Here is a 229,911-nt window from a genome sequence, read left to right on the forward strand (position 1 = left end):
CGCCGCCGCCGTTGCCGCCACGCGGCGGATTGCGGTGATTTCCGGCGGGCCGGGCACCGGTAAAACCACCACCGTGGCAAAGCTGCTGGCGGCGCTGGTGCAGTTGGCTGAGGGGGAACGGCTGCGCATTCAGCTTGCTGCGCCGACCGGGAAAGCGGCGGCGCGGTTGACCGAATCGCTCGGCAGCGCCAGCCGCCGGCTGGGACTGACGGCGCAGCAGCTGAGCCTGTTCCCCTCTGAGGCCGCAACGCTGCACCGCCTGCTGGGCGCGCAGCCGAACAGCCAGCGCATGCGCTATCATCGCGGCAACCCGCTGCATCTGGACGTGCTGGTGGTGGATGAGGCCTCAATGGTGGACTTGCCGATGATGGCGCGCCTGATAGCCGCTCTGCCTGAACATGCCAGAGTGATCTTCCTCGGCGACCGCGATCAGCTGGCCTCGGTGGAGGCGGGCGCGGTGCTGGGAGATATTTGCCGCTTTGCCGAGCAGGGCTACAGCGAGGCGCGAGCGGCGCAGCTTAGCCAACTGACCGGCTGTACGCTGCTGGGGCAACCGGTGCAGGCGGCTGCGGCGGTGCGCGATAGCCTGTGCCTGCTGCGTAAAAGCTACCGCTTTGACGCCAATTCGGGCATTGGGCAGCTGGCGTTTGCGGTTAACGCCGGCGATGTCAGGGGCGCTCGTGCGGCGCTCGGCGGCCGTTTTAGCGACGTAGCCGGTTATCCACTGGCGGAAACGGCGGACTATCAGGCGCTGCTGGATGCCTGTGTGGCGGGCTATCGCGATTACCTGACGCAGGTGGCCGCCGGCGTCGATGCGCAACAGGTGCTGGATGCGTTTGGGCGTTTTCAGGTGTTGTGCGCTCTGCGGGAAGGTCCGTTCGGCGTCAGCGGGTTGAATGAACGGATTGAAAGCGCTCTGCAGCGCGTCGGGCTGATACGGCGTACGCCCGGCGCCGCGGGACGCTGGTATCGGGGGCGTCCGGTGATGATTGGCCGCAACGACAGCGCACTGGGGCTGTTTAACGGCGATATCGGCATTGCCTTGCCGGATGAGGCAGGGGAATTGCGTGTTCACTTCCAACTGCCGGACGGTAGCATCAAGTCGGTGCAGCCAAGCCGCTTACCGGCGCATGAAACCGCCTATGCGATGACGGTGCATAAGTCGCAGGGGTCGGAATTCGATCATACGGTGCTGGTGTTGCCCAACCATTATCTGCCGGTGCTGACGCGGGAGCTGGTGTACACCGCGATTACCCGCGCGCGTCAGAGGCTGTCGCTGTATGCTGTTGATAAGGTATTGATGAGCGCCGTGCGTACGCCGACGCAGCGCCGTAGCGGGCTGGCGGAACGTCTGATGATGGCAGACGATGAACAGGGGCGTTAATACGCCCCTGCATAACTTACAGATCGGCCAGCAGGATTTTTGAGCGGCGCTGATAGTTGTACAGCGCCTGTTTCTGCATCGGCAGTACGTCAACCTCCGCCGGCGTGAAGCCCCGCTCCTGGAACCAGTGAATACTGCGGGTGGTAAGCACGAACAGTTTTTGCAGTCCCATCTGCCGCGCCTGGCTTTCCACCCGCTGCAGCAGCATTTCGCCGCGTGATGAACTGCGGTAGTCCGGATGCACCGCCACGCAGGCCATCTCGCCAATCTTCTCTTCCGGGAAGGGGTAGAGGGCCGCACAGGCGATAGTCAGGTTATCCCGCTCAATAATGGTGAACTTATCGATCTCCATCTCCAACTGCTCGCGTGAGCGACGCACCAGAATGCCCTGTTGTTCCAGCGGGCGAATCAGTTCGAGAATGCCGCCGATGTCGTTGATGGTTGCTCGCCGCACCTGTTCGGCGCTTTCCATCACGATCTGCGTACCGATACCGTCACGGGAGAACAGCTCTTGCACCAGCGCGCCGTCTTCCTGGTAGCTGATCAGGTGACAGCGCCGCACGCCGCTGCGGCAGGCTTTTACCGCACCGCGCAGGAAGCGGACGGTGCCGGAGTGGTAGTCGCCGTTCTCCTCCAGCGCATCCAGACGTTTCTGCGCATCGTTAGGGAACAGTTCGGAGATAATCTCGCCCTCGGTGTCGGTTACCCCCTGTGAAGAACAAAAGCCGATCATCTTTTCCGCTTTCAGCTTGCTGGCCAACTGGGTCGCTACTTCTTCTGAGGTCAGGTTGAAGCTTTCACCGGTGACGGAAACCGCCACCGGGCCGATCAGTACGATGGCGCCGCTGTCGAGCTGACGGTGAATAGCCTCTTCATCAATACGACGGATACGCCCGCTGTGGTGGTAATCCACCCCGTCATCGATACCCAGCGGCTGGGCGATAATAAAGTTACCGCTGACTACGTTGATATGCGCGCCCTGCAGCGGGGTATTGTTCAGGCTCATCGACAGCCGGGCGGTGATATCCAACTGCAGCAGGCCGGCAGCCTGCTTGACCAGCTCCAGCGTCGGCGCATCGGTCACACGGGTATGTTTGTGATAAAGCGGTTCGAGATGATGCTGCGCCAGGTTGGCATCAATCTGCGGTCGTGCGCCGTAGACCACCACCAGGCGGATGCCCAGGCTGTGCAGCAACCCGATATCGTTAACGATATTAGTGAAGTTTTCATGCTCAATCGCCTCGCCACCGAGCATCACGACGAATGTCTTGCCGCGGTGGGCGTTGATATAGGGAACTGAGTGACGGAATCCTTGAACCAGCTCTGTACTACGTTCCTTCACGGCAAACCTCATGTGAATATTTATACGGTATTTTTGTATTTTTATTCTTTTCTGCCGCTAATGGCAAGGAGGAATTTGCGTTGTTTTCCCTGCTAACACTGTTAAATCGTTAATAAATTGAAAACCCATCAAAAGATTTTCTGATGACAGCGCCGAATGGATTCGTTAAAGTTTTCGGCATTGTCTCTATTTTGCTGTTTTTTTAGTCTACTGCTATTGGTTGGAGCCGCATGTCAAACGATAATCACAATCTGGGTCGCCGTCGTCTGTTGCAGGGGGTTACCGCAACCTGGTTGCTGAGCGTGAGCCGTGTCGGTTTTGCCGCGTCGTCGCATGTTATCGCGGTGCGTGTCTGGCCTTCATCCACCTACACGCGCGTGACGCTTGAGTCCAACGTGGCGCTGAAGTACAAGCAGTTTGCGCTGACCAATCCCGATCGGATCGTGGTGGATATTGAGGGCGTGCAGCTTAACAGCGTGCTGAAAGGCATCGCCTCCCAGGTGCAAAACAGCGACCCTAACCTGAAGCAGGCGCGCGTCGGCCAGTTCGATAAAGACACCGTGCGTCTGGTGCTGGAGCTGAAGCAGGACGTCCGCCCGCATATGTTCACCCTGGCGCCGATTGCTGAATACCGCAACCGTCTGGTGCTGGATATGTATCCCAGCAAGCCGGCGCCCGGTGATGATGACTATGATCCGCTGTTGGCGTTGCTGGAAGATTACAATAAGGGCGATCTGGAACGGACGCTGCCGGCACCGGCCAAAGCGCCGCAAACCGGTAAGGCGGGGCGTGACCGGCCGATTGTCATTATGCTCGACCCGGGGCACGGCGGTGAGGATCCCGGTGCGATCGGCAAGTACAAAACGCGCGAGAAAGACATCGTGCTGCAGATTGCCCGTCGGCTGAGAACGATGATCAAACGCGAACCGAATATGAAAGTCTTTATGACGCGTAACGAAGATGTTTTCATTCCGCTGAAGGTGCGGGTGGCAAAAGCGCGCAAGCAGCGCGCCGATCTGTTTGTCTCCATCCACGCGGATGCCTTTACCAACCGTGCGGCGCGTGGCTCATCGGTGTTTGCGCTGTCGACTAAAGGGGCAACCAGCGCCGCGGCGCGCTATCTGGCGCAGACGCAGAACGAATCGGATCAGATTGGCGGCGTCAGCAAAAGCGGTGACCGCTATCTGGATCACACCATGTTCGATCTGGTGCAGACGGCGACCATCAACGACAGCCTGAAATTTGGCAAGGAAGTGCTGCATCGGATGGGCAGTATCAACCGGTTGCACAAGAATCGTGTCGATCAGGCCGGTTTTGCGGTGTTGAAGGCGCCGGACATTCCTTCCATTCTGGTGGAGACGGCGTTTATCAGCAACGTGGAAGAAGAGCGTAAACTGCGTACCAGCCGTTTTCAGCAGCAGATCGCGGAATCCATACTGGCGGGTATCAAGGCTTATTTCTCCAACGGCGGAGCGAGGCGTTAAAGAGAAAGATGGCGCTGGGCTGCGGCCCGGCGTGATGATGTTGGCGGATTTCAGATACAAAAAAACACCCATAAGGGTGTCTATTGTCATCATCAATAATGGTTGCGGGGGCCGGATTTGAACCGACGACCTTCGGGTTATGAGCCCGACGAGCTACCAGGCTGCTCCACCCCGCGTCCGTCTTGATGCTTGTGCGTTCTTTATCGTTTGGTTGCGGGGGCCGGATTTGAACCGACGACCTTCGGGTTATGAGCCCGACGAGCTACCAGGCTGCTCCACCCCGCGTCCGTTTAACGCATTTTTCTCGAACCCAACCCGTTATAAGATGCCGCTGGTACAGCATCGGTTGGTTGCGGGGGCCGGATTTGAACCGACGACCTTCGGGTTATGAGCCCGACGAGCTACCAGGCTGCTCCACCCCGCGTCCGTTTAACGCATTTTTCTCGAACCCAACCCGTTATAAGATGCCGCTGGTACAGCATCGGTTGGTTGCGGGGGCCGGATTTGAACCGACGACCTTCGGGTTATGAGCCCGACGAGCTACCAGGCTGCTCCACCCCGCGTCCGATGGATGCGCACTATACTCTCCATGGTTTATGTTGCAACCCCTTTTTGCAGATAATTGGTCTAAAGCCGTTTTTTGGCTTATTTCGCCCGCACATTGCTTTCTTTTTCATCATCCTGCGCGGTGTGAGATTTTTTATTGGCAGCGATTCCTTTATCTGAAGGGGTTTGTTATCTTTCGCCGGTATCCCCTTTATTTTTCAAGCTGCAGATGTGCGACGGGGCCTGGCCTGCCGTCTGCACCTCGAAATGTCTTGGGTAAAAACCATACCTGTTTTTTAAGAGAGCGCGCGATGAAAGGACGTTGGGGCAAATACCTGCTGGGCGGGTTAGTGATAGCAATCTTGGCGGGCTGTTCGTCAAAGCCGACCGACCGCGGTCAGCAATATAAAGATGGGCAGTTGGAGCAGCCGCTGGCGCTGGTTAATCAGCCAAACACCCGCGGCGTACCGATGAACGGTAATGATTACGCCAACCAACTGCTGGAGATCCAATACGCATCTCCTTCTTTGTTTAACCGTAACAGCAGTACCTACCAGGCGGTAAAGAGCTGGATGGCCTCCGGTGCGGACACCCGCCAGCTTAGCCAGTTCGGCCTCAGCGCCTATCAGATGGAAGGGGCGGACAACTACGGCAACGTACAGTTTACCGGCTACTATACGCCGGTGGTGCAGGCGCGCTACACGCCGCAGGGCGAATTCCGCTACCCGCTGTACCGCATGCCGCCGAAACGCGGGCGTCTGCCGAGCCGTGCGGGCATTTATAACGGCGCGCTGGATGACCGCTACATCATCGCCTACAGCAACTCGCTGATGGACAACTTTATGATGGAAGTGCAGGGCAGCGGCTATGTCGATTTTGGTAACGGCCAGCCACTGGTGTTCTTTGGCTACGGCGGCAAAAACGGCCATGCTTACCGCAGTATCGGCCGGGTATTGATCGACCGGGGTGAGGTGGCCAAGGCGGATATGTCGATGCAGGCGATCCGCAAGTGGGCTGACAGCCACAGCGAAGCGGAAGTACGCGAGCTGCTGGAGCAGAACCCGTCCTTTGTCTTCTTCCGCCCGGAATCTTTCGCGCCGGTGAAAGGCGCCAGCGCGGTGCCGCTGATCGCCAAGGCGTCGGTGGCGTCCGACCGCTCGCTGATTCCTGCCGGCACCACGCTGCTGGCGGAAGTGCCGCTGCTGGACAACAAGGGTAAATTCACGGGAAAATATGAGATGCGCCTGATGGTGGCGCTGGACGTTGGCGGCGCGATTAAAGGCCAGCACTTTGATATCTATCAGGGTATCGGGCCGGACGCCGGTCATGCGGCCGGTTTTTACAACCACTATGGTCGGGTATGGGTGCTGAAAGGCGGCAACAGCGGCGCGCCGCTGTTCAGCGCCTATCGGCCCAAGGTCAGTCAGAGCGGGGGCTTGCTGGCGACGCGTTAATCGTTAACGCCCGTCGTCGCTCACCCGCAAGGGCCGGATTTTCCGGCCCTTATCATTTGCATAATTAAGGTAATTAAAGCGTTATGAGCACTCCCTATTCAGAAGCCTATCTGCAACGTTTTGGCGGTACGGCGCGTTTGTATGGCCAGCAGGCGTTGGCGCTGTTCGCCCAGGCGCACGTGTGCGTGATCGGCATTGGCGGCGTGGGCTCGTGGGCGGCGGAGGCGCTGGCGCGTACCGGCATCGGCGCTATTACCCTGATTGATATGGATGATGTCTGCGTCACTAATACCAACCGCCAGATCCACGCGCTGCGCGGCCACGTCGGTCAGTCGAAGACGGAAGTGATGGCCGAACGCATTCTGGCGATTAATCCGGAGTGCCGGGTGACCTGCATCGACGACTTTATTACGCCGGATAACGTGGCGGAACTGTTGGACAACGGTTTTAGCTATGTGATTGACGCCATCGACAGCGTGCGGCCGAAGGCGGCGCTGCTGGCCTATTGCCGCCGCTTTAAAATCCCGGTCGTCACCACCGGCGGCGCCGGCGGACAGATCGATCCTACGCGTATTGAAGTGGCGGATCTGGCGAAGACCATTCAGGATCCGCTGGCGGCCAAACTGCGCGAGCGGCTCAAACACGACTTCAACGTGGTGAAAAACAGCAAGGGTAAACTGGGGATCGACTGTGTCTTTTCCAGCGAAGCGCTGGTATACCCGCAGCCGGACGGCTCAGTGTGTGCATCGCGCAGTACGGCGGAAGGGCCAAAGCGCATGGACTGCAGCGCCGGTTTCGGCGCGGCGACCATGGTCACCGCAACCTTCGGCTTTGTTGCGGTTTCACATGCGCTGAAGAAGATGATGGCTAAAGCGGCTCGTCAGGCATAGCGCGCGGCGATATCCTTTACCGCTGCGGCCAGCGCTTCCAGACCGCTGGCGCGGGTGGCGCTGAGCTGGGCGCGCAATCCCAGGCTGTCGAACAGCGCCAGAGGATCGGCGGCCAGCAGTTGCTGCGGCGTCTTTCCTTCCACGGTGGTTAATAACACCGCCAGCAGGCCGCGCACGATGCGGCCTTCGCTGTCGCCGTAAAAATGCAGCCGATTGTCATCCAACAGCTGATGGCCTAACCAGACGCGGTTTTCACAGCCGCTCAGCTCTATATCCGCGTTGCGCAGCGCTTCCGGCAGCGTGGGCAGCTGTTTTGCCAGCATCACCAGTTGGCGATAGCGGTCTTCCCACTGTTTCAGCGCGCCGAATTTTTCTGTCAGGGCCGCAGCGGTAATGTCGTGGCCGAAGGGGTGAGGGGCTAGCATAGCGTCTCCGAAATTACAGTGTATCAATCTGCCAGCAGATCGACGGCATTCACCATGGCGTCGACCAGCCTGTCGACGTCTTCCGGCGTATTATAAGGGGCGAAAGAGGCGCGCAGGGTGCCGCTGACGCCCAGCGCCGCCATCAGCGGCTGCGCGCAGTGCTGCCCGGCGCGCAGCGCGATGCCTTGCTCCGCCAGCAGCGTGACGATATCGCTGTGATGAATACCGGTAATATCGAACGCCAGCAGGCTGGAGCCGGAGCAACGGAAGCTGCGAAAGCCTGCCAGTTGCGCCAGTCGATGCTCGGCGTCGTCGGTTAATTGCCGTGCGTAGGCTTCCGCCGCCGGCAGATTTTGTTCCTCCAGCCAGCTCAGCGCTGCGCCCAGCCCCAGTACTCCGGCGATATTCGGCGTGCCGGCCTCAAAGCAGTAGGGCGGTTTTTGCGCGGTAAAGCCGTCAAACGAGGCCTGAGTCAGCATTTTGCCGCCGCCTTGCCACGGCACCATCTGCGCCAGCAGTTCACTTTTGCCGTACAGCACGCCGATACCGGTCGGGCCATACAGCTTATGGCCGGAAAAGGCGTAAAAGTCGATGTTTAACCGCCGTACGTCCGCCGGACAGTGCACGATGCCCTGGGCTCCGTCGATCATGACTTTGGCACCGACGCCGTGCGCCAGCGCGATCGCCTGCGCCAGATCCGGACAGCCGCCGGTAACGTTGGACATCTGTCCCAGCGCCAGCAGCCGGGTTTTATCGCTGAGCAGCGTCGGCAGCAGCGCCAGGTCGGGCAGCCGGTCGGCCCCCAGCGGCAGTTTTGTTACGCGGGCACCGGTCTGCTCTGCGACCATCAGCCAGGGGATCAGGTTGGCATGATGCTCCGCCTCGCTGACGATAATTTCATCGCCGGGCTGCAGGCGGGGGCGCGCATAGCTTTGCGCCACCAGATTAATCGCCTCGGTGGTGCCGCGCGTCCAGACAATTTCTTCGGCGCCGGCGGCGTTAATCAATGCCGCCGCCTGATGGCGCGTCTGTTCAAAACGTACGGTCAGATCCTGAGCGGCCTTATGCTGGCTGCGGTGCACGGTGGCCGCCTCGCTGCTGTAAAACTGCTGCGTGGCGGCGATCACCGCCTGCGGCTTCAGCGCGGTGGCGGCGCTGTCCAGATAAACGCCGGGCTGCGCCAGCGCGGGAAACTGGCGGCGGAAAAGTGAGGAATTAAACGACGACATAGTGGATTATCATTGGTCGGAACACCTGTCGATCCTGTCCTATTTTGCCGTGACTGACAAGTCCATTGCAGCGGTTGTCTGGCATTCCGGTGTGAGTTTGTTATGCTGTTTCTACGGGTGCGCAACCTTGCCTTTATGTATCTAAAGGTCTTTTACAGCATTTTTATCTACAAGGAGTCCAAGATGAAGAAAACGGCCGCAGTTATCTCTGCTCTGATGCTGACGTTCACGTTGGCAGCTTGTTCCAGTAACTATGTGATGCACACCAATGATGGACGAACCATTGTTGCCGACGGTAAACCGCAGGTTGATGAAGATACCGGGATGATCAGCTATAAAGATGCGAACGGCGTCGAACAGCAAATTAACCGTGCCGACGTGAAAGAGCTGGCGGAAAGCGACCAGTAAGCGTCAGGTAAAAAAAAGCACCGCAATGTTTGCGGTGCTGCATAAATCACTATGGACAGACAGGGTAAATGTACAGGAAGTGAAAAAAACAGTAGCTTAGCTACCATGTCCGGAATCGCCGGACAATTTGCAAACACAACATCACAACCACAAGCCAAAAGTTCATCGGCGTCCTCGACACCCAATCCCTTTTCGTTCCGGCCCGGGAAGTGCCGCCACTATAGGTATTTGCTGGCGTCTGCTCAACGGACAATTTATAATGCATCGGATAAAAAAAACTAATGAAATGGACGCGGAAAAAGCGAGCCAGCGCGCGTCTGTCAACGCAACCCGCTTTTAGGGTTGATGGTGTTGTAATTTTGTTACACAAAAGTAGCTAATTAATGTCTAAACGTTTACCGCCCCTTAATGCGTTGCGGGTGTTTGATGCGGCAGCCCGCCATCTCAGTTTCACTAAAGCGGCCGAAGAGCTTTTTGTCACTCAGGCTGCGGTGAGCCACCAGATCAAGTCTCTGGAGGATTTCCTCGGCCTTAAACTGTTCCGCCGGCGCAACCGTTCCCTGCTGCTGACCGAAGAAGGGCAGAGTTATTATCTGGATATCAAAGAGATATTCTCCTCCATTAATGAAGCAACGCGTAAGCTGCAGGCGCGCAGCGCCAAGGGCGCATTGACGGTCAGTTTGCCGCCGAGTTTCGCTATTCAGTGGCTGGTGCCGCGCCTGTCTGGCTTTAACTCAGCTTATCCGGGAATTGATGTTCGTATACAAGCCGTTGACCGGGAAGAGGATAAACTGGCCGACGACGTTGACGTCGCCATTTTTTATGGCCGCGGCAATTGGCCGGGGCTGCGTGCGGAGCGATTGTATGCCGAATATCTGCTGCCGGTATGTTCTCCCAGCCTGCTGACCGGCGAGCGCGCCTTAAAATCGCCGGACGATCTGGCTAATCACACGCTGCTGCACGATACTTCACGCCGCGACTGGTTGGCCTATACCCGGCAACTGGGTTTACAGCATATTAATGTGCAGCAAGGGCCGATTTTCAGCCACAGCGCGATGGTGGTACAGGCGGCGGTGCATGGTCAGGGCATTGCGCTGGTGAACAACGTGATTGCGCAGACGGAAATTGAAGCGGGCAGGTTGGTATGTCCGTTTAATGATGTTTTGGTCAGCAAAAACGCTTTTTATCTGGTATGTCATGACAGCCAGGCAGAACTGGGTAAAATAGCCGCCTTTCGCCAATGGATACTGGCGCGTGCTGCCAGCGAGCAGGAAAAATATCGTTTCCGCTATGAACAATAAACCGGCGGCCTCAGGCGGTCGGTTATCGACTAAAGGTAAATAACGATGAGCAGTCGTTCGATGCTGATTTTTGCCGCGATCAGCGGTTTTGTATTTGTTGCTTTGGGGGCATTTGGCGCGCACGTGCTGAGCGGTACGCTGGGCGCCAATGAAATGGCGTGGATCCGCACCGGGCTGGATTATCAAGGGGTGCATACCCTGGCGGTGCTGGCACTGGCGGTAGCGATGCAACGCCGCGTCAGCCTGTGGTTTTACTGGAGCGGAGCGCTGCTGGCGCTCGGCACCGTGTTGTTTAGCGGCAGCCTGTATTGTTTGGCGCTGTCGCACCTGAAGGTCTGGGTCTATATCACGCCGGTAGGCGGCGTGTGTTTCCTGATCGGTTGGGCATTGATGTTGATTGGCGCTTTGCGTCTGAGGAAAAAGGCCGAGCGCCATGAATAAAGTTGCATTGTACTGCCGCCCCGGCTTTGAAAAAGAGTGCGCGGCGGAAATTACGGATAAAGCCTCTCAGTTGGAGATTTTCGGCTTTGCCCGGGTAAAAGAAAACAGCGGCTATGTGCTGTTTGAGTGCTATCAGCCGGACGATGCCGACCGGCTGGCGAAAGAAATTCCCTTCCGCGAGCTGATTTTTGCCCGCCAGCTGATTGTCGTCGGTGAGCTGCTGCGCGATCTGCCGCCGGAAGACCGCGTTTCGCCGATTGTCGGTATGCTGATCGGCGTGGTCGATCGCGGCGGCGAGCTGCGGGTAGAAGTGGCGGACACCAACGAAAGCAAAGAGCTGATGAAGTTCTGCCGCAAGCTGACGGTGCCGCTGCGCGCCGCGATGCGTGAGCAGAAGGTGCTGATGGCGCGTGAAAACCCGACGCGGCCGGTGGTGCACGTATTCTTTATCGCGCCGGGATGCTGCTATGTCGGCTATTCATACAGCAACAATAACTCGCCGTTTTATATGGGCATCCCGCGGCTGAAATTCCCGGCCGATGCGCCAAGCCGTTCAACGTTGAAGCTGGAAGAAGCGTTCCACGTGTTTATTCCCGCCGATGAGTGGGACGAACGTCTGGGCAGCGGCATGCACGCCGTGGATCTTGGGGCCTGCCCCGGCGGCTGGACCTATCAGTTGGTGAAGCGCAGCATGATGGTGCATGCGGTGGATAACGGCCCGATGGCGCCAAGCCTGATGGATACCGGTCAGGTTACCCATCATCGCGCCGACGGTTTTAAATTTGAGCCGAACAGCAGCAAAATCTACTGGCTGGTGTGCGATATGGTGGAGAAGCCGGCTAAGGTCACCAGCCTGATGATTCAGTGGCTGGTCAAAGGCTGGTGCCGTGAGGCGATCTTCAACCTGAAGCTGCCGATGAAGAAGCGTTACGAAGAGGTCTCGCAGAATCTGCAGAGCATCCGGGAGGCGTTGGGTGCGGCAGGCATCAGCGCGGATGTGCATGCCAAGCAGCTGTATCATGACCGTGAAGAGGTGACGGTGCACGTACGCCGCATGTGGTCCGCCGTGCCGGGCCGCCGCGACGAACGGGACTGATATGACAGGGCGCTGCGTGCAGCGCCCTTAATTTATCGGCAGCCGCAGCTGTTGCAGGTTGCCGTCCAGCGTCAGATCGGTACGCAGCGTGGCGATCTGTTTGCTGACGTAGGCCATCTCGCGGTGCTGTTCCAGTTTTTTGCGCCACTTCTCCGGCACCGTATCCAACTGTTGATACAGCGTATCCAGATCCGCCGCCTGCTGCAGAAGCTGCACGGCGGTCTTCGGCCCGACGCCGGCAACCCCAGGGATTTTACTGCTGCTGATACCGGCCAGCCCCCAGTAATCCGGCAGCTGCTGCGGCGCCACGCCGAACTCTTTCTGCACGAAAGGCAGATCCAGCCAGCGTTTTTGAAAGTAATCGCGGATCTGCACCTGGGGCGCCAGCAGCTGGCAGTAGCCCTTATCGGTCGACACGATGGTGACCGGGTGGCCACCGCCGGATACCTTGGCGGCCAGCGTTGCAGCCAGGTCGTCCGCTTCGTTGCCGGGGGAGTGCCAGCAGGCGACGCCGAGACCGGCAAACGCCTCGCGCAGCTGCTGCATTTCCTGCTGCAGAGTGTCCGGCATGGGCGAACGGCCGGCTTTGTAGTCCGGCAGCAACTGGTGACGCCAGCTGTCGCCCCGGTCGTCCTCGTCAAAGACCGCGACCGCATGGGTTGGCTTGCTGTGCTGTATCAGCTGCGCCAGCGCATGACGGCAGGCATCGACGCACGGAGAACCTTGTACGGCGTGGATGCGGCGAATCAGGTTCAGGGCGTCGACGATCAGTAGATGTATGGCCATAGTGGTTTAGCTAGCAAAAAGGCAGGGCGGCTGGGTGCCGCCCCACGGTTGGTCAGGTAATGATTTCATAGCAGGGCACGTAGGCGCTGCCCGGCAGCTTCATGCGGTGCTGGGCGACGAAGCCCTGCAGCAGCTGATCCATCTGCTTCATCATTTGCGGGTCGCCATGCAGTTTGTACGGGCCGAACTGCTCAATGGCGTGGATGCCGTTCTCTTTCACGTTGCCGGCGACGATGCCGGAGAACGCGCGGCGCAGAGCGGCGGCCAGTTCTTCCGGCGGCTGCTGCGGCGACAGGTTGAGGTTGGCCATATTCTCATGGGTCGGCTCAAACGGCAGCTGCAGGTCAGGAGCGATGCGCATCGACCAGTTGAAGCTGTAGGCGTCACCGGTATTGCGGCGGTTTTCTTTCACCAGCGGCATCGCCTTCTTCATCTGGCGCGCCACTTCGGCCGGGTCGTCGATGATAATGGTGTAATGGCGGCGCGCCGCGTCGCCGAGGGTATTCATGATGAACTCATCCAGCACCCGGAAGTAGTCGGCGCTCTCTTTCGGCCCGGTGAGGATCAGCGGCAGCACCTGCTCGCTGTTTTCCGGATTCATCAGGATGCCCAGCAGGTACAGCAGCTCTTCCGCCGTGCCCACGCCGCCCGGGAAAATAATGATGCCGTGGGCGATGCGCACGAAGGCTTCCAGACGCTTTTCGATATCCGGCATGATCACCAGTTCGTTGACCAATGGGTTAGGCGGCTCGGCGGCGATGATGGATGGCTCGGTCATGCCGATAAACCGGCTGTTGCGATAGCGCTGCTGAGCATGGCCGACCGCTGCGCCTTTCATTGGCGCCTCCATGGCGCCCGGACCGCAGCCGGTACAGATGTTCAGTTCGCGCAGGCCCAGCTCGCTGCCGACTTTACGCGCGTACAGGTATTCGTTCTGATTGATCGAGTGGCCGCCCCAGCACACCACCATATTGGGATCTTCATCCAGATGCAGCGTGCGCGCATTTCGCAGAATCGAGAACACCAGGTTGGTGATATGGACGGAGTTTTCCAGATTCAGGTGCTGGAAGCGCCCGGCGCTGGCGATTTGCCCGTGCACGAACAGAATATCGCGCAGCACCGCGAACAGGTTGGCCTGCAGGGAACGGATAATGCGCCCGTCGACAAAGGCGTCTTCCGGCGGGTTGACCAGCTCGAGTTTTACGCCGCGCTCACGGCGCAGTACATTGATATCAAACGTTTCATAGCGTGACAGCAGCTGTTTACTGTTGTCGGTCTGGCTGCCGGAGTTCAGCACCGCCAGTGAACAGTTGCGGAATAAACGATACAGGTCGCTGCTGGCGGTACGCTTCAGCATGTCTACTTCCAGCTGCGACAGCAAATCCATTGAGCCAAGCGGGCTGATATGTGTAATCAAGGTAACTCCTTTGCACCCATGGCGGGGCGGTGGCAATCCATCGGCAGGACCGCCTGTCATTATGACGATCCCGCTTGTGCACGCTGCGGTTAATAACGCCTATCTGCTCTGCGGCACCCGCTATGCGTGAGGGCGCCGAGAATTAACCTTACCGCCGTCCCCTGATTTTTACCAATGCAAACCTGCTATTAGCTCAGTTGTTGAGCAACGCCTCGCATTTATTGGCGCGCCAGGCGGCCGTGCGTCGGCGCAAAAGCGGCGTTGCTGCGCCACGGGTTGATATCCAGGCCGCCGCGGCGGGTATAGCGCGCATAGACCGAGAGGCGTTCAGGCTGACAAAAACGCATGATATCGTTGAAGATGCGCTCCACGCACTGTTCGTGAAACTCATTATGATGGCGGAAAGAGACTAAATAGCGCAGCAACGCTTCACGGTTAATCTGCGCGCCGCGATAGGCGATCTGCACCGATCCCCAGTCAGGCTGGTTGGTGATCAGGCAGTTGGACTTCAGCAGATGGCTGACCAGCGTTTCCTCTACCTCAGGGCTGCCCGCCGCCGCATCCTGCAGATAGTCGGCGCTGAACTGATAGTCATCGATGCTGATGTCCTGCTGGTCGAGACATTCACCCTGCAGTTGCGCAATAGGGCGCCCTTCAATTTCATCCAGGCGGAACAGTTTCACTTCCACCTCTCCCTGCGCGCAGGCCGCCAGATCGCGCAACAGCGTGCAGCGCACCGCTTCCCAGTTCTCAAAACGGGTCTGGTTGAAGCTGTTCAGGTAGAGTTTGAAGCTTTTCGATTCGATCAAGTTCAGACTGAAGGCATCGAGGCTGATTTCTCCCACCGCCACCTGCGGCAGACCTTTAGCGTTGAGCCAGGAGAGCTCGTACAGCGTCCAGATATCCGCGCCGTGGAACGGCAGGCTATCGGGGTAAAGGCCCAGCGGCTCGCGGTTCATGCTGCGCGGCACCGGCTGCAGCAGCGTGGCGTCGTACTGGTCGTGGTAAGCGGTGGGTTTACCGAGCGTCAGCCCTGATAATGCCTGATGATTTTGATAGGAGGACATCTGCTGTCACCTTACTCCGGTTAGTGCTGAAAAATGGCATTGCAGACGCGGCAACGTGCTTAACGCCGGCGTCGCTGCAAGCAAGTATGCAAGGTTATGGGTACAATGGCCGTCAGTTTACCGTATGCGAGAGAAAATATGGACCATGATGTGACTCACGCCTTGCGTGAATTTACCCAGCGCTATGTGGCGCTCTGGCAGCAGCAGCGTGGCCATGCGCCGGCCAGCCGCGAATTGTACGGCGTGCCTTCACCGTGCGTGGTGGAAAATCGCGATGAAGAGGTGTTGTGGCTGCCGCAGCCGTTTACGCCTGCGGCAACGCTGGAAAAGGTGGAAAACGCGCTGGAGCTGCGTCTGCAGCCTGATATTCACGCCTTTTATACGCAGCAATACGCCGGCGATATGGGCGCGCAGTTCGGCGAGCATCGGCTCAGCCTGCTGCAGGTGTGGAGCGCGGATGATTTTATCCGCCTGCAGGAAAACCTGATCGGTCATCTGGTGACGCAGAAACGTCTGAAGCTGGCGCCGACGCTGTTCCTGGCGACCACAGAGTCGGAAATGGAGATGGTGTCGTTGTGCAATATCAGCGGCAATGTGGTGCTGGAGCAGTTTGGCAGCGACCGGCGTTCGCTGCTGGCGGCTACGCTGGGCAGTTTCCTCGATACGCTGCGCCCGTTAGCTGGTGATTGAGCTAAAACCCAAAATATTTGTGAGAGATCTCGCACAAGCCTTGTGCGAGATCGCTTTTAATTTATGGACGCCTAACGGCAAAAATTGATTTATTACCAGATGTATCAGTTGGTTAACGAATCGGTAAAAACTATCGTGTAACGCCTTTTTGTACTTTTGTCTCACAATCCCTTGTGGCGAGAAAGGAATTAAGCGATCTTATATCTGCCGGATGGAAGGCGGCTGGAGCTGGAAGCATCGGGATGATGCAGACTTCTGGATGAAGAAGCGGATGCACCCAGTGAAGGGTGGCGGGATGGCGTCAGGGCGATGCTCAGGATATTTCAGGAAAGAAATCAGGGACACCTCCAGGACGGAGATTGAGAGCCGGTACGGGATGGCTGGTGGGTCAGGGAGACCGAGGACCGCGTCAGGATGATGCTAGTTAAAGGATAAGGCATGGACGTTGGGTCAGGATGGCCGCAGGAAAAGTTTTCAGGGATTGAGCAGGGAGCATTCCGTGTAGCGGGAAAGCTATAAAACGAACCGGGGGCACTGTTCATACAGTGCCCCCAACTTTTTGCCCGCCTTGCGCGTTTAGCCGATTGCTCCCAGCGTATCCCCCTGGCCCTGTTTTTTCGGCAGCAGGAACAGCGTGGCGTAGATGTCCAGCAGATAAATAGCGGCCAACAGGCTGATGGCCGCGGTGAAGGATACCTGCGTCACCAGTGCGCCAATGACCAGCGGCCCCAGCCCGCCAACGCCGCGTCCCAGATTAAACAGAATATTTTGCGCCGTGGCCCGCGCCTGCGTCGGGTAGGTGTCTGAAATCAGTGCGCCGTAGCCGCCAATCATGCCATTGACGAACAGTCCCATCACCGCGCCGGCCAGCAGCATCCAGGTCGGGTCGCTGAGCTGTGCGTAGCACACTACCATCACCACCGCTCCCAGCTGATAAGCGATGAAAATCTTCCAGCGTGCAAAGCGGTCGGCCAACATGCCGAACAGCCAAATGCCCAAGGTCATGCCGATCACCGTTACCGCCGTCCAGATGCCGGATTTGGTCAGAGAAAAGCCAAAGTTGGTCGCCAGATAGGTCGGCATCCAGATCATCAGCCCGTAGTAACCAAAATTTTGCACTGAACAGAGAATAAAGATGCCGATGCTGGCGCGGCCGGTCGCGCGATCCTTAAATAGCAGACCGAGACGTTGGCGGAAGGACAAAGCCGGCGCCGCGCTTTTTTGCCGCTCGAACTCTTCCGGTTCTCCCAGCGTGCGGCGGATCAGGAAGGAGGCCAGGGCCGGCACCAGGCCGACCAGGAACATGCCGCGCCAGCCGATATGCGTCAGCAGCAGCGGCGTCAGAAACGCCGCGGCCAGCACGCCAAGCTGCCAGCCCATGCCCACGTAGGCGGAGGCGCGGTTGCGCTTTTCCGCCGGCCAGGCTTCGGCGATCAGCGCCATGCCGATGCCGAACTCGCCGCCCAGCCCGATACCCGCCAGCGTGCGATAAGCCAGTAAATCCCAATAGCCGACCGCCAGTGCGCACAGGCCGGTAAACAGTGAAAACATCAAAATAGTGACGGTAAGGATGCGGATACGGCCGAAGCGGTCGCTGAGGTGGCCGAAAATTATGCCGCCCAATACCGCGCCGATCAGCGTCCAGGTGACCAGCGAGCCGGATTCGGCAGAGGTGAGGTGCAGTTCGGCGGCGATAACCGGCAGCATAAAGCCCAAAATAAGCAGATCGAAGCCATCCATGGCGTAGCCGGTCACCGAGGCCAGCATGGCTTTGCCGGGCGTTGCGTGTTGTTTTACTGCTGAAGTTGCGGTCATGTGTATTATCTTATTTATTGGTTTACTTAATGGATATTGTGCCGCGTGCGTAGTACGGCCACCAGAGCAAAATCTGTCTTGTCGACGGAATTTGGGCTATAACCGGTTAAATGCTATGCTCTGCCGCCTTTCAGCCCGTGCGCTGAGTTTTATCGCTTCGAACGATCGGAAATGCAGATGAATATACATAATCAGGTTCGCCTTTACTTGCAGGCTATCGAACAATCCATGCGCGATCTGACGCTGTGGCAGGCTACGCCGCCGGCGCCTGAGGCGTTTAACAGCACTGAACCGTTTTGTATCGACAGCATGCAGGCGGAAGAGTGGCTGCAGTGGGTGATGCTGCCGCGCATGTACGCCCTGCTGGACGGCAATGCGCCGCTGCCGACGCGCTTTGCCATCACGCCCTATTTTGAAGAGGCGCTGAAAGACAAAGAGCCGGGCTGTTTGCCGCTGTTGATCGTGCTGCAGCGCCTGGACGATTTACTGAACCAAGAGCCGCAGTAATGCTGGAAATTCTTTATCAGGATGAGCACCTGGTGGCGGTGAACAAGCCTGCGGGCTGGCTGGTGCACCGCAGCTGGCTGGACCGCCATGAAAGCGTGTTTGTGATGCAGACGGTGCGCGATCAGATCGGCCAGCACGTTTTTACCGTTCACCGGCTTGACCGGCCGACGTCCGGCGTGCTGCTGATGGCGTTGTCCAGCGAGGTCGCCCATCTGTTGTCGCAGCAGTTTGAACAGCATCAGGTACAGAAAACCTACCATGCGGTGGTGCGCGGCTTTGTCAATGAAGCTGCGACGCTCGATTACCCGCTGACGCAGGATCGGGATAAGATTGCCGATAAGTTTTCCGACGCGGATAAAGCGCCGCAGCCGGCGCTTACCCATTATCGCCCGCTGGCGCAGGTGGAAATGCCGGTAGCGATCGGGCGCTATGACAGCGCGCGCTACAGCCTGATGGAGCTGCAGCCGGAAACCGGCCGCAAGCATCAGCTGCGGCGCCATATGACACATCTGCGTCACCCTATTATCGGCGACAGCAAACATGGCGATTTGCGGCAAAACCGCGGCATGGCGCAGCACTTTTCTTGCCCGCGCCTGATGCTGCATGCCAGCCACCTGCGGCTGAATCACCCGGTAAGCGGGCAGCCGCTGCAGATTTCCGCCCGTTGGGATCGGGCCTGGCAGGGGGTGATGTCACAGTTTGGCTGGCTGGATGTTCTCCCTGAGCTTGTCAGGGTTGAGTTTCCGGCGGCTTACGGTCAAGCTAGCTGAGAATTTTTTCAGAGCATTAAGGGAGTTGTAAGCATGGCTCAGGTCGGTATTTTCGTCGGCACGGTATACGGTAATGCGTTGTTGGTGGCGGAAGAAGCGGAAACCATCCTTATCGAGCAGGGGCACGAGGTCAAACTGTTCGAAGAGGGGACGCTGGAAGAGTGGCAGGCCTATCATCAGCATTATGCGCTGGTGGTGACCTCGACCACCGGGCAGGGGGATTTGCCGGACAGCATCGCGCCGCTGTTCGTGGCGATTCGCGATCGGGTCGGTTATCAGCCGGAGCTGCGCTACGGAGTGATTGCGCTGGGCGACAGCAGCTATGACAATTTCTGCGGCGCCGGCCGGGCGTTTGATGCATTGCTGCAGGAGCAGGGGGCGACGCGCGTAGGGGAGCTGCTGGAAATTGATGCCATGGAACAGCCTGAACCCGAAGTGGTTTCCTGCCCGTGGGTAGAAAAATGGGCGGTATTGCTGAAGTAAACCCTGAAGGGCGCGGTGACCGCGCCCTGATGATTATTTGCCGCGGGTCAGCTTTTCCAGATCGGCTTCAATCTCGGCAATCTTGTGCGACACCACGCCTTCCAGATGGCGCAGGTCTTCGAGGATCTTGCGTTTCAAATCGACTTCCGCCTGATCGCGCTGACACAGCTGATCCAGCTCATCGATCACATAGCGCAGGTTGGGGTTTATCTCGTGGATCTCTTTATAACCCTGACCGGCGTTGTCGGCCACCACGGTTTTACGCTGGCGCGGATATTTGAATTTCACGCTTTTGGCGAAGAATTCGCCTTTATCCTTGCGGAAATAGATCTTGAGGATGTCGTTATTGGCCTCTTGCCGCAGGCTATAACGATCGATATCTTCCGGTTGATTAATGCCCAAGCTTTTCAAATTATCGTACATACGTCGCCCCTAGTAATAAGTGTTATTCCACGTTAGTGAGGATGCCCGCGCTGCTTAAGATAAAAAAATAGCGGGTGAATCACCCGCTATTCAGCTTAGTCGATGGTGCGCAATAACTCATTAATGCCGACTTTTCCGCGCGTCTTGGCGTCCACTTTTTTGACGATCACCGCACAGTACAGGCTGTAGGAACCATCTTTGGACGGCAGGTTGCCGGATACCACGACGGAACCCGCTGGGACGCGGCCGTAGTGGATTTCGCCGGTTTCACGGTCGTAAATACGGGTGCTCTGGCCGAGGTAAACGCCCATGGAGATCACCGAGCCTTCTTCCACGATCACCCCTTCAACCACTTCGGAACGTGCGCCGATAAAGCAGTTGTCTTCGATTATGGTCGGGTTGGCCTGCAGCGGCTCCAGTACGCCGCCGATACCGACGCCGCCGGACAGGTGAACATTTTTACCGATCTGCGCGCAGGAACCGACGGTGGCCCAGGTATCGACCATGGTGCCTTCGTCAACGTAGGCGCCGATATTGACGTAGGATGGCATCAGCACGGTGTTGCGTGCGATAAACGCGCCCTGGCGCACGGTGGCCGGCGGTACGACGCGGAAACCTTCTTTCAGGAAGCGCGCTTCGTCGTAGTCGGCGAATTTCATCGGTACTTTGTCGTAATAGCGGGTTTCAGCCCCGTCCATCACCTTGTTGTCGTTGATGCGGAAAGAGAGCAGCACGGCTTTTTTCAGCCACTGATGGGTTACCCACTGGCCGTCAATCTTTTCGGCGACGCGCAGGGCGCCGCTGTCCAGCAGGGCGATGGCCTGGTTTACCGCTTCGCGCGTTACGGTGTCTACGCTCGTCGGGGTAATGTCCGCACGACGTTCAAAGGCGCTCTCGATAACGTTCTGTAATTGCTGCATTCTGTTCTCGTCCTGATAATGTTTAGCTAAAGGTTACTGGTTTACCCAAAAGATTTCGAGTGGCGGCGAGGCGGCAACCGCACGAGTTCCCCGGCGCTTACGTCGGTAAGTGACTGGGGTGAGTAAGGGCAGCCAACAACGCTGCCGCTTGAAAGATGAAGGGTATATCACATTTTATCGTTTGGATTGAGGGCCTCTGTCAACCGTTGTTCCAACTTTCTGCGCGTTTGGGCGTTTAAAGCGCGCCGATCGCCGTCGGCCAGAATAAATAAATCCTCAACCCGCTCGCCGATAGTGGAAATGCGCGCGCCGTGCAGGGAAAGTCCCATATCGGCAAACACTTCACCGACGCGCGCCAGCAGGCCGGGCTGATCCAGCGCGGTCAGCTCAAGGTAACTGCGCCGGTCGGTGTGGGTCGGTAGAAAGCTGGCCTCCGTCGGCACGCTGAAGTGGCGCAGTTTGGACGATGGCCGGCGCACCCGCGGCGGCTGATAGTCGCGTTGGGTGATTGCCTGCAGCAGTGCCTGACGAATGGCGTTGTGGCGATCCTGCGCCAGCGGGCTGCCGTCCGGTTCCAGAACGATAAAGGTATCCATCGCCATTCCGTCGCGGTTGGTGAAAATTTGCGCGTCGTGTACGCTCAGGTTGCGGCGGTCCATCTCTCCGGCGACGGCGGCGAACAGGTAGGGACGATCCGGGCTCCAGATAAAGATTTCGGTGCCGCCGCGCGTCGCCTGCCGGCTGACCAGCACCAGCGGTTTGGTGGAGTCGTGGGCCAACAGGTGGCGTGCGTGCCAGGCCAGCTGATTGGGTGAATGACGCAGGAAATAGTCGGCGCGGCAGCGGCTCCAGATGCGGTGCAGCGCCTCTTCGTCGATATTGTCCATGCGCAGCAGCGCCAGCGCCTGCAGGCGGTGGTGGCGTACGCGTTCGCGCAGGTCCGGGCTGTTTTGCATGCCGCGGCGCAGCTGCTTTTCCGTGGCGAAATAGAGTTCGCGCAACAGGCTCTGTTTCCAGCTGTTCCACAGCGTTTCGTTGGTGGCGCAGATATCCGCCACCGTCAGGCAGACCAGGTAGCGCAGCCGTGTTTCGCTCTGAACTTCAGCGCTGAACTGCTGGATCACCGTCGGATCCTGAATGTCGCGCCGCTGGGCGGTGACCGACATCAACAGGTGACAGCGCACCAGCCAGGCGACCAGCTGAGTTTCCCGCGAGTTGAGGCCGTGCAGCGCGGCGAACTCCACCACGTCTTCCGCCCCCAGAATAGAGTGATCGCCGCCGCGTCCTTTGGCGATATCGTGAAACAGCGCGGCGATCAGCAGCAGCTCCGGGTGGGGCAGACGCGGATACAGCTCGACGCACAGCGGGTGGCGCGGCCGGGTTTCCTCATCGGCGAAGCTTTCCAGCTTTTGCAGCACGCGAATCGTGTGTTCATCTACGGTGTAGGCGTGGAACAGGTCGAACTGCATCTGGCCGACGATTTTTCCCCACTGCGGCATATAGGCCCACAGCACGCTGTGGCGGTGCATCGGCAGCAGAGCGCGCGCCACCGCGCCCGGATGGCGCAAAATTGCCATAAACAGCTCGCGGGCTTCGGGAATGGTGCACAGCGGCTGTTTCAGATGACGGCGCGCATGGCGCAGCTGGCGCACGGTGGTGGAGTAGATGCCGCGGATATCGCGGTTACGCACCATCAGATAGAACATGCGCATGATGGCTTCCGGCTGGCGTTCAAACAGCGTCTCGTCGCGCAGATCGATCAGATCGCCGCGCAGCTGGAAATCATCGTTCAGCGGGCGCGGTTTTTCCGTGGCGTCCAGCGCCAGAATCGCTTCATCAAACAGCTGCAGCAGCATGTTGTTCAGTTCGCTGACGCGGCGCGTCACGCGGTAGAAGTCTTTCATCATGCGCTCGACCGGCTCATTGCCTTCGCCTTGGTAGCGCAGCCGCTGCGCTACGCTGAGCTGGCGATCGAACAGCAGCCGGTTATCATAACGCGACAGCTCCAGATGCAGCGCGAAGCGGATACGCCACAGCAGGCTCTGACATTCGTTCAGCTCGTTGCGTTCCGCCTGTGTCAGAAAGCCGAAACCGACCATTTCATCCAGCGAGGTGGCACCGAAGTGGCGCCGTGCCACCCATAACAGGGTATGGATATCGCGCAGGCCGCCGGGGCTGCTTTTGATGTCCGGCTCCAGGTTGTAGCTGGTGCCGTGGTAGCGCTGGTGGCGCTCCTGCTGCTCCTCAATCTTGGCGTGGAAAAAATCGGGGGAGGGCCAGAAGCCGTCGCTGAAAATGTGTTTTTGCATCTGCAGGAACAGCGCCACGTCGCCGCAGATCATCCGCGACTCGATCAGGTTGGTGGCTACGGTCAGATCGGCCAGCCCTTCCAGCAGGCACTCTTCCAGCGTACGCACGCTGTGGCCGACCTCCAGCTTCAGGTCCCACAGCAGCGTGATGAACTCGCCGACGCGCGCCGCCTGCGGCTCGCTCAACCGCTGCTGGCTGAGCACCAGCACGTCGATGTCCGACAGCGGATGCAGCTCGTCGCGGCCGTAGCCGCCCACCGCGACCAGCGCGGTTTCGGCAACCTGTTCAAAGCCGTAAAAACGCCACAGACGGCGCAGCAGGCGGTCGACGAACTCACTGCGCGCCGCCACCAGGCTTTCGGCGCTGGCGCCGGCGTCAAAGGATGTCGCCAGCCAGTGCTGAAACTGTTCCAGTCGCTGTTTCAGCGTGCCGCAGTCCAGCTCATCATCGCCATAGGTATGGGGCGAGGCGGGCGGCGTCAGTTGCGCGACGACCGGCGGTGCGGATGCACGAAAATCTTCAGACATGGGATGGCCTATAAAAATAAAAAAGGCCGGCAAAAGCCGGCCTGTGTTATGCGTTTAGCGTACGGCGTTGCCGCCGCGCTTACACGTCATGCGTAATGATGTTGGGGATGGTGTCATCCTTGCGCAACGTCATTATCTCGCAGCCGTTTTCAGTCACCACAATAGTATGCTCATACTGTGCCGACAAGCTGCGATCTTTGGTTTTTACCGTCCAGCCGTCTTTCATGGTGCGGATGCGGTAGTCGCCGGCGTTGACCATCGGCTCGATGGTGAAGGCCATGCCCGCCTGCAGCACCACGCCGCCGTCGTCGGCGTCGTAATGCAGCACCTGCGGCTCTTCGTGAAACACTTCGCCGATGCCGTGTCCGCAGTATTCACGCACCACGGAGAACTTCTCGGCCTCTACAAACTGCTGAATGGCTTTGCCCAGCGTGCGTAGGCGGATGCCCGGTTTGACCATCTTCAGAGCCAGGTACAGGCTTTCCTGAGTAATGCGGCACAGGCGCTCGCCCAGAATTGTCGGCTTGCCTACCAGGAACATCTTGGAAGTATCGCCGTGCCAGCCGTCTTTGATGACGGTGACGTCGATATTGACGATATCGCCGTCTTTCAGCACCTTGTCATCGCTCGGGATGCCGTGGCACACCACTTCGTTCACCGAGATGCAGACGGATTTCGGGAAGCCGTGGTAGCCCAGGCAGGCGGAGATCGCCTGCTGCTTTTCCGTGATGTATTCGTGACAGATACGGTCCAGTTCACCGGTGGTGACGCCGGGTTTGACGTAAGGCTCGATGATTTCCAGCACTTCGGCGGCCAGGCGGCCGGCTACGCGCATTTTTTGGATGTCATCAGCGTTTTTAATTGAGATTGCCATGAAATTCGTCCGAAGGTGTCGAGCTTGCCGACAATTAAGAATATAGAAGCAGTCTGCTATGGTATCAGCCCGCCGGAGGGCTGCCAAATTTGATTTGCGCGCGCGGACGGCGTTCTGGGGTTATACTGCAACAAAAGTTGGAGTCGGCGGCGGGTTTATGGTATAAAGCGCGCCGGCGATCCGCGACTTCCGTCCAAAAGATGGCGGCCGGTGAGGCTGAAACTACTTAACTGCACTCAATTGTGTAAATAACACACACGTATCGGCACATGCGCCGGGGTGCCTCAGGTGAGAATCTCGCTCTGGGGTCGGCGTTATGGGATACGTGGAGGCATAACCCCAATTTAATCTATAGAGGTTTAATCATGGCAACTGTTTCCATGCGCGACATGCTCCAGGCCGGTGTACACTTCGGTCACCAGACCCGTTACTGGAACCCGAAAATGAAGCCATTCATCTTCGGCGCTCGTAACAAGGTTCACATCATCAACCTGGAAAAAACCGTACCAATGTTCAACGACGCTCTGGCTGAGCTGAGCAAGATCTCCGCCCGTAAAGGCAAGATCCTGTTTGTTGGTACCAAGCGCGCAGCAAGCGAAGCGGTAAAAGAATCTGCCAACAACTGCGACCAGTTCTTCGTGAACCATCGTTGGTTGGGCGGTATGCTGACTAACTGGAAAACCGTTCGTCAGTCCATCAAACGTTTGAAAGATCTGGAAACCCAGTCTCAAGACGGCACCTTCGACAAGCTGACCAAAAAAGAAGCGCTGATGCGTACCCGTGAACTGCAGAAGTTGGAAAACTCTCTGGGCGGTATCAAGGATATGGGCGGTCTGCCAGACGCTCTGTTCGTTATCGATGCCGATCACGAACACATCGCGATCAAAGAAGCCAACAACCTGGGTATCCCGGTATTCTCTATCGTTGATACCAACTCCGATCCAGACGGCGTTGACTTCATCATCCCTGGTAACGACGACGCAATCCGTGCAGTAAACCTGTACCTGACCGCCGTTGCTGCCGCAGTACGCGAAGGTCGCTCTCAAGATCTGGCCGTTCAGGCGGAAGAAGGCTTGGTAGAAGCTGAATAATAAGGCAAGCTCGAACTCGAGCCCTTATTAACCAGGTATTGACATATGTTGGTTAGGGGGGCCTTAAAGGCCCCCTTTGCTTATCTGAATGAGAACCCTGTCCGATAGGTTCCGCGTTGTTGCCCGGCGCGACGGCGCGAAAGATATCGGGTAAATCTCCGAGTGAGATAACCGAGGAATTAAAAAATGGCTGATATTACCGCTGCCCTGGTAAAAGAACTGCGCGAGCGTACTGGCGCTGGCATGATGGATTGCAAAAAGGCGCTGGTTGAATCCAACGGCGACATCGAGCTGGCAATCGAAAACATGCGTAAGTCCGGTGCGATCAAAGCGGCGAAGAAAGCAGGCAACGTAGCTGCTGACGGCGTGATCAAAACCAAAATCGAAGGCAACTACGGCGTGATTCTGGAAGTTAACTGCCAGACTGACTTCGTGGCTAAAGACGCTGGTTTCCAGGCATTCGCTGACAAAGTGCTGGACGCGGCCGTTGCCGGTAAAGTAACTGACATCGAAGTCCTGAAAGCACAGTTCGAAGAAGAGCGCGTTGCTCTGGTGGCGAAAATTGGTGAAAACATCAATATCCGTCGCGTTGCCGTACTGGAAGGCGACGTGCTGGGCAGCTACCTGCACGGCGCACGTATCGGCGTTCTGGTTTCCGCTAAAGGTGCTGACGAAGAACTGGTTAAGCAGATCGCAATGCACGTTGCGGCCAGCAAGCCTGAGTTCGTGAAGCCTGAAGACGTTTCTGCCGAAGTGGTGGAAAAAGAGTATCAGGTTCAGCTGGACATCGCTATGCAGTCCGGCAAGCCGAAGGAAATCGCAGAGAAAATGGTTGAAGGCCGCATGAAGAAATTCACCGGCGAAGTTTCTCTGACCGGTCAGCCTTTCGTTATCGAGCCAAGCAAATCCGTTGGTCAGGTGCTGAAAGAGCACAACGCTGACGTTGTTAACTTCATCCGCTTCGAAGTGGGCGAAGGCATCGAGAAAGTTGAAGCTGACTTTGCTGCTGAAGTAGCAGCAATGAGCAAGCAGTCTTAATGACTGTTAATGGAGCCGCCGTCTGGCGGTTCCATTTTATATCCGCCGTATTTCAGGCCGCGGGTAGGGTGCCTTTTTCCTGCAACCTGAATTATTTAGGATATATCTTTATCCGGATCCAGCCAGATTTACTCCGATGGCGGGCCCTGCCGGGTTATACTCTGCGCAGGCGCATTTCATCGGTCGAAACCCCCAATACTATTACTGCTGCTTAGGACAGAATAACCATGGCAACCAATGCAAAACCCGTATATCAGCGTATCCTGCTCAAACTGAGCGGCGAAGCCCTGCAAGGCGCAGAAGGTTTTGGTATCGACGCGAGCGTTTTGGATCGCATGGCTCAGGAAGTGAAAGAGCTGGTCGAGCTGGGCATTCAGGTCGGTGTAGTTATTGGCGGTGGCAACCTGTTCCGCGGCGCGGGCCTGGCGCAAGCCGGGATGAACCGTGTAGTGGGCGACCACATGGGAATGCTGGCTACCGTGATGAACGGCCTGGCTATGCGTGATGCACTGCACCGTGCCTATGTGAACGCCCGCCTGATGTCGGCTATCCCGCTCAATGGCGTATGTGATAACTACAGCTGGGCAGAGGCGATCAGCCTGCTGCGCAACAACCGCGTAGTGATTTTCTCCGCCGGTACCGGCAATCCGTTCTTCACCACCGACTCCGCCGCTTGCCTGCGGGGGATAGAGATTGAAGCGGACGTGGTATTGAAAGCCACCAAAGTGGATGGTGTATACTCCGCCGATCCGGTGAAAAACCCGGACGCTACGCTGTATGAACAGTTAACCTATCAGGACGTGCTGGAACGTGAACTGAAAGTCATGGATCTGGCCGCGTTTACGCTGGCGCGCGACCATAGCCTGCCGATCCGCGTGTTCAATATGAACAAACCGGGCGCGCTGCGCCGCGTCGTGATGGGTGAGAACGAAGGTACATTGATCAGCAAGTAATTGCTGCTCGATACTGATTAAGCGGGGCGGGCGGCGACGTGCGCGTCTGCCCCCGGCAAGTAAAATTCACGGGCTATAATAAGCCTGCCAAGTAACCCGTTTCCAAAGGTTCGCAACGTGATTAATGACATCAGAAAAGATGCTGACGCACGCATGGAAAAAAGCGTCGAAGCATTCAAAAACCAAATCAGCAAAATCCGCACCGGCCGCGCGTCACCAAGCATTCTTGACGGCATCATGGTGGAATATTACGGCGCTGCAACGCCGCTGCGCCAACTGGCCAGCATCACGGTGGAGGATTCCCGCACGCTGAAAATCAACGTGTTCGATCGCTCCCTGAGCCAGGCGGTGGAAAAAGCCATCATGACGTCTGACCTGGGCCTGAACCCGTCCTCCGCCGGTTCCGACATTCGCGTGCCGCTGCCTGCGTTGACCGAAGAGCGCCGTAAAGATCTGATCAAGATCGTGCGTGGAGACGCAGAGCAGGGCCGTGTCGCCGTGCGTAACGTGCGTCGCGATGCCAACGACAAGGTCAAGGCGCTGCTGAAAGACAAGGAAATCAGCGAAGATGAAGAACGTCGTGCGCAAGACGACATTCAGAAAATGACCGATGGTTATATCAAGCTGGTGGACGCCGCTCTGGCGGAGAAAGAAAAAGAGCTGATGGAATTCTAATCGGCTTTGCGCTGAACAAAGCGTCGCTTAGGCGGCGCTTTATTTTTTGCAGCGCAGATCTCGTTTTATCGTACTGAAAGGTCGTGGACATCCGGTGCGCAAGGTTTCACACTGGAGCACCATCGATCTTATCAGACAGTTACTCAGAGCGAACTCATGAAGCAACTGACTATTCTTGGCTCCACCGGTTCCGTCGGCACCAGCACGCTGGCTGTTGTACGGGAAAATCCTGAACGTTTCGCCGTGAAGGCGCTGGTTGCCGGCCGTAATGCGACGGTGATGGCGCAGCAGTGTCTGGAATTCCGTCCGGCCTATGCGGCGATGGCGGATGAAGCCGCTGCGGCCCAACTGCGTACGCTACTGGCAGAGCAGGGCGTGGCGACTGAGGTGCTGGCGGGCGAACAGGCCGCCTGCGAGCTGGCGGCGCTGGATGACGTCGATCAGGTGACTGCGGCCATCGTTGGCGCCGCGGGGTTGCTGCCGACGCTGGCGGCGATCCGCGCCGGCAAGCAAGTGCTGCTGGCGAACAAAGAGTCGCTGGTGACCTGCGGCCGTCTGTTTATGGACGCGGTGCGGCAGAGTCAGGCGCAGCTTTTACCGCTCGATAGTGAGCATAACGCGATTTTTCAGAGTTTACCTGAGAGTATTCAGCGCCAGTTGGGATACTCTTCACTGGAAGACCATGGTGTTTCACGCATTGTGTTGACCGGTTCCGGCGGCCCGTTCCGTACCACGCCGCTGGAGCAGTTCGCCGCGATGACGCCGGATCAGGCGTGTGCCCATCCCAACTGGTCGATGGGGCGCAAGATTTCGGTGGACTCCGCCACCATGATGAATAAAGGTCTGGAATATATTGAGGCCCGCTGGCTGTTTAACGCCTCGGCCGAACAAATGGAAGTGATTCTGCACCCGCAGTCGGTCATCCACTCGATGGTGCGCTACGCCGATGGCAGCGTACTGGCGCAGCTGGGCACGCCGGATATGCGTACGCCAATCGCTCATGCGATGGCTTATCCGCAGCGCGTGAATTCCGGCGTTGCCGCGCTGGACTTCTGCCGTATTGGCGCGTTGACCTTCTCCGAGCCTGAGCGTGAGCGTTATCCCTGCCTGCACCTGGCCATTGCGGCCTTTGATGCGGGGCAGGCGGCGACTACCGCGCTCAATGCCGCCAATGAAGTGGCGGTGGCCGCCTTCTTGCAGGGGCAGATTCGCTTTACCGATATCGCGGCGGTGAACCAAAAAGTTGTCGAACGGCTGTCGTTGCAGGAACCGACCTGCGTTGACGCGGTCTTAGATATCGATCGCCAGGCGCGAGTGCTTGCAGCTGAGGTGGTGAAGGCGCAGTGCGCCTGAGTCCGCGATATTGTCTGATTTTGTTCGTAAATTGTGCGCGCCGCTCTGGGCCTGTTTGTTCAGGCTTCGCTGAGGTGATATAGTCTGCGCCACCTGTCAGCGGTTATACCGTTGAATAATGGCCTGATTGGTATCTCGAATACCTATTTCGTCCCAGACGATGTCTGGGCTATCAGGACGTGCAGACGAAAAAGCCGTGTCGGGCACACGGCTTTTTTTGCGCGCAAGGGCCTGAAGTTCCGGAAAGGCTGTTGTGTTTCTATCGAGGAAATAAGTACGAGTTATGTCGTCCGCAAATCAACAAGAAGCTAATCCGTCCATTTCAGGGCCGCGTCACGTTGCCATCATCATGGACGGTAACGGACGTTGGGCTAAACGTCAGGGCAAGTTACGCGTCTTCGGTCATAAAGCAGGGGTGAAATCGGTGCGCCGAGCCGTCAGCTTTGCTGCCAGCCATCATTTGGATGCGCTCACGCTTTATGCCTTCAGCAGTGAGAACTGGAATCGTCCGGCGCAGGAAGTCTCCGCTCTGATGGAGCTTTTTGTGCGCGCCCTGGACAGTGAAGTGAAAAGCCTGCACAAACATAACGTCAGGTTGCGCGTGATCGGTGATGTCAGCCGGTTCAGCGCACGTTTGCAGGAGCGTATTCGTCGTTCCGAGCAGCTGACAGAAAATAACGATGGCCTGACGCTCAACATCGCTGCCAACTATGGCGGTCGTTGGGATATCATGCAGGGAGTAAAGACTTTGGCCGAGAAAGTGCAGGAAGGTTTGCTGCGCCCGGACCAAATCAGCGAAGAGTTACTGAGCGAACAGGTTTGCATGAGCGATCTGGCGCCGGTGGATCTGGTGATCCGCACCGGCGGTGAACACCGCATCAGCAACTTCTTACTGTGGCAGATCGCTTATGCCGAACTTTACTTTACTGATGTACTCTGGCCTGATTTTGATGAACTTGTCTTTGAAGGTGCGCTGAATGCATTTGCACAACGTGAGCGTCGCTTCGGGGGAACAACACCTATCGGCGCTAATGCGTCCTAGGGGGAACTTTTGCTGAAGTATCGCCTCATAACTGCTCTGATTTTAATACCGATCGTTATTGCAGCGCTGTTTTTGCTGCCTCCGGTGGGGTTCGCCCTGGTAACGCTGGTAGTGTGCATGTTAGCTGCGTGGGAGTGGGGTCAGCTGGCCGGGTTTGCTTCCCGTTCTCAACGTATCTGGTTGGCGATACTCTGCGGCTTTTTACTGGCGCTGATGATGCTGAGCGTACCGGCCTATCATCAGTCTGCCCACCTGCTGCAGGTGGGCGGGCCGCTGTGGATGTCGCTCGGATGGTGGCTCGCGGCGCTGCTGCTGGTGCTGTTTTATCCTGGCTCTGCGGGGCTGTGGCGCAACTCGCGCCCGCTGCGGCTGGTGTTCGGCATCCTGACCATCGTGCCGTTCTTCTGGGGCATGCTGGCGCTGCGTCAGTTCGGCTATGAGCAAAACCATTTTACCGGCGCCTGGTGGCTGCTGTATGTGATGCTGCTGGTATGGGGGGCGGATTCCGGTGCCTACGTCTTCGGCAAGCTGTTCGGCAAGCACAAGCTGGCGCCGAAGGTCTCGCCGGGTAAAACCTGGGAAGGCCTGATCGGCGGTCTGGTGACCTCGGCGCTGATTTCCTGGCTGTTTGGTCGCTATGCGCCGCTGAACGTGGTGCCGGCGACCCTGCTGGTCTGTTCGGTGACCGCTGCGCTGGCCTCGGTGCTGGGCGACCTTACCGAGAGCATGTTCAAACGGGAAGCTGGCATCAAGGACAGCGGCCATCTGATTCCGGGACATGGCGGGATACTGGATCGTATCGACAGCCTGACCGCTGCCGTGCCGGTATTTGCCTGTTTGATGCTGTTAGTGTTTTAATCCGTCCGTGACGGGGAGTGTAGGGATGATGTTCAGCGTGCTCTGGAACCTGGTAGCGTTTATTATTGCACTCGGTATATTGATTACCGTGCATGAGTTCGGGCACTTTTGGGTGGCCCGTCGCTGCGGCGTCCGCGTTGAACGCTTCTCGATCGGCTTTGGACGCGCCCTGTGGCGACGGACTGACCGTCACGGCACTGAATTCGTTATCGCGCTGATTCCGCTGGGCGGTTATGTCAAAATGCTGGATGAGCGCGTGGAGACGGTGGCGCCTGAGCGGCGTCACCAGGCCTTTAACAATAAAACCGTCTGGCAGCGCGCCGCCATCGTCAGCGCCGGGCCTATCGCAAACTTCCTGTTTGCCGTGGTTGCCTATTGGCTGGTGTTTATCATCGGCGTCCCTAGTTTTCGTCCGGTTATTGGCGAAATATCACCACAATCTATCGCTGCTCAGGCGCAAATTTCACCAGGAATGGAACTAAAGTCCGTTGGCGGTATCGAAACGCCTGATTGGGAAGCAGTTCGTCTGGCGCTGGTGACCAAGATTGGCGATGATAAAACCGAGGTAGGGATTGCGCCTTTTGGTTCATCGCAGGTGGTGAATAAAACTCTGGATTTGCGCCAGTGGAATTTTGAGCCAGACAAGCAGGATCCGGTGGTTTCGTTGGGGATGATTCCCCGCGGGCCGCAGGTTGAATCGGTATTGGCGCAGGTGCAATCCGGTTCGGCAGCACAAAAAGCGGGTTTGCAAGCCGGGGACAGGATCGTTAAAGTCGATGGTCAGCCTTTGGGGCGTTGGCAAACGTTGGTGAAACGAATTCACGACGGTCCGGGGCAGCCGCTGGTTTTAGAGATTGAAAGAAACGGCGCGCCGTTGTCGTTAACGCTGGTCCCGGATAGCAAGACGGCGGCAGGAAAAGACATCGGCTTTGCCGGTATTATTCCGAAAGTGTTGCCGCTGCCGGATGAGTACAAGACGATTCGTCAGTTTGGACCGTTCTCGGCGCTGTATCAGGCCGGGGACAAGACCTGGCAAATCATGCGCCTAACGGTCAGCATGCTGGGTAAATTAATCACCGGTGATGTGAAGTTGAACAACCTGAGCGGCCCGATTTCCATAGCACAGGGCGCCGGGGCTTCAGCCGGGGTCGGGTTTGTGTACTACTTGATGTTCCTGGCGTTGATTAGCGTCAACCTTGGGATCATCAACCTGTTCCCATTACCGGTGTTAGATGGTGGGCACCTCCTCTTCCTGGCGATAGAAAAGCTGAAGGGCGGCCCGGTATCCGAGCGAGTACAGGACTACAGCTACCGCATAGGCTCGATTTTGCTGGTACTGTTAATGGGTCTTGCACTTTTCAATGATTTTTCTCGCCTGTAAGGGCGGGGATAGGTTAGGAAGAACGCATAACAACGATGGCGATGAAAAAGTTGCTCATAGCGTCGCTGCTGTTTGGCAGCGCCACCGTATACGGTGCAGACGGGTTCGTGGTGAAAGATATTCATTTCGAAGGCCTGCAGCGGGTCGCCGTCGGTGCGGCGTTACTCAACATGCCGGTTCGCGTAGGCGATACCGTCACTGACGATGACATCAGTAATACCATTCGTGCCTTGTTTGCCACCGGCAACTTCGAGGACGTGCGCGTACTGCGCGATGGTAATACGTTGATCGTACAGGTTAAGGAACGTCCTACCATTGCCAGCATCACTTTCTCCGGCAACAAGTCGGTGAAGGATGACATGCTCAAGCAAAACCTGGAAGCCTCCGGCGTCCGGGTTGGCGAAGCGCTCGACCGCACCACGATTTCCAGTATTGAAAAAGGCCTGGAAGACTTCTACTACAGCGTCGGCAAGTACAGCGCCTCGGTGAAAGCCGTGGTGACGCCGTTGCCGCGCAACCGTGTTGACCTGAAGCTGGTGTTCACGGAAGGGGTTTCCGCAAAAATTCAACAGATCAACATCGTCGGCAACCATGCCTTCACCAACGATGAACTGATTTCACGCTTCCAACTGCGTGATGAGGTGCCATGGTGGAACGTGGTTGGCGATCGTAAATACCAGAAGCAGAAACTGGCGGGCGATCTTGAAACCCTGCGCAGCTTCTATCTGGATCGCGGTTACGCGCGCTTCAACATTGATTCGACGCAGGTCAGTCTGACGCCGGACAAGAAAGGCATCTACATCACCATCAACATCACTGAAGGCGATCAGTACAAGCTTTCTGACGTGGTGGTGAACGGCAACCTGGCCGGCCATTCGGCCGAAGTCGCCCAGTTGACCAAGATTGAGCCGGGCGAACTGTACAACGGCAGCAAAGTGACCAAAATGGAAGACAACATCAAGAAGATGTTGGGCCGTTATGGTTATGCCTACCCACGCGTACAGACTCAGCCGGAAATCAACGACGCGGATAAAACCGTCAAGCTGCACGTCAACATCGACGCGGGCAACCGCTTCTATGTGCGCCGCATCAAGTTCGAAGGCAACGACACCAGCAAAGATTCCGTACTGCGCCGTGAAATGCGTCAGATGGAAGGCTCATGGCTGGGCAATGACCAGGTTGAACAGGGCAAAGAGCGTCTGAACCGTCTGGGCTACTTCGAAACCGTGGACGTTGAGACGCAACGTGTGCCGGGCACTGCCGATCAGGTTGACGTCACCTACAAGGTGAAAGAGCGCAACACCGGTACGTTCAACTTCGGCGTAGGTTACGGTACGGAAAGCGGCGTCAGCTTCCAGGTTGGCGTTCAGCAGGACAACTGGCTGGGCACCGGTTACTCGGTGGGCGTCAGCGGCACCAAGAACGACTATCAGACCTATGCGGAACTGTCCGCCACCAACCCCTACTTCACCGTTGACGGTGTGAGCCTGGGCGGTCGTATCTTCTATAACGACTTTAAGGCCGACGACGCAGACCTGTCTGACTATACCAACAGCAGCTACGGCGTTGACGGTACGCTGGGCTTCCCAATCAACGAGAACAACTCGCTGCGCGCCGGCCTGGGCTATGTGCATAACAGCCTGTCCGACATGCAGCCGCAGATCGCCATGTGGCGTTATCTGAACTCGATGGGGCAGGATCCAAACACCATGGATCGCGCCAGCTACAAGGCGGATGACTTCACGCTGAACCTGGGCTGGACGTACAACAACCTTGACCGTGGTTATTTCCCGACCTCCGGTAACCGCACCACCCTGAATGGTAAAATCACCATTCCTGGCTCTGACAACGAATACTACAAAGTGACGTTGGACAGCGTACAGTACGTGCCGATCAACGACGATCGCACCTGGGTGCTGTTGGGCCGCGGTCGTCTGGGTTATGCCGACGGTCTGGGCGGTAAGGAAATGCCGTTCTATGAGAACTTCTATGCCGGCGGTTCCAGCTCCGTACGCGGCTTCCAGTCCAATACCATTGGTCCGAAAGCGGTGTACTACAATTCCAACTCCTACAGCTGCAGCAACGGCACCAAGCTGTGTGGCTCTGACGATGCAGTCGGCGGTAACGCCATGGCGGTCGCCAGCATGGAGTTGATTACGCCTACGCCGTTTATCAGCGAAAAATACGCTAACTCGGTACGTACCTCGCTGTTCGTCGATGCGGGTACCGTGTGGGATACCAACTGGGAGAAGAGCCAGACCGCTGGTTTCGATATTCCGGATTACAGCAAACCAGGCAACATTCGCGTATCTGCCGGTATTGCGCTGCAGTGGATGTCGCCGCTGGGGCCGTTGGTGTTCTCTTACGCCAACCCGCTTAAAGATTACGAAGGCGATAAATCCGAGCAGTTCCAGTTTAATATTGGTAAGACCTGGTAACGGTTTTACCTCTGTGTAAAACGTTGCTTAGAATCGCAATAGCCAGACTGTCAAAACGGCAGAGGGAGAAAAGTCTCATTGTTTCGTGAGATAAGTCTGGCAGATTGTGTATTTCACGTGTCGAATGACACAAACGGTGATGGTAAGGAGTTTATAGTGAAAAAGTGGTTGTGTGCCGCAGGCCTCGGTTTAGCAATGGCTGCTTCAGCGAGTGTTCAGGCTGCTGACAGTATTGCTGTCGTTAACGTTTCCAGCATTTTCCAACAGTTGCCAGCACGTGAGACCGTGGCGAAACAACTGGAAAACGAATTCAAAGGCCGTGCAAGTGAACTCCAGAACATGGAACGCAGCCTGCAGACTAAAATGCAGAAACTGCAGCGTGACGGCTCTACGATGAAGGCGAGCGAGCGCAGCAAGCTGGAAAAAGACGTGATGGCGCAGCGCGAGCAGTTCTCCAAGAAAGCCCAGTCTTTCGAGCAGGACAATCGCCGTCGTCAGATGGAAGAGCGTAACAAGATCCTGAGCCGTATTCAGGATGCAGTGAAAACTGTTGCCAGCAAAGAAGGTTATGACGTGGTGATCGATGCCAACGCCGTAGCTTACGCAGGTTCTTCCAAAGACATCACTGCTGACGTGCTGAAACAGGTTAAATAACACATGCCTTCAATTCGACTGGCTGATTTAGCGCAGCAGTTGGATGCACAATTGCACGGTGATGGCGATCTCGTCATCACCGGCATTGCTTCTATGCATTCCGCACAAACTGGCCAAATTACGTTTTTGTCAAACAGCCGCTATCAACAGCAGCTGTCTTCCTGTCAGGCCAGCGCCGTAGTGCTGACCGAAGCAGATTTGCCACACTGCCGCAGCGCGGCGCTGGTGGTAAAGAATCCCTACCTGACCTACGCGCGCATGGCGCAACTGATGGACACCACGCCGGCACCGGCTCAGGATATCGCGCCGAGCGCGGTCATTTCCCCTGAGGCGCAGCTTGGACAGAACGTGGCCGTCGGTGCGAATGCGGTGATCGAGTCAGGCGCTGTGCTCGGCGATAACGTGGTTATCGGCCCGGGCTGTTTTATCGGCAAGAATGCTCGTCTGGGCGCCGGTACGCGCTTATGGGCGAACGTCACCGTGTATCATGAAGTTGAAATCGGTCAACGCTGCCTGATTCAGTCGGGGACGGTGATCGGCGCAGACGGTTTCGGCTACGCCAACGAACGCGGCAACTGGGTGAAGATTCCCCAACTGGGCACGGTCATCATCGGCGATCGCGTCGAGATTGGCGCCTGTACCACCATTGACCGCGGTGCGCTGGATAACACTCTGATCGGAAATGGTGTTATCATCGACAACCAATGCCAAATTGCGCATAACGTGGTGATTGGCGAAAATACCGCCGTTGCCGGTGGCGTCATCATGGCTGGCAGTCTGAAAATAGGCCGCTATTGCCAGATCGGCGGCGCCAGTGTGATCAATGGTCACATGGAGATTGCCGATCAGGTGGTGGTCACGGGAATGGGAATGGTTATGCGACCAATCACCGAACCTGGGGTATACTCTTCGGGTATTCCGTTACAACCCAACAAAGCCTGGCGTAAAACCGCCGCGTTGGTGATGAATATCGATGAGATCAGCAAGCGTTTGAAAGCTGTCGAACGAAAAGTCGGTAAAAACGACGATTCCCAATAAGCTTGCCCGTTGCATCACGGTGTATTCAGTCCCAAAATGAAATACTGCAGGCAATATCGTGCACGTATAGGGAAACGAAGTGCAAAATAAAGATGCAGCATGCAGGATGATGGGTATAATCACCGCCGCCCGCCTAACTGGGTAGAAAAACGAAACGCGTTAGCCGCTCGCGGCTAAAAGCGCAAAGTGTTGTGAATTTGCGGCCTGCCTGATGATCTCCTTTTTGGGGTCAACGCAGGCCGTGTTGTTGATGCCATCAGTTTTTAGAGACAGGAAGAGTATTTTGACTACTGACACTCATACTCTAGATATTGCAGAAATTTTGGAACTGCTCCCTCATCGTTACCCATTCTTGCTGGTTGACCGTGTACTTGAGTTTGAAGAGCATAAATATCTGCGTGCGGTAAAAAACGTTTCCGTTAACGAGCCGTTTTTCCAGGGCCACTTCCCTGGCAAACCGATTTTCCCAGGCGTATTGATCCTGGAAGCCATGGCGCAGGCCACCGGTATTCTGGCGTTTAAAAGCGTCGGCAAGCTGGAGCCGGGCGAGCTGTACTATTTTGCCGGTATCGACGAAGCGCGCTTCAAGCGCCCGGTCGTGCCTGGTGACCAGATGATTATGGAAGTCACTTTCGAGAAAACTCGTCGTGGCCTGACGCGCTTTAAAGGCGTGGCGACCGTCGACGGTAAAATTGTCTGCGAAGCAACCATGATGTGTGCCCGCAGCCGGGAGGCATAATCCGTGATAGACCAAACCGCCTTTATCCACCCAAGCGCAATTGTTGAAGACGGTGCCGTTGTCGGCGCCGGAGCGCACATTGGCCCATTCTGTTACGTCGGCTCCCAGGTGGAAATCGGCGAAGGCACGGTGCTTAAATCTCACGTAGTGGTCAATGGCATTACCAAAATTGGCCGCGAAAACCAGATTTATCAGTTCGCCTCCATCGGTGAAGTGAACCAGGATCTGAAATATGCGGGTGAGCCGACGCGCGTTGAAATCGGCGATCGCAACCGCATTCGCGAGAGCGTGACCATTCACCGCGGTACGGCGCAGGGCACCAACGTGACCAAAGTCGGCAACGATAACCTGCTGATGGTTAATGTGCACGTTGCTCACGACTGCGTAGTGGGTAATTCCTGCATACTTGCCAACAATGCAACGTTGGCGGGCCATGTGGAGATCGACGATCATGCGATCATCGGCGGTATGACGGCTATTCACCAGTTCTGCATTATCGGCGCGCACGTCATGGTTGGCGGCTGCTCCGGCGTCGCGCAGGATGTGCCGCCTTTTGTTATCGCGCAGGGCAACCATGCAACGCCGTTCGGCGTGAATGCCGTTGGCCTGAAACGTCGTGGCTTTGATAAGGATGAAATGCAGGCGATCCGTAACGCTTACAAGATCCTGTATCGCAGCGAAAAAACGCTGGACGAAGCCAAGACGGAAATTGAAGCGTTGGCGCAACAGCAGCCGGTGGCTCAGCAGTTCCTCGATTTCTTTGCGCGCTCCACCCGCGGCATTATTCGCTGATTTATGTCAACGCGTCCATTGACTATCGGACTGGTCGCCGGTGAGACCTCCGGCGATATTCTTGGCGCCGGATTGATTCGTGCGCTGAAGGCCAAGCATCCGGATGCGCGCTTTGTCGGCGTCGCCGGCCCGCTGATGCAGGCCGAGGGATGCGAAGCCTGGTATGAAATGGAGGAGTTGGCGGTGATGGGCGTGGTGGAAGTGCTGGAGCGCTTGCCCCGTCTGCTGAAGATTCGTAAGGATCTGACCCGCCGCTTCAGCGAACTGGCGCCTGACGTGTTTGTCGGTATTGACGCGCCAGACTTCAATATCACGCTGGAAGGCCGCCTGAAACAGCGCGGCATTCGCACTATTCACTATGTCAGCCCGTCCGTCTGGGCCTGGCGTCAAAAGCGCGTTTTCAAAATCGGCAAAGCGACCGACCTGGTGTTGGCGTTCCTCCCTTTTGAAAAAGCGTTTTACGATCGTTTCAGCGTTCCCTGCCGTTTTATTGGCCATACCATGGCCGATGCGATGCCGCTGCAGCCGGATAAGCTGGCCGCGCGCGCCGCATTGGGCATTGCGCCTGACGCACGCTGCCTGGCGTTGCTGCCCGGCAGCCGTGGCGCGGAAGTAGAGATGCTGAGCGCCGATTTCCTGCAGACCGCGCAGTTGTTACGCACCCGCTATCCGGACCTCGAAGTGGTGGTGCCGCTGGTCAATGCCAAGCGGCGCGAACAGTTTGAGCGTATCAAGGCGCAGGTGGCACCGGACTTGCCCGCCCATCTGCTGGACGGCAAAGGGCGCGAGGCGATGATCGCCAGCGATGCGGCGCTGCTGGCTTCCGGCACTGCCGCGCTGGAGTGCATGCTGGCCAAGTGTCCGATGGTGGTGGGCTATCGTATGAAGCCATTCACCTTCTGGCTGGCGCAGCGGCTGGTGAAAACACCGTACGTTTCGCTGCCGAACCTGCTGGCCGGGCGTGAAATCGTTACCGAGCTACTGCAGCATGACTGCGTGCCGGACAAACTGGCCGCGGCGCTGTTGCCGCTGCTGGAAGAGAGTCCGCAGGCGGAACAGTTGAAACAGACTTTCCTTGAACTGCATCAGAGCATCCGCTGCGATGCCGATGAACAGGCCGCTCAGGCTGTGTTGGAGCTGGCAAAAAAATGACTGAAGCCTTTATCTACCCCGATGCCCGGCTGATCGCCGGCGTGGACGAAGTCGGGCGCGGCCCGCTGGTCGGCGCGGTGGTTACTGCGGCGGTGATCCTTGATCCGGCGCAACCGATCGTCGGCCTGGCCGATTCGAAAAAGCTCAGCGAAAAGCGCCGACTGGCGCTGTATGATGAGATCCTCGCCAAGGCGCTCTCCTGGAGCCTGGGGCGTGCCGAGCCGGAAGAGATCGACCGCCTGAATATTCTGCATGCCACGATGCTGGCGATGCAGCGGGCGGTGGCCGGGTTGCATATTGCACCGGATATGGTTTTAATCGACGGTAACCGCTGCCCGGCATTGCCGATGCGTGCGCAGGCGGTGGTGAAGGGCGACAGCCGCGTGGCGGAAATCAGCGCGGCGTCGATTCTGGCGAAGGTGACGCGCGACCGGGAAATGACCGATCTGGATCGTGCTTTTCCGGAATATGGCTTTGCACAGCATAAAGGCTATCCGACTGCTTTCCATCTGGAGCGGCTGGCCGCGCTGGGCGCCACCGAACATCATCGTCGCAGCTTTGCCCCGGTAAGACGGGCGCTGGAGCTGTAATCTGCAGGCCGAATCTGGCCTGACAATACGCTGGAGTTAACCCGGGTTCAGCCTGCTGAGCCCCTCATTTTGGTATCTGGATATGGCCGAACCTCGTTTTATTCACCTGCGCGTTCACAGCGACTACTCCATGATAGATGGACTCGCCAAGACCGGTCCGTTGGTGAAGAGGGCCGCGGCGCTTGGCATGCCGGCGCTGGCCATCACCGACTTTACCAACCTGTGCGGCCTGGTGAAGTTTTACGGCACGGCGCACGGCGCCGGGGTGAAGCCGATCATCGGTGCGGATTTCCACGTGCAGAGCGAAGTGCTGGGCGATGAACTGGCCGAGCTGACCGTGCTGGCGGCGAACAACGCCGGTTATCAAAACCTGACGCTGTTGATTTCCCGTGCTTACCAGCGGGGCTACGGCGCGGCAGGCCCGATTATCGATCGTGACTGGCTGATCGAACACCGTGAAGGGCTGATTCTGCTGTCTGGCGCGCGGATGGGTGATGTGGGCAAGTTTATGCTGCGCGGCAACCAGGCGCAGGTCGAGCAGTGCCTGGCGTTTTACCAGCAGTATTTCCCCGACAGTTACTACCTGGAGCTGATCCGCACCGGACGTCCGGATGAGGAAAACTACCTGCACGCGGCGGTTGCGCTGGCAGCCGAACGCGGCCTGCCGGTGGTGGCCACCAACGACGTGCGTTTCCTGGTGGAAGACGATTTTGACGCGCATGAAATTCGCGTCGCTATTCATGACGGCTTTACCCTCGACGATCCCAAACGTCCGCGTAACTACAGCGTGCAGCAGTATATGCGCAGCGAAGATGAGATGTGCGAACTGTTTGCCGATATTCCCGAAGCGCTGATCAACAGTGTTGAAATCGCCAAGCGCTGCAACGTTACTATCCGTCTGGGCGAGTATTTCCTGCCGCAGTTCCCGACCGGTGAGATGACCACCGAAGACTTCCTGGTCACCAAGTCGAAAGAGGGGCTGGAAGAGCGCCTCGAGTTTCTGTACCCGGATCCGGAGGTTCGCGCCCAGCGGCGCCCTGAGTATGACGAGCGTCTGGATATCGAGCTGAAAGTGATCAACCAGATGGGCTTCCCCGGTTACTTCCTGATCGTGATGGAGTTTATCCAGTGGTCGAAGGATAACGATGTACCGGTAGGGCCGGGACGTGGTTCCGGTGCCGGCTCACTGGTGGCCTACGCGCTGAAAATCACCGATCTGGATCCGCTGGAGTTCGACCTGCTGTTCGAACGTTTCCTTAACCCGGAACGTGTCTCGATGCCCGACTTTGACGTCGACTTCTGCATGGAAAAACGCGACCTGGTGATCGAGCACGTGGCGGACATGTACGGCCGCGAGGCGGTATCGCAGATTATCACCTTCGGCACCATGGCGGCGAAAGCGGTAATCCGCGACGTGGGCCGCGTGCTTGGGCATCCGTACGGCTTCGTTGACCGTATCTCCAAGCTGGTGCCGCCCGACCCGGGCATGACGCTGGAGAAAGCGTTTGCCGCCGAGCCGCAGCTGCCGGAAATCTACGAGGCGGACGAAGAGGTCAAAGCGCTGATCGATATGGCGCGCAAGCTGGAAGGCGTCACCCGTAACGCCGGTAAACACGCCGGGGGCGTGGTGATCGCGCCGACCAAGATTACCGACTTCGCGCCGCTGTACTGCGACGCCGAAGGGCATCACCCGGTGACCCAGTTCGACAAGAACGATGTGGAATACGCCGGGTTGGTGAAGTTCGACTTCCTGGGGCTACGTACCCTGACCATCATCGACTGGGCGCTGGAGATGATCAACGCCCGGCGAGCCAAGAGCGGCGAAGCGCCGATTGATATCACGGCGATCCCGCTCGGCGACAAGAAAAGTTTTGACATGCTGCAGCGCTCGGAAACCACGGCGGTGTTCCAGCTTGAATCGCGCGGCATGAAAGACCTGATCAAACGCCTGAAGCCCGACTGTTTCGAAGATATGATCGCACTGGTGGCGCTGTTCCGTCCGGGGCCGCTGCAGTCCGGCATGGTGGATAACTTTATCGACCGTAAACATGGCCGTGAAGAGATCTCCTACCCGGATATCCAGTGGCAGCATGAGTCGCTCAAGCCGGTGCTGGAACCGACTTACGGCATTATCCTGTATCAGGAACAGGTGATGCAGATTGCCCAGGTGCTGGCCGGCTATACGCTGGGCGGTGCGGATATGCTGCGTCGTGCAATGGGTAAGAAAAAGCCGGAAGAGATGGCGAAACAGCGCTCGGTATTTGAAGAGGGCGCGAAGAGCATCGGCGTCGACGGCGAACTGTCGATGAAAATCTTTGACCTGGTGGAGAAATTCGCCGGTTATGGCTTTAACAAATCCCACTCCGCCGCCTATGCGCTGGTATCCTACCAGACGCTGTGGCTGAAGGCGCACTACCCGGCCGAGTTTATGGCGGCGGTAATGACTGCCGATATGGACAATACCGACAAGGTGGTCGGCCTGGTGGACGAATGCTGGCGTATGGGGCTGAAGATCCTGCCGCCGGACATCAACAGCGGCCTGTATCACTTCCACGTCAATGACGACGGTGAGATTGTTTACGGCATTGGCGCGATTAAAGGTGTGGGTGAAGGGCCGATTGAGGCTATTCTTGAAGCACGTAACAGTGGCGAGCAGGGCTATTTTAAAGATCTGTTTGACCTGTGCGCGCGCTCGGATATCAAAAAGCTTAACCGGCGTATTCTGGAAAAGCTGATTATGTCCGGCGCATTCGACCGGCTGGGGCCGCACCGCGCCGCGCTGATGAACTCGCTGCCTGATGCATTGAAAGCGGCGGATCAGCATGCCAAGGCCGAGGCTATCGGCCAGGTGGATATGTTTGGCGTACTGGCGGAAGCGCCGGAACAGGTGGAGCAATCTTACGCCAACGTGGCGCCGTGGCAGGAGCAGGTGGTGCTGGACGGTGAGCGGGAAACGCTGGGGCTGTATCTGACCGGCCACCCGATTACCCAGTATCTGAAGGAGATCGAACGTTACGCCGGCGGCATGCGTTTGAAAGATATGCACCCGACGGACCGGGGCAAGATGACCACCGCCGTCGGGCTGGTGGTCGCCGCGCGCGTAATGGTTACCAAACGCGGCAATCGCATCGGTATTTGTACCCTGGATGACCGTTCCGGCCGTCTTGAGGTGATGCTATTTACCGACGCGTTAGAAAAATACCAGCATTTGTTGGAAAAAGACCGTATCCTGATTGCCAGTGGACAGGTCAGCTTTGATGACTTTAGCGGCGGGCTTAAAATGACCGCCCGTGAACTCATGGACATCAGTGAAGCCCGGGAAAAATACGCTCGCGGGCTTGCTATCTCGCTGACGGACAGGCAAATTGATGACCAGCTTTTGAACCGTCTCCGCCAGTCGTTGGAACCGCATCGATCGGGGACGATTCCAGTGCATCTGTACTATCAACGGATCGACGCTCGCGCCAAGCTGCGTTTTGGCGCAACCTGGCGAGTGACGCCCACGGACCGCTTGTTGATAGACTTACGGACTTTGGTAGGTAATGAGCAGGTGGAACTGGAATTTGACTAATATAGGAATGCTATGAGTCTGAATTTTCTTGATTTTGAACAGCCGATTGCAGAGCTGGAAGCGAAAATTGACTCGCTGACTGCCGTCAGCCGTCAAGACGAAAAATTAGATATTAATCTGGACGAAGAGGTTCAGCGCCTGCGTGAGAAGAGCGTTGAGCTGACGCGCAAGATTTTTTCCGATCTTGGGGCCTGGCAAGTTGCTCAACTGGCACGCCACCCGCGCCGTCCTTATACCCTGGATTATATCGAACATATCTTTACCGATTTCGAAGAGCTGGCAGGCGACCGCGCCTATGCTGATGATAAAGCCATCGTCGGCGGCATCGCGCGTCTGGAAGGCCGTCCGGTGATGATTATCGGCCACCAGAAAGGCCGTGAGACGAAGGAAAAAATTCGTCGCAACTTCGGAATGCCGGCGCCGGAAGGCTACCGTAAGGCGCTGCGCCTGATGGAAACGGCCTCGCGCTTTAACATGCCGATCATCACCTTTATCGATACTCCTGGCGCCTATCCGGGCGTGGGCGCGGAAGAACGCGGCCAGTCGGAAGCCATTGCCCGCAACCTGCGTGAGATGTCGCGTCTCAACGTGCCGGTGATCTGTACGGTCATCGGCGAAGGCGGCTCCGGCGGCGCGCTGGCTATCGGCGTGGGCGACAAAGTGAATATGCTGCAGTACAGCACCTATTCGGTGATCTCGCCGGAAGGCTGCGCTTCTATTCTGTGGAAGAGTGCGGACAAAGCGCCGATTGCCGCTGAGGCGATGGGCATCACCGCGCCGCGTCTGAAAGAGCTGCAGCTGATCGACTCGGTTATCCCGGAGCCGCTGGGCGGCGCTCATCGCGATGTTCCGGCGATTGCCGAATCGCTGAAGGCGCAGCTGCTGGCGGACCTGACCGATCTGGATGGCCTGAATAAAGAAGAGCTGCTTAACCGCCGCTATCAGCGCCTGATGAACTACGGCTACTGCTGATCCGATTGCCGACAAAAAACCGCCCGTGGGCGGTTTTTTTATGCCTGTGATTTACCGCACCGGCTTCAGGCACGGCGTTTTCAGCCGTTTCCCCGTTGACGTTGGTTATGGCGGCCGATATGTTGCCAACGATCTGGATATAAGGAGAAAACCATGCTGGCACTACGTCAGGTGCACCATATTGCGATTATCGCGTCCGATTATGCCGCCAGTAAACGTTTTTACTGTGATATTCTCGGCTTCACGCTGCAGGAGGAGTACTATCGCGAAGCGCGTGACTCCTGGAAGGGCGATCTGTCATTGAACGGCCAGTATGTGATTGAGCTGTTTTCTTTTCCGTCGCCGCCGGCGCGGGTCAGCCGTCCTGAAGCCTGCGGCCTGCGTCATCTGGCGTTCAGCGTTGCGGATATTGAACAGGCGGTGGCGCAACTGCAGGCGGCCGGGGTGACGTGTGAACCGGTGCGGGTTGACCCTTATACCGAGTCGCGGTTCACATTCTTCAGCGATCCGGATGGCTTGCCGCTAGAATTATATGAACAATGAATGCTTAATCGGCGCGTAATGGCTCAGGTTGCAGGCTGAATATGCTATTATCGCGCGCCTGCCTTGGGTTCTCTTTGAGTTATTTCCGCCATGCAACAGCCTGTTTTTCGCGTCGGAGAGTGGCTGGTTACGCCGGCTGACAACCAAATCAGCCGTGACGGGCGTCAGAAGACGCTGGAGCCACGTTTAATCGATATGCTGTTCTATTTCGCCCGGCACCCGGATGTGGTGCTGAGTCGGGATGAACTGATCGAGAATGTCTGGAAACGTAATATCGTCACCAATCATGTGGTGACGCAAAGCATTTCTGAACTGCGTAAATACCTGAAAGACGGTGATGAGCAGAGTCCGGAATATATCATCACGGTGCCCAAACGCGGCTATAAGCTGGCGGCGCCGGTGATATGGTGCCGCGAAGCGGAAGAGACGCCGGCAGCGCTGCCTCAGGTGGCAGTGATCATGCATGAGCCGGAAGATGGCGATGACGAAGAGGACGCGCCGGTCTATGTGCCGCCGCGTCCGACGACACCTACTGCGCCTAAGAACGGCGGCAAGCGATTTTATCAGCGTTCGCCTTTCTGGGTATGGCTGTGCTTCCTGACGGCGCTCAGCGCCTGCGTGGCGTTTGTCGGCGTAGCCACGCTATCGTCGCGCGTGCCGGTCGCTACTATGCCGATGCTGCTCAACCCGCGCGATATCGATATCCGCATTCAGGGCGGCAACAGCTGCAGCAACTGGATGCCGCAGCTCTCCTATGTGGTGGGCATCAGCGAACTGATTGCCGATTCGCTCAACACCTATTCCACCTTTCTGGTACATGACCAGACCAACTATAATTACGCGGGGCCGAGCAGCTCCGGCAAGTCGCTGACCATCGAGTTCGTCAACCAGCGGCACTATCGTGCCCAGCAATGCTTCCTGTCCGTACGGCTGGTGGACAACGCTGACAGTTCCATCATGCTGGATAAGCGCTATTTTCTCACCAAGGATAACCAGCGCACGATCCTGCTGGATCTGTTGAGCAATATGTCCGCCGTGCTGAAGCAGCCGTGGCCGCCGCAGCTGGAGACGCGCCTGGATAAGCTGTTGCCGAAGCAGGGGCCGGCCCTGCAACAGTTTTATCAGGCGCACCAGCTGTTGATTCAGGGCGATATGGCGTCGCTGACGCGCGCCAGCGCGCTGCTGAGCGAACTGATGAAGAACTCGCCTGATTTCCTGTATATCGCCGCGGAAAAAACGCTGGTCGACTTATTGCGTAACTCTTACCAGCCGTTCGACGGCGAGCAGTTGGCTCAGCTGCAACGCGATATTCAGCGTTTAGCATCGGTGCCGGAATTACAGGACAGTCCGATTTTGCAGCAGATCTATACCGTAGAGGCGTTAGGGCAGGGGCGGATTGACGAGGCGCACCGGGCAATTAATAAAGCGATTGCTATGCAAATGTCATGGCTGAATTATGTCCTGCTGGGAAAAGTGTATGAAATGCAGGGGCAGAATCATTTGGCGGCTGATTCTTATATTACCGCGTTTAACTTACGGCCCGGTGAGAATACGCTGCACTGGATTCACAACGGCATATTTCAGACGCCGGTCAGTACCGTGGTGCCCTATCTGAATAACTACGCCAAGCAATAAATATTTATTACTGACCGCACCGCCAATGAGATGGGCGGTGCGGTTATTTTTTTGTTGGATGATATTTCTGTATTGTTAATTTTAGGTTGGTTTAATTTGCTGTTATTTGCGTTTATTTAACACACTCATGCTTTTAATGTTATGTTTTTATTGGGTGTTTATCTTTCCTTGATTCCTTGATGTGTTAATGAAAAAACTCAGCTTATCATTTGTATGATCATGAGCGTAATATCACTTTATCTTTAGGACTTTATTCTCTTGCCTGTTTAACATCCTGAGCATCAAGTCAGGTGGGCCTGTTCGTTATTCCCATTCTGACTTATAAAAAATAGCACTCAGGAGAAACTAACCATGGCTTCATCCAAGAAAATTGGGCTTATTGCCTGCACCGGCGTGGTTGCCGGTAATATGATGGGGAGCGGGATCGCTTTATTACCCGCGAACCTGGCCAGCCTCGGCGGTATTGCCATATGGGGATGGGTGATCTCTATTATTGGCGCCATGTCTTTAGCCTATGTATATGCCCGCCTCGCCACCAAAAACCCACAGGAAGGCGGCCCGATTGCCTACGCGGGGGAAATTTCTCCGGCGTTTGGCTTCCAAACCGGCGTGCTGTATTACCATGCCAACTGGATCGGTAACTTAGCCATCGGCATTACCGCCGTTTCTTATCTTTCTACTTTCTTCCCCGCCCTGAATAATCCCATTCCGGCAGGTATTGCCTGTATCGCCATTGTCTGGGTCTTTACCTTTGTGAATATGCTCGGCGGCACCTGGGTCAGCCGTCTGACCACCATGGGGCTGGTGCTGGTGCTGTTCCCGGTGATTGTGACCGCCATTGCCGGTTGGCACTGGTTTGACGTTGCCACCTATCACGCCAACTGGAACACCTCCGGCACCACTGACAGCCACGCGGTGATTAAAAGTATCCTGCTGTGCCTGTGGGCGTTTATCGGGGTGGAATCCGCCGCCGTCAGCACCGGCATGGTGAAAAACCCGAAACGTACCGTACCGCTGGCCACCATGCTGGGCACTGGCCTGGCCGGCATCGTCTACATCGCCGCAACGCAGGTGCTGAGTGGTATGTTCCCCGCCAGCCAAATGGCCGCCAGCGGCGCGCCGTTCGCCATCAGCGCCTCTGCCATTATGGGCAGTTGGGCCGCGCCGATGGTTTCTGCTTTCACCGCGTTTGCCTGTCTGACTTCATTGGGCTCGTGGATGATGCTGGTGGGCCAGGCCGGGGTGCGCGCCGCGCATGACGGTAACTTCCCGAAAGTGTACGGCGAGCTGGATAAAAACGGCATTCCTAAAAAAGGTCTGCTGCTGGCCAGCTGCAAAATGACCGCGCTGATGGTGCTGATCACCGTGATGAGCTCCAGCGGCGGCAAGGCGTCCGACCTGTTTGCCGAACTGACCGGTATCGCGGTGCTGTTGACTATGCTGCCTTACTTCTACTCCTGCGTAGATTTGATCCGCTTTGAAGGCGTTAACGTACGCAACCTGCTGAGCCTGATTGCTTCCGTCTGCGGCTGTGGCTTCTGTTTTATCGCCCTGATGGGTGCCAACTCCTTCGAACTGTCCGGCACCTTTATCGTCAGCCTGATCATCCTGATGTTCTACGCCCGGAAAATGAATACCCGTCAGGTCGCCAAGCAGGCGGCTATCGAAGATAACGCCGCAGCGAAAGCACATTAAGCCGCGACCGTTAACCCACTGATATTTATCCAGCCCTTTTCCCGCCGACCTGTCTGCCGTGACGGGAAGGGGCTGGCTTTGCCAGGAGATATAGTATGAACGTTATTGCCATCATGAATCACATGGGCGTCTACTTCAAAGAAGAGCCGATCCGTGAGCTGCACCAGGCGCTGGAAACGCTGGGCTTCCGCCTGGTTTACCCGAACGATCGCGCCGACCTGCTGAAGCTGATTGAAAACAACGCCCGCCTGTGCGGTGTCATCTTCGACTGGGACAAATACAACCTGGAGCTGTGTGAAGAAATCAGCCAGCTCAATGAATACATGCCGCTGTATGCCTTCGCTAACACCTATTCGACGCTGGATGTCAGCCTGAACGATCTGCGTATGCAGGTACGTTTCTTTGAGTATGCGTTAGGCGCTGCGCAGGATATCGCCGCCAAGATAAAACAGAACACCGATGAGTATATCGACCGCATTATGCCGCCGCTGACCAAGGCGCTGTTCAAATACGTACGTGAAGGGAAATATACCTTCTGTACGCCAGGCCATATGGGCGGCACCGCCTTCCAGAAAAGCCCGGTCGGTAGCCTGTTCTATGATTTCTTCGGGCCGAACACCATGAAGTCCGATATTTCGATTTCCGTCTCTGAGCTGGGTTCGCTGCTGGATCACTCCGGTCCGCATAAAGAGGCGGAAGAGTATATTTCCCGCGTCTTCAACGCCGAGCGCAGCTATATGGTGACCAACGGCACCTCAACGGCGAACAAAATCGTCGGTATGTACTCTGCGCCGGCGGGCAGCACGGTACTGATTGACCGTAACTGCCACAAATCGCTGACGCATCTGATGATGATGAGCGACATCACGCCAATTTATTTCCGTCCGACCCGTAATGCCTACGGTATTCTCGGCGGCATCCCGCAGAGTGAGTTCAGTCGCGCCACCATCGCCAAACGGGTGAAAGAAACGCCGAACGCCAGCTGGCCGGTGCATGCGGTGATCACCAACTCTACCTATGACGGCCTGCTGTACAACACCGACTTTATCAAGGACACGCTGGACGTGAAGTCGATTCACTTTGATTCCGCCTGGGTGCCTTACACCAACTTCCACCCGATTTATAAAGGCAAATGCGGGATGAGCGGCGACCGTGTGGAGGGCAAGGTGATTTATGAAACCCAGTCTACCCATAAACTGCTGGCGGCGTTTTCGCAGGCGTCGATGATTCATGTAAAAGGTGATATCAACGAAGAGACCTTCAACGAAGCCTACATGATGCATACCACCACCTCACCGCACTACGGTATCGTGGCCTCCACCGAAACCGCGGCGGCGATGATGAAAGGCAATGCCGGTAAGCGTCTGATCGACGGCTCCGTTGAACGTGCGATCAAGTTCCGTAAAGAAATCAAACGGCTGAAAGTCGAGTCCGACGGGTGGTTCTTTGACGTCTGGCAGCCTGAGCATATCGATGAGGCCGAATGCTGGCCGCTGCGCTCCGACAGCGCCTGGCACGGTTTCAAAAACATCGATAACGAGCATATGTACCTCGACCCGATCAAGGTCACCATCCTGACGCCGGGGATGAGTAAAGAGGGGGAGATGCAGCCGTTCGGTATTCCGGCCAGCATCGTGGCGAAATACCTGGATGAACACGGCATTATCGTTGAAAAAACCGGGCCGTATAACCTGTTGTTCCTGTTCAGCATCGGTATCGATAAAACCAAGGCGCTGAGCCTGCTGCGCGCCCTGACCGAATTCAAACGTGCGTTCGATCTGAACCTGCGGGTGAAAAACATGCTGCCGTCGCTGTATCAGGAAGCGCCCGAGTTTTATGAGGATATGCGCATTCAGGATCTGGCGCAGAATATTCACCGCCTGGTTGAGCAGCACAATCTGCCGGACCTGATGTACCGCGCCTTTGAAGTATTGCCAAGCATGGTGATGAACCCTTATCAGGCCTTCCAGAAAGAGCTGCACGGCGAGGTGGAAGAGGTGTATCTGGAGGAGATGATCGGTAAGGTGAACGCCAACATGATCCTGCCATACCCACCGGGCGTGCCGCTGGTAATGCCGGGTGAGATGCTGACCGAAGAGAGCCGCCCGGTTCTGGAGTTCCTGCAGATGCTGTGCGAAATCGGCGCGCATTACCCGGGCTTTGAAACCGATATCCATGGCGCTTACCGTCAGGCAGACGGACGGTACACCGTTAAGGTGCTGAAAAACGAAAAATAAGCGTAATCAGTCATCGGGAGGCGTTCGCGCCTCCCACTTTTTTGTCGGCTACCGACTGATGGGAGACTCCTATGCAAACACCCACACAGCCGCGCGCAATCTACTATGTCGTAGCGATACAAATTTGGGAATACTTCAGCTTTTACGGCATGCGTGCGTTACTTATTCTCTATCTGACCCACCAACTCGGCTATTCTGACGGCCATGCCATCGAGCTATATAGCGCCTACGCTTCTCTGGTTTACGTTACCCCCATTCTCGGCGGCTGGCTGGCCGACCGCCTATTAGGCAACCGCGCGGCGGTGATTGCCGGCGCGGTGTTAATGACGCTCGGCCATGTGGTGCTGGGCTTCAGCGGCGCATCCAGCCAGGCGCTTTATCTGGCGCTGGCGATCATTATCTGTGGCTACGGCCTGTTTAAATCGAACATCAGTTGCCTACTGGGGGAGCTGTATCAGCCGCATGACGCACGGCGTGAAGGCGGTTTTTCTCTGTTGTACGCCGCCGGCAACGTCGGCTCGATACTGGCGCCTATCGCCTGCGGGCTGGCGGCGGAACGCTATGGCTGGCATATCGGCTTTGCGCTGGCGGGGATCGGTATGTTCGCCGGCTTGACCCTTTTCCTGTGCGGCGGGCGTCATTTTCGCGGCGTGCGCGGCGTCAACCTGGTGCAGCTGCGTGCCGTCCGCTGGGGCGTGCCGAACTGGGGCTGGCTGGCTGCGGCGTTACTGCTTGCGCCGCTGTTTTTCACCTTTCTGTTGATCCATGGTTTGTCCGGCTACCTGTTGATGCTGGTCTGTTCGGTGGCTGTGGTGTGGCTGGCGCGCATTCTTTGGCGGGCGGATGCCGCCCAGCGCCGGGCGCTGTGGCAAATTATCACACTGATGCTGTTGGGGACGCTGTTCTGGGCCTTTGCGCAGCAGGGGGGCAGTTCTATCAGCCTGTTTATCGATCGCTTTGTCGACCGACGCTGGTTCAGTTGGACGGTGCCGACCGCGCTATTCCAGTCGATCAACGCGCTGGCGGTGATGTTGGGCGGCGTGGCGCTGGCCTGGCTGGCGGGCAACGGTGAAACGAGGCGTCGTGCGTTGCGTACTTGGTGCAAGTTCGCTTTTGGCCTGCTGCTGATCGGCAGCGGATTTATGCTGATGGCGATCAATGCGCGGCTGGGGCAGTTAGGCAAACAGACCTCGATGGGGATGATGATCGCCGGGCTGGCGCTGATGGGGGCGGCCGAACTGTTTATCGATCCGGTGGCGATGGCGCAGATTACTCGTCTGAACATTCCCGGCGTTACCGGTGTGCTGACCGGTATTTATATGCTGGCGACCGGTGCGGTGGCCAACTATCTGGCGGGCGTGATTGCCAGCCATACCGTGGAGCAGCAGACCAGCGGCGCCGCCGTGCAGGCCTATGCGCAATTTTTCGCTCAGGTGGGCTGGTGGGCTGGCGGCAGCGCCAGCGTGATGATTGTGCTGCTGGGCGGCTGGTGGCTGCTGGCGCGCCGTCAAACGCGGGCGGTTAATGCTTGATTGATAATAGCCGCCGGGGTTACCTTGCAGCCATGTCGAGACGATAGAACCTATTCATGGACACCAATCAATTGATCGCCCGGGTGGCGGAACAGCTGGGGGAGCGTCGGCAACTGCTGCTGGCTTTCAGCGGCGGGCTGGATTCCAGCGCTCTGCTGCACCTGCTGATACAGCTACGTCGCCAGCGTCCTGAGTTGCAGCTGCGCGCGCTGCATGTGCATCACGGCCTGAGTTCGTTTGCCGACCGTTGGGTGGCGCACTGCCGGCAGCAGTGCGATTCCTGGCGGGTGCCGCTGACGGTGCGCCGCGTGCAGCTTGACTCCCGCGCCGGCGGTATTGAGGCGGCGGCGCGCGCTGCGCGCTATCTGACGTTGCAGGCGGCGCTGCAGCCGGGTGAATGCCTGCTGACAGCCCAGCATCTGGACGATCAGTGCGAGACTTTTCTGCTGGCGCTCAAGCGCGGCAGCGGCCCGGCCGGGCTGTCGGCGATGGCCGCCTGCGGCGCGCTGGGGGAGCATGTTTTGCTGCGCCCTTTGCTTGGCGTCAGTCGTCAGCAACTGGAGCACTATGCAAAACAGCATCAGTTGGACTGGATTGATGACGACAGCAATCAGGATGCGCGTTTCGATCGCAACTTTTTACGTTTGCAGATCCTGCCGCTGCTGCTGCAGCGCTGGCCGCACTTTGCCGAGGCGACGGCGCGTAGCGCCAGCCTGTGCGCCGAACAGGAACAGCTGCTGGATGAGCTGCTGGCGGAGCAGCTGCAGACGTTGCTGGACGATGAGCGATCGCTGGCGATCGACGGCCTGAGCGCCTGCTCCGCCGCGCGCCGCTTTGCCCTGTTGCGCCGCTGGATCGCGGGCTTTGCGGTCAGCATGCCGGCAAGAGAACAGCTGCAGCGGGTGTGGGATGAAGTGGCGCTGGCCCGTCGTGACGCCGAGCCGCAGCTGCGTCTGGGGAACTATCAGATTCGCCGCTTCCGCCAGCGGTTATACCTGTTGCCGCCGCTGGCGGATTTACGCGATCAATGCCTGGCCTGGCCGGATGAGGCGCCGCTGGCCCTGCCGGACGGTCTTGGCGTGCTCAGCCGTGAAGGCGGAGCGGAACGCGTGCGCGCGCCGCTGCCGCAGCAGCGCGTCAGCGTGCGCTTTGGCGTCAGCGGCACCCTGCGCATCGTCGGACGGGCGCATTCGCGCGCGGCGAAAAAACTGTGGCAGGAGCTGGGTATTCCGCCCTGGCAGCGTGAACGGATCCCCTTACTCTATTATGATGATCAACTGATTGCCGCGCCCGGCGTTTTTATTACCGAGGCGGGGCGGCCGCAGCCGGAACAGGCGTTCTGGTCGCTGCGGTGGCAGAAAACCTAAGTCCCACAGAGGAACGGCAATGAAATTTGTGAGCGTTGTTATTGCAGCAGCCGGGCTGCTGAGCCTGCCGGCGCTGGCCGCAGGCGATGCGGCGGCGGGCAAGAATAAGTCCGCCAGCTGTCTGGCCTGCCATGGCGCGGCGGGTAAGGTGTCGGTGCCGATGTACCCGAATCTGGCGGGGCAAAACGCCCTGTATCTTGAGCATGCGCTCAAGGCTTATCAGAGCGGCGATCGCTCCGGCGGTCAGGCCGAGGTGATGAAGGCTTACGTCTCCGGCCTGTCGGACGCGGATATTGCGGATTTGGCGGCGTATTACGCCAGTCTGAAGCCTTAGCCTATGACAAGGGCAGCCGGCGGCTGCCCTGTAAGAGGAAGAGCGTGACAGTTCAGTCGGAAAGACTGACGACCACGGTACCGATTTCCGGATGGCTGAAACTGCTGATGTGGTCCAGGCGCAGATCGCGCTGCTGGCCGTTCAGTTCGATGGTTAAATATTCAACACGCTTTTTTTGCAGCATATCGACGGCTTTGGCTTCAAGCACTTCACCGTCGCGTAACTCCAACTTCAGAATAAGTTTATGCTGACAGGCGAGTTCCAGGTTGTCGTAATCATCGCAATTGATGGGTTGGTACTCATCATTCATCAACATAGTCGCTCACCAATAAGTTAGCGGCGGCAAAGGCCGCCTGTTCCCGAACGGAGGACGGCAGTGCGCCGTTGGCGGCCACATCGTCCAATGCCTTTAAGACACAGGTTAGTGCATCAGGCACGTAGCCGAGATCTCCGCTGCCGATCCCGGCGTAAAAACGTCGTACTAACTCACAGTATTGTTGCACAATTTCCTCCCTTAAGAACCGCAGAGCCATCAATAATGCTAATGCGATGACGCGCAGGTTTGCGGAGTTTGTCGATCCTGAACGACTATAGCACGGTGTTATTAAGTTATCAGCACCCCCGGTCAGCGCTGAATATCCCGAGCTTTCCCTGCGTAAGCGGATGAAATCAAGTACACTGTGCGCTGGAAATAATGAGGTTACGCATGGCACTGAAAGCGACAATTTATAAAGCCACGGTCAATATTGCGGATATGGATAGACACTTCTATCACGACGCCGCGCTTACCCTTGCTCAACACCCCTCGGAAACCGAGCAGCGCATGATGCTGCGCCTGCTGGCGTGGATTTGCCATGCCGATGAGCGCCTGACGTTTACCAAAGGGCTAAGCGCCGATGACGAGCCGGAACTCTGGCAGCGCAATGACCACAACGGCCTGGAGCTGTGGATTGAACTGGGGCTGCCGGATGAAAAGCGGCTGAAAAAGGCCTGCAACCAGTCGCCGCACGTGGTGCTGTATGCCTACGGCGAGCGCGCTGCACAGGTCTGGTGGCAGTCGATGCAGAGTAAGACGGCTGCTTACCGCAACCTCAGCATTCGCTTTTTAAATGACGAGCAACTGGCTCGGCTGGCGGCGCTGGCCAACCGCAATATGACGCTGCAGGCGACATTGCAGGACGGAACTATTTGGTTGTCCGATGCTCAGAGTAGTCTGGAAATCCAGTTTGCCGAATGGCAGCGGGCCGGAGAGTAACCGTTGCTGGAATTGTCACGAAACGTGGCCATTGCGGACCATGAAATTGTGCTGACGGCCATCCGCGCGCAGGGGGCGGGCGGCCAGCACGTGAACAAAGCCTCAACGGCGATCCATTTGCGCTTTGACATCCGGGCCTCCAGCCTGCCAGAGTATTATAAGGAAAGATTACTGGCCTTTACGCATCATCTGATTACCAGCGAAGGGGTGGTGGTGATCAAGGCGCAGGAGTATCGCAGCCAGGAATTGAATCGTGAAGCGGCGCTGGCGCGGCTGGTGGCGCTGATCCGTCAGGCGATGGTGGTGGAAAAAACGCGCCGGCCGACTCGGCCAAGCAAAGGCGCACAGCGGCGTCGCGTGGAAAGCAAAGTACGTAAAGGCACAACCAAAGCGTTACGAGGGAAGGTTCGTCCCTGACACCTATCATCGAGATAAGAAGCACAGTAGGAGAAAAACTGTGAAAAAAATAACTATTGCCCTGTTATTAGCCGCAGGGACGCTGTCATTGTTCGGTTGTAACAACCATTATCAGCCCAAGGAGCAGGCGCTGCAGCCTATGAAGCAGAGCTACCAGGGCGTACTGCCGTGTGCAGACTGCGAGGGGCTGGATACTTCGCTGTTCCTGGATGAAGACGGCACTTTCGTGCTGCAGGAAACCTACCGCGGCAGCCGTGACGGCGATAAAACCTTCGCCAACTACGGCAAATGGGCGCGCACGGCGGACAAGCTGGTGCTGACCGACAGCAACGGCGATAAGCGCTATTTCCACCCGGTGGGGAAAAATCTGGAGATGCTGGATCAAAGCGGCGCGCCGATTGACTCCAAGCTGAACTATCAGCTGCAGCCGGTGGAGAAAGCGCTGCCGAAAACGCCAATGGCGCTGCGCGGCAGCTACACCTATATGGCGGATGCGGCAGTATTTAAAGACTGTGCGACCGGTAAAACCTTCCCGGTGGATAACAACTTGGCGCTGGAGCGCGGTTACGCCAAAAGCGGCGTTGAAGGCGGCGAGCCGGTATTTCTGATGCTCAGCGGCCACTTCAGCGTACAGCCGTCGATGGAAGAGGGGATGATGGAGAAAGCGCTGGTGCCGGACGGCAATATCAGGTTTGATAAGGCCAAAGGCTGCGACAGCAAATAACAGCGATAAAAAAACCCGCCTCGGCGGGTTTTTTGTTGGCTGAGAAACGTTAGCCTTTGATCTGATTAACCAGATAATCGACGATGTCGCCGGTTTTGAGCATTTGCTTTTCGCCGTCGCGACGGTTTTTGTACTCGATCTCATCGTTATCCAGATTACGATCGCCGATGACGACAGAGTGCGGGACGCCAATCAGTTCCATATCGGCGAACATCACGCCCGGACGCTCTTTACGGTCGTCGAGGATCACGTCGATGCCGTGGCCGCGCAGTTCGGCGTACAGTTTTTCCGCCAGCTCCTGCACGCGGAAAGACTTGTGCATGTTCATTGGCAGAATCGCCACCTGGAACGGCGCGATAGCGTCAGGCCAGATGATGCCGCGCTCGTCATGGTTCTGTTCGATAGCCGCCGCCACCACGCGCGTGACGCCGATACCGTAGCAGCCCATGGTCAGCACCTGGTTACGGCCGTCTTCACCCTGTACGGTCGCCTTCATGGCTTCCGAGTATTTGGTGCCCAACTGGAAGATGTGACCGACTTCGATGCCGCGCTTGATCAGCAGCGTACCCTGGCCATCCGGGCTGGCGTCGCCTTCAACCACGTTACGGATGTCAGCCACCTGCGGCAGCGGCAGATCGCGCTCCCAGTTGATGCCGAAGTAGTGCTTATCGTCAACGTTGGCGCCAGCGCCAAAATCGCTCATTGCTGCGACGCTGCGGTCGATTACCACCGGCACCGGCATGTTGAGCGGGCCAAGCGAACCTGGACCTGCACCCACGGTGGCGCGAATCTCATCTTCGGTAGCGAAGGTCAGCGGTGTTGCCACCTGCGGCAGTTTCTCCGCTTTGATCTCGTTCAGCGCGTGGTCGCCGCGTACCAGCAGGGCGATCAGCGAATGGCCGCTCTCTTCGCTGGCGCGCACCAGCAGCGTTTTCACGGTTTTTTCCACCGGCAGCTGGAACTGTTCAACCAGCTCGGCGATGGTTTTGGCGTTTGGCGTATCGACGATGCGCAGCTCTTCCGTAGCGTCCGCGCGCGGCTGCGCCGGCGCGACGGCTTCGGCCAGCTCGATGTTGGCGGCAAAGTCGGACACGGTGGAGAAGACGATATCATCCTCACCGCTGTCGGCCAGCACCTGGAACTCGTGGGACGCGCTGCCGCCGATGGAGCCGGTGTCCGCCAGTACCGGACGGAAGTCCAGTCCCATGCGGGAGAAGATCTTGTTATAGGCTTCATACATGGCGTCATAGGTCGCCTGCAGCGATTCCTGCGTGGTATGGAACGAATAGGCGTCTTTCATCAGGAATTCGCGGGAACGCATCACGCCGAAACGTGGGCGCACTTCATCGCGGAATTTGGTCTGAATCTGGAAGAAGTTCAGCGGCAGCTGTTTATAGGAGCTGATTTCATTGCGAATCAGATCGGTAATCACTTCCTCATGCGTAGGGCCGAGTACGAACGGACGTTCGCCGCGATCGACGAAACGCAATAATTCCGGGCCGTATTGCTCCCAACGGCCGCTTTCCTGCCACAGATCGGCGGGCTGAACCACCGGCATGGAAACTTCGATCGCATTGGCGTTGTTCATTTCTTCGCGAACGATGTTTTCAACTTTTTTCAGAACCCGCAGGCCGGTCGGCAGCCAGGTGTAAAGACCGGAGGCCAGCTTGCGAATCATCCCGGCGCGCAGCATCAGCTGGTGGCTGATCACTTCGGCATCGGCAGGGGTCTCCTTCAGAGTGGAGAGCATATATTGGCTAGTACGCATGGTGTTTTTGTTCCGTTAGAACTGCAAATTGCAACGGGCTGCCGACAAGGCGGCCAAAATTGTCAAAAGTGATTTAGTTTAACAGCGTGAGGCGGTTGCCAAAAGAGAGCGGGACGAATTTTAACGCGGCTCCAACGACAGCACCTCGGTCATGCCGGCGACGACCCGCCAACGCACGTTGAAGTCCAGCAGCCAGACGGCATAATCTCGCCCTGTATCTTCCCCCTTACGGTAGGCTGGACGCGGATCCTGCGCCAGCACCTGGGTAATGAAACGGCGCAGCTGAGGGTAGCGCGTTTGTTGCTGCAGCAGTTGCTGCTCCGCCAGCGGTGAAAAGCTGACGGGCATATCCGCCGCCGGCGCCGCCTGGGCAAAGCCGGCCACGGCCTGCGGCTGGCTTTCGGCAAACGGCAGGTAGGGTTTGATGTCCACCACCGGCGTACCATCCACCAGATCCAGGCTGCCGAGTTCCAGTACGACCTCACCACCCTGAATGCGCACTTTTTTCAGCTCGACCAGCGACATGCCGATCGGGTTGGGGCGGAAGGTCGAACGGGTGGCGAATACGCCCATGCGGGCATTGCCGCCGAGACGCGGCGGCCGCACGGTGGGGCGCCAGCCGCCATCCATGGTTTGGTGAAAAATAAACATCACCCAAAGGTGGCTGAATGCCTCGAGGCCGCGTACGGCTTCGGCCTGATTGTAAGGCGGCAGCAACAGTAACTCTCCGCCGCCGTCTTCTACCAGCCCCGGTTGCCTGGGAACGGCGAATTTTTCTTTATACGGCGAGCGGATAGTTCCGATCTGATTGACAACAAATTCACTCATTTGGACGAAACGTTAAGCGCAGAACCTTGGCAGACGGCCTGTTGGTAACAGCCGGCGACGCCTTTGACAATCTGGCAGTCGTGCAGCAGTACGGCGTTAGCCTTCATATAGGAGGCACGGATCTGCATACGTTTACGTGCGGTGGTCATGTTCGGCGGGGAGTCCTGAATGGTGGTCTGGCAGGATTCGCCGGAGACTTCACCCAGATCGCGGAACGGCTTGCCGACCAGCTCTTCTGCGCTTTTATACAGTTTTACCGGCGCAGGGCGGGGCGCTGGCGCAGGCTTGCTTGACGTTGTGGTCGTGGGTTTGCTGGTACTGTTTGTCGGGGTTGATTCGGTATGCAGCATGGAGCAGCCGCTAAGCGCAAGCGCTAACAAACAGAGAGGTAAAGCACGCATAGAGATTCCTCTGCCTTTTCATAAAAGTGGCGCTATTGAAGCAATCTATGGTGGAAATAACAAGACGGGCCGAGGCCCGTCTTGCAATTATAGGAACAAAATAGCCTTAAGATTACGAGCTATCTGATGTTATCCCGCCAGGAAAAGCGTGGTATTACCAGCCTTTTACCGCGCCGCCGTTGAAGATTTTGTTCGCGGCTTCGTTTACTTCGTCTGACTGATAAGCCTGAACGAATTTTTTCACGTTTTCCGCATCTTTGTTGTTTTCACGCGCAACCAGCAGGTTGACGTAAGGCGAATCTTTACCTTCGACAAACAGGCCGTCTTTGGCCGGAGTCAGGCCAATCTGGCTGGCGTAGGTGGTGTTGATTACCGCCAGCGCGATTTGCTGATCGTCCAGCGAGCGCGGCAGCTGCGGCGCCTCCAATTCAACCAGCTTCAGGTTTTTCGGGTTTTCGGTCACGTCCAGAATGGTCGGCAGCAGGCCCACGCCGTCTTTCAGTTTGATCAATCCTTCAGACTGCAGCAACAGCAGAGAACGGCCCAGGTTGGTCGGATCGTTCGGCAGCGCGATTTGCGAGCCAGGCTGCAGTTCGCTCAGCGATTTGATTTTCTTCGAGTAACCGGCAATCGGATACACAAAGGTACTGCCGACCGGCACCAGTTTGTAACCGCGATCCTTGATCTGCTGATCCAGGTACGGTTTGTGCTGGAAGGCGTTAACGTCGATATCGCCTTTGCTCAGCGCTTCGTTAGGCAGGACGTAGTCGTTGAAGGTCACCAGCTCCACGTCAAGGCCGTATTTGTCTTTCGCCACTTTTTGCGCGACTTCCGCAACCTGCTGTTCTGCGCCGACGATCACGCCGACCTTGATATGGTTTGGATCTTTTTCATCCTGGCCGCAGCCAGCCAGAGCCAGAGAGCCGATCAGTGCGCCGATTGCCGCGATGGATTTAAGTTTTAACGACATATCCCTTCCTCTTATTAGACTCGCATACAAAGATGCTGTGCGCGTTGCTGTGAAACTTATTTATGGGTGACGGCTTTGACAATCCGATCGCCGCAGAACTGGATCAGATACACCAGGATCACCAGTAATACTAATACGGTATTCATCACCGTGGCGTTATATCCGATATAACCATACTGATAACCAATCTGCCCCAGGCCGCCGGCGCCGACGGCACCGCCCATGGCGGAATAACCCACCAGGGTGATCAGCGTGATGGTGGCGGCGTTGACCAGGCCCGGCAGCGCTTCCGGCAGCAGAACTTTTTTGATGATCTGCAGCGGCGTGGCGCCCATGGCGCGCGCGGCTTCCACCAGGCCGGACGGGATCTCCAGCAGGGCGTTTTCTACCATACGGGCGATAAACGGCGCTGCGCCGACGGTCAGCGGCACGATCGCCGCCTGCAGGCCGATGGAGGTGCCGACGATCATGCGCGTGAAGGGAATCATCCAGACCAGCAAAATAATAAATGGAATGGAACGGAAAATATTCACCAGTGCGGACAGCACTTTATACAGCGCCGGGTTGGCGATAATCTGTCCCGGACGGGTGACATACAGCAGCACGCCGACGGGCAGGCCGATGATAAACCCGAAGAAGCCGGAGACAAAGGTCATCATGACGGTTTCCCACACGCCACGCGCCATTAACCACATCATTGCCTCAGACATAACCCAGAACCTCTACTTTTACCTGATTTTCTTGCAGGAATTTAATTGTCGCCAGTGCGTCTTCATCGCTGCCGTGCAGCTCTGCCAGCATCACACCGAATTTCACTCCGCCCGCATAATCCATCTGCGCGCTGATAATATTGTTGTTGACGTTGAAGCGGCGAGCGGCCTCAGACAGCAGCGGCGCATCCACCGACTGGCCGGTGAATTCCAGGCGCAGCAGGGGTTGACGGTCGCCGCTGCGTTCCGGGCTCAGGCGCTCGGCGTAATCGTCAGGAATATCCAGATGCAGCGTGGACTGAATAAACTGCTGCGCCAGCGGCGTTTTCGGGTGTGAGAACACTTCACTGACGCTGTCTTTTTCAATCAGCTGACCCTGGCTGATAACGGCGACCTGGTCGCAGATGCGTTTCACCACGTCCATTTCGTGGGTAATGAGCAGGATGGTCAGTCCCAGGCGACGGTTAATGTCTTTCAGCAGTTCCAGAATCGAGCGGGTGGTGGCCGGATCCAGGGCGCTGGTGGCTTCGTCGCACAGCAGCACTTTAGGTTGGCTGGCCAGCGCGCGCGCGATCGCCACACGCTGCTTTTGCCCGCCGGACAGGTTGGCCGGGTAGGCGTCGTGCTTATCGGCCAGACCGACCAGCTCCAGCAGTTCGCCGACGCGCTTTTTGATTTCGGCGCGCGGGGTGTTGTCCAACTCCAGCGGCAGCGCGACGTTGCCGAAGACGGTGCGGGACGACAGTAAGTTGAAGTGTTGGAAAATCATGCCGATTTGGCGGCGCGCGCGCGTCAGTTCGCGTTCTGACAGGGCGGTCAGATCCTGGCCGTCCACCAGAACCTGGCCTGATGTCGGGCGCTCAAGCATATTGGCGCAGCGGATAAGCGTACTCTTACCGGCCCCGGATGAACCGATAACGCCATAAATTTGCCCGGCAGGGACGTGGAGAGTCACGTCTGAGAGCGCGTTAATGGTACGCGAGCCCTGCTGGAACACTTTGGTAATGTTAGAGAGTTTAATCATATTCTTCTTATTTTAGCGTGGTTGCCCGTGGCTAGATAAAAGTAAACCTTGGCGTGGAACCAAGGCATGGTCAGATGTTAAGGCGTCTAGACGTCTAAGTCAACGGGGGGAGCTTTCGCTACCGTTCTCAGTATGGGGTAAAACATGCGATACTGTCCGCGTTTTCAGGCCCTCAGGAGCAAACCGGTGACACAAAGCGTTCCAGCTATTTTTTTAGATCGTGACGGCACGATCAATGTCGACCATGGCTATGTCCATGAAATCGATGACTTCCAATTTATTGATGGTGTGATCGATGCATGCCGTGAATTAAAAAACATGGGCTTTGCGTTGGTGCTGGTAACCAATCAGTCGGGCATTGCGCGCGGGATGTTCAGCGAAGAGCAGTTTATGTATCTCACCGAATGGATGGACTGGTCGCTGGCCGACCGCGGCGTCGACTTCGACGGCATCTATTTCTGTCCGCACCACCCGGAGGCGGCCGTTGAAGAGCTGCGTCAGGCGTGCGATTGCCGTAAACCGCAGCCGGGTATGTTGCTACAGGCGCAGCAGGAATTGAATATCGATATGGCCGCTTCTTATATGGTGGGCGATAAGCTGGAGGATATGCAGGCCGCCGCCGCCGCGGGTGTCGGTACGAAAGTTCTGGTACGTACCGGTAAAGCGGTAACGGCAGAAGGGGAGCAACAGGCTGATTGGGTGTTAAATAGCCTGGCTGAGCTGCCGCAGGCGATAAAACAGCGGGTTTAATCGACGTTGTGGCGCAATAGTGAGCGGTTGAGAAAAAAGTGAATATTAATCCTTGTCATTCTGAATCGCCTCCCTATAATGCGCCTCCATCGACACGGAACATGTGAACAACATCACAGAGTATCCGGGGTCGACAGAGAAAAAATTCTGAAAAAATGAATTGACTCTGAAAGAGGAAGGCGTAATATACGCCACCTCGAGTTAGCAAGCGAAAGCGCGTAACTCACTGCTCTTTAACAATTTATCAGACAATCTGTGTGGGCACTCACAAGACGATATCCAGCATCCTCGGATGCAAAAAAATATCAAGTCTTGAAGAGTGACTAACTGAAGTAAAATTCATGCAGTAAATCTTTGAGCAATAGCTATTAACTTAGCGAATCAAGCTTTTAATTGAAGAGTTTGATCATGGCTCAGATTGAACGCTGGCGGCAGGCCTAACACATGCAAGTCGAGCGGCAGCGGAAAGTAGCTTGCTACTTTGCCGGCGAGCGGCGGACGGGTGAGTAATGTCTGGGAAACTGCCCGATGGAGGGGGATAACCACTGGAAACGGTGGCTAATACCGCATAACGTCTTCGGACCAAAGTGGGGGACCTTCGGGCCTCACACCATCGGATGTGCCCAGATGGGATTAGCTAGTAGGTGGGGTAATGGCTCACCTAGGCGACGATCCCTAGCTGGTCTGAGAGGATGACCAGCCACACTGGAACTGAGACACGGTCCAGACTCCTACGGGAGGCAGCAGTGGGGAATATTGCACAATGGGCGCAAGCCTGATGCAGCCATGCCGCGTGTGTGAAGAAGGCCTTCGGGTTGTAAAGCACTTTCAGCGAGGAGGAAGGGTAGTGTCTTAATACGGCACTACATTGACGTTACTCGCAGAAGAAGCACCGGCTAACTCCGTGCCAGCAGCCGCGGTAATACGGAGGGTGCAAGCGTTAATCGGAATTACTGGGCGTAAAGCGCACGCAGGCGGTTTGTTAAGTCAGATGTGAAATCCCCGAGCTTAACTTGGGAACTGCATTTGAAACTGGCAGACTAGAGTCTCGTAGAGGGGGGTAGAATTCCAGGTGTAGCGGTGAAATGCGTAGAGATCTGGAGGAATACCGGTGGCGAAGGCGGCCCCCTGGACGAAGACTGACGCTCAGGTGCGAAAGCGTGGGGAGCAAACAGGATTAGATACCCTGGTAGTCCACGCCGTAAACGATGTCGATTTGGAGGCTGTGCCCTTGAGGCGTGGCTTCCGGAGCTAACGCGTTAAATCGACCGCCTGGGGAGTACGGCCGCAAGGTTAAAACTCAAATGAATTGACGGGGGCCCGCACAAGCGGTGGAGCATGTGGTTTAATTCGATGCAACGCGAAGAACCTTACCTACTCTTGACATCCAGAGAACTTAGCAGAGATGCTTTGGTGCCTTCGGGAACTCTGAGACAGGTGCTGCATGGCTGTCGTCAGCTCGTGTTGTGAAATGTTGGGTTAAGTCCCGCAACGAGCGCAACCCTTATCCTTTGTTGCCAGCGGTTCGGCCGGGAACTCAAAGGAGACTGCCAGTGATAAACTGGAGGAAGGTGGGGATGACGTCAAGTCATCATGGCCCTTACGAGTAGGGCTACACACGTGCTACAATGGCGTATACAAAGAGAAGCGAACCTGCGAAGGCAAGCGGACCTCATAAAGTACGTCGTAGTCCGGATTGGAGTCTGCAACTCGACTCCATGAAGTCGGAATCGCTAGTAATCGTAGATCAGAATGCTACGGTGAATACGTTCCCGGGCCTTGTACACACCGCCCGTCACACCATGGGAGTGGGTTGCAAAAGAAGTAGGTAGCTTAACCTTCGGGAGGGCGCTTACCACTTTGTGATTCATGACTGGGGTGAAGTCGTAACAAGGTAACCGTAGGGGAACCTGCGGTTGGATCACCTCCTTACCTAAAGATATCCTGACTGTGCAGTGTCCACACAGATTGTCTGATGAAAAAGTAACGAGCAGAAATACCTTTATAGGCTTGTAGCTCAGGTGGTTAGAGCGCACCCCTGATAAGGGTGAGGTCGGTGGTTCAAGTCCACTCAGGCCTACCAAATTCTTCCTTATGCTGCGTTATGCTCTCGGTCGTTTACCAAAGTAAACTTCCCGGTCGCATGCCTTGCCTAAGAAAGAATTAACTCTTTGCGAGTTGGTAATAACAAAGGTATTGCACGCGATTATATGGGGCTATAGCTCAGCTGGGAGAGCGCCTGCCTTGCACGCAGGAGGTCAGCGGTTCGATCCCGCTTAGCTCCACCATATAAGTCCGAAAAACACTACTTCAGAGTATATTGGCAACAGTATGCTGCGAAGTATTTTGCTCTTTAACAATCTGGAACAAGCTGAAAATTGAAACATGGCAGCTGAAACTTGTCCCCCGTAGAAGTTCGGGATGAGGAGTAACCTGTCATAGAGTCTCTCAAATGTAGCAATGCGACGATGTCGAAAGACACCTTCGGGTTGTGAGGTTAAGTGACTAAGCGTACACGGTGGATGCCTAGGCAGTCAGAGGCGATGAAGGGCGTGCTAATCTGCGAAAAGCGTCGGTAAGGTGATATGAACCGTTATAACCGACGATACCCGAATGGGGAAACCCAGTGTGTTTCGACACACTATCGTTAAGTGAATACATAGCTTAACGAGGCGAACCGGGGGAACTGAAACATCTAAGTACCCCGAGGAAAAGAAATCAACCGAGATTCCCCCAGTAGCGGCGAGCGAACGGGGAAGAGCCCAGAACCTGAATCGGCTTGTGTGTCAGTGGAAGCGTCTGGAAAGTCGCACAGTAAAGGGTGATAGTCCCGTACACGAAGATGCACAGGTCGTGAGTTCGATGAGTAGGGCGGGACACGTGTTATCCTGTCTGAATATGGGGGGACCATCCTCCAAGGCTAAATACTCCTGACTGACCGATAGTGAACCAGTACCGTGAGGGAAAGGCGAAAAGAACCCCGGCGAGGGGAGTGAAATAGAACCTGAAACCGTGTACGTACAAGCAGTGGGAGCACCTTCGTGGTGTGACTGCGTACCTTTTGTATAATGGGTCAGCGACTTATATTTTGTAGCAAGGTTAACCGAATAGGGGAGCCGTAGGGAAACCGAGTCTTAACTGGGCGTCTAGTTGCAAGGTATAGACCCGAAACCCGGTGATCTAGCCATGGGCAGGTTGAAGGTTGGGTAACACTAACTGGAGGACCGAACCGACTAATGTTGAAAAATTAGCGGATGACTTGTGGCTGGGGGTGAAAGGCCAATCAAACCGGGAGATAGCTGGTTCTCCCCGAAAGCTATTTAGGTAGCGCCTCGTGAACTCATCTTCGGGGGTAGAGCACTGTTTCGGCTAGGGGGCCATCCCGGCTTACCAAACCGATGCAAACTCCGAATACCGAAGAATGTTATCACGGGAGACACACGGCGGGTGCTAACGTCCGTCGTGAAGAGGGAAACAACCCAGACCGCCAGCTAAGGTCCCAAAGTCATGGTTAAGTGGGAAACGATGTGGGAAGGCACAGACAGCCAGGATGTTGGCTTAGAAGCAGCCATCATTTAAAGAAAGCGTAATAGCTCACTGGTCGAGTCGGCCTGCGCGGAAGATGTAACGGGGCTAAACCATGCACCGAAGCTGCGGCAGCGACGCTTATGCGTTGTTGGGTAGGGGAGCGTTCTGTAAGCCGTTGAAGGTGTGCTGCGAGGCATGCTGGAGGTATCAGAAGTGCGAATGCTGACATAAGTAACGATAATGCGGGTGAAAAACCCGCACGCCGGAAGACCAAGGGTTCCTGTCCAACGTTAATCGGGGCAGGGTGAGTCGACCCCTAAGGCGAGGCTGAAAAGCGTAGTCGATGGGAAACAGGTTAATATTCCTGTACTTGGTGTTACTGCGAAGGGGGGACGGAGAAGGCTAGGCTAGCCGAGCGACGGTTGTCTCGGTTTAAGCGTGTAGGGGGAGTGACCTGGTAAATCCGGTTGCTTGCTAACCCTGAGGCGTGATGACGATGCACTACGGTGCAGAAGTAGTTGATGCCAAGCTTCCAGGAAAAGCCTCTAAGCTCCAGGTAACACGAAATCGTACCCCAAACCGACACAGGTGGTCAGGTAGAGAATACCAAGGCGCTTGAGAGAACTCGGGTGAAGGAACTAGGCAAAATGGTGCCGTAACTTCGGGAGAAGGCACGCTGGCGCGTAGGTGAAGTCCCTTGCGGATGGAGCTGAAGCCAGTCGCAGATACCAGCTGGCTGCAACTGTTTAATAAAAACACAGCACTGTGCAAACACGAAAGTGGACGTATACGGTGTGACGCCTGCCCGGTGCCGGAAGGTTAATTGATGGGGTTATGGGTAACCAGAAGCTCTTGATCGAAGCCCCGGTAAACGGCGGCCGTAACTATAACGGTCCTAAGGTAGCGAAATTCCTTGTCGGGTAAGTTCCGACCTGCACGAATGGCGTAATGATGGCCAGGCTGTCTCCACCCGAGACTCAGTGAAATTGAACTCGCTGTGAAGATGCAGTGTACCCGCGGCAAGACGGAAAGACCCCGTGAACCTTTACTATAGCTTGACACTGAACATTGAGCCTTGATGTGTAGGATAGGTGGGAGGCTTTGAAGTGTGGACGCCAGTCTGCATGGAGCCAACCTTGAAATACCACCCTTTAATGTTTGATGTTCTAACTCGGCCCCCTAATCGGGGGTGAGGACAGTGTCTGGTGGGTAGTTTGACTGGGGCGGTCTCCTCCCAAAGAGTAACGGAGGAGCACGAAGGTTAGCTAATCACGGTCGGACATCGTGAGGTTAGTGCAAAGGCATAAGCTAGCTTGACTGCGAGAGTGACGGCTCGAGCAGGTGCGAAAGCAGGTCTTAGTGATCCGGTGGTTCTGAATGGAAGGGCCATCGCTCAACGGATAAAAGGTACTCCGGGGATAACAGGCTGATACCGCCCAAGAGTTCATATCGACGGCGGTGTTTGGCACCTCGATGTCGGCTCATCACATCCTGGGGCTGAAGTAGGTCCCAAGGGTATGGCTGTTCGCCATTTAAAGTGGTACGCGAGCTGGGTTTAGAACGTCGTGAGACAGTTCGGTCCCTATCTGCCGTGGGCGTTGGAAGATTGAGAGGGGTTGCTCCTAGTACGAGAGGACCGGAGTGAACGCACCACTGGTGTTCGGGTTGTCATGCCAATGGCATTGCCCGGTAGCTAAGTGCGGAAAAGATAAGCGCTGAAAGCATCTAAGCGCGAAACTTGCCTCAAGATGAGTCTTCCCTGGGCCTTTAAGGCCCCTGAAGGAACGTTTAAGACTAAGACGTTGATAGGCTGGGTGTGTAAGTGCAGCGATGCATTGAGCTAACCAGTACTAATGAACCGTGAGGCTTAACCTTACAACACCGAAGGTGTTTTAGAGACGGATGACAAAATCGTCGGGAACGATTTTGAACAACGCGGAGCGTTGGCCCCGAAGGGGTGAGTATCAGGATGATACGAATAATTTTCAGCGAAGTTCCGAGATTGGATTGACTGGCGGCGTTGACGCGTTGCGGGTTGATTGAAACAGAATTTGCCTGGCGGCAATAGCGCGGTGGTCCCACCTGACCCCATGCCGAACTCAGAAGTGAAACGCCGTAGCGCCGATGGTAGTGTGGGGTCTCCCCATGCGAGAGTAGGACACTGCCAGGCATCAAACAAAGTAGAAAGTCTCATGCGAAAGCATGAGGCTTTTTGCGTTTTTGGCCGTTAGGATCGTTTTATACGGGCGCACTGTAACAGTGCGTGACTTTCATCCTACTGTTTAACCCGCATCACAAAAATCACGACAATATTCTTCGCCTGCTACTCATTAAGTTGTTAATTTGTTGTAAATAACAAAGCAACAATAAACCTGCAGGGTGCCAAAACACTGGCTTGGAGAATAGATAATGACTGAAACAACCTCACCGCTCGGGGATGCCGCTACGTTAGAGGCACAAGATAAAAAAAAGCGAATTTTTGCCATTGTCGGCGCTTCATCGGGCAACCTGGTGGAGTGGTTTGATTTCTACGTTTATTCCTTCTGCTCGATCTATTTTGCCGCCGCTTTTTTTCCGGCAGGCAACAGTACCACCCAACTGCTGCAAACCGCCGGCATTTTCGCCGCCGGCTTCTTTATGCGGCCGATCGGCGGTTGGCTGTTTGGCTATATCGCCGATAAGCATGGCCGTAAAAACTCCATGCTGATCTCGGTCTGTATGATGTGCGCGGGATCGCTGGTGATCGCCTGTCTGCCCACCTACGCGTCGATCGGCAACTGGGCGCCGGTGCTGCTGCTGGTTGCGCGCCTGTTCCAGGGACTGTCGGTCGGTGGTGAATACGGCACCAGCGCGACCTATATGAGCGAAGTGGCGGTGAAAGGCAAGCGCGGCTTTTACGCTTCTTTCCAGTATGTCACGCTGATCGGTGGCCAGCTGTTGGCATTGCTGGTTCTGGTGGTGCTGCAGCAGATCCTGTCTCATGCTGAGTTGGTGGCCTGGGGCTGGCGCATTCCGTTTGCGTTGGGGGCGGTACTGGCGGTTGTCGCGCTCTATCTGCGCCGCTCGTTGAATGAAACGTCTGACGCCTCAACCCGTAATCATCAGGATGCCGGCTCGCTGCGAGGACTGTGGAAAAACCGCAGGGCGTTTATGATGGTGCTGGGCTTTACCGCGGCAGGATCGCTGACGTTCTATACCTTCACCACCTATATGCAGAAATATCTGGTCAATACCGCCGGTATGGACGCCAGGCTGGCCAGCGGCATCATGACGGCGGCGCTGTTTGTCTTTATGCTGCTGCAGCCGGTTGCGGGCTCGCTGTCGGATAAGATCGGCCGCCGCAACTCCATGTTGATCTTCTCTACGCTGGCGACGCTGCTGACGGTGCCGATTCTGTTTACCCTGAAAAGCGTCTCCAGTCCTTATGCCGCTTTTGGCTTGATTGTTCTGGCGTTGATTGTCATCAGTTTTTATACCTCAATCAGCGGCCTGCTGAAGGCGGAAATGTTTCCGCCTGAGGTGCGGGCGTTGGGTGTGGGGCTGTCTTATGCCGTTGCCAATGCGATGTTCGGCGGTTCGGCGGAATACGTCGCCCTGTCGCTGAAGTCATTTGGCATCGAAAACGCCTTCTTCTGGTATGTGTCCGGTATGAGCCTGCTGGCGCTGCTGGTTTCGCTGAAGCTGCATCGCAAAGGGAAGGAGATTCAGCTGTAAGTCAGTGGGCGGTGTGGTACAGGCTATAGCCCGCCGCCGCCCCGGCAACATCCCAGGCAAAATCCTTCCAGCTCCAGCCGGTGCCGCCTTCGCGGCTGTCATACAGCTCTTTGGCGGCGCCGACGCTGATGGCGAACATCAGGCCGAAAGTGCGGCTGTGAGGCTCGCTCCAATTCTGATGGTCGCCGTAGGCGCTACCGGCGGCGGCCAGCGCCGCAGAGCCGATAAAATGCTGGGCTTTGTCTTTACCGGTCCATCTGTCGTTGGCCAGATGGCTGCAGCCTCCGGTGAATAACAGTGGGATCAGCAGGCAGAGATGCAATACACGCATAATGAAAACGCCTGTTGTCATGGCGTACAAAAACCCCGGCGCGTGCCGGGGTCTGGAGAATCAATTATAGCGGAATCAGAGTATACGGCTAATCAACCGGTCGATGCGGATGCGTCGTAATCGGCGGATGAGCTTGCGTACTTTTACCGGGTATTGCTGGATGCTTTCCAGTTCTTGATAGTGCCCGACCACGGTGGTGTGGGTGCGGATGCATTCCAGCTCCTGGGCGCGCTGTTCACGCATTTCCTGATTAGGATCGTGGATCAGAATGGCGTTCTCCAAATCCAGTCGCCAGGCGCGCGGGTTGAGATTATTGCCGGTGAGCAACTGCCATTCATCATCGACCCACATGCCTTTCAGGTGATAACTGTTGTCGCCGTCCTTCCACAGACGGACGATCAACTGGCCGGTATCGACATAGCGTTGCAGGCGGGTAACGAAGCGGCGCAGGTTGATTTCATACAGGTACGGCAGCGCGCCGATGATTTTGAACGGTTGATCCTGCGGAATATAGAAATCGTTAGCCGTTTTGTCACCGACGATAATTTCCACCTGTTTGCCCTGGCGCAGCAGATAAATGATATTGCGCACCAGCAGCGCCGGCAGGTTGAAGTAGGGGGTGCACAGCGTCAGCTTTTGGTCGGTACTGGCCATCAGGTGATGAATGGTCTTGTTCAGCACGCTTTGTTTGCCCAGCCCGACCAGCGGCGTCACCGCCAGTTCGTCGTTAGCTGCGCTACCGCTGTACTGGTAGCCGGCGTGGCGCAGGGCAAGACGAAACTGCCGCGTTTCGTTTTTGATTTCCGGGCTTTTGGGGCGATCGCAGCGGTCCAGGCGCTGCACGGCGCCGGCGGTCAGCAGATGCTGCCTGATATAGTCGACCATCGCGCTGGCCAACGAGCCGTTGCCAAGCAGCTGGTAACGATCGTAACGGTATTTATCGTGCTGATGCAGATAGACATCGTTGATGCTGGCGCCGCTGTAGATCACGGTATCGTCAACGATAAAGCCTTTAAGGTGCAGTACGCCCAGCGCTTCACGGGTATTCACCGGCACGCCGTACACCGGTACGCTAAGATCCGGGTGCTGCTGCGCCATGGCGCAGTACCAGTCGGCGTTGGTATTGGCGGCGGCGGCGCCGATACGACCGCGCTGTGCGCGATGCCAGTCCACCAATACGCATATTTCCAGTTCAGGGCGCAGCTGCTTTGCCTGGTACAGCGCGTTGAGGATATCGCGGCCGGCGTCATCGTGCTCAAGATACAGGGCGACCAGATAGATGCGTTGCGTAGCGTTGGCAATCGCATCAAGTAAGGCGGTGCGGTAATCCGACGGCGTGTACAGCGTACGAACATCAGCTACCGACTGGGGAATTTTGGGCAGTTGTGCAAGGTGTTGTTGATGTTTGCTACGTTTAAATTTTGACAACATCACAGTGCGCTTCTTCTCTCATGATTAGATGGCCGGAACGCCACATGCAGACAACATAAAATCGAACAAGTGGTCGATAATACCATTAGTTGCCCCGATTGTGCGTATGTTTTGGCATTAAATGGTGGATTTGTAACGTGTTGCGACATAGCTCACCCCGCTTTTCCGGGCTTAAGCGGCAGCGTCAGATTGACGACGCCGTCCTCCAATTGCACATCCACCACAAAGCCCAGCTTCTCCGCCAGCGCCACCATACCGCGGTTATTCGGCATGGTGATACCGCTCAGGCGCAGCAGACCGCGGCTGCGGGCATAGCCGATCATCTTTTCCAGCAGTTGACGACCCAGTCCTAATCCTTTCAGATCGGAACGCACCAGGACGGCGAATTCGGCGTCGGTATTGTCCGGGTCGGACAGTGCGCGCGTCACGCCGATAATCTGCTGATCCTCGGCGACGGCGACAAACGCCATTTCACGATCGTAGTCGATTTGCGTCATATTCGCTAAGTCATCATGACTAAACTCATTGATCTCGCTGAAATATCGGTAATAAAGGTCTTCTTTGGTCACGCGGTCGATAAAGTGCTTCAGCGCCGGCTCATCTTCCGGCAGGATCGGCCGGAACAGGCAGTGAGCACCGTTCTTCAGCGTGATGGTCTCTTCCAGCTCCTGCGGGTAGGGGCGAATGGCCAGCCGCGCCTGCGGATCGCCGCTGAACGGCGCCAGCTGCATCGACACATCCAGCAGCGTGAATTCGCTGCCGGTCGCCAGCACCGGATGAATATCCAGCCGGGCGATCTCCGGGCAGTCGAGGATCAGGTTGGAGACCTGCACCAGCAGCCGGCTAAGGCCGGGAATATCCAGAGGGCGCAGGGCGCTGCGGCCGCGAATCTTGCCGCCTTTCACCGCCTGCAGCACCAGATAGCGCGCTAGCGCCATATTGAGCGGCGGCAGGGCGACGGCGGCCTGATGTTCCTGCCGCCACTCCACGCCGCCTTCGCCCAGCATAATCAGCGGGCCGAAGATCGGATCCTGCTCAACGGCGATCCGCAGCTCCTGCGCGCCGGCGCGGTTCGCCATGCTCTGCACCAGCAGGCCGTGGATGCGCGCCTGCGGATAGGTGCGCTTGACGCGATCGAGAATCGCATCGGCGGCGCGCTGCACCTCGGTGGCGGTGCGTAGATAGAGCATCACCCCCTGAACCTCGGATTTGTGCGGAATATCCGGCGAGCGTAGCTTCAGCGCCACCGGATAACCGATCTGCTCGGCGATATGCACCGCTTCGGCGCTGTCGCCGGCAATCCAGGTCGGCAGCGTGCTGAGGCCGTAGGCCTGCAGGATCGGCTGCACCTCATGGGTATCCAGCTGACTGGCGCCTTCGGCCAGCGCCTGATGAATCAGCTGGTGAGCGGCGGCGGTATTGGCGGTCAGTCCGACCGGCAGGGCCGGCGTCTCCTTCAGCTGTTTCTGATTGCGGCGGTACTCCACCATATGCATAAAAGCGGTCACGGCGCCTTCCGGCGTACGGTAGGTGGGTATCCCGGCGTCGGTGAACAGCCGGCGGGCTTCCTGCGAGGAGTATTCGCCGCACCAGTTGGTCAGCAGCGTAATGCGCTTGCCGCGCGGGTGCTGGCGAATTGCCGCGACCAGTTTCTCCGCGGTTACGGTGCCGGGCGCGGCGGCGCTGGGGGCATGAATCAGCAGCAGCGCGTCGTAATCGTTGCTGTCCAGCAGCACCTGCAGCGCTGCCAGATAACGTTCCGGCGTGGCGTCATCATGCAGGTCGAGCGGGTTATTCAGCGGGATAAAACCCGGCAGCGCCGCGCTGAGCTGCCGCTGCGTCTCTTCGCTCAGCATGGCCGGTTTGCCGTTGCGCGCCAGCAACTGATCGAGCGCCATCGCCGCCGGCGCGGCGCCGTTGCTGATAATCATCAGACGCTCGCCGCGCAGAGGGTGCATATGGCTGAGGGTCTCCACCGCCGAGAACAGCTCGTGGGTATCCTGCACGCGCAGCAGGCCGGCGCGCTGGATGGCGGCATCATAGGCGGCGTCCAGCGTCTGCTGGCCGTTCAGCAGACGCTGGGCCTGCTGGCTGCGGCCGCTTTTTACCACCAGAATCGGCTTATTGCGGGAGGCGCTGCGCGAGGCTGACAGGAAACGGCGCGCATCGTGAATATTTTCCAGATACAGCAGGATGGCGCTGGTTTTCGCATCGCGCGCCAGGAAGTCCAGTAGATCATCGACGTCGATATCCTGGCTGTCGCCTAATGCGACAAAATAGGAAAAGCCGACCTCGCGCTGCTGCGCCCAGTCGAGAATGGTATTGGCGACGGCGGCGGATTGTGAAATAAACGCCAGCCGGCCCGGCAGTATCGGCACCGGTGAGAAACTGGCGTTGATGCCTTGCCACGGCGCCAGCAGGCCGAGGCTGTTCGGCCCCAGCAGGCGTATGGCGTAACGCTGGGCGCAGGCTTTCAGCTCGGCGAACTGCTCCGGCTGGGCGGAGAGAATAATCACGGCTTTGCAGCCGCGTTCGCCCAATGCGCCAAGCAGCGGCAGATTGCGTGAGTCGTGAGTGCAGATGATTGCCAGGTCGGGGGCGATCGGCAGGCTGGCGACGTCGGCATAGGCCATCACGCCGCATACCGCCTTATAGCGCGGCGTGACCGGCAGAATCGGGCCGTTGAAACCGCCTGCGAGCAGGTTGTGCATCATCAGATGGCCCGAACGTCCCGGCCGTTGCGACGCCCCCAGCACGGCGATAGATTTGGGACGTAATAGCGCTTCCAGGCCTCGCTGACTCATAACCTCACTCCTTTAACCGCAACGTTGTCGCCTGATTTTAGGCGCTTTATGGCGATGTTGCTGTGATCGACGCCGCTGGACGCGTAGGTTTACCGGCCAGATAGCGCTGGCGGAAATAGCTGAAGTGCTGGCTCAGGCCGAGCGCGGCAGCGTCGTCACCCGCCTGTTGCAGCAGCGCGGCGGCGACTTCGGCGGTGCAGTGCTGTTCGGCGCGGCTGGCTTCACGCAGCTGATAGTCGGACGCTGCGGCGACGTCCAGTGAAAATACCGGGAACTGATTCAGGTAGGGGCTTTTGCGGAACATTTTGCGCGCTTCCGACCAGGTGCCGTCGAGCATGATAAACAGCGGCGGCTTGCCACTCGCCGGCAGTTGGCTGTAGACCGGCCGCCCGGCATCGGCGTAGGAGGCAGGGAACACCACGTACGGCTGACGGTGCGGATCGTTAATCGCCGCCAGCAGCGCCGGATCGACTTCGGTGCGCGACCAGAGAAATGCCTGGGTGTCCGGCAGAATATCGGCGATCAGCCGGCCGGTGTTGCTGGGCTTGAGCGGTTCGGCGCCGAACATGATCAGGCAGAAACGGCTGTCGGCGGACTGAGGAGTAATGGTATCGCACAGGCAGTTTTTCTGCGGCAGCAGGCAGCCCTGGCAGCGCGCCACGCGGCAGCCGCGTGCCAGAAAAGGACGGGTGGCGCGATCCAGACGAAGCTGGCGCAGGTGAAGTACGGCGTTGTCGGTCATAGCGATCCTGGGCAGGCCGGCGCTTATTCCGGCGTAAAAACCGCTATTGTAACGCAGAAAACATCAGGGTGGGATGGGGGCCGCCGTCCGTGACGAACGGCGCGGCGGCGGGTTTTGCGTTACACTGATTCATCAAGCCAGTTGTCAAACGGCGCTTTGGGCATCGCGCCGCTGAGCATATCCACCATTTTCCCGTCGCGGAACAGCATGATGGTCGGGATGCTGCGAATCCGGAAGCGCGCGCTGAGTTCAGGTTCAGCTTCGGTGTTGACCTTGACGAAGCGCACCTTGCCGGCCCGTTCTTCGGCAACGTCTTCGAAAATCGGTGCAAAGTTGAGGCAGGGGCCGCACCACGGCGCCCAAAAGTCGACCACTACCGGCAGGTCATCCTGCAGTAATTTATCCAGGGTCTCTGCGGTGGCGTTAATCACCTCGCCATCGAATAACTCATGGCCGCAGCGGCCGCATTTGGCGCCGTCAGTCAGACGGTCTTGCGGGACGCGGTTGGTGGCGTTACAAGCGGAGCAAACTGTATTCATGGGAACCTCGGGTACGGTAGCTGACATAGCGCGCAAGCGTTGCGGCTATGTTTCGTTAATGCTGTTTATTATCGGCAAAAGCGCGTTATCGAACAAAGAGGTTTGTTCAATGAATGTAATAGCCGGGATCTTATTCGTCCAAGTTGGTGGCTTAGCAGACCGACATCAGGTAATCTTCGCGCCTGCGCGTTGGTGGAGAAGACAATGAACGACTCATTTAGTGGCAAAAACGGCAAAGTTAAAGTGATGTACGTCCGCAATGACGAAGACGGCGGCGACGATCGTAACAACAAACGCCCGGCCGGCAAAGGCCGTCCGGCGGACAAGTCGCGCTCCGGTCGCGGCGCTCAGGATAATAAGGCGCGCGGCGGCGACCGCGGCGGGCGTCGTCCGGCACGTACGGAAGGACGCGGCGGCAATGATTCGCCGTGGAAAACCGTATCGCGCGGCCCGGATGCGGAGCCGGCGTTCGACCACGGCGGCATCAGCGGCAAAAGTTTTATCGACCCGGAACAGCTGCGTCGCCAGCGCGCGGAAGAAACGCGGGTGTATGGCGAGAATGCCTGTCAGGCGCTGTTCGCCAGCCGTCCTGACGCTATTGTGCGCGCCTGGTTCGTGCAGTCGGTGACGCCGCGTTTTCGCGAGGCGCTGCGCTGGATGGCGGCTAACCGTAAGGCTTACCACGTGGTGGATGATGAAGAGCTGGCAAAAGCGTCCGGCACCGAGCACCACGGCGGCGTCTGCTTCCTGATCAAAAAGCGCCAGGGGCTGGATGCGACCACTTACCTGAAGACGGCGCCGGCCAGTGACTGCGTGCTGGCGCTGGAAGCGGTGGGCAACCCGCACAACCTGGGGGCGATCATGCGCTCCTGCGCCCACTTCGGCGTGAACGGCGTGCTGCTGCAGGATCCGGCGCTGCTGGAGTCCGGCGCGGCGGTACGTACCGCAGAAGGCGGCGCGGAGCATATCAAGGCGATCAATGCCGACGACTTCCTGTCGGTGCTGGATAGCTTCCGCCAGGCGGGCTACACCATCGTGACCACCTCCAGCCATAAAGGCGTGGCGTTGGCGCAGGCCAAACTGCCGGCCAAAATGGTGCTGGTGCTGGGTCAGGAGCGCGATGGCCTGAGCGACGGCGCCTGGCAGCAGGGGGACATGAACGTCTCCATCGGCGGCACCGGCAAGGTGGAGAGCCTGAACGTCTCGGTCGCGACCGGTATTCTGCTGGCGGACTGGTGGCGTCAGAATCAGGCATAATGGCCAGATTGCGATAAAAGAAACGGGCGCCTGAGGCGCCCGTTTTTTATGGATGGATCAGTGGGCGCCGTCGCCGCCCCCGCCGCTGGAACTGAACGGTGGTTTGGCGAACCACACCAGCGCCAGCAGAATCAGGAACACCCCGGCCGACAGCCAGAAGATTTCGTTGGCCGAGATAATCAGCCCCTGGGCGGTAATCTGCTGGGCGATATACCCCGAAGCCTGCTGTTGGCTCATTCCCAACTGCTCAAGCTGGTGGTACATCTCCTGCGACTGCGGGTTGTAAGGGTTCACAAACTCCGTCAGCTGCGAATGGTGCAGCGATTCGCGCTGCGTCCACAGCGTGGTGGTGATCGAGGTGCCGATTGAACCGGCCAGAGTACGCACGAAGTTCGACAGGCTCGACGCCGCCGCCATACGCTCCGGCGGCAGGCCGGACAGGGTAATCGTCGTCAGCGGCATAAAGAAGCAGGCGATGGCGAAGCCCTGGACGAACTGCGGCCAGGCGGAGGCGCCGAAGTCCATACCCGGTTCAAAGGTATAGGCGCGCCAGTAGAAGCACACGGCATACATAATAAAGCTGAAGGTCACCAGCCGGCGCATATCCAGCCGGTGGCCGAATTTGCCGATGATCGGCGACAGCAGCACCGGGATCAGGCCGACCGGCGCTGAAGCCAGCCCGGCCCAGGTAGCGGTGTAGCCGTATACCTCCTGCAACAGCTGCGGCAACAGGACGATAGCGCCGAAGTAGAGCATATAGGCCAGGCTGATGCACAGCACGCCGATGGTAAAGTTGCGCGACTTGAACAGCGACAGATCCACCACCGGGTGATCGTCCGTCAGCTCCCAGACCACCAGGAACAGCAGCGCCACCACCGCCACCACCGTCAGGGTGATGATTTCGGTGGAGTTGAACCAGTCCAGCTCTTTCCCCTGATCCAGCATCACCTGCAGCGAACCGATGCCCACCACCAGCAAAATCAATCCGATAGTGTCTATCGGCTTGATCTCGGTTTTGGTTTCACGGCCGCGCAGCGTCGCCAGGGCGGCGAAAATCACAAACGCCCCGATAGGGATGTTGATGAAGAAGATCCAGCCCCAGTGATAGTTGTCGCTGATATAGCCGCCGAGAATCGGGCCGAAAATCGGCGCGACGATCACCGTCATCGACCAGAGCGCCAGCGCCATGGCCCGCTTCGCCGGCGGATAGTTATTCAGCAACAGGCTCTGAGACAGCGGGATCAACGGGCCGGCCACCAGCCCCTGGACCACGCGGAAAAAGATCAGCATGCCCAGACTGTTGGAGATGCCGCACAGCCAGGAAGCGATGGCGAACAGCGCAGTGGACCACAGGAACAGCCGCACTTCGCCGAAGCGCTTCGCCAGCCAGCCGGTAATCGGGATGGAGATGGCGTTCGCCACCCCGAACGAGGTGATAACCCAGGTGCCCTGCGAGTTGGATGACCCGAGGTTACCGGCGATGGTCGGTATCGCAACGTTGGCAATGGTGGAGTCCAGCACCTGCATAAAGGTCGCCATGGCGAGCGCGACCGTCATCCAGGCAAGCTGGGCCCCCTCAAGCGGTTTTTGTGCTGCCAAGGTAGCCTCCCGCTTGCTTAACCGGCGTTAGCATGAATAACATCGGCGATCATCTGGTTCACAGGCGCCAGTTGCAGCGTCAGCGCATCGCTCTGATAGCGCGGCTTGTCGTTGACCACATTGGCCAGCATGCGGCCGTTGAGGTCGCTGGTATCGACGTTCACCAGCGTAGACAGGCCGATGCGCAGCGGATGATCGGCAATCTGCTTGGCGTCCAGTTCAATACGTACCGGCAGGCGCTGTACCACTTTAATCCAGTTGCCGGTGGCGTTCTGCGCCGGCAGCAGGGAGAAGGCGCTGCCGGTGCCCATATCGATACCGACCACTTTGCCGTGATACACCACGTCGTCGCCGTAGACATCGCTGACTACGGTGGCCGGCTGGCCGATGCGCATATTGGCGATCTGCGTTTCTTTAAAGTTGGCGTCAACCCACACGTGGTCGGCCGGCACCACCGCCATCAGCGGCGAACCGGCGGCGATCTGCGCGCCGACCTGTACGCTGCGGCGTGAGACATAGCCGGTGATCGGGCTGATCACTTTGGTGCGCTGCAGCGCCAGCCAGGCGTCGCGCATCTGCGCGGCGGACTGTTGCACGGCCGGCTGCTGTTCCAGCGGCGTATTCAGCACCATCGCCTGATTGGCGTTGTACTGTTGCACGGCCACTTCCAGCGCGGCTTTGGCGCTGGCGACGGCGTCGCGCGCGTGTTGCAGCTCTTCACGGCCGATGGCGTCGACGCTGCCCAGCACCACGCGGCGCTTGAGGTCGTTTTCCGCCTTACTCAGGTCAGATTTGCGCAGGGCGATATTGGCCTGATATTGCTTACTGTTGATAATCAGCTGGTGGGTCTGACGTACGCTGTTGGCCAGCCCTGTTTTCGCCCGCTCGAACGCCTGCTCGGCGTCGGTCGGGTCGAGCGTCAGCAGCACGTCGCCCTGTTTGACGTAATCGGTATTATCGAAATTGATGCGCGTTACGCTGCCGCCGACCTGGGACATGATCTGCACCTGGTTGCCCGCGACGTAGGCATCGTCGGTTTCCTGATGATGACGCAGCACCAGGAACCAATACACTAAATAAGCCACCCCAATAACAATAAAAATCACCGTCAGCAGAAGCAGCCAAAATTTACGCTGTTTCTTTTTACCTGTCGGTTGCTGCGGGGTTTGTGTCTCCGCATTTGTGCTCATGGTTTTCTCCACGTTTTTCCTTGCCGGTTCAGGCGACGACGCACGCCGGCCGCCGTGATACCGCTTTAATTATTTTGGATAGCGTTATTATGCTTTTTTATCCGCGACCGTCGGGGCTTGATAGCCGCCGCCCAGTGCACGAATCAATCCTATCTTCGCCTGCATCATATTGCTGCTGGCGCTGAGTTCAGTCAGCTGCTGCTGGATCAGCTGCGTCTGACTGGATAACAGATCGTCACGCCCGATAATCCCTGCCCGGTAACGCGCGTTGGCGACCTGATAAACTTGCTGCATGGACTGCGAGGCCGAGGAGGCCTGCTGCAACTGCTGGGCGGTGCTTTGCTGAACCGTAATGGCGTCAGCGGTTTCCTGCAGCGCATTGAGGATAGTCTGGTTATAGGATTCTACCGTCTGATCGTAAAGGGCGGACTCTTCGCCCAGCTTGCTGCGCAGCGCGCCGGCGTGGAAGATCGGCAGCGAAATCGCCGGGGCGATATTCCAGGCCTGGCTGGCGGCTTCGAACAGGTTCGGGCTGGTGCCGTTGACGTTGGTGGTGGTCAAACCGGCGAAGGCGGAAATCGACAGGCTCGGATAGAACTCTTTGCGGGCCGCGGCGACGCGCTGGTTATAGGATTCCACCAGCTGACGCTGGGCCGCAATGTCCGGGCGTTTACCCAGCAGGTCGGCGGTCAGCTCGCCTTTCGGCGCCAGCAGCGAGTCGGCCGGCAGTTTCACCGGACGCAAATGCTGCATCGCATTCGGGCCCTGGCCGCTTAGGGCTGCCAGCTGGTGTTTTAACTGCTCGATTTGCGACTGCAGCTGCAGAATCTGCTGCTTGGCCGCATCGGACTGTGCTTTGGTTTGTTGCGGTACGTCAACGCCGGTCATCCCGGCCTGATATTGCTGCTGGCGCAGCTGCGTCAGGCGGTCGTTGTTCGTCACTTCCTGCTGCAGCAGTTTTTCCTGCGCATAATAGTTCTGCAGCAGGTAGTAGGCCGAAGCCACGGAGCTGGTCAGCGTCAGCGCCGCCTGTTCCTGCTCGGCGCGCGCGGCGTCAACCTGCGCCTTGGCGGCGTTTACCTGGTTGCGGTATTTGCCCCACCAGTCAAATTCGTAGGCCAGGTTCAGGCCAAGTGAATTGGAACTGGAGTAAATCGGCTTGTTGGGATAACCCAGGCCGGAGTTGACGTTCTGCGGGGTACGCTGGCGGGTGGTGCCGGCGTTGAGATCCAGGTTCGGGCCGTTGGCGGCGCTGGCTTCGCCCATTACGCTGCGCGCTTCACGCACGCGTGCGGCGGCCTGCTTCAGCGACGGCGAGTTTTGCAGCGCCTGGGTCATCAGGCTATCGAGCTGCGGATCGTTGAGAGCGCGCCACCACTGTGGGCTGATGGCCAGCGAACTGACCTTCGGCTGTGCCAGCTGCAGGTTTTGCGGATCCATCAGGGTAGACTGCGGGGCTATATTATCGGTAGAGGCGCACCCCGCCAGTAGTAAAACGGCGAACAGTGGGGTGAGTCTCCAGTTAAATGGGGATCGCATAAATTTGGTTACCTGAACAGAAATGAAGAATTAGGATAACTGTTCTGAGACTTCCATTTGATCCAGACGTGCCAGCAGTTTACGCGTCAGCTGCTCCAGCTGGCGTTGCTCGTCATCATTGAGTGTGGACCAAAGGAAATGCAGACATTTGTGCTGCGGCGGCAGCAGTTGCGCCAGAAATTCGGTGCCTTTTGGCGTCAAATGCAGATGCAGACAGCGGCGGTCGTTGTCGCTTTCCTTACGTTCAATCCATCCGCGTTTTTCCAGCTCATCGGCGATGCGTGTCGCATTGGTGCGTGAAGAGCCGAGTGCGGAGCTGAGCTCCGAAGGCTGAATGCTGTGGTTTTCCTGCGCATCCAGCGTAATCAGCGCCATAAACAATGTTTCGTTTATCCCTTGGGCTTTCAGCATTTTGTTGCGATTTTCCAGCAGCTTGCTCTGCATATGCATGCACAGCCGCGTCAGCAGAATTTCCTGATAGGGAAAATCCTTCTGACGTTTAGCGCGGAAATTCAACATGTGTTCTATGGGAGTAAACGAGTTTTCCATCATTTAGGGGCCTCATTAATTACGTTTGGTATAGTAACGATAGTGATTAATAATGTAAATCTTCAGCATGGTGAATAATTTAACAATTTGTGTCATTTATTTGCCGTGATTGCGTCATTAATCGCCACATTGCGCATGGTTATGTGAGGGGGCGCACGTCATGGCCACTCTCTCAACCTAAAATAATAAGTATTTTTAAAGTAACGCCAAACGCCAGCGCGCCTATCAGCGTAGCGTAAATAATGCTTTTTGTGCGGTAGAAGCACAGCGCCAGTGCGGCAAAACCGGTTAGCGTCGGCAGCAGCCTGGCGTGGTCGCGCATCACCTCCGGCGTGCTGGAAACCACCAGCAGCGCGCAGATGGAAGCGATGCCGATACTGTCGAGCAGCAGGGCGATTTTGCCGCGCGGCATGCCCGACCGTTGACGTGACGGGGCGAACCGCAAGGGCAGGTAACGGAACAGGTAATTCGCGCCGCCCACCACCAGACCGATAAGCAACACATCAGCATTCATCGACGTTCTCCGCAGGCGTTGGGGATAACAGCGCCGCCAGGCAGCCTGCGCCGATGCCAGCCAGAATGGCCACCGGAATAGAAAAACACAGCAGCCCCAGCAGCGCGCCGGCCAGCGAGGCGGCGATGATCAGGCTTTGCGGGCGGGTGAAAGCGGCCAGCAGGAAGCTGAGGAACAGGGCGGGCAGCATAAAGGAGAGTGAGGCTTCGATAACCGGGAACTGCTCCAGCGGGCCGTTGCCGAACAGGGCGCCTAACGCCGTGCCGGCTACCCAGGAGAGCCATGAACTGAGGGCAATGCCGAGCATCCAGTTCTCGCTCCAGCTGCGGCGGTCACGGATCAGTTTGGCGCTGGCGGCGGCGAAGACTTCGTCGGTCAGGCCGAACGCCCACAGGGCGGTTTTCCCTTTCGACAGGCGGGCATTAATGCGGTGGCGCAGCGCCGGTCCGTAGAGAATATGGCGGATATCCATCGCCATCACCGTCAGCGCGGACACCCACAGCGACATGCCGGCGCTGAGCAGCGCGGTGATCACAAACTGGCTGGCGCCGGCATAGATGATGCAGGAGAAAAACAGGCTTTCCAGCGGCGAGAACCCCAGTTTGACGGCGCTGAGGCCAAAGGCGAACGCCACCGGCAGGTAGCCGATAACGATCGGCAGGCTGTCAAGAATGCCATGGGCGAAGGTAGAACGTACGGCAGAAGGCGTCAGGTTCTCGGAAGCTTGGCTTTGCATGTTGTCGGCGGCACAGAATAGGAGACCAATAGTTTATCTCCAGAACATTACCAGAGAGTGAGTAATGTTTATACCCTGTGCCGCTAATAAATTTCACTGGTTATTGTTTTCTTGCTAATCAGATTTTGACCGCCACTGCGGGTCGTGCCGCTGGCCGCGCCACCAGATTAACAGGCTGATGATGCACAGCGTAATGCCGGCGGCGGCGACACCGTACCAGCCCGCATGTTGGTAGGCAGAGGCCGACAGCAGCGAGCCCAGCGCGCCGCCGATAAAGTAGCTGGTCATATAACCGGCGGTCAGACGGTTGCGCGCGTCGGGCATCACGCGGTAAATCACGCTCTGGTTGGTGACGTGTACCGCCTGCACCGCCAGGTCCAGAATGATGATGCCGATTAATAGTGCCCAGAGTGATTGTTTAGCTAAAGCGATGGGTATCCAGGATAACAGCAGCAGGATCAGCCCGGCGCTGGTGGTGAATCCGGCCCGGCCTTTATCCGTCTGCTGGCCGGCGTGGGAAGCAGCAAGCGCGCCGGCGGCGCCGACCAGGCCGAACAGACCGATGACCCCTTCGGAATAGCCGAACGGCGGGGCGGCCAGCAGAAACGCCATCGAGGTCCACAGCACGCTGAAATTGGCGAAGGAGAGCGCGCCGAGCAGGGCGCGGGTGCGCAGCAGCGGCGTGGTGCCGAACAGTACGAAGATCGATTTCAGCAGCTGCGGGTAATTCAGCCCGCTGTGCTGCTTATAACGCGGCAGCGCGCGCCACAGGATCAGCGCCATGACGACCATCAGCGCGCTGGCCACCCAGTAAATGGTGCGCCAGCCGCCGACGGAGGCCAGCGCCCCGGCGACGGTGCGCGCCAGCAGAATGCCGAGCAGCAGGCCGCTCATAATAATGCCGACGGTTTTGCCGCGTTTTTCCGGATGCGCCAGCGTCGCCGCCAGCGGCACCAGAATTTGCGCCACCACGGAAAACAGCCCGGTGAGCGCGGTGCCGAGGATCATCACCGCCAGCGTGCCGGAGGTGGCGGTGATCAACATGCCGCCGGCGGCCAGCAGTGTCATAAACACGATCAGGCCGCGCCGTTCGAACATATCGCCGAGCGGCACCAGAAACAGCAGCCCGACGGCATAGCCCAACTGGGCGGCGGTGACGATAAAGCCGGCCTGATTAACCGACAGGTTAAACTGCTGGGCAATGGTGTCCAGCAGCGGCTGGGCGTAATAGTTGCTGGCGACGGCCAGGCCGGTCGCCATGGCGATCAGCGCGGTCAGCGCCGGACTGAGTCCCGGGTGTTCTGTTGTGGTTTTCATCGGATTTCAGATAACTGGAAAAAGTGCGCAGAGTATCGGGCAGGAAAGGCGACAAATCCAATGTATAATTTTCATTTTATTTATCTCATTTCACGATAGATGCCATGAACCTGAAACAGATCCGCTATGCGCTGGCGGTGGCGGAGGAGCAGAGTTTTACCCGCGCCGCTCAGCGTTGCCATACCGTCCAGTCAGCCCTTAGCCACCAGATTGCCAAACTGGAGGAGGAACTGGGCTGCGTGCTGTTTGAACGCACCTCGCGCCGGGTGTCGCTGACCTCGGCCGGACGCGCGTTTATCCTGCCGGCACAGCGGCTGCTGTCGGCTCGTCAGACGCTGGTGGATGAAGTGGTGTCGGCCAGCGGCACGCTGTCCGGCACGCTGACCATTGGCACCATCTCAACGCTGAATGCGATAGATCTGACGGAAAAGCTGGCCGCCTTTCATCGCCATCATCCGGCGGTCAATATTCGCCTGTACGTGGGGATCAGCGAGCTGCTGCTGGAAAACGTTCGTCAGCAGCAGACCGACGTGGCGTTTGTCGGCATCTGGCCGGGGGACAAGGATATGCTGCCGGCCTCTCACCGTCTGCTGACCGATGAGCCGCTGGTGGCGCTGGTGTCGCCTCGCCATGCGCTGGCCGGCTGTCGTCAGGTGACGCTGCCGGCGCTGGCGGAAGTTCCGCTGGTGGATTTTTATAGCGGCACCGGCGCCCGGCGGCAGACCGACCGCGCCTTTCAGGCCGCCGGCGTCAGGCGGCACGTCAGCTTTGAAATCGACCATATTGAATGGCTGGAGAATCTGGTGCGCAGCGGCCTGGCGACCGGCATCGTGCCGGTTTCCACCGCCCTGCGTCTGAGCGGACTGGTGGCGGTGCCGATCAAGGATGGCCCGCGCAGACAGGTGTATTGCGCCTGGCATCAGCCGCTGTCCAGGGCGGCGGAGCGCTTTTTACAGTTTAGCGGCCTGGGGCCGGCGGGAGAGTGAGAATCGGCCCTCCCGCAGAGAGAGGGCCGTAGAGGGAGGGATTACTTCTTCGCCGCGGCTTCTTCGGCGGTTTTCACCCAGCCGTCAAAGGTTGCCTGATGGGCCTTGATCCAACCGTTAACGTGGTTTTCGATATCGGATTCAGACGCCTGGCCTTCATGCATACGCAGGTTCTGGGCGTTGATATCGGCGATAGGCAGTTTCATGGTGGCGAACAGCTTGGCGGCTGCCGGGTTCTTCTCTGCCCACTGTTTGTTGGCGGCAATACGCATGGTATTGACCGGGAAGCCATAGTTGGCGCCGTTAGGCAGCTTGGTGTCGACGTTCTTCTGCTCGCCCGGCAGGGATGAGAACGGCACCTGCAGCCAGACCACATCGCGCCCCGGTACCAGTACGTCGCTCACCCAGTATGGCGTCCAGGTGTAGTACAGGATCGGTTTGCCTTCCTTGAAGCGGGTGATGGTGTCGGCGATCATTGCCGCGTAGTTGCCCTGATTGTGCGTGACGGTCTTTTCCAGCCCGTAGGCGCCCAGATGGTGGTTAATCACCGCTTCACAGCCCCAGCCCGGCGTACAGCCGGTCATATCGGCCTTGCCGTCGCCATTGGTGTCGAACAGCTTGGCGATTTTCGGATCTTTCAACTGTTCCACGTTGGTGATGTGATATTTGTCTGCGGTTTTCTTGTCGATCAGGTAGCCCTGTGCGGCGCCGTTGACGTATACCCCTTCGCGGTAGAACTTGGCATCACCGCCGGCGGCCTTGTACTGGTCGGCGTGCAGCGGATCCCAGTTGACGGCGAGGAAGGTGGCGTCGCCGGAGGCGATTGAGGTATAGGCGACGTTGTAGTCGACTTCACGCGGTGGTTTAACGTCGTAGCCCAGTTTTTCCAGCGCCTTGCTGACCAGCAGGGTCTGGAAGGTCTCTTCCGAAATGGTGCTCTGCACCGGTTGTACCGAGATACCTTTTCCTGGCAAATCAGCAGCGGAAGCAACCTGTGAGCCAATCAGTGTGGTAAGGGCGACAGCCCAGATTCCTGTAGTGCGCATAGTCTTTCCTCTGTGTTTGATGTTGTGGCGTTGTGACCCGCCGGAACGCTGCCGGCGGGAAAACCTCTCAGGCTTTTTTCATAAATGGCCGGGCGAGCAGGCCGATGGGACCGTGGACGTACCAGCGATGGGCGCCTTTGCTGCGGCTGTCACGCCCCAGCGACTGGGTGAGACGGTCAAGGATAATGGCCAGAATCACGATGCCGACGCCCCCGACGGCGGCCAGGCCCATGTCGAGCCGGCCGATGCCGCGCAGCACCATCTGTCCCAGACCGCCGACGGCGATCATCGAGGCGATCACCACCATCGACAGCGCCAGCATCAGCGTCTGGTTAACCCCGGCCATAATGGTCGGCATTGCCAGCGGCAGCTGCACCTTGAACAGCAGCTGGCGCGGGCTGGAACCGAAGGATTCAGCCGCTTCGATCAGATCTTCCGGCACCTGTTTGATCCCGAGGATCGTCAGGCGCACGATCGGCGGCAGGGCGAAGATAATGGTCACCACCACGCCCGGCACGTTGCCGATACCGAACAGCATGACGATCGGCACCAGATAGACAAACGCCGGGGTGGTCTGCATGGCGTCGAGCAGCGGCCGGATGATTTTGGCGGCGTGTTTGCTGCGCGCCAGCCAGATGCCGAGCGGCAGGCCGATGACGATACAGAAGAACAGCGCCGTCAGCACCAACGCCAGCGTCACCATCGCCTGTGACCAGGCGCCGATTGCGCCGATGGCGATCAGCGACACCAGCGTGGCGGCGCCCATGCCGAGGCCGGACAGCTGCCAGGCGATCAGCGAGAACACGATAATGGCGATTGGCGCCGGCATCCCCAACAGCAGCTGTTGAAAGCCGCTGAGGATAAAATCAACCGGCACGCGAATGCCCTGAAACAGCGGGCGGAAATGCAGCACCAGCCAGTCGATGCCCTGCGTGACCCAGGAGTCAAACGGCACCCAGGCTTTGTGGAACGGATCGAGCAGGTTGAAGTGCTCCGGCTGGGCCGGCGCGCTGTTCAGCCAGTCTGCGCCGCCCTGGGCAGCCTGCTGTCCGGCATCATGCGCGGCAGGCGGCGGGCTGCTGGACCAGGCGTCCGCGCCACTCCCGGCCGGCGCCTGTGCGGGCGCATCGCCGGCGGAACCGCCGGTTGACCAGGGATCGCTGCCGCCGCCTGCGGGGGCGTCCTGTGCCGGAGCGCCCTGTGTCGGGGCATCCTGCGCCGGCGTGTTTTGCGCCGGGGCGTCAGGTTGTTCAGAGGCGCTTGCCCACGGATCTTGGTTTTTGTCATCACTCATTCGCTGGGCCCTCTTTATCTAAAGCCTGCAGCAGCATGGCTTTGGAGATGATTCCGATATAGGTGTGCTCGTCGTCGATAACCGGTACGGCGCAGGGCGCCTGCGCTACCAGCGAAATCAGTTCGCTGAGCGGCATATCGGCAGCAACCGGCGCCGGGGCTTCCAGCAGTGCGTCATCAAGGCTCAGGTTGGCCTCCAGCGCTTTTTCCAGCGAGTCGATCGACACCACGCCGACAAATTTCTGCCCGCGGTCGAGCACATAGCCATAGCCTCGGTCTTCGTCACGCAGCAGACGCAGCGCCGAACGCGGGCCGAAACCGGGCGCTTTGCGGATCAGGGTGACCGGGCGGCGCTGGGCGATATCCTTCGCGCTGAAAACGTGGCTGATATCGACGCCGCGGAAGAAAGTGCGGACATAGTCGTTGGCCGGGTTGTTGAGGATTTCATCCGGCGTGCCGACCTGAATCACTTCACCGCCCTGCATAATGGCGATGCGATCGCCAATGCGCATAGCTTCATCCAGATCGTGAGAGATAAATACGATGGTGCGCTGATGTTTGGCCTGCAGTTTCACCAGCTCATCCTGCATCTCGGTGCGGATTAACGGATCGAGCGCCGAGAAGGCTTCATCCATCAGTAATATATCCGGGTTATTCGCCATGGCGCGGGCCAGGCCGACGCGCTGGCGCATACCGCCGGATAATTCATCCGGGTAAGAGTGGGCATAATTTTCCAGCCCGACCTGACGCAGCGCCTCCAGCGCTTTTTGCTGCCGTTCCTGCAGCGGAATGCCGGCCAGTTCCATGCCGAACGCCGTATTATTTACTACATTCAGGTGCGGCATCAGCGCAAATGACTGGAATACCATGCTGATTTTATTTCTGCGTACCGTACGCAGCGCAGATTCCGATATTTTCGCAATATCTTCGCCGTCGATGCGTACTTCGCCGCGGGTGGGGGTGATCAGACGATTGAGAAGGCGTACCAGGGTTGACTTCCCGGAGCCGGAAAGCCCCATGATGACGAAGATTTCGCCTTCTTCAATGGCCAGATTGGCATTTTTCACGCCAAGTGAAAGTCCGGTTTTTTCAAACAACTGGTCTTTGCTGAACCCTTTGTCTATCAGCTTAAATGCGCGATCCGGATGTTCACCGAATATTTTATATAGATTCTTAACTTCTATTTTAATTGACATGCAATGTGCTGTTTCCTCTGGTTTATTTCAAACGATAAAAAACTTCCTAATACGAAAATAATAGTGCTTCATACCCTAACACAGTGAGCATTTGAGACAAGTCTCAATGTTATCAGTACGTCGGGCGGCGGTTTACATCAGGCGTTATCTTGGCTATGGTAAAATTGCCGGTGATTTAAAATCATTGGCAAAGATCGCAAAATATTCCACTGAACAATACGGATTTATTGATAAATATCCGTTGCCTGCGGCTGAAATGTCGGATGATATTTTTCAGGATAAACCTTGCCTGCGGGAGGAATATTTTATCGTCCTGGATGACGGCGCAATGGGTAAATTTCAGCGTGGCGGAAATAATAAAAAACCCGGCGGATAGCCGGGTGAAATTCATCAGTATTCAACAACAGACGTCGACATCGAGGGGATATCGCCGGGGCAGTGTAACCGGCGACTGTGACAGTCTGATGTCACGTTACGCCTTACGGTACAAACGTCTGGGATGGCCGATATTGCCGTACACCATTTCGACCCGGACGAACTGCGTACTGACGCAGTATTCCAGGTAGCGGCGCGCGGTGGTTTTGCTGATGCCGGCCTGCTCGACAATATCCTCCACCGCATGGGCGTAATCCGGCCGGCGGATAAACAGCGCCTGCACCAGCTCCAGGGTATTGGGCTCGATGCCCTTGGCGCTCGGCTCAGTGGAAAACTGCTTGGACTGCAGGTTATACAGGGCGTCGACGTTGCTCTGATCGATCACTTTAAACGTACGCTGGGTCTGCACAAACTGCATAAAACGTTCCAGCGAGTTGCGCAGCCGTTTGTACGACAGCGGTTTGATGATGTAATCAAAGGCGCCGTTACGAATGGCCTGGCTGCAGGTGTGCATATCGCTGGCGGCGGTGATGAAGATTACCGAACAGCCGGGATTTTTGACCGCAGGCTCTTCCATCAGCTCGATGCCTTGCCCGTCCGGCAGGAAATTGTCCAGCAGGATTAACCGCGGCCGTTGTGCGCTGACTTTGGCTCGCGCTTCGCTCAGGGTCGCGGCATAGGCGACGACGCGCAGATTAAAATTCTTCTCGATAAACTCTGCATGCAGTGTTGCCAACTGCGGTTCATCTTCGACGATCAAAACGTCCAGTGCTTCAGGTTGCATGCTTCGGGTGCCCGTTTTTTATCAATTCTTGGGGATAAACAGGGAAAAAATGGCGCCGTGCGGCTCATTGTCCGACACTTCTATACTGCCGTGCGCCTGGGCGACATGGCTGGCGACCAAGTGCAGGCCGATGCCGTGATCGCCGTGCCGTTTGGTGGAAACGCCCTGTTCAAACAGCGTCTCGCGTATCTCCGCCGCGATGCCGCCGCCGTGGTCGGCGACCTCAATCACCAACTCATTGCCATTATCATTAATATAGAGTTCTACCGCGTCGTGCGGCGCAGCGCAATGCAGGGTTGCTTCCACCGCGTTATCCAGCAGGTTGCCGATAATCGACATCAGTTCGGTTTCATTCAGCGCGGCCGGTATCTGGCGCAGCTGACAGGCGGGGTCAAAACGCAGTTCCACGCCTTTTTCCCGCGCGCTGGCGTATTTGCCCAGCAGCAGGCCGCACAGCGCCGCCGAACTGAAACGCTGCGAAATAAAGTCGAGGATCTCCTGCGCGCCTTCCGACTGCGCCTCCACGTAGCGTATGGCTTCGTCATAGCGCTGCATATGCAGCAGCCCGGCGAGGGTGGCAGTCCAGTTGAGTTGTTCGTGGCGCATAATGCGCAGGCTGTCGGCGTAGCGTTTCACCTGGCTGAGCTGGCTGCTCAGCGTATTGATGTCGTTTTTATCGCGGAAGCTGATCACCCAGCCCTGCAGGCGATCTTCCTGCATGATGCGCACCCGGTTGGCGATCACCCGGACGTGGTTGAAGCGGCAGACCTCGTCGTGACAATCCTGGGCGAGCTGCGCCGGGCTGAAAAAGTCCGGCTGCGCCTGGATCACCTCGGCGATATCTCGCCCCATCAGACTGCTGGCCGGCTGGCGCAGATCCAGCAGTTCGCGCGCGGCGTGGTTGATGGTGATGATCTTCTGCTGGGGATCGATGGCGATCACCCCTTCATAAATGGCTTCCAGCAGCGCCTTTTGTTGACGCACCAGCAGGGCGATATCCTGCGGCTCCAGCCAGAACATTTGGCGTTTGAGGTTTTTTGACAGCAGCCAGGAGAAAATAAACAGTGCGATCAGCAGCAGAATAATCGAGCCGATAATCTGCGTCAGGGTACGCGCATTTAAATTATCGATATGCGATTTAAGATAGCCGACCGAAACAATGCCGATCACCTGATTATTTTCGTCGACGATCGGTGCTTTACTGCGTAACGATATTCCGATGCCGCCTTTGCGAATGGAAATAATGCTCTTACCTTCCAGCACCTCTTTATTATCGCCGCCGACCATCGCCGTGCCGTAGCGGCCGGGATATTCGGAATGATAAAGGTGGCGAGCATGACGATCGCCGATCACAATATAACTGGCGTCGCTGCTGGCGCGGATTTTTTTCAGCAGGGCGGCAATGGCATGTGCGTCCTGTTGTTGCACCGCCTGCGCCAAAGAGGGAATCAGGGCAATTTCCCGGGCCTGCACCTGCGCCCGCGCGCCCAAATCGCGGTGCAGTTGGGCGTCCAGCTGATAATAGGTATAGGCGCCGATCAGCGTCAGCAACAGGCAGGAGAACGCGACCAGACACAGAAACAGTTTGATTTGAAATGAGAGTTTTCTACGCATGTCGGCCGTGGGTCAGGAAGCGAATTCGGTGGCTTACCCTATCACGAGATGCGTCGTCAGGTGTATTGCGTTCGATCATGTTGTGATCGCCGGCATGGCTTTATACTCGCCGTGGCGAATTCGTCTACACTGTTTATAATTCGATAAAGTTTAAATTAAATTATCTTTAAAACCATTAACGCCACGCCATATTTTACATAACCCGATTAAAAACCATAGAAACCATAACCACCATTAAAAACCCTTTTTATCTTTGAACAGAATCACAGCGAATAATCTGTTGCATTATCTATGATGGCTGAACAAACCAATAAGAGGCCAGATTATGAGCACAACTGATGATTCTTATCTCGTTGCCGGCGATAAAACCGCAGATGTTCCGCTGCGGGAAAAGTGGTGGCGGGTTTTGGATAATTACAAAATAGGCATTATTCCGCTGCCGTTCTTTTTACTGGCCGGCGGACTGATTCTGCTCGACTGTCTGGAAGGCTCGTTGCCCAGCGATATCGTGGTGATGGTGGCGACGCTGGCCTTTTTTGGTTTTGCCTGCGGTGAGTTCGGCAAACGTCTGCCGCTGGTGGGGAAAATGGGGGCGGCGGCGATCTGCGCGACCTTTATCCCCTCTGCGCTGGTGCACTACGGCCTGTTGCCGGACGTGGTGGTGGCGTCGACCACCACATTCTACAAGTCGACCAATATTCTTTATCTCTACATCTGCTGCATTATCGTCGGCAGCATTATGAGCATGAACCGCCAGGTGCTGATCCAGGGCTTCCTGCGTATCTTCGTGCCGATGCTGTGCGGCGAGATCGTCGGCATGCTGGTGGGGATGGGCGTCGGGCTGGCGCTGGGGCTGGAGCCGTTCCAGATCTTCTTCTTCCTGATCCTGCCGATCATGGCCGGCGGCGTCGGCGAAGGGGCGATTCCGCTGTCAATGGGCTATGCGACGATCCTGCATATGGAGCAGGGCGTGGCGCTGGGGCGCATTCTGCCGATCGTCATGCTCGGCAGTCTGACGGCGATCGTGATGGCCGGTCTGTTGAACCAACTGGGCAAACGCTACCCGCATCTCACCGGCGAAGGCAGCCTGATGGCGAGTAAAGCGGGCGGCAGCGAGATGTCGGCGGTCGAAAAAGTCAGCGGCAAGGTGGACGTCAGCACGCTGGCCTGCGGCGCGCTGCTGGCGATTCTGTTGTATATGGTGGGGATGCTGCTGCACCGTATGATTGGCCTGCCGGCGCCGGTCGGCATGCTGTTTGCCGCCGTGGCAGTCAAACTGGCGCATGGCGTGTCGCCGCGTATCCAGGAAGGCTCACAGGTGGTGTATAAATTCTTCCGCACTGCGGTGACGTACCCGATTCTGTTCGCCGTCGGCGTGGCGATTACCCCGTGGCAGGAGCTGGTGGACGCCTTCACCGTGCAGAACCTGATCGTGATTGTCTGCACCGTCGGTGCCCTGGTGGGCACCGGTTTCCTCGTCGGTAAAAAAATCGGTATGCATCCGATCGATGTCGCCATTGTTTCCTGTTGCCAGAGCGGGCAGGGGGGCACCGGCGATGTGGCGATCCTGACGGCGGGCAACCGCATGTCGCTGATGCCGTTCGCCCAGATCGCCACCCGCATCGGCGGCGCGATCAACGTATCCCTTTCTCTACTGGTGTTGTCGCATTTCTTTGCCTGATAGTGTTCCTTAGCAGGTCTTTGCCTTGCCCCGTCCCCACGGGGCTTTTTTTTGGCCGCTTAAAACGCCCAGTCTTCATCTTCGGTGATCATCGCCTTGCCAATCACGTAAGACGACCCCGAACCGGAGAAGAAATCGTGGTTCTCGTCGGCATTGGGTGAGAGCGCCGACAGAATCGCCGGGTTGACCTCCGCCATGGATGCCGGGAACAGCGCCTCGTAACCGAGGTTCATCAACGCTTTGTTGGCGTTGTAGTGCAGGAAGGTTTTCACCTCTTCCGTCCAGCCCACCTCGTCGTACAGTTCCTCAGTGTAGTGCACCTCGTTTTCATACAGATCCTGCAGCAGGTCGAAGGCAAAGCGCTTCACCTGCTGGCGGCGGGCGGCGTCAACCTGCTCCAGCCCTTTTTGGAATTTATAGCCGATGTAGTAGCCATGCACCGCTTCGTCGCGGATGATCAGGCGGATCAGATCGGCGGTATTCGTCAGTTTGGCGCGGCTGGACCAGTACATCGGCAGATAAAAGCCGGAATAGAACAGGAAAGATTCCAGAAACACGCTGGCGACCTTTTTCAACAGCGGATCGTCGCTGCGGTAATGCGCCAGAATGATATCGGCCTTTTTCTGCAGCGCGCGGTTCTCTTCACTCCAGCGGTAGGCCTCGTCGACGTCGCGGGTCTGGCACAGCGTGGAGAAGATCGAGCTGTAGGAACGCGCGTGCACCGCTTCCATAAAGCTGATATTGGAATAGACCGCCTCTTCATGCGGGGTGATAGCATCACCGATCAGCATCGGCGCGCCGACGGTGTTCTGAATGGTGTCCAGCAGCGTCAGGCCGGTGAAAACGCGAATGGTCAGCTGCTGCTCTTTCGCCGTCAGCGTACCCCAGGAGGGGATATCGTTCGACAGCGGCACCTTCTCCGGCAGCCAGAAATTGGTGGTCAGCCGGTTCCATACTTCCAGGTCTTTATCGTCTTCGATTTTATTCCAGTTGATCGCCTGGACTCTCTGCAGTTTCATAACGCTCCTTACAGCGCGCAGGACACGCAGCCCTGAACTTCGGTGCCTTCCAGCGCCATCTGACGCAGGCGGATGTAGTAGATGGTTTTAATGCCCTTGCGCCAGGCGTAGATCTGCGCCCGGTTGATATCGCGGGTAGTGGCGCTGTCGCGGAAGAACAGCGTCAGCGACAGCCCCTGATCGACATGCTGGGTAGCGGCCGCGTAGGTATCAATGATCTTTTCCGGACCAATCTCGTAGGCGTCCTGGTAATACGCCAAATTGTCATTGGTCATATAAGGCGCCGGATAATAGACGCGGCCGATCTTGCCCTCCTTGCGGATCTCGATACGCGAGACGATCGGATGGATGCTTGAGGTGGAGTTGTTGATGTAAGAAATCGAACCGGTTGGCGGCACCGCCTGCAGGTTCTGGTTGTACAAACCGTGCAGCATCACCGACTGGCGCAGCGCCTGCCAGTCCGCCTGTGTCGGGATAGAGACACCGGCGTCGGCAAACAGCGCGTTTACCCGCTCGGTCTGCGGCAGCCACGGAGTATCGATATATTTGGCGAAGTATTCGCCGCTGGCATAGGCCGACTCTTCAAAGCCGCCGAAGCTGCATTTACGCTCGATAGCCAGCTGATTCGAGGCGCGCAGGGCGTGATAGGCGACGCAGTAAAAATAGATATTGGTGAAGTCGATCCCTTCCGGCGAGCCGTAGAAGATACGTTCACGCGCCAGATAGCCGTGCAGGTTCATTTGGCCGAGACCAATGGCGCGCGAGGCGCGGTTACCTTCGGCGACGGAGGGCACGGAACTGATATCGCTCATCTCTGCCACCGCGGTCAGCGCGCGAATGGCGGTTTCCACCGTTTTGCCGAAGTCCGGCGCGTCCATGGTTTTGGCGATGTTCAGCGATCCCAGGTTGCAGGAGATGTCCTTGCCGATCTGCTGATAGCTGAGATCGGCGTTGTAGTGGCTGGCGCGGTTGACCTGCAGGATTTCCGAGCACAGGTTGCTCATATTGATGCGGCCGGCGATCGGATTGGTGCGGTTCACCGTATCTTCAAACATGATATAGGGATAACCAGACTCAAACTGGATTTCCGCCAGTAGCTGGAAGAACTCACGTGCGTTGATACGCGACTTGCGGATGCGCCTGTCGTCCACCATTTCGCGGTACTTTTCGCTGACGCTGAGCTCCGACAGCGGCACGCCGTACACCCGTTCGACGTCATACGGCGAGAACAGGTACATCTCTTCGTTGTTTTTCGCCAGTTCGAAGGTGATGTCCGGGATCACTACGCCGAGGGACAGCGTCTTGATACGGATTTTCTCATCGGCGTTTTCGCGCTTGGTATCGAGGAAGCGCAGAATATCCGGATGGTGGGCGTGCAGATACACCGCGCCGGCCCCCTGTCGGGCGCCCAGCTGATTGGCGTAGGAGAAGGCATCCTCCAGCATCTTCATGATCGGGATCACCCCGGACGACTGGTTTTCGATCCGCTTGATCGGCGCGCCGGCCTCGCGGATATTGCTCAGCAGAAAGGCCACGCCGCCGCCGCGTTTCGACAGCTGCAGCGCCGAGTTCACCGCCCGGCCGATCGACTCCATATTGTCTTCGATCCGCAGCAGGAAGCAGGAAACCAGCTCGCCGCGCTGTTTTTTGCCGCTGTTCAGGAAGGTGGGCGTCGCCGGCTGGAAGCGTCCGGATACCATCTCCTCCACCAGATGCTGCGCCAGCGTGGTATCGCCGGCCGCCAGCGTCAGGGCCACCATACATACCCGGTCCTCATAGCGTTCCAGGTAGCGTTTGCCGTCGAAGGTTTTCAGCGTATAGCCGGTGTAATATTTAAAAGCGCCGAGGAAGGTCGCAAAGCGAAACTTTTTCGCATACGCCTGCTTAAACAGCTGTTTGATAAACGGGAAATCGTACTGCGTCAGCACCTGCGGCTCGTAGTAGCCCTCATCCACCAGATAGCGCAGCTTTTCCGCCAGATTATGGAAAAACACCGTGTTCTGGTTCACGTGCTGCAGAAAATAGTGGCGCGCGGCCTGTTTATCCTGCTCAAACTGGATGCGCCCTTCGGCGTCGTAAAGGTTGAGCATGGCGTTAAGCGCATGGTAGTCCAGCGCGTCGGCGCCGGGTCTGATCAATTCTGTCGTTGCCAAAATGCGGTTACTCCCTGTCGTACGTTTGCAACGTCTTGTGCGGTGCCGAGCAGTTCAAAGCGGTAAAGAAAAGGCACCTGGCATTTGTTGGCGATAATCTCGCCGGCGATGCCATACGCTGCACCGAAGTTGGTGTTGCCGGCGGCGATGACGCCGCGCAGATAAGCGCGATTATGCGGATCGTTGAGAAAGCGGATCACCTGGATCGGCACCGCGCCGGTGGCGCCGCCGCCGCCATAGCTGGGCACGATCAAAATATAGGGGCGATCCACCTGCAGTTTTTCACGGCTGCCGGCGATCGGGATGCGTATCGCCGGCAACGCAAGTTTCTCAACGAACCTGTGTGTGTTCTCCGAACTGCTGGAGAAATAGACCAATGGATTCATCAGAACGACTCACGACGCCGTGGCGTGAATCAGCGCGCCGATCTTGTCGGGGCGAAAGCCCGCCCAGTGATCGTCGCCGGCAACGATCACCGGAACCTGCTGGTAACCTAATGATTTGACATGGTTGAGCGCTTGCTGATCCTGAGTGAGATCGATCACCTGATAAGTAATTCCCTGTTTATCGAATGCGCGATAGGTGGCGTTGCACTGGACACAGTCCGGCTTACTGTAAATAATAATGCTCATGATTCGCATTTACCTTTTGGTCTGAAGGAAAAGCGGTAAAGTCAGAAATCAGAACCTGATGCGGTACTTCTGACGACGTTATCAACTCACACAGTGTCCCTGCGGCTGATGCTTAATATACTAGATATTGATCTTAAATTTATCAACCGCACCATATATGGTGTTTTGTCCTATTTTTGTGCGAGGCCGCGCCGGGGCTGGATCGGCGGAGAAAAATTTTTTTATGCCGTTAAGCAGGGGAGTCAATCAGGAGAAGTTGTGGCCGGTCTGGCGACGATATGAGGATAAAAGTAAGCGGCCCGCAGTTTCCCGCGGGCCAGACGCACATCTGTTTTATCTTTATGACTGCAAGGGGTGTTAACGCCGGTCCGGCAGCGCGTCGGGTGCGATACCCACGTTCTGCCAAGGTCTGTCATGCACATATTCATCAGCACATCTTTACAGTGTAGACCATTTTTCAGCCGCGCGTTGGCAAGTGAAGGAGTCAGCGTCTGTGGGGTTGTACATTTGGTTACTCAAGGAAACCAATCACTCACGGAAAGGCGACAGTGCTTCTTCTAGTATCTGCTGCAACGGCCCGCAGGGGCTTACCGAAGAACATACTGAGGAATGTAATGATGAAAAAATTATTAGCTCTGGCCGTTGCGGCAACGATGGGTCTGTCTTCCGTGGCTTTCGCGGCTGAAACTGCTGCTGCGCCAGCAACCGCTGCGCCAGCGGCGACCACCAGCTCACCGGCTGCCGCGGCGACAAAAGCTCCGGCAAAAACCAGCCATAAGAAAACGCATCACAAAAAAGCCCATAAAAAAGCCGCAGAGCAGAAAGCTCAGGCCGCCAAAGCGAAAAAACACGCTAAAAAAGCCCCGGCGCAAAAAGCGCAGGCGGCGAAAAAGCATCACAAAAAAGCAGGTAAGAAAGCCGCTTGATTAAGCGATCGCCATGCCATGCGTCAAGCGCCTGGCTTATGGCGTCTGATGCCAACACCCGGTTCCCCCGGGTGTTTTTTAGGGCCGCCTGTCATGATAAATCGCTACCTGTTGGCGCTGATCTACAGCGTGATTGCCTTGTGCGGCCTGTTGGTCGCCTGGTGGCTGTTTCTGAACCGTTTTTTGTAACCCTCGTGCCGCCCGTCGACGCCTGATTTACCTTTCAAACATCACGCCATTTTCCCTCTCGCTGCGCCTCAAACAGCGTGTTTGGTTCTGCAGAATGCAACGCTATCCCGCCATAAACCGTGCCTCAAGAATAGTCTGAAACCCCCGTGCTGACGGCGGAAAATTATTGTTTCGGCCAATGATTCCGGTAAGGTCGCACGGCAGTTTGGCATGAGAGGAGAAAGCGATGTATTTACGGCCGGATGAAGTGGCTAAGGTATTGGAGAGTACCGGCTTTAAGTGTGACTCGATGAGCGACCAGGCGTATGGTTACCGCAAGGGCGAGCACTATGTGTACGTGAACCGGGAAGCCCGGATGGGCAGAACCGCGCTGGTGATTCATCCTGAGTTAAAAGAGCGCAGCCGCTATTTCGCCACGCCGGCTTCGCCGATACGCGTCAGCGAACAATACCTTGAATTCCCGTTGGACGTCAGCGGCGACAGTCCGGGCCGGCGTTACGGTATTCCCCACGGTTTCAGCTCGCGTGAAGCGCTGAGCCGCTACCTTTACAGCATGTTTCTGTAATTCCGGCGTAGCGCATTGCACTACACCGGTTATCAGCCGTTGGCCACCGCGTCCAGATTAAAGCGCGCATTATAGGCGCGGCGGAACTGCGCCAGTTCAAACGCGTCCAGATCCAATTCGGCAAAGTAAAACAGTGCGGACTCCGTGTATTCGGCATTCAGCTCCGGCGACAGGCCGGCGCGGATCAGCATATCGCGCCATTGGGCGAGCTGGGTGTCGTCTGCCTCCTTGATAAAGGCGACATAGATAAACAGCAGGTAGGCGGCCCGGTGCATCTCTTCTGTATAGCCGTTATTCAGCATGCGAATAAACGCCTGGCTGTTGCGGCCACCCATTTCCTGCATCATTGACTCAATCAGCATGGGCTTGACCCGTAGCCACTGGGCCAGCGAGTCAACGGCCTTGCGGGTATCGGACGTCAGGATCCGGTAGCCGGCGATGAATACGACGATCAGGGCAGCGATGATAATCCACGTCATGGCGGTATTTTCTATTCAATGATGGCCTGAGGCGCCGGGCTGGCGCCCGTCGTCTTAGTGCTGTTCGCCGCTGAAGTTCCCTGCGGTCTGCTGCTGGTTTTGCAGATGGTGGTTGAACGTGGCGGCGTCTTTTGCCAGCGCGTCCAGATGCGCGCCCAGCATTTTGATCTGTTTTACCAGTGCATGCTGCTGCGGAACGGAAGTGGCGGTGCTCAGTTTACGCGCCAGTTGCTCATTTTGCGCATGCAGCGCGGCCTCACGCCGTTTGGCTTCCTCCAACAGCGCCATTTCACGCTGTTTGGATTCTTCCAGCTGTTGTTGCAGAGCGTCATAGCTTTGTTGCCATTCGCGGTGCTGCTTTTCGAAGCTGGCCTGCAACTCATTCATTGCATTTTGAAACTGGATTTCCAGCTCGCGCATAGTCATGGTCTTCTTCCCTTTGCGGCACTCAGTAGTCTGCCTGCAGTATAACGAAAAGCGCGCGTAAGCTCACCCGTTGCGAACAAAAGCAGACAAACTCCCGGTGCGCATCCGGAACTTGCAACCTGGCCGCAGGGTCTTACAATCAACAAAATTCCCCGCAGTACAAGGAGCCACAGGTCGTTTCCGGTATCAACCCCCAAGTGAGTGGCAGCGAGATGAGCAACGAAGATAAAGGCTTTTTTGAGCAGGCGATGGCGGACGTCATCCCGTTATCCGGGCAGCAGCAAACGCTGTATCTGCAACCGCAGTCCCAGGTCGATAAGCGCGCCCGGCGCGACGCGCTGGCACAGTCAGAGGAAAACCCACTCAGCAGCGATTTTTTGACGATTATTCCCGGTGATACGCCGCTCGAATACAAACGGGAAGGGATTCAGCAGGGCGTGCTGGATAAGCTGCGCAGCGGACGTTACGCGCCACAGGCCAGCCTGCACCTGCTGAGGCGGCCGGTGGAGGCCTGCCGGCAGGAACTGTACCGGTTTATCATGCTGGCGGAAAAAGAGAACCTGCGCTCGCTGCTGATCGTACATGGCCGCGGGCGTGATGATGAGAGCCATGCCAATATTGTGCGCAGCTATGTCGCCAAGTGGCTGGCACAGCTGGAGCAGGTACAAGCATTTTGCCGCGCGCTGCCGCGTGACGGCGGCGAGGGTGCCTGCTATGTGACGCTGCGTAAATCTGCGGCGGCCAAAGCGGATAATTTCGAGCGTCACGCCAAGCGCAGCCGTTAACGTCGCGCGCTCAGGCGGACAGCAGATTGGCGATTTCCAGCAGGTTATTATCCGGATCGCGCAGATACAGCGAGAGGAGGGGGCCAATCGCGCCGGTGCGCTCCACCGGCCCCTCCTCAATGATGACGCCGAGGTCGTCCAGTTCTTCGAGCACCTGGGCGAGCGGGGTCGAGGTAATAAAACACAGGTCGGCCGAGCCGGGCGTGGGGCGGTGCGCTTTTGGTTCAAACTCATGCCCCTGCCGGTGCAGATTGATCTTTTGCTGGCCAAAGCGCAGCGCTTTGCGGTCGCCACGGAAGGTGATGATGTCAAATCCCAGCACCTGCTGATAAAACTGGCAGCTGCGTTCAATGTCCGCCACCGTTAACACCAGGTGGTCCAGCCGTTCTATTTTCATGGCTATCCGCTGTCGTGCAGGGCGGCCGATGGCGCAGAATGCGCTAATCGGCCGCGTGGGTTATTTATCGAACAGTTTATGGTCCAGCGAGTAACGTCCGGCGCCGGTGACCGCCAGCAGCAACAACCCGCCGATAATACTGACGTTTTTAAAGAAGTTAATCTCGTTGCCCATCATTTCCGCCCCGGTCATGTGCCAGAACGGATGGCCGATAAAGGCGGTGCCCAGCACGTACAGGGCGAAAAGCAGCGCGATGGGGCGGGTAAAGATCCCGACAATCAGCGCGATGCCAAACAAAAACTCCACCACCACGGCGATGATCGCCGCCAGATAGGGCATCGGGGCGCCGTAACCTTCCATGGAGGTGACGGTTGCGCCAAAGTTGGTCAGTTTCATCCAGCCGAAAATGATAAACAGGATCATCAGCAATATTCTGGCCAGCAGAATAACGCCGTCTTTTGAACTATCACCCATTGCTAACTCCTTAGCCACTGATAAACGTTATGTTGTGTTGCTGCTTAAAGCGTAGACCATGTTTACCGTTATTCGAGGTATGGTGCGGCCTGAACGTCGGCATAGGCGGAATTATGGCGCGCAGGCGCCGCGGGGGAGGCGGCCTCCCCGAAAATGGCAATATTGAATGAAGGGCAGGAGAAAAACACGGGGGAATTAGCGCGCCTTGTGCGCAGACAGGATGAAAATCATCGGACGCTCTTTTTCTTCATCCAGCGCCGGGTTGTCGCGGATTTGCTGTGCTGAAGGCCCCCATTCATTCAAATAATTGATGATGAAGCCCTGCTGCACCAGCATATTCAGGTAACTGCCCAGCATGCGATGCTGTTTGATCACCCCTTCCGCCAGCCAGTTGGAAATACGTTCCCCTTCATGCTGATAACCGTTGATCGGCCAGGATTTTTGTCCGTCCTCGGCGATCAGCCAGCCCTGCCGCTGCGGCGCGGTGTAAATGGGGTGCTCTGCGGTGAAAATAAACCGGCCGCCGGGGCGCAGCGCCTGAAAGACGCGGCTGAACAGCGCCGGCAGGTCAACGATGTAATGCAGCGTCAGCGAGCTGTAAACCAGATCGGCAGACGCCGCCGGCAGCAGCGTCGTTTCCAGATCCTGCTGCTGATAGCGGATACCGGCGTCATTGGTCATGGATTGCGCTTTCTCGAGCATCTTTTGCGACAGATCGATCCCCAGCACTTCGGCGGCCCCTTGCTCACGGGCGTAGCGGCAGAACCAGCCGTAGCCGCAGCCCAGATCGATGACGTTTTTCCCCTGCAGAGCCGGCAGTATTTCACGGATGCTGGCCCACTCCGGTGCGCCGTCCAGGCCGTGTTGCGAGCGGCTGAGCTGCGCGTAACCGTCAAAGAAGCGTGGGTTGTCGTAGATATTTTGTGACATGGAAACTCCGGTGTCAGATGTGGTGGTGGTAAATCACTCATTCGCCATAGTAGGCGGACGCATGATTGATTTCCAGCGGGGACGGTCACGGGGTGATTGCGCTATCCGGCTGAAATTTATATAACACCCGTTGCGACACTATGACGTTTCACCTACAGACAGGATGGTTTATGCCGTTGTTTTACCGTCATTTTTATAGGGTTTTACTTGTATTACTGGTGGCCATGTGCGCGACGGCACCCGCCGGCGCCCGGCCGGATTTGGATCGCCGGATTGGCGTTACGGTGGCGGAGCGCGGGACGGCTGACTATGCCTTCAGCGACTTTCGCCTGGCCTCGGCGGATGGTGAACGCCACTACCGCATTCGCATCGCCAAGCCGAAACAGGCCGCCCCGGCGGCGGGGTATCCGGTGATTTATTTCCTGGATGGCAACGCCGTGTTGATGCAGCTTAATGCCGGGCTGCTGCAGCGTCTGGCGCAGGCGCCGCATCCGCCGCTGTTGGTGATGCTGTCTTATGATAACGATCTGCGTATTGATGCAGCCGGGCGCGCCTATGATTATACGCCGGCGTTGCCTGCCGGGCAGCGTGGCCACCCGGTGCAGATGGGCCGCTGGCGCAGCGGCGGCGCCGATGCGTTTGCGACGCTGCTAGAGCAGCGCATCAAACCGCAGGTGGCGGCGCGCGTCACCGTGGATCCGCAGCGTCAGACGCTGTGGGGACACTCATACGGCGCACTGTTTGTGCTGCATACGCTGTTCCAGCGTCCGCAGTTGTTCCAGCACTATATTGCGGTGGAGCCTTCGCTGTGGTGGGGGAAAGGGCAAATTCTTAAGGAAGCGAAGGCGTTTGTCCGTCAGCCGCCGGCGTTGAACGCCCGTCTGCAGCTATGGGTGGGACAACAGGCCCCGGAGTCGCAGCCGCATCCGGGCGTGGGCGCGTCGCAGCCGGCCGATGCCGTGCGTCAGCTGTCGCAGCGTCTGGACGCACTGCCGGGGTTGCGGGCCAGCTATCGTCAATGGCCGGCATTGAGCCACGGGGCGATGCTGAATGCCGCTATTGCGCCGGCGTTGGAAGGGGTAGCCTCTGGGCAGTAACCTGAGATATGGCCAATAAAAAGCCCGCAGGCTGCGCTGCGGGCTTTTTTATTCGCGGTCGGAAGACCGGGTGAGGCGGTTAGGCTACGCCCAGGTCGGCCGAAGCGGTGCCGGCGACGCCGTTAACGCTGACATCGGTGTAATGCAGGCTGTTAACCAGAGACTGGTGGTTCTGGTTAGTCAGGTAGATCACGCTGTCTGAATTATCGAGCGTGCCGTTGTCGTTGTTATCGATGATGACATAGCTGGCGTCTTTACTGCCATCGAACGCTACCGAGGCGATACCGACTTTGGAGGTCAGCGAGTTGCTGTTGCCCAGACCCAGGATGCCGCCCAGCAGGCCGACCACGCCGTTAGTCAGGCCGCCAACCAGCGAGCCCAGCAGGCCGTCCATAATATCGGCGGAGCGCAGGCCGTAATCTGCTACCGAGCTGCCGGCAGCGCCGGAGAGGTGAACGCCGGACGTGGTGTCAACGATGCTGTCTTTAGCGCTGTTGAAGTCGGTGATGGTGATACCGGCTTTGGTGGTGCTGCCTTTCAGCTCGTAAGTGTTGTTGCCTGCCCCGCCGGTTACGGTGGTGTTGGCGGCGACGCTGAAGGTATCGTCAGCGCCGGTGCCGGTCACTTTCATCTGATAGCCGTTCAGGCCCAGCGTGTTCAGCAGCGGCGTCAGCAGCGTGGTGGTCACGCTGCTCAGCGGCAGGATGTTCAGCAATTGCACCAGGATACCATCGCCGGTACCGCCGTGTGCGGAATCCAGGTTAATGCCGCCGGTGTTGCTGGAAGCGTCGATGGTGCGTACGTTGCCGTAACCGCTGCCCAGCGTCAGATCCAGGTTATGGTCGCCGGTCACTTTCAGGGTTTGTACCTGGGAGTTGGTGCCCACCAGATCCAGGATGTTACTGAAGTCGCCCTTACCGCCGGAGGCGATATTGACGTTGGTCAGCGAGGTGCCGCCCAGCGCGCTGCTGCTGCTCGACAGGCTCAGGGAGCCGGCGTCGATGTCTTTGGTGCTGGTGGCGTTGAAGTTGATGTCGAACTTGTTGGTGGCGTTCTGACGCAGACCGATGCTCAGGTTACTGTCGGCACCGGCGTTACCGGTGACGCTCAGCGCTGCGGCCGTGCCGCCGCCGGCGTTGATGACTTTCACGTTATCCGCTTTGCCGGACAGTTCAAAACCTTGCGAACCCAGGTTGGTGGCTTTCGCGCCCTGAGTGACGCTGCCGCCGCTGGTGCCTTCCACGGTGGCGGTGCCGTTCAGCAGGCCAAAGTCAAAGGTGTGAGAACCGGTCGCGACCGCTTTACCGTTCAGCGTACCGCCGGATTTGCCCACGTAGCCCGCCAGATCGATTTTCTCAAAATTGCTGAACTTGTCGGCGTTGCTGGTGATGGTGCTGCTGCGGATGCCCAGCACGTTGCTGGTGGTGGCAACGGATTTGGTGAGGAAGTTGGCGGAAAGGGTGTCCGTACCGTCGCCGCCGTTGGCGCTGATCTTGCTGGATACGCTGTTGGCGCCGGTAGTCGCGTTGCCGGCCCAGACCAGCGAGTCATTGCCTTTGCCCAGGTTAAAGGTACCGGAACCATTGGCGATGTTGGCGCTGGCAGAGACGCTGACGGTATCGTTGCCGGAACCGGCGTTCAGAACGACATTGGCGTTGCTCAGCGCGATGTTCACACCGCTGTTGGCGCCGTTATCGGACAGATTGACCGTTGCCGCAGCGCTGCCGTTGATGGTCAGTTCGCTCAGATTGTCGGCGAATTTCAGGTTAACGCTGCCGGCTTTATCCGCGTTGAGCAGCACCTGTTTCAGGATTGCCGTTTCTGCGTTGGTCAACTGGTGGCTGCTGCCGGTGTTTACCGTGCCGCTGGCATTGCCGCCGCCTTCGCTTACGTTCAGGCTGGCTGCGGTTTTATACAGCAGGTTTTCGCCGATGCGCGCTTCGAAGGCATGCTGCTGGGTGATGGTGGTATCGTTGGTTGAGGTGGCGTCGCGCAGATCGCTGATGATGGATTCAATGATGGTCTGCTTATTCGGCAGCGACGTGTAAGCCGCCAGCTGCTCTGCGGTTGCCGCCACGCCGTGCACGATGGTGTACACATGTTGAGCTAACTCGGTGCCGTCGAGCTGGCCGACGGTACGCTGGAACTCAGGGTAGTCCAGCAGCGTTTTGGTCAGATAGTTGATGCTGCTGCCTTTTGCCAGCGCTTTACTCCAGGCTTCCAGCGACAGTGAGAACACGCCGCGGTCGGCAATGCCCAGCGCCAGGGAAACGGCGTCTTCCTGGTGCTCCAGGGACGGCATGGTGGAGGCATCGCGATACAGCAGTTTATCAATGCTGTTTTCGAAGGTCGCCTGCTTGGTCAGGGTGGCGTTGTCGAAACCGTCATAGGTCAGCAGGTTATCGACCAGCGTGGCCAGCGCCTGAGCGGTGGAGCCGGTTCCCAGCAGTTGGGTGATCTGAGCGGATGATGGCGTTTCGCCATAAGCACGAGCATACACCTGCGAGATGATCTGTTCGCTACTTTGGCCTGCGTACAGCTGTTGTCCTTTCGCTGAGTTCAGGAAGTCCGAGGCTAACGCGGCGACCGTTTTCGCTCCGCTTTCCAACTGGTTGGCGTAGTAGTTAAACGCGTCGTTGGTCGTAGTGGCGGACCCCAGAATCGAATAGTAAATAGACGCAGCTTGTTGCTGTGATGGTAATACGGAAGCCATAAGGGCATCACCTCATATCAGTTCAAATGGATACGAATTGTTGTGACATTTGCAACTTTTCGACGTATCTCTCCCCCTGAGATATTGCATGTCCCCAGAACACAAAAGAATCAGCAGGGTGAGTAATAAGCGACAATTGACGCACTGAGGGCATCATTGGCACCCTGTAAAAGAAAGTTCAATGAATGCAAGCTGTCAATGTCGGTTTCAGAATAAGAGAAGTTTTTGCTTGAAAATGGCGCTGACAATAGAAGAGGGAAATTTTGTTTTGGTGAAAAAATAACGGACATAATTAAGAATAATGCCAGAGCAATAAAACAACTGGTAAGATGAGTTGTTTGTGTGACGCTTCTATTGCGGAAATACTTCATCGCTGAGTAAATGCACTCTTATTTATTTGTGATTGTTATTTATTGTATTGTTTTTATTTGGTTTTTTTGTTTTTCCATTAAAAGGGGGCTATAGCATGAATAATATTTATGCAAATATATTTAAATCCGTGATGCTGATATCTTGAACACCCGCTCTCGGCGTGTGGTTATTGGGGGCTATGACTTGGAAAGGATATTGTTGCCTTGTGATTTTCAAGGCAGTGATCCGCGGAATTATATGTCTGCTTTATCCGTATGGCTATTTAATCAATCCTTTTTGTTTCTGGTATATTATAAAAAATCAAGATGGGATTATTCTTAATGCGTTGTTTTGTTGTGCGCGTCCATCTTGGTAAAAATAAGACTGCAAATACGTCTTGTTATCATCCTTGTCGCAACGTGGTCTGGACTGTTTCCAGAAAGAAAAAACCCGCAAAGTATCTTTGCGGGTTGGTGTGATTAGCCTCAGACAATCGGGCTTAACTTGCGGTGTGCCTTAGGCAATAGCCAAATCGGCCGCTGGTGCGTTAGCGACGCCGTTAACGCTCACTTCGGTGTAATGCAGGCTGTCGAGCAGCGACTGATGATCCTGGTTGGTCAGGTAGATCACGCTGTCAGAGCTGTCGAGCGTGCCGTTATCGTTGTTATCGATAATGACATAGCTGGCGTCTTTACCGCCGTCGAATGCGACCGAGGCAATACCGACTTTCGAGGTCAGCGAGTTGCTGCTGCCCAGGCCCAGGATACCGCCCAGTAGACCGACCACGCCGTTGGTCAGGCCGCCAACCAGCGAACCCAGCAGACCATCCATGATATCGGCAGAGCGGGTGCCGTAGTCCGCCACCGAGCTGCCGGCTGCGTCGGAGAGAGTGACGCCGGATGCGCTGTCAATGATGCTGTCTTTGGCGCTGTTGAAGTCGGTGATGGTTACGCCTGCCTGGCTGGTGCTGCCTTTCAGCTCATAGGTATTGCTGCCGGCGCCGCCGGTTACCGTCGTGTTGGCGGCAATGTTGAAGGTGTCATCGGCAGCGGTGCCGGTCACTTTCAACTGGTAGCCGTTCAGACCCAGCGTGTTCAGCAGCGGCGTCAGCAGACCGGTGGTGATGGCGCTCAGCGGCAGAATATTCAGCAACTGCACCAGAATGCCGTCGCCGGTGCCGCCGTGCGCAGAGTCTAAATCAATCCCCGCGGTATTGCTGGAGGCATCGATAGTGCGTACGTTGCTGTAACCACTGCCCAGCGTCAGGTCCAGCTGATGATCGCCGGAAACGTTAAGGGTCTGTACCTGAGAGTTGGTGCCGATCAGCTGCAGAATATTGCTGAAGTCGCCTTGACCGCCCGAAGCAATATTCACCGTACCGAGTGCGGTACCGCCAAGGGTACTGCTGCTGCTGATCAGGCTCAGAGAACCGGCATCGATATTTTGTGCGCCGACGGCATCAAAACTGATATCAAATTTGTTGGTGGCGTTTTGGCGGAAAGCGATTTCCAGGTTGCTGTCGGCACCGGCATTGCCGGTAACGCTCAGGGCTGCGGCCGTACCGCCGGCGGCGTTGATCACTTTGACATTATCCGCTTTGCCGGACAGGGCGAAGCCCTGCGATCCCAGATTGGTGCCCTGAGTGGCCTGAGTGATGCTGCCGCCGTTGGTGCCTTCTACGGTAGCGGTGCCGTTCAGAACGCCAAAGTCGAAGGTGTGGTTACCGGTAGTCACCGCCTGACCGTTCAGCGTGCCGATGGATTTCCCGATGTAACCTGCCAGATCGATCTTCTCAAAATTGCTGAAGTTACTGGTGTTGCTGGTGACGGTGCTGCTGCGGATACCTAGCACATTGCTGGTGGTTGCCACAGACTTGGTGATGAAGTTGGCGGACAGCGTATCCGTGCCGTCGCCGCCGTTGGCGGTGAGGCTGCTGGATACGCTGTTGGCGCCGGTGGTGGCATTGCCGGCCCAGGTCAATGCGTCATTACCTTTGCCTAGGTTGAAGGTACCGGTGCCGCTAGCCACGTTGGCGCTGGAAGAGAGGTTGATGTCTTCATTCCCTGAACCGGCATTTAACGTGATATTGGTATTGTTGACGGCAATGGCGGTGTCGCCGCGTGCGCCGTTGTCAGACAGGTTGACGGTGGCTGCCGCGCTGCCGTTGATGGTCAGGGCGCTGAGGTTATCGGCGAACGTCAGGTCAACCGTTCCTGCCGCGTCGGCTTCCAGCTGTACGGTTTTCAGCACGGCGGTTTCGGCATTGCTCAGTTGGTGGCTGGCCTGCGTATTTACCGTACCGGTCGCGTTGCCGCCGCCATCGGTAACGCTCAGTTTGGCTGCGGTTTTATACAGCAGGTTTTCCCCGATCTGCGCTTCGAAGGCGTGCTGTTGGGTCAGGCTGGCGTCGTCTGTGGCGGTGGAGGTGCGCAGATCGTCGATAATGGCTTCAATAATGCTTTGTTTGTCCGTCAGGGCGCCGTAGGTCGCCAGTTGTTCCGCCGTGGGGGCGACGCCATGCAGCGTGGTGAATACCTGGGTGATCAGTTCACTGCCTTCCAACTGCCCGACGGTGCGTTGGAATTCAGGGTAATCCAATAGTGTTTTGGTCAGGTAGTTAATGCTGGTGCCGTTATCCAGCGCTTTGCTCCAGGCTTCCAGAGACAGGGAGTAAACGCCGCGGTCGGCAACGCTTAAGGCCAGGGATACGGCTTGTTCCCGGAGTTCCAGCGAGGCCAGGTTGTCGGCATCGCGATACAGCAGGTTGTTTATGCTGTCTTCGAAGGTGACCTGCTTAGCCAGCGTGGCATCATCAAAACCCTGATAATTCAGCAGGTCATCAACGAGACCTGCCAGTGCCTGCTCAACCGACCCCCCCTGCAGTAACTGAGTGACCTGCTCTGTTGTTGGCGTTTCGCCATGCACCCGCGCATATACCTGAGAGATGATTTGCTCATTGCTTTGGCCGGCATACAGTTTTTGCCCTGCGGCTGAGTTGATGAACTCGGCGGCCAGGCTTTCTACGGTTTTAGCGCCGCTTTCCAGCTGGATGGCATAGCTATTGAAGGCATCATGCGCCAGCGTGTTTGACCCCAGAATCGAGTAGTAAATGGAAGCAGCTTGTTGCTGTGATGGTAAAGAAGCCATAAGGATGTTACCTCATAAGTTCAAAAGGATACGAAATATTTTGTGACACTTTTAAGCTCGGCACGCAGCTTCCCCAGAGAGGTTAGAAACTTCTCAGAAAATAAATGTCAGATAGGGAGCAACGGGCGATATCGGCACTGCATAAATGCGCCGATTTCACCTGTATAAAAGAAAGTTCAAAGAATAAAAGTTGTCAACGTTTACATTAAGAAATATTTTGTTAACGCCGTGATTGGGTGGTTTTTTCTGGTTTTTACTATTTTAAAATCAGGGTTTATCAGGTTTTTATTGTGTTTTTTATTTGTTGATCAGACTAATGATTTTATGTTTTTGTGCTTTAGTTGTAAGTGTTTTTGTTTTTATCTTATTGATTTTTAATGTTTGATTTATTGTTCTTGATGCGTGGCGGTTGGTTTGTCCTCTTGGTTATTATTCAACTTGTAATTATTTCTTGTTTTTCGCATTAAAATACTATCGTCTCATTTTATTTACGTTGTGCGTACTGTTTTCATTTACAAATTAATATTTTTAATAAAATACGGTGTTTCCCCGGGATTTTTATCTTTACCCTGGTGTTTATATGTCGTGATTAAATAATTTTTCAGGATTACTTTAAATGAAAAATAATCCATTGCCTTATTGGTAATTACGGAAAATCAATATCAGATTAGTCTTATTTTTAAGTGTGCGATTGTCGACTAAAGAAGCGGTGTTTGTTGGCTTACAACAAGTTACGTAGATATAGAATGGATAGTAGGGCCGTATGGGGCATGTGGTGTGTAACATTTACAGGTGGCGTGAGTTAGGGGGAGGTCTTGATAGGTATGAGGCGTGAATGTCGCTGCGTAAGAGGTGTGAATTTACACGGCTATATAGGCATCTCTCTGTAACCGACATGCCAGTTCGCTGACGTTAACGTTCAGACAAAGTACCACATCTTCAGCAAAGCCCTTTTCTGCCAGTTCCAGCGCCGAGGCGCATTCACCCAGTGTTGATAGACCATACGGGCTGTTTTGATGATATGCGGACGTGGCAGCCCTGGCTTCCGGGGACCATGTTTTTTCCGCCAGATAAGAAATAATGCCGCCGGCGGCGACCAAATCTTCAACCGCAGGGCGCAGCGTGCCATTTGGCCACCGTTCACCGCAGGGTATAACCAGGATGCGCCTAAAATGGCGGCAGGCTCTGGCGGTTGCCGCCATGTTTCTGAAGCAACCGCTGAAGACGGCTGCACCGCTATCCTTGGCGCGAAAAGAGATTGCCGAGCCATTGGGCGAGGGGAGAACGAGCCTGGCGCCTTGTTCGATGTCTTTGAGCGAACAAGGTGATAAGGAATAGCCGTTGCTTTTGAGGCGGCGCTCAGTACTTGCAACGATTGCCCCTTTCTCACTGCCATAGGCGATGGCCGACTCGTCTTTCCAGGGATAGGGATAAACCCTGGCGCCGTTATCCACCGCAAGGCTTATACAGGTTGAAAATGACATCACGTCAACGATGATGATGCAATCTGCCGTCTGGCCAAGTTGTTCGACAGCCTCTATCCCCCACTCAAGGCGGACGGAGAACCGTTCTTGCGCATACCAAACCATAGCGGTGTCCTTCTGACTGAATTTATATAGCGTAGCGAAATATCCAAATATAAGAAGTGAACTACTATTGATCCTTTGTCAGATGTTTATGCTGGAACTGTCGCTTATTTTTAGATGAAAATATCGGCAGATTCGGCGTAGGGATTGCCATTAATGTTGGAGTTTAAAGGATGAGCAAGGTAAGTACGCCGGAAATGCGTATCGTCTGGCTGGCGGCGCTAATTCAACTGGTCAATGCGCTGGACTTTATGATGGTGATGCCGCTGGGGCCGGATCTTTCGCGAGAGCTGGGGATTTCACCCACCTATATCGGCTATCTGGGCGGGGGTTATACGCTGGCGGCGGCACTTTCCTCGCTGTTATGTGCGAAGTTTATTGACCGGTTCGATCGTAAGTCTGTCGCGCTGGTGGCGTTATTAGGGCTGTCGGCGGCGACCTGGGCATGCACGCTGGCCTGGAATATGGAAAGTTTGTTTATCACTCGCCTGTTGGCCGGAGTTTGCGCTGGCCCGGCTACGTCGATAGCTTTGGCCATTGTAGTCGATGCGGTGCCACAACAGCAGCGTGGCCGGGCGATGGCTATCGTGATGGGCGCTTTTTCACTGGCGGCAATTGCCGGCGTTCCGTTGGGGCTGGAACTGGCGATGCGCTACGGGTGGAGCGCGCCTTTTTATATCGTCAGCGCTTTGGGCATGTGTGTCTTGGCGGCGGTGTACGCAAAATTGCCGACGATGACGGCGCATCTGCAGCAGCAACAGCCGTCGTTTTCCTTTGTCAAAATGCTGAGGCGTCCGGTGGTGTTGAACGCCTTTGCGGCGATCGGACTGGCGATTTTCAGCACGTTCCTGATCGTGCCTAACGTGGCGACCTATTTCCAATTCAACCTTAGCGTACCGCGCAGCGACATGAGCTATTACTACGTGATGGGCGGTATTTTTAGCCTGTTGGCGATGCAGTTTGGCGGTCGCCTGATTGATAAGCTGGGGGCCATGCGCATGACGCTGATAATGGGGCTGTTGATCCTGCTGGTGGTGTGGGATGGCTTCTTACATACGCCATCGATGCCGCCGATCGTGATTTTCACGCTGTTTATGGCGGTGACCGCGACGCGCACTATTGCCGTGGCGGCGGTAAACAGCCAGGTGCCCGAGCCCTGGGAAAGAGCGGGCTTTATGTCCTTACAAAGCGTTTGCCAGCATATATTCAGCGGCCTGGCGGCGGTCGTATCTTCAATGATATTAACCAACGTGGATGGGCGGTTGGGCAATGTCGACCAGCTGGCCTGGCTGACGATGGTCCTGACGGTGATTCAGCCGCTTTTCCTGTTTATGCTGTTGAAGCGACTGCGTGCGGCGCCGGAGTTGGAGGAAAAGCCGGCTGGTGAATAAAAAGAGAAGGGCGCCGTGGTTTATCCGGAATAATGTTGGAGGCATTAATTATTGTGGGTGCTACGGCGTTGAAGAGTTAATGCATGGAAAATAAAACTGTTGTGGCTCGATATGTTAGGTGTACTACTATTGAAATAGGGGGATGTTATTGGTGATATATTTACCTAGTTTATCATTCCAGACGTTTTTTCGATAGAATTGGCTTTGTGAAGCGTTTTGATATTATTGGTTTAATCGTTAATATAATTAATCTTGGTGTGTAACTTTATCATGACTAACACTGAATATTGCTATCCTACTCTTTCTCAGCTTATCGACTTTGTACGTGATTTTACAGGGAGTCGCCGTGCTTCTATCACTGCGCAGACTTATCTTGAAGAAGATCTAGGCATTACCGGCGATGATGGTGCGGAGCTTTTGGAGGAGGTCGCACAGAGGTTTGGAATAGTCCTGCATACGGACGAAGACGGTTACCGGACTACATTCTCGCTGGGGGAGAACGAATATCTTTTCCATTCCGAAGGGTTTGATCCACTTTGTATCGGCCGGTTAATAGGTTGGCTGCGTAATAAGCCTCGTCCTATCATCCGCGATCTGACTGTAGGGGCGTTACATGATGCACTGGTTGCTGCTCATAGAAAAAGTAGCGGATCTACTACATCGAGTACAGAGTATTAACATTTACCACTTTGGCTAGTTTTATCTTTATAATAGCTTTGAGTTACTCATTGCCATGCCCGAGTTTCAAATTAAAAATAGAATAGCTATCTATCTTTTTCCAGAGTATGACTTTTATGGTTGGATGCTTCCATCGTTGGCATACGTGATTGGCCTTCATTATGTTAGGTGTCTGGGGATTACACCCACTTTTCTCGGCATCCGAACGGATGATCTTGCGATTGAGGACACAAAAAAGCCCGCGAGCTGAGCTTGCGGGCTTTTTCGTCATTATCACCGGGTCTATCTGGTATCACCGGTGACCTATTTGGTGGAGCTGGGGGGATTTGAACCCCCGTCCGAAATTACTACACCGTCGGCACTACATGCTTAGTCCAATCTTTACATTCGCCGGCCAGCTGCGGATGGACACGCTACTGACAAACTAGCCTGATTGGATTTAACGCTTCAGCCCCAGGCAGGACATCCACGCGATCTCTTTTGGGTTTGACCTCTCTTGATCCCCGTCCTAAGAGCGGAGGCTAGGGAGAGAGGGCTCTGAGCAGGTTATTAAGCTGCTAAAGCGTAGTTTTCGTCGTTTGCGACTATTTTTTTGCGGCTTTTTACGAGGCCAACCGCCCCTCGGCATGCTCCTTGGGCTTCGCAAATCCCGTCGAATCCAGAATCAGCCCCAAGTAACTGTCAGGCAGTATATCAGAAGTTTACGCTGCTATGCCAGCGGCTTAACGATTTGCGTTCTTCATGATACGGGCTTTCGCCGTCTGCCATTCGCGATCTTTGATGTTATCGCGCTTGTCGTGCTCTTTTTTACCCTTGGCAACGCCGATCTTCAACTTGCTCCAGGCGTTTTTCCAGTACATGGAAAGGGCGACGACGGTGTAACCGTCACGGTTGACGCGGCCAAGCAGCGAGTCCAGCTCGCGTTTTTTCAGCAGCAGTTTACGGGAGCGTGTTGGGTCGCATACCACATGTGATGAAGCCACGTTCAGTGGCGTGATGGTGGCGCCGAACAGATAGGCTTCACCGTCACGGAACATCACGTAGCTGTCACTGATATTGGCTTTGCCAGCACGCAGCGATTTTACTTCCCACCCTTGCAGAGACAGGCCAGCCTCGAGCTCTTCTTCGATGAAGTACTCGTAGCGGGCGCGTTTGTTCTGCGCAATGGTGGCTGAGCCGGGTTTGTATGCTTTTTTCTTTTTCATAAGGTGCTCATTATACTGGATGCCACAGCGAAAGAAATCCTTTAGCGTTCAACGTCTGCGCAATTTTTTTGCGTTAGCGGGCGTCTGCCCGCGTAGCAGATTTTTTGTCTGACGCCAGATAAATGTTATTATCTGTTCGATTTATGTTGCTCAGGAAATGATATGCCCCAGATTAGTCGATCTGCGCTGGTGCCGTTTAGCGCTGCGCAGATGTACCAGTTGGTTAACGATGTTCACGCCTATCCCGAGTTTTTGCCGGGCTGCACCGGTAGTCGGGTGCTGAATGCGACGGACAGTGAGATGACCGCCGCCGTGGACGTAGCCAAAGCCGGTATCAGCAAAACTTTTACAACGCGTAATACACTGCAGGATAACCATCGTATCAACATGCAACTGGTTGATGGCCCGTTCCGCAAGCTGATGGGCGGCTGGCAGTTTACGCCGCTCAGCCCGGAGGCCTGCAAGGTTGAACTGCATCTGGACTTTGAGTTCACCAACAAACTGATCGAACTGGCGTTCGGTAAGGTGTTTAAAGAGCTGGCCAGCAATATGGTGCAGGCTTTTACCCAGCGCGCCAAAGAGGTTTACAGTGTCTGAGATACGCGTAGAGGTGGTTTATGCGCTGCCGGAACGTCAGTATCTGCGCCAGGTTAAGCTGGCGGCAGGCAGTACGGTCGAACAGGCGGTTATAGCCTCCGGACTGCTGGAACTCCGTAAGGATATCGATTTAGCGACCAACAAGGTCGGCATCTATAGCCGTCCGGCCAAGCCGGGCGATGTGCTGAATGATGGCGACCGGGTGGAGATTTACCGGCCGCTGATTGCCGACCCGAAAGAACTGCGTCGGCAACGCGCGGAGAAAGCAAAAAAATAAGGCGCTATCAGCGCCTTATTTTTTGAACCTCACCTGCCGAGTTGCAGCCTGTGACTGTCATACAAGATTAACCGACTCTTGTATGGGCCGGCGGGCGGCCCGTAATTACTTGCCGGTCAGCGCCGGTTTATTCTGGATATCCGTCAATACACCGGCGCTATCGAAGGTCAGCGTCAGCGTTTGCTGGGTGATCTTCTCGTGGCCAGGCTGTTGGCGGAACACGTAGTACCAGGTTTGCGTGCCAAACGGGTCTTGCAGCATTGGCGTACCCAGAGTGTAGGCGACCTGCTGCTGGGTCATACCTTTGTGGATTTTGCCCACGTCGGCGGCTGTCAGGTAGTTCCCCTGATTGATATCAGGGCGATAAACGATTTTTTCGAAAGTCGAGCAGCCTGCAGTCAGCATCACAAGAACCACAGCGGCAGCAGTCAGCATTTTACAGCGCATAGTAATCATATTCCTTTAGGGCATAGGATGCCGATGATAATAGACCTTGCGGCAGTTGGAAACCTTTATACCCTTCAACTTTCAAGCGGCTGCGGCGATAGCCGTGCATTTTGACTCTGCAGGGCGGGGCATCGCCGCCCCTCAGGCCTGTCGGGCGGTCGGTATGCAGCAAGTTGAAATCGTTCAGGTTTACAGCGCTACATTCAGACCGCGAGAATATGAAAAAGTTGAGTTTTTTACGCCGCCAGCAGCTCTTTTGCGTTAGCCAGCGTATTCCGTGTGACTTCGCTGCCGCCCAGCAGGCGCGCCAGTTCTTGCAGGCGTGCGCGTTTACCCAGCGGCGACATCTGCGTCTCTGTCGCTGTGCCGTCGGTCTGTTTGCTGACGAAGAAGTGCTGATGCCCGCAGCCAGCCACCTGCGGCAGGTGGGTAACGCACATCACCTGGGTGGACTCGCCGAGTTGGCGCAGCAGGCGACCGACGATGGCGGCGGTTGGGCCGCTGATGCCGACGTCTACCTCATCGAAAATCAGCGCCGGCGTTTCCATCTTACGCGCGGTAATCACCTGAATCGCCAGCGCAATACGCGACAGCTCGCCGCCGGAAGCGACCTTCGCCAGCGGCTGCAGCGGCTGGCCGGGGTTGGTGGAAACGCAGAACTCAACGCGGCTTGCCCCCTCAGCGCCCAGATGTTCAGGTTCGAAATGTACGTCGATGCTGAACTGGCCGTGCGGCATTGACAGCGAATGCATGCTGTCGGTGATCAGTTGGGTGAGTTCGGCGGCATAGTGCCGGCGCTGTTGGTGTAGGCGCTCCGCCAGCGCCATCGCCTGCTGATGGTGTTGGGTAACCGCTTCGTTCAGCTGTTGGTGGTCGCTTTCATACTGGGCCAGCAGTTCCTGCTCTTCCAGCAACTGCTGATGCAGGGTCGGCAGCTCTTCCGGCGTGACATGATGTTTGCGCGCCAGCGCTATCTGGCGTGAAATGCGCTGCTCCAGTTCATACAGGCGGTTGGGGTCGAGATCCATGCGTTCGGCATAGTGGCGCAGTTCGTCGCCGGCCTCGCTGATTTGAATCGACGCCTCTTCCAGCATATCCAGCAGGCCGGCAAGTTTGTCATCCATGCCGATAAGCTCCAGCAGCAGGTGTTTGACGCTGTGCAGCTGGCTCAGCATGTTGTGTTCGTCGCTATCGGCCAACAGCTGCAGCGCCTGCTGGCTGAGCGTCAGCAACTGGCCGCTGTTGGCCAGGCGTTTGTATTCCGTATCAATCTGCTCAAACTCGCCGCTTTGCGGCGCGAACTCGTTCAGCTCTTTCAACTGGTACTGCAGCAGTTGCTTACGCGCTTCGCGTTCGATGGATTGCTGCTGATGGTGCGCCAGCTCACGGCAGCTTTGGTGCCAGCGCTGATAGGCCAGGCGCATCTCCGTCATCAGTTCCGCTTCGCCGGCGTAGGCGTCCAGCAGTGATTTTTGGTGTTCCGGTTTCAGCAGCAGCTGATGTGCGTGCTGGCCGTGAATTTGGATCAGGCGCTGGCCCAGCTCGCGCAGCTGCGACAGGGGCACGGAGGTGCCGTTGATAAAGCCGCGTGAGCGGCCGTCGGCGCCAATCACCCGGCGCAACAGGCATTCGTTGCCGTCGTCCAGATGATTTTGCTCCAGCCACTCGCGGGCGGAAGGGGTGTCGGCCAGGGAAAAGCGTGCGCACAGGTCGGCGCGGGAGGCGCCCAGCCGGACCGCGTTGCCGTCGGCACGGCTGCCGAGGCACAGCCCCAGGGCATCAATCGCAATCGACTTACCGGCGCCGGTTTCACCGGTAATCGCCGTCATACCCGGTTGAAAGTCGATCTCCAACTCACGAACGATAGCAAAATTGCTGATGGTTAATTGCGACAGCATGGGAACCTTCCTGTGTATAAACACATAACTGTAATTTCATACAGTATAAACTGGTTTTATATACAGTAAAGTAGCTGAGCAAGATTTTAGAACAATTTTTTAGACCAGCCGAGTTTGGTGCTTAACGTATTGAAATAGCTGTAATCCTTTGGATGAATAAGATTCAGGTGGAAATCACTACGACGAATGAGCACCTCTTCCCCCTCCTGGATAGGCAGGGCGATCTGGCTGTCGCAACTGATCTCCAGATCGCTGCTGACGTGGGAAAACTTCAGCCGAATGGTGCTGTCGCCGTTAATGACCAGCGGGCGGGCGGAGAGGGTATGCGGGAACATCGGCACCAGCGCGATGGCTTCCAGCGACGGCGTCAGTATCGGGCCGCCGGCGGACAGTGAATAGGCGGTAGAACCGGTCGGCGTGGCGATAATCAGGCCGTCGGAGCGCTGGGAAAAAGCAAAGCGGCCATCGATATAGACTTCGAACTCGATCATGTGCGCCACTTTGCCGGGGTGCAGCACCACTTCATTGATGGCGGTGCTGATGCGGTATGGCTGCTGCTCACGCTGGACGATAGCCTCCAGCAGAAAGCGCTGCTCGTTGATGTATTCGCCTTCCAGCACGTCGGCCAACTGCTGCAGGGCATTGTCCGGGTCCAGATCGGTGAGGAAGCCGAGATTGCCGCGGTTGACGCCGATGACTTTAATCTCGTAACGCGCCAGCACCCGCGCCGCGCCGAGCATGTTGCCGTCGCCGCCGACCACCACCGCCAGGTCGGCCTGCTGGCCGATTTCCGCCAGGCTGCCGGTCACCGCTTCTTTCAGCCCCAGATCCTTGGCGATTTGTCGTTCAACCATCACGTTGTAGCCGCGGGCGACCAGCCAGTGGAACAGCATCTCGTGCGTTGCCAGCGCCGACGGGTGACGCGGGTGGCCAACAATGCCAATGCAGTTAAATTTTTTATTCATTGTTGCGTTTTCCCTCACCGGAGCCAGATTATGTCTTACATTGTGACCGGTTGACTTGAAACCCCGGTTTTGATCCCCATAATAAGCCAAGTTGCGGGATTAATGCTAAAACGCGGAGATATTCATGAGTAGTAAAGAACACAAGACGCCAAACGAGCAAGTATCGGAAGAAATGGAACACGCTCAGCACGAGGACGTGCAGCAGGAAGCAGCAGAAGGTGTCGATCTGCGTGACGCACGTATTGCCGAGCTGGAAGCCCAACTGGCGGACGCTCAGCAGCGCGAACGCGAAAGCCAGCTGCGCGCCAAGGCTGAAGTAGAAAATATTCGTCGTCGTACCGAGCAGGATATTGAAAAGGCGCATAAATTCGCCCTGGAGAAATTCTCTTCCGATCTGCTGCCGGTAATCGACAACCTGGAGCGCGGGCTGGAGCTGGCGGACCGTAATAATCCAGAGCTGGCGGCGATGGTCGAAGGTATCGAACTGACGCTGAAATCCTTGCAGGACGTGGTGCGCAAATACGGTATCGAAATCGTAGGCGACGTGAATGTGCCGTTCAATCCGGATGTGCACCAGGCGATGAGCCTGATGGAGTCTGCCGATCATGAACCGAACCAGGTGATGATGGTGATGCAGAAAGGCTATACGCTGAACGGTCGTCTGTTGCGCCCGGCGATGGTGGCAGTTTCCAAATAATCGTTGCCTGTATGATGCAATAGATAAAGAAAGGCACCCTCGGGTGCCTTTTTGCCGTCTGGCTTATTGCTGCGGTAAATGCGGCATCCAGTCGATCGGCGTCAGCCCCTGCTGTTCCAGCAGCTGGTTGGCTTGCGAGAAGTGCCGGCAGCCAAAGAAGCCGCGGTGGGCGGAAAGCGGCGACGGATGCGGCGCTTTCAGCACGTGATGGCGCTGACGGTCAATAAAATTGCCTTTCTTCTGCGCGTGTGAGCCCCACAGCAGGAACACCACGCCTTCGCGGTTTTCATTCAGCGCGGCGATGACCTTATCAGTAAAGGTTTCCCAGCCCAGGTTGGCATGCGAGTGTGCGTTTCCTCTCTCCACCGTCAGCACGGTGTTGAGCAGCAGTACGCCCTGTTCCGCCCAGCTTTGCAGGCAGCCGTGATCGGGGCGCTCGAAGCCCGGAATATCCGTTGCCAGTTCTTTATACATATTTACCAGCGACGGCGGCGCCGGCACGCCGGGAAGCACGGAAAATGAAAGACCGTGCGCCTGATTCGGGCCGTGGTAGGGATCCTGACCGAGGATCACCACCTTGACGTCGGCCAGTTCGGTAAAGCGAAAAGCGTTAAACACGTCTTTCTGCGGCGGGTAAATGGTCTTGCCGGCCTGACGCTCATTGGCAACAAAGGCGAGCGTGTCGACAAAATAGGGTTGCTCTTTCTCCTTGCCAATAACGTCATGCCAGGTGAGGGGAGTGGACATTAACGCTCTCCTTTGTTTTCGTTAATCATTCATCGGGCATAGCTTACCGTTTAGCTTTACGGAGCGAAACCCGCATTTAACATTCCCTGTCGCTCAGCGGCGGTGCAGAGGGTCTTTGCAGGTTTTGTTGAAAATTTACAAAAATAATTGCCGGTGCTGATTGGGTAAATATTGATATAAAACAGAAATTTGCCATTTTGTAGCACGTGGGCTTTGGTTGGAAATTGACCTTAATCAAAGAATTGCCGGGGTCGGGCTGGTATACAGAACAGTAAATGGTTTTACCAAATGACCTAAACCTTGTTCAGGTTATCAATGAAATAAGTTTTTTCGCCCTTGTACGGAGGCAACAACATGATTACCGGTATTCAAATTACCAAAGCAAACAATCAGGCGCTGGTGAACTCTTTCTGGCTGCTGGATAACGAAAAATCAGAAGCACGTTGCGTGTGCGCCAAAGCCGATTATGCCGAAGACCAAGTCGTGCCGGTCAGCGAGCTGGGCACCATCGAGTACCGTGAAGTGCCGATGGAAATGCAGCCGACCGTGCGTGTTGAAGGCGGTCAGCATCTGAACGTTAACGTACTGCGTCGTGAAACGCTGGAAGACGCCGTGAAGCATCCGGAAAAATACCCGCAGCTGACCATCCGCGTTTCCGGCTATGCGGTGCGCTTTAACTCACTGACGCCGGAACAGCAGCGTGACGTGATTACACGTACATTTACCGAAAGCCTGTAATTGTCAGGCGGTTGACTTATCGGGGGAGCCTTGGCTCCCCTTTTTTATGCCCGGAGATCAGAACTTCGAGCGGGATCACATTTTGCCATTACAGGACTGCTCCGACCTGCCGATAGCTAACCTGGCGCTGGTTGTCAGCGCGATGACTGAACTAGCGACAAGGAGTCGGCATGAGCATGTCTTTAAGTTTTACTTCGGTGGCGTTGCCTGCCGTATCTTTGCCTGTGGTTCCCGAGCGGCGTGCGGAGCCGCCCATGCCGGCGGAGCCTGCCGCTGGCGAACGGTTGCCCACGGCGGCGCATCCATCAACGTCGTCACAGAACCGGCAAACGCAGCAACTGCTGCATTCGCTGGTCAATGATGTCGCCGCTGCCGCCTCGTCGGCCAAAACCGGTCTGACGCGCGGGCAAGTGCCGCAACAGGGGGACTACACCCTGGCGCTGCTGGCGAAGGACGTTTACAGCCTGGACGGAAAGGGCGTAGAAAACTTCAGCCGCCTGAGCGATGCGGCATTGCTGAGCGCCGGTATTGAGCCTGCAAGCCTGCATGATACGGCATCGGGTTTTCAGGCGGGCATTTACCATGACGGGCAGCAATATGTGCTGGCCTTTGCCGGCACCAACGACTGGCGGGACTGGTTAAGCAATGTGCGTCAGGCGACGGGATACGATGACGTACAGTACAATCAGGCAGTGTCAGTAGCGAAAAGCGCCAAGGCGGCGTTTGGCGAGCAACTGGTAATTAGCGGGCACTCACTGGGGGGCGGTCTGGCGGCTACCGCCGCATTGGCCACCGGTACGCAGGCGGTCACCTTCAACGCTGCCGGAGTGTCCGATCACACCCTGAATCGCTTTGGTATCGATCCGGCCGCCGCCAGGCAGGATGCGGAAGCCGGCGGTATTCGCCGCTACAGCGAGCAATATGACATGCTGACGTCGACACAGGAGTCGACGTCGCTGATCCCGAACGCCATCGGCCATCAAATCATTTTGGAAAATAATGATACGCTAAATGGTATTGACGACTGGCGGCCGAGCAAGCATCTGGAGCGCAGTCTTGCCGCACATGGTATTGATAAGGTGATTAGCTCAATGATGGAACAGAAACCGTGGGAGACAAAGGCCGATGCCTGACAGATTACGCTGGCCGATATTGCTGATGTTATTGATACCGTTAGCAGTATTGGCGTTGTCGGGAAGGGGCGAGGAGCCGCAGATGAATCAGCAAACGACGCCGTTTAACGGCCAGAGCTGCCAGCCGCTGGCGCTGGCGGTTGCCACTGGTGATACGGCCCGTATCGCGGCACTGGCGACGCCGGAGGCGCTTGGTGAGCGCGGCGATCAGGGTATAACGCTGTTGCAGTGGGCGATTTTACGCCAGCAGCCGGGCAGCGTACAGGCGCTGCTGGATGCCGGCGCCGACGTGGCGGAAACCGGCATGGACGGCAACAGCGCGCTGCATATCGCGGCGATGGTGGAGGATGCCGGCTATCTGACACAGCTGCTGGCGCGGCAGCCGGTGGTTGATGTGCGTAACGCCGCCAGCGGCGCGACGCCGCTGGCGGCTGCGGTGCTGGCCGGCCGTCCGACGCAGGTGCGCCAACTGCTGGATGCGGCTGCCGACAGCCGTCTGGCCGATCGCGTTGGTGATACGCCGCTGCATATTGCCGCCAGAATCAACGCGCCGCAGGTGGCGCTGATGCTGTTGCAAAACGGCGCGGATGCTGCGGCGGTTAACCGGCAGGGGATGACATTTCAGGCTTATTTCGCCCAGACGCCGCGGCATCTGCAGAATGAAGCCATGCGTCAGGCGCGTCAGCAGCTGGATGATTGGCTGCAGGCGCACCGGCTGGCGGCGCGTTATCGCGTATTGTGAGGAGATAAAAAAACCGCCGGAAGGCGGTTTTTCTGTGGCGTTCGTTATTCGCCGTCGGTTGCCGGTGCGCCTTTCGGCTGGCGGCGTTTGCCGATGTTTTTCGCCTCACGATGGCGAACTTTCACCTTGGCTTTATCCTTGCTTTTGGCTTTGTTCTTGTCGGCCGCGCGCTTGGCCAGCACTTTTTTGGATGGCTTGCCGTTGCTCTTTTCACTCGGCACGCGGGTTTTCGGCCGCAGTTCGTCAATCACGCGCGCTTTCAACGGTTCGTTGAGGTAGCGGCCGACTTTGCCCAGCAGCAGGTGATCGTGAGCCTCGACCAGCGAAATCGCGGTGCCTTTGCGGCCGGCGCGGCCGGTGCGGCCGATGCGGTGCAGATAGGTATCGGCGGTGCGCGGCATATCAAAGTTGAACACGTGGGTGATATCCAGAATGTCCAGACCGCGGGCGGCGACGTCGGTGGCGATCAGCACGTTGACGCGGCCGTCCATCATGCGCTTCACCGCTTCGTTGCGTTTGGCCTGCACCATCTCGCCTTCCAGATAGCAGGTGTTGATGCCAGCCTCCCGCAGCCAGGTGGCCAGCTCATGTACACGCTCGCGCTTGCGTACGAAGACCACTGATTTCTGTACATCCGGCTGCTGCAGCAGATTGATCAGCAGGGCGGTTTTATGCTGCACGTCGTCAGCACGGTAGTACCACTGCAGAATTTTTTTACGCTCGCGGCGGGAAGGGTCAGCTTCCACTTCCACCGGTTCGTTCAGGATGCGTTCTGCGAATTCGCGGATGGCTTCGCCTTCCAGCGTGGCGGAAAACAGCAGGGTCTGGTTGCGCCAGCGCGTCTCGGCGGAAATAGTTTCGATATCCTGGGCAAAGCCCATGTCCAGCATGCGGTCGGCTTCATCCAGGATCAGCGTTTCCACCGCGCGGCAGTCGAAGTTCTCTTCTTTAATATATTGCAGCAGGCGGCCGGTAGTGGCGACCACCAGATCCTGGTTTTCGCTGAATACTTCCGCGTGGTTCATATAGGCCACGCCGCCGGTAATAGTGGCAATATCCAGTGAGGTATGGGCCGCCAGCTCACGCGCCTGATCGGCGACCTGCATCGCCAGTTCGCGCGTCGGGGTCAGGATTAATACGCGCGGCGGGCCGGACTTCTTGCGGGGGAAATCCAGCAGGTGCTGCAGCACAGGCAGCAAGAATGCGGCGGTCTTACCGGTGCCGGTCGGCGCCGAACCCAAGACGTCGCGCCCGTCCATTGCCGGTGGGATGGCTTCGGCCTGAATAGCGGTCGGGCGGTCGTAGCCTTTATCACGCAGGGCGTTGATCAGGCGTTCATCGAGATCGAGTTCGGAAAAATTGGTTGCTGTCATGGTCTACCTCTACTTGGGGCGCCGATTATAGACGGGTTGGCCGCCGGGTTCATCCTTTTTCAGGCCGGGACTCTTTTACCACTCCGCAGATTGCCTTATGCTACGCCGGTTTTCCAGCCAGGTGCTCATTGTGGACAGTCAGTCAAAAGCCAATTTCAAACCGCGTCGCGGCGGTTTTACCTTCAAACAGTTTTTTGTCGCTCACGATCGCTGTGCCATGAAAGTCGGCACCGACGGCGTGCTGCTCGGCGCCTGGGCGCCGGTGACGGCGGTCCGGCGGGCGCTGGATATCGGCTGCGGCAGCGGGCTGATTGCGCTGATGCTGGCGCAGCGTACGGCGGATGAGGTGCGGATCGACGCGGTAGAACTGGACGCCGCCGCCGCCGCGCAGGCGCATGACAATGCAGAAGCGTCGCCGTGGGCGTCGCGCATCCGTATATATGAGCAGGATATTCAACAGTTTGCCGGGCAGCGGGCCGCCAGTTACGATCTGATTGTCAGCAACCCGCCGTATTTTGCGCCGGCGGTGGCCTGCCGCGATCGGGCGCGCGATGCGGCGCGCTATACCGAAACGCTGACTCATGACGTACTGCTGGCCTGCGCCGAACGGCTGCTACAGCCCGACGGCACGCTGTGCGTGGTGCTGCCGTATGACATTGGCGAGGCCTTTGCCGCCGATGCGCTGCAGCGCGGCTGGCATCTGGCGCAGCGGGTAAACGTCAGCGACCGGGCGGATACCCCACGGCATCGTATATTGCTGGCGCTGACGCGCACGGTGCAGACGTGTGCGTACAGCGATCTGGCCATCAAGCAGGCGGAGGGTGACTACAGTGCACCGTTCCGTCGCCTGATCACCGATTTTTATCTGTTTTATTGAGCAGGGCGACGGCGCGCCCTGAGCGCCTTACGGCTGCAGAATGGTAGGAAGCGCTTGCGGCAGCGGCTCCGGATAGTCCAGCGTGTAGTGCAGGCCGCGGCTCTCTTTGCGCGCCATAGCGCTGCGCACCATCAGTTCCGCCACCTGCACCAGATTACGCAGCTCCAGCAGGTTATTGGAGATACGGAAATTGGCGTAGTACTCGTCGATTTCCTGCTGCAGCGTGTTGATACGGCGCAGCGCGCGCTCCAGGCGTTTGGTGGTGCGGACGATACCGACGTAGTCCCACATAAACAGCCGCAGTTCGTGCCAGTTATGCTGGATCACCACGCGTTCATCCGAATCATCCACCCGGCTTTCGTCCCACTGCGGCAGCGCCTTGGCCAGCTTGATGGCCGGCAGGCGGCGCATAATATCTTCGGCGGCCGACCAGCCGTACACCAGGCACTCCAGCAGCGAGTTCGAGGCCATGCGGTTGGCGCCGTGCAGACCGGTATAGCTCACCTCGCCGATAGCGTACAGCCCGTCCAGGTCGGTACGACCGTGCTGGTCGACCATCACGCCGCCGCAGGTGTAATGCGCCGCCGGTACGATCGGGATCGGCTGTTTGGTCAGGTCAAAGCCCAGCGTCAGCAGCTTGTCATGGATCATCGGGAAGTGCTGGATGATAAACTCGGCCGGTTTATGGCTGATATCCAGATACATGCAGTCGGCGCCGAGGCGTTTCATTTCATGGTCGATAGCGCGGGCGACAATATCGCGCGGCGCCAGTTCGCCCCGCGGGTCGAAGTCCGGCATAAAGCGGCTGCCGTCCGGGCGCAGCAGATGCGCGCCTTCGCCGCGCAGCGCTTCGGTCAGCAAAAAGTTGCGTGCCTGCGGATGGAACAGGCAGGTGGGGTGAAACTGGTTAAACTCCAGGTTGGCGACGCGGCAGCCGGCGCGCCAGGCCATGGCGATACCGTCGCCGGAGGAGATGTCCGGGTTGGTGGTGTACTGGTACACTTTGGCGGCGCCGCCGGTCGCCAGCACCACGGTTTTGGCGCGGTGCGTCTCCACCCGCTCCAGCTCGCGGTTCCAGACGTAGGCGCCCACCACGCGGCGGGTGCCGGGCAGGCCGACTTTGCTGGAGGTGATAAGGTCGACGGCGTTGCGGCGCTCCATGACGCAAATATTCGGATGTGCGCTTGCTTTCCCCACCAGTGTGGTCTCTACTTCCTTACCGGTGGCGTCTGCGGCGTGCAGAATACGGCGGTGGCTGTGGCCGCCTTCACGCGTCAGGTGATAGCGTTCCTCGCCCTGGGCGTTGGTTTCGGTATCAAACAGCACGCCCTGATCGATGAGCCACTGGACGCAATGGCGCGCATTGCCGGCGATAAACTCGACCGCCTCTTTATCACAAAGCCCCGCGCCGGCAATCAGCGTATCGTCAACGTGCGACGCAATGCTGTCCGTTTCATCAAATACCGCGGCGATGCCGCCCTGGGCATAAAAGGTGGCGCCTTCATTGAGCGGGCCTTTGCTCAGCACGGTCACCTTGCCGTGTTGTGCCAGCCGCAGGGCCAGTGACAGGCCTGCGGCACCGCTGCCGACGATCAGTACATCGCTAACATATTCAGAAGATGGTTGCATAACGTATGATGTGTGCAGAAGAAGAGTGAAAATCATGTTAGCCTAATTGTCCGGGCAAATGCCACGGATAGGGCGACATCAACAGAAAAAACAATGGCCATGTGGAACTTTGATTTCCATATGAACTCCAAGCGAGTGCTTGCTCAGGAAAAATGTATGGCTGGCAGTACAATTTCACGCGTGGAGACAGATTTGGGGAGAATTTACCTCGGATGAGCGAGCAGTTAACGGATCAGGTGCTGGTTGAACGGGTCCAAAAGGGCGATCAGAAGTCGTTTAACTTACTGGTGGTACGCTACCAGCATAAAGTGGCGAGTCTGGTTTCCCGCTATGTGCCGCAGGGCGATGTGCCCGATGTGGTGCAGGAGTCGTTTATTAAAGCCTATCGCGCGCTGGAATCTTTCCGCGGCGACAGCGCTTTTTACACCTGGTTGTATCGAATCGCTGTGAATACAGCAAAGAATTATCTGGTTGCTCAGGGGCGGCGTCCGCCGGCAAGTGATGTGGACGCCAACGACGCTGAAAACTATGAAAGCGCCGGCGCATTGAAAGAAATTTCGAACCCTGAGAACTTAATGTTGTCAGAAGAGTTGAGACAGATAGTTTTCCGTACCATTGAGTCGCTCCCTGAGGATCTGCGTATGGCGATCACCTTGCGGGAGTTGGATGGCCTAAGCTACGAAGAGATAGCCGCCATCATGGATTGCCCGGTCGGGACCGTACGCTCGCGTATTTTCCGCGCTCGGGAAGCTATCGATAATAAAGTTCAGCCGCTGATTCAGCGTTAGCGATGGCGGATACAGGAAGGGTATTTAGGCATGCAGAAAGAAAAACTTTCCGCTCTGATGGATGGTGAGTCGCTCGATAACGAACTGCTGAGCTCTTTGTCGCAGGATCGGGCGCTTCAGCAAAGCTGGCAGAGCTATCACCTGATACGTGACACGCTTCGGGGTGATGTAGGACAAGTAATTCATCTCGATATCGCCGAACGTGTTGCCGCAGCACTAGAGAAAGAGCCTGCTCGTCTGGTTCCTTCGGCGGTGCCTGAATCTCAGCCGCAGCCGGAAACCTGGCAGAAAATGCCGTTCTGGCACAAAGTGCGCCCATGGGCTAGCCAGCTGACTCAGGTCGGGGTTGCCGCCTGCGTTTCTCTGGCGGTGATTGTCGGCGTCCAGCACTATAATCAGCCTGATGCCACGCAGCCGGGTTCTTCGGAAGCGCCGGTGTTCAACACGCTGCCGATTATGGGCCAGCCGTCTCCGGTCAGCCTGGGCGTGCCGGCAGACAGTTTCTCAACCGGCAGCGGTCAACAGCAGCAGGTGCAGGAACAGCGTAAACGTATCAATGCGATGCTGCAGGATTACGAACTGCAGCGCCGCTTGCATTCAAACCAATTGCAACTTGATCAGGGCACGCCGCAGCAGGCCGCCGTTCAGGTTCCGGGCACCCAGTCTTTAGGAATGCAACAGCAGTAATGAAGCAACTTTGGTTCTCCGTTTGTCTATTGACGGGCAGCCTGCTCTACTCAAATATCGCCCCGGCGCAGACCGCGTCCGGGGCGTTGTTGCAACAAATGAGCAGCGCCAGCCGTTCACTCAATTACGAGCTTGCCTATATCAGCATCACCAAGCAGGGGATAGAGTCGTTGCGCTATCGCCATGCTCTGGTGGAGCAGCAGGCGCTCGGTCAGTTACTGCATATGGACGGCCCGCGACGTGAAGTGCTGCAGCGCGGCGACGGCATCAGCTATTTCGAACCGGGTCTGGAGCCGTTTACCCTGTCGGGCGATCATATCGTTGATGCGCTGCCTTCCATTGTGTACGCCGACTTTACCCGTCTGGCGAAATACTATGATTTTATCTCCGTCGGCCGGACGCGTATTTCCGATCGCCCTTGCGAGGTAATCCGCGTGGTGGCGCGCGACGGTTCGCGCTACAGCTATATCGTCTGGATGGATGAAGAGACCAAACTGCCGCTGCGGGTGGATCTGCTTGACCGCAACGGCGAAACGCTGGAGCAGTATCGGGTAATCTCATTTGAGGTGGGAGAAGAGGTGCAAAACGCGCTGAGCGGATTGCTGAAAGCCTCATTGCCGCCGCTGATTTCCCTGCCGGCGATGGACAATGTTAAACTGGGCTGGAACACGGCCTGGTTACCGGCCGGGGTCAGCGAAGTGGCGCGCAATCGTCGCAAGTTGCCGAACGTTTCCGTGCCGGTAGAGACACGGTTATACAGCGACGGCCTGTTCAGTTTCTCGGTCAACGTCAGCCCGGCGGGCAGCGGCGTTGGCACGCAGTTCTATCGCCAAGGGCGACGGACGATTCAGACCGAACTACGCAGCGGCAAAGAGATTACCATCGTCGGCGAACTGCCGCCGTCAACCGCCAAGCGTATTGCTGACGGTATTTCCTTCAGGGGAGCGCCGAAATGATGAAAGAGTGGGCCACGGTCGTGTCGTGGCAACAGGGCGTGGCGCTGTTGCGTTGCGAGCCTAAAGCGGGCTGCGGCAGCTGCAAGGCCCGTTCGGGCTGCGGTGCGCGCGCGCTGAATGAGCTGGTGCCGGAAACCGAGCATCAGCTGCAGGTGCAGATTGAGCAACCGCTGGAACCGGGGCAACGGGTCGAAGTGGGCATCGCCGAAGGCAGCCTGCTGCGCTCGGCGATGCTGGTCTATCTGACACCGCTGCTGGGTATGATGCTTGGCGGCGGCGCGCTGCAGCTGTGGCTGGCGACGGACGGCGCTGCGGCTTTGGGCGCGCTGTTTGGCGGCGTGGGCGCCTTTTTGCTGGCGCGTAAACTGGCTCACCGTCTGGGGGAGCAGGACGCCTACCAACCGGTGGTGTTGCAAATCGGCCTGCCTCCTACCGCGCTGCGCCTGCAGCCGGACTCCCCTCTGTCTGATTAAATGAATGGCCGCGTCATCGCCGGGTTGCGGTAGGCGGGGATGCGGTTGTTAATCATATGCTCCAGCAACGCAATAAACAGATCGGCGCTCAGTAGTGAAAAGTAGCACAGCGCGACCAGCGTCTGGCCCTGTGCGTCGAGCAGGCGGATCACGCCGTGTTGCGGCTGGCTGTCCAGCGTGTGAACCTGCTCAATATCGATACTGCCTTGCGGCGTAACCAGCGTTTTGGCGCTTAGCCGCAGCGTCTGGCCCGGCAGGCGACGCGGTTTGCCGCCGAGCAGCCAGGCGAGCCAGCGGCTTTTGCCGGTAAGGTAGTGAAAAGGCAGATTTTCTCCCTGATATAACGCATTGAGGGCTACCGGGCCGCGCAACAGGATCTGCTGGTTGATGATGGTGTCGCGCAGCGTCCAGGCATGCGACACGTTGCTGTATACCGTACACCAGGGCTGATCGGCGGCAGTACGGAACGCCATGGCCTCACACAGCCCGCCGCACAGCTTGCCAAGCAGTGGCACGCCGCGGGTGCGATAGACATCGCCGATCTTCTCAAACGGAATGAAGCGCTCCTGGTGGTTATGGCTGTTGAACACTCTGACACCGTGTTCATACAGGCGATAGGTCTGCGTGGGACGCAGGAAATGACGCAGCGCCAGCAGGATACACGCCAGTAATATGGTTACCGCACCGGTTTGCAGCAAGGTCAGTATGCCGCGTTCTTCCATATTGCTCATCAGCGGCAGCATTAGCAGCGCGCCGCCGATGGTTAACAGCAGCGCCGCCGCTGCCAGAATGCCCCAGTTGACCTTCGAAAAATCGTGCCGGCTCAGCATCTGCCCTTTATCGATCATATGCACCTTCCAATCAACCTACAGAGATATGCTGGTGAACTCCGGCGGGCTTGCCGATGTAGTGCCCTGATTTCATCATTTTATACGGAGCTCACCCTCTTTCTATCGAGGTGCGGGCGTCAGGTATATGGGTTTTTTCCTAAAGCGTGGAAGTGGATAATTAACTGATATTAAGGTTGTTTTTTTGAGAATTTAAGAGTGGGTTGATTGCACGGCGGTGCATTGTGTATTAAGGGTGGGAGCGGTATGCGTTTTTACCGACCTTTTCCCGTCCGGGCAAAATGTTTTTCCGATTAACATTTGTTTTCATCCACGGCTAGCACCGGCCCCATTAAACAGCGCATAATAGAATGTTTTCGCTGCAGCGATCGCTAGGTTTTCGCTGTTACGGCATGTAGAATGCAGCGATTCAGGCGAAAGACGGCCTAACCCAACTCACTGTCGCTTTAGGTCCATGCGGGTTTCCATAGGCGAGTAATTCAGAAATACCAAGGCAGAAAAACTTTTATAATGAAGCATATACGAAATTTCTCCATTATTGCCCATATTGACCACGGTAAATCGACGCTGTCGGACCGTATTATCCAGATTTGCGGCGGCCTGACCGACCGTGAAATGGCCGCACAGGTGCTGGACTCCATGGATCTGGAGCGCGAACGCGGCATCACCATCAAGGCGCAGAGCGTCACGCTGGATTATAAGGCGCCCGATGGTGAAACCTATCAGCTGAACTTTATCGATACCCCGGGCCACGTCGACTTCTCTTATGAAGTTTCTCGCTCGCTGGCGGCCTGTGAAGGTGCGCTGCTGGTGGTTGACGCCGGGCAGGGCGTAGAAGCGCAGACGCTGGCTAACTGCTATACCGCCATTGAAATGGATCTGGAAGTGGTGCCGGTACTGAACAAAATCGACCTGCCGGCTGCCGATCCGGATCGTGCGGCGCAGGAGATTGAAGATATCGTCGGCATCGACGCTGCCGATGCGGTGCGTTGCTCCGCGAAGACCGGCGTCGGCGTGCCGGACGTGCTGGAGCGTCTGGTGCGCGACATTCCACCGCCGGAGGGCGATCCTGATGCGCCGCTGCAGGCGCTGATCATCGACTCCTGGTTTGATAACTATCTTGGCGTGGTATCGCTGGTGCGGATTAAAAACGGCACCATGCGTAAAGGCGACAAGATCAAGGTCATGAGCACCGGTCAGATTTATAACGCCGATCGCCTGGGGATTTTCACCCCGAAACGCGTCGACCGCGACGTGCTGAACTGCGGCGAGGTAGGCTGGCTGGTCTGTGCGATTAAAGACATTCTGGGCGCCCCGGTGGGCGATACCCTGACCACCGCGCGCCAGCCGGCGGAAAAACCGCTGCCGGGCTTCAAAAAAGTGAAGCCGCAGGTGTATGCCGGCCTGTTCCCAATCAGCTCTGACGATTATGAAGCCTTCCGCGATGCGCTGGGCAAACTGAGCCTGAACGATGCCTCGCTGTTCTATGAGCCGGAAAGTTCCACCGCGCTGGGCTTTGGTTTCCGCTGCGGCTTCCTCGGCCTGTTGCATATGGAGATCATTCAGGAGCGTCTGGAGCGTGAATACGGTCTGGATCTGATCACCACCGCGCCGACGGTTGTCTACGAAGTGGAGACCACCGGCGGTGAAACGGTATATGTCGACAGCCCGTCCAAACTGCCGCCGCTCAACAATATTGGCGAGCTGCGCGAGCCGATCGCCGAATGTCATATGCTGATGCCGCAGGAGTACCTGGGCAACGTGATTACGCTGTGCGTGGAAAAACGCGGCGTGCAGACCAATATGGTGTATCACGGCAATCAGGTGGCGCTGACCTATGAGATTCCGATGGCGGAAGTGGTGCTCGACTTCTTCGACCGCCTGAAGTCCACCTCGCGCGGTTATGCGTCGCTGGACTACAACTTCAAACGCTTCCAGACCTCCGACATGGTGCGCGTCGACGTGCTGATCAACAGCGAGCGCGTGGATGCGCTGGCGCTGATCACCCACCGCGACAACGCGCAATACCGCGGCCGCGAGCTGGTGGAAAAGATGAAAGATCTGATCCCGCGTCAGCAGTTCGATATTGCCATTCAGGCGGCCATCGGCACGCATATCATTGCGCGCTCAACGGTGAAGCAGCTGCGTAAGAACGTTCTGGCCAAGTGCTACGGCGGCGACGTCAGCCGTAAGAAAAAGCTGCTGCAGAAACAGAAAGACGGTAAGAAGCGCATGAAACAGGTCGGCAACGTTGAGCTGCCGCAGGAAGCGTTCCTGGCCATTCTGCACGTGGGTAAAGACGGTAAGTAAGAGCGAAGGCTTGATAACAAGGGAGTTTGCATGGCGAATATGTTTGCCTTGATCCTGGCGATTGCCACGTTGGTGACCGGGATCATCTGGTGCCTGGAGCGCTTTAAGTGGGCGCCGGCTCGCCGGGCGAAAATTGCGGCGGTCAACGAACAGACCGACGGCACGCTGGATGACAAGACGCTGGCGAAAGTCGCCAAGCAGCCGGGCTGGGTGGAAACCGGCGCATCGGTTTTCCCGGTGTTGCTGCTGGTCTTCGTGGTGCGCTCGTTTGTTTACGAGCCGTTCCAGATTCCATCCGGTTCGATGATGCCGACGCTGTTGATCGGCGATTTTATTCTGGTGGAGAAGTACGCTTACGGGATTAAAGATCCGATCACCCAGACCACGCTGATTGAAACCGGCCACCCGAAACGCGGCGATATCGCGGTATTTAAATATCCGCTGAATCCGAAGCTGGATTATATCAAGCGCGTTGTCGGCCTGCCGGGCGATAAGGTCAGCTACGATCCGCTGAACAAGCGCGTTACGGTACAGCCGGCATGTGACAACGGCCAGTCCTGTGATAAGGCGCTGGCGGTCACCTATAATCAGGCGGCGCCGAGCGATTTCGTACAAATGTTCAGCCGCAGCGGCATGGGCGAAGCCAGCAACGGTTTCTACAATGTGCCGCTGAACGACAGCGTGCCGCAAGGCGGTATTCGTCTGCGTGAGCGCAACGAAACGCTGGGCGACGTGACGCATCGGGTGCTGACCGTGCCGGGCACGCAGGATCAGGTTGGCGCCTATTACCAGCAGCCGGGTAATCAGCTGGCCGAGTGGGTAGTGCCGGCCGGTCATTACTTTATGATGGGCGATAACCGCGATAACAGCGCCGACAGCCGTTATTGGGGCTTCGTACCGGAGAAGAACCTGGTGGGTAAAGCGACCGCAATCTGGATGAGCTTTGAAAAACAGGAAGGTGAGTGGCCGACCGGCGTAAGATTAAGCCGTATTGGCGGTATTCACTAATTCCGCATGTCTCCCCGTTCTGCCCGGCGCCGTATTAATTTAGTGCGGCGTGAAGCAGGGCGGGGAGATAAACGCAGCATTCTGTTGCTGCTCGTTGTAGAATACCGGGCGATAAAAGTTGGTTCGATTTAGAGCCACTGCAAACGAAACAGCTTTGGAAAGCAGGTCTGTTCCGTATGCTGTAAAGTTTTTGACGCATTCTTGATCTATTGGTAACTCATGAATCCCATCGTAATTAACAGGCTGCAGCGCAAGCTGGGCTACACTTTTCAACAGCAAGAACTTTTGCTGCAGGCGCTGACTCACCGCAGCGCCAGCAGCAAACATAATGAACGTCTTGAGTTCCTGGGCGACTCTATTTTGAGTTTTGTCATCGCCAATGCGCTCTACCACCGCTTTCCTCGCGTAGACGAGGGCGATATGAGCCGTATGCGCGCCACGCTGGTGCGCGGCAATACGCTGGCGGAGATGGCACGTGAGTTTGACCTGGGCGAATGTTTACGCCTTGGCCCTGGCGAGCTGAAAAGCGGCGGTTTCCGCCGCGAGTCGATTTTGGCGGATACGGTGGAAGCCTTGATTGGCGGCGTCTTCCTGGACAGCGACATTCAGACCGTCGAACGTTTGATTCTTGACTGGTATCGTAGCCGGTTGGATGAAATCAGCCCGGGCGACAAGCAGAAAGACCCAAAAACCCGTTTGCAGGAGTTTCTGCAGGGGCGTCATCTGCCGTTGCCTTCTTATCTGGTGGTGCAGGTTCGCGGTGAAGCGCACGACCAGGAGTTTACCATCCACTGTCAGGTGAGTGGTTTGAGCGAACCGGTGGTAGGCACCGGCTCAAGCCGCCGTAAAGCCGAGCAGGCGGCAGCGGAACAAGCGCTGAAAAAGCTGGAGCTTGAATGAGCGAAGAAACACAATACTGCGGATTTATCGCGATCGTTGGGCGTCCCAACGTGGGCAAATCCACGTTGCTGAACCAACTGCTGGGGCAAAAAGTCTCCATTACCTCGCGTAAGCCGCAGACCACGCGTCACCGCATTATGGGGATCGACACCGAGGGGCCTTATCAGGCGATCTACGTGGATACCCCGGGGCTGCACATCGAAGAAAAGCGCGCCATCAACCGTCTGATGAACCGTGCGGCCAGCAGCTCGATCGGCGATGTGGAGCTGGTGATCTTCGTGGTCGAAGGCACCAACTGGACCGACGACGATGAGATGGTGCTGAACAAACTGCGCAGCCTGAAGTGCCCGGTGTTGCTGGCGATCAACAAGGTCGACAACGTAACTGACAAATCCAAACTGCTGCCGCATATTGCTTTCCTCAGCCAGCAGATGAACTTCCTCGACGTGGTGCCAATCTCCGCCGAGAAAGGGATGAATGTTGACACTATCGCCGGCATTGTGCGCAAACTGCTGCCGGAAGCGGAACACCATTTCCCGGAAGATTACATCACCGATCGTTCGCAGCGTTTTATGGCGTCGGAAATCATCCGTGAAAAACTGATGCGTTTCCTGGGTGAAGAGCTGCCTTATTCGGTGACCGTTGAGATTGAACAGTTCGTCGCCAATGACCGCGGCGGCTATGACGTGCACGGTCTGATCCTGGTTGAGCGCGAAGGCCAGAAGAAAATGGTTATCGGCAACAAGGGCGCGAAGATTAAAACCATCGGTATTGAAGCCCGTCAGGACATGGAACAGATGTTTGAAGCCAAAGTGCATCTGGAACTGTGGGTGAAAGTTAAATCCGGCTGGGCGGACGACGAACGTGCGCTGCGCAGCCTGGGCTATGTTGACGACCTGAAGTAACCGCCGATGGACGGCTGGGAGCGCGCTTTCGTCCTGCATGGGCGACCGTACAGTGAAACCAGCCTGATGCTGGATCTGTTTACCGAAGGCCACGGACGGGTGCGTTTACTGGCCAAAGGCGCGCGTAGCCGCCGTTCCAATTTAAAGGGCTGTCTGCAGCCCTTTACCCCTCTGTTGGTCCGTTGGGGCGGGCGTAGCGAAGTAAAAACGCTGCGCAACGCCGAAGCGGTCTCCCTCGGTTTACCTCTCAGCGGCATGATGCTGTACAGCGGCCTGTACGTTAACGAATTGCTGTCGCGCGTGCTGGAGCAGGAAGCCAACTATTCGGTGCTGTTCTTTGATTATCTGCAGTGTTTGCAGATGCTGGCGGCGGCGGACGGTTCGCCGGAACATGCGCTGCGGCAGTTTGAACTGGCGCTGTTGCATCATCTGGGTTACGGCGTGGATTTTCTGCACTGCGCCGGCAGCGGCGAGGCGGTTGATGACGGCATGACCTACCGCTATCGCGAGGAAAAAGGCTTTATTGCCAGCCTGGTAGTGGATCATTACAGCTTTACCGGCCGCGAACTGCGCGCGCTGGCCGAGCGTCAGTTCCCGGATGCCGATACCCTGCGCGCCGCCAAACGTTTTACCCGTATCGCATTGAAACCCTATCTTGGCGGCAAGCCGCTGAAAAGCCGCGAGCTGTTTCGTCAGTTCGTCCGTAAGCAACCGCATACGCCGGTTGATGACGCCTGACGCCCTTTCTGCTTTTGCCGCTTTCCGCCTGCGTGTAAACTGCGGGAACGAAAATTTCAATCTAAGAGGTTGTCATGGCTGATTTACTGCTCGGCGTTAATATCGATCATATCGCCACCTTGCGTAACGCGCGCGGAACCCAATATCCCGATCCGGTACAGGCGGCATTTACCGCTGAACAGGCCGGTGCAGACGGCATCACGGTTCATCTGCGTGAGGACCGCCGCCACATCACCGATCGCGACGTGCGTATTTTGCGCCAGACCATCCAGACGCGAATGAATCTGGAAATGGCCGTGACCGACGAGATGCTGGACATCGCCTGTGAACTGCAGCCGCACTTCTGCTGCCTGGTGCCGGAAAAGCGTGAGGAAGTGACCACCGAGGGCGGGCTGGACGTTGCTGGCCAGTTGGACAAAATGACGCTGGCGGTTGAGCGTCTGACGCAGGCGGGCATTCAGGTGTCGCTGTTTATCGACCCGGATCATCGCCAGATTGACGCGGCGGTGGCGGTGGGCGCGCCGTACATTGAGATTCACACCGGCGCCTATGCCGAAGCGCAGGGTGAGCTGGCGGTAGAGGCCGAACTGCTGCGCATTGCGCAGGCGGCGCGCTATGCGGCGGAAAAGGGCCTGAAGGTCAATGCCGGCCACGGTCTGACCTACCATAACGTGCAGCCGATTGCCGCGTTGCCGGAAATGCATGAGCTGAATATCGGCCACGCCATTATCGGGCAGGCGGTGATGAGCGGCCTGGCGGACGCGGTTGCCGAGATGAAGCTGCTGATGCGGGAAGCGCGTCGCTAATGGCGGTACTTGGGCTTGGCACCGATATCGTTGAAATTGCACGTATTGAAGCGGTGGTTGAACGCAGCGGCGATCGGCTGGCGCGGCGGGTGCTGAACGCGGCCGAATGGGCGCTCTATCAGCAGCATCAGCAGCCGGTGCGTTTTCTGGCCAAGCGTTTTGCCGTCAAAGAGGCGGCGGCGAAGGCGTTCGGCACCGGTATCCGCAACGGGTTGGCGTTCAATCAGTTTGAAGTGTTTAACGACGGATTGGGCAAGCCGAACATTCGCCTGCATGAGCGGGCGGCGGAGCTGGCGCAGGAAATGGGGGTGACGAACATCCACGTTTCACTGGCCGATGAGCGCCGTTATGCCTGCGCGACGGTGATAATCGAAAGCTGATGACGATACGGACGCCGCAGGGCGCGGCGTCCGTGAATTACAGCCTGTCGGCGTGATGCAGCACCACAAACTTATCCCACAGCTGTTCCTGGCTTTCCGTATGCTGCGGGTCGACCACGATGGTGTTATCAATCGGGCATACCTGCTGACAGGTCGGTGTATCATAATGACCGACGCATTCGGTGCAGCGTTCGGTATCAATCTGGTAAATGTCCGCGCCCATTGAGATAGCCTGATTCGGGCACTCGGGTTCACACATATCGCAGTTGATGCATTTTTTGGTAATCAGCAGAGCCATATTAGTAACAATTCCATCTTACATGCCGGGGGGGGCGCAGAAGCAGTTTCTGCCGCCGCGCACTTTACCATAAAACCACTTTTTAGCCGGTTGTTTTTTGTCCGTTCCAACTGCTTTCATCGACGAGATCAAGCTTATCTTCTGCTGGCGCGGCATAGTGCCTGTTTTTGCCTGCACGGATGGCGTGCCGGGCATTGATATGGCGGTATTTTGAGCGGTACTGTATCCAGGATGGCTTTTAGAGGGGGTTTTATGCATGATAAGACTTTCATGTTCCATGTACGGCGACATACTATCAGTGATTGACATAAATGGAGTTTATTTGTGAAAAATGAATGCTTTAATCCCGGTTATTATCATGAAGACGATCTCAGAGAGTGTGGGTTTAAGTCAGTAGGAACGAATTTTTGAGTTGCAAAGAATTGCACCATTATCGGTATTGAGAATATCTCGATGGAGGACAACGTCAGAATTGACGGATTTTCGACAATATTGCGGCAGGCGATGGTTTTCTTGATATAGGTTCTTATGTCCATATCGGCGGCTATACTGCAGTTTTCGCGGGCGCGGGCATTATTATGCGCGATTGTTGCGGTATATCACAGTCGGTGAAGCTTTATTCAAAAAGTGATGACTATAGCGGCAGGTTTATGACAAACCTTACCGTTCCCGCCGCACTTACGGGCGTCGTTTCCGGAACGATTGTACTTGAACGGCATGTGATTGTGGGGTCTTAATCCATTGTCATGCCGGGGATAACGCTGGCTGAAGGAACGTCGGTTGGCGCCAACTCATTGGTAATGAAAAATACGGAAGAGTGGGGGATGTATTTTGGTTCGCCGGCCAAGAGGATTAAAAGCAGGAAAAGGAATCCATTGGAATTAGAGAAATCATTACGCTAAACACACGGCGGCTTTTTTACGCCTCGGCCTCCCGGCTTGCGTTCTATTTTTCCCATGTCGGGAGATACGCGATAGGGCGATCTATCTGGACGTGATAATGACGAGCGCCGGATTTTTACGCCAGATAGATGACGTTATTAATAACTAGAGTTTATTTAAACCAATTTCCTCATCAACTGTTCGCTATGTTTAATACGTACTCGCGCATGATCCACATCATGTTGGATTAACGCCATAAACAACAGGTCGGTAAGGGCATATTGGGCAGTGCTGGAGGAAATGGCGGCGCTGCGGGTGCTGGGTTCTTCGGCAATGGTGTACAGGCAGTGGTCCGCACGCTGCTGCAGGCTGTTGGGGGAGAAGCAGGTGAGCGCCAGAACCCGTGCGCCGGCCGCTTTGGCTTCGTCGGCGGCCAGATTGATTTCGCGCCGCTCGCCGCTGAAGGAGAGGGCAACCAGCAAGTCTTGCGGATCCAGCGCCTGCACCGCAGCTAACTGCGCATGCATATCGGCTTCGGCCACCGCCATCACGCCGATTTTCAGCAGTTTGTAGGAAAAGTCTTTGGCGACCAGACCCGAGGCGCCAATCCCCATCAGAAACACTCGCCGCGCGCTACGCAGCATAGTCAGAGCCTGATGCAGACGTTCTTCACTGTTAATGTCCAGCGTAGCACGCAATGCCGCCTGTTTTTCCAGCAGCAGTTTTTCACCGACGGTTTTGAGCGTATCGCTGCTGAGGATCCGGTTATGCACGGTCACCACCGGTTCCGGCTGCGCCAGCGTTTCGCTCAGCGCCAGTTTCAGCGCCGGGAAACCTTTATAACCCATCTTCTGTGCAAACTTGACCACGCTGGATTGGCTGACGCCGGCTACCTGAGCCAGCTTTTGCGAACTCAGGTGGCGAGCCTCTTCGGCGTTGTGCAGTAGATAATCCGCCAGTTTGCGATCGTTCTGCGCCAGCGCAGGATACATTTGCCGAATGCGAAGAAGGGTACTCATGCCGTTATTCCTAATAGTGCCAGTGGAGAGATGTTGCCATAACGGCGTGTTGGCGCGCAGTAAAAATTTTTGTGAGCGCGTCGGTATAAACTAGCAAATAGTGCTCGCTTTGTTGAATTAAATATTCAAATATTACCTTGTGTTTTTGAATTAAAAATTCCAGAGGTTACCCCATGAATTTAGGCGCACTAGTATCCGAAACCCGCAATCCAGAGACGATGACGTTGGATGAAATGTCGACGCTGGAGATGGTGACCTGCTTTAACCGTGAAGACCGTAAAGTGCCGCAGGCGATTGCGGCGGTACTACCGGAGATCGCTCAGGCGGTCGATTTGGCAGCGGCGGCGCTGCAGGCAGGTGGCCGCCTGATTTATCTGGGGGCGGGCACCAGCGGTCGCCTTGGCGTGCTGGACGCGTCCGAATGTCCGCCAACCTTCGGCGTGCCGCACGGCGTGGTCGTGGGTCTGATCGCCGGCGGCCCCGGCGCGCTGTTAAAAGCGGTAGAGGGCGCTGAGGATGACGCGGCGTTGGGGGAGCGTGACCTGCAGGGTCTGACGTTAACACCGACTGACATGGTGGTTGGGCTGGCGGCTTCCGGCCGTACGCCGTATGTGATCGGCGCATTGCGCTATGCGCGTCAGCTGGGTTGCCCGACGGCGGCGATCTCCTGCAACCCTGACTCGCCGATTGCCGCGGAAGCGCAGGTGGCGATTTCCCCGCTGGTTGGTCCGGAAGCCTTGACCGGCTCGACCCGCATGAAGTCCGGCACGGCGCAAAAACTGGTGCTGAACATGATCTCAACCGGCGCAATGGTTAAATGGGGCAAGGTGTACCAGAACCTGATGGTGGACGTGAAGGCGACCAACGTGAAGCTGGTGGATCGTGCCTGCCGCATCGTCGTCGAAGCGACCGGCGCCGAACGCAGCCTGGCGGAAACTGCGCTGGCGCAGACCGATTTCGAGGTGAAGCCGGCGATTCTGATGCTGTTGGCCGGCATCAGCGCTGAAGAGGCGCAGCGGCGTTTACAGGCGCATCACGGCTACCTGCGTGCGGCGTTGGCGGATTAATGGCTCATTGAGGTGATCAATGGATAAGACGGCGGCACTGGCCCGGCAGATTTTGGCGGGCGTCGGCGGCGAGGGGAACATCCTCAAGCTGGAAAACTGTATGACGCGGGTGCGTGTCGAGGTCAGCGATGAACAACGGCTTGAGCTGTCCCTGTTACAGCGGCTGGACGGCATCAAGGGGTACATCAAGCAAGGCGGGCAGCACCAGTTTATTGTTGGGCCGGGCGCCGCCGCCAAGGTGGTGGATGAGATGCGCGCCTTGCTGAGTGAGCCGGAGGCGGGCGCCGACGTCGCCGATAAGATTGCCGAAAATAAGGCCGCCGCCAAAGCCAAATACGCCGCGCCGATGAGTGGGGTGCTGAAAAAACTGGCTAATATCTTTATACCGCTGATACCGGCATTTATCGCCTCCGGCCTGATTACCGGTATTATTAATCTCTTGAAGCGGCCGGATATCGCCGGCGATATCGCGCTGAGCTACCCGAATATACTTGGCCTGCTGGCGATCTTCGGCAGCGCGGTGTTCGCCATTATGAATATTCTGGTTGGCGTTAACGCGGCGCGGGTGTTCGGCGGCTCGCAGGCGATGGGCGGGGTGATGGCCGGTATTCTTTCCAGCCCGCAGCTGGCGCAAATTACCCTGTTTGGCGAGGCGCTGCAGCCGGGGCGCGGCGGCGTGATCGCTGTGCTGCTGGTGGTGGCGCTGATGTGCTGGTTGGAAAAGCGCCTGCGCAGGCTGCTGCCGGAATCGGTTGAGCTGATTTTAAATCCGCTGCTGACCACATTGATTACCGCTTCGCTGGCGATTGCGATCCTGCAGCCGTTGGGCGGTTATATTTCCGATGCGATTACCCACGGTGCCAACCTGGCGCTGGACAAGGGCGGTCTGCTGGTTGGTGCGCTGTTGTCCGGTCTGTTTCTGCCGCTGGTGTTGTCCGGGCTGCATCAGGGTTTGGTGCCGATCCACGTTGAACTGGTGCAGGCGCATGGCGCCAATCCGCTGCTGCCGATTTTGGCAATGGCGGGCGTAGGGCAGGTTGGTGCAACCCTTGCCGTACTGCTGAAAACCCGTAATGCGCGATTGAAAAAGGTGATTAAGGGGGCGCTGCCGGTTGGTATTCTGGGCATTGGCGAGCCGCTGATTTTCGGCGTGACGCTGCCGCTGGGTAAACCGTTTATTGGCGCCTGCCTCGGCGGTGCGGTCGGCGGCGCGCTGATCAGCTACTGGAAGGTGGCGACGGTGATTACCTTCGGCCTTTCCGGGGTGCCGTTGGCGTTGACCATCGTCTCGGGCAAGGTGATGTTGTATCTGGCCGGGATGCTGATTACGATTGTAGCAGGGTTCATTTTCACCTGGATCATGGGGTTCAACGATCCTGAGGAGTAGCGTTTGAGTGACCAACCACGCCAGAAGGCCGAAGAGTCGCGCCGCATTGTGTTCTTCGATCTGGACGGCACCTTGCATCAGGAAGATATGTTTGGCAGCTTCTTGCGCTTTTTATTGCGGCATCTGCCGTTGAATCTTGTATTGGTGATCCCCCTGTTGCCGTTAGTGGGGGCGGTGATGTTGGTCGCCGGTCGCGCGGCGCGCTGGCCGATGAGTCTGTTGCTATGGTCGATTACGTTTGGCCATTCGGAAGCGCGATTGCGGACGCTGGAAGCGCGCTTTGTCGCCTACTTCCGCGCCAAGGTGACCGCATTTCCGGTGGTGCAGATGCGTTTGCGCCAGTATCTTGATGCGCATGATGCGCAGGTGTGGTTGATTACCGGCTCGCCGGAAAGACTGGTGGAACAGGTATATCAGGATTCGCTGTTTTTACCGCGTGTGCGGTTGATAGGCAGCAGGATGACCCGCCGCTATGGCGGCTGGGTGCTGGAAATGCGCTGTCTGGGGGCGCAAAAGGTGGTGCAGCTGGAGCAGCGCATCGGCGCACCGTTAAAATTGTACAGCGGCTACAGCGACAGCAAACAGGACAATCCGCTGCTGTTCTTCTGCGAACATCGTTGGCGGGTAAGTAAAGAGGGCGAGCTGCAGCAGTTGGAATAACAAAAAAGGGCAGGATGCGAATCCTGCCCTTTTTGCTGCTTACTTGCCGGCGCGGTTTACATAGCCGCTTTAAAGATGGCGACAATCTGCTCGTGGTTGGCCTGGATCGGGTTGGTGAAGCCGCAGGCGTCTTTCAGCGCGTTAGCCGCCAGCGTATCGAAGTCTTCTTCTTTCACCTGCAGATCGCGCAGCCCGGCCGGGATGCCGACATCCTGCGCCAGCTTGCGGATGGCTGCGATACAGGCCGCGGCGCCCTGACTGTCGTTCAGGTTGCTCACTTCCAGCCCCATCGCAACGGCGACGTCTTTCAGGCGGCCTGCCGCTACGGAGGCGTTGAACTCCTGTACGTGAGGCAGCAGCACCGCATTGCAGACGCCGTGCGGCAGGTTATAGAAGCCGCCCAACTGGTGGGCCATGGCATGCACGTAACCCAGAGAGGCGTTGTTGAACGCCATGCCGGCCAGGAACTGGGCGTAAGCCATATCTTCACGCGCCTGCATATTCTTGCCGTCGTTCACCGCATCGCGCAGCGACGCCATAATCATGGTTACCGCTTTCAGCGCGCAGGCGTCGGTGATCGGGTTGGCGGCACTGGAGACGTAAGCCTCGATGGCGTGCGTCAGCGCATCCATCCCGGTGGCCGCCGTCAGCCCTTTCGGCATGCCGGCCATCAGGTGCGGATCGTTAACGGACAGGATCGGCGTAACGTGCTTGTCGACAATGGCCATTTTGATATGACGGACTTCGTCGGTAATGATGCAGAAGCGGGTCATTTCTGACGCGGTGCCGGCGGTAGTGTTAATCGCCACCATCGGCAGCTGTGGCTTGGCGGAGCGGTCCACGCCTTCATAATCCTTGATATCGCCGCCGTTGGTGGCGACCAGCGCGATGCCTTTGGCGCAGTCGTGCGGAGAGCCGCCGCCAAGAGAGATGACGCAGTCGCACTGATGTTCGCGCAGCAGCGCCAGCCCTTGTTCAACGTTGCTGGTGGTTGGGTTAGGGTGAGTACCGTCGTACACGCAGCTCTGGATATCCTGTGCGGTGAGCAGTTGTTGCACCTGGGCGACCACGCCGATGTCGTTTAGTACCCGGTCGGTGACGATCAACGCATGGCGCAGGCCTTGCTCTTGCATGGTTTTCGCCGCCTCTTCCAGGCAGCCGGAGCCGATCATATTAACGGAAGGAATATAGAATGTTGCAGCAGCCATTGTGCGCTCCTTGAAATCATTGATTTTATGTCTGCTACGTTACTCCGTTCGGGGGAGGTGAGACATGATCTACCACAATGATTTGGCGAATATTCAGCGTATTAGGGGCGTGCGCCGGGGAAAGGCCGTCATTCTGCTGCCCGCAGTTCGGGAGCGAGCGTGCTTTTGCCGGTGACAAAAGAGGAGCGGGAATCGGCTACTGTGTATAATGCCGGCCGCAAAGCGCACGAGGAACGAGATAATGACCGAATATAATGACGATTACTGGATGCGCCAGGCGCTGAAACTGGCCCTGCGTGCGCAGGAAGAAGGCGAGGTGCCGGTGGGGGCGCTGCTGGTGCTGGACAATCAGGTTATCGGCGAGGGCTGGAACCGGCCGATTGGCCGCCACGATCCGACCGCCCATGCGGAAATTATGGCGCTGCGGCAGGGCGGCGCGGTGCTGCAGAACTACCGGCTACTGAATGCGACGTTATACGTGACGCTGGAACCCTGCGTGATGTGTGCAGGCGCGATGGTGCACAGCCGCATACGGCGTCTGGTGTATGGCGCCTCGGACGAAAAGACCGGCGCGGCAGGGTCGCTGGTGGATATTCTGCGACATCCTGGCATGAATCATCAGGTGGAGATCACCGCCGGCGTGCTGGCGGATGAGTGCGCCGCGACGCTGAGCAACTTTTTCCGCCTGCGCCGCGAACAGAAAAAGGCGCTGAAGCTGGCGCAGCGCGCGGCCGGCGCTGCGGATTAATCGAGGTTGAGCGCCAGCTTGGCCGGCACCGCCGGGTAGCTCTGCATCATGGCGGTCTGCTCCTGCCGTTCCCGCGCGGCTTTTTTCTCTTTTTCCTGCAGGTATCCCACCAGGCTGACCTGATAACGGCGGATGTTTTCTACGTAGTTATAGGCTTCCCGGCCGCGCGCATAGCCGTAGGTCAGCTGCGGGTAGTAGCGCTTTTGGCTGAGCATCGGCAGGCGCTGTTTCACATCGACCCAGCTGTCCGGATTGCCGCTTTGCATTTTGGTCAGTTTGCGCGCGTCGAGCATATGCCCCCAGCCGATGTTATAGGCCGCCAGCGCAAACCAGATCCTTTCATCTTCCGGCACCGTTTCCGGTATTTTTGCCATCAGGCGCTGCAGATAGAGTGCGCCGCCCTGAATACTCTCTTCCGGATCGAGACGGTCGTTCACCCCCAGTCCGTCGGCGGTGGCGCGGGTCAGCATCATCAGGCCGCGCACGCCGGTTGGCGACGTCGCCAGCGGGTTCCAGTGCGATTCCTGGTAGGCGATCGCCGCCAGCAGACGCCAGTCAAACGCCGTGGCGTATTTCTGGAACAGCGGCTGGTAGGTGGGCAGCACGGAGTCGATCGCCGACAGGAACGTCTTGGTGTCCACATAGTCGAAGCTGCCGACATGGCCGAGGTATTTCTCTTCCAGGCGCGCCAGCGTGCCGTCTTCCACCATTTGGCTGAAGAAGTCCAGCATGGCGGCATACAGGCTGTCGTCACCGCTGCGTTTCAGGTACCAGGTGACCGGCTCCTCGTCGGCGACGTCGAAGGCCACAGCCAACTGCGGATGGATGCGCTGCAGCAGTGCGATGCTGATCGAGTCGCCGATGGTGTAATCCAGTTTACCGGCGGCCACCTGCTCCAACAGCTCGCGTGAGGTCAGGTCGCTGGAGGATTCCCACTGCAGATCGGGGAACTTATCGTGTTTCAGCTGCTTCAGGGTGCTGACGTGGGCGGAACCGGAGGCCACCGCCAGTTTGCCTTTTATATCGGCGAAGGTTTTCGGCCGCGCGCTGCCCAGCCGGTACACCAATTGCTGGGAAACGGAGTAGTAGGCCGGGCCGGTGCGGGCGCGGCTGAGGCGCTCCTGATTGTAGATCAGGCCGGCGGCCAGCATATCGGCGTCGTTATCGTCCAGATCGTCAAACAGATCGTTGATGTTTTGATGCGGCAAAACGACCAGTTTCACGCCCAGATAATTAGCGAAGCGTTTCGCCAATTCATAGTCCAGGCCGCTCGGGCCTTTGGGGGTCGTGAAATAGGTTAACGGCGAGTTGAGCGTACTGATGCGCAGCTCTCCCCGGGATATGATCTCTTCGAGTTGCCCGCCCTGACCGCTGCGCCAGGGGATGTTCGGCCAGAGCGCGAGAGCCAGAAGCACGGCGATAACGCCGATGAGAATGTAGTTTAGCTTTTGGTGTTTCAAATAGTTATCTCGCGGCGACGCCTGTCTGCACCGGCCGGAAAGCATTTATTAGTATGGGGATATCGACAGTATTCGCGGGCATTTTGCGTAACAAAACGCCAGTGTGCAACTTTATTGACACAATATGACAATCAGACGGCAGAATTAGGAATTATCAAGAATCCCCACGCAAACGGTTTCGTCGGCGGCGCGGATTCTCTATAATGACGCGCGTTTTCCCCTGTTGCGCCCAATGAAGCGCTGAAGTCAGCTGCTTCGAAGACGAGAGAACTTTGATTATGGAAATACTGCGTGGTTCGCCCGCTTTGTCGGCTTTTCGTATTACCAAACTGCTGTCCCGCTGTCAGGACGCACAACTTCCGGTCAGTGATATTTATGCCGAGTACGTCCACTTTGCCGATGTTAGCGCACCGCTAAGTGCCGAAGAACACGCCAAACTTCAGCGCTTGCTCAAGTATGGCCCCTCTCTCGCCGAACATGCCCCCGCAGGGCGCCTGCTGTTGGTGACGCCGCGACCGGGCACGATTTCCCCCTGGTCTTCCAAGGCGACCGATATCGCCCATAACTGCGGTTTAACGCAGGTGGTGCGTCTGGAACGCGGCCTGGCGTTTTACGTCAGCGCGCCGACGCTGAACGAGGCGCAGTGGCAACGGCTGGCCGCGCTGCTGCATGACCGCATGATGGAAACGGTATTTGACGATCTGCAACAGGCACAGCAGCTGTTTGCTCATCATCAGCCGGCCCGTTACCAGACGGTGGACGTGCTGGGTGAAGGGCGCGGCGCGCTGGAGCAGGCCAACCTCAAGCTTGGCCTGGCGCTGGCGCAGGATGAAATTGACTACCTGCTGAATGCCTTTACCGGTTTGGGGCGCAACCCGACGGATATCGAACTGTATATGTTCGCGCAGGCCAACTCTGAGCACTGCCGCCATAAAATTTTCAACGCCGACTGGGTGATTGACGGCGAACAGCAGCCGAAGTCGCTGTTCAAAATGATCAAAAATACCTTTGAGCAGACGCCGGATCACGTGCTGTCGGCCTATAAAGACAACGCCGCGGTGATGGAAGGCTCTCAGGTCGGTCGTTTCTTCGCCGCGCCAGGCAGCGACCAGTATGATTACCATCAGGAAGATGCGCATATCCTGATGAAGGTGGAAACCCACAACCACCCGACCGCCATTTCGCCATGGCCGGGCGCTGCGACCGGCTCCGGTGGCGAGATCCGCGATGAAGGCGCCACCGGGCGCGGGGCGAAGCCGAAGGCCGGCCTGGTCGGCTTCTCGGTATCCAACCTGCGCATCCCGGGCTTTGAACAGCCGTGGGAACAGGATTTTGGCAAGCCGGAACGCATCGTGACCGCGCTGGACATCATGACCGAAGGCCCGCTGGGCGGCGCGGCGTTTAACAATGAGTTCGGCCGTCCGGCGCTGCTGGGCTACTTCCGTACTTATGAAGAGCAGGTTAACAGCCACAACGGCGTTGAACTGCGCGGCTACCACAAGCCGATTATGCTGGCCGGCGGCATCGGCAATATCCGCGCCGACCATGTACAAAAAGGTGAAATCACCGTCGGCGCCAAGCTGGTGGTGCTGGGCGGCCCGGCGATGAATATCGGCCTGGGCGGCGGCGCCGCGTCTTCCATGGCCTCCGGCCAGTCTGACGCCGATCTGGATTTTGCCTCGGTACAGCGCGACAACCCGGAAATGGAGCGTCGCTGTCAGGAAGTGATTGACCGCTGCTGGCAGCTCGGCGCGGAAAACCCGATTCTGTTTATTCACGACGTCGGCGCGGGCGGTCTGTCCAACGCCATGCCGGAGCTGGTCAGCGACGGCGGCCGCGGCGGGCGTTTCGAACTGCGCGACATCCTGAACGATGAGCCGGGCATGAGCCCGCTGGAAGTGTGGTGTAACGAATCGCAGGAGCGCTATGTGCTGGCGGTGGCGCCGGAACAGCTGGCGCAGTTTGACGAAATCTGCCGCCGTGAGCGAGCGCCGTACGCGGTGATCGGTGAGGCGACCGAAGAGCAGCATCTGACGCTTAACGATGCGCATTTCGACAACCAGCCGATCGATATGCCGCTGGACGTGCTGCTGGGCAAAACGCCGAAAATGACGCGCGACGTCACCCGGCTGCAGGCGCAGGGCGAGCCGGTGGCGCGCGAAGCGATTACGCTGGCGGACGCGGTGAAGCGTGTGCTGCACCTGCCGACCGTGGCGGAAAAAACTTTCCTGATCACCATCGGCGACCGTACCGTTACCGGTATGGTGGCGCGCGACCAGATGGTGGGGCCGTGGCAGATTCCGGTGGCCGACTGCGCGGTGACCACCGCCAGCCTCGACAGCTACTACGGTGAAGCAATGTCGATCGGCGAACGCGCGCCGGTGGCGCTGCTGGACTTTGCCGCTTCCGGTCGTCTGGCGGTCGGTGAAGCGCTGACCAATATGGCGGCGACGGAAATCGGTTCGCTCAAGCGCGTGAAGCTGTCCGCCAACTGGATGGCCGCAGCGGGTCACCCGGGCGAAGATGCCGGCCTGTATGAAGCGGTAAAAGCGGTGGGTGAAGAGCTGTGTCCGGCGCTGGGCATCACCATCCCGGTCGGTAAGGATTCGATGTCGATGAAAACCCGCTGGCAGGAAGGTGACGAACAGCGCGAAATGACGTCACCGCTGTCGCTGGTGATCACCGCCTTTGCCCGCGTGGAAGACGTGCGCCACACCGTGACGCCGCAGCTGCGCACCGACAAGGGTGACACTGAACTGCTGCTGATCGACCTCGGCAACGGCCATAATGCGCTGGGCGCTACCGCGCTGGCGCAGGTGTATCGGCAACTGGGCGACAAGCCGGCGGATGTGCGTAATGTCGAACAGTTGGCCGGCTTCTTTAACGCCATGCAGCAGCTGGTGGCCGATCGTGCGCTGCTGGCTTACCACGACCGTTCCGACGGCGGCCTGCTGGTGACGCTGGCGGAAATGGCCTTTGCCGGCCATTGCGGCGTGGAGGCGGATATTCAGGCGCTGGGCGCGGATACGCTGGCGGCGCTGTTCAACGAAGAACTGGGTGCGGTGATTCAGGTCAGCGCCGATCGGATCGAGGCGGTACTGCAGGCGTTTGCCCAACACGGTCTGGTGGACAATGTGCACCGTATCGGCCGCGTGCAGCAGGGCGACCGCTTTGTGATCAAGAGTGGCGAGCAGCCGGTATACAGCGAAAGCCGCAGCACCCTGCGCACCTGGTGGGCGGAAACCACCTGGCAGATGCAGCGCCTGCGCGATAATCCGAGCTGTGCCGATCAGGAACACCAGGCCAAGCAGAATGACAGCGATCCGGGGCTGAACGTCAAGCTGACCTTTGCGCCGGATGACGACATCGCCGCGCCTTATATCGCCAGCGGCGCACGTCCGAAGGTGGCGGTGCTGCGTGAGCAGGGCGTCAACTCGCACGTGGAGATGGCGGCAGCGTTCCACCGCGCCGGTTTTGACGCGGTGGACGTGCATATGAGCGATCTGCTGTCCGGGCGCCGTGACCTGCAGGATTTCCACTCGCTGGTGGCCTGCGGCGGCTTCTCGTACGGCGACGTGCTGGGCGCCGGTGAAGGCTGGGCGAAGTCGATCCTGTTTAACGAGCGGGTGCGTGATGAGTTCACCTCGTTCTTCCATCGTCCGCAGACGCTGGCGCTGGGCGTATGTAACGGCTGCCAGATGTTGTCCAACCTGCGCGATCTGATCCCGGGCGCCGAACACTGGCCGCGTTTTGTACGCAACCTGTCGGACCGTTTTGAAGCGCGCTTTAGCCTGGTGGAAGTCGCGGCCAGCCCGTCGCTGTTTATGCAGGATATGGCCGGCTCGCGGATGCCGATCGCGGTTTCACACGGCGAAGGTCACGTAGAGGTGCGTGACGCGGCCCATCTGGCGGCGCTGGAGAGCCATAACCTGGTGGCGTTGCGCTTTGTGGACAACGCCGGTCAGGTGACGGAGAACTATCCGGCCAACCCGAACGGCTCACCAAACGGCATCACCGCGGTGACCAGCGACAGCGGGCGCGCGACGGTGATGATGCCGCACCCTGAGCGCGTATTCCGCACCGTCAGCAACTCCTGGCATCCGGAAGAGTGGGGCGAAGACAGCCCGTGGATGCGGATGTTCCGCAACGCCCGTCGACAGTTGGGCTAAATCGCGGTGTAAGGCCGGGTCGCGGCAGGCCCGGCCGGTTCAAGACAAGGGAACGGTGACGTTCCCTTTTTTAATATGTTGAATCTACATGTTTTTATAGGGTGTGTCGGTGTTTTGCGACAGCCTTGATTTCTCGTGTCGCCAAAAGGTGACATTTAACTTATTGATTTATAGTGATGAATGCTAAATTCACTTAAGGTGTCGGGTTTTGGCGACGATATGGCGAAGAAAGCAGCACCCGCGAGGTGGTCACGATCGAAGTGGAAATAAGTAATTAAATTTAATATTTATTAAAATCAACGCATTAATAATTTATTGAAAAGTTGGCATGATACGTGCATTATTATTTTCAGTTGCTCATTCACCTTTTTATGACGGCGCCGTCACGCGACGGACAGTTTGCCTCATAAGCCTCCGAATGATGCCAAAGAAATGGTGCCTATCGTCCAACCAAACCGATAATTGCCGCTTACGCGACTTTATCAAGCATCGGGCGACACGTGGAGTGAGGCACCGCCTGTATCCAACTGTGATGAGCTTTTTCATCAATCCCGGATACATTAGGATGCTATTCGTCCTGTTCGATGCCAGCGCTTGTGCTACATCACCCAGGGGACGAGGCCAACGGGCATCCATATCTTCCTTGCGCTGGGGCGTGATGCCCCAACGTCAACTTCTGTGTTTCCTCACCGTCGCTGCGCCCCATTGCCCCCTCACTCCCCCTTAAACGGCATACTCGGTAAAACTTCGCAACCGATTCCGGCGTTCAGGCTTTTCTCTTGCTGAAGACTCGGTTAGCATCAGGGCAGACAAGGGACAATGAGATGATTTCGTTGAAAAGATGGCGTTTATTCCCCCGCTCGCTGCGCCAGCTGGTGCTGATGGCGTTTCTGCTGGTGCTGCTGCCGTTGCTGGTGCTGGCCTATCAGGCTTACCAGAGCCTCGATCATCTCAGTGCGCAGGCGGCTAACATCAACCGGACGACGTTGGTGGATGCGCGCCGCAGCGAGGCGATGACCAGCGTCGCGCTGGAGATGGAACGCAGCTATCGTCAGTACTGTGTGCTGGTCGACCCCACGCTGGGGCGGCTGTACCAGAATCAGCGCAAGCAATATTCGCAAATGCTCGACGCGCATGCTCCGATCCTGCCCGATGAACGCTATTATCAAACATTGCGTCAGCTGTTAACGCAGCTGGCGACTATCCAGTGCCAGAGCAGCGGCCCGGACAAAGATGCTTCGGCCCTGCTCGAATCCTTCTCCAGCTCCAATGCGGAAATGGTGCAGGCGACGCGGGCGGTGGTGTTTTCCCGCGGTCAGCAGCTGCAGCAGGCAATTGCCGAGCGGGGCCAGTATTTCGGCTGGCAGGCGCTGCTGCTGTTTCTGGTCAGCGTGCTGCTGGTGGTGCTGTTTACCCGGATGATTATCGGGCCGGTCAAGGCGATCGAACGGATGATTAACCGGCTGGGCGAGGGGCGGGCGCTCGGTTCCGCCGCGACGTTTAAAGGGCCGCGCGAGCTGCGCTCTTTGGCGCAGCGCATTATCTGGTTGAGCGAGCGTCTGGCCTGGCTGGAGTCGCAGCGCCATGAATTCCTGCGACATATTTCCCATGAGCTGAAAACGCCGCTCGCCAGCATGCGCGAAGGCACCGAGCTGCTGGCGGACGAGGTGGCCGGCCCGCTGACCACCGACCAGAAAGAGGTGGTGACGATTCTCGACCAGAGCAGCCGCCATCTGCAGCAGCTGATTGAGCAACTGCTGGACTATAACCGCAAGCTGGCCGACGGCCCGTCGGAGCATGAGGCGGTCGCGCTGACGGAGATGGTTGAGCAGGTGGTGGCCGCGCACAGCCTGCCGGCCAGAGCCAAGCTGATTCGCACCGATATCGCGCTGGAAGCGAAAAACTGTTGGGCAGAGCCTACGCTATTAATGCGCGTGCTGGATAATCTCTATTCCAATGCGGTGCACTATGGTAAGGAATCCGGTAACATTTGGATTCGCAGCCGTCAGGCTGGGCAGCGGGTGCAGATTGACGTCGCCAACACCGGCACGCCAATTCCCGAAGCCGAACGAGCCATGATTTTCGAGCCTTTTTTCCAGGGTAGTCACCAGCGAAAAGGGGCGGTAAAAGGAAGCGGACTGGGGCTGAGCATCGCCCATGACTGCATCCGCCGGATGCGCGGAGAGCTGCAGTTGGTTGACGTCGACGATGCCGATGTCTGCTTCCGTATTGAATTGCCATTAACCGCCGAGAACGAATAAATAATGTACACATGGTCTAAACGCGCTCGTCTACCGAAGACCGAACCTTCAACGCGCGCGCAGCAACGTGCTTTGCTCGGCAAACGTCCGCTCTCTTTATTGGGAACGCTGTTTTTTGTTCCGCTGTTGCTGGCAGGCTGCGCCGATCGCGCCGTCAGCGGCGGTTTGGGACAGCAGCCTCAAGAGGCGATCCCTGACGCCAAGGTGGTGGATTACCACATCGCGCCTTGCGACACCCTGTGGCAGTTGGACGGTAAAGAAGCGCTGGAGAATTCTCTGTACTGGCTGCGCGCCATGGACTGTGCCGAACGTATCGGATCCACGCAGGCGCGCGTGCAGGTAAGAACGCTGCCGGCCGCCAGTTGGGACGGCGTTTTCAAGCAAAGCATTCTGCTCGGCAGCGCCGAGCCAACCCCGGCGGAGCGGCGTCAGATGCTTGACCGGCTTAACGGCTATCGCCTGGATTTCCCAAGTTCTCTGCGTCCGTTGCTGCAGCTGTGGCGTCAGCAGCAGCAGCAGCAGGTTGCACAGGCTGAAGAGCGCCTGCGCTACCAGCGTCTGCAGGAAAACAGCGACAACCAGGTCGATGCGCTGCGTCAGAGCCAGGCACGGCTGCAAAAACAGCTGCAGGAAACCTCGCGCAAACTGGAGAACCTGACGGATATTGAGCGTCGTCTCTCCTCACGCAAGCAGCTGCAGGGGGAACTGCCGGATAATGGCGCATCACAGGGCAAGGCTGGCAACGGCGCCGTGCGTAATACGGCAGAGGCGGAAAGCCAACCGGCAAGGGGCACCGCGATTCCCGTCGAGCCAGAAGATACTTACGCGCCACCCGAGGCCAATAAGGAGTCCGACGCGCAATGACAGCACGTAAAGCGGCCAATTTACTTCTGGTTGATGACGATCCCAGCCTGCTTAAACTGTTGGGCATGCGTTTGACCAGCGAAGGTTTCCACGTTACGACCGCCGAAAGCGGACATGAAGCGTTACGCCTGCTGGCGCGCGAGCAGATCGATCTGGTGATCAGCGATCTGCGCATGGATGAGATGGACGGCATGGCGCTGTTTGCGGAGATCCAGAAGCGTCAGCCCGGTATGCCGGTAATTATTCTGACCGCGCACGGCTCCATTCCGGACGCCGTGGCGGCGACCCAGCAGGGGGTATTCAGCTTCCTGACCAAACCGGTCGATCGCGATGCGTTATACAAGGCGATTGACGACGCGCTGTCGCTGTCGGCGCCGGCGGGCGATGACAGCTGGCGTGAGGATATCGTCACCCGCAGCCCGGCGATGCTGCGTCTGCTGGAGCAGGCGAATATGGTGGCGCAGTCGGACGTCAGCGTGCTGATTAACGGCCAAAGCGGCACTGGTAAAGAGGTGCTGGCGCAGGCGATCCACCGAGCCAGCCCGCGCGCCAAGAAGGCCTTTATCGCCATTAACTGCGGTGCGCTGCCGGAACAGTTGCTGGAGTCAGAGCTGTTCGGCCATGCCAAAGGCGCCTTTACCGGCGCGGTCAGCAGCCGTGAGGGGCTGTTTCAGGCGGCGGCGGGCGGCACGCTGTTCCTCGATGAAATCGGCGACATGCCGCTGTCGCTGCAGGTTAAGCTTCTGCGCGTGCTGCAGGAGCGCAAGGTGCGGCCGCTGGGCAGCAACCGCGATCTGGATATCGACGTGCGTATCATCTCGGCGACCCACCGCGACCTGCCGAAGGCGATGGCGAAAAACGAATTCCGTGAGGATCTGTACTACCGCCTGAACGTGGTGAACCTGAAGATCCCGGCGCTGAACGAGCGCGCCGAGGATATTCCGCTGCTGGCCAACCACCTGCTGCGCGAATCGGCCAAGCGGCACAAACCCTTTGTACGCAGCTTCTCCACCGATGCGATGAAGCGTCTGATGACCGCCAGCTGGCCGGGCAACGTGCGTCAGCTGGTGAACGTGATCGAACAGTGCGTGGCGCTGACCTCGGCGCCGGTGATCGGCGAGGCGCTGGTCGAACAGGCGCTGGAGGGCGAAAACACCGCGCTGCCGACCTTTGCCGAGGCGCGCAACCAGTTTGAGCTGCATTACCTGCGCAAACTGCTGCAGATTACCAAGGGCAATGTGACACAGGCGGCGCGTATGGCGGGCCGTAACCGCACCGAGTTTTATAAGCTGTTGTCGCGCCACGAACTGGACGCCAACGACTTTAAAGAATGATACTTTCCTGAACCTGCCCGGGCAGGTTCGCAACCCACTAAGCGGGCGTGGATATCCCCCAGCCGACGCGTAAACGGCGCGGTGAAGGGTATACACTCCATGTTTTGTGATGCATGGCAGAGCATAAAGTTATGAGCAGATCACTTTCCATTGCGTTGGCCCAGCTGAATTTGCTGGTGGGCGACATTGAAGGCAACAGCGAACGTATGTTGCAAATCGTGCAGGAGCAGCAGAAGGCGGGAGCCGATCTGGTCATGTTCACCGAACTGGCGCTGTCCGGCTATCCGCCGGAAGATCTCCTGTACCGCGATGATTTTTACCAGCGCTGCGACGTGCAGCTGGGCCGCCTGCAGCAGGCTTCCGGCGAGGTGGCGATTCTGGTTGGCCACCCGTGGCGTGAAGAGGGCAAACTGTATAATGCCCTGTCGCTGTTTGCCGAAGGTAAACTGCAGGCGCGCTACTTCAAGCAGCAACTGCCCAACTACGGCGTGTTTGATGAAAAACGCTACTTCCATGAAGGGGATGCCAGCTGCGTCGTCGAGCTGAAAGGCTACCGTCTGGGGCTGCTGATTTGTGAGGATCTGTGGTTCCCGCAGCCGATCGATACGCTGAAAGCGGCCGGCGCCGAGATCGTACTGTCGATCAACGCGTCGCCGTATAACCGCGAGAAGCCGTATATCCGCAAGACGCTGATGGCCGGCCACTGTCGCCGCACCGATCTGCCGCTGGTGTACCTGAACCAAATCGGCGGCCAGGACGAGCTGATTTTCGACGGCTGCTCGAAGGTGTTCGACGCCGCCGGCAATATGACGCACCGCCTGGCGGCCTTTGCCGAACAGGTCACGCTGCTGCGCTTCAACGAGCTGGAGGTTGAGCCGATGACCGCGCCGGCCGCCGAGCTGCCGCAGCTGGCGCAGATTTACGAGGCGCTGGTGCTGGCGGTGCGCGACTATGTGAATAAGAATGGCTTCCAGGGCGCGGTGCTTGGCCTGTCCGGCGGTATCGACTCGGCGCTGACGCTGGCGATCGCCGTCGATGCGCTCGGCAAAGAAAAAGTGCAGGCGCTGATGATGCCGTTCCGCTATACCGCCGATATCAGCATCGCCGATGCAAAAGAAGAGGCGGAGATTCTGGGGGTGGAATTTGACGTGGTCTCCATCGAGCCGATGTTCGACGCCTTTATGGGGCAGCTGGCGCCGATGTTTGCCGGCACCGAGCGCGACACCACCGAAGAGAACCTGCAGGCGCGCTGCCGCGGCGTGGTGCTGATGGCGCTGTCCAACAAGCGCCGCAGCATCGTGCTCACCACCGGCAACAAGAGCGAGATGGCGGTGGGTTACGCGACGCTGTACGGCGATATGGCCGGCGGTTTCGACGTGCTGAAGGACGTGCCGAAAACGCTGGTGTTCAAACTGTCGGAGTACCGTAACACCGTCTCCTACGTCATCCCGCAGCGGGTGATTGACCGTCCGCCGTCGGCGGAGTTGGCGCCGGATCAGGTCGACCAGGACAGCCTGCCGCCGTATGACATTCTGGATGCTATTCTGGAAGGCTATGTCGAACACGACAAGTCGGTGGCCGATCTGGTGGCGGCCGGCTTTGACGAGGCGGTGGTGCGCAAGGTGATCCGTCTGGTGGATATCAATGAGTATAAACGGCGTCAGGCCGCCGTCGGGCCGCGTATTACCGCCCGTAACTTCGGCAAGGACCGCCGCTATCCGATCACATCCGGCTTTGGCCGCAAAAATTGGTAATTAAGGAATACAAATGAAGAAGATTGACGCGATTATCAAGCCGTTCAAACTGGATGACGTGCGTGAAGCGCTGGCGGAAGTCGGCATCACCGGGATGACGGTCACCGAGGTCAAAGGTTTTGGCCGCCAGAAAGGACATACCGAACTGTACCGCGGCGCGGAGTATATGGTCGACTTTCTGCCGAAGGTGAAGATTGAGATTGTGGTGGCTGATGATATCGTCGACACCTGTGTGGAAACCATTATGCAGACCGCGCAGACCGGCAAGATTGGCGACGGCAAGATCTTCGTTTTCGACGTGGCGCGCGTGGTGCGTATCCGCACCGGCGAGCAGGACGAAGAGGCGATCTAAGCGATGCGCCGGGCAGGGGATTCCTGCCCGGCGGCGAACCTTACAGCACCTTATGCGGGCCGAAGCATTCGTAATGCATGCGTTCGGCGTCGACGCCCATCTCCAGCAGCTGTTTGGCGACAAACTGCATAAAGCCGACCGGGCCGCAGAAGTAGTAATGCATCTGCGGATTCACCAGCGTCGCGCGCAGCGCGCCAAGATCCATCAGACCCTGTGACTGATAGTCACGTCCAGCCACATCATCCTTGCCCGGTTCGCGGTACCAGACGTGACGGCTGAGGTTCGGCATCTCTGCGGCGATAGCCGCCACTTCATCGGCAAAAGCATGCACCTGACCGTTTTCCGCCGCGTGCAGCCAGTGCACCTCAGCCTGATGCCGTTTGGCGTACAGCGTATTGAGCATGCCCAGCATCGGCGTTTGACCAACGCCGGCGGAGATCAGCGCCACCGGCGTGGTCGGCGCCACGTCGAGGAAGAAGTCGCCGTGCGGCGGCGCGATATCGATGACATCGCCTTCCTGTGCTTTCTGATGCAGATAGTTGGATACCAGCCCGCGATCCTCGCGTTTGACCGCAATGCGGTAGTATTCGCCGTTAGGGGCGGCGGTCAGGGAATATTGGCGGATTTCCTGATGTTCCAGGCCATCGTCATTGATATATACCGCCAGATACTGCCCCGGTTTAAAGTCAACCACCTTACCGCCGTCCACCGGCGCCAGAATAAAGCTGCTGATAATGTCGCTCTGCGGCTGTTTCTTCACGATGCGAAAAGCGCGGCGATCGCGCCAGCCGCCGTCGCCGGTGGCGCTCTCCTGATAAATCTGTCCCTCGCGCTGGATAAATACGTCGGCCAGTACGCCGTAGGCTTTGCCCCAGGCATCCAGCACTTCCTGGCCTGGGCTGAACATTTCATCCAGCGTCGCCAGCAGGTGGGTGCCGACAATCTGATACTGCTCAGGCTGGATATTGAAGCTGGTATGTTTTTGCGCGATGCGTTCCACTGCCGGCAACAGCGCCGCCAGGTTTTCCAGATTACCGGCGTAGGCGCAGATGGCGTCGAACAGCGCCTGCCGCTGGTCGCCGTTACGCTGGTTGCTCATGTTGAAAATATCTTTCAGCTCTGGATTGTGGGTAAACATGCGGTCGTAGAAATGGGCGGTCAGTTTGGGGCCGGTCGCCGCCAGCAGAGGAATGGTTGATTGGACGGTGGCGATGGTTTGTTGATCCAGCATGGTCATACTCCTGTATATGTCCGGCCTGCTTCAGGTATCAGGCGGGTCATCAGTTTATCCCCACGGTTTCCCATGTTTTTTGATGGATTGTGGGGCAGCCTTATGGTGAACTTTTAATGTTGTATTTTAAATGCATCTTATAAGTTTCTTAACAGGTTGTAAATACCCGCTTTTTTGTTGCGTATTTGTTAACTGACGATCCGCCTCACAGAACATGAAAAAAGCGCATCGGGCCGATGAGAAAATATCCGTTGAAATACGGGAAGCGTAAATGGATTAAAGCCTTGCGCAGCCTCAAGCCAATCGTTTGCGTAAAAACCTCTGTCAAGGCCTATCCTCAATGGGGGAAAACAGTTTACACTGTGGCCCACAACCCAAAACGGGTGATTTTAAGTTAGCTGATTGAGTCAGGAGATGCCGGATGTTAAAGCGTGAAATGAACATTGCAGATTACGATGCCGAACTGTGGCGCGCAATGGAACAGGAAGTCGTTCGTCAGGAAGAGCACATCGAACTGATTGCCTCTGAAAACTACACCAGCCCGCGCGTGATGCAGGCTCAGGGTTCTCAGTTGACCAACAAATACGCAGAAGGCTATCCGGGCAAGCGTTATTACGGCGGCTGCGAATATGTGGATATCGTCGAGCAACTGGCGATTGACCGCGCGAAGGCGCTGTTCGGTGCCGATTACGCCAACGTACAGCCGCACTCCGGCTCCCAGGCCAACTTCGCGGTGTACACCGCGCTGCTGCAGCCGGGCGACACCATCCTGGGGATGAACCTGGCGCACGGCGGCCACCTGACTCACGGCTCTCCGGTTAATCTGTCCGGCAAACTGTACAACGTGGTGCCTTACGGCATCGACGAACAAGGCCAAATCGACTATGACGACCTGGCCAAACAGGCGCAGGCTCACAAGCCGAAAATGATCATCGGCGGCTTCTCCGCATACTCCGGCGTGGTCGACTGGGCCAAAATGCGTGAAATCGCCGACAGCATCGGCGCTTACCTGTTCGTCGACATGGCGCACGTTGCCGGCCTGATTGCTGCGGGCGTCTACCCGAACCCGGTGCCTCACGCGCACATCGTAACCACCACCACCCACAAAACGCTGGCGGGTCCGCGCGGCGGCCTGATCCTGGCAAAGGGCGGCGACGAAGATCTGTATAAGAAACTGAACTCCGCCGTGTTCCCGGGCGGGCAGGGCGGCCCGCTGATGCACGTGATCGCCGGTAAAGCGGTGGCGCTGAAAGAAGCGATGGAGCCAGAGTTCAAAACCTATCAGCAGCAGGTCGCGAAAAACGCCAAAGCGATGGTGGAAGTGGTGCTGGAGCGCGGCTACAACGTGGTTTCCGGCGGTACGCACAACCACCTGTTCCTGCTGGATCTGGTGGACAAAAACCTGACCGGTAAAGAAGCGGACGCCGCACTGGGCCGCGCCAACATCACCGTCAATAAAAACAGCGTGCCGAACGATCCGAAGAGCCCGTTCGTCACCTCCGGCATCCGTATCGGCACCCCGGCAGTCACCCGCCGCGGCTTCAAGGAAGCGGAAGTGCGCGAGCTGGCCGGCTGGATCTGCGACGTGCTGGATAACATCCATGACGAAGCCGTTATCGAACGCACCAAACAGAAGGTGCTGGATATCTGCGCCCGTCTGCCGGTTTACGCGTAATCCGCGTTTCCGCACCCTGAAAAAACCCGCTGCGGCGGGTTTTTTTGCGTCTGTTACCGGGCAAAGTGTGAGGTGTTTGGCACTATCATCCTATAGGTCGTAAGCGTTATTGCGGGCCGGTGTGAGCTCTGTCAAAGTATCGCCCACACACCGGAGGGAACATGGTTCTGCAATCAACACGTTGGCTGGCGCTCAGCTATTTCACCTACTTCTTTTCTTACGGTATTTATCTCCCGTTCTGGAGCGTTTGGCTCAAGGGCGAAGGGCTGGAGCCTGATGTCATCGGTATTCTACTGGGCGCCGGACTGGTGGCGCGCTTTCTCGGCAGCCTGCTGATTGCCCCTCGGGTGAAAGATCCCGCCAATCTGGTGACGGCGCTGCGCATTTTGGCGCTGCTGACGCTGGCCTTCGCCGTCGGCTTCTGTTTTGGCAACGCCTGGGGCTGGCTGATGCTGGTCATCGCCGGCTTTAACCTGTTCTTTTCACCGCTGGTGCCGCTGACCGACGCGCTGGCCGGCACCTGGCAAAAACAGATTACGCTGGACTACGGCCGGGTGCGGCTGTGGGGATCGCTGGCGTTTGTGATTGGCTCCGCGCTGACCGGCCAACTGGTGGCGGTCTGGGGACACCACGCCGTTTTATATTGTCTGCTTGCCAGCCTGCTGGCGATGTTGCTGGGCATGTTGCTGAAGCCGACGGTGATGCCGCAGGGGGAGGCGCGCGTGCAGAACCAGCCGCAACGCTCGTGGCGCGAGCTGCTGACGGAAGGGCCGGTCTGGCGTTTTCTGCTGTGCGTGACGCTGCTGCAGGGCGCGCATGCCGGTTATTACAGCTTTGCGTCGATTTACTGGCAGGAGTCCGGCTACTCGGCCGCCACTATCGGCTATTTCTGGTCGTTGGGCGTGGTGGCCGAGGTGATCGTTTTCGCCAGCAGCAGCCTCCTGTTCCGGCGCTGGAACGCACGCAATCTGCTGCTGCTGTCGGCCTGCTGCGGCGTGGTGCGTTGGGGGCTGATGGGGGCCACCACCGACTTGGGCTGGCTGCTGCTGGTGCAGATACTGCACTGCGGCACCTTTACCGTCTGCCACCTGGCGGCGATGCGCTTTATCAGCGGACGCAGCGGGCCGGACGTAATTCGGTTGCAGTCGGTCTATTCCGGCCTGGCGATGGGCGGCGGTATCGCGGTGATGACGGTGATTGCCGGCTTCCTGTTTGAACACTGGCAGGGCGGCGTATTCTGGGTGATGGCGGCGATTGTGCTGCCGGCGCTGTTTATCCGGCCGCCGGCGGTCAGCGTCGCGCGTTAAGGGGTTTCCAGCAGGGCGCGCAGGGTCTTGCGTTGCCCGCGCGCCAGCGGCAGTTCGGTGTAGATCAAAGGCGGCTGCGTTGCCTGCGGCGGTGCGGCGTAAGGGGTGATCACCAGCGTGACGTCATGCGGCGCGCCGGAACGCAGAAAGTCGCGCAGCGGCTGATATTTGATATTGAGCGGCAGCAGCGTCAGTTCGCGCAGTTGGTACTCCAACTCTTCTTCCAACTGCGGGTTATCCAGCGTCAGCAGCAGCACCTGTTTTTCCTGCAGGGCGTTGCCCTGCATCAGCCAGGCGCCGAAGCTTATCGCCACCAGGCCGGCCTCCTCGCGCGAAAAATGAATACCATATTCCTGCTCAAACGGCTCCAGCGCCTGCTGCGTGGTGCGCATCAGCCGCGGGTATTTACGCACCACTTCTTCCAGCAGCATATTATCAATACCGATATCAAAGTGGCAGCGCTCTACCGCCGGTGCCAGATGGGCGAACAGATGGGTAATCAGGTCCGCTCTGCTGCTGAAGCTCATGCCGGAAAGCTGCTGGAAATGTTCCACCATGCGTTCGATCGCCGCCATCAGGCGTAAATCTTCATCAGAGTGGTCGCTCTCATAGCTGTGGTTTTTTAACAGGGTGAACATCAGCACCAGAAAGTCTTGTTCATCGGCCTGGGGAGGCAGGCCGGACAGCGCCAGCAGTAGCGGATAGAGTTTGGCGGCGGCCTGTTGCTCCGGTTTTTGATGCAGCCAGGCGCGCTGGGCGTCGGTGAACGACGGGTGGCGCTGTTGGCGGATTTCCCACAGGCAGTAGCAGAGATAGGGCGGCAGGAACAGGCGGATGCGCTCCTCCAGCGGCTGTTTCAGCGTGGCGGCGCAGTTTTCCAACGCCTGCTGCAAGCGGGCCGCCTGGGCGCTGTCGAGGGTCAGCGCCCGGTGCAGCTGCGGGCTGAAGGTGTCTTCAACAAACTGCGGGCAGCAGCGCAGCGCCCGTCGTAGCCAATGGATCAGACAGAGGCGTTGATTCAGCGTGCTCCCGGTCAGTTGGTAGCCCTCTTCGGGGGTTCCCGCGATCTCCAGGTGATGGAATCGCCGGATTTCACTGCTCACCTCGGCGATATCTTGCCGGGTGGTGGGGAGGTCGACGCCGTTGATGTGGCTGATAGTCTCCAGTTTTACCGTGGGCGGCGGAGTAAACAGCAGCAACAGCAGGCGGCAGCGCCGCTGTTGACTGGAGAGCTCAGGCACGGGGGAAGTGTCCAGGCTCATGGGTGTATCCAGCAGGTAACGTTGAAATTATGTTTAAGCATAGCAAACGGTGTTGAGCCGGCGCGGTTCTGGCGCCGGGTTTTGCTTCGGCTTATAACTTTCGTCACAATTCTGGCGTGGTGTGATGCCGGTTTATCAATACATTGTGTTATGTTATAACAAAAGTAAAGGTTGATATGATGAAGCTAAGAGGTTTGCTGGTTGGATTGGCGGCGTGGTATAGCGTGGATGCAGCGGCGCATCCGCACAGTTTCATCGATATGAACACCACCTTTGTGGTGCAGGAACAGCAACTGGTTGGTTTGAGAATGGTGTGGGTGATGGACGAAATGACGTCGGCGGACCTGTTGTACGATGCGCAGAATGCCAAAAACGACTCGGAAACCTGGAAAAAACTGGCGGCGCAGGTGATGGCCAACGTGTTGGGGCAGCACTACTTTACCGATATCTACCGCGACGGCAAACCGGTGAAATATACCAATTTGCCGCCGGAATACCGGCTTTCCCGTCAGGAGCACAAGGCGGTGCTGGAGTTTGTCCTGCCGCTGGCGCATCCGCAGCCGCTGGCGGGGAAACCTTTTAGTATCTCCACCTATGATCCCACCTACTTTGTCGATATGAGCTATCAGGCTTCATCGGCGATCCATCTGCCGGCCGAGATGGCGCAGCAGTGTCGCTTCGAGCTGTTCACGCCCACACCGGACGCCTCGCTGCAGGCGTATGCGCTGTCGCTGGATAAAAACGATTCGCCGGGAGAGGACCTGCAGCTTGGCCAACAATTCGCCCAACGGATTACTTTACAATGTCACTAAACCTCGGCAGCTCGCCGCTTCGTCGCCGTCATTGGGCCGCCAGCCTGTGGCCATTACTGTTGCTGCTGCTGGCGCTGGCGACCGGTGCGCAGCTGGTGTGGCACTATTGGCCGCAAATTATGCTGCAGAGCGTGGCGTGGCAGAAAACGCTGAACCAGCAGCTGGCGTCGCTGTTGCAGCAGGTGAAAGCCGATCCGCAGCGCGCCGGAATCACGCTGATGCTGTTCAGCCTGAGCTACGGCGTGCTGCACGCGCTGGGGCCGGGCCACGGTAAAGTGGTGATCTCGACCTATCTGGCGACGCATCCGACGCGGCTGAAAAGCAGCCTGAAACTGACCTTTGCCGCTTCTTTGCTGCAGGGGTTGGTGGCGGTGGCGTTGGTGGCGCTGCTGCTGGGCGTGCTGCAGCTGTCATCGCGTCAACTGCACCAAAGCAGCTTCTGGCTGGAGCAGGGCAGTTACCTGCTGGTGGTGCTGCTGGGCGCACTGCTGAGCTGGCGGGCGCTGCGCCTTCTGGCCGCCGCGCTGAAGCTGGCGCCGGCGTTGCGTATCCAGCGTCTGCAGCCGCTGGCCGACGATCACGTGCACAGCGCGCATTGCGGCTGCGGACACCGTCATTTACCCAGCGACAGCGAACTGCAGGCCGGCAGCGACTGGCGCACGCGGGCGGCGATTGTTCTGGCGATGGGCATCCGACCCTGTTCCGGCGCGATTCTGGTGCTGCTGTTTTCCAAGGTGCTGGGCGTGTTTGCCTGGGGCGTGGCGTCGGCGCTGGCGATGGCGCTGGGCACATCGCTGACCATTTCGCTGCTGGCGCTGTTTGTGCATTACGGCCGCCGGCTGGCGGAACGCATCAGCGTGTCGCGCGCGTCGGCAAACTGGCAGGCGGTGGCGTGGGGATCGCTGGCGTTGCTTGGCGGGTTGTTGTTGCTGTTTGCCGGGGTATTGCTTTACGCCAGCGCGCAGCCGGAGTTCAGCGGCGGGGTGCGGCCTTTCTCGCGTTAAGGCGGAATAGATACGACAAAGGCGAGGCCTAAGCCTCGCCTTTGTTTGCTGGCGGGTCTGATTAACGCTTCAGCGCTTCGCTCAGTTCTTCACGCATGGTGCCCAGCAGCGCTTTGACGACGCGTGGGTTGCCGGCGACCACATTGCCGGAGCTGAAGGAGTTATGACCGCCGACGAAGTCGGTGACCACGCCGCCGGCTTCACGCACCAGCAGCTCGCCTGCGGCGAAATCCCACGGCTTGAGGCCGATCTCGAAGAAACCGTCAACGCGGCCGGCGGCAACATAGGCCAGATCCAGCGCGGCGGAACCGGTACGGCGGAAGTCGGCGCACTGGGTGAACAGTTTACCGATCAGATTGATGTAAGCCGGCGCGTGCTGTTTCGCCTTGAACGGGAAACCGGTGGCCAGAATGGTGCCGTCGAGGTCTTTGGCGCTGGTGCCGCGCAGACGGTAACCGTTGAGCTGTGCGCCCTGGCCGCGGGTTGCGGTGAACAGTTCGTTGCGCATTGGATCGTAAACCACCGCCACTTCGGTGCGGCCTTTGATGCGCACGGCGATAGAAACGGAGAAGTGTGGGAAGCGTTTGATAAAGTTGGCGGTGCCATCCAGTGGATCGATCACCCATTGTACATCGCGATCTTCGCCAATCAGCTCGCCGCGTTCTTCACTGATGATAGTGTGTTGCGGGTAAGACTTGCGGATGACGTCGATGATCAGATGCTCTGCATCGCGATCGACGTTAGTGACGAAATCGTTACTCCCTTTTTGGCTCGCTTCAACAGCGTCCGGAGTTTCGTAGTTTTTGGCAATCAGGTTACCGGCCTTACGCGCAGCGCGCACGGCGATAGTCAGCATCGGATGCATGGGTATCTTCCACTAGGATGTTAAAGAACAGGAAACGGCGCGGAGTATAGCAGGTGTTCTGTGAAATGCCTAACCTCTTCACGGGTTAAATTGCAGACGGGCGTAACGCGCATGCCATTAATCCCTCTCCTGTGATAGGATGTTGCGATTTCCGACACGCTCAGAGTTTGTATGCTGCACAATATCCGCATTGTTCTGGTTGAAACCTCTCATACCGGCAATATGGGCTCAACGGCCCGGGCCATGAAAACCATGGGTTTAACCAACCTTTATCTGGTCAATCCGCTGGTAAAACCTGATTCTCAGGCCATCGCGCTGGCCGCCGGCGCCAGCGATGTTATCGGCAACGCCACCATTGTTGACACTTTTGACGAAGCGATCGCCGGCTGCGGCCTGGTGGTGGGCACCAGCGCGCGCTCCCGCACCTTGCCCTGGCCGATGCTTGAACCGCGCGAATGCGGCGTGCAGGCGGTGAAAGAGGGCGAGCAGGCGCCGGTAGCGCTGGTGTTTGGCCGTGAACGTGTCGGCCTGACCAACGATGAACTGCAAAAGTGCCATTACCACGTGGCGATCCCGGCCAACCCGGATTACAGCTCGCTGAACCTGGCGATGGCGGTGCAGATCCTGGCCTATGAGGTGCGCGTTGCCTACCTCGACCGCCAGCAGGCGGAAGCGCCGGCGCAGCAGGAAGAAGAAGCTTACCCGCTGGTGGATGACCTTGAGCGTTTCTATCAGCATCTGGAACAGACGCTGCAGCGCAGCGGGTTTATTCGCCCGACGCATCCGGGGCAGGTGATGAGTCGCCTGCGCCGTCTGTTTACCCGCGCCCGCCCGGAAGCGCAGGAGCTGAATATTCTGCGCGGCATGCTGACGTCGATAGATAAGTTGGGCAAATAATTGAAAAATAAGTATTCGTTATGCTTTATTACAAAACGTGCTAATACCTGAGTGAATTACTCGGTTAAATAGTTGACTGAATTACTCGGGAATGTCAGACTTTCCGCCATGTTTGACCAACAGGTAACCATTGACTATGAGACTGACATCCAAAGGCCGTTATGCCGTAACCGCTATGCTTGACGTGGCATTGCACTCCCAGGAAGGGCCCGTACCATTGGCTGATATTTCAGAGCGGCAAGGAATTTCGCTCTCTTATCTGGAGCAATTATTTTCCCGTCTGCGCAAGAACGGTTTGGTAGCCAGCGTGCGCGGCCCGGGTGGCGGTTATCTGCTGGGTAAAGACGCCGGCGAGATTGCCGTCGGCGCGGTGATTACCGCCGTTGATGAGTCGGTCGACGCGACCCGCTGCCAGGGGAAAGAAGGCTGCCAGGGCGGCGATCGCTGCCTGACGCACACCCTGTGGCGCGACCTGAGCGAGCGCATCAGCGGTTTCCTGAACAGTATTACGCTGGCTGAATTGGTCAATAATCAGGAAGTGCTGGATGTTGCCGACCGTCAGAATAATGACACGCGTCGTTCCGCCAACGGCCGCCAGGAAGAGACGATCAACGTTAATCTGCGCGCATAAGCAGCTGACGAATACTTGAGCATTTTGTTTTTGGAAGTGATGTACGGAGCACAAGAGCAATGAAATTACCGATTTATCTGGATTATTCAGCAACGACGCCGGTTGATCCGCGCGTTGCTGAAAAAATGATGCAGTTTTTGACCCTGGACGGCACCTTCGGTAACCCGGCTTCCCGTTCCCACCGTTTCGGTTGGCAGGCAGAGGAAGCGGTGGATATCGCCCGCAATCAGATTGCTGAACTGGTGGGCGCCGATCCGCGTGAAATCGTGTTTACTTCCGGGGCGACCGAATCCGACAACCTGGCGATTAAAGGCGCTGCCAATTTCTATCAGAAAAAAGGCAAGCACATTATCACCAGCAAAACCGAACACAAAGCCGTGCTGGACACCTGCCGTCAGCTGGAGCGCGAAGGGTTTGAAGTCACCTACCTGGCGCCGCAGAGCAACGGCATTATCGACCTCAAAGAGCTTGAGGCGGCGATGCGCGATGACACCATTCTGGTGTCCATCATGCACGTGAACAACGAAATCGGCGTGGTGCAGGATATCGCCACCATCGGCGAAATGTGCCGCGCGCGCGGCATCATCTACCACGTGGACGCGACCCAGAGCGTGGGCAAACTGCCTATCGATCTGAGCCAGCTGAAAGTGGACCTGATGTCCTTCTCCGGTCACAAGATTTACGGGCCTAAAGGCATCGGCGCGCTGTACGTACGCCGTAAGCCGCGCATCCGTATCGAAGCGCAGATCCACGGCGGCGGCCACGAGCGCGGCATGCGTTCCGGCACCCTGCCTGTGCACCAGATCGTCGGCATGGGCGAAGCGTACCGTATCGCCAAAGAAGAGATGGACAGCGAGATGGCGCGCCTGCGCACGCTGCGCGACCGTCTGTGGAACGGCGTGAAGGATATGGAAGAAGTATACCTGAACGGCGACCTGGAGCAGGGCGCGCCGAACATCCTGAACGTCAGCTTCAACTATGTTGAAGGCGAATCGCTGATTATGGCGCTGAAAGACCTGGCCGTCTCCTCCGGTTCTGCCTGTACCTCCGCCAGCCTGGAGCCCTCCTACGTGCTGCGTGCGCTGGGAATGAGCGATGAATTGGCGCACAGTTCGATCCGTTTCTCGCTGGGGCGTTTCACCACCGAAGAAGAGATCGACTACACCATCGAGCTGGTTCGCAAGTCTATCGGCCGTCTGCGCGACCTTTCTCCGCTGTGGGAAATGTTCAAGCAGGGCGTGGATATCAACAGCATCGAATGGGCACATCATTAATTCTCAGGATTCAGGAGCAAGGTCATGGCTTACAGCGAAAAAGTAATCGATCACTACGAAAACCCGCGTAACGTGGGTTCTTTCGACAATGAAGACCCGAGCGTCGGCAGCGGCATGGTCGGCGCACCGGCCTGCGGCGACGTGATGAAGCTGCAGATCAAGGTGAACGACGCCGGCATCATCGAAGATGCGCGTTTCAAAACCTACGGCTGCGGCTCCGCCATCGCCTCCAGTTCGCTGGTGACCGAATGGATGAAGGGCAAGTCGCTGGACCAGGCGGAAGCGATTAAAAACACCCAAATTGCTGAAGAGCTGGAACTGCCGCCGGTAAAAATCCACTGCTCTATCCTGGCGGAAGACGCGATCAAAGCGGCGATTGCTGATTATAAAAGCAAGCACGACGCCAAGTAAGTTCAGTGTAGGGGCGTAGCATGTTGCATGCTGCGCCCGCGTTTATTGGGACGATGTCTGTTGTCCCGGGGCCGGTTCGCTCCCCGACGCCGGTTTGCAAGATGCAGGGGATATTGAGTGTGAGGTTGTTATGTCGATTACTATGAGCGACAGCGCTGCGCAACGCGTTCAGGCGTTCCTGAATAACCGCGGTAAAGGTCTCGGCCTGCGTCTTGGGGTTCGCACCTCCGGCTGTTCCGGGATGGCGTACGTGTTGGAATTTGTTGACGAAGTCAATGACGACGACATGATCTTCGAAGACAAAGGCGTTAAGGTGATCATTGACGGCAAAAGCCTGGTCTACCTTGACGGCACCGAACTTGATTTCGTTAAGGAAGGCCTGAACGAAGGCTTCAAGTTCAACAACCCGAATGTCTCAAGCGAGTGCGGCTGCGGCGAAAGTTTCAACGTCTGATAGCCCGTCGTGTTCCTCCGCAGAGGCTTTGCGGAAGGATGAGATGCCCCCGCACGGCGCGGGGGGACCCGAAACCCTCACGATAACGCCCAGAGCACGCTATGGATTACTTTACTTTATTCGGGCTGCCAGTTCGCTATCCCGTGGACGGCAGCCTGCTTGCATCCCGCTTTCAGGATCTGCAACGTCAATTCCATCCCGATCGTTTTGCCAGCCAGCCGGAACGCGAACGCCTGATGGCGCTGCAGCAGGCGGCGACCATTAACGAAGCCTACCAGACCCTGAAGCACCCGTTAAAACGCGCCGAGTATATGCTATCGTTGCACGGCTTTGATCTGGGTAATGAACAACATACCCTGCGTGATACGGCGTTCCTGATGGAACAGCTGGAGCTGCGTGAAGAGCTTGACGGCATTGAACGCAAAGCGGATGACGCCGCGCTGGCCGCCTTTGGCGAACGCCTCGCCGCCGCCGTCAGACAGCGCAGCGCCCAGATGGTGCAGCAGTTGGACAGCGAACAGTGGACCGACGCCGCCGATACCGTGCGCAAACTGCGCTTTTTGGACAAACTCCAGCAACAGGTTGAACAACTCGAAGAAAAACTGCTGGGTTTTGAGTGATTTTTTTAATTCTGGAAGCTCAACATGGCCTTATTACAAATCAGTGAGCCCGGGTTAAGCGCCGCGCCACATCAGCGCCGTCTGGCGGCCGGCATCGATCTGGGCACCACCAACTCGCTGGTCGCCACGGTGCGCAGCGGGCAGGCTGAAACGCTGCCCGATGCCGAAGGGCGTCATCTGCTGCCGTCGGTGGTGCACTATGGCGAGCAGGCCGTGCAGGTCGGCGCCGCCGCGCGCGCGCAGGCGGCGCAGGATCCGGCCAACACCATCAGCTCGGTCAAACGCATGATGGGCCGCTCCCTGGCTGACGTACAGCAACGCTATCCGAACCTGCCTTACCAATTCCAGGCCAGCGACAACGGCCTGCCGATGATTGCCACCTCCGCCGGGCTGCTTAACCCGGTCAGCGTGTCCGCCGATATCCTCAAGACTCTGTCTGCCCGGGCGCAGCAGGCGCTGGAGGGTGAACTGGACGGCGTGGTGATCACCGTGCCCGCTTATTTTGATGACGCGCAGCGTCAGGGCACCAAAGACGCCGCGCGTCTGGCGGGCCTGCACGTGCTGCGCCTGCTGAACGAACCGACCGCTGCGGCCATCGCCTACGGGCTGGATTCCGGGCAGGAAGGCACCATTGCCGTGTACGACCTGGGCGGCGGTACCTTTGATATCTCTATTTTGCGCCTCAGCCGCGGCGTCTTCGAAGTGCTGGCCACCGGCGGTGACTCCGCACTGGGCGGCGATGACTTCGACCACCTGCTGGCCGACTGGCTGCGCGAGCAGGCCGGCGTGGCCGACCGCAGCGATCACGGCCTGCAGCGTCAGCTGCTGGACGCCGCCATCCAGGCTAAAATCGCGCTGAGCGACGCCGAGTCCGTGACGGTGGACGTTGCCGGCTGGCAGGGTGAGGTCACGCGTGAACAGTTCAACAGCCTGATCGCCACGCTGGTCAAACGCACGCTGATGGCCTGCCGCCGCGCGCTGAAAGACGCCGGCGTCAGCGCGGAAGAGGTGCTGGAAGTGGTGATGGTGGGCGGTTCGACCCGCGTGCCGCTGGTGCGCGAGCAGGTCGGCGCCTTCTTTGGCCGCACGCCGCTGACGTCGATTGACCCCGATAAAGTGGTCGCCATCGGCGCCGCCGTGCAGGCTGACATCCTGGTGGGCAACAAGCCGGACAGCGAAATGCTGCTGCTGGACGTGATCCCGCTGTCGCTGGGGCTGGAAACCATGGGCGGTCTGGTGGAGAAGGTGATTCCGCGCAACACCACCATTCCGGTGGCGCGCGCGCAGGAGTTCACCACCTTTAAAGACGGCCAGAGCGCGATGATGATTCACGTGCTGCAGGGCGAACGCGAACTGGTGCAGGACTGCCGTTCGCTGGCCCGCTTTACGCTGCGCGGCCTGCCGCCGCTGCCGGCGGGCGGGGCGCATATCCGCGTCACCTTCCAGGTGGATGCGGACGGCCTGCTGAGCGTGACCGCGATGGAAAAATCCACCGGCGTTGAGGCGTCGATTCAGGTGAAGCCGTCCTACGGTCTGTCGGATGACGAGATCGCCGGGATGATCAAAGATTCGATGGCCCATGCGCAGAGCGACGTCGGTGCGCGCATGCTGGCAGAGCAGCGGGTGGAAGCCGCACGCGTGCTGGAAAGCCTGCAGGGCGCGCTGGCGAGCGATGCGGCGTTGCTGAGCGAAGAAGAGCGCCAGGCGATCGACGCTGCCATGGCCGCCTTGCAACAGGCGGTACAGGGCGATCGGCCGGCGGCCATTGAAGCCGCAATAAAAACATTAGATGCGACTACGCAAGATTTTGCCGCGCGCCGTATGGATGCCTCCATCCGACGGGCGCTGGCTGGCCATTCTGTGGATGAGGTTTAACCATGCCTAAAGTTGTTTTCCTGCCCCATCAGGACTTATGCCCGGAAGGGGCGGTATTGGACGCGGAACAAGGGGAAACCATCCTCGATGTTGCGCTGCGTAACGGTATCGATATCGAGCACGCCTGTGAAAAATCCTGCGCCTGCACCACCTGCCACTGTATCGTGCGTGAAGGTTTTGACTCGCTGGATGAAAGCTGCGAGCTGGAAGACGATATGCTGGACAAAGCCTGGGGGCTGGAGCCGGAAAGCCGTCTGAGCTGCCAGGCGCGCGTCGCGGACGACGATCTGGTGGTGGAGATGCCGCGCTATACCGTTAACCACGCGCGCGAGCACTAATTGTTAGCCGCCATCCTGAACGGGAGATCATAATGGGACTCAAGTGGACCGACAGCCGCGAGATCGGCGAAGCACTGTACGATGCCTATCCGGACACCGATCCGAAAACCGTGCGTTTTACCGATATGCATCAGTGGATCTGCGAGCTGGAAGAGTTTGATGACGATCCGCAGGCTTCCAACGAGAAAATACTGGAAGCGATTTTGCTGGTCTGGTTAGATGAAGCAGACTAGCGACTAATAGCGTAACGGGCTGCCATGGGCGGCCCGTTTATTTTGTATCCGACCGATAAAAACGTATATACCCTAAATCATTCGAGTGGCGGGAAGGCGGCAAGAGAAGGCATTCCGATGAACTTACACCGGTAAGTGATGCGGGTGACTGAGCGCAGCCAACACACCTGTCACGTGAAATATGACGGGTATAAAGCATATACGGAGTAGGCTATGACGACTGAAACCATGCAGATTACCCTGTCCCACCAGCCCGCAGATGCGCGCTGGGGCGAAAAAGCCCTGCTGAGCACCAACAATGACGGCATCACCATCCATCTGACCGGCGGCGGCAAGCTGGGCGCAATTCAACGCGCGGCGCGTAAAATCGACGGTCAGGGTATCCGTCAGGTCACGCTGGCCGGCGAAGGCTGGGGCCTGGAGCAAAGCTGGGCGTTCTGGCAGGGGTTCCGCGGGCCGAAGGGCACGCGCAGCGTTGAATGGCCGCAGCTGTCCGCCGAGGAGCGCGAGGAACTGGATCGCCGCCTGAAGATCGTTGACTGGGTGCGTGACACCATCAACATGCCGGCGGAAGAGCTGGGGCCAGAGCAGCTGGCAACCCGCGCCGTCGACCTGATGTGTGACGTCGGCTGCGATGCGGTCAGCTACCGCATCATCAAAGGCGAAGATCTGCGCGAGCAGAACTATGCCGGCATTCATACCGTCGGCCGCGGTTCCTCGCGTCCGCCGGTGCTGCTGACGCTGGACTACAACCCGAGCGGCAACCCGGAGGCGCCGGTGTTCGCCTGCCTGGTCGGCAAAGGCATCACTTTTGATACCGGCGGCTACAGTCTGAAGCAAAGCGCCTTTATGGATTCGATGAAGGCCGATATGGGCGGCGCGGCCACGGCGACCGGCGCGCTGGCGCTGGCGGCGGCGCGCGGTCTCGACAAGCGGGTGAAGCTCTACCTGTGCTGCGCGGACAACATGGTCAGCGGCAATGCCTTTAAACTGGGTGATATTATCCGCTATCGCAACGGTAAAACCGTCGAAGTGATGAATACCGACGCCGAAGGGCGCCTGGTGCTGGCCGACGGCCTGATCGACGCCTCCGCCCAGCAGCCGGAACTGATTATCGACTGCGCCACCCTGACCGGCGCGGCGAAAACTGCGCTGGGCAATGACTACCATGCGCTGTTCAGCTTTGACGATGCACTGGCGCAGGAGCTGCTCAGCAGCGCGCAGGAAGAGCACGAGCCGTTCTGGCGTCTGCCGCTGGCCGAGTTCCACCGCAGCCAACTGCCGTCCAACTTCGCCGAGCTGAATAATATCGCCGGCCCGGCCTACAGCGCCGGCGCCAGCACCGCGGCGGCCTTCCTGTCGCACTTTGTTACCCAGTATCAGCAGGGCTGGCTGCATATCGACTGCTCCGCCACCTACCGTAAAGGCGCGGTGGATCAGTGGTCCGCCGGCGCTACCGGGCTGGGCGTGCGCGCCGTTGCCAACCTGCTGCTGAACAAAGCAAAATAAAGCTGAAGAGATCGTTAACAGACCGTAAGGGGGCCAGCGTGCTGGCCCCTTAATGATTGGAGTTGGTCATGAGTTCCCACCACCACGATAATGTCGCCGCTGACGACAATGAACTGGAGCGCCTGCTGAAGCTGGCGGTCAGCGAAGCGGCGCACCGGCCGGCGTTTTTCCGCGAGCTGCTGGAGTCGACCGTCTATATCCTAGGCGACGGCGAGCAGGTGCAGCAGCAGGGCGAAATCGTCCTGAATGCGGATACGCCGGTGAACATTCAGCATTGGGAAAAGCAGGACGGCAGCAGCGTCGTGCCGTTCTTTTCCTCCCTGCGTCTGCTGCAGCAGGCGGTAGAGGACGAACAGCCGTTTATCGCCATGCCGGCGCGGGTACTGTTTGAAATTACCCAGGGCGCTGAACTGTTCCTGAACCCGAAGGCGGAATACGGCAAAGAGTTTTATCCGGAAGAAGTGGCGATGCTGCTGGCGAACGGCGGGGTGAGCAAGCCGGTTGAACACTATATCGATAAAGAATCGCAAATCCTGCTTGGCCAGCCGGAGGTGTATCCGGCGACGATGGTGGATGCGCTGACCACGCTGTTCAGCCAGCGCAAGCCGGTACGCCGGGCATTCCTGGCTCTGATGCATGACCGTGCGCTGGATGAGAAACCCAATCTGCTGGTCGGCGTGGAAGTGGACGGCGATGCGGCGGAGATCGATGCGCTGATTCAGGAAGCGGGCAGCGTCGCCAGCGAAGCGCTGCCGGACGATGAGCCGGTGGACTTCTGCCTGGTATCGGAAAAAGAGCGCGGCGTCAGCCACTACCTGATCGCCCATACCCAGCCGTTCTATCAGCGTCGCTGGGGCAGCTGGCTGCGCAACATCATTCCTTCCACGGATACCACCCAATAGCGGCGCATTGTTGTACGCCGGCGGGGCGTTGGCGGCAAAATCGTCGCCGGCGCTAATATTTTTTTAAAGAAATGTTGGTTTTCCCGTAGGCAAGCGTTAACAGCGCACATATAATTTGCGCCACTTGAACAAGGCCGGCGGATTTTTTCTGAGTCCGGCCCGTATTAGGAAGTTAGACTGAGGCCATTATGACCGTAGAACGTACCTTTTCCATCGTTAAACCAAACTCCGTAGCCAACAACGACATCGGCGCTATCTATGCGCGTTTCGAGCGTGCGGGTTTCAAAATCATCGCCGCTAAAATGCTGAAGCTGAGCCGTGAGCAAGCTGAAGGCTTCTACGCTGAGCACAAAGGCCGTCCATTCTTCGACGGTCTGGTTGAGTTCATGACCTCTGGCCCGATCATGGTGCAGGTTCTGGAAGCAGAAAACGCGATCCAGCGTAACCGCGACATCATGGGTGCAACCAACCCGGACAACGCGCTGGCCGGCACTCTGCGTGCTGACTTCGCGGACAGCTTCACCGCTAACGCGGTGCACGGTTCCGACTCCCCGGAATCCGCTGCGCGTGAAATCGCTTACTTCTTCAACGACAGCGAAATCTGCCCGCGTTGATAGCGTTGGTTTCTACCGACGAGGGGTAATATTCACCGGCTGAAACAATTAAAATGCCCTGAATGCTTTCCCGTCGTGGAAACTCGCTACTAAAATTTGTACAATGCCGCGCCCTGGATGAGTCAACTTGTCCAGGGCGTGTTTTATCCCGACACTGTCCGCCGCCTGAAAGCGACGGCAGGGATAACAACACACTTCGCCCATTCTTGTTCCCGAAAGGGAGCCAGCCATAACGTGTAATAACGAGGCTAAAGATCATTATGTTAGAACCCATCGCGTCCGAGCACACCGTGTCTGAAAATAATTCTATGCAAGATCAATCCGTTAAAACGGAGCAACCGGCTGCCGCCAAAATTAACCTGCTGGATCTGAACCGCCAGCAAATGCGTGAGTTTTTCGCCTCGCTGGGCGAAAAGCCGTTCCGCGCCGACCAGGTCATGAAGTGGATCTATCACTACTGCTGCGATGACTTCGAGCAGATGACCGATATCAACAAGGTGCTGCGCGGCAAACTGCAGCAGATTGCCGAAATTCGCGCGCCGAAAGTGGCCGAAGAGCAACGTTCGAGCGATGGCACCATCAAGTGGGCGATCAAAGTCGGCGACCAGCAGGTTGAAACCGTCTATATCCCGGAGGCCGACCGTGCGACGCTGTGCGTCTCTTCACAGGTAGGCTGCGCCCTGGAGTGTAAATTCTGTTCCACCGCGCAGCAGGGCTTTAACCGCAACCTGCGCGTGTCGGAAATCATCGGCCAGGTGTGGCGCGCGGCGAAAATCATCGGCGCGCAGAAGGTGACCGGCCAGCGTCCGATCACCAACGTGGTGATGATGGGCATGGGCGAGCCGCTGCTCAACCTGACCAACGTGGTGCCGGCGATGGAAATCATGCTCGACGACTTCGGCTTCGGCCTGTCGAAGCGCCGCGTAACGCTGTCGACCTCCGGCGTGGTGCCGGCCCTGGATAAACTGGGCGACATGATCGACGTGGCGCTGGCGATCTCGCTGCACGCGCCGAACGACGCGGTGCGCGATGAAATCGTGCCGATTAACCGCAAATACAATATCGAAGCCTTCCTGGCCGGGGTGCGCCGCTATCTGGCGAAATCCAACGCCAACCAGGGACGGGTGACGGTGGAGTATGTGATGCTGGATCACGTTAACGACAGCACCGACGACGCGCATCAACTGGCGGAAGTGCTGAAGGATACGCCGTGCAAGATCAACCTGATCCCATGGAACCCGTTCCCGGGCGCGCCGTATGGCCGCAGCTCCAACAGCCGGGTCGATCGTTTCTCCAAAGTGTTGATGGAATACGGCTTTACGACTATTGTTCGTAAAACCCGCGGCGATGATATCGACGCGGCCTGCGGGCAGCTGGCGGGCGAGGTCATTGACCGCACCAAGCGCACGCTGAAAAAGAAAATGGCCGGGGAACCTATCAAGGTGCAGACGGTCTGAAATCTATAGGAAGATTTTAGTTATCTAACAGCCTGTTATGTAAGCAGCAATCCCTCAGGCGATCGGGTAACATCGTACAAGGAGTTCAAACGGCATGAAGCTGAAATCCTGGGGATGGCTGTTGACGGCAGGCCTGTTGGCCGGCTGTTCCGGTTCGGTGCCGGATAACCCGGCGGCGGCGCAGACGCGTCTGCAGCTGGGTTTGGCGTATCTGCAGCAGGGCAACCTGGCGGCGGCGCGCAAAAATCTGGCGAAGGCGGCGGCCGCCGCGCCGCAGGATTACCGCACTCAGCTGGGGATGGCGCTGTATCAGCAGCGCATCGGCGCGTCCGATGCTGCGCGGCAGCGTTATCAGCAGGCGCTGAAACTGGCGCCGGGCAATGGTAGCGTATTGAATAATTACGGTGCGTTTCTTTGCAGTTTAGGGCAGTATGTAGAGGCGCAACAGCAGTTTAGCGCCGCGGCGTCAGCCGCTGATTACGGCCAGATCGCCGACAGTCTGGAAAACGCGGGTTACTGTTTTTTACAGGCTGATCAATACGATCGGGCGCGGCCGCTGCTGATGAAGGCGTTAAAGATCGACCCGGATAAAGGCTCGCCGCTGTTGGTTGAGGCTGAAAAGCAATTTGGTGCAGGGAAACGTGCGCAGTCGCAGTTTCTATTGGATGTTTATCAGCACGTTCTGCCGGCCAGCGCCGACAGTTTATGGTTACAGATTCGTTTCGCCGCGTTAGCCGGCCGTCAGGATAGCGTTCAGCGCTATGGAAGGCAGTTAGCGCAAAGTTTTCCACAATCCAAACAGTACCAGCAGTTCTTAGCCGATGAATACTGAAGCCTCCCAAGACAAAACCGTATCCATGACGACAGGCGAGCGCCTGCGTCAGGCCCGAGAGCAGCTCGGGCTGAGTCAGCAGGCCGTTGCGGAACGCCTGTGCCTCAAAATGTCTACCGTACGCGACATCGAAGCGGACAACCTGTCGGACGATCTGGCTTCGACCTTCGTGCGCGGTTATATCCGCTCTTACGCCAAGCTGGTGCATGTGCCGGAGGATGAACTGCTGCCGGCGATGGCCAAGCAGACGCCGGTGAAGATGGCCAAAGTGGCGCCGATGCAAAGTTTTTCATTGGGCAAACGGCGCAAAAAGCGCGACGGCTGGCTGATGAGCTTTACCTGGCTGATCCTGTTTGTGGTGATCGGCCTGACCGGCGCCTGGTGGTGGCAAAATCACAAGGCGCAGCAGGATGAAATTGCCAACATGGCCAACCAGTCATCGGCGCAGCTGTCGCAGCAGAGCGAAGGCCAGTCGGTACCGCTGACGGACAATAATGCCGATACGCAGACGCCGGCGGCGGATGCTGCTCCAACGCCTGCGCCGGCCGACAGTGCGCCGGCAGCGTCCGCACCGGCCGCCAGCGGCAGCGACGCCGCGCAGCAGCCAGCGGTGGTGGCGCCAAGCCAGGCCAGCATGCCGGATGCCGCGCCTGCCGATAACGCCGCGTCGTTGCCGACCGGCGATGCCGCCATGGCCGCGCCGGCGGTCGACCCGAACGCGCTGGTGATGGATTTTTCCGCCGATTGCTGGTTGCAGGTCACCGACGCCAGCGGTAAAACGTTGTTCAGCGGCATGCAGAAAAGCGGCGGTAAGCTGAACCTGACCGGCTCGGCGCCTTACAAGCTGACCATCGGCGCGCCGGCGGCAGTGCAGATTCAATATCAAGGTAAACCGGTAGATTTAAGCCGGTTTGTTAAGTCAAACCGTGTTGCCCGTCTGACCGTTGCCGCGCAGTGATTGCGCGGCTGGCGTCTTGAGTGATGAGCAGCAATGGAGAAGAGTAAGTGATGCATAACCAAGCACCGATTAACCGTCGCAAATCAACACGCATTTACGTCGGCAAGGTGCCCATTGGCGATGGCGCGCCGATTGCGGTGCAGTCCATGACCAATACCCGTACTACCGATGTCGAAGCCACGGTTAACCAGATCAAATCGTTGGAGCGCGTCGGCGTTGATATCGTCCGCGTTTCCGTACCGACCATGGACGCCGCCGAGGCGTTCAAGCAGATCAAGCAGCGGGTCAACGTACCGCTGGTGGCGGATATCCACTTCGATTACCGCATCGCCCTGCAGGTGGCCGAATACGGCGTCGATTGCCTGCGTATCAACCCCGGCAATATCGGCAATGAATCGCGCATTCGCTCAGTGGTTGACTGCGCGCGCGATAAGAACATCCCTATTCGTATCGGCGTCAACGGCGGTTCGCTGGAAAAAGACCTGCAGGAAAAGTACGGCGAACCAACGCCGGAAGCGCTGCTGGAGTCCGCGATGCGCCACGTCGATATTCTCGACCGTCTCAACTTCGACCAGTTCAAGGTCAGCGTGAAAGCCTCCGACGTATTCCTGGCGGTGCAGTCCTATCGCCTGCTGGCCGCGCGCATCGATCAGCCTTTGCACCTGGGGATTACCGAAGCCGGCGGCGCACGCAGCGGGTCGGTGAAGTCGGCCATTGGTCTGGGCCTGCTGCTGTCGGAAGGCATCGGTGATACGCTGCGCATCTCGCTGGCGGCGGATCCGGTGGAAGAGGTGAAGGTCGGCTTCGATATTCTGAAGTCATTGCGTATCCGTTCGCGCGGCATCAACTTTATCGCCTGCCCGACCTGCTCGCGTCAGGAGTTCGACGTGATCGGCACGGTCAATGCGCTGGAGCAGCGCCTGGAAGACATCATCACGCCGATGGACGTATCGATTATCGGCTGCGTGGTCAATGGCCCCGGCGAGGCGCTGGTTTCGACGATGGGCGTGACCGGCGGTCATAAGAAAAGCGGCTTCTACGAAGACGGCGTGCGTCAGAAAGAGCGCTTTGATAACGAACAGATGATTGACCAGCTGGAAGCCAAGATCCGCGCCAAAGCGGCGATGATGGATGAAAGCAACCGCATTACGGTCAACATGCTGGAAAAGTAAGCACTATTGCCGGGCAGGCCTGATGTCTGCCCCCCAGATGAACCCGGGGGCGCTTGCGCATTGAATCACGCAGGCGAAAGTCCCTATAATCGGGTTCATTTTTATATAAAACGAACAGAGAACTCACGTGGCAAAAAACATTCAAGCCATTCGCGGCATGAACGATTACCTGCCGGCAGAAACGGCATTATGGCAGCGTATTGAGGGCACCCTGAAGCAGGTGCTGGGCAGCTATGGTTACAGCGAAATTCGGTTGCCGATTGTAGAGCAGACCCCGTTGTTTAAACGCGCCATCGGTGAAGTGACCGACGTCGTGGAAAAAGAGATGTATACCTTCGACGACCGCAACGGCGAGAGCCTGACGCTGCGTCCTGAAGGTACGGCGGGTTGCGTACGCGCCGGTATCCAACATGGTCTGCTGTACAATCAGGAACAGCGTCTGTGGTATATCGGCCCGATGTTCCGTTATGAACGTCCGCAGAAAGGCCGCTATCGCCAGTTCCATCAGCTGGGCGCCGAAGTATTCGGCCTGCAGGGGCCGGATATCGATGCTGAACTGATCCTGCTGACCGCGCGCTGGTGGAAAGCGCTGGGCATCGCCGAGCACGTCAAGCTGGAGCTGAACTCTATCGGTTCGCTGGAGGCGCGCGCCAACTACCGCGATGCGCTGGTGGCGTTCCTGGAGCAGCACGTCGAGGTGCTGGACGAAGACTGCAAGCGTCGCATGTACAGCAACCCGCTGCGGGTGCTGGATTCGAAGAACCCGGACGTACAGGCGCTGCTGAATGATGCGCCGCGCCTGTCCGAGTATCTGGACGACGAGTCCAGAGCGCATTTCGACGGCCTGTGTGAACTTTTAACCGCCTCCGGCATCCCATATACCGTTAATGAGCGTCTGGTGCGCGGCCTGGATTATTACAACCGCACGGTGTTTGAGTGGGTCACCACCAGCCTGGGCGCGCAGGGTACCGTGTGCGCCGGCGGTCGTTACGACGGTCTGGTCGAGCAACTGGGCGGCCGCGCCACGCCGGCGGTAGGCTTCGCCATGGGGCTGGAGCGTCTGGTGCTGCTGGTGCAGGCGGTGAACCCGGAGTTCCAGCCCGATCCGGCGGTGGATATTTATGTCATCTCCTCCGGTGCGGGGGCGCAGAGCGCGGCGATGCGTCTGGCGGAGCAGGTGCGCGACGCTGCGCCGCAGCTGAAATTAATGACCAACTACGGCGGCGGCAACTTCAAGAAGCAAATTACCCGCGCGGATAAATGGGGCGCTCGCGTGGCGCTGATCCTGGGTGAAGATGAAGTGGCGCAGCAGCAGGTGGTGGTAAAAGACCTGCGTAGTGGTGAACAAGAAACGCTGGCGCAAAGCGAACTCGCGGCGAAGCTGGCTTTGATGTTAGGTTAAGGAGAAGGACACCGTGGAAGTCTATACCACCGAAAACGAACAGGTTGACGCTCTCCGTCGCTTCTTTGCCGAAAACGGCAAGGCGCTGGCGGTCGGCGTGGTGCTTGGCATTGGTGCCCTGGTTGGCTGGCGTATCTGGCAGAGTCATCAGGACTCCAATATGCTGGCTGCCTCCCAGTCTTATCAGCAGACCAGCGAAGCGCTGGCTGCCGGCAAATCGGGCGACGTCGCCGCTGCGGAGCAGTTCATTCAGGCGAATGGCAACAGCTATGGCGTGATGACGGCGATGGAGCTGGCGAAGCATTTCGTTGAACAAAAAGATTTTGCAAAAGCGGAACAGCAACTGGTGTTGGCGCAGGGGAAAGCGAAAGAAGATAACCTGCTGTCAATCGTTAACCTGCGTTTGGCGCGCGTCCAACTGCAGGAAAAAAAGCTGGATGAAGCACTGAAAACGCTGGATGGCGTCAAAGGCGAGGGCTGGGCGGCGATGCAGGCGGACATCCGCGGCGACGTACTGCTGGCGAAAGGCGACGCCAAGGGCGCGCGTGAAGCCTACAGCAAAGGTCTTGAATCCAATCCTTCTCAGGCTCAGCAGGCGCTGCTGCGCATGAAATTGAATAACTTGTCCAGCTAAGGGGAATTCCCAATGCAATTGCGTAAAACACTCTTGGTCGGGCTGGTTTCCGCCGCCCTGCTGAGCGGTTGTTCGCTGTTCAACAGCGAAGAAGACGTGGTCACCATGTCTCCGCTGCCAAAAGTTGAAAATCAGTTTACTCCGAGCAAAACCTGGAGCACCTCAGTCGGCGACGGCATCGGCGAATATTATTCGCACCTGCGTCCGGCCTACCAGGACGGCACCGTGTATGCTGCCGACCGTCATGGCATTGTGAAGGCGCTGGACGCCGAAAGCGGTAAAGAAAAGTGGAAGGCCGATCTGTCTGAGAAAACCGGCTTCTTCTCGAGTAACCGTTCAGCCCTGTTATCCGGCGGCGTGACGGTTGCCGGCTCCAATGCCTATGTGGGCAGCGAGAAGGCGGTGGTTTACGCACTTAACACCTCTGACGGCACGCTGGCCTGGCAGGCCAAGGCCGCCGGTGAAGTGTTGTCCCGTCCGGTGGTGAGCGACGGCATGGTGCTGGTGCATACCAGCAACGGCCAGCTGCAGGCGTTTAATGAGGCCGACGGCGCGGTGAAGTGGACCGTTAACCTGGATATGCCGGCGCTGTCTCTGCGCGGCGAATCCGCTCCGTCCACCGCCTACGGCGCAGCGATTGTCGGCGGTGATAACGGCCGCGTTAACGCCGTGCTGATGCAGCAGGGCCAGCTGATCTGGCAGCAGCGCATTTCCCAGCCGAGCGGCGCCACGGAAATCGACCGTCTGAATGACGTTGACACCACGCCGGTGATTGTTGACGGCGTAGTCTACGCATTGGGGTATAATGGCAACCTGGCGGCGCTGGATCTGCGCTCCGGCCAGATTATGTGGAAGCGCGAGCTGGGTTCGGTGAGCGACTTTATCGTTGATGCCGGCCGTATCTATATGGTTGACCAAAACGACCGCGTGATTGCCCTGAGCACCGAAGGCGGCGTGACCGTCTGGACGCAGAGCGAACTGCTGCACCGTAACCTGACGCCGCCGGCGATGTATAATGGTTATCTGGTGGTTGGCGATTCCGAAGGCTACCTGCACTGGATCAACACCACCGACGGCCGTTTCGTTGCTCAGCAGAAAGTGGACAGCTCCGGCTTCCTGTCTGCGCCGATGGTGGCGGGCGAGAAGCTGGTGGTGCAGGCCAAGGGCGGCGAGGTTTACGCATTTACCCGCTGAGTCCGGCCGCTCAAGCACCGAGACCCGCAGGCCAGGACCTAACCGTCTAGAGGCGCTGCGGGCACAACGGCTCCTGAAACGTTCAGGGGCCGTTTCGTATTTTTATAAGCTGCGCTGCCGGTGTCCATCCGTAGCGTGGTAACGCATTGATAATTAAGTAATAGAGGCTTCAACAATGATACCTGTCGTCGCGCTGGTCGGGCGCCCGAATGTGGGTAAATCCACCTTGTTTAACCGTTTGACACGTACGCGCGATGCGCTGGTGGCGGATTTCCCCGGGCTCACGCGTGACCGCAAGTATGGTCGTGCCGAAGTAGAGGGCAACGAATTTATCATCATCGATACCGGCGGCATCGACGGTACCGAGGATGGCGTCGAAACCCATATGGCCGGCCAGTCGCTGCTGGCGATTGAAGAAGCCGATATCGTGCTGTTTATGGTCGATGCGCGCGCCGGGCTGATGCCTGCCGATCAGGGCATTGCCCAGCATCTGCGCAGCCGTCAGAAGGCAACCTTCCTGGTGGCCAACAAAACTGACGGCATCGACCCGGATATGGCCAGCGCCGATTTCTACGCGCTGGGGCTGGGTGATGTGCATCCTATCGCCGCCTCTCACGGCCGTGGCGTGACGCAGCTGATTGAACACGTGCTGGTGCCGTTTGTGCCGGAAAAAGAGCAGGAAGTCGAGCTCACCGAAGAAGAGGCCAACGCCGCTTACTGGGCGGAGCAGAACGGTGAGCTGGAAGAAGACGGCATCCCGGCGGATGAGGAAGATGACTTCAACCCGCAGGATCTGCCGATCAAACTGGCGATTGTCGGCCGGCCGAACGTTGGCAAATCCACGCTGACCAACCGCATCCTCGGCGAAGAGCGCGTGGTGGTGTACGACATGCCGGGCACCACCCGCGACAGCATCTACATTCCGATGGTGCGCGATGAGCGGGAATATGTGCTGATCGATACCGCCGGCGTGCGTAAGCGCGGCAAGGTAACGGAAACCGTAGAGAAATTCTCGGTGATCAAAACGCTGCAGGCGATCGAAGACGCCAACGTGGTGCTGCTGGTGATCGATGCGCGCGAAGGCATCTCCGATCAGGATCTGTCGCTGCTCGGCTTTATCCTCAACAGCGGGCGCTCGCTGGTGATTGCGGTCAACAAGTGGGACGGCATGAGCGAGGAAGACCGCGATCACGTCAAAGAGATGCTCGACCTGCGTCTGGGCTTCGTTGATTTTGCCCGCGTGCACTTTATTTCCGCACTGCACGGCAGCGGCGTCGGCAACCTGTTCGAGTCGGTGCAGGAAGCCTACGAATGCGCCACGCGCCGCGTTAACACCTCGCTGCTGACCAAGATCATGAACATGGCGGCGGACGACCACCAGCCGCCGTTGGTGCGCGGGCGTCGCGTGAAGCTGAAGTACGCCCACGCCGGTGGTTACAACCCGCCGATCGTGGTGATCCACGGCAACCAGGTGACCGACCTGTCGGATTCCTACAAACGTTATCTGATGAACTACTTCCGCCGCTCGCTGAAGGTGATGGGGACGCCGATCCGTATCCAGTTCAAAGAGGGTGAGAACCCGTTTGCCGGCAAGCGCAATACGCTGACGCCGACCCAGATGCGTAAGCGCAAACGCTTGATGAGCCATCTGAAGAAAGGCAAATAATTCGAGTGACAGGAAGGCGGCAAGGGAAGGCATCCCGATGAGCTTACACAGGTAAGCGATTCGGGTGACTGAGCGCCGCCAACACACCTGAAACTTGGAGTATGACGGGTATAACAGGGCGCGGCGTTGACCGCGCCCTTTTTTATTTGTCCGAAATCGTTTTATTATCTGAGTATTATTATTGCCGCACTTGAGTCTGAAGGAACACCATGTCCTGGGAAACCTGGAATTTTGCATTCAGCGTTACCGTACCGAATTTATTGATGATGTTGCTGGGCGTGTTCCTGCGCTATCGGCGTCTGATGGACGATCGCTTTATCGACGGCACCAGCAAGCTGGTGTTCAACCTGGCGCTGCCTTGCCTGCTGTTTTTCAGCATTGCCACCAACCATCCGCATATCCTGGCTAATCTGCCGCTGGTGATGTACGGCGCGCTGGGCACCGTCGCCACCTTTCTGATGCTGGAGATCGCCGCGCTGTGGCTGGTGAAAGAGCCGCGCGAGCGCGGCGTCTTCGTGCAGGGCGGTTTCCGCGCCAATACCGCCATCGTCGGCCTGGCCTATGCGATGACCGCCTACGGCGATGAGGGCGTGGCGCTGGGGTCGTTGTATCTGACGGTCACCGTGATTTTGTTCAACGTGCTGTCGGTGATCACCCTGACGCGCAGTCTGCAGGGCGGGCCGGACAAGAAAATCAGCCGCCTGTCGCTGCTGCGCGGCATCGTCACCAATCCGCTGATTATCGGCCTGGTGTGCGGGCTGGCGTATGCCCAGACCGGGCTGGGCATTCCGCAGGTGATTGTGCAGACCGGCAGCTATATCTCCGGCCTGTCGCTGCCGCTGGCGCTGCTGTGCACCGGCGCCAGCCTCGACCTGCGGGCGATGTTCCGCTCCTCCAACGTGGCGGCGCTCTCCTCGGCGGCCAAGCTGTTTGTGGTGCCGGTGCTGATGACGATGGGCGGCTGGCTGTGCGGCTTTGAGGGCGCGGCGCTGGGCATTATTTTCCTGTTTTCCGCCACGCCGACCGCCTCCGGCAGCTACGTCATGACGCGGGCAATGGGCGGCAACGCGACGCTGGCGGCCAATATTATCGCCATCACCACCGTCGGCTCTTTCTTCACCACCGCGCTGGGAATTTATTTCTTACGTTCCTGGGGCGCAATCTAACGGGAGAAAACGGATGGACGCACTGTGTCCTGACTGCGGTCAGCCGCTGGCGTGGGAGAAGGGTCACTTTCACTGTCAGGGCTGCCAGCGCGACTACCGACAGCTGGCCGACTGCCCGGAGTGCGGGCAGCCGCTGCAGGAACTGAAGGCCTGCGGCGCGGTAGATTACCTGTGCCAGCACGGCCACGGGTTAATCAGCAAAAAGCGCGTGCGCTTTCGCTATCTGCCGCTGACCTGATACGCCTCCGTACCGGCGGCGTAGCGCGCTATTTATCCACCTGACCGGTCTGCCACAGATCGACCAGCGCCTGCGGCGCTTCGCTTTCCGGGATCAGCAGCACGATTTGGCTGCTGCCCTCCTGGCCGTAGTAATCAATCTGTACGCGAAAATAACGCTGGTCGCCGCGGCCGGGGGAGTCGGGCTGCCCCTCCTCGCGGGCGTAGGGCAGTGACTGATTGAGCAACTGTTCCAGACGTTGGCATTCATCCGGCGAAATATCGGCGACGACGATGCGCCGCAGTCCGGCCAGTTTGGGAATAAAGGCGAAGCCGCCTTCCCGGGCCAGTTCAATCACCGTTATCTGGCTGAACGATGGCAGCGGACGCATTATTCCACCCCCACTTGCCGCCAGGCCGCCTGAACTTTATCCGCCACCTGTTGGCTGAAACGTTGCCCGGCGTGCTTAACGGTCAGCGCGGCAAAGGTGGCGAAGTCGGCATCCTGCGGCAGCGCCTTGTCGCACAGCGTGTCGTACCACACTACGCCGGCCTGTTCCCAGGCATAGCCGCCCAGGGCGCTGGCCGCCAGATAAAACGCGCGGTTAGGAATGCCGGAATTGAGATGGACGCCGCCGTTATCCTCTTTGGTATCAATATAATCCTGCATGCTGGCGGGCTGCGGGTCTTTGCCCAGCAGCGGGTCGTCATAGGCGGTGCCGGGGGCGGACATCGAACGCAGCCCCTTACCGTTGATGCCCTCGGCCAGCAGGCCTTCACCGATCAGCCAGTCGGCCTGCTCGGCGGTCTGCTTCAGGTGGAACTGTTTGACCATCGCGCCAAAGACGTCGGACAGCGACTCATTCAGCGCGCCGGCCTGCTGAAAATAGACCAGCCCGGCTTCGCTTTCGGTAACGCCGTGCGCCAGCTCGTGGCCGACGACGTCGATGGCGATGGTAAAGCGGTTGAAGATTTCGCCGTCGCCGTCGCCAAACACCATCTGCTGGCCATTCCAGAAGGCGTTCTGGTATTCGTGGCCGTAATGTACGCTGCCGGTCAGCACCAGCCCCTGGTTGTCCAGCGAGTTGCGTTTAAAGGCCTGCCAGAAGAAGTCGTAGGTAACGCCGAGGTAGTCGTAAGCTTCGTCCACCGCTACGTCACCGTTGCTGGGTTGTCCCTCTTTGCGCACCGCCTTGCCCGGCAGTTGGGTGCCGTTTTGCGCGTCATAGATATCGCGCTCCACGCTGCCGGCGGCGGCGGTTTGCGTGCCGGCGGCGCGCAGCGGCATATTGCCGAGCAGGCTCTGTACATGGTTCAGGGTATGCTGGGCGCAATCGCGCTGCGGTACGCTGCCGTGTTCGACGATTCGTCGCAGGATATAAGGCGGAATAACGGAACGAGCAAGCAGGTTAGACATGATGACTCTCCTTAGGCTGCCACGCCGGTTAACGCATCAGATGCACTCCGCTTAAGTGTAGTTCACACGTCATACAGCTTGTGGTGGTAAGTGCTCACCGCCGGCGTCGCCTGCTGCGCGTTCAGACGCTTGACCGATTCACGGATCGCCAGCCGCCCCTGCAGCAGCAGGTTGCAGACCGGGGCGTCCGGCCGCAGCATCCGCCGTTGCAGCAGTTGGATGGCTTCCGCGCCCAGTTCGTCGCGCGGCACGTGCAGCGAGGTCAGCGGTACGTCGTGGATTTCCGCCAGGTTGAAACCGTCCATACTCATCACCGACATATCGTTGGGTACGCTGAAGTTGAGCCGTTGCAGGGCGTTAACCGCGCCGACCGCCATATAGTCGCCGCCGGCCAGCACCGCCGTCGGCAATGCGTTGCGGTCACCAAGCTGGCCGATAAAGGTCGCGAGCGCCTGTTCCGCCTCCGCGCTGCCGAAGCCGGAGGTGGTGATCAGCTGCCGGCTTTCATCAAACGGCATGTGCTGCTGCATATACGCCTGGCGAATGCCGGCCAGCCGCAGCTCCATAGTGCGGCGGCGCAGGCACTGTAGGTGCAGAATACGCTGGTGGCCCTGCTGCAGCAGATAGTCGGCGGAAAATTCGCCGATGCGCTGATGGTCGGGGGAGATGCTGTCGAGCCGCATGCTGCGGTCGCTGCAGTTGATCAGCACGCAGGGTTTGTTGAGATCGGCGGCCAGCGCGTGGATATGCTCGTCATCGATGCCGATAATCAGCGCCGCCTGGGTTTGCGGCTCATTCATTTTGGTCAGGAACAGCGCCCCGTCGCTGTGCGTTTCTTCCAGCGCGCAATAGCGGATCCTGACCTCGTGCTGCGCCAGCGCGGCGATAATCCCCTGAATCACCCGGTAGTAAAAAATATCGGTGCGCACGTCAAACGCGCGCTGTGGCGCAAACACCATCACGCTGTTGAGCATCAGGCGCCCGCTGGAAATGGCGTGCAAAATGCCGTTGCGCTGCGCGCACTCCAGCACCTTTTGCCGTGCGGCGCTGCTGGTGTTGGCCTTGCCCGCCAGAACCCGGGAAACCGTACTGATTGACAGGCCGGTTTGGCGGGCAATTTCCTGCACTTTCAGCTTTCCGTTCATTTTGTGATCTCGTTCAAATCGCGTGATGAAAATTTTTTCATAGCGCCGGTTCCGCGTATTTACTGGCGTTGCCGCCTTGTCGCGCCGTGGTTATTTAATGTATGAAAATTTTTGCAAAAAACCACGTTTCTCTGTTCATCGCTGGCCGATAGTCTGATCTGGTTCACCAATTTGCCCGAGTTATCAGGCCAATTTGGCGGTTTTACTGCACCGGATTGTCGTAACAGGGCGAGGTTTGCGCCGCTGTTAATCCCTCCGAATAACACATGTACCCATAAATAAGGCCGAAGCGACAGACGCCGACGCCGCGGAGCAGAGAAGATGAGTGTTGAGATAAACCAGGGAGCCGTGCACGGCGGACGGCGTAAGTTCAAATCGTTACGCTGGTGGATGCTGGCGCTGTTTCTGCTGGGGGTGACGGTCAACTACATTACCCGCAACTCGCTGGGCATTTTGGCGCCGGAGTTGAAAACCAGCCTGAATATGACCACCGAACAGTATTCTTGGGTCGTCGCCGCTTTCCAGCTGGCGTACACCCTGTTCCAGCCGCTGTGCGGCTGGCTGATTGACGTGATCGGCCTGAAAATGGGCTTCCTGATTTGCGCCAGCGTCTGGGCGCTGGTCTGTATGCTGCACGCCGGCGCGGGCAGCTGGCTGCAACTGGCGATCCTGCGTTTCTTTATGGGCGCATCGGAAGCCGCCGCCACGCCGGCCAACGCCAAGGCGATTGCCGACTGGTTCCCGAAAAAAGAGCGGCCGATTGCCGCCGGCTGGGCCGGGGTGGGCTTTTCCGTCGGCGCGATGCTGGCGCCGCCGATTATCGTGGTTGCTCACGTCTCCTTTGGCTGGCAGGGCGCATTTTTGTTCTCCGGCGCGCTGGCGATGGTTTGGGTGCTGCTGTGGTGGCGCTTCTATCATGCGCCGCAGCAGCACCCGAATCTGAGCCAACAGGAGCTGGCGCTGATCGGTGCGGACAATGAGCCAGAACTGGCGCGTCTGCCGTTTTTTAAATCCCTCAAACTGCTGGCCAAAAACAAAAAATTCTACGGCATCGCCATCCCGGCCTTCCTTGCCGAACCGGCCTGGGCGGTCTTCAGCTTCTGGGTGCCGCTGTACCTGGCCAGCGAACGCGGTATGGACCTGAAGCAGATCGCCATGTTCGCCTGGCTGCCGTTCTTGGCGGCGGATATCGGCAGCGTCGCCAGCGGCTACCTCACCACGCTGTACCGTAAATGGTTTGGCTGCACGCGCGTGAACTCGGTGGTCGCCAGCTCGGTGACCGGCGCTTTCCTGATGGTGTCGCTGGCGTTTGTGGCGATCACCAAAGATCCCTATCTGGCGATCCTGCTGATTTCGATCGGCGGTTTCGGCCACCAGGTGATCTCCTGCATGTTGAGCGCTCTGGTGGTGGAGTCGTTCGATAAAAATCAGGTAGCGACGGTCAACGGCATGCGCGGTTCCAGCGCCTGGATCGCCAGCTTCCTGTTCACGCTGCTGATCGGCGCGGTGTCCGATACCGTCGGCTTCGGCCCGCTGTTTGTGGCGATGGGCTTCTTTGACCTGATCGGCGCGCTGTTCCTGATTGCCCTGATTGCCGAGCGCGGCAAGAAAAAAAACCTTAACCCGTAAGATGGATGCCCTATGAAAACGCTAAAGAACTGGAGCCTCGCCGGCCAATATGACGACCGCATCGAACTGCTGGTGGATGATCAGCATCTGTTTTGCCTCTACGTGCTGGAGGAGGATCTGTTCCGCGTGTTGCTGAAACGCAACGGCGAGCTGGCGCTGGACCGCACCTGGAGCATTGCGCCGCAGCAGGACGTGCCGTGGGAAGGGCGCGACCGGCTCAGCGTGGCGGGCTTCAGCCTGCCGGGCTACCGCCTGGAGCAGCATGACGATCGGCTGGTGGTGACCAGCGCCGCGCTGCGGGTGACGGTGCATCAGCCCCTGTGGCTGGAGTGGGAGTATTGCACCGCCGACGGGCAGTGGCGCCCGCTGGCGGCCGACCGGCCGACCAGCGCCTATCTGCTGAACGCGCACGGCGACGGCGTGGCGCACTATCAGCGCCGCTTCGGCGGCGAGCACTATTACGGGCTGGGGGAAAAATCCGGCGATCTGGAGCGCAGCGGCCGCCGTTTTGAGATGCGCAACCTGGACGCCATGGGCTACAACGCGGCCAGCACCGATCCGCTGTATAAGCATATTCCGTTTACCATCACCCGGCGCGAGGACGTCAGCTTCGGCCTGTTTTACGATAACCTGAGCAGCTGCTGGCTGGATCTGGGCAATGAGCTGGACAACTACCATCCGGCCTACCGCCGCTATCAGGCGGAGGCGGGGGATCTGGATTATTATCTGTTCCTCGGGCCGCAGGTGCTGGACGTGACCAAAGCGCTGCTGCGTCTGACCGGGAAAACGCACTTCGGTCCGAAGTGGAGCCTGGGTTACAGCGGCTCCACCATGCACTATACCGACGCGCCGGATGCGCAGCAGCAGCTGCAGCAGTTTATCGCCCTGTGCCGGCAGCATGAGATTCCCTGCGATTCGTTCCAGCTCTCCTCCGGCTATACCTCGATTAATGATAAACGCTACGTGTTCAACTGGAACTACGACAAGGTGCCGAAGCCGAAGGCGCTGAGCGCGGCGTTCCACCAGGCCGGGCTGAAGCTGGCGGCGAATATCAAACCCTGTCTGCTGCAGGACCATCCGCAGTACGCTGCGGTGGCGGAGCAGGGGCTGTTTATCCGCGACTCGCAAAGCGACGCGCCTGAGCGCTCGAGCTTCTGGGATGACGAAGGGTCACACCTCGACTTCACCAATCCGGCGACGGTGCGCTGGTGGCAGCAGGGCGTCACGCAGCAGCTGCTGGAGATGGGCATCGATTCCACCTGGAACGACAACAACGAATACGAAGTGTGGGATGGCGAAGCGCGCTGCCACGGTTTTGGCCGGCCGATCGCCATCAAGCATATCCGCCCGGTGATGCCGTTGCTGATGATGCGCGCCTCGATGGAGGCCCAGCAGCGCTTTGCCCCCGGCCTGCGGCCGTACCTGATTTCCCGCTCCGGCTGCGCCGGCATGCAGCGCTATGTACAGACCTGGAGCGGCGATAACCGCACCAGCTGGCAGACGCTGCGTTACAACATCCGCATGGGGCTGGGGATGAGCCTGTCCGGGCTGTATAACGTCGGTCATGACGTCGGCGGCTTCTCCGGTGATAAGCCGGACGCCGAGCTGCTGGTGCGCTGGGTGCAAAACGGCGTGATGCATCCGCGTTTTACCATTCACTCCTGGAACGACGACGCCACGGTGAACGAGCCCTGGATGTACCCGGCGGCGACGCCGATGATCCGTCAGGCGATCAACCTGCGTTATCAGCTGATGCCGTATCTGTATACGCTGTTGTGGCAGGCCTGCGCCGAGGATGAGCCGATGCTGCGGCCGACATTCCTCGATCACGAGCAGGACAGCCGCGTCTGGTGCGAGAACGACGACTTTATGCTGGGGCGCGATCTGCTGGTGGCCAGCGTGGTGGAGCCGGAGCAGCGTGAGCGTACGGTATATCTGCCGGATAACCAGGCGGGCTGGTACTGCTTCTACAGCGGCCAGTGGTTCAGCGGCGGACAGAGCGTGACGCTGCCGGCGCCGCTGGAGCGTTTGCCGCTGCTGGTGCGGGCCGGCGCCGCCTTGCCGCTTTCGCGCCGTCTGGCACACGTTGACGTGGCGGCGGATGACCAGCGTGAACTTAAACTGTTCCCGCTGCAGCAGGGCGAGCGCTCAGGGCTGCTGTTTGAAGACGACGGTGAGAGCGACGCCTGGCGGCAGGGCGGCGCGCTGTGGCTGCGCTGGCAGATGCAGTGCGACGCAGAGCGTATTGCGCTGACGTTTAGCCATGAAGGGGATTTCCGTCCGGCGTGGCGGCGGCTGGCGGTGACGCTGCCGGCGGCGGAAACGCGCGAGCTGTGGATCAACGGGGAGCGGGCGGGCGGCTATTCGCTGAGCTAAACAAACGGGCGCCGTCATGGCGCCCGCTGAAGACTATTCCGCCGCGCGTTTCTTGCGCGGCTTGCTCACTTTTTTGATGGTTTTCACTTCGCTTTCCAGCCAGCCGTCCTGCAGACGGGTTTTCAGGATTTCGCCCACCTGCGCCTGTTTGGTGGTTTTCAGCACCTCGCCGCGCGGGGTTTGCGTCACGCTGTAGCCGCGCGCCAGCGTTGCCAGCGGGCTGACCGCCTCAAGCTGGCTGCAGGCCACGCCGAAGCGCTGGCGGTAGCCGCTCAGCTGACGTTCCAGCGCCTGCTGCAGCCGGTATTCCTGCTGTTGAATACGCTGCTGACAGCGGTGAATGCGCCCCAGCGGCTGCACCTGATTCAGACGCTGCTGCAGGCGCTCGCTGCGGCGTGACGTCAGACGTAGCTGATGCTGCATGCCTTCTTCCAGCCGGCGCTGCAGTTTGAACAGCAGCGTCTGCTGACGCGCCAGCCGCAGGTGCGGGTGCTGTTGCTGCAGGCGGTGGTGCAGGCGGCTGAACTGCTGCTGACGCTGCGCCAGGTAGTAGTCCATCGCCATTTCCAGCCGCTGCTGCTGCGACTGCAGCTGACGCAGCAGCTCCAGCTGATTGCGGCTGACCAGTTCGGCGGCGGCGGAAGGCGTGGGGGCGCGCAGATCGGCGACGAAATCGGCGATGGTGACGTCGGTTTCATGGCCGACGGCGCTGACCACCGGGATATGGCTGGCGAAAATCGCCCGCGCCACGCGTTCGTCGTTAAAGCTCCACAGATCTTCCAGCGAACCACCGCCGCGGCCGACGATCAGCACGTCGCACTCATCGCGCCGGTTGGCGGTTTCAATCGCCCGGACGATTTGCAGCGGCGCGTCCGCGCCCTGTACCGCGGTGGGGTAGATGACGATCGGCAGCGACGGATCGCGCCGCTGCAGCACCTGCAGAATATCGTGCAGCGCGGCGCCGCTGGCGGAGGTGATCACGCCGAGGCGTTTGGCCGGGCTGGGCAGCGGCTGTTTAAACTGCGGGTCGAACAGCCCTTCGGCCGCCAGCTGCTGCTTCAACTGTTCGAACTGCTGCTGCAGCAGGCCGTCGCCCGCCGGCTGCATGCTTTCGGCGATCAGCTGATAATCGCCGCGCGGCTCATACAGCGTGATGCTGGCGCGCACCAGCACCTGCTGGCCGTTTTGCGGACGGAAATTAACGCGGCGGTTGCTGTTGCGGAACATCGCGCAGCGTACCTGAGCACGGTCGTCTTTCAGCGTGAAATACCAGTGGCCGGAAGCGGGCTGGGAGAAGTTTGAGATCTCGGCGGAGAGCCAAATCTGCCCCATCTCCATTTCCAGGAGTTGTTTAACCGTCTGATTCAGGCGGCTTACGGTAAAAATGGATGGTGCGGTAGGTAGCGACATGTGACCCAGATCAAATTTCAAAACAACCACTTAATTGACTGATACTACATGCCTCAAACAGCTAATCAAGAGTTTTTGTAAGAAAGTGCTGGAGGCAACCGATTCCGCTCTGTATAATGCCGCGGCAATATTTTATCTTTTCCGCATCCACCCTGGTGAGATATTGCCCATGCTACGTATCGCTAAAGAAGCTCTAACGTTTGACGACGTTCTCCTGGTTCCAGCCCACTCCACCGTTCTGCCGAACACCGCAGAATTAGGCACTCAGCTGACCAAAACCATCCGCCTGAATATCCCTATGCTGTCCGCAGCAATGGATACCGTTACCGAATCCGGCCTGGCTATCGCACTGGCGCAGGAAGGCGGCCTCGGCTTCATCCACAAAAACATGTCTATTGAGCGTCAGGCTGAAGAAGTCAGCCGCGTGAAGAAACATGAAAGCGGCGTAGTTACCGACCCGCAGACCGTCACCCCGTCCACCACGCTGAAAGAAGTCAAAGAACTGACCGAACGTAACGGCTTTGCCGGCTACCCGGTGGTGACCGAAGACAACGAACTGGTAGGCATCATCACCGGCCGCGACGTGCGCTTTGTGACCGACCTGAACCAAGCGGTGACCGCGGTCATGACGCCGAAAGATCGTCTGGTGACGGTGAAAGAGGGCGAGGCGCGTGAAGTGGTGCTGCAAAAAATGCACGAGAAGCGCGTTGAGAAAGCGCTGGTGGTTGACGAAAGTTTCCACCTGCTCGGCATGATCACCGTAAAAGATTTCCAGAAAGCAGAACGTAAGCCTAACGCCTGTAAAGATGAGCAGGGTCGCCTGCGCGTTGGCGCGGCGGTCGGCGCCGGCGCCGGCAACGAAGAGCGCATCGACGCGCTGGTCGCGGCAGGCGTTGACGTGCTGCTGATTGACTCCTCCCACGGCCACTCCGAAGGCGTGCTGCAGCGCATCCGTGAAACCCGCGCCAAATACCCGGATCTGCAAATCGTCGGCGGCAACGTCGCGACCGCAGCCGGCGCCAAAGCGCTGGTTGAAGCCGGCGTCAGCGCGGTGAAAGTGGGCATCGGCCCTGGCTCCATCTGTACTACCCGTATCGTGACCGGCGTCGGCGTACCGCAGATTACCGCTATCTCCGATGCGGTTGCAGCGCTGGAAGGCACCGGTATTCCGGTCATCGCCGACGGCGGCATCCGCTTCTCCGGCGATATCGCCAAGGCGATCGCCGCGGGCGCATCCTGCGTGATGGTCGGCTCCATGCTGGCGGGCACCGAAGAATCTCCGGGCGAAATCGAGCTGTATCAGGGCCGTTCGTTCAAGTCCTACCGCGGTATGGGCTCGCTGGGCGCGATGTCCAAAGGCTCTTCTGACCGTTACTTCCAGACCGACAACGCGGCGGACAAACTGGTGCCGGAAGGCATCGAAGGCCGCGTGGCGTACAAAGGCATGCTGAAGGCCATCGTACACCAGCAGATGGGCGGCCTGCGCTCCTGCATGGGCCTGACCGGCTGCGGCACCATCGACGAACTGCGCACCAAGGCGGAATTCGTACGCATCAGCGGCGCCGGCATCCAGGAAAGCCACGTGCACGATGTGACCATCACCAAAGAGTCACCAAACTACCGTATGGGCTAACCCACGGCAGAGATGTTTATGCGTAGCGGCGTGGCATATCACGCCGCTGGCCCCGCAGAGAGCGGGGCCGTCACCACGCGCTTATTGTTGTTTTTTCTCCTTTTGTTGCTGGAATTCGCCTCACATGACACAAAATATTCATAAGCATCGCATTCTTATTCTGGACTTCGGTTCGCAGTACACCCAACTGGTTGCCCGTCGCGTGCGCGAAATCGGCGTTTACTGCGAGCTGTGGGCCTGGGACGTCAGCGAAGAGCAGATCCGCGAATTCAACCCGAGCGGCATCATCCTTTCCGGCGGCCCGGAAAGCACCACCGAACATAACAGCCCGCGCGCGCCGGAATACGTCTTCAACGCCGGCGTACCGGTGCTGGGCGTGTGCTACGGCATGCAGACCATGGCGATGCAGCTGGGCGGCCACGTACAAGGCTCCAACGAGCGTGAGTTCGGCTATGCGCAGGTGGAAGTGACCACCGAAAGCGCACTGATCCGCGACATCGAAGACGCCATCAGCCCGGCAGGCAAACCGCTGCTGGACGTGTGGATGAGCCACGGCGACAAAGTCACCGCCATCCCGTCCGACTTTGTGACCGTTGCCAGCACCGACACCTGCCCGTTCGCCATTATGGCCAACGAAGAAAAACGCTTCTACGGCGTGCAGTTCCACCCGGAAGTGACCCATACCCGTCAGGGCCAGCGCATGCTGGAGCGTTTTGTGCTGGATATCTGCCAGTGTGAAGCGCTGTGGACGCCGGCCACCATCATCGAAGATGCGGTTGAACGCATCCGCGAGCAGGTGGGTGAAGACCACGTGATCCTCGGCCTGTCCGGCGGCGTGGACTCTTCCGTTACCGCGATGCTGCTGCACCGCGCCATTGGCAAGCGCCTGACCTGCGTCTTCGTCGACAACGGCCTGCTGCGCCTGAACGAAGCCAACCAGGTGATGGAAATGTTCGGCGACCACTTCGGCCTGAACATCGTGCACGTGCCGGCGGAAGAGCGCTTCCTGAGCGCGCTGGCGGGCGTGGACGAGCCGGAAGCCAAGCGTAAAATCATCGGCCGCGTGTTCGTGGAAGTGTTTGACGAAGAAGCCTGCAAGCAAGAGCAGGTGAAATGGCTGGCGCAGGGCACCATCTATCCTGACGTGATCGAATCTGCCGCTTCCGCCACCGGTAAAGCGCACGTGATCAAGTCGCACCACAACGTGGGCGGCCTGCCGAAAGAGATGAAGCTGGGCCTGGTCGAGCCGCTGAAAGAGCTGTTCAAAGACGAAGTGCGCAAGATCGGTCTGGAGCTGGGCCTGCCTTACGACATGCTGTACCGTCACCCGTTCCCGGGGCCGGGTCTGGGCGTGCGCGTGCTGGGCGAAGTGAAGAAAGAGTACTGCGACCTGCTGCGCCGTGCCGACGCCATCTTCATCGAAGAGCTGCACAAAGCCGACCTGTACAACAAGGTCAGCCAGGCGTTCACCGTGTTCCTGCCGGTGCGCTCCGTCGGCGTGATGGGCGACGGCCGTAAATACGACTGGGTTGTTTCGCTGCGTGCGGTGGAAACCATCGACTTTATGACCGCGCACTGGGCGCACCTGCCGTATGAGTTCCTCGGCCGCGTTTCCAACCGCATCATCAACGAAGTAGACGGCATCTCCCGCGTGGTGTACGACATCAGCGGCAAGCCGCCGGCGACGATCGAGTGGGAATGATTTAACGTCATAGCCTGCACATAAAGCAGTAAAACATCGACTAAGCCCGCGTAATCGCGGGCTTTTTTTGTTTGCTTTCCGGTAATTTTTGTCTTAGAAACCGGTAATTTTTTATGGTATCGCCGATGGTATTATCAAGGCTCGATGTGATGGAACAACTCGATGCCTGAGTCATTATTTAGCAAAAGGAACTTGTACGATGCCTGTTTTTTCCCGCAGCTGTGTTACCCCGCTAATTGGATATTTTGTTTGTACCGTCAAGTCACTGTCGGCGGACAATGCTGATCCCGTCTCCTTCAATATCTCCCGAGTATCTGGCCCAATAAGGAACGTGCCATGAGTGAAGCGGCACGCGTCGGCGATGCGATTGGCCACTCCCATGCACTGGCGGGGATGATTGGCGGCACGCTGGTCGGCGGTCTGATTGCCGCCGCCGGCGCGGTGGCGGCGGGTGCGCTGTTTGTTGCCGGTCTGGCGGCGTCCTGCGTGGGCGTCGGCGTATTACTGGTGGGCGCCAGCCTGGCGGTGGGCTATCTCACCGGGGAGCTGGCGACCAGGGCGCGCGACGGCATTGCGGAGGCCGGTGCAGGGAGCCTGACGCCGGCCGGGAAAATCCTGACTGGCTCGCCGGATGTGCTCATCAATGGCAAGCCGGCGGCCATCGCTACCGTCAGTCAGGTCGCCTGTGACCAGGACGGCCCCAGCATGCAGATGGCGCAGGGCTCGGACAAGGTGTTTATCAACGGCCAGCCGGCGGCGCGCGTGGGGGATAAAACCAACTGCGACGCCCAGGTGATAGAAGGCTCGCCCAACGTGCGCATCGGCGGCGGCACCGTCGCCACCTTGCCGATAAAACCGGAAGTGCCGGACTGGCTGTATAAAATCTCCGACCTGACGCTGCTGTTTGCCGGTTTGGTAGGCGGCGTCGGCGGGGCGGCCAGCAAGCTGGGGGCGCTCGGGAAAATGCTGAGCAAGGCGCCCGGCATCAATAAACTGGGACGTACGGCCTGCCGGTTTGGCACGCTGATGACCGCCACGACCGCCGCCGGCATTATTGCCCGGCCGATAGATATCATCAGCGGCCAGAAGTTCCTGTCCGGCGACGATGAGCTGGACTTTGTGCTGCCGTCGCGGCTGCCGGTTGAGTGGCAGCGCTACTGGCGCAGCGGTAACCCGGCACAGAGCGTGCTGGGTCGCGGTTGGAGCCTGTTCTGGGAAAGCAGCCTTAAGCGCTACCAGGATGGCCTGGTGTGGCGCGCGCCGTCCGGCGACTACGTCTCCTTCCCGATGGTGCCGCGTGGCCATAAAACCTACTGCGAAGCGGAAAAGTGCTGGCTGATGCACAACAGTGATGGCAGCTGGCAGGTGTTCGACGTCAGCGAACAGGCCTGGCACTACCCGGCGCTGAGTGATGAGCCGAGCCGGCTGCAGATGCTGACTGACCTCACCGGCAACACGATTTCCCTGTTCCACGATGACCATGGCCGGCTGACCGAACTGGTCGACAGCGCCGGCCAGCGGCTGGCGTGCCGCTACCTGACCACCGCCAACGGACTGTCCCGCCTGAGCACGGTGCTGCTGTTTACCCCGGACGGCGAGCTGCCGCTGGTGCACTACGGTTACGATGATGAGGGGCAGCTGATTAGCGTCCGCAACCGCGCCGGCGAAGTCACCCGGCGCTTTGGCTGGCAGGATGGGCTGATGGTCAGTCATCAGGACCACAACGGCCTGCTGAACGAGTACCGCTGGCAGGAGATTGACGGCCTACCGCGCGTGGCGGCCTACCGTAACAGCGCCGGCGAGCAGTTGGCGCTCTATTATGACTTTGCCAACGGCACACGGCGGGCGGTGCGCGACGACGGCGCACGGGCGCTGTGGCAGTTGGACGATGACGACAACGTGGCGCAGTTCACCGACTTTGACAGCAGAAAATCGGCGTTTATCTATGAACGGGGCGAGCTGTGCGGCGTGGTGCTGCCGGGCGGTGCGCAGCGTCAGAGCGAGTGGGACCGGTACGGCCGCCTGCTGAGCGAGACCGACCCGCTGGACCGCACCACCACTTACCAGTATTCCCGCAACAGCGGGCGTCTGTTCTCGGTCACCTACCCGGACGGTAGTCAGGCGTTTCAGCACTGGGACACCCAGGGACGCCCGACGCAGCAGATTGATGCGTTGGGCAATGTCACCCGTTACCACTATCCCGACGAGGAAGAGAGCCTGCCGGCACGCGTCATTGATGCGCTGGGCGGCGAGGTGAAACTGACCTGGAACGCGCAGGGATTGCTGACGCGCTATACCGACTGTTCCGGCAGCGTCACCGCCTACGCCTATGACGCGCTGGGCCAGCTGACGCATCGCACCGACGCGGAAGGCCACCTGACCCGTTACCGCTGGGACCGAGCCGGCCGGCTGCAGACGCTGCTGCATCCCGACGGCAGCGAAGAACGTTTCGACTGGAGCGCGCAGGGCCAGCTGGCCCGACACCAGGACCCGCTCGGCAGTGAGACGCGCTGGCAGTACAACCTGCTGGGACAGCCGGTCAGTGTCACCGACCGCATCCAGCGCACGCGCCGCTATCACTACAACTGCCGCGGCTGGTTGACAAGACTGGAAAATGGCAACGGTGGGGACTACCAGTTCAGCCACGATGCGGTTGGCCGGCTGATGATTGAACGGCGGCCGGATAGCACCGACCGCTATTATCGTTACAGCTCTGCGGGGCAGTTGAGCGAGCTGCGGGAAACCGGGCCGCTCGACCCGCAGGCGCCGCCTGCACAACGCCTGCATCAGTTCCGTTATGACGAAGCCGGCCAACTGACCTGGCGCGCCAACGACAGCGCCGAGTGGCATTATCATTACGATGAGGCCGGGCGCATGAACCGCCTGACGCGTACGCCGACCGCTGCCGGCATCGCGCTGGGTATCGAGCCGGACAGCGTACAGCTGTGCTACGACAGGGCCGGCAACCTGCTGAGCGAGCAGGGCGTTAACGGTGAGCTGCAGTACCAGTGGGATGTCTTGTCCAACCTGCAGGCGTTGACGCTGCCGCAGGGCGACCAACTGCAGTGGCTCCGTTACGGCTCCGGCCATGCCAGCGCCATCAGGTTCAACCAGCAACTGGTGAGCGAGTTCAGCCGCGACCGGCTGCACCGGGAAACCGGTCGTACCCAGGGCGCGCTGCAGCAGCAGCGCCAATACGATGCGCTGGGGCGGCGCAGTGGGCAGAGCAGCGCATTCGGGCGCATCAGCAAACCGGAAGAGGGCGTGCTGTGGCGCACGTTCCGCTATACCGGCCGCGGCGAGCTGGAAGGTGTCAGTGACGCGCTGCGCGGCGAGATTCATTATGGCTACGACGCGGAAGGACGCCTGCTGCAGCACCGCGAGGCGCAGCAGGGCAAGCCCGGCCACCGGCTGCGCTACGACCTGGCGGATAACCTGATTGGTGAGCAGCGCGTCAGCCGAGACCCTGATGCCGAGCTGCCGCCGGCGCCGGTGGTCGATAACCGTCTCGAATACTGGCAGCGGATGTTTTACCGCTATGACGGCTGGGGCAACCTGACCAGCCGGCGCAACGGTATCTATCAACAGCACTACGTCTATGATGCGGACAACCGGCTGATAAAGGCGCACGACCGCGGCCCGCAGGGCGATTTTGAGGCGCAGTATCACTATGACGCGCTGGGGCGCCGCACGCGCAAAACGGTAACCTGCAAGGGGAAAGCGCCGGAAACGACGCGCTTTTTATGGGAGGGCTACCGACTGCTGCAGGCGCAGCGGGACAACGGCACGCGCCGCACCTGGTGCTATGACCCGGCCAATGCCTGGACGCCGCTGGCGGCCCTCGAGCAGGCGGGCGATGGCCAGCAGGCAGATATCTACTGGCTGCACACCGACCTCAACGGCGCACCACTGGAGGTGACCGACGCCGAGGGTAACCTGCGCTGGTCAGGCAACTACGACACCTTCGGCAAACTGCAGGGGCAGACGGTCACCGGCGCCGAACGGCGTAAGGACGCGCTCGTTGACCAACCGTTGCGTTATGCCGGCCAGTACCAGGATGACGAAAGCGGGCTGCATTATAATCTGTTCCGTTACTACGAGCCGGAGGTGGGGCGTTTTACCACACAAGACCCGATAGGGCTGCGCGGTGGGCTGAACCTGTATCAGTATACGCCGAATCCACTCGGATGGATTGACCCGCTGGGTTTGACCAGCTGTGCATTGGCCAAGAGTATGGAAAAGGCGGGTACACCGCGTCCTGCAAATTCAGCTGCGCACCATATCGTCCCGGAAACAGCGAAGGGTGCAAGACCTGCCCGAGACATACTGAAACGGCACGACATTGATATCAATGGCGCAGAAAATGGCGTGTTCCTGCCAAATAGGAACAACACGGACGATTTGCTTGGGATATTGCATAATGGCAAGCATCCGGATAAGTATTTGGATGCAGTGAATCAACATATCTTGGATGCGCATGAATTTGGTGGTAAGCAAGGTGTCTTGGATGAACTGCAGCTAATGCGAGAAACGTTACTTTCAGCGGATAGAAGTGCCAGCTGGTACACGGTGTTGTTATGAAAAAAATATATTTACTAGGATCTGACGTGACTAACTTTTGCTCCTTTATTCAGGATTATCCTGAGGGGGAGGAAAGTATCATGGGGCGAGTGCGAAGCGCTAACTGGAAGCCGTTGAGTAATTACACACCTATCAGGCTAGAGCTACGTAGCAATGATACGGGAAAGCGGAACTACCAGTTTGACTTCAGTAGCGCTTTATCCCCCTTTTTTGTTCTAAGTGAGCATGCTTTGGATGTTTTGAGGGATATTCTACTTCCTCGGGGCGAAGTTTTACCGGTTTCAACTGACAGTAAAAGGAAGGCCTTTTTAGGGTACCACCCTACGAATGTCCTTGCGGGATGTTTTGATCGGGAAAACGCATTATTCCGAGAGGCTGAGGGCAAATTTCTGATTAGAAAACCGGTTCTTAAGGTGGATAACATCACCGATGAGTACCTATTTTCTATTGAAGAAGATATCAGCCGTGTCTTTGTGACGGATGCATTCAAACGCAGAGTGGAAGAGGCTGGGTTACTTGGCTTCGATTTCTCTGTTGAGATCCCCACAACCTGAGGTTGAGGGGGCTGCATAAATTTTCATAATCCAATAAAGACTTCTTTGCTGCCTTTCTGACCATGTCGTAGCACCCTGTGTGGATTCTATCCATGCAGGCGTGCACACCATGAAAATCAGCATATTGCTGACGTTGTTCCCTCTACTGATGCCGGCATCGGTGCTCTGACGACGTACGTTGGCATCAAAAGCGCTCGGTGCTGCTGGCGTAAATCAGCATTAAGCAGCAAGCCATCACCTTCGCGGCCGCCTACAGAACATGATTTTCGCCACCCGGTTGGTGGAGGGAATTATTATCCTGTACTTTCCTGACCGGTTGCTCAATTATGTTATTTCACTCTGTGATTAAGATAATGCTCAAATGTGAACTACCTCTCAAAAAACACGCTTATATATTTAACGTACTAATTGCCATGCAGGGAATTCGTTTTTTCGCTGTAAAACGGCAAGAGGTTAGAAAAATATAGATTTTACTTGATACGTTAAGCTACTGTGGAAGTTGCGAGTGGCTGCAATCAACACGTTGAGGAGGTTGTCTATATAGACCTTTGTCACAAGGCTCACGGAAATAAAAAAACATAACTGATAAATATAAAAACGTAATAGATCCCCGGCTGTAATCTGTGTCAGAAAGTATTCCGCATTCACAAAACAGGCAGGAGATGTGATTAAAATGAGTGGAAACATAATGCAAAGTCGGCACGATGAGTACCATAAACTAACGCGTGGAGAACGCATTGGTTATGGACTGGGTGACTTTGCCCAAAACCTTGTTTTTGGGACAATAGGCGGTTTTCTTGCTCTTCACATGTTGACGGTAAATGCAATCAGCACTGCAGCAGCAGGGTTTATATTTCTTTTTGTCAGGATTATTAATGTATTTTGGGATCCCATGGTGGGGACGTTTGTTGATAAAAGGAGTTCAATGGCCGGGAAATATCGACCTTGGCTTTTAAGGGCAGGTATTCCACTCGTTATTCTCTCCGCTTTGCTTTTTGCGCCTATTCCCGAAGTGAGTGGTTCCGTTCCTTTTGCCTTTGTCGTCTACCTTGCACTGGATCTGCTTTATTCGGTTGTTAATATCCCTTATGGCTCTCTTAATGCCTCACTAACAAGGGATCCAGGCTCTATTGATAAACTGACCAGTACGCGAATGATGCTGGCCAACAGCGCCAATCTTCTTGTCTATACCTTATTTCCAATGTTTGTACAAATGGCCGCTCCCAAAGATCGCAGCATCAAGGATACCGGATTTTTCGGACTTGAGCTTGAGCTGGGGAACTATACCGATCCATCAGCCAGCTACGCGTGGTTTGGCGTTTACTCCGTTTATATGATTGTCGGGGCGGTGGCGCTTTTTCTCTGTTATAAATTAACCAAAGAACGTGTGGTCGCTACAGCGGAACAGTCTGCCAATGTAAAAGCGACAGATTTATTCCTTGAACTCAAAAATAATCGGCCGCTTGTCATTCTTGGCATTTTCTTCATGTTGGCTTTTACATTTATGTTTTTCATGAACACGGTTAATGGTTTTTTCAATCAGTTTGTTGTCGGCCATTCAGAATGGATGGGGGCCGTTGGCCTCGTAGCCTCGATTCCGGGTATTTTATTCCCGGTTTTTTGGCCGAGACTAAAGAAAGTATTTGGCAAAAAAGGGTTCTTCCATCTTTTTCTCGGCATGTTTATTGTCGGTGAGTTTTTGACATACATCTGGTCACTCGATGGTATGCACGATGCGCTCTGGCTTGCTTATATCGCTACATTTATTAAACAGTGGGGTTTAACGTCAGCTACCGGTTTCATGTGGGCGCTTGTCCCTGAGGTTATCGCTTATGGTGAATTGAAATCAGGTAAGCGAAATGCCGCAATTATTAATGCCATTATGGGGCTGTTTTTCAAGATTGGTTTTACTCTCGGCGGCGCCGTTCCGCTTTGGCTGCTGGCCGCTTATGGTTTTAACGAAACAGGCGCGCAACAGGATGCCAATGCGATCGCCGGAATAAATATGACCGCGATTTGGATCCCCATCGCGTTAGCCTTTGTGTCGATGATTATCATTCAGCTATATCCCATCTCAGATAAAAACATCACGGATATCAACCGTCGGCTTGATGAAATACGGATATAGTTATAAACATTTTATAAATATAGAAAATAAACTCTTTGAAAAAGGTAAAGCCCTATGTCACTGATTAAAAACCCTATCTTACCTGGATTCAATGCAGACCCAAGTATTATCCGTGTAGAGGACACTTACTATATCGCAAACTCTACCTTTGAGTGGTTTCCCGGCGTGCGTTTACATGAGTCAAAAGACCTGGAGCACTGGAATCTTCTCCCGAGTCCATTGTCAACAACCGCGCTTTTAGATATGAAAGGGAATCCTTCATCAGGGGGGATTTGGGCCCCGGCTCTCTCTTATGCCGATGAAAAATTCTGGTTGGTTTATACGGATGTGAAAGTCACCGAGGGTGCCTTTAAAGACATGACCAACTACCTGACCACCGCAACCGATATTCGTGGCCCATGGACCGATCCCATCAAACTTAATGGCGTCGGCTTTGATGCTTCACTTTTCCATGACGATGATGGCCGTAAATATTTAGTACAACAAACCTGGGACCATCGCGAGTACCGTCACCCTTTTAATGGCATTACGTTGACCGAGTTTGATGCCAACACGCTGAAACTCAAACCAGAAACGGCGCGCACCATTTATCGCGGCACTGCCGTTGCACTTGTCGAAGGGCCGCATCTCTACAAACTGAACGGATATTATTATCTTTTTGCCGCTCAGGGGGGAACCGTATTTACCCATCAGGAAGTTGTTGCTCGTTCAAAAAATCTGGACGCCGACAGTTTTGCCACCGCGCCAGGGGAGGTGTTCTTAACCAACGTAGATACGCCAGACAGCTACATCCAAAAACAGGGGCACGGCAGTTTGGTATCAACCCCGAAAGGCGAATGGTATTACGCCTCGCTCTGTGCGCGTCCCTGGAATCATGCCGGTGAGTCTGTCTATGATCCCCGTGGTTGGTCAACGCTTGGCAGGGAAACGTCTATCCAAAAAGTTTTTTGGGATGAAGATGGCTGGCCACGTATTGAAGGCGGCCACGGAGGAAAAACGTTTGTCGAAGGGCCAAGCGATGCTATTTACACTCAAAGTGCACCAGATCATAGTCAGCAAGATGAGTTTAATACGGCGACACTCGATCCCAACTGGAATACGCTCCGTGTCCCGTTCACGGAAAAAATGGGTACCACAGGCGATGGCAAACTGACGTTAATTGGGCAGGGCTCTTTAGCGAATACTCATGATCTATCGCTTATTGCCCGGCGCTGGCAGGCATTTTATTTTGATGCGCAAGTTAAAGTTAAATTCGATCCATCTAATTATCAGCAAATGGCGGGATTGACGAATTACTATAACGATCGTCACTGGAGCTTTATTTTTATTACCTGGAATGAAATTAACGGGCCAGTTATCGAAGTCGGGGAGAATAATCGTGGTAAATACATCTCATACTTGAAAGATAATGCGATCAAGATTCCAGCAGATAGCGAATATGTCTGGTTCCGCACCAAGGTGAGAAAGGAAAGTTATACGTATGAGTATAGTTTTGATGGGGTTAACTTCACGGAGATTCCGGTCAAACTAGATGCCGCAATTCTTTCAGACGACTATGTACTGCAAAGTTATGGCGGGTTCTTTACCGGGGCGTTCGTTGGCCTTGCGGTCGTAGACTACTCCGGCTATGCCGCCAGCGCGGAATTTTATAACTTCGAATATCAGGAACTTGGTGATTTATTAATGGCGGATGATACGTATAGCTGGGAGGCCAGTGAGTCACGCTTTAATTAAGGGCTGAAAGTTCTAACCAAGGTAATCAATGCAACATTAGCCAGGGGAACTAAATCTGTCCCTGGCTGATTGTGCGCGCAACCTGTGAATTAATTACGGTGCACGCTCAAGAGCATCCGATAAACACCGTGCAGGCGTGTGGCTTATCGTTATGCTTTACTCACTCCTATCAATATTAATAACTAATTATTCTGACTGGGGAGGACCTTGTTACGCTAATTATTTAACTGTACCTCTACGACATAAAAATAAAATCAACTTGTTTTGGTGGCATTGTTTGTATTCACACCAGGACGGGATGGTTATTTTCTGAAAATATAATGAATTTGAGATAGCCATGAAAACTGTAAATAAAATCCCTTTAGCTATGGCGGCTATCGCCGCGCTGTGCCCGGTTTCCGTACTGGCGCAGGAATTCACTCAGGAACAGATTGACGCCATCGTTGCTAAAGCGGTCGATAAAGCGCTGGCTGAACGGCAGGTGAAAATTGACGCTGCAGCCGATAAAAAGATTGATGTCCTTACCAACCCGCAAACCACCGCGTCCTCACCGGATTCGGCGATTCCATTCGGCCTCAAGTTCAGCGGCTACGCCCGTTATGGCGCCCACTTCCAGAGCGGCGATCAGAAATATGTCGGCGTCGACGGTTCCTATAACGGCGCCTCGGCGATCGGCCGTCTGGGTAACGAAAGCAACGGCGGCGAATTCCAGATCGGCAAAGCTTTCAAAAGCGCCCAAGGGGCGATCTGGGACCTTAACGTGATGTTCGACCACTGGAGCGACGAAGTGAGCCTGAAAAAAGCCTACGTCGGCGTCACTAACGTCCTCGAATCAAACCCGAATGCCTATATCTGGGCTGGCCGCGACTTCCACCAACGTCCGCAGCAGGGGATCAACGACTACTTCTGGATGAACCACGACGGCCAGGGGGCCGGGGTGAAGAACTTTGATATTGGCGGCGTACTGTTTGACGTGGCGGCGGTGTCGCAGGTGGAGTCCTGCAGCCCGGAAGTGATGGCCGATGAGACGAACCCGTCACGCATCACCTGCACGGGCAGCTCCGATACCGGCGATAACGGCCACTACGCGCTGACCACCAAAACCCACGGCATCAAGGCCGGGCCGATCGACGTTGAAGTGTACGCCAACTACGGCTTTGACTCGAAAGCGGTGGATAGCGATGAGCGGCTCGATGCCTGGCAGGGCGGGCTGGTGCTGAGCCACACCAACGACAGCGGGGTGAACAAGCTCATCCTGCGCTACTCCGACAACGCGGATAACAGCGTCTACAACAAAACCGACGACCTGACCACGGTCTACGCCAGCTTCGAGGGCAGCCATAAATTCACCCGGCAGGCGCAGATCGAATATCTGCTGGCCTTCCATGATTACGACAACGGCAAGGACAACACCGACAACCGTAAAAACTACGGCGCCATCGTGCGGCCGATGTATTTCTGGAACGATGTGCACTCCACCTGGTTGGAAGCGGGCTACCAGCGCGTGGATTATGATCGGGGGGGGATAACAAGGGCTGGAAGCTGACGCTGTCACAGAACATCGCCATCGGCATGGGGCCGGAGTTCCGTCCGATGCTGCGCTTCTACGTGACCGGTGGCCAGGTGGATAACCAGCATACCGCCAGCGTCGAGGGCACCAGCAATGAGCGGCTGGATTCGCTGAATATCGGCGGCATGTTTGAGGCGTGGTTCTAAGTTGGGGTGATAACCCCCTCACGCCTTACGAGGAAGAGGGGGCGGTTTTTACTTCAAGCCAACGTACGTTATCCTGACCCAGGGACAGAGGAACCCGTAGAAAAATGAAAAGCACGATGAAGGGTGATCGACTGATTTCGCCAACTAAACAGAAGAGACTTCATCGTGCCATTAACCCGGCAAACCTGACTTCAGGCATTCCCGCAGAAATAACTGCTGCGGTTTTTATCAGCGCACCATCACTGACTGCCGGTTTATCCAGCCCTGTTCGGGCGCTTGTGCAGTAAAGCGTTGCATAGTTGGGCCCCGCGAACACCGGGCAAGTGGTCTGAACACAGGGTGATTCGATCACGCAGTCAATGTTTCCGTCATCCGTGTAACGCACCACTCTGCGACCGCCCCATTCCGCATTCCAGAGAAAACCTTCAGCATCAATGCAAGAGCCATCTGGTGCGCCTGGACCGTTGATTTTTGTGAACACCCGCTGATTTTCCAGTGAAGGGTAATCGCAGCAGAAAATGCAGCCTTGCAGGGAATCCGCGTAGTACATGGTCGCGCCGTCCGGACTGAAACAGATACTGTTTGGGATCGCCACGTCAGGAAGAGCCAGCGTTTCTGTCTCAAGCGTTGTCGCGTTGACTCGGTGAAACCTGCCTACAGGTTGCACTGGCTCTCCTGCGGACATCGTGCTGAAAACAAAGTTGCCCATACGGTCGCAGCGGCCGTCATTGATCCGGGTTCCTGCTACGCCGGGCGTGTCTGTCATTTTGGTGAAATGACCGGTAGTCAGGCTATAGTATCCCAGACAGGATGCCAGCCCCATCAGCAGCGTGTCTTTATCTGCCGTAAGGGCAAATGACCCCAGCGGCTCCGGTAGTGGCCTGCGGTGAATATCACCGCTTTCGAGGTTAAGAGCACACAATTCGCAGCCCTGGATGTCGGTCCAAAACAGGCGATTCGTTTTTTCGCACCAGACTGGACACTCGCCTAGAAGACTCGTGGTGCCGGTTATGGTTTTAAACATATTTGTGTCCTAAGTGGCATGGAGTGCGGTGAACACATCACACGTAAGCTCCTTGAACTTTGCCAGGAATGCGGCGCTTGGGTAAGCGCCAGTCTAAGGCATCGGATTCGTTGGTTCGCGGCAGTCAGCCGGAGAAAAGCGCTGACCATCGGTCACCGAACAGGGCGATGGCCAGGCCAGCCAGCATAATCACCGACCCGCACAGCTTGATAAGAGAAAACGGGCGTTCAACGGACCCCATCAGTCCAAAATGATCGATGGCCAGCGACGAGGTAATCTGCCCGGCGATGGCGAGCCCCAGCAGAGCTGACAACCCGACTCTGGGGGCAAGTATGACATAACTCAGCAGCGCACTGGCGCCAAGCAGGCCGCCCAGCAGGCTCCACCAGGGCTGGGCAGGAATCGCTGTCAACGAAGCGGCTATCCCGCCCTGCATCAATGCAAAGAGGCCAAGGCACAGCGCGCCGGCGGTAAAAGAAAACAGCGCCGCAGCGACAGAATCCCCGCCGATGCCTTTAGCCAACTGACCGTTCAGCGTGGTCTGCAAAGTAATGCCCAGTCCCGCGCCGATGGCCAGCAGATAATAGACTGCACTCATTTCGCACCGCCTATCGGGCCGATTCGAGCGGCAGGAAGGCCTCAGCAAAAATGTCAGGCTGGTAGCCTGCGGCAGCAAACAGATGCTGGCGGGACTCGTCGATCGCCGCACGGAGTCGTTTGCTGTCCACGTCCAAGACTTTGCCGTCGCGTTTAACGACGCGCCCGCCAATCATGACCGTATCAATATTGCTGCGTTCGGCCGCGTGCACCACGGTGCCGAATGCGTTACCTGACGGGTAAAGATTTATGTCTTCAGCGCGGATAAGGATCAGGTCCGCCTGTTTTCCGGGCGTCAGGCTGCCGATTTTGTGCTGCAAACCTGCACAGGCAGCACCGTCTGCGGTGGCGGCTTTCAATAGGTTATGAGCCTGTAGGGTCACCGGATGGTGTTTGTTTCCGCAGCACTGCTGCTGTAGCATGCCCATAACGCGCTGCAGGTAGAATGCCACCCGCATCTCCATAAACATGTCGCCGCTGTAGGACGTTTCGTTATCCACGCTCAGCCCCGGGCTGATGCCGTGACGTAATGCTGACTGCATGGCGAACATGCCGTCCTCGATGCCATAGTGCGCATCTGAGCGCGGGCATACGTTTACCCGTACGCCGGCCTCACGCAGGATTCTCCATCCGGCGTCCGGTAGCGCGGTGCAGTGGTTAAAGATGTTATCGGGTCCCAGCAGTCCTTTCTGGTGCAGTTCTTCCAGTTCATCCGCCATATCTCCGCCGAAAAACTCGGTGATAATCGGCAGGCCCAGTCGTCGGGCTTCCGCCCACAGTTCAGGTTCCAGCTGTGCCATCACGGCCAGCGAGACCAGGCTGTTATCCTCGTTTTTAAAATACTTTTCCTGCAGGCGCTCCAGATTGCCGGGCCAGTGGGCCTTGTCCCACTCCCCGGATACGGGCGCGCCGGAAGCGTGTACGGACCGAATACCGGCGTCAAGCAACGCCTCGACGGCAGCATCGGAGTGTGCGGCGGTGCGGCTGTTGTGCGAATTATCAATAACGGTGGTGATGCCGGCGTCGATGCAGCCCAGAGCGGTAAGCAGGTTGCCGATATACATGTCTGCCGGGCGATAGTATTTGGCAAAAGAGTAGTGCGTTGCGTTGCAGTAGTCTTCAAGCGTTGCGGCATTCGGGTTAAGCCGGCGTAGCTGCCCCTCCCATGAGTGGCGATGGGTATCGACCATTCCCGGCATGGCAATCATGCCGGGGGCGTCGATAACGACGGCATCGCCGGCATCAATGTTTTCATTTATGGCCGTGATGGCGCTGCCTTCGATAAGAATATCGCCGCTAACCAAATTACCTACATCGTCGTCCATGCTGAGAACCGTGGCTCCGCGGATCAGCGTCCGGGGGGCCTGCGAGTCAGCGGTCTGCACTATATTTCGGGTATAATCAGTCATCTTCAGTTCACCTTTTTTAAATGTTGTGACGTAAAAGGTACGTAAAGCGATACTTCCGAAAAAGGCAGCTAAACTGTTTTCATTATTCAGTAATCACGAACAATAATGGGCTTCTGTTGCTTCTTCATTGTGGCTCATGGAAAAAGAATATGGATCGTATCCAGGCAATGCATGTTTTTGTCCGTGTGGCGGAAGCCGGGAGCTTTATTCTCGCGGCGGAAACCCTTTCCCTACCGGCTTCAACGGTAAGCAGCACGATTAAAAATCTTGAAAAACATCTGCAGGTGCGCCTGCTGAACAGAACAACGCGGCGGGTCAGCCTGACGAGCGAAGGCGCACAGTATCTGGCGCAATGTCGGGAAATACTCGCGCTGATTGATCATACGGAGTCCAGCCTGACGGATTCGGCAAAACGGCCGCAGGGACGTTTACGGGTTGATATGCCCGGAGGCATCGCCCATTTCATCGTTATGCCGAATCTGAAAGACTTTTACAGACGCTACCCGGATATCTACCTGATGATAGGCGTCAACGATCGGCAGGTCGATCTCGTTCAGGAGGGGGTGGATTGCGTCATTCGGACAGGAGAGCTGAATGACTCCACGCTCGTTGCGCGCCCGCTCGGCCGGTTTCGCTGGGTGACGTGTGCCTCTCCGGCCTATCTCAGAGAGCACGGTACTCCGCAGACGCCTGGAGAGTTGTCTCAGCATCGGGCCATCCATTATTTTTCAGGCCATACCCGGCGCCCGGGGGAAATGTGTTTTGCCAGCGGCAGTGAAAAAGTGTCGGTTCCGGTCAGTGGCGCTGTTGCCGTTAATGAGACCGGGCTTTACATCAAAATGTGTCTTGAAGGATTTGGGCTGGCGCAACTTGCCGAACGCGTGGTTTCGGAACATTTGCAGGAAGGTCGGCTGATAGAAGTTCTGGTGGACTGGCAGTCTGCGGCCGTACCGGTGACCTTACTTTATCCGCATCAGCGTTTTCTCTCCCCGGCCGTGCGCGCATTTGCTGACTGGATAACCGAGCTTGTCCGCGACGGCCATTCGGCAATTGAGGGCGGATAGTGGGCGTCATCGCATTCAGGCCCATGAACAGTGTGGCCCGCCTAAAGCAGGGAAGGGGATTTACCGCCATCTCCCCCGGGCCGGGGTCACTCGCCTGCGTTAAACACGCTTCTGGCCCACTCAATAAAAATACGCACTTTAGAGGGCAACTGACGATTTTCCGGCCAGGCGATATGTATCGGTATCGGCGTGTTGTGCCAGTCAGGAAACAGCTCGACCATTTGCCCGTTTGATAGATATTCCTCCACCAGAAACCGGTATGTCGTCACTACGCCCAAGCCATTAAGCGCGGCTGTACGCGCGCCCATGGAATCATTCACCGCAAACTGCCACTGCGCGCTGACTCTTTCTGTCTGACCGTCACGATAAAGCTCATTAACCACCATTTGTCCGGTGCGGGGGGAAACAATCTGCACCAGCGTATGCCCCAGAGCCAGGTCGGCAGGATGCACCGGCAGTCCGGCGCGCTCAATATATTGGCGGCTGGCGCAGGTGACCTGCGCCAGTTCCCCTAAAGAGCGGGCAATCAGCGAGTCGTTATACAGCTCACCAATCCGTATGACACAATCAATATTCTGTTCGATCAGATTGACCGTTCGGTTGCCGACGCTGACCTCGATCTGGATATCGGGATAGCGGGCCAGAAAATCGGGCAACGCCGGTATCACCAGGCAATAGGCCAGGGCGTTCGGTATCTCTACGCGTATTTTCCCCCGAGGTTGCATTGCTGACATCTGCACGTTGCTATCCAGAATGTCGAGGCTTTCCAGCAACCGTAACGTCCCCTGATAGTAAATCCGCCCCTGCTCGGTCAGGTTTAACGTACGTGAAGTACGGTTAAGCAGCTTCACGCCCAGCTCATGCTCCAGTGCCTGGATATGCCTGGTGATGGTGGACTTGGGGATATTGAGCCGACCGGCAGCGCTGACAAAAGAGCCGGAATCCACCACCCGGACAAAAGAGCGCATCATTGTAAGCCTATCCAATCTTGTTTACCTCAGCCTATCGTTGCGAAATCCGCAACCATCCATCCCCGCCGCCTATCTTGTTCTCGCGGGATAAACCGGTAAGTATGAAACCTGTTATAGGGTGAACATGAAGGTGAGTAAAGTTATGTCTGTTATTACTACGCATAAAATCGGCCGTGCACGGATAAGCAAAATCCCGGAGCTGGCGTTGGAAAATATACCGGGATCGTTTCTCTATCCGCAATGGCAGGACGAGATCGCGCAAGACGCTGCAAAGGCATTGCCTGACGACTTTTTCTCCGATGGATTTACCTCTCTGGCGCAAAGTACCCATAGCTGGTTATTGCAGGTCGACGGGCTAACCTTGCTGATTGATACGGCGTCCGGTAATGGGAAATCACGACCTCACAACCCGCTGTTCCATCAACTGGATGTGCCGTATCTCGCCCGGCTTCGTGAGGCCGGCGTGGAGCCGGAGCAGGTAGATTATGTCTTTAATACCCACCTGCATGTCGATCATGTTGGCTGGAATACCGTGCTGCGTGAAGGACGCTGGGTACCTACCTTTCCTAACGCACGCTATCTCTTTTCGCAGAAAGAGAGTGTGTTTTATGCAGATCCTCAAAACGTACGGCAGCCGAGCGAATTCGTTTATGAAGACAGCGTCGCCCCGGTTATCGCTGCCGGTGCGGATATGCGTATAAACAGCGATGACGATTTTCCATTGGCAGGCTTCCGGCTCCATTCCACGCCAGGACATAGCTATGACCACCTGTCGTTGAGTTTTACTTCAGAAGGTGAAACGGCCTTTTTCTGGGGAGATGTTATGCATCATCCGCTACAAATAGCGCTCCCTCAGTGGAATTCGGTGTTTTGTGAGTTTCCCGAACGGTCTCTGCATTCGCGCCGCCAAGCGCTGGAATTCGCCGTAGAGACGGGCGCAACCGTATTTACCACCCATTTCCCCGGCGCCTCGGCAGGGAAAATCGAAGCAAATGCTGAAGGCAAATTACGGTGGTTATCGTTATAGATGAGGAGCCAACATGTCTGAGCAGCAAATTTTTAGCGAAAGTTTTTTGATCCCTTCTGATACCCACGGTATTGAATTGAACGTTATCAGAAAATGTCTGGATAAAAACCAGACCTATGATGAATCAAAAACCTTATTGATGGTGCACGGCGCAACGTATTCGTCCGGCAGTCTGTATGATACGCCGGTTGCGGGCGCCTCTTTTATGGATCATCTGGCCTACGCGGGGTTTGATGTGTACGCCGTAGATGTGCGGGGTTACGGCGGTTCAACCCGCCCACAGGCGATGACACAGCCGACACGCTCTGGCCTGCCGCTGGGCCGTACGGAGACCGCGGTGCGTGATTTTACCTGCGCAGCGAACTTTCTGTTGAACACAAGACAACTGAAACAACTTAATATTTTTGGTATGTCCTGGGGAGGCACTATCGCTGCAACCTATACAACGAAAAATAACGAAAAAGTGCGCCGTCTCGGCCTGCTTGCGCCTCAATGGCTCAGCCATAAACCGGTTCCCATTGATTCCGGGGACGCGTTGGGAGCCTGGCGTATCGTTAATATGCATGCGGCGAAGCAGCACTGGCTGAGCGGGGCGCCTGCCGACAAGCGTGATAGCCTGATCCACGCAGGAACCTTTGACGCCTGGGTCGAGCGTACCTTACCTGATGAACCTGACGCAGAATTACGTGCGCATGCCTCATTTAAATCAGGCAATGGCCCTATTCAGGATATACGGGAATATTGGACAGCAAATAAGCCTTACTACGATCCGAAAGATATCGACGTTCCCGTCATTCTGATTCACGGTGAATGGGATATTGATGTGCCCATTGATTTAGCACAAGACTGGTTCCTGAGAGCAACTGGTTCACCAGAAAAAAGATGGGTTGAAATTGGTGAAGCGACGCACATGCTGATATTGGAAAAAAATCGGTTGTCGGCAATACACGCCCTAACGGATTTTATTTCTGCGCCCCGTTTGTGAGCGACGGGGAGAAGGCTTGCCTCCGTCAACTTATTCAGAACAGACAGGAACTCGTTGCCCCCGGCGTGGATTCCATCCGCGCAGGGGGCACACCCTACCATCACAGGGTGCTGACATTATGCCCGCTGCTGAAGCCGGCATCGGAGCGTGCCGCTGCGGCCGTGGAATCAGCCTCTTGTCTCCGCAACGGTCCGAAAGTCAGCGGCGCGACTGCGAGCGATCAGGGCCAGCAGTAGCGCCAGACCCAGCGTCGAGACGATGGCGCCGGTGACGCCCGTATAGCCGATGCCGACGGTACCGATCGTCACGCCGCCCAGCACAGAGCCCAGGGCGATGCCAGAGTTGAAACCCGCGATGTTCAGACCTGCAGCGACGCCGTGGGCGTGCGGCGCATGCCGTTCGGCGATAGTGATAAGGCGGGCCTGCAGGGCCGGTACGGAAGCGAAGCTAAACAGGCCCAGCAAGGCAACCAGTATGCCCATGGCTACGGCCGAGGAGGCAAAGAGCCACATTCCCAGCACGACCAGGGCAATGGCGGAGATAACAATCACGCTGGCGCGGTTGACGCCCATCCGGTCGGTTATTTTGCCGCCGATGACGTTGCCGATGGCCGCCAACACGCCGTAGGCCAGCATAAACAGGCTGACGGTGGCGGCGCTAACCTGCGTCACGTCGGTCAGCAGCGGCGCGATAAAGGTGTAGGCCGTGAACGAACCGGCATAGCCCAGGACGGTGACCAAGGCAGCCAGCAACAGGGTCGGGTGGAAGATAGCCTTCAGGGCCTGCGCAACGGACTCACTACCTGCATGTTCCCCATTTCTGGGTGGCTCCTTCATCCCCAGCAGCAGGCCCAGAAAACCCAAGGCGCCGAATGCGGCAATCGCGCCGAGTACCGGTCGCCAGGTATTTATACCGCCCAGATAAGTACTGATGGGGACGCCGATCGCCATGGCTATCGTGAAGCCGCCGAATACCACCGCGACGGCGCTGCCGGCTTTCTTTGCGCCGACGAGGCGCGCTGCCGTGCTGGAGGCGACCGCGAGGAACAGACCGTGTCCGAGCCCGGCAATAAAGCGCGCAATCAGCATCATCGAGATGCTGGTGGCAAGCGCCGCGGCCAGACTGCCAATGGTGAAGACCAGCATCGTCGTCAGCATGGTCCGCTTGCGGGACCAGTTGGCCGTTAAGGCGGTCAGCACCGGTGCGGCAAAGGTTGCGCCCAGGGCATACCAGGTCACTGCGCGGCCGACGTGTTCGACGCTGACGTTCAGGTTTTGGGCAATAACGTCAGTCAGGCCGATAGGAACGAATTCAGCCAGGCCCAGCGCAAAGGCGCTGAGCGTAAAGATATAGACGATGAGCGGCATGACAATCTCTCTTGATGAATCAGGGTAAACGGCCATTGGCCGCCGTTGGCCAGCAGAGTAGAGAGCGTTGTGAAATATGAGAAATTATTATTTAATCTATCAGTGATAAATATTTTTATGTCTTGGCGTGCCGAGGCCTGACGATGCACCGGCGCGGCTGAAAGGAAGACGATACATGAGTCATCTCGACCATCTGCGCACCTTTATCGAGGCCTACCGGTTACAGTCGTTCTCGCGGGCGGCCGAGTCCCTGGGCATGACGCAGCCTGCGGCATCGCTGCACATTCAGGCGTTGGAAGCCTTTGTCGGTAAACCGCTGTTTGTACGGCGCGCCCGCGGCGTTACCGCAACGGAAGCGGCCGATGAGCTGGCGCGGGCGATCGGTCCGATGATTGATGGGTTGGAAACCAGGATGGCCTCCTACCGCAGCGGCGGCGAACTGGGGGGAACGGTGCATATTGCCGGGCCGTCTGATTTCATCTATTCCAGAATCGCGGCGGGACTGGCCCCGCTGTTGGGACAAGGGTTTCGTATCCGGGTTCATACCGGCAACCGGGAACGTATCTACGCACTGTTAAATAATGCCACGGCCGATCTGGCGATTACCGCCTCGATGCCGGATGAGCGTTCACACGGTTTTGCCCGGCTGTTGACAGAGCGCTTTCTGCTGGTGTCGGCGCCAGAGATGGCTGAACAGCTGGGGCCGCACCCTACTGCAGAACAGTTTGCCGGCCTCCCGCTGATTGCGTTTGACGAGGATCTGCCTCTGATTCGGCCTGTCTGGACCGCGCTGTTTCAATTGGCGCCAACCCTGCAGGCGGCGTTAACCATTCCCGATCTGCGCATCATTCAGGATCTGGTGATTAAAGGGCAGGGCTGGAGCGTGCTGCCTGACTATCAGTGCGTTGATGCGCTGGCATCGGGAACGTTGGTGTCCCTCACCCCGGCTGAAGATGCGCCGACCAACAATCTGTATCTGGTGTGGAATAAGGCATCAATGCGTAATCCGCGCATTGTGCACGTACGTGATTTTATCCTCGGTCTGTTTGGCGGGGGCAATGACTGACCCTTGGCCTACTGCAACGTTGTCCGCTATGAAGCGGCACCAACCTGCACTCTTGCGGGCTTTGTGACCCTGATATTATGCGGTGGCTTTCGTCCCGTAATGTCGTGTTAGCCACCAGAATACCAGCGCCAGCAGGCTGACCGCAGCGCCGAGCAGGCACACGCCCCGCCAGCCGGCGTAGGCGTAGGTCGCCGTGGTGCTGATGGCGCCCAGGCCGCTGCCGAGCGCGTAGAACAGCATGTAAAGGCCGACCAGCCGGCTCTGGGCCTCAGGACGCGCGCGGAAAATCATGCTCTGATTGGTGACGTGCAGCGCCTGTCCCCCCAAATCAAGCAGTACGATGCCGATCATCAGCGCGCCCAGCGACCAGGCCATCAGCGACAGCGGCCACCAGGCCAGCAGCAGTGCCGCCAGCGCCGCCGCGCTGGTGCGTTGGGCATATCCCCGGTCGGCCCAGTGGCCGGCTCGCACGGCAGCCAGCGCGCCAATCGCGCCGACCAGGCCAAAAGCGCCGATGGCGGTGTGCGAGAAGCCGTAAGGCGGCGCGCTCAACGGCAATACCAGCGCGCTCCAGAAGATATTGAACGCGGCAAACATCAGCAGCGCCAGCATGCCGCGCACTTGCAGTACTTTTTCCTCCCGCAGCAGCGTCAGCATTGAGACGATCAGGCTTAGGTAGCGCATCTTGGGCTGCGTGGCCGGAAGGCGTGGCAGCCTTCGCCAAAGCGGCAGCGCGATCGCCAGCATCAGCACGGCGGCGCACAGGTAGACGCCGCGCCAGCCCGCCAGATCGCTGATGCCTCCGGCAAACACCCGCGCCAGCAGCAGGCCGATAAACACGCCGCTTTGCGCCGCCCCCACGACGCGCCCTTGCTCATGCGGTGCAGCGGCGCTTGCGGCATAGGCGATCAACCCCTGCGTCATCGCGGTACCCAGCAGGCCTACGGCGAGCATGCCCGTCAGCAGGGCGGGCGCGGAGCGCGCCAACCCCACCGCGACAAGCGCGGCCGCGAGAGCAAACAGCTGTAGCGTGATAAGGCGGCGGCGATCCAGCCGGTCGCCCAGCGGTACCAGCAATAGCAGGGCCAGGGCGCAGCCGAGCTGCGTGGCGGTGATCACGCCGCCGACGGCCGCATGGCTGATGCCGAAGTCCAGCGCCAGCGCATCAAGCAAAGGCTGCGCGTAATAGACGTTCGCCACGCTCAGCCCGCTGGCGACGGCGAACAGCCACACCAGGCTGCCGGGCATCTTTACCGGATGAGCCTGCATATTGTTTGGGGGGGAGGGTAACGGCGATGCCAGGGAAGTCTTCATATTCCAACGTCCTTTTAGTCTGGTTTCAAAATGAAACTGATTGAATGCTAGGTTATGAAGTTTTAAAATGCAACCAGAATCCGGCCGGATATTGAGGAGATGCCATGCCGCCCCGTAAACCGATGAACGATGAACCCTGCCCGGTAGCGCGCGGCGTCGATCTGATTGGCGACCGCTGGTCGCTGCTGATCGTTCGCGATGCCTTTGATGGCATGCGCCGCTTCGGGGATTTTCAGCGCAGCCTGGGGATGGCGCGCAATATTCTTGCCGACCGGTTACGTAAGCTGGTTGAGGCCGGCGTACTCGAGATGCAGGGCGCGTCAGATGGTTCGGCGTATCAGGAATATGTGCTGACGGACAAGGGGGAGAGCCTGTTTCCCGTGGTGGTGGCGCTACGGCAATGGGGAGAACGGCACCTGTTCGCGCAGGGTGAACGGCATTCGCTGCTCATTGATAAGCGTAGCGGCGAACCGGTGCCTTTTATGGCCCCGATAGCGCAGGACGGCAGCGTGCTGGCGGCAAGCGAGGCCGAGGTGCGCAAGATAAGGTAAAGATGATGCCGGGCGTGTTCAGCCGGCATCAATGGCGGCGGGGCCGCGAAAGGCCCGGCGCCATTCACTGGGGCTGACGCCAAACCGGGTCTTGAAACTTTGCCTGAAAGACACGGGGGACTGAAACCCTGCCTCATCCGCCACGCTTTCAATGCTGTTATTGGTCGTTTCCAGCAGTTCCTGGCTTCGTTGCAGGCGTTCGGCATTGAGCCACTCGCCCAGCGGGATGCCGGTGGCTTTCACAAAGTGGCGCGTCAGCGTGCGTCTGCTCATATTGACAAAGCGGGCCAGCGAGTCGAGATCGTGCGGCTTAGCCAGGTTACGCCGCAGATAATCGATAAGCTCGTTGATTTTGCCGTCGCGGGTATTTACCGGAATGGGGCGTTCAATAAACTGGGCCTGCCCGCCCTCCCGGTATGGAGGGACCACCATTCTTCTGGCGACCCGGTTGGCAATGGCGGTGCCGTAATGGTCGCGGACAATATTGAGGCAGCAATCGATACCGGCCGCCGTACCGGCAGAGGTAATCAGACGTTCATCGGTGGTGTACAGCGAGTTGCTGTCCAGATGAACCTCCGGGAAGCGCTGCGTGAAGTCGCTTTCAAACTCCCAGTGCGTTGCCGCACGGTGCCGATCAAGCAAGCCGCTGTAGGCCAGCACGTAAGTGCCAAGACACAGGCCGACCACTTCAGCGCCGCGCTGCCAGGTGCTGACCAGTTTATCCAGCAGTAACTGAGAGGGTTTTTCATCCGGATCGTGCCAGAAGGGCACGATAACAATATCCGCGCTGTCGAGTCGCTCCAGTCCATGTTCCACATTGATGGACAGGCCAATATCCGACAGGACGACACCCGGCATTTCCGCGCAGATATCCACCTGAAAGAGGTCCGGTTCCGGCATCGCCGTGCCAAACAGAATACAGGGCACCGAAAAATGAAACGGACTGAACCCATTGGTGACAATCACCGCTACCTTCAGCGCAGACATCGTGAACCTCACAGTTGTTGTGACCGATCGTTTTCGACAGGCTGCGGCATATCCGCAGCCTGTCAGCATGATATTTTACCGCAGAATCGGCAGGGTGGCTGAATTAGAACGCCAGGGTTTCGCCATCGGCCGGAATCAGCACCTTATCTTCAATACCGTGTTCAAGCGTATATTCGCGTAACTCCGCGCGGGTCAGCAGGCAGTGGTTAATGGACTCCATATGGGAGGCCACGACGGTTGTTTCAGGCAGTATCTGCAGCGTGCGCAGCGTATCCTCTTTACCCATAATGATCGAACCGTAGTCATTGATAACGGCATCTCCGGTATTCAGCACCACAACATCCGGCTGGAAGCGCTGCAGGCTTCTGACATACGGTTTTACCCAAATGGTATCGCCGGCAATATAAAGCGTTTTTTCATCGTGATGGGTAAATACCAGGCCGCATGCGTCACCCAGCAAATCAGCCATAACGCTATCGGCATACAGATCGTTGCTGCCGTGTTGGCCGTCGGTGGTGAAAATGGTCAGTCCGTCAACGAAGCGGTTTTCGCTTTCAAGCGCCCGGACGTTGAGGAACCCCTGAGAACGGATCAGGGCGGCATCGCTCTCGTTCTGGGTATAAATCAGCATGTCTTTCGGCACTAACTGCTGCGCCGCCTCATCCCAGTGGTCGGTATGGGTATGGGTGATAATCACCGCATCAACGTCCAGCAGTTCTTCAATGGCGACGGGCAAGGCTACCATCGGATTGCGCAGATGCGAGCGCGCGCTGCCGGCAAAGCCGTCCCAGGCATCCTTTTCCGCGAGCATCGGGTCAATCAGGAATTTTTTACCGGCGTATTCCAGCACCAGCGTGGCATTGCGGATTTGAGTCAGTTTCATGTTTGCTCCGGGGGTCATCTTGTTAACAGGTGCGGCCGCCGCGATAGCGTGTTGTTCCGGCAGCGGCTGCGAGGTGTTTTACTTTACGTGGAGGAGATGCCGGAGTGTGATATGTCCACAGGACATAAAGCGATGTAATCGGGTCAATCGGCGTAGCATGATGACAAGAGGGAAGTTTGCCACGGGCTGAATCAATCAGGCTTGGGGTCCAACGTGCTGACCTGCTTTAACCAGCGCGCCACTACCATCAGTTCGGCCTCGCTAAACTGTGCGGATAACAGCGTATTCAACTGTTGCAGCGCGGCGTGCGCCTGCAGGCCGGCGGCTTCCCCGGCGTCTGTCAGCGTCAGGCGCATTTTCCGTGAATCCTGCTCGTCAACCATACGGTCGATCAATCCCGTTGCCTGCATGCGTTTGGATAAACGGGTGATGGCCGCAGGCGCCACCCGCAATGCCGTTGACGCCTCGCCAACGGTTGCCATGCCGGCGGAGCGCAGGAAAAACAGCAGCCCGACCTGGGCGGAACTGATATCTTCCCATGCTTCCGGCCTGGCCTCGATCCAGCGCTGAAGCGCCCTGTGTGCGTGGCCGAGCAGGAAAACGAAGCGCGGCGGTTGTGTTTTACTCATGTTCGCTTCCGGGTAAGGTGATGTTCTCTGACAGCCAGTCACCGACAACAGGCCACAGCGTTTTGGCGCAGCGCTGGCGGAAGAACCCCATATGGCCGATAGCGGCAACGCCGGCGTCGGCAGGTTTGAAACTGCGCCTCTCAATAATGGCATGTTTAAGCGGGGTAATCAGCCGCGTTATCGCCCCCGGATTCGCCCAGGGATCGTCATCAAACCCCAGCACCAGCAGCGGAATATCCACCCGCGCGGCGCGCTGGCCGGCATTCATCGCCGGGTCGTCATAAAAATAACCGGGCAGACTGCTCCAGTAGCTCCATTGCAGCATGACGGGGCCGGGAAGATCTTCTCCGATGCCCAATCGCCGGGCGGGCATATAGCCAAACAGGCGGCATAGCACCGGAGCCAGCAGGCGCAACATGCACCAGACGCGGATTTTTTCCACCGTGGCCTGTATGGTGCGGGTCACGCCGGCGTGCGAGGCGATAAGCACCGCCGCCTGTAACGCGCGCGTTGCGGAGGATAAGACGATGGCGTGGCCGCCGACGCTGTGTCCGACGGCCAGCAGCGGCATGCCGGGAAAGCGCGATGCCGCCCAGTCGGTAACGCGGCCGACATCCTCTTCCATCCAGTCCGCCATAGAAACCTTACACTCGCGGAGGTTGCCACGCGAGCGGCCGGTTCCCCGGTAATCGTAGGTCATAACGTTAAAACCGCGTTCATTCAGGTAGCGGGCAAAATCATAGTAAAACGTCTGCACCACGGCCGTCGCCGGGTGGAGGATAACGACGGCTTTTGCCTGCGCGACTTCCCACAGCGTTGCACTTATCGCTTCAACCGCAGATAGCGGGATAGTGATCTGTTCCATTGCCCGACGCCCATTTTATTTAACGTGTTAAATAAATTAGACCACGCTGATAAAAGCGTCAATTTGCTACGCGCTCTGCCCTGAAGGAAGGTGATGGCTGACGTTTATCCGTATCTTGTCCGGCCAGTGCGTGATGCTAAATCTGTTCGTCCACGAAGATCGCCCATAACTCCTCCACCGCTCTGGACATTCGGGCGGCGGGTCGGAACAGTCTGATGTCAATCGGGAGCCATAATGCGCTCTTCTGTGGTGCCGCGACGGCGATCGTGCCGGCTGCGACGTCCGGTGCCGCCAGGCTTTCCGGCAGCCAGGCAATACCGTCTCCGGCCTTGACCATAGCTAATAACGTTGCCGCCAGATCGGCGGTGAAGGCGGTATCCATGCCACGTCTGGCGCGGTTCACCTGCGAGGTGTTGGAGAGGATCCTGCCCAGACCGGATTCGGCGGAAAACGAGAGAAAGGGAAATTTTTTTCCGCCCTCAGCCTGCCAGAGCGGCTGACGATTGACGGGATCGCACTTTGAATAGGGCTGTAATGTTTCATGCCCGAGTCGGACGCTGAGGTATTTGGTCTGATCGAGGTTGATATGCATGTGAGGGTGGTAGTAACACAGCAGAAACTGCGCGTCGCCTTTGTCAATCATCCGCTCACAGGCGCTGAGCGTATCTGATAACAGGCGGAATGAGCCGAAGCGGGCAATTTTCTCGTTGTTACGCATCAGCGCCGGAAAAAAGGAGAACGACAGTGAGTGCGTCGCGGAGAAAATAACGTCCGGTTTGGCATCACCCGCCGCTTCGATGGCTTCACTACGCAGGGTATAGAGCGCGCGAATCAGCTCCGGAATCTGAGCGACAAAGATCTCCCCGGCGCGCGTCAGGCTGACGCCGCGTCGGTTTCTTTCAAAAAGCGGAGTCCCCAGCCACTCTTCCAGCGAGATAATCCGCCGGCTGAATGCCGGCTGTGTCACATATCGGGAAGCCGCCGCGCGGGAAAAATTGAGTGACTGAGCCAGCGCAACACAGTCTTCAAGCCATGTTAGTTCTAGATGATGCCGATTTTGCATTACAGGCTGCCTCTTTGGCATTAGTTCGCGTTTTATAAACTGCCTATGATGAAACAAGACAGGACACCGAGGTCCGTTAACTCTACGTGAGTGCATTATGCCAATAATAAATTGGCATGAGCTAACACTTTTCGTAGGCGCTCAAGTTTGTTTGCATTTGACGAAAAACTGCCGGAGAGAACATGCGTATTCTAGACGTTGTAGAAATGACCAAGCCCATCGCTTCCCCCATCCGCAACGCGTATATCGATTTCAGCAAAATGACGACCAGCCTGGTTGCCGTCGTGACTGACGTTGAGGTGGACGGACGCCGTGTGGTGGGGTACGGCTTTAACTCTAACGGCCGCTACGGTCAGGGGGGCCTGATCCGTGAGCGTTTCCGCAACCGTATTCTGGAGGCCGAGCCTGAAAGCCTGCTGAACGCACAGGGCGATAACCTGGATCCGCATAAAATCTGGGACGTTATGATGAGCAATGAAAAACCGGGCGGGCACGGTGAACGCTCAGTTGCGGTCGGGACGCTGGATATGGCCATCTGGGATGCCACCGCAAAAATCGCCAACCAACCGCTATTTCGCCTGCTGGCAGAGAGAAAGGGCGTTGCGGCCAATCCACGCGTCTTCGTTTACGCGGCTGGCGGTTACTACTACCCGGGCAAAGACCTGAGCGCCTTGCGTCAGGAGATGCGCGGCTACCTGAACCGCGGCTATAACGTAGTTAAAATGAAAATTGGCGGGGCGTCTCTGGAAGAGGATCGTCGCCGCATTGAAGCTGTTCTCGACGAAATCGGCGCTGAAGCGCGCCTTGCCGTTGACGCTAACGGCCGCTTCAATCTGGAAACCGGTATTGCCTACGCCAAAATGCTGCGTGAATACCCGTTGTTCTGGTATGAAGAAGTGGGCGATCCGCTGGATTATTCCCTGCAGGCGGCGCTGGCAGAGTTCTATCCTGGCCCGATGGCGACCGGTGAAAACCTCTTTTCTCATCAGGATGCGCGTAACCTGCTGCGCTATGGCGGCATGCGTCCGGATCGCGACTATCTGCAGTTTGACTGTGCGCTCTCTTATGGGCTGGTTGAATACCTGCGCACGCTGGACGTACTGGAGCAGTTTGGCTGGTCACCGTCACGCTGCATCCCTCACGGCGGTCACCAGATGTCCCTGAACATCGCGGCAGGTCTCGGCCTGGGCGGTAACGAAAGTTATCCGGATCTGTTCCAGCCCTATGGCGGCTTCCCAGACTCGGTGACGGTCGAAGATGGTCACATTATCATGCCGGAACTACCGGGCATTGGCTTCGAAGGTAAATCTGATCTTATTAAACAAATGCGTGCGCTGGCTGAATAAAAATCCGGTCTGCACATTACTTTGCGCCCCGCTGTATACGGGGCGTAGCGGGAACGGTCAATGAATCGATAACGTTATATGACGCCGGAAGAATATAACACTGCGGTATGGTGATCCCTATTGCCGCAGAAGTTCCTCAATATATGCCGTCTCCGCCAGACATTAATCAATAAAATATTAAACCCAACTGATCGATAAAAAGGAATTTGAATCAGCCTTTCCTCTCCCTACATCTGTGCCAAGCGAGGAAGTTATCATGAGTAATAATGCTCTAAAAGGTAATGCCCTTATCGGGAAAAAACGCTGGACGATAATATTACCCGCCGTTTTTATTATGTATACAATTTCTTTTTTCGATCGGGTCAATATAGGCATGGCGCTGCCCCATATTACGGCGGAAATGAGGCTCAGCGCCGTTGAGGCCGGCTGGCTTGGCGGCGCATTTGCCTGGGGCTATGTGGCTACGCAATTCACCGCAGGCTGGCTGGCCCTGCGCTTTGGCTCCAGAAGAATCATCGGCATCAGCCTGTTTCTGTTCGGCGCCTGCGCCATGCTGACCGGGCTAACGCGCAACTTCAGCGAACTGGTTGCGATCCGCTTTTTCCTCGGGTTGGCCGAAGGCCCTATTCAGGCTGCGACGGCGATGTTTCTGGCGCAATGGTTTATGACGTCGGAGCGCGGGCGTGCTTTTGGCATCTGGAACCTAAGCCTGGGCGCCGGGGCGTTTCTTGCCGGGCCGATTTCGGGCTGGATCCTGGCGCATCATAACTGGCGAATGATGATGGTTATCGAGGGCGCGCCAGCGTGGATTTTCTGCATCATCTGGTTTTATCTGGTGCCGAAGAGTATTCAGGCCGCACGCTGGCTGAGCACCGAAGACAGGGAACAGATACAACAGGAGCTTGCGACAGAGCAGTCGAACTACATAAAGGAAAAATCGGACCCCTGGTGGACAATCCTGAAAATACCGGCGCTGTGGCTGATGCTCATCGGCTATTCGCTACACAGCATGCTGGCGTATGGCTTCACGCTCTGGCTGCCGACGGCTCTCAAAGGTTACGGCATGCTGAGCGAATTCACCGTCGGCTTAATCAGCGGCATGCCGTTCCTGATGACCATGGTCGGTATTTGGTACATCACCAGACGTTCAGATAAGTACAACCAGGAGCGAAGGCTGCATGCGGCCATCCCTACCGTCTTGTGCGGTATTGCCCTGTCGGCGGCAGCCTTTGTCCCGCTTTCTTTTTACTGGATGCAGATTGCCCTGTTCATGTTCGTCGGCCTGACGATGAAGATGCTGGTGCCGCTGGTGTATGTCCGGCTGACAGAGATTCTGCCGACAAAGAAAGCGGTTCCTGCCGTGGCATTTGTCGGCGCATGCAGCAATTTTATCGGGCAGTTTGGCGGGCCGCTGGTCGCCGGATACCTGAAGCATCTGGGCGGCGGCAGCGATATGACGCTGGCGTGGGGCGTTCTCGGCCTGTTCTCCATCATTGGCGGCGTGCTGTTTGCACTGGCGGTGGGGCGTGAAGAGCGCATCTGGGACATCAAACCGGCATTCAGACAGGCTTCACGCCGGCCTATGCCTGCCAGAGAATAGCGCGTTTATATTCCGGTGAAAGTAACGCCCCCTGGTGAGGGGGCGAATCTGTTCGCATGGCAGCATCACGCTCCGACGATGCAGTGCTATACCCCGCCGCACAGGTCGGTAAAACTGCCGGTCACAAACGACGCTTCATCGCTCAGCAGCCAAAGAATGGCATAGGCAACTTCTTCAGGCGTGCCGCCTCGTTGCATCGGAAAGTTTTTGGCAATCCGATCCACCCGCAACGCCTCGCCGCCGTCGGCATGGATATCGGTGTAAATACCGCCCGGACGAACGCAGTTGACCCGGATGCCGTCAGCGGCGACCTCTTTCGACAGGCCGGTGGTAAAGGTGTCAACGGCGCCTTTCGACGCGGCATAATCGACGTATTCGAACGGGGAGCCGCTTTTCGCTGCGCCGGATGAGACGTTGACGATGGCGCCTCCGCGCCCCCCGCGGGAAAGCGACATGCGTTTTATCGCCTCGCGTGAGCAATAAAAGTGGCTCATGACATTGGTCAGCAGCACTTGCCGGAAACGCTCGCCATCCATATCAATCATCGCCATTTTTTGCTTCAGGATGCCGACATTATTGACCAGGTGGGTAATGGTGCCCAGTTGGCGATCGATATCATCAAACATTCTGATGACCTGCTGCTCATCGGCGACATCGGCACGCACGGCGATGCATTTCCCACCCCGGCTTAAAATTTGATCGCGAACGTTAAATGCGGATTTTTCATCGTTTAAATAGTTCAAACAGATCGAATAGCCGCGTTCTGCCGCCAGTAATACTGTCGCTGCGCCAATACCGCGTCCTGACCCCGTCACCAATACGACTTTATCGTTTGTCATAATTCTGTATAGCGCCTTGCATTGAAAATAAAAACAGAGGGTTAATCGCAAATAAAGAAGAAAATGCGACCGTTGTTAATATATAGTCGGCTTTGTTGAATAAATCGAACTTTACCCGCAGCCGGGGCAGATGATGCCCCCCGGCTGCGGCGGGACTTGGCAGATAGCCGGCAAGTTTCAGCTCGCACGGCCGGTGCCGGGTTATTACGCTGAACCAAACCGTTCCCGATAGAAGAAGTGATGCAGGTTCTCAGCGGCCGCTGGCCGCGTTGCTGATCTACTACCTGCAGGACGGCGTCAAACGTTTTAACCAGCTGCGCCGGGATAATCCGACGATCTCACACAAGATGCTGACGCTGGAGCTGCGCAAGCTGGAGGAGACCGGTATTGTGCAACGCACGGAGTTTGAGGGTTACCCACGGCGCGTTGACTATGCGCTGACGCCGGCAGGAGAACGGCTGGTGCCGCTGATTGATGCGCTGGGGCAGTGGTGGGTGGAGATGGATAGCCAAGGTGAAGAAAAAGCGCGGGATGACGACCGAACGGCCGTGTCGGGTTGCGTTTCGTTGGCCATCCGCCAATTAGCGGCATCATCTGATTACGCTGTTTTATTGGCGTAATTAAATGTGTTATATCAACGCTGACATGAAAAGTTTATTATTCGCCTTGCTATTGGCTAATATTTCTTCTACCTCCGGCGCGCGGGTAAATAATACGCTGTCTCGCGATATGTTTTCCTAACAAACATATTGTGCGCTATTTTGTTGTTTTTGTTTTGATACCTATGAGCTTTCACATTAATTTACACTTTCATTAATTATATTTTTGTGGCTTATATGTTGCCGTGGTGTTTTTCTGCTAGGTTTTTTTAACCTCCCAATATTAAGCGTGATAGCCATGGAAAATGACATTTCCCCAGGAGATAGTTGCGCCCTGGTGATGCCGGTTAACGATAAATTAGCCATATTTCGTGAGCGAGGTTTTATCTATTTTTCTGCCTGCGAACTTGGTCTCAGCAATAACGAGGCGGCGGAAGGAACACTGATTTCAACATGGGATAATTTACCTGTTGATGAATATTTACCAGGGAGCAGGCTACGCCGGCGACGTATTTGTAAATTCAGCCTTAGCCCGCAGGGTGAGATTGCGCCGTTACAGGACTGTCATTTTTTTCAAAGTTCACAGGTCAATGGTCTATTAGGCGGTATTAAGCGTCTATATCCGCGCAGTGAAGACAATTTTATTTCTTCATCGGTGCTTCGTCGGTTACTGGCCCACCACCATGCGTTACTGACTCGTTTGGTCGGCGATCGGCGTTGGTTGGTGACGTGCCACCAACTGCGTATCTGTTGTGATGCGCAGCAGGCGGGTCTGGCAGCGCCGGAAGGGCGGCATGCTGACGGGCATGATTATATTTTTCAGCATCTAATTCAACGCCGCAATGTATTAGGCGGCGCCAGTGAAGTGTATGACCGTAACGGCAGGCCGGTGTTGACCCGAGTATTGCAGGGGTTTCTCGACACGTTGCTGCTTGATGACCGCAAGATGCTGCACGATGTGACGCCGCTATATCCTGACGATCCTCACAGGGCGGCATTTCGCGACATGCTGATTATTGATTTTGATCCAATACGCTGAGAGAAATATGGAAACGTCGCTGATTGTACAGTCCGACCCGATGATGAGTGAAGCCGATAGTTTGAGGCAGCGGTTTGCCGCTGCAAAGCGCCGGCGTGAAACGACGCTTTCGCTGACGGCGAACGAAAATGTGTTGTCGGAGAGTGCGCGTTGGGTAGGGCAAAACCGACATTATGACCGTTACTATTTCAACGGCCTGCTTAACGATGACTGCTGCTATGCCGCGCACTATAACGGGATGCAGTTTGAGGCGTTTCCTGAGGTGGTCTGGCTACAGGCAGAGGCTACCGCCGCTGCACAGCGGCTGTTTGACGCCCCTTACATTGAGTATCGCGCACTGTCGGGCGTGCATTGCACGCTGGCGATGATCGCCGCCCTGACTGAACCGGGAGATGGGGTGTGGTCCCTGTCGCCTGTCTGCGGCGGGCACTTTGCCACGGCGGCGCTGGTGGCGCGGCTGGGCCGGCGCGGCGGATTTATCACCCTGACCGACAGCGGCGAGATCGATCTGACGGCGCTGACGCCGATGCTGCGTCAGCCACCGGCCGCCATTATTCTCGACCATGGCCTGACCTGTCAGGGTTTTTCGGTTGCGCCACTGCGCCAATGGCTGGATCGTCACGGCCTCACAGAGGTGCTGATTTT

204 protein-coding genes, 6 tRNA genes, 3 rRNA genes, 1 other RNA gene and 1 pseudogene (2 of these 215 running past the window's edge) are annotated in these 229,911 nt (G+C 57.5%); 129 read left to right on the forward strand and 86 right to left on the reverse strand.

The genetic code is table 11. The annotated features are described in order from the left end of the window. Positions 1-1,384, forward strand: partial view of an exodeoxyribonuclease V subunit alpha gene (gene recD, locus FO014_RS15435; protein WP_160030173.1) — the 3' portion only. 482 nt of this gene lie to the left of the window's left edge; the window shows 1,384 of its 1,866 coding nt (coding positions 483-1,866); its start codon lies beyond the left edge, outside the window; the stop codon is at positions 1,382-1,384. 16 nt (positions 1,385-1,400) lie between these two features. On the opposite strand, the gene argA is transcribed toward recD, so the two are convergent. Next, on the reverse strand, positions 1,401-2,738 hold the full coding sequence (gene argA, locus FO014_RS15440; RefSeq protein ID WP_201282870.1) for an amino-acid N-acetyltransferase: 1,338 nt from the start codon (positions 2,736-2,738) through the stop codon (positions 1,401-1,403). 218 nt (positions 2,739-2,956) lie between these two features. Between argA and amiC the strand changes: the two genes are divergently transcribed. Then, positions 2,957-4,210 (forward strand): N-acetylmuramoyl-L-alanine amidase AmiC, encoded by a 1,254-nt coding sequence (amiC, locus tag FO014_RS15445; RefSeq protein WP_160030175.1) that lies wholly within the window; start codon positions 2,957-2,959, stop codon positions 4,208-4,210. 99 nt (positions 4,211-4,309) lie between these two features. Here the strand turns inward: amiC and FO014_RS15450 are convergent. The 4 genes from FO014_RS15450 to FO014_RS15465 form a co-directional block, all read right to left on the reverse strand. Continuing rightward, a tRNA-Met gene (locus FO014_RS15450) sits at positions 4,310-4,386 on the reverse strand. Between the two features lie 32 nt (positions 4,387-4,418). Continuing rightward, a tRNA-Met gene (locus FO014_RS15455) sits at positions 4,419-4,495 on the reverse strand. Positions 4,496-4,557: 62 nt separating this feature from the next. Next, positions 4,558-4,634 (reverse strand) — tRNA-Met (locus tag FO014_RS15460). A gap of 62 nt (positions 4,635-4,696) precedes the next feature. Further along, a tRNA-Met gene (locus tag FO014_RS15465) sits at positions 4,697-4,773 on the reverse strand. A 294-nt stretch (positions 4,774-5,067) separates the two neighbouring features. Between FO014_RS15465 and mltA the strand changes: the two genes are divergently transcribed. Both mltA and tcdA read left to right on the forward strand, forming a co-directional pair. Further along, complete coding sequence (mltA, locus tag FO014_RS15470) at positions 5,068-6,210, forward strand: murein transglycosylase A (RefSeq protein WP_160030176.1); 1,143 nt, start codon at positions 5,068-5,070, stop codon at positions 6,208-6,210. A gap of 83 nt (positions 6,211-6,293) precedes the next feature. Then, entirely contained in the window at positions 6,294-7,100 is an 807-nt protein-coding gene (tcdA, locus tag FO014_RS15475) for a tRNA cyclic N6-threonylcarbamoyladenosine(37) synthase TcdA (RefSeq protein WP_105232323.1), read from the forward strand. Here tcdA and csdE read toward each other — a convergent pair. Together csdE and csdA are read right to left on the reverse strand one after the other, a co-directional pair. Further along, a complete protein-coding gene (csdE, locus tag FO014_RS15480) occupies positions 7,091-7,525 on the reverse strand; it encodes a cysteine desulfurase sulfur acceptor subunit CsdE (RefSeq protein WP_160030177.1) in 435 nt (144 codons plus the stop codon). The two genes, tcdA and csdE, sit on opposite strands and share 10 nt — an antisense overlap. A 23-nt stretch (positions 7,526-7,548) precedes the next feature. Then, positions 7,549-8,754: a cysteine desulfurase CsdA gene (csdA, locus tag FO014_RS15485; RefSeq protein ID WP_160030178.1), complete on the reverse strand. Its 1,206-nt coding sequence runs from the start codon at positions 8,752-8,754 to the stop codon at positions 7,549-7,551. Positions 8,755-8,937: 183 nt separating this feature from the next. Here csdA and FO014_RS15490 point away from each other — a divergent pair, with 183 nt between their 5' ends. The 4 genes from FO014_RS15490 to rlmM all read left to right on the forward strand — a co-directional run bounded on the left by FO014_RS15490 (position 8,938) and on the right by rlmM (position 12,000). Further along, positions 8,938-9,162: a YgdI/YgdR family lipoprotein gene (locus FO014_RS15490; protein ID WP_105233494.1), complete on the forward strand. Its 225-nt coding sequence runs from the start codon at positions 8,938-8,940 to the stop codon at positions 9,160-9,162. A gap of 383 nt (positions 9,163-9,545) precedes the next feature. After that, positions 9,546-10,463 (forward strand): transcriptional regulator GcvA, encoded by a 918-nt coding sequence (locus FO014_RS15495; protein WP_105232320.1) that lies wholly within the window; start codon positions 9,546-9,548, stop codon positions 10,461-10,463. A gap of 45 nt (positions 10,464-10,508) precedes the next feature. Continuing rightward, entirely contained in the window at positions 10,509-10,904 is a 396-nt protein-coding gene (locus FO014_RS15500) for a DUF423 domain-containing protein (protein ID WP_099050025.1), read from the forward strand. Next, positions 10,897-12,000, forward strand: coding sequence for a 23S rRNA (cytidine(2498)-2'-O)-methyltransferase RlmM (rlmM, locus tag FO014_RS15505; RefSeq protein ID WP_105232319.1), 1,104 nt, complete (start codon positions 10,897-10,899; stop codon positions 11,998-12,000). Before FO014_RS15500 ends, rlmM begins: the two co-directional genes overlap by 8 nt. A gap of 27 nt (positions 12,001-12,027) precedes the next feature. On the opposite strand, the gene xni is transcribed toward rlmM, so the two are convergent. The 3 genes from xni to queF all read right to left on the reverse strand — a co-directional run bounded on the left by xni (position 12,028) and on the right by queF (position 15,270). Continuing rightward, positions 12,028-12,786 carry a flap endonuclease Xni gene (gene xni / locus FO014_RS15510; protein WP_160030179.1) on the reverse strand — a complete coding sequence of 253 codons (759 nt, stop codon included), beginning with the start codon at positions 12,784-12,786 and terminating at the stop codon, positions 12,028-12,030. 52 nt (positions 12,787-12,838) lie between these two features. After that, entirely contained in the window at positions 12,839-14,203 is a 1,365-nt protein-coding gene (gene ppnN / locus FO014_RS15515; RefSeq protein WP_015673574.1) for a nucleotide 5'-monophosphate nucleosidase PpnN, read from the reverse strand. Between the two features lie 218 nt (positions 14,204-14,421). Further along, the gene (gene queF, locus FO014_RS15520; protein ID WP_160030180.1) at positions 14,422-15,270 is read right to left on the reverse strand and encodes an NADPH-dependent 7-cyano-7-deazaguanine reductase QueF; all 849 of its coding nucleotides are present in this window, start codon (positions 15,268-15,270) and stop codon (positions 14,422-14,424) included. A gap of 138 nt (positions 15,271-15,408) precedes the next feature. On the opposite strand from queF, the gene syd reads away from it, so the two are divergent. Further along, positions 15,409-15,960 carry a SecY-interacting protein gene (syd, locus tag FO014_RS15525; protein WP_160030181.1) on the forward strand — a complete coding sequence of 184 codons (552 nt, stop codon included), beginning with the start codon at positions 15,409-15,411 and terminating at the stop codon, positions 15,958-15,960. A gap of 576 nt (positions 15,961-16,536) precedes the next feature. On the opposite strand, the gene FO014_RS15530 is transcribed toward syd, so the two are convergent. Next, positions 16,537-17,775, reverse strand: coding sequence for an MFS transporter (locus FO014_RS15530; RefSeq protein WP_160030182.1), 1,239 nt, complete (start codon positions 17,773-17,775; stop codon positions 16,537-16,539). 177 nt (positions 17,776-17,952) lie between these two features. Here FO014_RS15530 and FO014_RS15535 point away from each other — a divergent pair, with 177 nt between their 5' ends. Genes FO014_RS15535 through FO014_RS15545 form a run of 3 tightly spaced genes read left to right on the forward strand, consistent with a single transcriptional unit; the run spans position 17,953 to position 19,535 of the window. Next, complete coding sequence (locus FO014_RS15535) at positions 17,953-18,282, forward strand: YqcC family protein (protein WP_201282871.1); 330 nt, start codon at positions 17,953-17,955, stop codon at positions 18,280-18,282. After that, positions 18,282-19,052: a tRNA pseudouridine(65) synthase TruC gene (gene truC / locus FO014_RS15540; protein ID WP_160030184.1), complete on the forward strand. Its 771-nt coding sequence runs from the start codon at positions 18,282-18,284 to the stop codon at positions 19,050-19,052. Before FO014_RS15535 ends, truC begins: the two co-directional genes overlap by 1 nt. Positions 19,053-19,085: 33 nt before the next feature. Beyond that, positions 19,086-19,535: a flavodoxin gene (locus tag FO014_RS15545; protein ID WP_160030185.1), complete on the forward strand. Its 450-nt coding sequence runs from the start codon at positions 19,086-19,088 to the stop codon at positions 19,533-19,535. A gap of 33 nt (positions 19,536-19,568) precedes the next feature. Here the strand turns inward: FO014_RS15545 and FO014_RS15550 are convergent, their stop codons facing one another. The 4 genes from FO014_RS15550 to map form a co-directional block, all read right to left on the reverse strand. Then, on the reverse strand, positions 19,569-19,958 hold the full coding sequence (locus FO014_RS15550; protein WP_105232311.1) for a DUF3461 family protein: 390 nt from the start codon (positions 19,956-19,958) through the stop codon (positions 19,569-19,571). Positions 19,959-20,053: 95 nt separating this feature from the next. Then, positions 20,054-20,878 (reverse strand): 2,3,4,5-tetrahydropyridine-2,6-dicarboxylate N-succinyltransferase, encoded by an 825-nt coding sequence (gene dapD / locus FO014_RS15555; RefSeq protein WP_160030186.1) that lies wholly within the window; start codon positions 20,876-20,878, stop codon positions 20,054-20,056. 167 nt (positions 20,879-21,045) lie between these two features. Then, positions 21,046-23,715 (reverse strand): bifunctional uridylyltransferase/uridylyl-removing protein GlnD, encoded by a 2,670-nt coding sequence (gene glnD / locus FO014_RS15560; RefSeq protein ID WP_160030187.1) that lies wholly within the window; start codon positions 23,713-23,715, stop codon positions 21,046-21,048. Between the two features lie 79 nt (positions 23,716-23,794). Continuing rightward, positions 23,795-24,589: a type I methionyl aminopeptidase gene (map, locus tag FO014_RS15565; protein ID WP_160030188.1), complete on the reverse strand. Its 795-nt coding sequence runs from the start codon at positions 24,587-24,589 to the stop codon at positions 23,795-23,797. A gap of 365 nt (positions 24,590-24,954) precedes the next feature. Here map and rpsB point away from each other — a divergent pair, with 365 nt between their 5' ends. The 24 genes from rpsB to FO014_RS15685 all read left to right on the forward strand — a co-directional run bounded on the left by rpsB (position 24,955) and on the right by FO014_RS15685 (position 54,269). Next, positions 24,955-25,680 carry a 30S ribosomal protein S2 gene (gene rpsB / locus FO014_RS15570; protein ID WP_160030189.1) on the forward strand — a complete coding sequence of 242 codons (726 nt, stop codon included), beginning with the start codon at positions 24,955-24,957 and terminating at the stop codon, positions 25,678-25,680. A 186-nt stretch (positions 25,681-25,866) separates the two neighbouring features. After that, entirely contained in the window at positions 25,867-26,718 is an 852-nt protein-coding gene (gene tsf, locus FO014_RS15575; RefSeq protein ID WP_105232308.1) for a translation elongation factor Ts, read from the forward strand. Positions 26,719-26,945: 227 nt separating this feature from the next. Continuing rightward, positions 26,946-27,671, forward strand: coding sequence for a UMP kinase (pyrH, locus tag FO014_RS15580; RefSeq protein WP_105232307.1), 726 nt, complete (start codon positions 26,946-26,948; stop codon positions 27,669-27,671). 117 nt (positions 27,672-27,788) lie between these two features. Then, on the forward strand, positions 27,789-28,346 hold the full coding sequence (frr, locus tag FO014_RS15585; protein ID WP_160030190.1) for a ribosome recycling factor: 558 nt from the start codon (positions 27,789-27,791) through the stop codon (positions 28,344-28,346). A gap of 156 nt (positions 28,347-28,502) precedes the next feature. Next, positions 28,503-29,699: a 1-deoxy-D-xylulose-5-phosphate reductoisomerase gene (gene ispC / locus FO014_RS15590; protein ID WP_160030191.1), complete on the forward strand. Its 1,197-nt coding sequence runs from the start codon at positions 28,503-28,505 to the stop codon at positions 29,697-29,699. Between the two features lie 283 nt (positions 29,700-29,982). Next, the gene (gene ispU / locus FO014_RS15595; protein WP_054306199.1) at positions 29,983-30,741 is read left to right on the forward strand and encodes a (2E,6E)-farnesyl-diphosphate-specific ditrans,polycis-undecaprenyl-diphosphate synthase; all 759 of its coding nucleotides are present in this window, start codon (positions 29,983-29,985) and stop codon (positions 30,739-30,741) included. 9 nt (positions 30,742-30,750) lie between these two features. Next, on the forward strand, positions 30,751-31,599 hold the full coding sequence (cdsA, locus tag FO014_RS15600) for a phosphatidate cytidylyltransferase (RefSeq protein WP_160030192.1): 849 nt from the start codon (positions 30,751-30,753) through the stop codon (positions 31,597-31,599). A gap of 28 nt (positions 31,600-31,627) precedes the next feature. Beyond that, a complete protein-coding gene (rseP, locus tag FO014_RS15605) occupies positions 31,628-32,980 on the forward strand; it encodes a sigma E protease regulator RseP (protein WP_160031425.1) in 1,353 nt (450 codons plus the stop codon). Between the two features lie 35 nt (positions 32,981-33,015). After that, on the forward strand, positions 33,016-35,418 hold the full coding sequence (gene bamA, locus FO014_RS15610) for an outer membrane protein assembly factor BamA (protein WP_160030193.1): 2,403 nt from the start codon (positions 33,016-33,018) through the stop codon (positions 35,416-35,418). 156 nt (positions 35,419-35,574) lie between these two features. Then, entirely contained in the window at positions 35,575-36,072 is a 498-nt protein-coding gene (skp, locus tag FO014_RS15615; RefSeq protein ID WP_015673555.1) for a molecular chaperone Skp, read from the forward strand. A gap of 3 nt (positions 36,073-36,075) precedes the next feature. Then, the gene (gene lpxD / locus FO014_RS15620; protein ID WP_160030194.1) at positions 36,076-37,110 is read left to right on the forward strand and encodes a UDP-3-O-(3-hydroxymyristoyl)glucosamine N-acyltransferase; all 1,035 of its coding nucleotides are present in this window, start codon (positions 36,076-36,078) and stop codon (positions 37,108-37,110) included. A gap of 283 nt (positions 37,111-37,393) precedes the next feature. After that, complete coding sequence (gene fabZ / locus FO014_RS15625) at positions 37,394-37,849, forward strand: 3-hydroxyacyl-ACP dehydratase FabZ (protein ID WP_015673553.1); 456 nt, start codon at positions 37,394-37,396, stop codon at positions 37,847-37,849. Positions 37,850-37,852: 3 nt separating this feature from the next. Next, positions 37,853-38,641 (forward strand): acyl-ACP--UDP-N-acetylglucosamine O-acyltransferase, encoded by a 789-nt coding sequence (gene lpxA / locus FO014_RS15630; RefSeq protein ID WP_160030195.1) that lies wholly within the window; start codon positions 37,853-37,855, stop codon positions 38,639-38,641. A 3-nt stretch (positions 38,642-38,644) separates the two neighbouring features. Then, positions 38,645-39,793: a lipid-A-disaccharide synthase gene (gene lpxB, locus FO014_RS15635; RefSeq protein WP_160030196.1), complete on the forward strand. Its 1,149-nt coding sequence runs from the start codon at positions 38,645-38,647 to the stop codon at positions 39,791-39,793. Continuing rightward, complete coding sequence (gene rnhB / locus FO014_RS15640) at positions 39,790-40,383, forward strand: ribonuclease HII (protein WP_160030197.1); 594 nt, start codon at positions 39,790-39,792, stop codon at positions 40,381-40,383. Before lpxB ends, rnhB begins: the two co-directional genes overlap by 4 nt. Before the next feature lie 82 nt (positions 40,384-40,465). Then, complete coding sequence (gene dnaE / locus FO014_RS15645; protein ID WP_160030198.1) at positions 40,466-43,954, forward strand: DNA polymerase III subunit alpha; 3,489 nt, start codon at positions 40,466-40,468, stop codon at positions 43,952-43,954. 12 nt (positions 43,955-43,966) lie between these two features. After that, the gene (gene accA, locus FO014_RS15650; RefSeq protein ID WP_160030199.1) at positions 43,967-44,926 is read left to right on the forward strand and encodes an acetyl-CoA carboxylase carboxyl transferase subunit alpha; all 960 of its coding nucleotides are present in this window, start codon (positions 43,967-43,969) and stop codon (positions 44,924-44,926) included. A gap of 153 nt (positions 44,927-45,079) precedes the next feature. Next, on the forward strand, positions 45,080-45,469 hold the full coding sequence (locus FO014_RS15655; RefSeq protein ID WP_160030200.1) for a VOC family protein: 390 nt from the start codon (positions 45,080-45,082) through the stop codon (positions 45,467-45,469). Positions 45,470-45,559: 90 nt separating this feature from the next. Beyond that, complete coding sequence (gene cadC, locus FO014_RS15660; protein ID WP_160030201.1) at positions 45,560-47,104, forward strand: lysine decarboxylation/transport transcriptional activator CadC; 1,545 nt, start codon at positions 45,560-45,562, stop codon at positions 47,102-47,104. 351 nt (positions 47,105-47,455) lie between these two features. Then, positions 47,456-48,799 (forward strand): cadaverine/lysine antiporter, encoded by a 1,344-nt coding sequence (gene cadB / locus FO014_RS15665; RefSeq protein WP_160030202.1) that lies wholly within the window; start codon positions 47,456-47,458, stop codon positions 48,797-48,799. Between the two features lie 95 nt (positions 48,800-48,894). After that, positions 48,895-51,036 (forward strand): lysine decarboxylase CadA, encoded by a 2,142-nt coding sequence (gene cadA / locus FO014_RS15670; RefSeq protein WP_160030203.1) that lies wholly within the window; start codon positions 48,895-48,897, stop codon positions 51,034-51,036. 71 nt (positions 51,037-51,107) lie between these two features. After that, complete coding sequence (gene dtpD, locus FO014_RS15675) at positions 51,108-52,568, forward strand: dipeptide permease DtpD (protein ID WP_160030204.1); 1,461 nt, start codon at positions 51,108-51,110, stop codon at positions 52,566-52,568. Positions 52,569-52,624: 56 nt separating this feature from the next. Then, entirely contained in the window at positions 52,625-53,935 is a 1,311-nt protein-coding gene (gene tilS / locus FO014_RS15680) for a tRNA lysidine(34) synthetase TilS (RefSeq protein ID WP_160030205.1), read from the forward strand. 19 nt (positions 53,936-53,954) lie between these two features. Next, a complete protein-coding gene (locus tag FO014_RS15685; RefSeq protein ID WP_105232290.1) occupies positions 53,955-54,269 on the forward strand; it encodes a c-type cytochrome in 315 nt (104 codons plus the stop codon). A gap of 52 nt (positions 54,270-54,321) precedes the next feature. Here FO014_RS15685 and rof read toward each other — a convergent pair whose 3' ends face one another. Then, a complete protein-coding gene (rof, locus tag FO014_RS15690) occupies positions 54,322-54,585 on the reverse strand; it encodes a Rho-binding antiterminator (RefSeq protein ID WP_105232289.1) in 264 nt (87 codons plus the stop codon). Continuing rightward, the gene (locus tag FO014_RS15695; protein WP_015673539.1) at positions 54,572-54,772 is read right to left on the reverse strand and encodes a YaeP family protein; all 201 of its coding nucleotides are present in this window, start codon (positions 54,770-54,772) and stop codon (positions 54,572-54,574) included. The genes rof and FO014_RS15695 overlap by 14 nt, the downstream gene beginning before the upstream one ends. A 203-nt stretch (positions 54,773-54,975) precedes the next feature. On the opposite strand from FO014_RS15695, the gene FO014_RS15700 reads away from it, so the two are divergent. The 3 genes from FO014_RS15700 to nlpE are packed head-to-tail and all read left to right on the forward strand — an operon-like array spanning position 54,976 to position 56,665. Next, positions 54,976-55,524: a YaeQ family protein gene (locus tag FO014_RS15700; protein ID WP_160030206.1), complete on the forward strand. Its 549-nt coding sequence runs from the start codon at positions 54,976-54,978 to the stop codon at positions 55,522-55,524. A 3-nt stretch (positions 55,525-55,527) separates the two neighbouring features. Further along, a complete protein-coding gene (arfB, locus tag FO014_RS15705) occupies positions 55,528-55,941 on the forward strand; it encodes an alternative ribosome rescue aminoacyl-tRNA hydrolase ArfB (RefSeq protein WP_111736567.1) in 414 nt (137 codons plus the stop codon). A gap of 40 nt (positions 55,942-55,981) precedes the next feature. Beyond that, on the forward strand, positions 55,982-56,665 hold the full coding sequence (gene nlpE / locus FO014_RS15710; protein ID WP_160030207.1) for an envelope stress response activation lipoprotein NlpE: 684 nt from the start codon (positions 55,982-55,984) through the stop codon (positions 56,663-56,665). Between the two features lie 49 nt (positions 56,666-56,714). Here nlpE and proS read toward each other — a convergent pair whose 3' ends face one another. From proS to metN, 6 genes are all read right to left on the reverse strand, one after another. Continuing rightward, positions 56,715-58,433, reverse strand: coding sequence for a proline--tRNA ligase (proS, locus tag FO014_RS15715; protein WP_160030208.1), 1,719 nt, complete (start codon positions 58,431-58,433; stop codon positions 56,715-56,717). A gap of 120 nt (positions 58,434-58,553) precedes the next feature. Next, the gene (gene tsaA, locus FO014_RS15720; protein WP_105232283.1) at positions 58,554-59,261 is read right to left on the reverse strand and encodes a tRNA (N6-threonylcarbamoyladenosine(37)-N6)-methyltransferase TrmO; all 708 of its coding nucleotides are present in this window, start codon (positions 59,259-59,261) and stop codon (positions 58,554-58,556) included. Then, entirely contained in the window at positions 59,258-59,662 is a 405-nt protein-coding gene (rcsF, locus tag FO014_RS15725; RefSeq protein ID WP_105232282.1) for an Rcs stress response system protein RcsF, read from the reverse strand. Before rcsF ends, tsaA begins: the two co-directional genes overlap by 4 nt. Positions 59,663-59,816: 154 nt before the next feature. Next, positions 59,817-60,632 (reverse strand): MetQ/NlpA family lipoprotein, encoded by an 816-nt coding sequence (locus tag FO014_RS15730; RefSeq protein ID WP_160030209.1) that lies wholly within the window; start codon positions 60,630-60,632, stop codon positions 59,817-59,819. A gap of 56 nt (positions 60,633-60,688) precedes the next feature. Next, positions 60,689-61,342, reverse strand: coding sequence for a methionine ABC transporter permease MetI (locus tag FO014_RS15735; RefSeq protein ID WP_015673531.1), 654 nt, complete (start codon positions 61,340-61,342; stop codon positions 60,689-60,691). After that, positions 61,335-62,366 (reverse strand): methionine ABC transporter ATP-binding protein MetN, encoded by a 1,032-nt coding sequence (gene metN / locus FO014_RS15740; RefSeq protein WP_160030210.1) that lies wholly within the window; start codon positions 62,364-62,366, stop codon positions 61,335-61,337. The genes FO014_RS15735 and metN overlap by 8 nt, the downstream gene beginning before the upstream one ends. A 186-nt stretch (positions 62,367-62,552) precedes the next feature. On the opposite strand from metN, the gene gmhB reads away from it, so the two are divergent. The 7 genes from gmhB to FO014_RS15775 all read left to right on the forward strand — a co-directional run bounded on the left by gmhB (position 62,553) and on the right by FO014_RS15775 (position 70,358). Continuing rightward, positions 62,553-63,116: a D-glycero-beta-D-manno-heptose 1,7-bisphosphate 7-phosphatase gene (gmhB, locus tag FO014_RS15745; RefSeq protein ID WP_160030211.1), complete on the forward strand. Its 564-nt coding sequence runs from the start codon at positions 62,553-62,555 to the stop codon at positions 63,114-63,116. Between the two features lie 390 nt (positions 63,117-63,506). Further along, positions 63,507-65,048 (forward strand): 16S ribosomal RNA (locus FO014_RS15750). A 74-nt stretch (positions 65,049-65,122) separates the two neighbouring features. Then, positions 65,123-65,199 (forward strand) — tRNA-Ile (locus tag FO014_RS15755). A 129-nt stretch (positions 65,200-65,328) separates the two neighbouring features. Continuing rightward, positions 65,329-65,404, forward strand: a tRNA-Ala gene (locus FO014_RS15760). A 207-nt stretch (positions 65,405-65,611) separates the two neighbouring features. Next, positions 65,612-68,519, forward strand: a 23S ribosomal RNA gene (locus FO014_RS15765). Between the two features lie 179 nt (positions 68,520-68,698). Beyond that, positions 68,699-68,814, forward strand: a 5S ribosomal RNA gene (rrf, locus tag FO014_RS15770). Together the 16S, 23S and 5S rRNA genes with 2 tRNA genes alongside form the textbook arrangement of a ribosomal RNA operon. Positions 68,815-69,053: 239 nt before the next feature. Then, the gene (locus tag FO014_RS15775; RefSeq protein ID WP_160030212.1) at positions 69,054-70,358 is read left to right on the forward strand and encodes an MFS family transporter; all 1,305 of its coding nucleotides are present in this window, start codon (positions 69,054-69,056) and stop codon (positions 70,356-70,358) included. Position 70,359: 1 nt separating this feature from the next. Here the strand turns inward: FO014_RS15775 and FO014_RS15780 are convergent, their stop codons facing one another. The 5 genes from FO014_RS15780 to trxC form a co-directional block, all read right to left on the reverse strand. Beyond that, on the reverse strand, positions 70,360-70,689 hold the full coding sequence (locus FO014_RS15780) for a YfiM family lipoprotein (RefSeq protein ID WP_160030213.1): 330 nt from the start codon (positions 70,687-70,689) through the stop codon (positions 70,360-70,362). 75 nt (positions 70,690-70,764) lie between these two features. Beyond that, positions 70,765-72,120: a CDP-diacylglycerol--serine O-phosphatidyltransferase gene (gene pssA, locus FO014_RS15785; RefSeq protein ID WP_201282873.1), complete on the reverse strand. Its 1,356-nt coding sequence runs from the start codon at positions 72,118-72,120 to the stop codon at positions 70,765-70,767. Positions 72,121-72,272: 152 nt separating this feature from the next. Beyond that, entirely contained in the window at positions 72,273-74,924 is a 2,652-nt protein-coding gene (locus FO014_RS15790; RefSeq protein ID WP_160030215.1) for a bifunctional acetate--CoA ligase family protein/GNAT family N-acetyltransferase, read from the reverse strand. A 46-nt stretch (positions 74,925-74,970) separates the two neighbouring features. Then, positions 74,971-75,666: a tRNA-uridine aminocarboxypropyltransferase gene (locus FO014_RS15795; RefSeq protein ID WP_160030216.1), complete on the reverse strand. Its 696-nt coding sequence runs from the start codon at positions 75,664-75,666 to the stop codon at positions 74,971-74,973. 119 nt (positions 75,667-75,785) lie between these two features. Further along, complete coding sequence (trxC, locus tag FO014_RS15800; protein WP_111736575.1) at positions 75,786-76,205, reverse strand: thioredoxin TrxC; 420 nt, start codon at positions 76,203-76,205, stop codon at positions 75,786-75,788. A 204-nt stretch (positions 76,206-76,409) separates the two neighbouring features. Between trxC and FO014_RS15805 the strand changes: the two genes are divergently transcribed. Then, complete coding sequence (locus tag FO014_RS15805; RefSeq protein WP_105232271.1) at positions 76,410-77,462, forward strand: tRNA/rRNA methyltransferase; 1,053 nt, start codon at positions 76,410-76,412, stop codon at positions 77,460-77,462. Positions 77,463-77,519: 57 nt separating this feature from the next. On the opposite strand, the gene emrB is transcribed toward FO014_RS15805, so the two are convergent. From emrB to FO014_RS15840, 7 genes are all read right to left on the reverse strand, one after another. Next, positions 77,520-79,019, reverse strand: a complete 1,500-nt coding sequence (emrB, locus tag FO014_RS15810) for a multidrug efflux MFS transporter permease subunit EmrB (RefSeq protein WP_246168138.1) — start codon at positions 79,017-79,019, stop codon at positions 77,520-77,522. Between the two features lie 59 nt (positions 79,020-79,078). After that, the gene (gene emrA / locus FO014_RS15815) at positions 79,079-80,251 is read right to left on the reverse strand and encodes a multidrug efflux MFS transporter periplasmic adaptor subunit EmrA (protein WP_160030218.1); all 1,173 of its coding nucleotides are present in this window, start codon (positions 80,249-80,251) and stop codon (positions 79,079-79,081) included. 87 nt (positions 80,252-80,338) lie between these two features. Next, positions 80,339-81,790 carry an efflux transporter outer membrane subunit gene (locus FO014_RS15820; protein ID WP_160030219.1) on the reverse strand — a complete coding sequence of 484 codons (1,452 nt, stop codon included), beginning with the start codon at positions 81,788-81,790 and terminating at the stop codon, positions 80,339-80,341. A gap of 30 nt (positions 81,791-81,820) precedes the next feature. Beyond that, positions 81,821-82,339 (reverse strand): transcriptional repressor MprA, encoded by a 519-nt coding sequence (gene mprA, locus FO014_RS15825; RefSeq protein ID WP_160031426.1) that lies wholly within the window; start codon positions 82,337-82,339, stop codon positions 81,821-81,823. 172 nt (positions 82,340-82,511) lie between these two features. Next, the gene (gene ygaH, locus FO014_RS15830) at positions 82,512-82,853 is read right to left on the reverse strand and encodes an L-valine transporter subunit YgaH (protein WP_160030220.1); all 342 of its coding nucleotides are present in this window, start codon (positions 82,851-82,853) and stop codon (positions 82,512-82,514) included. Then, on the reverse strand, positions 82,843-83,589 hold the full coding sequence (locus tag FO014_RS15835; protein WP_160030221.1) for an AzlC family ABC transporter permease: 747 nt from the start codon (positions 83,587-83,589) through the stop codon (positions 82,843-82,845). The genes ygaH and FO014_RS15835 overlap by 11 nt, the downstream gene beginning before the upstream one ends. A 114-nt stretch (positions 83,590-83,703) precedes the next feature. Then, positions 83,704-84,906 (reverse strand): MFS transporter, encoded by a 1,203-nt coding sequence (locus FO014_RS15840; RefSeq protein WP_160030222.1) that lies wholly within the window; start codon positions 84,904-84,906, stop codon positions 83,704-83,706. A 104-nt stretch (positions 84,907-85,010) separates the two neighbouring features. Here FO014_RS15840 and FO014_RS15845 point away from each other — a divergent pair, with 104 nt between their 5' ends. After that, positions 85,011-85,892, forward strand: a complete 882-nt coding sequence (locus tag FO014_RS15845) for a LysR family transcriptional regulator (protein ID WP_105232263.1) — start codon at positions 85,011-85,013, stop codon at positions 85,890-85,892. A 41-nt stretch (positions 85,893-85,933) separates the two neighbouring features. On the opposite strand, the gene proX is transcribed toward FO014_RS15845, so the two are convergent. The 3 genes from proX to proV all read right to left on the reverse strand — a co-directional run bounded on the left by proX (position 85,934) and on the right by proV (position 89,427). Then, the gene (gene proX / locus FO014_RS15850) at positions 85,934-86,938 is read right to left on the reverse strand and encodes a glycine betaine/L-proline ABC transporter substrate-binding protein ProX (RefSeq protein ID WP_160030223.1); all 1,005 of its coding nucleotides are present in this window, start codon (positions 86,936-86,938) and stop codon (positions 85,934-85,936) included. 67 nt (positions 86,939-87,005) lie between these two features. Next, complete coding sequence (proW, locus tag FO014_RS15855) at positions 87,006-88,232, reverse strand: glycine betaine/L-proline ABC transporter permease ProW (protein ID WP_160030224.1); 1,227 nt, start codon at positions 88,230-88,232, stop codon at positions 87,006-87,008. Next, on the reverse strand, positions 88,225-89,427 hold the full coding sequence (proV, locus tag FO014_RS15860) for a glycine betaine/L-proline ABC transporter ATP-binding protein ProV (protein ID WP_105232260.1): 1,203 nt from the start codon (positions 89,425-89,427) through the stop codon (positions 88,225-88,227). Before proV ends, proW begins: the two co-directional genes overlap by 8 nt. A 106-nt stretch (positions 89,428-89,533) precedes the next feature. On the opposite strand from proV, the gene FO014_RS15865 reads away from it, so the two are divergent. Next, a complete protein-coding gene (locus tag FO014_RS15865; protein ID WP_160030225.1) occupies positions 89,534-89,803 on the forward strand; it encodes a hypothetical protein in 270 nt (89 codons plus the stop codon). 96 nt (positions 89,804-89,899) lie between these two features. On the opposite strand, the gene FO014_RS15870 is transcribed toward FO014_RS15865, so the two are convergent. Continuing rightward, complete coding sequence (locus FO014_RS15870; protein WP_105232258.1) at positions 89,900-90,586, reverse strand: response regulator; 687 nt, start codon at positions 90,584-90,586, stop codon at positions 89,900-89,902. A gap of 21 nt (positions 90,587-90,607) precedes the next feature. After that, a complete protein-coding gene (locus tag FO014_RS15875) occupies positions 90,608-92,200 on the reverse strand; it encodes an ATP-binding protein (protein WP_160030226.1) in 1,593 nt (530 codons plus the stop codon). A gap of 325 nt (positions 92,201-92,525) precedes the next feature. Between FO014_RS15875 and FO014_RS15880 the strand changes: the two genes are divergently transcribed. Beyond that, positions 92,526-93,881, forward strand: a complete 1,356-nt coding sequence (locus tag FO014_RS15880; protein ID WP_160030227.1) for a 2-hydroxycarboxylate transporter family protein — start codon at positions 92,526-92,528, stop codon at positions 93,879-93,881. 59 nt (positions 93,882-93,940) lie between these two features. Here FO014_RS15880 and nrdF read toward each other — a convergent pair whose 3' ends face one another. The 5 genes from nrdF to FO014_RS24295 all read right to left on the reverse strand — a co-directional run bounded on the left by nrdF (position 93,941) and on the right by FO014_RS24295 (position 98,105). Continuing rightward, positions 93,941-94,900 carry a class 1b ribonucleoside-diphosphate reductase subunit beta gene (nrdF, locus tag FO014_RS15885; protein ID WP_160030228.1) on the reverse strand — a complete coding sequence of 320 codons (960 nt, stop codon included), beginning with the start codon at positions 94,898-94,900 and terminating at the stop codon, positions 93,941-93,943. A gap of 8 nt (positions 94,901-94,908) precedes the next feature. After that, on the reverse strand, positions 94,909-97,053 hold the full coding sequence (gene nrdE, locus FO014_RS15890; RefSeq protein WP_160030229.1) for a class 1b ribonucleoside-diphosphate reductase subunit alpha: 2,145 nt from the start codon (positions 97,051-97,053) through the stop codon (positions 94,909-94,911). Then, a complete protein-coding gene (nrdI, locus tag FO014_RS15895) occupies positions 97,035-97,439 on the reverse strand; it encodes a class Ib ribonucleoside-diphosphate reductase assembly flavoprotein NrdI (RefSeq protein ID WP_160030230.1) in 405 nt (134 codons plus the stop codon). The genes nrdE and nrdI overlap by 19 nt, the downstream gene beginning before the upstream one ends. Positions 97,440-97,448: 9 nt before the next feature. Next, on the reverse strand, positions 97,449-97,685 hold the full coding sequence (gene nrdH / locus FO014_RS15900; RefSeq protein ID WP_160030231.1) for a glutaredoxin-like protein NrdH: 237 nt from the start codon (positions 97,683-97,685) through the stop codon (positions 97,449-97,451). A 357-nt stretch (positions 97,686-98,042) separates the two neighbouring features. Continuing rightward, positions 98,043-98,105: a hypothetical protein gene (locus FO014_RS24295; protein WP_222618814.1), complete on the reverse strand. Its 63-nt coding sequence runs from the start codon at positions 98,103-98,105 to the stop codon at positions 98,043-98,045. 197 nt (positions 98,106-98,302) lie between these two features. On the opposite strand from FO014_RS24295, the gene asr reads away from it, so the two are divergent. Both asr and FO014_RS15910 read left to right on the forward strand, forming a co-directional pair. After that, positions 98,303-98,611, forward strand: a complete 309-nt coding sequence (gene asr, locus FO014_RS15905; protein WP_160031427.1) for an acid resistance repetitive basic protein Asr — start codon at positions 98,303-98,305, stop codon at positions 98,609-98,611. 415 nt (positions 98,612-99,026) lie between these two features. Next, on the forward strand, positions 99,027-99,365 hold the full coding sequence (locus FO014_RS15910; RefSeq protein WP_160030232.1) for a DUF2002 family protein: 339 nt from the start codon (positions 99,027-99,029) through the stop codon (positions 99,363-99,365). Between the two features lie 32 nt (positions 99,366-99,397). Here the strand turns inward: FO014_RS15910 and FO014_RS15915 are convergent, their stop codons facing one another. Together FO014_RS15915 and FO014_RS15920 are read right to left on the reverse strand one after the other, a co-directional pair. Beyond that, on the reverse strand, positions 99,398-99,844 hold the full coding sequence (locus FO014_RS15915) for a DUF1198 family protein (RefSeq protein WP_160030233.1): 447 nt from the start codon (positions 99,842-99,844) through the stop codon (positions 99,398-99,400). 54 nt (positions 99,845-99,898) lie between these two features. Next, complete coding sequence (locus FO014_RS15920) at positions 99,899-100,270, reverse strand: MbeD/MobD family mobilization/exclusion family protein (protein WP_111736586.1); 372 nt, start codon at positions 100,268-100,270, stop codon at positions 99,899-99,901. A gap of 212 nt (positions 100,271-100,482) precedes the next feature. Here FO014_RS15920 and smrA point away from each other — a divergent pair, with 212 nt between their 5' ends. Continuing rightward, positions 100,483-101,055 carry a DNA endonuclease SmrA gene (smrA, locus tag FO014_RS15925; protein ID WP_160030234.1) on the forward strand — a complete coding sequence of 191 codons (573 nt, stop codon included), beginning with the start codon at positions 100,483-100,485 and terminating at the stop codon, positions 101,053-101,055. 10 nt (positions 101,056-101,065) lie between these two features. Here smrA and FO014_RS15930 read toward each other — a convergent pair whose 3' ends face one another. The 3 genes from FO014_RS15930 to FO014_RS15940 all read right to left on the reverse strand — a co-directional run bounded on the left by FO014_RS15930 (position 101,066) and on the right by FO014_RS15940 (position 102,856). Then, a complete protein-coding gene (locus FO014_RS15930) occupies positions 101,066-101,452 on the reverse strand; it encodes a VOC family protein (protein WP_160030235.1) in 387 nt (128 codons plus the stop codon). A gap of 60 nt (positions 101,453-101,512) precedes the next feature. Next, entirely contained in the window at positions 101,513-101,926 is a 414-nt protein-coding gene (locus tag FO014_RS15935; RefSeq protein ID WP_160030236.1) for a DoxX family protein, read from the reverse strand. Positions 101,927-102,121: 195 nt separating this feature from the next. Next, positions 102,122-102,856 (reverse strand): class I SAM-dependent methyltransferase, encoded by a 735-nt coding sequence (locus FO014_RS15940; protein WP_160030237.1) that lies wholly within the window; start codon positions 102,854-102,856, stop codon positions 102,122-102,124. A gap of 170 nt (positions 102,857-103,026) precedes the next feature. Between FO014_RS15940 and FO014_RS15945 the strand changes: the two genes are divergently transcribed. Continuing rightward, entirely contained in the window at positions 103,027-103,953 is a 927-nt protein-coding gene (locus FO014_RS15945) for an alpha/beta hydrolase (protein ID WP_160030238.1), read from the forward strand. Positions 103,954-104,032: 79 nt separating this feature from the next. Here FO014_RS15945 and FO014_RS15950 read toward each other — a convergent pair whose 3' ends face one another. From FO014_RS15950 to FO014_RS15960, 3 genes are all read right to left on the reverse strand, one after another. After that, complete coding sequence (locus tag FO014_RS15950) at positions 104,033-106,666, reverse strand: beta strand repeat-containing protein (protein ID WP_160030239.1); 2,634 nt, start codon at positions 106,664-106,666, stop codon at positions 104,033-104,035. Between the two features lie 867 nt (positions 106,667-107,533). Continuing rightward, entirely contained in the window at positions 107,534-110,164 is a 2,631-nt protein-coding gene (locus FO014_RS15955; protein ID WP_160030240.1) for a beta strand repeat-containing protein, read from the reverse strand. Positions 110,165-111,024: 860 nt separating this feature from the next. Next, positions 111,025-111,753, reverse strand: coding sequence for a 2-phosphosulfolactate phosphatase (locus FO014_RS15960; RefSeq protein ID WP_160030241.1), 729 nt, complete (start codon positions 111,751-111,753; stop codon positions 111,025-111,027). Positions 111,754-111,923: 170 nt separating this feature from the next. Here FO014_RS15960 and FO014_RS15965 point away from each other — a divergent pair, with 170 nt between their 5' ends. Continuing rightward, positions 111,924-113,141: an MFS transporter gene (locus FO014_RS15965; protein ID WP_160030242.1), complete on the forward strand. Its 1,218-nt coding sequence runs from the start codon at positions 111,924-111,926 to the stop codon at positions 113,139-113,141. 270 nt (positions 113,142-113,411) lie between these two features. Then, positions 113,412-113,819: a DUF1493 family protein gene (locus tag FO014_RS15970; RefSeq protein ID WP_160030243.1), complete on the forward strand. Its 408-nt coding sequence runs from the start codon at positions 113,412-113,414 to the stop codon at positions 113,817-113,819. Between the two features lie 308 nt (positions 113,820-114,127). On the opposite strand, the gene ssrA is transcribed toward FO014_RS15970, so the two are convergent. Further along, positions 114,128-114,491: a transfer-messenger RNA gene (gene ssrA / locus FO014_RS15975) on the reverse strand. A gap of 50 nt (positions 114,492-114,541) precedes the next feature. Then, positions 114,542-115,024, reverse strand: a complete 483-nt coding sequence (gene smpB / locus FO014_RS15980; RefSeq protein WP_015673473.1) for an SsrA-binding protein SmpB — start codon at positions 115,022-115,024, stop codon at positions 114,542-114,544. 162 nt (positions 115,025-115,186) lie between these two features. Here smpB and FO014_RS15985 point away from each other — a divergent pair, with 162 nt between their 5' ends. Both FO014_RS15985 and FO014_RS15990 read left to right on the forward strand, forming a co-directional pair. Beyond that, positions 115,187-115,621 carry a type II toxin-antitoxin system RatA family toxin gene (locus FO014_RS15985; protein ID WP_015673472.1) on the forward strand — a complete coding sequence of 145 codons (435 nt, stop codon included), beginning with the start codon at positions 115,187-115,189 and terminating at the stop codon, positions 115,619-115,621. Next, positions 115,614-115,898, forward strand: a complete 285-nt coding sequence (locus FO014_RS15990) for an RnfH family protein (RefSeq protein WP_105232238.1) — start codon at positions 115,614-115,616, stop codon at positions 115,896-115,898. The genes FO014_RS15985 and FO014_RS15990 overlap by 8 nt, the downstream gene beginning before the upstream one ends. A gap of 105 nt (positions 115,899-116,003) precedes the next feature. On the opposite strand, the gene bamE is transcribed toward FO014_RS15990, so the two are convergent. The 3 genes from bamE to nadK form a co-directional block, all read right to left on the reverse strand. Next, the gene (bamE, locus tag FO014_RS15995) at positions 116,004-116,345 is read right to left on the reverse strand and encodes an outer membrane protein assembly factor BamE (protein ID WP_105232237.1); all 342 of its coding nucleotides are present in this window, start codon (positions 116,343-116,345) and stop codon (positions 116,004-116,006) included. Between the two features lie 236 nt (positions 116,346-116,581). Next, complete coding sequence (recN, locus tag FO014_RS16000) at positions 116,582-118,243, reverse strand: DNA repair protein RecN (protein ID WP_201282874.1); 1,662 nt, start codon at positions 118,241-118,243, stop codon at positions 116,582-116,584. Positions 118,244-118,329: 86 nt separating this feature from the next. Next, a complete protein-coding gene (nadK, locus tag FO014_RS16005) occupies positions 118,330-119,208 on the reverse strand; it encodes an NAD(+) kinase (protein ID WP_160030244.1) in 879 nt (292 codons plus the stop codon). A 124-nt stretch (positions 119,209-119,332) separates the two neighbouring features. On the opposite strand from nadK, the gene grpE reads away from it, so the two are divergent. Further along, on the forward strand, positions 119,333-119,905 hold the full coding sequence (gene grpE, locus FO014_RS16010) for a nucleotide exchange factor GrpE (RefSeq protein WP_160030245.1): 573 nt from the start codon (positions 119,333-119,335) through the stop codon (positions 119,903-119,905). Between the two features lie 63 nt (positions 119,906-119,968). Here the strand turns inward: grpE and ung are convergent, their stop codons facing one another. Continuing rightward, positions 119,969-120,652, reverse strand: coding sequence for a uracil-DNA glycosylase (gene ung, locus FO014_RS16015; RefSeq protein WP_111736600.1), 684 nt, complete (start codon positions 120,650-120,652; stop codon positions 119,969-119,971). Between the two features lie 354 nt (positions 120,653-121,006). Here ung and grcA point away from each other — a divergent pair, with 354 nt between their 5' ends. The 3 genes from grcA to FO014_RS16030 all read left to right on the forward strand — a co-directional run bounded on the left by grcA (position 121,007) and on the right by FO014_RS16030 (position 123,265). Beyond that, a complete protein-coding gene (gene grcA, locus FO014_RS16020) occupies positions 121,007-121,390 on the forward strand; it encodes an autonomous glycyl radical cofactor GrcA (protein WP_160030246.1) in 384 nt (127 codons plus the stop codon). A 170-nt stretch (positions 121,391-121,560) separates the two neighbouring features. Further along, positions 121,561-122,523, forward strand: a complete 963-nt coding sequence (locus FO014_RS16025) for a Tle-like phospholipase domain-containing protein (protein WP_160030247.1) — start codon at positions 121,561-121,563, stop codon at positions 122,521-122,523. Continuing rightward, positions 122,516-123,265, forward strand: a complete 750-nt coding sequence (locus FO014_RS16030; protein WP_160030248.1) for an ankyrin repeat domain-containing protein — start codon at positions 122,516-122,518, stop codon at positions 123,263-123,265. Before FO014_RS16025 ends, FO014_RS16030 begins: the two co-directional genes overlap by 8 nt. Before the next feature lie 44 nt (positions 123,266-123,309). Here the strand turns inward: FO014_RS16030 and srmB are convergent, their stop codons facing one another. Then, positions 123,310-124,638: an ATP-dependent RNA helicase SrmB gene (srmB, locus tag FO014_RS16035; RefSeq protein ID WP_111736602.1), complete on the reverse strand. Its 1,329-nt coding sequence runs from the start codon at positions 124,636-124,638 to the stop codon at positions 123,310-123,312. Between the two features lie 130 nt (positions 124,639-124,768). On the opposite strand from srmB, the gene trmN reads away from it, so the two are divergent. After that, entirely contained in the window at positions 124,769-125,515 is a 747-nt protein-coding gene (gene trmN, locus FO014_RS16040; protein WP_411841379.1) for a tRNA(1)(Val) (adenine(37)-N(6))-methyltransferase TrmN, read from the forward strand. A gap of 27 nt (positions 125,516-125,542) precedes the next feature. Here the strand turns inward: trmN and nadB are convergent, their stop codons facing one another. Continuing rightward, complete coding sequence (gene nadB / locus FO014_RS16045) at positions 125,543-127,144, reverse strand: L-aspartate oxidase (protein ID WP_201282875.1); 1,602 nt, start codon at positions 127,142-127,144, stop codon at positions 125,543-125,545. A 212-nt stretch (positions 127,145-127,356) separates the two neighbouring features. Here nadB and rpoE point away from each other — a divergent pair, with 212 nt between their 5' ends. From rpoE to rseC, 4 genes are read left to right on the forward strand one after another with little or no spacing between them, the layout of a single operon-like run. Continuing rightward, positions 127,357-127,932 (forward strand): RNA polymerase sigma factor RpoE, encoded by a 576-nt coding sequence (rpoE, locus tag FO014_RS16050; RefSeq protein ID WP_105232227.1) that lies wholly within the window; start codon positions 127,357-127,359, stop codon positions 127,930-127,932. Between the two features lie 30 nt (positions 127,933-127,962). After that, on the forward strand, positions 127,963-128,619 hold the full coding sequence (gene rseA / locus FO014_RS16055; protein WP_054306833.1) for an anti-sigma-E factor RseA: 657 nt from the start codon (positions 127,963-127,965) through the stop codon (positions 128,617-128,619). Next, positions 128,619-129,575 carry a sigma-E factor regulatory protein RseB gene (rseB, locus tag FO014_RS16060; protein WP_160030251.1) on the forward strand — a complete coding sequence of 319 codons (957 nt, stop codon included), beginning with the start codon at positions 128,619-128,621 and terminating at the stop codon, positions 129,573-129,575. Before rseA ends, rseB begins: the two co-directional genes overlap by 1 nt. After that, positions 129,572-130,048, forward strand: coding sequence for a SoxR-reducing system protein RseC (rseC, locus tag FO014_RS16065; RefSeq protein WP_160030252.1), 477 nt, complete (start codon positions 129,572-129,574; stop codon positions 130,046-130,048). Before rseB ends, rseC begins: the two co-directional genes overlap by 4 nt. Here rseC and FO014_RS16070 read toward each other — a convergent pair. Continuing rightward, a complete protein-coding gene (locus tag FO014_RS16070; RefSeq protein ID WP_160030253.1) occupies positions 130,045-130,896 on the reverse strand; it encodes a hypothetical protein in 852 nt (283 codons plus the stop codon). The genes rseC and FO014_RS16070 overlap by 4 nt on opposite strands. Positions 130,897-131,406: 510 nt before the next feature. Here FO014_RS16070 and lepA point away from each other — a divergent pair. The 7 genes from lepA (at position 131,407) to acpS (ending at position 137,943) form a co-directional block, all read left to right on the forward strand. Continuing rightward, positions 131,407-133,206, forward strand: a complete 1,800-nt coding sequence (gene lepA / locus FO014_RS16075) for a translation elongation factor 4 (RefSeq protein WP_160030254.1) — start codon at positions 131,407-131,409, stop codon at positions 133,204-133,206. A gap of 30 nt (positions 133,207-133,236) precedes the next feature. Continuing rightward, on the forward strand, positions 133,237-134,214 hold the full coding sequence (gene lepB / locus FO014_RS16080) for a signal peptidase I (protein WP_105232222.1): 978 nt from the start codon (positions 133,237-133,239) through the stop codon (positions 134,212-134,214). 219 nt (positions 134,215-134,433) lie between these two features. After that, entirely contained in the window at positions 134,434-135,114 is a 681-nt protein-coding gene (rnc, locus tag FO014_RS16085; RefSeq protein WP_004929158.1) for a ribonuclease III, read from the forward strand. Next, positions 135,111-136,019: a GTPase Era gene (gene era / locus FO014_RS16090; RefSeq protein ID WP_015673452.1), complete on the forward strand. Its 909-nt coding sequence runs from the start codon at positions 135,111-135,113 to the stop codon at positions 136,017-136,019. Before rnc ends, era begins: the two co-directional genes overlap by 4 nt. Before the next feature lie 6 nt (positions 136,020-136,025). Continuing rightward, the gene (gene recO, locus FO014_RS16095) at positions 136,026-136,757 is read left to right on the forward strand and encodes a DNA repair protein RecO (RefSeq protein ID WP_160030255.1); all 732 of its coding nucleotides are present in this window, start codon (positions 136,026-136,028) and stop codon (positions 136,755-136,757) included. 74 nt (positions 136,758-136,831) lie between these two features. Beyond that, a complete protein-coding gene (gene pdxJ / locus FO014_RS16100) occupies positions 136,832-137,563 on the forward strand; it encodes a pyridoxine 5'-phosphate synthase (RefSeq protein WP_105232219.1) in 732 nt (243 codons plus the stop codon). Then, positions 137,563-137,943 (forward strand): holo-ACP synthase, encoded by a 381-nt coding sequence (acpS, locus tag FO014_RS16105; protein WP_015673449.1) that lies wholly within the window; start codon positions 137,563-137,565, stop codon positions 137,941-137,943. The genes pdxJ and acpS overlap by 1 nt, the downstream gene beginning before the upstream one ends. A gap of 37 nt (positions 137,944-137,980) precedes the next feature. Here the strand turns inward: acpS and FO014_RS16110 are convergent, their stop codons facing one another. From FO014_RS16110 to FO014_RS16120, 3 genes are all read right to left on the reverse strand, one after another. Further along, positions 137,981-138,241, reverse strand: a complete 261-nt coding sequence (locus FO014_RS16110) for a YfhL family 4Fe-4S dicluster ferredoxin (protein WP_054306838.1) — start codon at positions 138,239-138,241, stop codon at positions 137,981-137,983. Between the two features lie 18 nt (positions 138,242-138,259). Further along, positions 138,260-138,499 carry a hypothetical protein gene (locus FO014_RS16115; RefSeq protein WP_160030256.1) on the reverse strand — a complete coding sequence of 80 codons (240 nt, stop codon included), beginning with the start codon at positions 138,497-138,499 and terminating at the stop codon, positions 138,260-138,262. 799 nt (positions 138,500-139,298) lie between these two features. Next, the gene (locus FO014_RS16120) at positions 139,299-140,141 is read right to left on the reverse strand and encodes a MurR/RpiR family transcriptional regulator (RefSeq protein WP_160030257.1); all 843 of its coding nucleotides are present in this window, start codon (positions 140,139-140,141) and stop codon (positions 139,299-139,301) included. Positions 140,142-140,314: 173 nt separating this feature from the next. Here FO014_RS16120 and murQ point away from each other — a divergent pair, with 173 nt between their 5' ends. The 3 genes from murQ to yfhb are packed head-to-tail and all read left to right on the forward strand — an operon-like array spanning position 140,315 to position 143,255. After that, complete coding sequence (gene murQ, locus FO014_RS16125) at positions 140,315-141,208, forward strand: N-acetylmuramic acid 6-phosphate etherase (RefSeq protein WP_160030258.1); 894 nt, start codon at positions 140,315-140,317, stop codon at positions 141,206-141,208. A 19-nt stretch (positions 141,209-141,227) separates the two neighbouring features. Beyond that, entirely contained in the window at positions 141,228-142,595 is a 1,368-nt protein-coding gene (locus FO014_RS16130) for a PTS transporter subunit EIIC (protein WP_160030259.1), read from the forward strand. 3 nt (positions 142,596-142,598) lie between these two features. Next, positions 142,599-143,255: a phosphatidylglycerophosphatase C gene (gene yfhb, locus FO014_RS16135; RefSeq protein WP_160030260.1), complete on the forward strand. Its 657-nt coding sequence runs from the start codon at positions 142,599-142,601 to the stop codon at positions 143,253-143,255. 56 nt (positions 143,256-143,311) lie between these two features. On the opposite strand, the gene yiaY is transcribed toward yfhb, so the two are convergent. Beyond that, the gene (gene yiaY / locus FO014_RS16140) at positions 143,312-144,463 is read right to left on the reverse strand and encodes an L-threonine dehydrogenase (protein WP_111736610.1); all 1,152 of its coding nucleotides are present in this window, start codon (positions 144,461-144,463) and stop codon (positions 143,312-143,314) included. Positions 144,464-144,704: 241 nt separating this feature from the next. Here yiaY and tadA point away from each other — a divergent pair, with 241 nt between their 5' ends. Beyond that, a complete protein-coding gene (gene tadA, locus FO014_RS16145; RefSeq protein WP_105232212.1) occupies positions 144,705-145,211 on the forward strand; it encodes a tRNA adenosine(34) deaminase TadA in 507 nt (168 codons plus the stop codon). Here the strand turns inward: tadA and mltF are convergent. Next, positions 145,208-146,671, reverse strand: coding sequence for a membrane-bound lytic murein transglycosylase MltF (gene mltF, locus FO014_RS16150; protein WP_160030261.1), 1,464 nt, complete (start codon positions 146,669-146,671; stop codon positions 145,208-145,210). The genes tadA and mltF overlap by 4 nt on opposite strands. 278 nt (positions 146,672-146,949) lie before the next feature. Between mltF and purL the strand changes: the two genes are divergently transcribed. From purL to glnB, 6 genes are all read left to right on the forward strand, one after another. Next, positions 146,950-150,840, forward strand: a complete 3,891-nt coding sequence (gene purL, locus FO014_RS16155; protein ID WP_160030262.1) for a phosphoribosylformylglycinamidine synthase — start codon at positions 146,950-146,952, stop codon at positions 150,838-150,840. Between the two features lie 824 nt (positions 150,841-151,664). After that, positions 151,665-153,101, forward strand: coding sequence for a sensor histidine kinase (locus tag FO014_RS16160; protein ID WP_160030263.1), 1,437 nt, complete (start codon positions 151,665-151,667; stop codon positions 153,099-153,101). A gap of 3 nt (positions 153,102-153,104) precedes the next feature. After that, entirely contained in the window at positions 153,105-153,965 is an 861-nt protein-coding gene (qseG, locus tag FO014_RS16165; RefSeq protein ID WP_160030264.1) for a two-component system QseEF-associated lipoprotein QseG, read from the forward strand. After that, positions 153,962-155,299: a two-component system response regulator GlrR gene (gene glrR / locus FO014_RS16170; RefSeq protein WP_160030265.1), complete on the forward strand. Its 1,338-nt coding sequence runs from the start codon at positions 153,962-153,964 to the stop codon at positions 155,297-155,299. The genes qseG and glrR overlap by 4 nt, the downstream gene beginning before the upstream one ends. A gap of 131 nt (positions 155,300-155,430) precedes the next feature. Continuing rightward, entirely contained in the window at positions 155,431-157,053 is a 1,623-nt protein-coding gene (locus FO014_RS16175) for an NAD+ synthase (protein WP_160030266.1), read from the forward strand. Between the two features lie 13 nt (positions 157,054-157,066). Continuing rightward, a complete protein-coding gene (gene glnB / locus FO014_RS16180; protein ID WP_004847623.1) occupies positions 157,067-157,405 on the forward strand; it encodes a nitrogen regulatory protein P-II in 339 nt (112 codons plus the stop codon). Between the two features lie 40 nt (positions 157,406-157,445). On the opposite strand, the gene hmpA is transcribed toward glnB, so the two are convergent. Further along, on the reverse strand, positions 157,446-158,636 hold the full coding sequence (gene hmpA, locus FO014_RS16185; RefSeq protein ID WP_160030267.1) for an NO-inducible flavohemoprotein: 1,191 nt from the start codon (positions 158,634-158,636) through the stop codon (positions 157,446-157,448). Between the two features lie 421 nt (positions 158,637-159,057). On the opposite strand from hmpA, the gene glyA reads away from it, so the two are divergent. Both glyA and FO014_RS16195 read left to right on the forward strand, forming a co-directional pair. Then, positions 159,058-160,311, forward strand: a complete 1,254-nt coding sequence (gene glyA, locus FO014_RS16190) for a serine hydroxymethyltransferase (RefSeq protein WP_105232204.1) — start codon at positions 159,058-159,060, stop codon at positions 160,309-160,311. Between the two features lie 161 nt (positions 160,312-160,472). After that, positions 160,473-161,618, forward strand: a complete 1,146-nt coding sequence (locus tag FO014_RS16195) for a 3-phenylpropionate MFS transporter (RefSeq protein ID WP_160030268.1) — start codon at positions 160,473-160,475, stop codon at positions 161,616-161,618. Here FO014_RS16195 and csiE read toward each other — a convergent pair. Continuing rightward, positions 161,615-162,880, reverse strand: coding sequence for a stationary phase inducible protein CsiE (gene csiE, locus FO014_RS16200; RefSeq protein ID WP_160030269.1), 1,266 nt, complete (start codon positions 162,878-162,880; stop codon positions 161,615-161,617). The two genes, FO014_RS16195 and csiE, sit on opposite strands and share 4 nt — an antisense overlap. A gap of 176 nt (positions 162,881-163,056) precedes the next feature. On the opposite strand from csiE, the gene FO014_RS16205 reads away from it, so the two are divergent. Beyond that, positions 163,057-163,692 (forward strand): DUF1007 family protein, encoded by a 636-nt coding sequence (locus FO014_RS16205; RefSeq protein ID WP_160030270.1) that lies wholly within the window; start codon positions 163,057-163,059, stop codon positions 163,690-163,692. Beyond that, positions 163,683-164,696 (forward strand): nickel/cobalt transporter, encoded by a 1,014-nt coding sequence (locus FO014_RS16210; protein ID WP_160030271.1) that lies wholly within the window; start codon positions 163,683-163,685, stop codon positions 164,694-164,696. Before FO014_RS16205 ends, FO014_RS16210 begins: the two co-directional genes overlap by 10 nt. Positions 164,697-164,757: 61 nt before the next feature. On the opposite strand, the gene suhB is transcribed toward FO014_RS16210, so the two are convergent. After that, complete coding sequence (gene suhB, locus FO014_RS16215) at positions 164,758-165,561, reverse strand: inositol-1-monophosphatase (RefSeq protein WP_105232199.1); 804 nt, start codon at positions 165,559-165,561, stop codon at positions 164,758-164,760. Positions 165,562-165,732: 171 nt separating this feature from the next. Between suhB and trmJ the strand changes: the two genes are divergently transcribed. From trmJ to FO014_RS16325, 22 genes are all read left to right on the forward strand, one after another. Continuing rightward, positions 165,733-166,458 (forward strand): tRNA (cytosine(32)/uridine(32)-2'-O)-methyltransferase TrmJ, encoded by a 726-nt coding sequence (gene trmJ / locus FO014_RS16220; protein ID WP_105232198.1) that lies wholly within the window; start codon positions 165,733-165,735, stop codon positions 166,456-166,458. Between the two features lie 136 nt (positions 166,459-166,594). Beyond that, a complete protein-coding gene (gene iscR, locus FO014_RS16225; RefSeq protein ID WP_105232197.1) occupies positions 166,595-167,089 on the forward strand; it encodes a Fe-S cluster assembly transcriptional regulator IscR in 495 nt (164 codons plus the stop codon). A 59-nt stretch (positions 167,090-167,148) separates the two neighbouring features. Then, positions 167,149-168,363, forward strand: coding sequence for a cysteine desulfurase (gene iscS, locus FO014_RS16230; protein ID WP_105232196.1), 1,215 nt, complete (start codon positions 167,149-167,151; stop codon positions 168,361-168,363). Positions 168,364-168,387: 24 nt separating this feature from the next. Then, on the forward strand, positions 168,388-168,774 hold the full coding sequence (iscU, locus tag FO014_RS16235) for a Fe-S cluster assembly scaffold IscU (RefSeq protein WP_160030272.1): 387 nt from the start codon (positions 168,388-168,390) through the stop codon (positions 168,772-168,774). A gap of 130 nt (positions 168,775-168,904) precedes the next feature. Continuing rightward, a complete protein-coding gene (gene iscA, locus FO014_RS16240; RefSeq protein ID WP_105232194.1) occupies positions 168,905-169,228 on the forward strand; it encodes an iron-sulfur cluster assembly protein IscA in 324 nt (107 codons plus the stop codon). A gap of 101 nt (positions 169,229-169,329) precedes the next feature. Beyond that, on the forward strand, positions 169,330-169,848 hold the full coding sequence (gene hscB, locus FO014_RS16245; protein WP_105232193.1) for a co-chaperone HscB: 519 nt from the start codon (positions 169,330-169,332) through the stop codon (positions 169,846-169,848). A gap of 24 nt (positions 169,849-169,872) precedes the next feature. After that, on the forward strand, positions 169,873-171,723 hold the full coding sequence (gene hscA, locus FO014_RS16250; protein WP_160030273.1) for a Fe-S protein assembly chaperone HscA: 1,851 nt from the start codon (positions 169,873-169,875) through the stop codon (positions 171,721-171,723). A 2-nt stretch (positions 171,724-171,725) separates the two neighbouring features. Continuing rightward, positions 171,726-172,061 (forward strand): ISC system 2Fe-2S type ferredoxin, encoded by a 336-nt coding sequence (gene fdx, locus FO014_RS16255; protein ID WP_160030274.1) that lies wholly within the window; start codon positions 171,726-171,728, stop codon positions 172,059-172,061. 32 nt (positions 172,062-172,093) lie between these two features. Further along, entirely contained in the window at positions 172,094-172,294 is a 201-nt protein-coding gene (iscX, locus tag FO014_RS16260; protein WP_015673419.1) for a Fe-S cluster assembly protein IscX, read from the forward strand. Between the two features lie 213 nt (positions 172,295-172,507). After that, positions 172,508-173,803: an aminopeptidase PepB gene (pepB, locus tag FO014_RS16265; RefSeq protein WP_160030275.1), complete on the forward strand. Its 1,296-nt coding sequence runs from the start codon at positions 172,508-172,510 to the stop codon at positions 173,801-173,803. Positions 173,804-173,871: 68 nt separating this feature from the next. Next, positions 173,872-174,705 (forward strand): enhanced serine sensitivity protein SseB, encoded by an 834-nt coding sequence (gene sseB, locus FO014_RS16270; RefSeq protein ID WP_160030276.1) that lies wholly within the window; start codon positions 173,872-173,874, stop codon positions 174,703-174,705. Positions 174,706-174,893: 188 nt separating this feature from the next. Beyond that, on the forward strand, positions 174,894-175,319 hold the full coding sequence (gene ndk / locus FO014_RS16275; RefSeq protein WP_015673416.1) for a nucleoside-diphosphate kinase: 426 nt from the start codon (positions 174,894-174,896) through the stop codon (positions 175,317-175,319). A gap of 260 nt (positions 175,320-175,579) precedes the next feature. After that, complete coding sequence (rlmN, locus tag FO014_RS16280) at positions 175,580-176,776, forward strand: dual-specificity RNA methyltransferase RlmN (RefSeq protein ID WP_160030277.1); 1,197 nt, start codon at positions 175,580-175,582, stop codon at positions 176,774-176,776. Between the two features lie 94 nt (positions 176,777-176,870). Beyond that, the gene (pilW, locus tag FO014_RS16285; protein WP_160030278.1) at positions 176,871-177,608 is read left to right on the forward strand and encodes a type IV pilus biogenesis/stability protein PilW; all 738 of its coding nucleotides are present in this window, start codon (positions 176,871-176,873) and stop codon (positions 177,606-177,608) included. Then, complete coding sequence (gene rodZ, locus FO014_RS16290; RefSeq protein ID WP_160030279.1) at positions 177,598-178,566, forward strand: cytoskeleton protein RodZ; 969 nt, start codon at positions 177,598-177,600, stop codon at positions 178,564-178,566. Before pilW ends, rodZ begins: the two co-directional genes overlap by 11 nt. A gap of 50 nt (positions 178,567-178,616) precedes the next feature. Further along, complete coding sequence (gene ispG / locus FO014_RS16295) at positions 178,617-179,738, forward strand: flavodoxin-dependent (E)-4-hydroxy-3-methylbut-2-enyl-diphosphate synthase (RefSeq protein WP_105232184.1); 1,122 nt, start codon at positions 178,617-178,619, stop codon at positions 179,736-179,738. 127 nt (positions 179,739-179,865) lie between these two features. After that, the gene (gene hisS / locus FO014_RS16300) at positions 179,866-181,140 is read left to right on the forward strand and encodes a histidine--tRNA ligase (RefSeq protein ID WP_160030280.1); all 1,275 of its coding nucleotides are present in this window, start codon (positions 179,866-179,868) and stop codon (positions 181,138-181,140) included. Between the two features lie 13 nt (positions 181,141-181,153). After that, on the forward strand, positions 181,154-181,774 hold the full coding sequence (locus FO014_RS16305; protein WP_105232182.1) for a YfgM family protein: 621 nt from the start codon (positions 181,154-181,156) through the stop codon (positions 181,772-181,774). A gap of 12 nt (positions 181,775-181,786) precedes the next feature. After that, complete coding sequence (gene bamB, locus FO014_RS16310) at positions 181,787-182,968, forward strand: outer membrane protein assembly factor BamB (RefSeq protein WP_105232181.1); 1,182 nt, start codon at positions 181,787-181,789, stop codon at positions 182,966-182,968. 175 nt (positions 182,969-183,143) lie between these two features. Next, positions 183,144-184,634, forward strand: coding sequence for a ribosome biogenesis GTPase Der (gene der / locus FO014_RS16315; protein ID WP_160030281.1), 1,491 nt, complete (start codon positions 183,144-183,146; stop codon positions 184,632-184,634). A 209-nt stretch (positions 184,635-184,843) separates the two neighbouring features. Further along, positions 184,844-185,800 carry an AEC family transporter gene (locus FO014_RS16320; protein ID WP_105232179.1) on the forward strand — a complete coding sequence of 319 codons (957 nt, stop codon included), beginning with the start codon at positions 184,844-184,846 and terminating at the stop codon, positions 185,798-185,800. A 13-nt stretch (positions 185,801-185,813) separates the two neighbouring features. Continuing rightward, on the forward strand, positions 185,814-186,038 hold the full coding sequence (locus tag FO014_RS16325) for a zinc ribbon domain-containing protein (protein ID WP_105232178.1): 225 nt from the start codon (positions 185,814-185,816) through the stop codon (positions 186,036-186,038). A gap of 28 nt (positions 186,039-186,066) precedes the next feature. Here the strand turns inward: FO014_RS16325 and FO014_RS16330 are convergent, their stop codons facing one another. From FO014_RS16330 to FO014_RS16340, 3 genes are all read right to left on the reverse strand, one after another. Continuing rightward, entirely contained in the window at positions 186,067-186,408 is a 342-nt protein-coding gene (locus FO014_RS16330) for a protealysin inhibitor emfourin (RefSeq protein ID WP_160030282.1), read from the reverse strand. Continuing rightward, positions 186,408-187,433 carry a M4 family metallopeptidase gene (locus tag FO014_RS16335; RefSeq protein ID WP_105232176.1) on the reverse strand — a complete coding sequence of 342 codons (1,026 nt, stop codon included), beginning with the start codon at positions 187,431-187,433 and terminating at the stop codon, positions 186,408-186,410. Before FO014_RS16335 ends, FO014_RS16330 begins: the two co-directional genes overlap by 1 nt. Before the next feature lie 62 nt (positions 187,434-187,495). Further along, positions 187,496-188,578 carry a LacI family DNA-binding transcriptional regulator gene (locus tag FO014_RS16340; protein WP_160030283.1) on the reverse strand — a complete coding sequence of 361 codons (1,083 nt, stop codon included), beginning with the start codon at positions 188,576-188,578 and terminating at the stop codon, positions 187,496-187,498. A 321-nt stretch (positions 188,579-188,899) separates the two neighbouring features. On the opposite strand from FO014_RS16340, the gene FO014_RS16345 reads away from it, so the two are divergent. Continuing rightward, complete coding sequence (locus tag FO014_RS16345) at positions 188,900-190,207, forward strand: MFS transporter (protein ID WP_160030284.1); 1,308 nt, start codon at positions 188,900-188,902, stop codon at positions 190,205-190,207. A 12-nt stretch (positions 190,208-190,219) separates the two neighbouring features. After that, a complete protein-coding gene (locus FO014_RS16350; RefSeq protein WP_160030285.1) occupies positions 190,220-192,583 on the forward strand; it encodes a glycoside hydrolase family 31 protein in 2,364 nt (787 codons plus the stop codon). A 33-nt stretch (positions 192,584-192,616) separates the two neighbouring features. On the opposite strand, the gene xseA is transcribed toward FO014_RS16350, so the two are convergent. Continuing rightward, positions 192,617-193,993, reverse strand: a complete 1,377-nt coding sequence (gene xseA, locus FO014_RS16355) for an exodeoxyribonuclease VII large subunit (RefSeq protein WP_105233483.1) — start codon at positions 193,991-193,993, stop codon at positions 192,617-192,619. Between the two features lie 169 nt (positions 193,994-194,162). Between xseA and guaB the strand changes: the two genes are divergently transcribed. The 7 genes and pseudogenes from guaB to FO014_RS16390 all read left to right on the forward strand — a co-directional run bounded on the left by guaB (position 194,163) and on the right by FO014_RS16390 (position 208,041). Continuing rightward, a complete protein-coding gene (gene guaB / locus FO014_RS16360) occupies positions 194,163-195,626 on the forward strand; it encodes an IMP dehydrogenase (protein ID WP_145961106.1) in 1,464 nt (487 codons plus the stop codon). A gap of 124 nt (positions 195,627-195,750) precedes the next feature. After that, on the forward strand, positions 195,751-197,328 hold the full coding sequence (guaA, locus tag FO014_RS16365; RefSeq protein WP_105232171.1) for a glutamine-hydrolyzing GMP synthase: 1,578 nt from the start codon (positions 195,751-195,753) through the stop codon (positions 197,326-197,328). A gap of 336 nt (positions 197,329-197,664) precedes the next feature. After that, a complete protein-coding gene (locus FO014_RS16370) occupies positions 197,665-201,909 on the forward strand; it encodes an RHS repeat-associated core domain-containing protein (protein ID WP_160030286.1) in 4,245 nt (1,414 codons plus the stop codon). After that, on the forward strand, positions 201,906-202,463 hold the full coding sequence (locus tag FO014_RS16375; RefSeq protein WP_160030287.1) for a hypothetical protein: 558 nt from the start codon (positions 201,906-201,908) through the stop codon (positions 202,461-202,463). Before FO014_RS16370 ends, FO014_RS16375 begins: the two co-directional genes overlap by 4 nt. Before the next feature lie 688 nt (positions 202,464-203,151). Next, positions 203,152-204,591, forward strand: coding sequence for an MFS transporter (locus tag FO014_RS16380; protein ID WP_201282876.1), 1,440 nt, complete (start codon positions 203,152-203,154; stop codon positions 204,589-204,591). Between the two features lie 54 nt (positions 204,592-204,645). Further along, positions 204,646-206,325 carry a glycoside hydrolase family 43 protein gene (locus FO014_RS16385; RefSeq protein ID WP_160030289.1) on the forward strand — a complete coding sequence of 560 codons (1,680 nt, stop codon included), beginning with the start codon at positions 204,646-204,648 and terminating at the stop codon, positions 206,323-206,325. 337 nt (positions 206,326-206,662) lie between these two features. Next, a pseudogene (locus FO014_RS16390) lies at positions 206,663-208,041 on the forward strand (carbohydrate porin). A gap of 160 nt (positions 208,042-208,201) precedes the next feature. Here the strand turns inward: FO014_RS16390 and FO014_RS16395 are convergent. The 3 genes from FO014_RS16395 to FO014_RS16405 all read right to left on the reverse strand — a co-directional run bounded on the left by FO014_RS16395 (position 208,202) and on the right by FO014_RS16405 (position 211,071). Then, positions 208,202-209,065: an SMP-30/gluconolactonase/LRE family protein gene (locus tag FO014_RS16395; protein WP_160030290.1), complete on the reverse strand. Its 864-nt coding sequence runs from the start codon at positions 209,063-209,065 to the stop codon at positions 208,202-208,204. Between the two features lie 124 nt (positions 209,066-209,189). Continuing rightward, on the reverse strand, positions 209,190-209,663 hold the full coding sequence (locus tag FO014_RS16400; protein ID WP_160030291.1) for a DMT family transporter: 474 nt from the start codon (positions 209,661-209,663) through the stop codon (positions 209,190-209,192). A gap of 10 nt (positions 209,664-209,673) precedes the next feature. Further along, on the reverse strand, positions 209,674-211,071 hold the full coding sequence (locus FO014_RS16405) for an amidohydrolase family protein (protein ID WP_160030292.1): 1,398 nt from the start codon (positions 211,069-211,071) through the stop codon (positions 209,674-209,676). 149 nt (positions 211,072-211,220) lie between these two features. On the opposite strand from FO014_RS16405, the gene FO014_RS16410 reads away from it, so the two are divergent. After that, positions 211,221-212,135 (forward strand): LysR family transcriptional regulator, encoded by a 915-nt coding sequence (locus tag FO014_RS16410; protein WP_105232162.1) that lies wholly within the window; start codon positions 211,221-211,223, stop codon positions 212,133-212,135. Positions 212,136-212,221: 86 nt separating this feature from the next. On the opposite strand, the gene FO014_RS16415 is transcribed toward FO014_RS16410, so the two are convergent. Next, on the reverse strand, positions 212,222-213,106 hold the full coding sequence (locus tag FO014_RS16415; protein ID WP_201282877.1) for a LysR family transcriptional regulator: 885 nt from the start codon (positions 213,104-213,106) through the stop codon (positions 212,222-212,224). A gap of 142 nt (positions 213,107-213,248) precedes the next feature. On the opposite strand from FO014_RS16415, the gene FO014_RS16420 reads away from it, so the two are divergent. Together FO014_RS16420 and FO014_RS16425 are read left to right on the forward strand one after the other, a co-directional pair. Continuing rightward, positions 213,249-214,133, forward strand: a complete 885-nt coding sequence (locus tag FO014_RS16420; protein ID WP_160030294.1) for an MBL fold metallo-hydrolase — start codon at positions 213,249-213,251, stop codon at positions 214,131-214,133. A 13-nt stretch (positions 214,134-214,146) separates the two neighbouring features. Further along, positions 214,147-215,118: an alpha/beta hydrolase gene (locus FO014_RS16425; RefSeq protein ID WP_160030295.1), complete on the forward strand. Its 972-nt coding sequence runs from the start codon at positions 214,147-214,149 to the stop codon at positions 215,116-215,118. Positions 215,119-215,285: 167 nt separating this feature from the next. On the opposite strand, the gene FO014_RS16430 is transcribed toward FO014_RS16425, so the two are convergent. Then, positions 215,286-216,485 (reverse strand): MFS transporter, encoded by a 1,200-nt coding sequence (locus tag FO014_RS16430; RefSeq protein WP_160030296.1) that lies wholly within the window; start codon positions 216,483-216,485, stop codon positions 215,286-215,288. 175 nt (positions 216,486-216,660) lie between these two features. Between FO014_RS16430 and FO014_RS16435 the strand changes: the two genes are divergently transcribed. After that, on the forward strand, positions 216,661-217,551 hold the full coding sequence (locus tag FO014_RS16435; protein WP_105232158.1) for a LysR family transcriptional regulator: 891 nt from the start codon (positions 216,661-216,663) through the stop codon (positions 217,549-217,551). Positions 217,552-217,626: 75 nt separating this feature from the next. On the opposite strand, the gene FO014_RS16440 is transcribed toward FO014_RS16435, so the two are convergent. Then, positions 217,627-218,865, reverse strand: a complete 1,239-nt coding sequence (locus tag FO014_RS16440; RefSeq protein WP_160030297.1) for an MFS transporter — start codon at positions 218,863-218,865, stop codon at positions 217,627-217,629. A gap of 104 nt (positions 218,866-218,969) precedes the next feature. On the opposite strand from FO014_RS16440, the gene FO014_RS16445 reads away from it, so the two are divergent. After that, positions 218,970-219,416, forward strand: coding sequence for a winged helix-turn-helix transcriptional regulator (locus FO014_RS16445; RefSeq protein WP_160030298.1), 447 nt, complete (start codon positions 218,970-218,972; stop codon positions 219,414-219,416). 18 nt (positions 219,417-219,434) lie between these two features. Here FO014_RS16445 and FO014_RS16450 read toward each other — a convergent pair whose 3' ends face one another. The 5 genes from FO014_RS16450 to FO014_RS16470 all read right to left on the reverse strand — a co-directional run bounded on the left by FO014_RS16450 (position 219,435) and on the right by FO014_RS16470 (position 223,843). Continuing rightward, entirely contained in the window at positions 219,435-220,403 is a 969-nt protein-coding gene (locus FO014_RS16450) for a GlxA family transcriptional regulator (protein ID WP_160030299.1), read from the reverse strand. A gap of 103 nt (positions 220,404-220,506) precedes the next feature. Then, positions 220,507-221,286: an MBL fold metallo-hydrolase gene (locus tag FO014_RS16455; protein WP_105232154.1), complete on the reverse strand. Its 780-nt coding sequence runs from the start codon at positions 221,284-221,286 to the stop codon at positions 220,507-220,509. 191 nt (positions 221,287-221,477) lie between these two features. Then, the gene (locus FO014_RS16460; protein ID WP_105232153.1) at positions 221,478-221,915 is read right to left on the reverse strand and encodes a MarR family winged helix-turn-helix transcriptional regulator; all 438 of its coding nucleotides are present in this window, start codon (positions 221,913-221,915) and stop codon (positions 221,478-221,480) included. After that, positions 221,908-222,780 carry an alpha/beta hydrolase family protein gene (locus FO014_RS16465; RefSeq protein WP_160030300.1) on the reverse strand — a complete coding sequence of 291 codons (873 nt, stop codon included), beginning with the start codon at positions 222,778-222,780 and terminating at the stop codon, positions 221,908-221,910. Before FO014_RS16465 ends, FO014_RS16460 begins: the two co-directional genes overlap by 8 nt. Positions 222,781-222,916: 136 nt before the next feature. Beyond that, positions 222,917-223,843, reverse strand: coding sequence for a LysR family transcriptional regulator (locus tag FO014_RS16470; protein ID WP_105232151.1), 927 nt, complete (start codon positions 223,841-223,843; stop codon positions 222,917-222,919). 182 nt (positions 223,844-224,025) lie between these two features. Here FO014_RS16470 and FO014_RS16475 point away from each other — a divergent pair, with 182 nt between their 5' ends. Together FO014_RS16475 and FO014_RS16480 are read left to right on the forward strand one after the other, a co-directional pair. Beyond that, a complete protein-coding gene (locus FO014_RS16475; protein WP_105232150.1) occupies positions 224,026-225,189 on the forward strand; it encodes a mandelate racemase/muconate lactonizing enzyme family protein in 1,164 nt (387 codons plus the stop codon). Positions 225,190-225,523: 334 nt separating this feature from the next. Further along, a complete protein-coding gene (locus FO014_RS16480; RefSeq protein WP_246167977.1) occupies positions 225,524-226,789 on the forward strand; it encodes an MFS transporter in 1,266 nt (421 codons plus the stop codon). A gap of 86 nt (positions 226,790-226,875) precedes the next feature. Here the strand turns inward: FO014_RS16480 and FO014_RS16485 are convergent, their stop codons facing one another. Continuing rightward, entirely contained in the window at positions 226,876-227,628 is a 753-nt protein-coding gene (locus FO014_RS16485; protein WP_160030302.1) for an SDR family oxidoreductase, read from the reverse strand. A 269-nt stretch (positions 227,629-227,897) separates the two neighbouring features. Here FO014_RS16485 and FO014_RS16490 point away from each other — a divergent pair, with 269 nt between their 5' ends. The 3 genes from FO014_RS16490 to FO014_RS16500 all read left to right on the forward strand — a co-directional run. Beyond that, the gene (locus FO014_RS16490) at positions 227,898-228,248 is read left to right on the forward strand and encodes a winged helix-turn-helix transcriptional regulator (protein WP_246167978.1); all 351 of its coding nucleotides are present in this window, start codon (positions 227,898-227,900) and stop codon (positions 228,246-228,248) included. Between the two features lie 277 nt (positions 228,249-228,525). Beyond that, positions 228,526-229,266: a 2OG-Fe dioxygenase family protein gene (locus tag FO014_RS16495; RefSeq protein WP_160030303.1), complete on the forward strand. Its 741-nt coding sequence runs from the start codon at positions 228,526-228,528 to the stop codon at positions 229,264-229,266. Positions 229,267-229,273: 7 nt separating this feature from the next. Then, positions 229,274-229,911, forward strand: partial view of a PLP-dependent aminotransferase family protein gene (locus FO014_RS16500; protein WP_160030304.1) — the 5' portion only. Its footprint extends 631 nt past the window's final position; the window shows 638 of its 1,269 coding nt (coding positions 1-638); it begins with the start codon at positions 229,274-229,276; its stop codon lies beyond the right edge, outside the window.

Origin of the sequence: Serratia rhizosphaerae (assembly GCF_009817885.1) — a bacterium.
In the GTDB taxonomy this organism is placed as follows: Bacteria; Pseudomonadota; Gammaproteobacteria; order Enterobacterales; family Enterobacteriaceae; genus Serratia_B; species Serratia_B rhizosphaerae.

Bases quoted from the DNA above. Each gene is read 5' to 3' on its own strand.
- argA (WP_201282870.1), bottom strand. From the start codon at position 2,738: ATGAGGTTTGCCGTGAAGGAACGTAGTACAGAGCTGGTTCAAGGATTC.
- amiC (WP_160030175.1), top strand. From the start codon at position 2,957: ATGTCAAACGATAATCACAATCTGGGTCGCCGTCGTCTGTTGCAGGGG.
- mltA (WP_160030176.1), top strand. From the start codon at position 5,068: ATGAAAGGACGTTGGGGCAAATACCTGCTGGGCGGGTTAGTGATAGCA.
- tcdA (WP_105232323.1), top strand. From the start codon at position 6,294: ATGAGCACTCCCTATTCAGAAGCCTATCTGCAACGTTTTGGCGGTACG.
- csdE (WP_160030177.1), bottom strand. From the start codon at position 7,525: ATGCTAGCCCCTCACCCCTTCGGCCACGACATTACCGCTGCGGCCCTG.
- csdA (WP_160030178.1), bottom strand. From the start codon at position 8,754: ATGTCGTCGTTTAATTCCTCACTTTTCCGCCGCCAGTTTCCCGCGCTG.
- FO014_RS15490 (WP_105233494.1), top strand. From the start codon at position 8,938: ATGAAGAAAACGGCCGCAGTTATCTCTGCTCTGATGCTGACGTTCACG.
- FO014_RS15495 (WP_105232320.1), top strand. From the start codon at position 9,546: ATGTCTAAACGTTTACCGCCCCTTAATGCGTTGCGGGTGTTTGATGCG.
- FO014_RS15500 (WP_099050025.1), top strand. From the start codon at position 10,509: ATGAGCAGTCGTTCGATGCTGATTTTTGCCGCGATCAGCGGTTTTGTA.
- rlmM (WP_105232319.1), top strand. From the start codon at position 10,897: ATGAATAAAGTTGCATTGTACTGCCGCCCCGGCTTTGAAAAAGAGTGC.
- xni (WP_160030179.1), bottom strand. From the start codon at position 12,786: ATGGCCATACATCTACTGATCGTCGACGCCCTGAACCTGATTCGCCGC.
- queF (WP_160030180.1), bottom strand. From the start codon at position 15,270: ATGTCCTCCTATCAAAATCATCAGGCATTATCAGGGCTGACGCTCGGT.
- syd (WP_160030181.1), top strand. From the start codon at position 15,409: ATGGACCATGATGTGACTCACGCCTTGCGTGAATTTACCCAGCGCTAT.
- FO014_RS15530 (WP_160030182.1), bottom strand. From the start codon at position 17,775: ATGACCGCAACTTCAGCAGTAAAACAACACGCAACGCCCGGCAAAGCC.
- FO014_RS15535 (WP_201282871.1), top strand. From the start codon at position 17,953: ATGAATATACATAATCAGGTTCGCCTTTACTTGCAGGCTATCGAACAA.
- truC (WP_160030184.1), top strand. From the start codon at position 18,282: ATGCTGGAAATTCTTTATCAGGATGAGCACCTGGTGGCGGTGAACAAG.
- FO014_RS15545 (WP_160030185.1), top strand. From the start codon at position 19,086: ATGGCTCAGGTCGGTATTTTCGTCGGCACGGTATACGGTAATGCGTTG.
- FO014_RS15550 (WP_105232311.1), bottom strand. From the start codon at position 19,958: ATGTACGATAATTTGAAAAGCTTGGGCATTAATCAACCGGAAGATATC.
- dapD (WP_160030186.1), bottom strand. From the start codon at position 20,878: ATGCAGCAATTACAGAACGTTATCGAGAGCGCCTTTGAACGTCGTGCG.
- glnD (WP_160030187.1), bottom strand. From the start codon at position 23,715: ATGTCTGAAGATTTTCGTGCATCCGCACCGCCGGTCGTCGCGCAACTG.
- map (WP_160030188.1), bottom strand. From the start codon at position 24,589: ATGGCAATCTCAATTAAAAACGCTGATGACATCCAAAAAATGCGCGTA.
- rpsB (WP_160030189.1), top strand. From the start codon at position 24,955: ATGGCAACTGTTTCCATGCGCGACATGCTCCAGGCCGGTGTACACTTC.
- tsf (WP_105232308.1), top strand. From the start codon at position 25,867: ATGGCTGATATTACCGCTGCCCTGGTAAAAGAACTGCGCGAGCGTACT.
- pyrH (WP_105232307.1), top strand. From the start codon at position 26,946: ATGGCAACCAATGCAAAACCCGTATATCAGCGTATCCTGCTCAAACTG.
- ispC (WP_160030191.1), top strand. From the start codon at position 28,503: ATGAAGCAACTGACTATTCTTGGCTCCACCGGTTCCGTCGGCACCAGC.
- ispU (WP_054306199.1), top strand. From the start codon at position 29,983: ATGTCGTCCGCAAATCAACAAGAAGCTAATCCGTCCATTTCAGGGCCG.
- rseP (WP_160031425.1), top strand. From the start codon at position 31,628: ATGTTCAGCGTGCTCTGGAACCTGGTAGCGTTTATTATTGCACTCGGT.
- bamA (WP_160030193.1), top strand. From the start codon at position 33,016: ATGGCGATGAAAAAGTTGCTCATAGCGTCGCTGCTGTTTGGCAGCGCC.
- lpxD (WP_160030194.1), top strand. From the start codon at position 36,076: ATGCCTTCAATTCGACTGGCTGATTTAGCGCAGCAGTTGGATGCACAA.
- lpxB (WP_160030196.1), top strand. From the start codon at position 38,645: ATGTCAACGCGTCCATTGACTATCGGACTGGTCGCCGGTGAGACCTCC.
- rnhB (WP_160030197.1), top strand. From the start codon at position 39,790: ATGACTGAAGCCTTTATCTACCCCGATGCCCGGCTGATCGCCGGCGTG.
- dnaE (WP_160030198.1), top strand. From the start codon at position 40,466: ATGGCCGAACCTCGTTTTATTCACCTGCGCGTTCACAGCGACTACTCC.
- accA (WP_160030199.1), top strand. From the start codon at position 43,967: ATGAGTCTGAATTTTCTTGATTTTGAACAGCCGATTGCAGAGCTGGAA.
- FO014_RS15655 (WP_160030200.1), top strand. From the start codon at position 45,080: ATGCTGGCACTACGTCAGGTGCACCATATTGCGATTATCGCGTCCGAT.
- cadC (WP_160030201.1), top strand. From the start codon at position 45,560: ATGCAACAGCCTGTTTTTCGCGTCGGAGAGTGGCTGGTTACGCCGGCT.
- cadB (WP_160030202.1), top strand. From the start codon at position 47,456: ATGGCTTCATCCAAGAAAATTGGGCTTATTGCCTGCACCGGCGTGGTT.
- cadA (WP_160030203.1), top strand. From the start codon at position 48,895: ATGAACGTTATTGCCATCATGAATCACATGGGCGTCTACTTCAAAGAA.
- dtpD (WP_160030204.1), top strand. From the start codon at position 51,108: ATGCAAACACCCACACAGCCGCGCGCAATCTACTATGTCGTAGCGATA.
- tilS (WP_160030205.1), top strand. From the start codon at position 52,625: ATGGACACCAATCAATTGATCGCCCGGGTGGCGGAACAGCTGGGGGAG.
- FO014_RS15685 (WP_105232290.1), top strand. From the start codon at position 53,955: ATGAAATTTGTGAGCGTTGTTATTGCAGCAGCCGGGCTGCTGAGCCTG.
- rof (WP_105232289.1), bottom strand. From the start codon at position 54,585: ATGTTGATGAATGATGAGTACCAACCCATCAATTGCGATGATTACGAC.
- FO014_RS15700 (WP_160030206.1), top strand. From the start codon at position 54,976: ATGGCACTGAAAGCGACAATTTATAAAGCCACGGTCAATATTGCGGAT.
- proS (WP_160030208.1), bottom strand. From the start codon at position 58,433: ATGCGTACTAGCCAATATATGCTCTCCACTCTGAAGGAGACCCCTGCC.
- tsaA (WP_105232283.1), bottom strand. From the start codon at position 59,261: ATGAGTGAATTTGTTGTCAATCAGATCGGAACTATCCGCTCGCCGTAT.
- rcsF (WP_105232282.1), bottom strand. From the start codon at position 59,662: ATGCGTGCTTTACCTCTCTGTTTGTTAGCGCTTGCGCTTAGCGGCTGC.
- FO014_RS15730 (WP_160030209.1), bottom strand. From the start codon at position 60,632: ATGTCGTTAAAACTTAAATCCATCGCGGCAATCGGCGCACTGATCGGC.
- FO014_RS15735 (WP_015673531.1), bottom strand. From the start codon at position 61,342: ATGTCTGAGGCAATGATGTGGTTAATGGCGCGTGGCGTGTGGGAAACC.
- metN (WP_160030210.1), bottom strand. From the start codon at position 62,366: ATGATTAAACTCTCTAACATTACCAAAGTGTTCCAGCAGGGCTCGCGT.
- FO014_RS15775 (WP_160030212.1), top strand. From the start codon at position 69,054: ATGACTGAAACAACCTCACCGCTCGGGGATGCCGCTACGTTAGAGGCA.
- FO014_RS15780 (WP_160030213.1), bottom strand. From the start codon at position 70,689: ATGCGTGTATTGCATCTCTGCCTGCTGATCCCACTGTTATTCACCGGA.
- pssA (WP_201282873.1), bottom strand. From the start codon at position 72,120: ATGTTGTCAAAATTTAAACGTAGCAAACATCAACAACACCTTGCACAA.
- FO014_RS15790 (WP_160030215.1), bottom strand. From the start codon at position 74,924: ATGAGTCAGCGAGGCCTGGAAGCGCTATTACGTCCCAAATCTATCGCC.
- FO014_RS15795 (WP_160030216.1), bottom strand. From the start codon at position 75,666: ATGACCGACAACGCCGTACTTCACCTGCGCCAGCTTCGTCTGGATCGC.
- trxC (WP_111736575.1), bottom strand. From the start codon at position 76,205: ATGAATACAGTTTGCTCCGCTTGTAACGCCACCAACCGCGTCCCGCAA.
- FO014_RS15805 (WP_105232271.1), top strand. From the start codon at position 76,410: ATGAACGACTCATTTAGTGGCAAAAACGGCAAAGTTAAAGTGATGTAC.
- emrB (WP_246168138.1), bottom strand. From the start codon at position 79,019: ATGACGGTCGCGCTCGCCATGGCGACCTTTATGCAGGTGCTGGACTCC.
- emrA (WP_160030218.1), bottom strand. From the start codon at position 80,251: ATGAGCACAAATGCGGAGACACAAACCCCGCAGCAACCGACAGGTAAA.
- FO014_RS15820 (WP_160030219.1), bottom strand. From the start codon at position 81,790: ATGCGATCCCCATTTAACTGGAGACTCACCCCACTGTTCGCCGTTTTA.
- mprA (WP_160031426.1), bottom strand. From the start codon at position 82,339: ATGGAAAACTCGTTTACTCCCATAGAACACATGTTGAATTTCCGCGCT.
- ygaH (WP_160030220.1), bottom strand. From the start codon at position 82,853: ATGAATGCTGATGTGTTGCTTATCGGTCTGGTGGTGGGCGGCGCGAAT.
- FO014_RS15835 (WP_160030221.1), bottom strand. From the start codon at position 83,589: ATGCAAAGCCAAGCTTCCGAGAACCTGACGCCTTCTGCCGTACGTTCT.
- FO014_RS15840 (WP_160030222.1), bottom strand. From the start codon at position 84,906: ATGAAAACCACAACAGAACACCCGGGACTCAGTCCGGCGCTGACCGCG.
- FO014_RS15845 (WP_105232263.1), top strand. From the start codon at position 85,011: ATGAACCTGAAACAGATCCGCTATGCGCTGGCGGTGGCGGAGGAGCAG.
- proX (WP_160030223.1), bottom strand. From the start codon at position 86,938: ATGCGCACTACAGGAATCTGGGCTGTCGCCCTTACCACACTGATTGGC.
- proW (WP_160030224.1), bottom strand. From the start codon at position 88,232: ATGAGTGATGACAAAAACCAAGATCCGTGGGCAAGCGCCTCTGAACAA.
- proV (WP_105232260.1), bottom strand. From the start codon at position 89,427: ATGTCAATTAAAATAGAAGTTAAGAATCTATATAAAATATTCGGTGAA.
- FO014_RS15865 (WP_160030225.1), top strand. From the start codon at position 89,534: ATGTTATCAGTACGTCGGGCGGCGGTTTACATCAGGCGTTATCTTGGC.
- FO014_RS15870 (WP_105232258.1), bottom strand. From the start codon at position 90,586: ATGCAACCTGAAGCACTGGACGTTTTGATCGTCGAAGATGAACCGCAG.
- FO014_RS15875 (WP_160030226.1), bottom strand. From the start codon at position 92,200: ATGCGTAGAAAACTCTCATTTCAAATCAAACTGTTTCTGTGTCTGGTC.
- FO014_RS15880 (WP_160030227.1), top strand. From the start codon at position 92,526: ATGAGCACAACTGATGATTCTTATCTCGTTGCCGGCGATAAAACCGCA.
- nrdF (WP_160030228.1), bottom strand. From the start codon at position 94,900: ATGAAACTGCAGAGAGTCCAGGCGATCAACTGGAATAAAATCGAAGAC.
- nrdI (WP_160030230.1), bottom strand. From the start codon at position 97,439: ATGAATCCATTGGTCTATTTCTCCAGCAGTTCGGAGAACACACACAGG.
- nrdH (WP_160030231.1), bottom strand. From the start codon at position 97,685: ATGAGCATTATTATTTACAGTAAGCCGGACTGTGTCCAGTGCAACGCC.
- asr (WP_160031427.1), top strand. From the start codon at position 98,303: ATGAAAAAATTATTAGCTCTGGCCGTTGCGGCAACGATGGGTCTGTCT.
- FO014_RS15910 (WP_160030232.1), top strand. From the start codon at position 99,027: ATGTATTTACGGCCGGATGAAGTGGCTAAGGTATTGGAGAGTACCGGC.
- FO014_RS15915 (WP_160030233.1), bottom strand. From the start codon at position 99,844: ATGACGTGGATTATCATCGCTGCCCTGATCGTCGTATTCATCGCCGGC.
- FO014_RS15920 (WP_111736586.1), bottom strand. From the start codon at position 100,270: ATGACTATGCGCGAGCTGGAAATCCAGTTTCAAAATGCAATGAATGAG.
- smrA (WP_160030234.1), top strand. From the start codon at position 100,483: ATGAGCAACGAAGATAAAGGCTTTTTTGAGCAGGCGATGGCGGACGTC.
- FO014_RS15930 (WP_160030235.1), bottom strand. From the start codon at position 101,452: ATGAAAATAGAACGGCTGGACCACCTGGTGTTAACGGTGGCGGACATT.
- FO014_RS15935 (WP_160030236.1), bottom strand. From the start codon at position 101,926: ATGGGTGATAGTTCAAAAGACGGCGTTATTCTGCTGGCCAGAATATTG.
- FO014_RS15940 (WP_160030237.1), bottom strand. From the start codon at position 102,856: ATGTCACAAAATATCTACGACAACCCACGCTTCTTTGACGGTTACGCG.
- FO014_RS15945 (WP_160030238.1), top strand. From the start codon at position 103,027: ATGCCGTTGTTTTACCGTCATTTTTATAGGGTTTTACTTGTATTACTG.
- FO014_RS15950 (WP_160030239.1), bottom strand. From the start codon at position 106,666: ATGGCTTCCGTATTACCATCACAGCAACAAGCTGCGTCTATTTACTAT.
- FO014_RS15955 (WP_160030240.1), bottom strand. From the start codon at position 110,164: ATGGCTTCTTTACCATCACAGCAACAAGCTGCTTCCATTTACTACTCG.
- FO014_RS15960 (WP_160030241.1), bottom strand. From the start codon at position 111,753: ATGGTTTGGTATGCGCAAGAACGGTTCTCCGTCCGCCTTGAGTGGGGG.
- FO014_RS15965 (WP_160030242.1), top strand. From the start codon at position 111,924: ATGAGCAAGGTAAGTACGCCGGAAATGCGTATCGTCTGGCTGGCGGCG.
- FO014_RS15970 (WP_160030243.1), top strand. From the start codon at position 113,412: ATGACTAACACTGAATATTGCTATCCTACTCTTTCTCAGCTTATCGAC.
- smpB (WP_015673473.1), bottom strand. From the start codon at position 115,024: ATGAAAAAGAAAAAAGCATACAAACCCGGCTCAGCCACCATTGCGCAG.
- FO014_RS15985 (WP_015673472.1), top strand. From the start codon at position 115,187: ATGCCCCAGATTAGTCGATCTGCGCTGGTGCCGTTTAGCGCTGCGCAG.
- bamE (WP_105232237.1), bottom strand. From the start codon at position 116,345: ATGCGCTGTAAAATGCTGACTGCTGCCGCTGTGGTTCTTGTGATGCTG.
- recN (WP_201282874.1), bottom strand. From the start codon at position 118,243: ATGCTGTCGCAATTAACCATCAGCAATTTTGCTATCGTTCGTGAGTTG.
- nadK (WP_160030244.1), bottom strand. From the start codon at position 119,208: ATGAATAAAAAATTTAACTGCATTGGCATTGTTGGCCACCCGCGTCAC.
- grpE (WP_160030245.1), top strand. From the start codon at position 119,333: ATGAGTAGTAAAGAACACAAGACGCCAAACGAGCAAGTATCGGAAGAA.
- ung (WP_111736600.1), bottom strand. From the start codon at position 120,652: ATGTCCACTCCCCTCACCTGGCATGACGTTATTGGCAAGGAGAAAGAG.
- grcA (WP_160030246.1), top strand. From the start codon at position 121,007: ATGATTACCGGTATTCAAATTACCAAAGCAAACAATCAGGCGCTGGTG.
- FO014_RS16025 (WP_160030247.1), top strand. From the start codon at position 121,561: ATGAGCATGTCTTTAAGTTTTACTTCGGTGGCGTTGCCTGCCGTATCT.
- FO014_RS16030 (WP_160030248.1), top strand. From the start codon at position 122,516: ATGCCTGACAGATTACGCTGGCCGATATTGCTGATGTTATTGATACCG.
- srmB (WP_111736602.1), bottom strand. From the start codon at position 124,638: ATGACAGCAACCAATTTTTCCGAACTCGATCTCGATGAACGCCTGATC.
- nadB (WP_201282875.1), bottom strand. From the start codon at position 127,144: ATGCAACCATCTTCTGAATATGTTAGCGATGTACTGATCGTCGGCAGC.
- rpoE (WP_105232227.1), top strand. From the start codon at position 127,357: ATGAGCGAGCAGTTAACGGATCAGGTGCTGGTTGAACGGGTCCAAAAG.
- rseA (WP_054306833.1), top strand. From the start codon at position 127,963: ATGCAGAAAGAAAAACTTTCCGCTCTGATGGATGGTGAGTCGCTCGAT.
- rseB (WP_160030251.1), top strand. From the start codon at position 128,619: ATGAAGCAACTTTGGTTCTCCGTTTGTCTATTGACGGGCAGCCTGCTC.
- rseC (WP_160030252.1), top strand. From the start codon at position 129,572: ATGATGAAAGAGTGGGCCACGGTCGTGTCGTGGCAACAGGGCGTGGCG.
- FO014_RS16070 (WP_160030253.1), bottom strand. From the start codon at position 130,896: ATGATCGATAAAGGGCAGATGCTGAGCCGGCACGATTTTTCGAAGGTC.
- lepA (WP_160030254.1), top strand. From the start codon at position 131,407: ATGAAGCATATACGAAATTTCTCCATTATTGCCCATATTGACCACGGT.
- lepB (WP_105232222.1), top strand. From the start codon at position 133,237: ATGGCGAATATGTTTGCCTTGATCCTGGCGATTGCCACGTTGGTGACC.
- rnc (WP_004929158.1), top strand. From the start codon at position 134,434: ATGAATCCCATCGTAATTAACAGGCTGCAGCGCAAGCTGGGCTACACT.
- era (WP_015673452.1), top strand. From the start codon at position 135,111: ATGAGCGAAGAAACACAATACTGCGGATTTATCGCGATCGTTGGGCGT.
- recO (WP_160030255.1), top strand. From the start codon at position 136,026: ATGGACGGCTGGGAGCGCGCTTTCGTCCTGCATGGGCGACCGTACAGT.
- pdxJ (WP_105232219.1), top strand. From the start codon at position 136,832: ATGGCTGATTTACTGCTCGGCGTTAATATCGATCATATCGCCACCTTG.
- acpS (WP_015673449.1), top strand. From the start codon at position 137,563: ATGGCGGTACTTGGGCTTGGCACCGATATCGTTGAAATTGCACGTATT.
- FO014_RS16110 (WP_054306838.1), bottom strand. From the start codon at position 138,241: ATGGCTCTGCTGATTACCAAAAAATGCATCAACTGCGATATGTGTGAA.
- FO014_RS16115 (WP_160030256.1), bottom strand. From the start codon at position 138,499: ATGCATAAAACCCCCTCTAAAAGCCATCCTGGATACAGTACCGCTCAA.
- FO014_RS16120 (WP_160030257.1), bottom strand. From the start codon at position 140,141: ATGAGTACCCTTCTTCGCATTCGGCAAATGTATCCTGCGCTGGCGCAG.
- murQ (WP_160030258.1), top strand. From the start codon at position 140,315: ATGAATTTAGGCGCACTAGTATCCGAAACCCGCAATCCAGAGACGATG.
- FO014_RS16130 (WP_160030259.1), top strand. From the start codon at position 141,228: ATGGATAAGACGGCGGCACTGGCCCGGCAGATTTTGGCGGGCGTCGGC.
- yiaY (WP_111736610.1), bottom strand. From the start codon at position 144,463: ATGGCTGCTGCAACATTCTATATTCCTTCCGTTAATATGATCGGCTCC.
- tadA (WP_105232212.1), top strand. From the start codon at position 144,705: ATGACCGAATATAATGACGATTACTGGATGCGCCAGGCGCTGAAACTG.
- purL (WP_160030262.1), top strand. From the start codon at position 146,950: ATGGAAATACTGCGTGGTTCGCCCGCTTTGTCGGCTTTTCGTATTACC.
- FO014_RS16160 (WP_160030263.1), top strand. From the start codon at position 151,665: ATGATTTCGTTGAAAAGATGGCGTTTATTCCCCCGCTCGCTGCGCCAG.
- qseG (WP_160030264.1), top strand. From the start codon at position 153,105: ATGTACACATGGTCTAAACGCGCTCGTCTACCGAAGACCGAACCTTCA.
- glrR (WP_160030265.1), top strand. From the start codon at position 153,962: ATGACAGCACGTAAAGCGGCCAATTTACTTCTGGTTGATGACGATCCC.
- FO014_RS16175 (WP_160030266.1), top strand. From the start codon at position 155,431: ATGAGCAGATCACTTTCCATTGCGTTGGCCCAGCTGAATTTGCTGGTG.
- glnB (WP_004847623.1), top strand. From the start codon at position 157,067: ATGAAGAAGATTGACGCGATTATCAAGCCGTTCAAACTGGATGACGTG.
- hmpA (WP_160030267.1), bottom strand. From the start codon at position 158,636: ATGCTGGATCAACAAACCATCGCCACCGTCCAATCAACCATTCCTCTG.
- glyA (WP_105232204.1), top strand. From the start codon at position 159,058: ATGTTAAAGCGTGAAATGAACATTGCAGATTACGATGCCGAACTGTGG.
- FO014_RS16195 (WP_160030268.1), top strand. From the start codon at position 160,473: ATGGTTCTGCAATCAACACGTTGGCTGGCGCTCAGCTATTTCACCTAC.
- csiE (WP_160030269.1), bottom strand. From the start codon at position 162,880: ATGAGCCTGGACACTTCCCCCGTGCCTGAGCTCTCCAGTCAACAGCGG.
- FO014_RS16205 (WP_160030270.1), top strand. From the start codon at position 163,057: ATGATGAAGCTAAGAGGTTTGCTGGTTGGATTGGCGGCGTGGTATAGC.
- FO014_RS16210 (WP_160030271.1), top strand. From the start codon at position 163,683: ATGTCACTAAACCTCGGCAGCTCGCCGCTTCGTCGCCGTCATTGGGCC.
- suhB (WP_105232199.1), bottom strand. From the start codon at position 165,561: ATGCATCCGATGCTGACTATCGCCGTGCGCGCTGCGCGTAAGGCCGGT.
- trmJ (WP_105232198.1), top strand. From the start codon at position 165,733: ATGCTGCACAATATCCGCATTGTTCTGGTTGAAACCTCTCATACCGGC.
- iscR (WP_105232197.1), top strand. From the start codon at position 166,595: ATGAGACTGACATCCAAAGGCCGTTATGCCGTAACCGCTATGCTTGAC.
- iscS (WP_105232196.1), top strand. From the start codon at position 167,149: ATGAAATTACCGATTTATCTGGATTATTCAGCAACGACGCCGGTTGAT.
- iscU (WP_160030272.1), top strand. From the start codon at position 168,388: ATGGCTTACAGCGAAAAAGTAATCGATCACTACGAAAACCCGCGTAAC.
- iscA (WP_105232194.1), top strand. From the start codon at position 168,905: ATGTCGATTACTATGAGCGACAGCGCTGCGCAACGCGTTCAGGCGTTC.
- hscB (WP_105232193.1), top strand. From the start codon at position 169,330: ATGGATTACTTTACTTTATTCGGGCTGCCAGTTCGCTATCCCGTGGAC.
- hscA (WP_160030273.1), top strand. From the start codon at position 169,873: ATGGCCTTATTACAAATCAGTGAGCCCGGGTTAAGCGCCGCGCCACAT.
- fdx (WP_160030274.1), top strand. From the start codon at position 171,726: ATGCCTAAAGTTGTTTTCCTGCCCCATCAGGACTTATGCCCGGAAGGG.
- iscX (WP_015673419.1), top strand. From the start codon at position 172,094: ATGGGACTCAAGTGGACCGACAGCCGCGAGATCGGCGAAGCACTGTAC.
- pepB (WP_160030275.1), top strand. From the start codon at position 172,508: ATGACGACTGAAACCATGCAGATTACCCTGTCCCACCAGCCCGCAGAT.
- sseB (WP_160030276.1), top strand. From the start codon at position 173,872: ATGAGTTCCCACCACCACGATAATGTCGCCGCTGACGACAATGAACTG.
- ndk (WP_015673416.1), top strand. From the start codon at position 174,894: ATGACCGTAGAACGTACCTTTTCCATCGTTAAACCAAACTCCGTAGCC.
- rlmN (WP_160030277.1), top strand. From the start codon at position 175,580: ATGTTAGAACCCATCGCGTCCGAGCACACCGTGTCTGAAAATAATTCT.
- pilW (WP_160030278.1), top strand. From the start codon at position 176,871: ATGAAGCTGAAATCCTGGGGATGGCTGTTGACGGCAGGCCTGTTGGCC.
- rodZ (WP_160030279.1), top strand. From the start codon at position 177,598: ATGAATACTGAAGCCTCCCAAGACAAAACCGTATCCATGACGACAGGC.
- ispG (WP_105232184.1), top strand. From the start codon at position 178,617: ATGCATAACCAAGCACCGATTAACCGTCGCAAATCAACACGCATTTAC.
- bamB (WP_105232181.1), top strand. From the start codon at position 181,787: ATGCAATTGCGTAAAACACTCTTGGTCGGGCTGGTTTCCGCCGCCCTG.
- der (WP_160030281.1), top strand. From the start codon at position 183,144: ATGATACCTGTCGTCGCGCTGGTCGGGCGCCCGAATGTGGGTAAATCC.
- FO014_RS16320 (WP_105232179.1), top strand. From the start codon at position 184,844: ATGTCCTGGGAAACCTGGAATTTTGCATTCAGCGTTACCGTACCGAAT.
- FO014_RS16325 (WP_105232178.1), top strand. From the start codon at position 185,814: ATGGACGCACTGTGTCCTGACTGCGGTCAGCCGCTGGCGTGGGAGAAG.
- FO014_RS16330 (WP_160030282.1), bottom strand. From the start codon at position 186,408: ATGCGTCCGCTGCCATCGTTCAGCCAGATAACGGTGATTGAACTGGCC.
- FO014_RS16335 (WP_105232176.1), bottom strand. From the start codon at position 187,433: ATGTCTAACCTGCTTGCTCGTTCCGTTATTCCGCCTTATATCCTGCGA.
- FO014_RS16340 (WP_160030283.1), bottom strand. From the start codon at position 188,578: ATGAACGGAAAGCTGAAAGTGCAGGAAATTGCCCGCCAAACCGGCCTG.
- FO014_RS16345 (WP_160030284.1), top strand. From the start codon at position 188,900: ATGAGTGTTGAGATAAACCAGGGAGCCGTGCACGGCGGACGGCGTAAG.
- FO014_RS16350 (WP_160030285.1), top strand. From the start codon at position 190,220: ATGAAAACGCTAAAGAACTGGAGCCTCGCCGGCCAATATGACGACCGC.
- xseA (WP_105233483.1), bottom strand. From the start codon at position 193,993: ATGTCGCTACCTACCGCACCATCCATTTTTACCGTAAGCCGCCTGAAT.
- guaB (WP_145961106.1), top strand. From the start codon at position 194,163: ATGCTACGTATCGCTAAAGAAGCTCTAACGTTTGACGACGTTCTCCTG.
- guaA (WP_105232171.1), top strand. From the start codon at position 195,751: ATGACACAAAATATTCATAAGCATCGCATTCTTATTCTGGACTTCGGT.
- FO014_RS16370 (WP_160030286.1), top strand. From the start codon at position 197,665: ATGAGTGAAGCGGCACGCGTCGGCGATGCGATTGGCCACTCCCATGCA.
- FO014_RS16375 (WP_160030287.1), top strand. From the start codon at position 201,906: ATGAAAAAAATATATTTACTAGGATCTGACGTGACTAACTTTTGCTCC.
- FO014_RS16380 (WP_201282876.1), top strand. From the start codon at position 203,152: ATGCAAAGTCGGCACGATGAGTACCATAAACTAACGCGTGGAGAACGC.
- FO014_RS16385 (WP_160030289.1), top strand. From the start codon at position 204,646: ATGTCACTGATTAAAAACCCTATCTTACCTGGATTCAATGCAGACCCA.
- FO014_RS16395 (WP_160030290.1), bottom strand. From the start codon at position 209,065: ATGTTTAAAACCATAACCGGCACCACGAGTCTTCTAGGCGAGTGTCCA.
- FO014_RS16400 (WP_160030291.1), bottom strand. From the start codon at position 209,663: ATGAGTGCAGTCTATTATCTGCTGGCCATCGGCGCGGGACTGGGCATT.
- FO014_RS16405 (WP_160030292.1), bottom strand. From the start codon at position 211,071: ATGACTGATTATACCCGAAATATAGTGCAGACCGCTGACTCGCAGGCC.
- FO014_RS16410 (WP_105232162.1), top strand. From the start codon at position 211,221: ATGGATCGTATCCAGGCAATGCATGTTTTTGTCCGTGTGGCGGAAGCC.
- FO014_RS16415 (WP_201282877.1), bottom strand. From the start codon at position 213,106: ATGATGCGCTCTTTTGTCCGGGTGGTGGATTCCGGCTCTTTTGTCAGC.
- FO014_RS16420 (WP_160030294.1), top strand. From the start codon at position 213,249: ATGTCTGTTATTACTACGCATAAAATCGGCCGTGCACGGATAAGCAAA.
- FO014_RS16425 (WP_160030295.1), top strand. From the start codon at position 214,147: ATGTCTGAGCAGCAAATTTTTAGCGAAAGTTTTTTGATCCCTTCTGAT.
- FO014_RS16430 (WP_160030296.1), bottom strand. From the start codon at position 216,485: ATGCCGCTCATCGTCTATATCTTTACGCTCAGCGCCTTTGCGCTGGGC.
- FO014_RS16435 (WP_105232158.1), top strand. From the start codon at position 216,661: ATGAGTCATCTCGACCATCTGCGCACCTTTATCGAGGCCTACCGGTTA.
- FO014_RS16440 (WP_160030297.1), bottom strand. From the start codon at position 218,865: ATGAAGACTTCCCTGGCATCGCCGTTACCCTCCCCCCCAAACAATATG.
- FO014_RS16445 (WP_160030298.1), top strand. From the start codon at position 218,970: ATGCCGCCCCGTAAACCGATGAACGATGAACCCTGCCCGGTAGCGCGC.
- FO014_RS16450 (WP_160030299.1), bottom strand. From the start codon at position 220,403: ATGTCTGCGCTGAAGGTAGCGGTGATTGTCACCAATGGGTTCAGTCCG.
- FO014_RS16455 (WP_105232154.1), bottom strand. From the start codon at position 221,286: ATGAAACTGACTCAAATCCGCAATGCCACGCTGGTGCTGGAATACGCC.
- FO014_RS16460 (WP_105232153.1), bottom strand. From the start codon at position 221,915: ATGAGTAAAACACAACCGCCGCGCTTCGTTTTCCTGCTCGGCCACGCA.
- FO014_RS16465 (WP_160030300.1), bottom strand. From the start codon at position 222,780: ATGGAACAGATCACTATCCCGCTATCTGCGGTTGAAGCGATAAGTGCA.
- FO014_RS16470 (WP_105232151.1), bottom strand. From the start codon at position 223,843: ATGCAAAATCGGCATCATCTAGAACTAACATGGCTTGAAGACTGTGTT.
- FO014_RS16475 (WP_105232150.1), top strand. From the start codon at position 224,026: ATGCGTATTCTAGACGTTGTAGAAATGACCAAGCCCATCGCTTCCCCC.
- FO014_RS16480 (WP_246167977.1), top strand. From the start codon at position 225,524: ATGTATACAATTTCTTTTTTCGATCGGGTCAATATAGGCATGGCGCTG.
- FO014_RS16485 (WP_160030302.1), bottom strand. From the start codon at position 227,628: ATGACAAACGATAAAGTCGTATTGGTGACGGGGTCAGGACGCGGTATT.
- FO014_RS16495 (WP_160030303.1), top strand. From the start codon at position 228,526: ATGGAAAATGACATTTCCCCAGGAGATAGTTGCGCCCTGGTGATGCCG.